Source organism: Albibacterium profundi (genome assembly GCF_042159835.1).
In the GTDB taxonomy this organism is placed as follows: Bacteria; Bacteroidota; Bacteroidia; order Sphingobacteriales; family Sphingobacteriaceae; genus Albibacterium; species Albibacterium profundi.
Map to the genome: position 1 here is coordinate 2,017,595 of NZ_JBBVGT010000002.1, position 218,122 is coordinate 2,235,716.

At 40.5% G+C, this 218,122-nt stretch carries 193 protein-coding genes, 2 tRNA genes and 3 pseudogenes (1 of these 198 only partly in view); 133 read left to right on the forward strand and 65 right to left on the reverse strand.

Annotated features, from left to right (window positions below; translation table 11 throughout):
* Positions 1 to 999: the end of a TonB-dependent receptor gene (locus tag WKR92_RS10500; protein WP_375557785.1), read on the forward strand. It extends 1,332 nt beyond the left edge of the window; the window shows 999 of its 2,331 coding nt (coding positions 1,333-2,331); its start codon lies beyond the left edge, outside the window; its stop codon occupies positions 997 to 999.
* Positions 1,000 to 1,002: 3 nt separating this feature from the next.
* Positions 1,003 to 1,776 (forward strand): DUF4249 domain-containing protein, encoded by a 774-nt coding sequence (locus WKR92_RS10505; protein WP_375557786.1) that lies wholly within the window; start codon positions 1,003 to 1,005, stop codon positions 1,774 to 1,776.
* Here the strand turns inward: WKR92_RS10505 and WKR92_RS10510 are convergent, their stop codons facing one another.
* The gene (locus WKR92_RS10510) at positions 1,777 to 2,388 is read right to left on the reverse strand and encodes a polysaccharide deacetylase family protein (RefSeq protein WP_375557787.1); all 612 of its coding nucleotides are present in this window, start codon (positions 2,386 to 2,388) and stop codon (positions 1,777 to 1,779) included. It lies immediately after the preceding gene.
* 64 nt (positions 2,389 to 2,452) lie between these two features.
* Between WKR92_RS10510 and WKR92_RS10515 the strand changes: the two genes are divergently transcribed.
* From WKR92_RS10515 to WKR92_RS10530, 4 genes are all read left to right on the forward strand, one after another.
* Positions 2,453 to 3,814 carry a TolC family protein gene (locus WKR92_RS10515; RefSeq protein WP_375557788.1) on the forward strand — a complete coding sequence of 454 codons (1,362 nt, stop codon included), beginning with the start codon at positions 2,453 to 2,455 and terminating at the stop codon, positions 3,812 to 3,814.
* Positions 3,815 to 3,834: 20 nt separating this feature from the next.
* Positions 3,835 to 5,202 (forward strand): efflux RND transporter periplasmic adaptor subunit, encoded by a 1,368-nt coding sequence (locus WKR92_RS10520; protein ID WP_375557789.1) that lies wholly within the window; start codon positions 3,835 to 3,837, stop codon positions 5,200 to 5,202.
* Between the two features lie 48 nt (positions 5,203 to 5,250).
* On the forward strand, positions 5,251 to 6,243 hold the full coding sequence (locus WKR92_RS10525; RefSeq protein ID WP_375557790.1) for an acyl-ACP desaturase: 993 nt from the start codon (positions 5,251 to 5,253) through the stop codon (positions 6,241 to 6,243).
* Between the two features lie 266 nt (positions 6,244 to 6,509).
* Entirely contained in the window at positions 6,510 to 7,439 is a 930-nt protein-coding gene (locus WKR92_RS10530; RefSeq protein ID WP_375557791.1) for a helix-turn-helix domain-containing protein, read from the forward strand.
* Between the two features lie 3 nt (positions 7,440 to 7,442).
* On the opposite strand, the gene WKR92_RS10535 is transcribed toward WKR92_RS10530, so the two are convergent.
* Positions 7,443 to 7,661, reverse strand: coding sequence for a hypothetical protein (locus WKR92_RS10535; protein ID WP_375557792.1), 219 nt, complete (start codon positions 7,659 to 7,661; stop codon positions 7,443 to 7,445).
* Between the two features lie 86 nt (positions 7,662 to 7,747).
* On the opposite strand from WKR92_RS10535, the gene mnmL reads away from it, so the two are divergent.
* Positions 7,748 to 8,704: a tRNA modification radical SAM protein MnmL/YtqA gene (gene mnmL, locus WKR92_RS10540; protein ID WP_375557793.1), complete on the forward strand. Its 957-nt coding sequence runs from the start codon at positions 7,748 to 7,750 to the stop codon at positions 8,702 to 8,704.
* Here mnmL and ilvA read toward each other — a convergent pair whose 3' ends face one another.
* The 11 genes from ilvA to atpD all read right to left on the reverse strand — a co-directional run bounded on the left by ilvA (position 8,705) and on the right by atpD (position 21,667).
* Positions 8,705 to 9,955, reverse strand: coding sequence for a threonine ammonia-lyase IlvA (gene ilvA / locus WKR92_RS10545; RefSeq protein ID WP_375557794.1), 1,251 nt, complete (start codon positions 9,953 to 9,955; stop codon positions 8,705 to 8,707). It lies immediately after the preceding gene.
* A gap of 8 nt (positions 9,956 to 9,963) precedes the next feature.
* Positions 9,964 to 11,136, reverse strand: coding sequence for a 2-isopropylmalate synthase (locus WKR92_RS10550; RefSeq protein ID WP_375557795.1), 1,173 nt, complete (start codon positions 11,134 to 11,136; stop codon positions 9,964 to 9,966).
* Positions 11,137 to 11,164: 28 nt separating this feature from the next.
* Complete coding sequence (leuB, locus tag WKR92_RS10555; protein ID WP_375557796.1) at positions 11,165 to 12,259, reverse strand: 3-isopropylmalate dehydrogenase; 1,095 nt, start codon at positions 12,257 to 12,259, stop codon at positions 11,165 to 11,167.
* Positions 12,260 to 12,280: 21 nt separating this feature from the next.
* The gene (gene leuD / locus WKR92_RS10560) at positions 12,281 to 12,880 is read right to left on the reverse strand and encodes a 3-isopropylmalate dehydratase small subunit (protein ID WP_375557797.1); all 600 of its coding nucleotides are present in this window, start codon (positions 12,878 to 12,880) and stop codon (positions 12,281 to 12,283) included.
* A gap of 3 nt (positions 12,881 to 12,883) precedes the next feature.
* Positions 12,884 to 14,281 carry a 3-isopropylmalate dehydratase large subunit gene (gene leuC, locus WKR92_RS10565; protein ID WP_375557798.1) on the reverse strand — a complete coding sequence of 466 codons (1,398 nt, stop codon included), beginning with the start codon at positions 14,279 to 14,281 and terminating at the stop codon, positions 12,884 to 12,886.
* A 127-nt stretch (positions 14,282 to 14,408) separates the two neighbouring features.
* A complete protein-coding gene (ilvC, locus tag WKR92_RS10570) occupies positions 14,409 to 15,467 on the reverse strand; it encodes a ketol-acid reductoisomerase (RefSeq protein ID WP_375557799.1) in 1,059 nt (352 codons plus the stop codon).
* Positions 15,468 to 15,524: 57 nt separating this feature from the next.
* The gene (gene ilvN, locus WKR92_RS10575) at positions 15,525 to 16,115 is read right to left on the reverse strand and encodes an acetolactate synthase small subunit (protein WP_375557800.1); all 591 of its coding nucleotides are present in this window, start codon (positions 16,113 to 16,115) and stop codon (positions 15,525 to 15,527) included.
* Between the two features lie 11 nt (positions 16,116 to 16,126).
* Positions 16,127 to 17,875: a biosynthetic-type acetolactate synthase large subunit gene (gene ilvB, locus WKR92_RS10580; protein WP_375557801.1), complete on the reverse strand. Its 1,749-nt coding sequence runs from the start codon at positions 17,873 to 17,875 to the stop codon at positions 16,127 to 16,129.
* Positions 17,876 to 17,900: 25 nt separating this feature from the next.
* Positions 17,901 to 19,580, reverse strand: coding sequence for a dihydroxy-acid dehydratase (ilvD, locus tag WKR92_RS10585; protein ID WP_375557802.1), 1,680 nt, complete (start codon positions 19,578 to 19,580; stop codon positions 17,901 to 17,903).
* Positions 19,581 to 19,907: 327 nt separating this feature from the next.
* Positions 19,908 to 20,153 carry an ATP synthase F1 subunit epsilon gene (atpC, locus tag WKR92_RS10590; protein WP_375557803.1) on the reverse strand — a complete coding sequence of 82 codons (246 nt, stop codon included), beginning with the start codon at positions 20,151 to 20,153 and terminating at the stop codon, positions 19,908 to 19,910.
* 11 nt (positions 20,154 to 20,164) lie between these two features.
* Positions 20,165 to 21,667: a F0F1 ATP synthase subunit beta gene (gene atpD / locus WKR92_RS10595; protein WP_375557804.1), complete on the reverse strand. Its 1,503-nt coding sequence runs from the start codon at positions 21,665 to 21,667 to the stop codon at positions 20,165 to 20,167.
* A gap of 231 nt (positions 21,668 to 21,898) precedes the next feature.
* Between atpD and WKR92_RS10600 the strand changes: the two genes are divergently transcribed.
* A complete protein-coding gene (locus WKR92_RS10600; protein WP_375557805.1) occupies positions 21,899 to 22,795 on the forward strand; it encodes an SDR family oxidoreductase in 897 nt (298 codons plus the stop codon).
* 206 nt (positions 22,796 to 23,001) lie between these two features.
* Complete coding sequence (floA, locus tag WKR92_RS10605; protein WP_375557806.1) at positions 23,002 to 23,982, forward strand: flotillin-like protein FloA; 981 nt, start codon at positions 23,002 to 23,004, stop codon at positions 23,980 to 23,982.
* 184 nt (positions 23,983 to 24,166) lie between these two features.
* Here the strand turns inward: floA and uxuA are convergent, their stop codons facing one another.
* Together uxuA and WKR92_RS10615 are read right to left on the reverse strand one after the other, a co-directional pair.
* A complete protein-coding gene (uxuA, locus tag WKR92_RS10610; protein ID WP_375557807.1) occupies positions 24,167 to 25,330 on the reverse strand; it encodes a mannonate dehydratase in 1,164 nt (387 codons plus the stop codon).
* Positions 25,331 to 25,429: 99 nt separating this feature from the next.
* Positions 25,430 to 26,251 carry an SDR family oxidoreductase gene (locus WKR92_RS10615; RefSeq protein WP_375557808.1) on the reverse strand — a complete coding sequence of 274 codons (822 nt, stop codon included), beginning with the start codon at positions 26,249 to 26,251 and terminating at the stop codon, positions 25,430 to 25,432.
* 117 nt (positions 26,252 to 26,368) lie between these two features.
* Between WKR92_RS10615 and WKR92_RS10620 the strand changes: the two genes are divergently transcribed.
* Positions 26,369 to 27,451, forward strand: coding sequence for an agmatinase family protein (locus WKR92_RS10620; protein WP_375557809.1), 1,083 nt, complete (start codon positions 26,369 to 26,371; stop codon positions 27,449 to 27,451).
* Here WKR92_RS10620 and WKR92_RS10625 read toward each other — a convergent pair.
* The gene (locus WKR92_RS10625) at positions 27,448 to 28,131 is read right to left on the reverse strand and encodes a DUF2490 domain-containing protein (RefSeq protein ID WP_375557810.1); all 684 of its coding nucleotides are present in this window, start codon (positions 28,129 to 28,131) and stop codon (positions 27,448 to 27,450) included. The genes WKR92_RS10620 and WKR92_RS10625 overlap by 4 nt on opposite strands.
* Before the next feature lie 23 nt (positions 28,132 to 28,154).
* A complete protein-coding gene (locus WKR92_RS10630; RefSeq protein WP_375557811.1) occupies positions 28,155 to 28,730 on the reverse strand; it encodes a hypothetical protein in 576 nt (191 codons plus the stop codon).
* Between the two features lie 176 nt (positions 28,731 to 28,906).
* Here WKR92_RS10630 and WKR92_RS10635 point away from each other — a divergent pair, with 176 nt between their 5' ends.
* Positions 28,907 to 29,740: an MBL fold metallo-hydrolase gene (locus WKR92_RS10635; protein WP_375557812.1), complete on the forward strand. Its 834-nt coding sequence runs from the start codon at positions 28,907 to 28,909 to the stop codon at positions 29,738 to 29,740.
* Here the strand turns inward: WKR92_RS10635 and WKR92_RS10640 are convergent.
* The 14 genes from WKR92_RS10640 to WKR92_RS10705 all read right to left on the reverse strand — a co-directional run bounded on the left by WKR92_RS10640 (position 29,703) and on the right by WKR92_RS10705 (position 41,550).
* A complete protein-coding gene (locus WKR92_RS10640; RefSeq protein WP_375557813.1) occupies positions 29,703 to 30,116 on the reverse strand; it encodes a Dabb family protein in 414 nt (137 codons plus the stop codon). The genes WKR92_RS10635 and WKR92_RS10640 overlap by 38 nt on opposite strands.
* Before the next feature lie 57 nt (positions 30,117 to 30,173).
* Entirely contained in the window at positions 30,174 to 31,175 is a 1,002-nt protein-coding gene (locus WKR92_RS10645) for an LLM class flavin-dependent oxidoreductase (RefSeq protein WP_375557814.1), read from the reverse strand.
* A 141-nt stretch (positions 31,176 to 31,316) separates the two neighbouring features.
* A complete protein-coding gene (locus WKR92_RS10650; RefSeq protein ID WP_375557815.1) occupies positions 31,317 to 31,844 on the reverse strand; it encodes an SAM-dependent methyltransferase in 528 nt (175 codons plus the stop codon).
* 30 nt (positions 31,845 to 31,874) lie between these two features.
* A complete protein-coding gene (locus tag WKR92_RS10655; protein ID WP_375557816.1) occupies positions 31,875 to 33,245 on the reverse strand; it encodes an APC family permease in 1,371 nt (456 codons plus the stop codon).
* A gap of 119 nt (positions 33,246 to 33,364) precedes the next feature.
* Entirely contained in the window at positions 33,365 to 34,552 is a 1,188-nt protein-coding gene (locus tag WKR92_RS10660) for an aspartate aminotransferase family protein (RefSeq protein WP_375557817.1), read from the reverse strand.
* Positions 34,553 to 34,557: 5 nt separating this feature from the next.
* On the reverse strand, positions 34,558 to 34,962 hold the full coding sequence (locus tag WKR92_RS10665; protein WP_375557818.1) for a hypothetical protein: 405 nt from the start codon (positions 34,960 to 34,962) through the stop codon (positions 34,558 to 34,560).
* 9 nt (positions 34,963 to 34,971) lie between these two features.
* Positions 34,972 to 35,616: a hypothetical protein gene (locus WKR92_RS10670; protein WP_375557819.1), complete on the reverse strand. Its 645-nt coding sequence runs from the start codon at positions 35,614 to 35,616 to the stop codon at positions 34,972 to 34,974.
* Between the two features lie 34 nt (positions 35,617 to 35,650).
* Complete coding sequence (locus WKR92_RS10675) at positions 35,651 to 36,196, reverse strand: RNA polymerase sigma factor (protein WP_375557820.1); 546 nt, start codon at positions 36,194 to 36,196, stop codon at positions 35,651 to 35,653.
* A gap of 52 nt (positions 36,197 to 36,248) precedes the next feature.
* A complete protein-coding gene (locus WKR92_RS10680) occupies positions 36,249 to 37,202 on the reverse strand; it encodes a transketolase family protein (RefSeq protein WP_375557821.1) in 954 nt (317 codons plus the stop codon).
* A 14-nt stretch (positions 37,203 to 37,216) separates the two neighbouring features.
* Positions 37,217 to 38,062: a transketolase gene (locus tag WKR92_RS10685; RefSeq protein WP_375557822.1), complete on the reverse strand. Its 846-nt coding sequence runs from the start codon at positions 38,060 to 38,062 to the stop codon at positions 37,217 to 37,219.
* A 58-nt stretch (positions 38,063 to 38,120) separates the two neighbouring features.
* Complete coding sequence (bcp, locus tag WKR92_RS10690; RefSeq protein ID WP_375557823.1) at positions 38,121 to 38,588, reverse strand: thioredoxin-dependent thiol peroxidase; 468 nt, start codon at positions 38,586 to 38,588, stop codon at positions 38,121 to 38,123.
* Between the two features lie 8 nt (positions 38,589 to 38,596).
* Entirely contained in the window at positions 38,597 to 40,303 is a 1,707-nt protein-coding gene (locus WKR92_RS10695; protein WP_375557824.1) for a M23 family metallopeptidase, read from the reverse strand.
* A 25-nt stretch (positions 40,304 to 40,328) separates the two neighbouring features.
* Positions 40,329 to 40,940 carry a fumarylacetoacetate hydrolase family protein gene (locus tag WKR92_RS10700; RefSeq protein WP_375557825.1) on the reverse strand — a complete coding sequence of 204 codons (612 nt, stop codon included), beginning with the start codon at positions 40,938 to 40,940 and terminating at the stop codon, positions 40,329 to 40,331.
* Positions 40,941 to 41,046: 106 nt separating this feature from the next.
* Positions 41,047 to 41,550 carry a T9SS type A sorting domain-containing protein gene (locus tag WKR92_RS10705; protein ID WP_375557826.1) on the reverse strand — a complete coding sequence of 168 codons (504 nt, stop codon included), beginning with the start codon at positions 41,548 to 41,550 and terminating at the stop codon, positions 41,047 to 41,049.
* A gap of 187 nt (positions 41,551 to 41,737) precedes the next feature.
* Between WKR92_RS10705 and WKR92_RS10710 the strand changes: the two genes are divergently transcribed.
* Positions 41,738 to 43,675 carry a KUP/HAK/KT family potassium transporter gene (locus WKR92_RS10710; RefSeq protein WP_375557827.1) on the forward strand — a complete coding sequence of 646 codons (1,938 nt, stop codon included), beginning with the start codon at positions 41,738 to 41,740 and terminating at the stop codon, positions 43,673 to 43,675.
* Positions 43,676 to 43,697: 22 nt separating this feature from the next.
* Here WKR92_RS10710 and WKR92_RS10715 read toward each other — a convergent pair whose 3' ends face one another.
* The 4 genes from WKR92_RS10715 to WKR92_RS10730 form a co-directional block, all read right to left on the reverse strand.
* A complete protein-coding gene (locus WKR92_RS10715) occupies positions 43,698 to 44,126 on the reverse strand; it encodes a retropepsin-like aspartic protease (RefSeq protein ID WP_375557828.1) in 429 nt (142 codons plus the stop codon).
* A complete protein-coding gene (locus WKR92_RS10720; protein WP_375557829.1) occupies positions 44,127 to 45,065 on the reverse strand; it encodes a malate dehydrogenase in 939 nt (312 codons plus the stop codon).
* 96 nt (positions 45,066 to 45,161) lie between these two features.
* A complete protein-coding gene (gene tamL, locus WKR92_RS10725; protein ID WP_375557830.1) occupies positions 45,162 to 47,474 on the reverse strand; it encodes a translocation and assembly module lipoprotein TamL in 2,313 nt (770 codons plus the stop codon).
* Positions 47,464 to 52,590, reverse strand: a complete 5,127-nt coding sequence (locus WKR92_RS10730; protein WP_375557831.1) for a translocation/assembly module TamB domain-containing protein — start codon at positions 52,588 to 52,590, stop codon at positions 47,464 to 47,466. Before WKR92_RS10730 ends, tamL begins: the two co-directional genes overlap by 11 nt.
* A gap of 143 nt (positions 52,591 to 52,733) precedes the next feature.
* Between WKR92_RS10730 and WKR92_RS10735 the strand changes: the two genes are divergently transcribed.
* The 3 genes from WKR92_RS10735 to trxA all read left to right on the forward strand — a co-directional run bounded on the left by WKR92_RS10735 (position 52,734) and on the right by trxA (position 58,432).
* Positions 52,734 to 54,335, forward strand: coding sequence for a DUF4139 domain-containing protein (locus WKR92_RS10735; protein ID WP_375557832.1), 1,602 nt, complete (start codon positions 52,734 to 52,736; stop codon positions 54,333 to 54,335).
* Positions 54,336 to 54,373: 38 nt separating this feature from the next.
* On the forward strand, positions 54,374 to 58,003 hold the full coding sequence (gene dnaE, locus WKR92_RS10740) for a DNA polymerase III subunit alpha (RefSeq protein WP_375557833.1): 3,630 nt from the start codon (positions 54,374 to 54,376) through the stop codon (positions 58,001 to 58,003).
* A 111-nt stretch (positions 58,004 to 58,114) separates the two neighbouring features.
* The gene (gene trxA / locus WKR92_RS10745) at positions 58,115 to 58,432 is read left to right on the forward strand and encodes a thioredoxin (protein ID WP_375557834.1); all 318 of its coding nucleotides are present in this window, start codon (positions 58,115 to 58,117) and stop codon (positions 58,430 to 58,432) included.
* A 71-nt stretch (positions 58,433 to 58,503) separates the two neighbouring features.
* Here the strand turns inward: trxA and WKR92_RS10750 are convergent, their stop codons facing one another.
* Positions 58,504 to 60,129: an ABC-F family ATP-binding cassette domain-containing protein gene (locus WKR92_RS10750; protein WP_375557835.1), complete on the reverse strand. Its 1,626-nt coding sequence runs from the start codon at positions 60,127 to 60,129 to the stop codon at positions 58,504 to 58,506.
* Between the two features lie 107 nt (positions 60,130 to 60,236).
* Here WKR92_RS10750 and WKR92_RS10755 point away from each other — a divergent pair, with 107 nt between their 5' ends.
* Positions 60,237 to 61,469 carry an aspartyl protease family protein gene (locus WKR92_RS10755; RefSeq protein WP_375557836.1) on the forward strand — a complete coding sequence of 411 codons (1,233 nt, stop codon included), beginning with the start codon at positions 60,237 to 60,239 and terminating at the stop codon, positions 61,467 to 61,469.
* Positions 61,470 to 61,499: 30 nt separating this feature from the next.
* Here the strand turns inward: WKR92_RS10755 and WKR92_RS10760 are convergent, their stop codons facing one another.
* The 6 genes from WKR92_RS10760 to WKR92_RS10785 all read right to left on the reverse strand — a co-directional run bounded on the left by WKR92_RS10760 (position 61,500) and on the right by WKR92_RS10785 (position 70,142).
* On the reverse strand, positions 61,500 to 63,011 hold the full coding sequence (locus WKR92_RS10760; RefSeq protein WP_375557837.1) for a carbon-nitrogen hydrolase family protein: 1,512 nt from the start codon (positions 63,009 to 63,011) through the stop codon (positions 61,500 to 61,502).
* A 53-nt stretch (positions 63,012 to 63,064) separates the two neighbouring features.
* A complete protein-coding gene (ruvB, locus tag WKR92_RS10765; RefSeq protein WP_375557838.1) occupies positions 63,065 to 64,084 on the reverse strand; it encodes a Holliday junction branch migration DNA helicase RuvB in 1,020 nt (339 codons plus the stop codon).
* A 58-nt stretch (positions 64,085 to 64,142) separates the two neighbouring features.
* Positions 64,143 to 64,871, reverse strand: coding sequence for a polyprenol monophosphomannose synthase (locus WKR92_RS10770; RefSeq protein ID WP_375557839.1), 729 nt, complete (start codon positions 64,869 to 64,871; stop codon positions 64,143 to 64,145).
* A gap of 90 nt (positions 64,872 to 64,961) precedes the next feature.
* Positions 64,962 to 66,563, reverse strand: a complete 1,602-nt coding sequence (locus tag WKR92_RS10775) for a peptide MFS transporter (protein WP_375557840.1) — start codon at positions 66,561 to 66,563, stop codon at positions 64,962 to 64,964.
* Positions 66,564 to 66,690: 127 nt separating this feature from the next.
* Complete coding sequence (locus WKR92_RS10780; protein ID WP_375557841.1) at positions 66,691 to 68,865, reverse strand: S9 family peptidase; 2,175 nt, start codon at positions 68,863 to 68,865, stop codon at positions 66,691 to 66,693.
* A gap of 98 nt (positions 68,866 to 68,963) precedes the next feature.
* Positions 68,964 to 70,142: an acetyl-CoA C-acyltransferase gene (locus WKR92_RS10785; RefSeq protein ID WP_375557842.1), complete on the reverse strand. Its 1,179-nt coding sequence runs from the start codon at positions 70,140 to 70,142 to the stop codon at positions 68,964 to 68,966.
* 174 nt (positions 70,143 to 70,316) lie between these two features.
* On the opposite strand from WKR92_RS10785, the gene WKR92_RS10790 reads away from it, so the two are divergent.
* The 6 genes from WKR92_RS10790 (at position 70,317) to WKR92_RS10815 (ending at position 79,571) form a co-directional block, all read left to right on the forward strand.
* A complete protein-coding gene (locus WKR92_RS10790) occupies positions 70,317 to 72,359 on the forward strand; it encodes an HD family phosphohydrolase (protein ID WP_375557973.1) in 2,043 nt (680 codons plus the stop codon).
* Positions 72,360 to 72,425: 66 nt separating this feature from the next.
* Positions 72,426 to 72,512 (forward strand) — tRNA-Ser (locus WKR92_RS10795).
* A 116-nt stretch (positions 72,513 to 72,628) separates the two neighbouring features.
* Complete coding sequence (locus tag WKR92_RS10800) at positions 72,629 to 75,715, forward strand: PQQ-dependent sugar dehydrogenase (protein ID WP_375557843.1); 3,087 nt, start codon at positions 72,629 to 72,631, stop codon at positions 75,713 to 75,715.
* Positions 75,716 to 75,765: 50 nt separating this feature from the next.
* A complete protein-coding gene (locus WKR92_RS10805) occupies positions 75,766 to 76,854 on the forward strand; it encodes a Gfo/Idh/MocA family protein (protein WP_375557844.1) in 1,089 nt (362 codons plus the stop codon).
* A 210-nt stretch (positions 76,855 to 77,064) separates the two neighbouring features.
* The gene (locus WKR92_RS10810; protein ID WP_375557845.1) at positions 77,065 to 78,717 is read left to right on the forward strand and encodes a BCCT family transporter; all 1,653 of its coding nucleotides are present in this window, start codon (positions 77,065 to 77,067) and stop codon (positions 78,715 to 78,717) included.
* A 2-nt stretch (positions 78,718 to 78,719) separates the two neighbouring features.
* On the forward strand, positions 78,720 to 79,571 hold the full coding sequence (locus WKR92_RS10815; RefSeq protein WP_375557846.1) for a universal stress protein: 852 nt from the start codon (positions 78,720 to 78,722) through the stop codon (positions 79,569 to 79,571).
* Here the strand turns inward: WKR92_RS10815 and WKR92_RS10820 are convergent.
* On the reverse strand, positions 79,563 to 80,471 hold the full coding sequence (locus tag WKR92_RS10820) for an AraC family transcriptional regulator (RefSeq protein WP_375557847.1): 909 nt from the start codon (positions 80,469 to 80,471) through the stop codon (positions 79,563 to 79,565). The genes WKR92_RS10815 and WKR92_RS10820 overlap by 9 nt on opposite strands.
* Before the next feature lie 97 nt (positions 80,472 to 80,568).
* Between WKR92_RS10820 and WKR92_RS10825 the strand changes: the two genes are divergently transcribed.
* From WKR92_RS10825 to WKR92_RS10840, 4 genes are all read left to right on the forward strand, one after another.
* Complete coding sequence (locus tag WKR92_RS10825; RefSeq protein WP_375557848.1) at positions 80,569 to 82,995, forward strand: TonB-dependent receptor; 2,427 nt, start codon at positions 80,569 to 80,571, stop codon at positions 82,993 to 82,995.
* Between the two features lie 25 nt (positions 82,996 to 83,020).
* Complete coding sequence (locus WKR92_RS10830) at positions 83,021 to 84,379, forward strand: hypothetical protein (RefSeq protein WP_375557849.1); 1,359 nt, start codon at positions 83,021 to 83,023, stop codon at positions 84,377 to 84,379.
* Between the two features lie 20 nt (positions 84,380 to 84,399).
* Positions 84,400 to 85,626, forward strand: coding sequence for a PepSY-associated TM helix domain-containing protein (locus tag WKR92_RS10835; protein WP_375557850.1), 1,227 nt, complete (start codon positions 84,400 to 84,402; stop codon positions 85,624 to 85,626).
* Between the two features lie 68 nt (positions 85,627 to 85,694).
* Positions 85,695 to 88,886: a PVC-type heme-binding CxxCH protein gene (locus tag WKR92_RS10840; RefSeq protein WP_375557851.1), complete on the forward strand. Its 3,192-nt coding sequence runs from the start codon at positions 85,695 to 85,697 to the stop codon at positions 88,884 to 88,886.
* Positions 88,887 to 88,916: 30 nt separating this feature from the next.
* Here WKR92_RS10840 and WKR92_RS10845 read toward each other — a convergent pair whose 3' ends face one another.
* The 6 genes from WKR92_RS10845 to WKR92_RS10870 form a co-directional block, all read right to left on the reverse strand.
* Entirely contained in the window at positions 88,917 to 89,792 is an 876-nt protein-coding gene (locus tag WKR92_RS10845) for a 2-hydroxyacid dehydrogenase (protein ID WP_375557852.1), read from the reverse strand.
* A gap of 12 nt (positions 89,793 to 89,804) precedes the next feature.
* Complete coding sequence (locus WKR92_RS10850) at positions 89,805 to 90,290, reverse strand: VOC family protein (protein ID WP_375557853.1); 486 nt, start codon at positions 90,288 to 90,290, stop codon at positions 89,805 to 89,807.
* A gap of 3 nt (positions 90,291 to 90,293) precedes the next feature.
* Positions 90,294 to 91,460 carry a mandelate racemase/muconate lactonizing enzyme family protein gene (locus tag WKR92_RS10855; protein WP_375557854.1) on the reverse strand — a complete coding sequence of 389 codons (1,167 nt, stop codon included), beginning with the start codon at positions 91,458 to 91,460 and terminating at the stop codon, positions 90,294 to 90,296.
* Between the two features lie 18 nt (positions 91,461 to 91,478).
* On the reverse strand, positions 91,479 to 92,363 hold the full coding sequence (locus tag WKR92_RS10860; protein ID WP_375557855.1) for a sugar phosphate isomerase/epimerase family protein: 885 nt from the start codon (positions 92,361 to 92,363) through the stop codon (positions 91,479 to 91,481).
* A 53-nt stretch (positions 92,364 to 92,416) separates the two neighbouring features.
* Positions 92,417 to 93,319 (reverse strand): ThuA domain-containing protein, encoded by a 903-nt coding sequence (locus WKR92_RS10865; protein WP_375557856.1) that lies wholly within the window; start codon positions 93,317 to 93,319, stop codon positions 92,417 to 92,419.
* A 76-nt stretch (positions 93,320 to 93,395) separates the two neighbouring features.
* Positions 93,396 to 94,670, reverse strand: coding sequence for an MFS transporter (locus tag WKR92_RS10870; protein WP_375557857.1), 1,275 nt, complete (start codon positions 94,668 to 94,670; stop codon positions 93,396 to 93,398).
* Between the two features lie 240 nt (positions 94,671 to 94,910).
* Between WKR92_RS10870 and WKR92_RS10875 the strand changes: the two genes are divergently transcribed.
* Positions 94,911 to 95,366, forward strand: coding sequence for a DUF983 domain-containing protein (locus WKR92_RS10875; RefSeq protein ID WP_375557858.1), 456 nt, complete (start codon positions 94,911 to 94,913; stop codon positions 95,364 to 95,366).
* Positions 95,367 to 95,384: 18 nt separating this feature from the next.
* Here the strand turns inward: WKR92_RS10875 and WKR92_RS10880 are convergent, their stop codons facing one another.
* Positions 95,385 to 96,113 (reverse strand): DUF6266 family protein, encoded by a 729-nt coding sequence (locus WKR92_RS10880; RefSeq protein WP_375557859.1) that lies wholly within the window; start codon positions 96,111 to 96,113, stop codon positions 95,385 to 95,387.
* Positions 96,114 to 96,566: 453 nt separating this feature from the next.
* On the opposite strand from WKR92_RS10880, the gene WKR92_RS10885 reads away from it, so the two are divergent.
* A complete protein-coding gene (locus tag WKR92_RS10885; protein WP_375557860.1) occupies positions 96,567 to 99,713 on the forward strand; it encodes a SusC/RagA family TonB-linked outer membrane protein in 3,147 nt (1,048 codons plus the stop codon).
* Between the two features lie 11 nt (positions 99,714 to 99,724).
* Positions 99,725 to 101,047, forward strand: coding sequence for a RagB/SusD family nutrient uptake outer membrane protein (locus WKR92_RS10890; RefSeq protein ID WP_375557861.1), 1,323 nt, complete (start codon positions 99,725 to 99,727; stop codon positions 101,045 to 101,047).
* A 49-nt stretch (positions 101,048 to 101,096) separates the two neighbouring features.
* On the opposite strand, the gene WKR92_RS10895 is transcribed toward WKR92_RS10890, so the two are convergent.
* Entirely contained in the window at positions 101,097 to 102,137 is a 1,041-nt protein-coding gene (locus WKR92_RS10895) for a WD40/YVTN/BNR-like repeat-containing protein (RefSeq protein ID WP_375557862.1), read from the reverse strand.
* Between the two features lie 137 nt (positions 102,138 to 102,274).
* On the opposite strand from WKR92_RS10895, the gene WKR92_RS10900 reads away from it, so the two are divergent.
* The 17 genes and pseudogenes from WKR92_RS10900 to WKR92_RS10980 all read left to right on the forward strand — a co-directional run bounded on the left by WKR92_RS10900 (position 102,275) and on the right by WKR92_RS10980 (position 117,891).
* A tRNA-Pro gene (locus tag WKR92_RS10900) sits at positions 102,275 to 102,348 on the forward strand.
* Positions 102,349 to 102,647: 299 nt separating this feature from the next.
* On the forward strand, positions 102,648 to 103,904 hold the full coding sequence (locus tag WKR92_RS10905) for a site-specific integrase (RefSeq protein ID WP_118194328.1): 1,257 nt from the start codon (positions 102,648 to 102,650) through the stop codon (positions 103,902 to 103,904).
* A 13-nt stretch (positions 103,905 to 103,917) separates the two neighbouring features.
* Positions 103,918 to 104,457: an ORF6N domain-containing protein gene (locus WKR92_RS10910; protein ID WP_118194329.1), complete on the forward strand. Its 540-nt coding sequence runs from the start codon at positions 103,918 to 103,920 to the stop codon at positions 104,455 to 104,457.
* A gap of 134 nt (positions 104,458 to 104,591) precedes the next feature.
* The gene (locus WKR92_RS14615) at positions 104,592 to 104,936 is read left to right on the forward strand and encodes a four-helix bundle copper-binding protein (protein WP_118194330.1); all 345 of its coding nucleotides are present in this window, start codon (positions 104,592 to 104,594) and stop codon (positions 104,934 to 104,936) included.
* A gap of 186 nt (positions 104,937 to 105,122) precedes the next feature.
* A pseudogene (locus tag WKR92_RS10920) lies at positions 105,123 to 105,454 on the forward strand (arsenic resistance protein); the annotation flags it as partial.
* 74 nt (positions 105,455 to 105,528) lie between these two features.
* Positions 105,529 to 105,924, forward strand: coding sequence for a hypothetical protein (locus tag WKR92_RS10925; protein WP_205941071.1), 396 nt, complete (start codon positions 105,529 to 105,531; stop codon positions 105,922 to 105,924).
* 115 nt (positions 105,925 to 106,039) lie between these two features.
* Entirely contained in the window at positions 106,040 to 110,455 is a 4,416-nt protein-coding gene (locus WKR92_RS10930) for a CusA/CzcA family heavy metal efflux RND transporter (RefSeq protein WP_118194331.1), read from the forward strand.
* Positions 110,456 to 110,519: 64 nt separating this feature from the next.
* Positions 110,520 to 111,725 (forward strand): efflux RND transporter periplasmic adaptor subunit, encoded by a 1,206-nt coding sequence (locus WKR92_RS10935; protein WP_375557863.1) that lies wholly within the window; start codon positions 110,520 to 110,522, stop codon positions 111,723 to 111,725.
* 102 nt (positions 111,726 to 111,827) lie between these two features.
* Positions 111,828 to 112,166: a P-II family nitrogen regulator gene (locus WKR92_RS10940; RefSeq protein ID WP_375557864.1), complete on the forward strand. Its 339-nt coding sequence runs from the start codon at positions 111,828 to 111,830 to the stop codon at positions 112,164 to 112,166.
* Between the two features lie 16 nt (positions 112,167 to 112,182).
* Positions 112,183 to 112,605: a Fur family transcriptional regulator gene (locus tag WKR92_RS10945; protein WP_118194334.1), complete on the forward strand. Its 423-nt coding sequence runs from the start codon at positions 112,183 to 112,185 to the stop codon at positions 112,603 to 112,605.
* Positions 112,584 to 112,772: a SpoIIAA family protein gene (locus WKR92_RS10950; RefSeq protein WP_118194335.1), complete on the forward strand. Its 189-nt coding sequence runs from the start codon at positions 112,584 to 112,586 to the stop codon at positions 112,770 to 112,772. Before WKR92_RS10945 ends, WKR92_RS10950 begins: the two co-directional genes overlap by 22 nt.
* Positions 112,769 to 115,312, forward strand: a complete 2,544-nt coding sequence (locus WKR92_RS10955; protein ID WP_118197016.1) for a heavy metal translocating P-type ATPase — start codon at positions 112,769 to 112,771, stop codon at positions 115,310 to 115,312. Before WKR92_RS10950 ends, WKR92_RS10955 begins: the two co-directional genes overlap by 4 nt.
* Before the next feature lie 174 nt (positions 115,313 to 115,486).
* Positions 115,487 to 115,672: pseudogene (locus WKR92_RS10960) on the forward strand (hypothetical protein); the annotation flags it as partial.
* On the forward strand, positions 115,660 to 116,970 hold the full coding sequence (locus WKR92_RS10965; protein ID WP_118194338.1) for an APC family permease: 1,311 nt from the start codon (positions 115,660 to 115,662) through the stop codon (positions 116,968 to 116,970). The pseudogene WKR92_RS10960 and the gene WKR92_RS10965, both read left to right, overlap by 13 nt.
* Positions 116,971 to 116,979: 9 nt before the next feature.
* The gene (locus WKR92_RS10970; protein WP_165438723.1) at positions 116,980 to 117,156 is read left to right on the forward strand and encodes a hypothetical protein; all 177 of its coding nucleotides are present in this window, start codon (positions 116,980 to 116,982) and stop codon (positions 117,154 to 117,156) included.
* Between the two features lie 22 nt (positions 117,157 to 117,178).
* The gene (locus tag WKR92_RS10975) at positions 117,179 to 117,535 is read left to right on the forward strand and encodes a SpoIIAA family protein (protein ID WP_118197017.1); all 357 of its coding nucleotides are present in this window, start codon (positions 117,179 to 117,181) and stop codon (positions 117,533 to 117,535) included.
* 53 nt (positions 117,536 to 117,588) lie between these two features.
* Positions 117,589 to 117,891 carry an HAD family hydrolase gene (locus tag WKR92_RS10980; RefSeq protein WP_245977408.1) on the forward strand — a complete coding sequence of 101 codons (303 nt, stop codon included), beginning with the start codon at positions 117,589 to 117,591 and terminating at the stop codon, positions 117,889 to 117,891.
* A gap of 47 nt (positions 117,892 to 117,938) precedes the next feature.
* On the opposite strand, the pseudogene WKR92_RS10985 reads toward WKR92_RS10980, so the two are convergent.
* Both WKR92_RS10985 and WKR92_RS10990 read right to left on the reverse strand, forming a co-directional pair.
* A pseudogene (locus tag WKR92_RS10985) lies at positions 117,939 to 118,356 on the reverse strand (transposase family protein); the annotation flags it as partial.
* Between the two features lie 143 nt (positions 118,357 to 118,499).
* The gene (locus WKR92_RS10990) at positions 118,500 to 119,264 is read right to left on the reverse strand and encodes a cation efflux transmembrane domain-containing protein (RefSeq protein ID WP_446014093.1); all 765 of its coding nucleotides are present in this window, start codon (positions 119,262 to 119,264) and stop codon (positions 118,500 to 118,502) included.
* 861 nt (positions 119,265 to 120,125) lie between these two features.
* On the opposite strand from WKR92_RS10990, the gene WKR92_RS10995 reads away from it, so the two are divergent.
* From WKR92_RS10995 to WKR92_RS11145, 31 genes are all read left to right on the forward strand, one after another.
* Complete coding sequence (locus WKR92_RS10995) at positions 120,126 to 120,347, forward strand: DUF305 domain-containing protein (RefSeq protein WP_118194340.1); 222 nt, start codon at positions 120,126 to 120,128, stop codon at positions 120,345 to 120,347.
* A gap of 81 nt (positions 120,348 to 120,428) precedes the next feature.
* The gene (locus tag WKR92_RS11000) at positions 120,429 to 120,773 is read left to right on the forward strand and encodes a four-helix bundle copper-binding protein (RefSeq protein WP_118194341.1); all 345 of its coding nucleotides are present in this window, start codon (positions 120,429 to 120,431) and stop codon (positions 120,771 to 120,773) included.
* A 257-nt stretch (positions 120,774 to 121,030) separates the two neighbouring features.
* The gene (locus tag WKR92_RS11005) at positions 121,031 to 121,597 is read left to right on the forward strand and encodes a helix-turn-helix domain-containing protein (protein ID WP_118194342.1); all 567 of its coding nucleotides are present in this window, start codon (positions 121,031 to 121,033) and stop codon (positions 121,595 to 121,597) included.
* 118 nt (positions 121,598 to 121,715) lie between these two features.
* A complete protein-coding gene (locus WKR92_RS11010) occupies positions 121,716 to 123,935 on the forward strand; it encodes a heavy metal translocating P-type ATPase (protein ID WP_375557865.1) in 2,220 nt (739 codons plus the stop codon).
* Between the two features lie 99 nt (positions 123,936 to 124,034).
* Entirely contained in the window at positions 124,035 to 124,256 is a 222-nt protein-coding gene (locus WKR92_RS11015; protein WP_118194344.1) for a heavy-metal-associated domain-containing protein, read from the forward strand.
* A 273-nt stretch (positions 124,257 to 124,529) separates the two neighbouring features.
* Complete coding sequence (locus tag WKR92_RS11020) at positions 124,530 to 124,778, forward strand: hypothetical protein (RefSeq protein WP_118194345.1); 249 nt, start codon at positions 124,530 to 124,532, stop codon at positions 124,776 to 124,778.
* Between the two features lie 89 nt (positions 124,779 to 124,867).
* Positions 124,868 to 125,407 carry a DUF3347 domain-containing protein gene (locus WKR92_RS11025; RefSeq protein WP_375557866.1) on the forward strand — a complete coding sequence of 180 codons (540 nt, stop codon included), beginning with the start codon at positions 124,868 to 124,870 and terminating at the stop codon, positions 125,405 to 125,407.
* Positions 125,408 to 125,465: 58 nt separating this feature from the next.
* Positions 125,466 to 126,050, forward strand: coding sequence for a DUF3347 domain-containing protein (locus tag WKR92_RS11030; protein WP_375557867.1), 585 nt, complete (start codon positions 125,466 to 125,468; stop codon positions 126,048 to 126,050).
* An 80-nt stretch (positions 126,051 to 126,130) separates the two neighbouring features.
* Positions 126,131 to 129,985: an efflux RND transporter permease subunit gene (locus tag WKR92_RS11035; RefSeq protein WP_375557868.1), complete on the forward strand. Its 3,855-nt coding sequence runs from the start codon at positions 126,131 to 126,133 to the stop codon at positions 129,983 to 129,985.
* On the forward strand, positions 129,972 to 131,465 hold the full coding sequence (locus WKR92_RS11040; protein ID WP_375557869.1) for a TolC family protein: 1,494 nt from the start codon (positions 129,972 to 129,974) through the stop codon (positions 131,463 to 131,465). Before WKR92_RS11035 ends, WKR92_RS11040 begins: the two co-directional genes overlap by 14 nt.
* Positions 131,458 to 133,041 carry an efflux RND transporter periplasmic adaptor subunit gene (locus WKR92_RS11045; RefSeq protein WP_375557870.1) on the forward strand — a complete coding sequence of 528 codons (1,584 nt, stop codon included), beginning with the start codon at positions 131,458 to 131,460 and terminating at the stop codon, positions 133,039 to 133,041. Before WKR92_RS11040 ends, WKR92_RS11045 begins: the two co-directional genes overlap by 8 nt.
* Before the next feature lie 25 nt (positions 133,042 to 133,066).
* Entirely contained in the window at positions 133,067 to 133,546 is a 480-nt protein-coding gene (locus WKR92_RS11050; RefSeq protein ID WP_375557871.1) for a heme-binding domain-containing protein, read from the forward strand.
* A gap of 72 nt (positions 133,547 to 133,618) precedes the next feature.
* Positions 133,619 to 135,121, forward strand: a complete 1,503-nt coding sequence (locus tag WKR92_RS11055; RefSeq protein WP_115170702.1) for a thymidine phosphorylase family protein — start codon at positions 133,619 to 133,621, stop codon at positions 135,119 to 135,121.
* A 10-nt stretch (positions 135,122 to 135,131) separates the two neighbouring features.
* On the forward strand, positions 135,132 to 136,025 hold the full coding sequence (locus WKR92_RS11060; RefSeq protein ID WP_003010063.1) for a ribose-phosphate pyrophosphokinase: 894 nt from the start codon (positions 135,132 to 135,134) through the stop codon (positions 136,023 to 136,025).
* A 298-nt stretch (positions 136,026 to 136,323) separates the two neighbouring features.
* Positions 136,324 to 136,659: a DUF5676 family membrane protein gene (locus WKR92_RS11065; RefSeq protein WP_375557872.1), complete on the forward strand. Its 336-nt coding sequence runs from the start codon at positions 136,324 to 136,326 to the stop codon at positions 136,657 to 136,659.
* Positions 136,660 to 136,661: 2 nt separating this feature from the next.
* Positions 136,662 to 137,693 carry a type II glyceraldehyde-3-phosphate dehydrogenase gene (locus tag WKR92_RS11070; protein ID WP_375557873.1) on the forward strand — a complete coding sequence of 344 codons (1,032 nt, stop codon included), beginning with the start codon at positions 136,662 to 136,664 and terminating at the stop codon, positions 137,691 to 137,693.
* 47 nt (positions 137,694 to 137,740) lie between these two features.
* Complete coding sequence (locus tag WKR92_RS11075) at positions 137,741 to 138,844, forward strand: site-2 protease family protein (protein WP_313260121.1); 1,104 nt, start codon at positions 137,741 to 137,743, stop codon at positions 138,842 to 138,844.
* 39 nt (positions 138,845 to 138,883) lie between these two features.
* Positions 138,884 to 139,555, forward strand: a complete 672-nt coding sequence (locus WKR92_RS11080; RefSeq protein ID WP_375557874.1) for a hypothetical protein — start codon at positions 138,884 to 138,886, stop codon at positions 139,553 to 139,555.
* A gap of 168 nt (positions 139,556 to 139,723) precedes the next feature.
* Positions 139,724 to 140,785: a class I fructose-bisphosphate aldolase gene (locus WKR92_RS11085; RefSeq protein WP_375557875.1), complete on the forward strand. Its 1,062-nt coding sequence runs from the start codon at positions 139,724 to 139,726 to the stop codon at positions 140,783 to 140,785.
* A gap of 115 nt (positions 140,786 to 140,900) precedes the next feature.
* Positions 140,901 to 141,746 (forward strand): ATP cone domain-containing protein, encoded by an 846-nt coding sequence (locus WKR92_RS11090; protein ID WP_375557876.1) that lies wholly within the window; start codon positions 140,901 to 140,903, stop codon positions 141,744 to 141,746.
* A 101-nt stretch (positions 141,747 to 141,847) separates the two neighbouring features.
* Positions 141,848 to 143,224, forward strand: coding sequence for an MBL fold metallo-hydrolase RNA specificity domain-containing protein (locus WKR92_RS11095; protein ID WP_375557877.1), 1,377 nt, complete (start codon positions 141,848 to 141,850; stop codon positions 143,222 to 143,224).
* 170 nt (positions 143,225 to 143,394) lie between these two features.
* Positions 143,395 to 145,500 carry a copper-translocating P-type ATPase gene (locus WKR92_RS11100; RefSeq protein ID WP_375557878.1) on the forward strand — a complete coding sequence of 702 codons (2,106 nt, stop codon included), beginning with the start codon at positions 143,395 to 143,397 and terminating at the stop codon, positions 145,498 to 145,500.
* A gap of 155 nt (positions 145,501 to 145,655) precedes the next feature.
* Positions 145,656 to 148,136, forward strand: a complete 2,481-nt coding sequence (locus tag WKR92_RS11105; RefSeq protein ID WP_375557879.1) for a multicopper oxidase domain-containing protein — start codon at positions 145,656 to 145,658, stop codon at positions 148,134 to 148,136.
* Between the two features lie 442 nt (positions 148,137 to 148,578).
* Entirely contained in the window at positions 148,579 to 148,911 is a 333-nt protein-coding gene (locus WKR92_RS11110) for a helix-turn-helix domain-containing protein (RefSeq protein ID WP_375557880.1), read from the forward strand.
* A complete protein-coding gene (locus WKR92_RS11115; protein WP_375557881.1) occupies positions 148,887 to 149,162 on the forward strand; it encodes a hypothetical protein in 276 nt (91 codons plus the stop codon). Before WKR92_RS11110 ends, WKR92_RS11115 begins: the two co-directional genes overlap by 25 nt.
* Positions 149,163 to 149,318: 156 nt before the next feature.
* The gene (locus WKR92_RS11120; RefSeq protein ID WP_375557882.1) at positions 149,319 to 149,699 is read left to right on the forward strand and encodes a plasmid mobilization protein; all 381 of its coding nucleotides are present in this window, start codon (positions 149,319 to 149,321) and stop codon (positions 149,697 to 149,699) included.
* On the forward strand, positions 149,684 to 150,934 hold the full coding sequence (locus WKR92_RS11125) for a relaxase/mobilization nuclease domain-containing protein (protein WP_375557883.1): 1,251 nt from the start codon (positions 149,684 to 149,686) through the stop codon (positions 150,932 to 150,934). Before WKR92_RS11120 ends, WKR92_RS11125 begins: the two co-directional genes overlap by 16 nt.
* A gap of 6 nt (positions 150,935 to 150,940) precedes the next feature.
* Positions 150,941 to 152,941: a conjugal transfer protein MobC gene (gene mobC / locus WKR92_RS11130; protein WP_375557884.1), complete on the forward strand. Its 2,001-nt coding sequence runs from the start codon at positions 150,941 to 150,943 to the stop codon at positions 152,939 to 152,941.
* 109 nt (positions 152,942 to 153,050) lie between these two features.
* On the forward strand, positions 153,051 to 153,620 hold the full coding sequence (locus WKR92_RS11135) for a GNAT family N-acetyltransferase (RefSeq protein WP_375557885.1): 570 nt from the start codon (positions 153,051 to 153,053) through the stop codon (positions 153,618 to 153,620).
* 15 nt (positions 153,621 to 153,635) lie between these two features.
* A complete protein-coding gene (locus WKR92_RS11140) occupies positions 153,636 to 154,556 on the forward strand; it encodes a response regulator transcription factor (RefSeq protein WP_375557886.1) in 921 nt (306 codons plus the stop codon).
* 164 nt (positions 154,557 to 154,720) lie between these two features.
* Positions 154,721 to 155,575 (forward strand): RteC domain-containing protein, encoded by an 855-nt coding sequence (locus tag WKR92_RS11145; RefSeq protein ID WP_375557887.1) that lies wholly within the window; start codon positions 154,721 to 154,723, stop codon positions 155,573 to 155,575.
* A gap of 35 nt (positions 155,576 to 155,610) precedes the next feature.
* Here the strand turns inward: WKR92_RS11145 and WKR92_RS11150 are convergent, their stop codons facing one another.
* The gene (locus tag WKR92_RS11150; RefSeq protein ID WP_375557888.1) at positions 155,611 to 156,519 is read right to left on the reverse strand and encodes an Abi family protein; all 909 of its coding nucleotides are present in this window, start codon (positions 156,517 to 156,519) and stop codon (positions 155,611 to 155,613) included.
* 242 nt (positions 156,520 to 156,761) lie between these two features.
* Between WKR92_RS11150 and WKR92_RS11155 the strand changes: the two genes are divergently transcribed.
* From WKR92_RS11155 to WKR92_RS11215, 13 genes are all read left to right on the forward strand, one after another.
* Complete coding sequence (locus WKR92_RS11155) at positions 156,762 to 157,025, forward strand: hypothetical protein (protein WP_375557889.1); 264 nt, start codon at positions 156,762 to 156,764, stop codon at positions 157,023 to 157,025.
* A 37-nt stretch (positions 157,026 to 157,062) separates the two neighbouring features.
* Positions 157,063 to 157,371 (forward strand): DUF4134 domain-containing protein, encoded by a 309-nt coding sequence (locus WKR92_RS11160; protein WP_375557890.1) that lies wholly within the window; start codon positions 157,063 to 157,065, stop codon positions 157,369 to 157,371.
* A gap of 2 nt (positions 157,372 to 157,373) precedes the next feature.
* A complete protein-coding gene (locus tag WKR92_RS11165; RefSeq protein WP_375557891.1) occupies positions 157,374 to 157,736 on the forward strand; it encodes a DUF4133 domain-containing protein in 363 nt (120 codons plus the stop codon).
* Complete coding sequence (locus WKR92_RS11170; RefSeq protein WP_375557892.1) at positions 157,720 to 160,200, forward strand: TraG family conjugative transposon ATPase; 2,481 nt, start codon at positions 157,720 to 157,722, stop codon at positions 160,198 to 160,200. The genes WKR92_RS11165 and WKR92_RS11170 overlap by 17 nt, the downstream gene beginning before the upstream one ends.
* Positions 160,201 to 160,216: 16 nt before the next feature.
* A complete protein-coding gene (locus WKR92_RS11175) occupies positions 160,217 to 160,906 on the forward strand; it encodes a conjugal transfer protein TraI (protein ID WP_375557893.1) in 690 nt (229 codons plus the stop codon).
* 1 nt (position 160,907) lies between these two features.
* The gene (locus WKR92_RS11180; RefSeq protein WP_375557894.1) at positions 160,908 to 161,543 is read left to right on the forward strand and encodes a hypothetical protein; all 636 of its coding nucleotides are present in this window, start codon (positions 160,908 to 160,910) and stop codon (positions 161,541 to 161,543) included.
* The gene (locus WKR92_RS11185) at positions 161,540 to 162,172 is read left to right on the forward strand and encodes a TerB family tellurite resistance protein (RefSeq protein ID WP_375557895.1); all 633 of its coding nucleotides are present in this window, start codon (positions 161,540 to 161,542) and stop codon (positions 162,170 to 162,172) included. Before WKR92_RS11180 ends, WKR92_RS11185 begins: the two co-directional genes overlap by 4 nt.
* Positions 162,173 to 162,175: 3 nt before the next feature.
* On the forward strand, positions 162,176 to 163,393 hold the full coding sequence (gene traJ, locus WKR92_RS11190; RefSeq protein ID WP_375557896.1) for a conjugative transposon protein TraJ: 1,218 nt from the start codon (positions 162,176 to 162,178) through the stop codon (positions 163,391 to 163,393).
* An 11-nt stretch (positions 163,394 to 163,404) separates the two neighbouring features.
* Positions 163,405 to 163,911 (forward strand): conjugative transposon protein TraK, encoded by a 507-nt coding sequence (traK, locus tag WKR92_RS11195; protein WP_375557897.1) that lies wholly within the window; start codon positions 163,405 to 163,407, stop codon positions 163,909 to 163,911.
* 354 nt (positions 163,912 to 164,265) lie between these two features.
* Positions 164,266 to 165,417 carry a conjugative transposon protein TraM gene (gene traM, locus WKR92_RS11200; RefSeq protein WP_375557898.1) on the forward strand — a complete coding sequence of 384 codons (1,152 nt, stop codon included), beginning with the start codon at positions 164,266 to 164,268 and terminating at the stop codon, positions 165,415 to 165,417.
* Positions 165,418 to 165,434: 17 nt separating this feature from the next.
* Positions 165,435 to 166,016, forward strand: a complete 582-nt coding sequence (locus WKR92_RS11205; RefSeq protein WP_375557899.1) for a DUF4138 domain-containing protein — start codon at positions 165,435 to 165,437, stop codon at positions 166,014 to 166,016.
* On the forward strand, positions 165,997 to 166,902 hold the full coding sequence (locus WKR92_RS11210; RefSeq protein ID WP_375557900.1) for a hypothetical protein: 906 nt from the start codon (positions 165,997 to 165,999) through the stop codon (positions 166,900 to 166,902). Before WKR92_RS11205 ends, WKR92_RS11210 begins: the two co-directional genes overlap by 20 nt.
* A 105-nt stretch (positions 166,903 to 167,007) precedes the next feature.
* Positions 167,008 to 167,523 (forward strand): hypothetical protein, encoded by a 516-nt coding sequence (locus WKR92_RS11215; protein ID WP_375557901.1) that lies wholly within the window; start codon positions 167,008 to 167,010, stop codon positions 167,521 to 167,523.
* A gap of 91 nt (positions 167,524 to 167,614) precedes the next feature.
* Here the strand turns inward: WKR92_RS11215 and WKR92_RS11220 are convergent, their stop codons facing one another.
* Positions 167,615 to 168,625, reverse strand: a complete 1,011-nt coding sequence (locus tag WKR92_RS11220; protein WP_375557902.1) for a putative phage abortive infection protein — start codon at positions 168,623 to 168,625, stop codon at positions 167,615 to 167,617.
* A gap of 313 nt (positions 168,626 to 168,938) precedes the next feature.
* Between WKR92_RS11220 and WKR92_RS11225 the strand changes: the two genes are divergently transcribed.
* The 6 genes from WKR92_RS11225 to WKR92_RS11250 all read left to right on the forward strand — a co-directional run bounded on the left by WKR92_RS11225 (position 168,939) and on the right by WKR92_RS11250 (position 176,520).
* Positions 168,939 to 169,409 (forward strand): JAB domain-containing protein, encoded by a 471-nt coding sequence (locus WKR92_RS11225; RefSeq protein ID WP_375557903.1) that lies wholly within the window; start codon positions 168,939 to 168,941, stop codon positions 169,407 to 169,409.
* A gap of 120 nt (positions 169,410 to 169,529) precedes the next feature.
* Positions 169,530 to 170,426, forward strand: a complete 897-nt coding sequence (locus WKR92_RS11230) for a DUF4007 family protein (protein ID WP_375557904.1) — start codon at positions 169,530 to 169,532, stop codon at positions 170,424 to 170,426.
* Positions 170,416 to 173,631, forward strand: coding sequence for a hypothetical protein (locus tag WKR92_RS11235; RefSeq protein WP_375557905.1), 3,216 nt, complete (start codon positions 170,416 to 170,418; stop codon positions 173,629 to 173,631). Before WKR92_RS11230 ends, WKR92_RS11235 begins: the two co-directional genes overlap by 11 nt.
* Complete coding sequence (locus WKR92_RS11240; protein ID WP_375557906.1) at positions 173,631 to 174,737, forward strand: phosphoadenosine phosphosulfate reductase domain-containing protein; 1,107 nt, start codon at positions 173,631 to 173,633, stop codon at positions 174,735 to 174,737. Before WKR92_RS11235 ends, WKR92_RS11240 begins: the two co-directional genes overlap by 1 nt.
* Positions 174,738 to 174,751: 14 nt before the next feature.
* Positions 174,752 to 175,273 carry a hypothetical protein gene (locus WKR92_RS11245; RefSeq protein WP_375557907.1) on the forward strand — a complete coding sequence of 174 codons (522 nt, stop codon included), beginning with the start codon at positions 174,752 to 174,754 and terminating at the stop codon, positions 175,271 to 175,273.
* Positions 175,270 to 176,520 carry a DGQHR domain-containing protein gene (locus WKR92_RS11250; protein ID WP_375557908.1) on the forward strand — a complete coding sequence of 417 codons (1,251 nt, stop codon included), beginning with the start codon at positions 175,270 to 175,272 and terminating at the stop codon, positions 176,518 to 176,520. The genes WKR92_RS11245 and WKR92_RS11250 overlap by 4 nt, the downstream gene beginning before the upstream one ends.
* Before the next feature lie 289 nt (positions 176,521 to 176,809).
* On the opposite strand, the gene WKR92_RS11255 is transcribed toward WKR92_RS11250, so the two are convergent.
* The 3 genes from WKR92_RS11255 to WKR92_RS11265 all read right to left on the reverse strand — a co-directional run bounded on the left by WKR92_RS11255 (position 176,810) and on the right by WKR92_RS11265 (position 181,754).
* Entirely contained in the window at positions 176,810 to 179,194 is a 2,385-nt protein-coding gene (locus tag WKR92_RS11255; RefSeq protein WP_375557909.1) for a hypothetical protein, read from the reverse strand.
* Positions 179,195 to 179,230: 36 nt separating this feature from the next.
* A complete protein-coding gene (locus WKR92_RS11260; RefSeq protein WP_375557910.1) occupies positions 179,231 to 180,373 on the reverse strand; it encodes a cysteine desulfurase family protein in 1,143 nt (380 codons plus the stop codon).
* Positions 180,374 to 180,914: 541 nt separating this feature from the next.
* Complete coding sequence (locus tag WKR92_RS11265) at positions 180,915 to 181,754, reverse strand: tyrosine-type recombinase/integrase (protein WP_375557911.1); 840 nt, start codon at positions 181,752 to 181,754, stop codon at positions 180,915 to 180,917.
* Between the two features lie 392 nt (positions 181,755 to 182,146).
* On the opposite strand from WKR92_RS11265, the gene WKR92_RS11270 reads away from it, so the two are divergent.
* From WKR92_RS11270 to WKR92_RS11375, 23 genes are all read left to right on the forward strand, one after another.
* Positions 182,147 to 182,521, forward strand: a complete 375-nt coding sequence (locus WKR92_RS11270; protein ID WP_008992945.1) for an ArsR/SmtB family transcription factor — start codon at positions 182,147 to 182,149, stop codon at positions 182,519 to 182,521.
* Positions 182,518 to 182,871, forward strand: a complete 354-nt coding sequence (merTP, locus tag WKR92_RS14600) for a mercuric transport protein MerTP (protein ID WP_446014094.1) — start codon at positions 182,518 to 182,520, stop codon at positions 182,869 to 182,871. The genes WKR92_RS11270 and merTP overlap by 4 nt, the downstream gene beginning before the upstream one ends.
* Positions 182,872 to 182,916: 45 nt before the next feature.
* Positions 182,917 to 183,117 carry a cation transporter gene (locus WKR92_RS14605; protein WP_446014095.1) on the forward strand — a complete coding sequence of 67 codons (201 nt, stop codon included), beginning with the start codon at positions 182,917 to 182,919 and terminating at the stop codon, positions 183,115 to 183,117.
* A gap of 1 nt (position 183,118) precedes the next feature.
* Entirely contained in the window at positions 183,119 to 183,325 is a 207-nt protein-coding gene (locus tag WKR92_RS11280) for a GDCCVxC domain-containing (seleno)protein (protein ID WP_008992943.1), read from the forward strand.
* Positions 183,326 to 183,632: 307 nt separating this feature from the next.
* Positions 183,633 to 184,319: an HAD family hydrolase gene (locus WKR92_RS11285; RefSeq protein ID WP_375557912.1), complete on the forward strand. Its 687-nt coding sequence runs from the start codon at positions 183,633 to 183,635 to the stop codon at positions 184,317 to 184,319.
* Positions 184,320 to 184,612: 293 nt separating this feature from the next.
* On the forward strand, positions 184,613 to 186,814 hold the full coding sequence (locus WKR92_RS11290) for a DUF262 domain-containing protein (protein WP_375557913.1): 2,202 nt from the start codon (positions 184,613 to 184,615) through the stop codon (positions 186,812 to 186,814).
* Between the two features lie 2 nt (positions 186,815 to 186,816).
* A complete protein-coding gene (locus tag WKR92_RS11295) occupies positions 186,817 to 186,984 on the forward strand; it encodes a hypothetical protein (protein ID WP_375557914.1) in 168 nt (55 codons plus the stop codon).
* Positions 186,985 to 187,010: 26 nt separating this feature from the next.
* Positions 187,011 to 187,400, forward strand: a complete 390-nt coding sequence (locus WKR92_RS11300) for a hypothetical protein (protein WP_375557915.1) — start codon at positions 187,011 to 187,013, stop codon at positions 187,398 to 187,400.
* 292 nt (positions 187,401 to 187,692) lie between these two features.
* Complete coding sequence (locus tag WKR92_RS11305) at positions 187,693 to 188,208, forward strand: hypothetical protein (RefSeq protein ID WP_375557916.1); 516 nt, start codon at positions 187,693 to 187,695, stop codon at positions 188,206 to 188,208.
* A 293-nt stretch (positions 188,209 to 188,501) separates the two neighbouring features.
* The gene (locus WKR92_RS11310) at positions 188,502 to 189,044 is read left to right on the forward strand and encodes a Crp/Fnr family transcriptional regulator (protein WP_375557917.1); all 543 of its coding nucleotides are present in this window, start codon (positions 188,502 to 188,504) and stop codon (positions 189,042 to 189,044) included.
* A gap of 130 nt (positions 189,045 to 189,174) precedes the next feature.
* Complete coding sequence (locus WKR92_RS11315) at positions 189,175 to 189,765, forward strand: NAD(P)H-dependent oxidoreductase (protein WP_375557918.1); 591 nt, start codon at positions 189,175 to 189,177, stop codon at positions 189,763 to 189,765.
* A 15-nt stretch (positions 189,766 to 189,780) separates the two neighbouring features.
* Complete coding sequence (locus WKR92_RS11320; RefSeq protein WP_375557919.1) at positions 189,781 to 190,257, forward strand: DUF4405 domain-containing protein; 477 nt, start codon at positions 189,781 to 189,783, stop codon at positions 190,255 to 190,257.
* Between the two features lie 47 nt (positions 190,258 to 190,304).
* On the forward strand, positions 190,305 to 190,997 hold the full coding sequence (locus WKR92_RS11325) for a GNAT family N-acetyltransferase (protein ID WP_375557920.1): 693 nt from the start codon (positions 190,305 to 190,307) through the stop codon (positions 190,995 to 190,997).
* A gap of 143 nt (positions 190,998 to 191,140) precedes the next feature.
* A complete protein-coding gene (locus WKR92_RS11330) occupies positions 191,141 to 191,875 on the forward strand; it encodes a class I SAM-dependent methyltransferase (RefSeq protein WP_375557921.1) in 735 nt (244 codons plus the stop codon).
* A 191-nt stretch (positions 191,876 to 192,066) separates the two neighbouring features.
* Positions 192,067 to 192,426: a DUF4180 domain-containing protein gene (locus WKR92_RS11335; protein ID WP_326326637.1), complete on the forward strand. Its 360-nt coding sequence runs from the start codon at positions 192,067 to 192,069 to the stop codon at positions 192,424 to 192,426.
* Complete coding sequence (locus WKR92_RS11340; RefSeq protein ID WP_326326635.1) at positions 192,423 to 192,902, forward strand: GNAT family N-acetyltransferase; 480 nt, start codon at positions 192,423 to 192,425, stop codon at positions 192,900 to 192,902. Before WKR92_RS11335 ends, WKR92_RS11340 begins: the two co-directional genes overlap by 4 nt.
* Positions 192,903 to 193,069: 167 nt before the next feature.
* Positions 193,070 to 193,636 (forward strand): Crp/Fnr family transcriptional regulator, encoded by a 567-nt coding sequence (locus WKR92_RS11345; protein ID WP_375557922.1) that lies wholly within the window; start codon positions 193,070 to 193,072, stop codon positions 193,634 to 193,636.
* Positions 193,637 to 193,694: 58 nt separating this feature from the next.
* Positions 193,695 to 194,276, forward strand: coding sequence for a peptide deformylase (gene def, locus WKR92_RS11350; RefSeq protein ID WP_375557923.1), 582 nt, complete (start codon positions 193,695 to 193,697; stop codon positions 194,274 to 194,276).
* A gap of 306 nt (positions 194,277 to 194,582) precedes the next feature.
* Positions 194,583 to 195,086: a DUF1648 domain-containing protein gene (locus tag WKR92_RS11355; RefSeq protein WP_375557924.1), complete on the forward strand. Its 504-nt coding sequence runs from the start codon at positions 194,583 to 194,585 to the stop codon at positions 195,084 to 195,086.
* A complete protein-coding gene (locus tag WKR92_RS11360) occupies positions 195,083 to 195,283 on the forward strand; it encodes a hypothetical protein (protein ID WP_375557925.1) in 201 nt (66 codons plus the stop codon). The genes WKR92_RS11355 and WKR92_RS11360 overlap by 4 nt, the downstream gene beginning before the upstream one ends.
* Positions 195,284 to 195,286: 3 nt before the next feature.
* Positions 195,287 to 197,122, forward strand: a complete 1,836-nt coding sequence (locus tag WKR92_RS11365; RefSeq protein WP_375557926.1) for a MutS-related protein — start codon at positions 195,287 to 195,289, stop codon at positions 197,120 to 197,122.
* A gap of 177 nt (positions 197,123 to 197,299) precedes the next feature.
* Complete coding sequence (locus tag WKR92_RS11370) at positions 197,300 to 197,680, forward strand: hypothetical protein (RefSeq protein WP_375557927.1); 381 nt, start codon at positions 197,300 to 197,302, stop codon at positions 197,678 to 197,680.
* An 8-nt stretch (positions 197,681 to 197,688) separates the two neighbouring features.
* Complete coding sequence (locus WKR92_RS11375; RefSeq protein ID WP_375557928.1) at positions 197,689 to 197,856, forward strand: nucleotidyltransferase domain-containing protein; 168 nt, start codon at positions 197,689 to 197,691, stop codon at positions 197,854 to 197,856.
* Here WKR92_RS11375 and WKR92_RS11380 read toward each other — a convergent pair.
* Positions 197,853 to 198,973 (reverse strand): IS3 family transposase gene (locus WKR92_RS11380; RefSeq protein ID WP_375557929.1). Its coding sequence is split into 2 segments (ribosomal slippage): positions 197,853 to 198,718 and positions 198,718 to 198,973, totalling 1,122 coding nucleotides; the frame shifts between segments, so codons are not numbered across the junction. The two genes, WKR92_RS11375 and WKR92_RS11380, sit on opposite strands and share 4 nt — an antisense overlap.
* Positions 198,974 to 199,159: 186 nt before the next feature.
* On the opposite strand from WKR92_RS11380, the gene WKR92_RS11385 reads away from it, so the two are divergent.
* From WKR92_RS11385 to WKR92_RS11405, 5 genes are all read left to right on the forward strand, one after another.
* Positions 199,160 to 199,702 (forward strand): cytochrome b/b6 domain-containing protein, encoded by a 543-nt coding sequence (locus WKR92_RS11385; RefSeq protein WP_375557930.1) that lies wholly within the window; start codon positions 199,160 to 199,162, stop codon positions 199,700 to 199,702.
* A gap of 118 nt (positions 199,703 to 199,820) precedes the next feature.
* Positions 199,821 to 200,246, forward strand: a complete 426-nt coding sequence (locus tag WKR92_RS11390; RefSeq protein ID WP_375557931.1) for a hypothetical protein — start codon at positions 199,821 to 199,823, stop codon at positions 200,244 to 200,246.
* Between the two features lie 258 nt (positions 200,247 to 200,504).
* Positions 200,505 to 201,266: an SDR family NAD(P)-dependent oxidoreductase gene (locus WKR92_RS11395; protein ID WP_325359946.1), complete on the forward strand. Its 762-nt coding sequence runs from the start codon at positions 200,505 to 200,507 to the stop codon at positions 201,264 to 201,266.
* A gap of 46 nt (positions 201,267 to 201,312) precedes the next feature.
* Entirely contained in the window at positions 201,313 to 201,768 is a 456-nt protein-coding gene (locus WKR92_RS11400) for a DinB family protein (protein ID WP_220115263.1), read from the forward strand.
* Between the two features lie 508 nt (positions 201,769 to 202,276).
* Positions 202,277 to 204,826 (forward strand): cation-translocating P-type ATPase, encoded by a 2,550-nt coding sequence (locus WKR92_RS11405; RefSeq protein WP_375557932.1) that lies wholly within the window; start codon positions 202,277 to 202,279, stop codon positions 204,824 to 204,826.
* A gap of 151 nt (positions 204,827 to 204,977) precedes the next feature.
* Here WKR92_RS11405 and WKR92_RS11410 read toward each other — a convergent pair whose 3' ends face one another.
* The gene (locus WKR92_RS11410) at positions 204,978 to 205,439 is read right to left on the reverse strand and encodes a DUF2971 domain-containing protein (protein ID WP_375557933.1); all 462 of its coding nucleotides are present in this window, start codon (positions 205,437 to 205,439) and stop codon (positions 204,978 to 204,980) included.
* A gap of 342 nt (positions 205,440 to 205,781) precedes the next feature.
* On the opposite strand from WKR92_RS11410, the gene arr reads away from it, so the two are divergent.
* The 7 genes from arr to WKR92_RS11445 all read left to right on the forward strand — a co-directional run bounded on the left by arr (position 205,782) and on the right by WKR92_RS11445 (position 211,053).
* Positions 205,782 to 206,198 carry an NAD(+)--rifampin ADP-ribosyltransferase gene (gene arr, locus WKR92_RS11415; RefSeq protein WP_375557975.1) on the forward strand — a complete coding sequence of 139 codons (417 nt, stop codon included), beginning with the start codon at positions 205,782 to 205,784 and terminating at the stop codon, positions 206,196 to 206,198.
* A 92-nt stretch (positions 206,199 to 206,290) separates the two neighbouring features.
* Positions 206,291 to 206,770, forward strand: coding sequence for a hypothetical protein (locus WKR92_RS11420; RefSeq protein ID WP_375557934.1), 480 nt, complete (start codon positions 206,291 to 206,293; stop codon positions 206,768 to 206,770).
* Between the two features lie 142 nt (positions 206,771 to 206,912).
* Positions 206,913 to 207,545, forward strand: a complete 633-nt coding sequence (locus WKR92_RS11425; RefSeq protein ID WP_375557935.1) for a Crp/Fnr family transcriptional regulator — start codon at positions 206,913 to 206,915, stop codon at positions 207,543 to 207,545.
* A gap of 99 nt (positions 207,546 to 207,644) precedes the next feature.
* Positions 207,645 to 208,202: a YeeE/YedE family protein gene (locus WKR92_RS11430; RefSeq protein ID WP_375557936.1), complete on the forward strand. Its 558-nt coding sequence runs from the start codon at positions 207,645 to 207,647 to the stop codon at positions 208,200 to 208,202.
* Between the two features lie 8 nt (positions 208,203 to 208,210).
* Positions 208,211 to 208,624, forward strand: coding sequence for a DUF6691 family protein (locus WKR92_RS11435; protein ID WP_375557937.1), 414 nt, complete (start codon positions 208,211 to 208,213; stop codon positions 208,622 to 208,624).
* A 136-nt stretch (positions 208,625 to 208,760) separates the two neighbouring features.
* Positions 208,761 to 209,555: a sulfite exporter TauE/SafE family protein gene (locus tag WKR92_RS11440; protein WP_375557938.1), complete on the forward strand. Its 795-nt coding sequence runs from the start codon at positions 208,761 to 208,763 to the stop codon at positions 209,553 to 209,555.
* Positions 209,556 to 209,658: 103 nt separating this feature from the next.
* Positions 209,659 to 211,053, forward strand: coding sequence for an MBL fold metallo-hydrolase (locus WKR92_RS11445; protein ID WP_375557939.1), 1,395 nt, complete (start codon positions 209,659 to 209,661; stop codon positions 211,051 to 211,053).
* Here the strand turns inward: WKR92_RS11445 and WKR92_RS11450 are convergent.
* The 4 genes from WKR92_RS11450 to WKR92_RS11465 form a co-directional block, all read right to left on the reverse strand.
* Positions 211,034 to 211,954 carry a helix-turn-helix domain-containing protein gene (locus tag WKR92_RS11450; RefSeq protein WP_375557940.1) on the reverse strand — a complete coding sequence of 307 codons (921 nt, stop codon included), beginning with the start codon at positions 211,952 to 211,954 and terminating at the stop codon, positions 211,034 to 211,036. The genes WKR92_RS11445 and WKR92_RS11450 overlap by 20 nt on opposite strands.
* Positions 211,955 to 212,022: 68 nt before the next feature.
* Positions 212,023 to 212,796 (reverse strand): SDR family NAD(P)-dependent oxidoreductase, encoded by a 774-nt coding sequence (locus WKR92_RS11455; protein ID WP_375557941.1) that lies wholly within the window; start codon positions 212,794 to 212,796, stop codon positions 212,023 to 212,025.
* Between the two features lie 121 nt (positions 212,797 to 212,917).
* Positions 212,918 to 213,610 carry a 3-keto-disaccharide hydrolase gene (locus tag WKR92_RS11460; RefSeq protein ID WP_375557942.1) on the reverse strand — a complete coding sequence of 231 codons (693 nt, stop codon included), beginning with the start codon at positions 213,608 to 213,610 and terminating at the stop codon, positions 212,918 to 212,920.
* Positions 213,611 to 213,796: 186 nt separating this feature from the next.
* Complete coding sequence (locus tag WKR92_RS11465) at positions 213,797 to 214,342, reverse strand: hypothetical protein (protein WP_375557943.1); 546 nt, start codon at positions 214,340 to 214,342, stop codon at positions 213,797 to 213,799.
* 296 nt (positions 214,343 to 214,638) lie between these two features.
* Here WKR92_RS11465 and WKR92_RS11470 point away from each other — a divergent pair, with 296 nt between their 5' ends.
* On the forward strand, positions 214,639 to 214,950 hold the full coding sequence (locus tag WKR92_RS11470) for a DUF6122 family protein (RefSeq protein WP_375557944.1): 312 nt from the start codon (positions 214,639 to 214,641) through the stop codon (positions 214,948 to 214,950).
* 499 nt (positions 214,951 to 215,449) lie between these two features.
* On the forward strand, positions 215,450 to 216,631 hold the full coding sequence (gene nhaA / locus WKR92_RS11475; protein WP_375557945.1) for a Na+/H+ antiporter NhaA: 1,182 nt from the start codon (positions 215,450 to 215,452) through the stop codon (positions 216,629 to 216,631).
* Between the two features lie 75 nt (positions 216,632 to 216,706).
* Here nhaA and WKR92_RS11480 read toward each other — a convergent pair.
* A protein-coding gene (locus tag WKR92_RS11480) for an IS3 family transposase (RefSeq protein WP_373407983.1) occupies positions 216,707 to 218,064 on the reverse strand; the annotation gives its coding sequence in 2 pieces (ribosomal slippage) (positions 216,707 to 217,749 and positions 217,749 to 218,064; 1,359 coding nt in all).
* Between the last annotated feature and the right edge of the window lie 58 nt (positions 218,065 to 218,122).

Below are 218,122 nucleotides of genomic sequence, written 5' to 3' on the forward strand. Positions count from 1 at the left end.
TGGAAGGTGTCTGAACGCTTGAGCGCGATTTATGGGTTGCGGCTTTCAAGTTTTATGGCGCTGGGACCTGGAACGTTTCATCGCTATGATGCAGACGGTGATATCATTGATACGGAGTATCATGATGATGCTTCTGTAGTTAGGCAATATCTAGCTTTAGAGCCGCGAATCTCGGTTAATTTTAAATTGAACGACCAATCGAGTTTAAAGGCTTCGTACAATAGAAACAGCCAGAACTTGCACTTATTGAGCAACTCGACAGCTTCATTGCCTACGGATGTTTGGGTGATGACTAGTCAGAACATTAAACCGCAGTTAGCTGGTCAGGGCGCTGTTGGCTATTTCAGGAATTTCAGTGATAATCAATATGAATTCTCTGCGGAAGTTTATTATAAGGAGGTGTCTAACCAGATAGATTTTAAAACTAATGCAGATATTCAAGCGAATCCGAATGTTGAAGCAGATTTGCTATACGGTGATGGCAGGGCTTATGGTTTAGAATTATATCTGCGGAAACATACGGGTCGGTTGAACGGCTGGCTCAGCTATACGTTGTCGAAAAGCGAACGGAGCTTTGATGATATTGACAATGGGGCATGGTTTAATGCGCGGCAAGACCGTACCCACGATCTGTCTGTGGTAGGAATGTATGAGCTCAACGACCGTTGGAGTATATCAAGTACGTTTGTTTATAGCACGGGCAATGCCATTACGTTCCCGAGCGGCAAATATATTGCGGATGGGAGACCTGTATGGTATTATACTGAGCGGAACGGTTATAGAATGCCGGACTACCATCGCCTAGATATTGGTTTTACCTACGAACCGAAGTCGGACGGTAAATTGAAATCTACTTGGGATTTCGGGCTGTATAATGTGTATAGTAGGAAGAACGCCTATATAATCGATTTTAGAGAAAATGAAGCGAATGAAACCGAAGCTTATAAGATTGCACTTTTCGGTATGATACCTTCAGTTACATGGAATTTTAAATTTTAGAATATGAAGAAGCTGCTCGGTCTGATCGTCATTTCGTGTTTGTTTTTTTCTTCCTGTGAAGAGGTGATCGACTTACAACTACGAGATTCAGAGCCGGTTCTCATGATTGAGGGAACGGTAAGTAATCTGAGAGAATGGCAGGAGGTCAAGCTATCACAGACGGTTTCTTTTGATTCTGAGCTACGGAAAATGCCGGTTGGTGGCGCTCAGGTTTTTCTTCGGGAGAGTGACGAAGCGTGGAAACAGCTTCGGGAAATAGAAGAAGGTCGATACATTGTTAATAACTTTAAGGGTCGTCCGGGTACTACGTATTCTCTGCGGGTGGAGTATGATGAGGAAACCTATGAGTCGACCTCAAAAATGCCTGAGGTGATTCGGGTAGATTCAACGGGTGTTAGCGTTGTTTCTTTTGATGAAGTTCGACGAACTCCTCTAGTGCTGTTTCAAGATCCTCCAGCGGAAACTAATTATTACTATTTTCAGCTGGAAATTAATGATCAAGTAGTGCCGTCGTTGTTTTTATACAATGACAAGTTTAACAATGGAAAATACGTGACCATCAATTTAGATGACTTCGAATTGAACTTGAATCCGCTAGACAGTGTTGTTATCGAACTCAGAAATATCAATGAAGGGAGCTACAATTTCTGGAAGGGGGTTCAGTCTCAGACCGGAGCATCGGCTTCTCCTGGCAACCCACCATCTAATATAAGCAATGGTGCATTGGGGTACTTTTCCACCTATGCTGCAAACAGCGTCTATTTTATAATGGAATAATTAGAGTGTTTTAAAGGTATAACCTTGCTCTAGCCAATGTTCGATAGCCCGAGGGAGTGCATATAAAACACGCTCGCGAGCTTTGATATTATCATGGAAAACGATAATGGAGCCATTTTCGGTATGATTCAATACATTCTTCAGGCATTGATCGGGACTTATACCGGGATCGAAATCGCCACTCATAACATCCCACATGACAATTTTGTACTGTTTTTCTAGTTCCCGATATTGTTTTTTTGTCCCGCGACCATAGGGCGGACGAAAAAGATCGGTTTGTGTAAGTTGATTACAAGCTTCGACATTTTTCAGATATTCACCGAATGGTGTTTTCCACCCTTTGAGATGATTATAGGTGTGGTTGCCTACACGATGTCCCTCATCTAAAATCCGCTGAAAAATATCGGGATGCTTTCTTATATTATCTCCGACACAAAAAAAAGTAGCTCGGACGTCATATCCTTTTAAAATATTTAGGATCTCTGGTGTAACATCTGGTATGGGCCCATCGTCAAACGTTAAAAATAAATGTGGAACATCCCTGCGATGATGCCAAAGAAGTCGAGGATACAACCAATGAAGCCAAAAAGGTGATTTTATAGGATACCACATGTTTGTTAGCAAATATAAGAATAGGAATGGAAGAGTTTAGTTTTGAATCAGATAAATATATCACATGAAGAGTAGTCGTTATTATATAAAATATATCTCCTCATTTGCTTTTCTATTTTTAGGGTTTTTATCAATTCATGCAAATGCACAGCAAGTTATAACGTTGAGAGAGGCTATTGATCTAGCCCAAAAAAATAATTTGCAAGTGAAACAGGCCTTGTTCCAAGCTGCTTTGACCGAACAGGATGTGAAGCAAGCTAAGATGAATTTTTATCCGAGGGTGAATGCGGGTGTTGATGGAAACTTACGCTGGGGAAAGAGTTTTGACCAATTAACCGGGGGCTTAACAGAGTCGATCACCTCTCTTAATGGAAGCGTCAATGCATCCGTTCCTATTTTTCAGGGATTTCAGCGTGTCAACCAAGTAGCGGCTAACAAGTATCTGTTATTGGCCGATCAGAGCAATAAGGAGCGGATTCAAAGCGACTTGGTATTGGCAGTGGTAACAACCTATCTGGAAGCTTTAACCAATCAGGATTTATTGACCGCCGGGAAGCAACAATTAGCACTCTCACAGGCACAACTTGAGGTTGAAGAAATCAACTTTGAGGTCGGAAACAAGACCTTGGCCGATTTGTCACAAGCTAAAAGTCAGGTTGCTACGGATGAATTGAATGTTACCTCAGCTCAAAATGCGTATGAGATTTCCATTCTTGACCTAAAACAGCTGATGGAACTGGACCCTACAACCGAGATTACTTTAGAACAACCTCCTTTACCAGAATTTGAAAACGTAACGACCGCATACTCTCCAGAAGAGGTTTACGCAGAGGCGAAGTCGATTTACCCTGAAATTAAGCAGGCGACTTACAATACCTTGGCGGCTGAAAAGAATATCGATATTGTAAAAGGCGGATATTACCCAACGTTGAGCTTAAGTGGAGGCTTAGGAAGTGGTTATTCTTCGGCCGATAGGGATTTTACGACTGGCGAAGAGAAGCCTTTCCACCAACAGGTGGATGATAACTTCAGTACGTTTGTTGGCCTGTCACTTTCGATTCCAATCTTCAATAATTTTCAAACACGCATCGCGGTGAAGAAAGCTAAAATTTCTTATGAAAATGCCTTGCTAGGCGAGCAGCAGGCAGCGAATAACTTAAGTAAGATTATTCATCAGGCGGTTGTAGATCTGCGTGCTGCGGAGAAAAGCTATCATTCTAATGAGCAAGCTTTTGAGGCATCGGCGCAAGCTTTTGAGGTGATAAAGCAACGTTATGATGTCGGCCTCGCCAATTCAATTGAATTGAATACATCGCAAACAAACATGAATAAAGCTGAATTCGATTTGATTCAGGCAAAATATAATTTGATATTTAGAAGTAAGGTGATCGATTTCTATCTTGGTAAACCGATCACATTCAACTAAAACCTATACTAGATAATACTATGGCAACGAAGAAGAAGAGTAAACTCAAATATGTAATCATTGGCTTGGTCGTGTTACTTGTTTTTGTGATCCTTGCCAATAAAATGGGCTGGATTGGACAGGGCGATGTTACAAAGGTGGCTACGGAGAAAGTAGAAAAAAGGACAGTCAATGAGACCGTTTCCGCCAGTGGAAAAATTCAACCCGAAACGGAGGTGAAATTAAGTTCGGAAGTTTCAGGAGAGATTGTGGAGCTCAATGTCAACGAGGGCGATGTTGTTAAACAAGGGGATGTTCTCTGCCGGGTTAAGCCGGATATCTTACAGTCTGGTTATGATCGTGCCGTAGCTTCTCTAAATGCGCAGAAAGCAGCATTGGCCGCCGCGCAGGAGCAACTGAAGCAAACAGAAGCTTCCTTTGAGAATATCGAGTCAAATTTTAAACGAAACGAAGAGCTTTTTAATAAGAAAGTGATCTCAATCGCGGAATTCGAAACTGCTCGTTCTGAATATTTGGGTGCCAAAGCTAACCTTGAAGCTCAACGGCAGAATGTTGTAGGTACGCGTTATGGTATTGATCAATCTCAGGCAATGGTCAAGGAAGCGGCTGATAATTTGGCGCGGACAACAATCTACGCGCCTGTGGATGGTGTTGTTTCTCTATTGAGTATCGAGTTAGGGGAGCGTGTGGTGGGTACTGCACAGATGGCCGGTACAGAGATTATGCGAATTGCAAACATGGTGTCAATGGAGGTGAATGTTGATGTGAACGAGAATGATATTAATAGAGTTGCTGTAAATAATGAAGCTACGATTGAGGTAGATGCATTTAGAGATAGGAAGTTTAAAGGAATCGTAACAGAGATTGCCAGCTCAGCGAATGATTTGGCGACGGCGACGACTGAACAGGTAACCAATTTCAGTGTAAAAGTGCGAATATTGAGAGATTCTTATGAAGACTTGGGTACAGACGGAAACCTATTGACCTCACCGTTCAAGCCGGGATTGTCAGCTACTGTAGATATTCATACACAAAAAGACAATGGTCTAACGGTTCCAATTCAGGCGGTAACAACGCGAGAGCGTGAAGCTGGTAGTAAACAAGCTAAAGATCAAGCTGATACAACGTCGACGGAAACGGAATCGCGAACTGACAGTGCCAGTACTACAGCAGCGGCGGGTGATATTCAAGAAGTGGTGTTCGTCTACCGCGATGGAAAAGTTCATCAGGTTGAGGTGACAACAGGCATTCAAGATGATAAATACATTCGTGTGTTGACTGGTTTAACAGAGAATGACGAGGTTGTTGTGAGTCCGTTTACTGCGATTTCAAAAACCTTAAAGGACGGACAAAGCGTTGAGAAAGTGAAGCAGGAAGAGCTTTTCTAAGCTATTTTTTCTGTAATTTAAAGTGCTTTCTGTATCTTTGTTCTATCTATGCAAGAACAAGAACCAATACATGTAGGGTCTCGGAAAGAAGTAATGGCCTATCTTGAGCCATTTATGCTTAATGAGATGAGCGAGTATCTGAAGCCTGTGGAACAGATGTGGCAACCAGCCGATTTTCTACCAGATGCATCAAGAGATACGTTCTTTGAAGAGGTTAAAGATCTTCAAGAATCTGCAAAGGAGCTTTCCTATGATACGGTAGCGGTCTTGATTGGCGACACAATCACAGAAGAGGCTCTTCCCACATACGAGTCTTGGTTAACTATGGTTGAAGATGTCTCGAAGAACGGACAGGGTGGTTGGATGAAATGGGTAAGAGCCTGGACCGCAGAAGAAAATCGTCACGGAGATTTGTTAAATAAATATCTATATCTTTCTGGGCGGGTGGATATGCGACAAATGGAAATGTCTACACAGTACCTGATTCAAGACGGCTTTGAGATTGGTACGGGTCATGATCCCTATCGTAATTTTATCTATACCTCTTTCCAAGAATTAGCTACCAATGTTTCTCACAGACGAGTAGCTGGCTTAGCTAAGCAATCGGGCGACAAGCTGCTCGCTAAAATGTGTGGAGTTATTGCAGCCGATGAAGCAAGGCATGCGAAAGCTTACATGTCTTTTATCAAGAAAGCCTCGGAGGTAGACCCCAATGAAGTACTTGTTGCATTTGCTGATATGATGAGGCATAAGATTGTGATGCCTGCACATTTTTTAAGAGAAATGGGTATGAATATCGGCCAAACATTCGGACACTTCACAGATGCTGCTCAGCGTTTAGGTGTTTATACTTCGGTCGATTATGTTGATATCATGAAAACACTGATTACCGAATGGAATGTTGAATCGATGCGAAATCTAAATGAGGCGGGAGAAAAGGCTCGAGATTATGTTGTAAATCTTCCTGATCGTTTATTGCGCGTCGCTGAACGAGTTCGTATTCCCAATATTGAATATAAATTTAAATGGATTCATGCCTAGGTCAACAAGCTAGCTTCCTTATTCGTTTTTTATTCTTATCGTTAGATCCTTCTAGATAGCTTATTAGCGGGATAAAGTTTCTTTGTCCTATTGAACCGAAGTGCTTGTTTTTATAAAAAATACCAAGGCTTTAGATATTGCTATAAAAAGTTATATTTGTGTCTATTTATATGCAGTCTAAATAAAAACTACATATAAATATGAGACTTTATCAATAGCTAACAGCTGAATATGAAAAAATAGACTGTAAAACGGAATACTGATCAATGAGGCAAGATACAGATATATTTGAAGGACAAACACAAGAATCTAGATCAACCACCCTAAATCAGAAAGAGAGCGGTTCTCATCTTACATTCAAAGGAGTTCATATTTGGTATACCAGTCAGCCGGGGGATGCTGAAAATTGGCTTAGGGCGGAGCAAACAACGCCGATTCTTCAAATGTTTTTCTGTATGCGTGGAGCTCTTCGGCAAAATCATAAAAAAGCTAGCTCCTTTCATGCACACCATGAGTCGAATTGTCTCTTTTTTATTCCAGCTAACTGTTCAAATTTAATTTCCGAAAAAATTGATAATGAATGTGAAGTCATGGTGATCCATGTTGATGCTCCATTATTTCTTGATTTGTTGCCGAAAGAGAATACGGTTTTGAATAGCTTGAGGGTGAAAATAGACACACAAGAGACGATAATGCTGACGTCTGGTTACAATACCCTGACCATCGGGATGAAGGAGATTATCCATCAGATTTTGTTTTGTCTTCGCAAAGATGATTGTCGATGTTTATTTTTTCATGCTAAGGTCCTGGAATTGCTCAGCTTACAGTTAGAACAGTGTGAGAATTTGGGACGTGAAGGCAGCGCTGATCACGCATTAAAAAATGACGAGTTAAAACGCGTGTATCAAGTAAAGGAGATTTTAGAGCGGAACCCACACAAAAAATTTAGTCTATTGGGTCTGGCTCATACGGTAGGAACCAATGATGCGACATTAAAGAGGCATTTTAAAATTGTATTCGGAATGACTGTCTTTGGGTATTTGAATGCATACCGGATGGAGCAGGCAAAGAAAATATTGATGCAGGGCGATCAAAAAATAAGCGCCATCGCTCAGCAATTTGGATATAAGTATTCTACCCATTTTAGCGCTGCGTTTAAAAAGTATTTCGGCTATCCCCCCACCAAAGTGAAGTGATAGTTAATTTTCCTTTCCTCGTTTTTCCGGACTCTGATTTCCGCGATTGACATTCGATTGCTTATTGTCTGTTTGATTTGCTCCCTGACCGCCACTGTTAGGTATCCCCTGATTCTTCTTTAGTGTTTTCAGGTCGGTGTGCTCACGGTCGGCTATTGAATCAGGTCCTTGTCTTTTCTCTCTTTTTGCCGGATCTGGCGTGTTTTTTTCTTTATTTTCCATTTTCGTTTTCTTAGTAGTTTTTATTCACCCTTATAGAAAAGAACGTCAACCACCTGATTTTGTTTAAATATACATAACTTTGCGACATGAGTACATTGTTAGATTCAGGTCAAAAACCCTATAATTTCTATGGAGCCTATCTCCGGGATAAATATGAGGGGAAACGTGTTTTTAAGATCATAGTAGATGGACATTTTACCTGTCCGAATCGCGATGGGAGTAAGGGTTATGGCGGCTGTACCTATTGTAATGTTGACTCATTTACACCAGATTCAGCACGTAAACTTCCAAGTATTCGCGAGCAAGTCGAGGAGGGTATTGAACGTGCTGTAAAGGGATACCGGGCTGAAAAATTTATTATTTATTTTCAACCAAACACGAACACGTATGCGCCAGCGCATTATTTAAAATCCTTGTATGATGAGGCGCTGAGTATAGCTCCAGAGCATGTTGTGGGATTATCAGTAGGGACGCGTCCGGATTGTATTGATTTTGAAAAGATTGCCTTATTGGAAAGTTATACGGATCGCTACGATGTAGATTTGGAAATGGGAATGGAGTCGATCTATAATGATACGCTTAATCGAATCAATCGGGGATGCTCACACGAGGAGTTGGAGTCTGCATTGAATTTGGTTCAGAATAGTAAATTGGATATTTGTGTACATACTATTTTTGGTTTCCCTTGGGAAAGTAAGGAGATGATGCTTCGGTATGCGGATGAGATTAATCGGTTTCCCCAAATTAAGTTTGTGAAGCTGCATCATCTTCACATCGTAGAGGGTTCTATTATGGGTGTCCACTATAAAAGAGAGCCCTTTAAGGTGTTCAGTCTGGAGGAGTATACCGACTTCCTGTGTGATTTTATTCCACTTTTGCGACCAGACATCGTTATTCAACGTTTATTCGGTTTGGCAGATCAAGAATTATTAATAGCGCCAAACTGGGGTAAGGGTAAGTCGGCTATACAGACTTATATTGATAAAGAACTTGAGCGTCGAGGTGCGATCCAAGGGTCGAAGTATCAGTATATGGCCGTTTGATTAAATTAGATATTCGAATAGGGTTTGATCACGATTGATTTCTTTGAAATCGAAGCGTTTTTCTTTCATCCTGTCGATCAGAGAAGCATAGTCACTTGGTGACCTCAATTCAATACCTACAAGTGCTGGCCCTCTTTCTCGTTCGGTTTTCTTGATAAATTCGAATCGGGTGATGTCATCATGCTCCCCAAGCACCTCGGTCACAAACAAACGCAGGGCACCAGGGCGTTGCGGGAAGTTGACAAGGAAATAGTGTTTTTTCCCTTCATACTGCAGGGAGAGTTCTTTGATTTCTGCCATGCGATCGAAATCGTTATTACCGCCACTTACAATACAAACCACCTTTTTACCTTTGATAGCATCTGCGTATATATCTAAAGAAGCAACGGTAAGCGCACCCGCCGGTTCTGCAACGATTGCTTCATGGTTGTATAGATCCAAAATGGTTGTACAGACCTTACCTTCTGGAACAAGCTCAATTCGCGGAATATACTTTTGGCAATAACCTAGGGTAAGCGCACCGGCTTTCTTGACAGCTGCTCCATCAACAAAGGTATTAATGCGGTCCAAGGTAACTGGCTTCTTCGCTGAGAATGCGGTTTTCATAGATGGTGCACCAAGGGGCTCTACCCCATAGCAAACCGTGTCCGGCTTCGTTTGGTGAAGATAATGACCTACTCCTGAAGCGAGTCCACCACCGCCAATGGGTACGATGACGATGTCTACGTCTGGTAGGTCTTCTAGAATTTCGACGCCTACAGTTCCTTGGCCTTCAATGATGGCCAGGTCATCAAAAGGAGGGACGAAGGTCATCTGATGCTCTTCTGTGTAAATTAAAGCCTCTCTCAGGCAGTCGTCAAATGTGTCTCCAACTAGCACAATTTCAACAAAGTCCCCGCCAAACATACGAGTTTGATCAATTTTCTGATTCGGCGTATGACTCGGCATGAAAATCACACCTTTAATTTTCTGATTATTACAAGAGAAGGCAAAACCCTGAGCATGGTTTCCTGCACTCGCACAAACGACACCCTTCGCACGTTCGTCTTCTGATAAACGAGAAATTTTGTTATATGCGCCTCTTAATTTATACGAGCGGACAACTTGCATATCCTCTCGTTTTAAATAAATAGAAGCCCCATATTTCTTCGATAATCTCGCGTTTTTTTGCAAAGGGGTTCTGTTGATTACAGATTGAATGCGCTTTAAGGCACTCACTGAATCTATTGTGGAGTCTGAAGATCCGCTCATCTAATTTTTTATGCGTTTAATGTTGTTGTGTTCACTAATTGGGTTAAATCATCATCAGTGATGTTCTTTTTCCCATCTGCCAAGTCCAAAAATTTGCCATATACAATATCGAGGTCGCTTTTTTCTAATTGGAAACCGATACGTTCAAGATGGTGTTTCAACGCATGACGACCACTTCGCGCTGTCAAGATAATATCTGCTTCGTCCAATCCTACATCTTCTGGCTTAATAATCTCGTAATTCTCTCGATGCTTTAAGAAACCGTCTTGATGGATCCCAGAACTGTGTGCAAATGCGTTTCTTCCAACAATAGCTTTATTAGGCTGCACTGGCATGTGCATCATGCTGGCTACCTTACGGCTGATTGATGTGAATTGTTTACTGTTGATGTTGGTTTTTAACCCGTCAAATGCGTTATGATGTACTTGCGTAATCATGGCTACTTCTTCAAGTGAGGTATTTCCCGCACGCTCGCCTATACCGTTAATTGTACATTCTACCTGGCGGGCACCCGCGATGACACCAGCAATGGAGTTGGCGGTTGCTAATCCTAAGTCGTTATGACAGTGAACCGAAATAATTGCTTGATCAATGTTTTTAACATTTTCTTTCAAATATTGAATTTTTGCCGCGTATTGGTGAGGTAAGCAATAGCCATTGGTATCCGGAATGTTTACTACCGTTGCACCCGCTGCTATCACAGCCTCAATCATCCTAGCTAAATATTCATCGTCGGCACGACCTGCATCTTCTGCATAAAACTCTACATCTTCTACGAATGTCTTAGCATATTTCACGGCTGCTACCGCACGTTCCAATATCTTATCGCGCGTGCTGTTGAACTTGTACTGAATATGCGTGTCAGAAGAGCCAATACCCGTATGGATCCTTCCGCGTTTTGCATACTGTAGTGATTCAGCCGCCACTTTAATATCATTCTCATTAGCACGGGTCAGCGCACAGATAATTACGTCTTGTAGGTTCTTTGATAGTTCTACAACACTTTGATAGTCGCCAGGACTAGATACCGGGAAGCCTGCTTCAACAATATCGACACCCAGTCGTTGCAGCTCAATCCCGATTTCAACTTTTTCTGGTGTGCTTAATTGACATCCCGGTACTTGTTCACCGTCGCGAAGTGTCGTGTCAAAGATGTAAAGATGATTTGGATCGTGTAACATATTAATTTATTTATGTAAATAACGGATATTATTGGACTATAGGTTTTTGAGCTTCGATGGCTTCAAGCACCTTTGCGCCCATGTCTGCCGTGCCCAAAATGTAATCTTGTGCAGTAGATGTATTTGTGATATCGGTTGTTCGATAACCTGTCTTTAAAGTATCTGCCACAGCGTTCGTTATAACTTTTGCCTCTTCTTTTAAACCGAAACTAATTTCCAACATAAGAGCGGCAGACAGAATAGAAGCGAGTGGATTGGCAATGTTCTTTCCGGCAATGTCATGCGCAGAACCGTGAATTGGTTCAAAAAAACCAGTCCCATCACCTATCGATGCGGAAGCTAACATACCCATTGATCCAGCAATCTGTGAAGCCTCATCAGTAAGAATATCACCAAATAGATTAGCTGTCAGTACCACATCAAATTTCCGGGGATTCTTAACCAATTGCATTGCAGCATTGTCGATAAACATATGTTCTGTTTCAACATCTGGGTAGCGCTTACTCACTTCCTGTACAACATCCCTCCATAGACGAGAGGTCTCCAACACATTCGCTTTGTCTACAGAACATAATCGCTTGCTTCTCATCCGTGCAGCTTCAAATGCCTTTACAGCAATTCTTTCTACTTCATATCGGTGATAGTTCATTAAATCAGACGCGTAACTTCCGTCATCGGCTTTAGTTTTTTCACCAAAATAAACATCGCCAGTTAGTTCTCTGAAGAAAAGGATGTCCGTTCCTTTTAAGATTGCAGGCTTTAAGCTTGATGCTTCTAATAATTCATCGAACAGTAATATCGGACGTATATTTGCATATAAACCCAATTCCTTTCGGATTTTCAATAAACCTTGTTCCGGTCGCACCTTTGCTGATGGGTCATTATCATATTTTGCGTGTCCAATAGCTCCAAAAAGGATAGCATCGCTATTTTTTGCTTTGTTCAGTGTCTCATCGGGGAGCGGGTCACCAGTTGCCTCAATAGCGACGTGACCCATGATTGCTTCATCAAATGAAAATTGATGACTATATAATTCGGCTATTTTCTCAAGTGCAGCTTTTCCCCATTTTGTCACCTCCTGACCAATACCATCTCCGGGAATTACTAGAATATTTTTTTTCATAGACTGTTTTATTACGAAGACCTAAACATATTGGCGCTTAAGCTCGTATTCTTCAATTTTTTCTTTTTTACTTAAAATAAAATCAATATCGTCATACCCATTCAATAAACAGGCCTTTTTGTATGGGTTTATTTCGAATTCAGCGCTTTCTCCGGTACTTATTAAGGTTAATGTTTGCTCCTCGAGATCAACCTTTAAAGGCGTATTAGCGTCTTTATAGATCTCAGTGAATATATTTTGCAGGAACTCTTCTGTTATTTGAATAGGTAGTAAACCATTATTTAGAGCATTTCCCTTAAAAATATCCGCGAAGAAACTGCTGATAATTACATCAAAGCCATAGTCTTCTAAAGCCCAAGCCGCATGCTCACGACTACTTCCACATCCGAAGTTTTTACCGGCGACCAGAATGTTGCCCGAGTATGTATCATCATTCAGCACAAATTCGGCTCTCGGATTATTATCCGAATCATAACGCCAATCGCGGAATAGGTTCTCTCCGAAACCCTCCCGCGTTGTGGCCTTAAGAAAGCGCGCAGGAATAATTTGATCTGTGTCAATATTTTCGGTTGGCAATGGAACTGCCGAACCCTGTATGTTTTTGAATATTTTTGTTGCCATTTCTTATATCATCTCTCTAATATCAGTAACTTTTCCAGTAACGGCAGCAGCGGCGGCCATTAAAGGACTTGCTAAGAAAGTACGTGAATTTGGACCCTGTCTACCCTCAAAATTCCGGTTAGACGTTGAAATACAATATTTTCCTGCTGGAATTTTGTCCTCATTCATACCTAAACAGGCACTGCAACCTGGCTCTCTTAAAGCGAAGCCGGCTTCAATGAAAATCTTATCAAGACCTTCTAGTTTAGCTTGTTGTTCCACTTGTTTAGATCCAGGAACAATCCATGCGGTAACATTATCCGCTTTACGTTTCCCTTTTACAAAATCCGCAACCTGCCTCAAATCCTCAATACGTGAGTTTGTACAACTGCCGATAAATACATAGTCAACATGATGACCCAGCATGCGCTCATTATCATTTAAGCCCATGTATTCTAGCGACTTTAGATATGATTTTTGTTCTTGTTTGTCAAATTCATTTCTGCTAGGAATGTTTTGCGTTATACCAATTCCCATCCCCGGATTAGTTCCATACGTGATCATCGGTTCGATATCCTCTGCTTTGAAAGTCAGAACTTGATCGAACTCTGCATCCTCGTCCGAATAGAGTGTTTTCCAATAAGCAAGTGCTTTGTCCCATTCTTCTCCTGCTGGAGCAAATTTTCTTCCTTTAACGTAATCAAACGTAGTTTGATCCGGTGCGATCAATCCTCCGCGGGCACCCATTTCGATACTCATATTACAAATCGTCATTCGTCCCTCCATGCTCAACGAACGAATCGTATCTCCGGCATACTCAGCGAAGTAGCCAGTTCCTCCAGCCGCTGAAATCTGTGAAATGATATACAAGATGATATCCTTGGCTCCGACACCTTTTTGCAGTTGACCATTTACCTCGATTTTCATTCGCTTTGGTCGCTGCTGCAGAAGACATTGAGTCGCCATAACTTGTTCAACCTGCGACGTGCCAATTCCGAATGCGATAGCACCAAATGCACCATGCGTTGAAGTATGACTATCTCCGCAGACGTAAGTTCCACCGGGACGGGTTATTCCTAGTTCAGGACCTATTACGTGGACAATTCCTTGGTAGGGGTGCCCTAAACCATATAATTCGATCCCGAATTCATCACAATTTTTTGTCAACATATCTACCTGTACGCGAGAAAGTTCTTCTTTGATGGGTAGATGCTGGTTTATAGTTGGGACATTATGATCGGCCGTGGCTACCGTTTGCTGTGGCCTAAAAACAGGGATACCTCGGTCACGCAGGCCATTAAAGGCTTGTGGACTGGTTACCTCATGAATAAAGTGAGTATCGATGTATAAAACATCTGGAAAACCTTCCTTGCTACTCACCACATGGTTATCCCAAATTTTATCAAACAATGTTTTCCCCATAGTATATTTCTTGTATTTGTTTTAAAATAGTTTATCCACTTAGCTTGATTGTCATTTCATGCGACGGATCAAACTAAGTGGAAGAGTGAAGGCCGGACGATAATAATCGCCGGTTACCTCGTGTATGTTATATTTCTTCTGCCTGATTTTCCGGACGAAGGCTGCGTACAGCCTTGCCAGCTTGCCACATTTCGCTATCTTGTAATTCTTTTAGTTCAGCATCAAGTTTAACGCGATAGTCAGATTTACTGTTGCTGTCGATCGAGCGTTGAGATTCTTTTCCAGTCGAAACACTGTCATAAAGTTCGTTAAATACAGGAAGCGTGGCGTCACGGAACTTTTTCCACCAATCCAGTGCACCGCGCTGTGCTGTTGTAGAGCAGTTTGCATACATCCAGTCCATGCCGTTTTCAGCTACTAAAGGCATCAACGATTGAGTGAGTTCTTCAACCGTTTCATTGAACGCTTCAGAAGGAGAGTGTCCATTATTGCGCAGAACTTCATACTGTGCCGCAAATATTCCCTGGATAGCACCCATTAATGTTCCACGCTCACCTGTTAAGTCAGAAAAAACTTCTTTACGGAAGTCGGTTTCAAATAAATAACCAGAACCTACACCAATACCTAATGCAATGGCACGATCCCTTGCTTTTCCTGTCGCATCCTGATGGATGGCGAAAGATGAATTTAATCCTTTTCCTTCTAAAAATAGACGACGTAGAGATGTGCCAGAACCTTTTGGAGCTACCAAAATAACATCTACATCTTCCGGTGCAACGATACCGGTTTGGTCTTTATAGGTAATCCCGAAACCGTGTGAAAAATAAAGTGCTTTCCCCGCGGTTAGGTGTTTCTTTATCGTTGGCCAAAGTGTAATTTGTCCTGCGTCAGATAGAAGATATTGAATGATCGTGCCTTTCTCGGCAGCTTCTTCAATTTCGAAGAGCGTTTCTCCCGGAACCCAACCGTCAGCTACTGCTTTGTCCCATGTTTTTGAGTCCTTACGCTGACCGATAATCACATTGATGCCGTTATCCTTTAGGTTGAGCGCTTGACCAGGCCCTTGAACTCCGTATCCGATAACTGCAATCGTTTCGTCTTTCAGTGTTTCTTGGGCTTTGCTCAAAGGAAACTCTTCCCGGGTTACTACTTCTTCTATCGTTCCACCAAAATTAATTTTTGCCATTTTTTTTGTTGTTTTTATGTTCGTATAAAATTAAATATAATAAAATTTAATATAGAATTACATTGTGAATATTTTGTCCTGTTTGTCTAGAAATTCATTCTCTACAACCTCTTGAGTAGGTTCTTCACTTTCAAACTCAGTCAGTTTTTTATGAAAGCCTTCGCTATTTTTGATGATCGCAATTCGACCACTGCGCACGAATTCAATCAAGCCGAAATTTCCAAGTGCTTCAGTGAGTTTATCAATGTCTTCACTATGCCCAGAAGTTTCGAAGACCGTGTAATCATTGCGGATAACTACCGCCCGCGCCCCGTATATCCTGGCAAGGCGTTCCACATCGGCTTCTTCAGTAACTTTCGCGGTTGCTACCTTAAAGAGCGCTTGTTCCTGCCAGATAATCTCGCTATTGGTGTTGAAGTATGCCTTTAGAATATCGATTTGTTTTTCTAGCTGTCTGCAGACTTTCCTTACCACTTCTTCACTTTCGTTGATTAAGATGGTGAAGCGGAAGATTCCACTGACTTCGGAAGGTGATCCGCTAATGCTTTCTATGTTTATCTTTTTCCGAGAGAATAAGATAACGATTCTACCAATAATACCGACCTTATTTTCGGTATAGATGGTTAATGTATATTCTTGCTTTGTCATCTCCTTAGGTTTTACTTTAATCTTATTTCAGCTACACTGCTTCCTTGTGCTACCATTGGGAAAACATTGTTTTCTTTCCCTACCATTACTTCGAGTAAATAAGAGTCAGGGTGTTCAAGCATTGTTTTTAAAGCATCGCGGAGTTCAGATCGTTCGCTTACTTTTTGTCCCTCGATATGATATCCTTTCGCAACAGCAACAAAGTCCGGACTGGTTATGTCAACAAACGAATAGCGTTTATCATTGAATAATTGTTGCCATTGTCTAACCATTCCTAAAAATTGATTATTAAGAATAAGTATCTTGACTTTGGCTCCAAACTGCATAATAGTGCCTAATTCCTGTAATGTCATTTGGAAACCACCGTCTCCAATAATTGCGACAACTGGTCTTTCGGGAGCACCATACCATGCACCAATCGCTGCAGGTAGTCCAAATCCCATCGTTCCTAAGCCGCCCGACGTTACGTTGCTTTTTGACTGATTGAACTTCGCATAACGACAGGCTACCATTTGGTGTTGACCAACATCCGTTACAATCACTGCATCACCATCGGTAAGCTCGTTCAGTATGTTAACAACTTCGCCCATCGTCATCTGATCAGTACTAGGGTGTAATTCTTCTTGAATAACCTCTTTAACTTCTTCTTCTTCCAGTTCACGGAAATACGCAAGCCAGTCGCTATGCGACTTAGATTCCACACGATCGGTTAAAAGAGGAAGTGTCTCTTTACAATCGCCCCAAATGGCAACGTCTGTTTTGACGTTCTTATCAATTTCTGCCGGGTCGATATCCAGATGGATGATTTTTGCTTGTTTGGCGTATTTGTCTAGACGACCCGTTACGCGATCGTCGAACCTCATACCGATGGCAATTAATACATCGCACTCATTTGTCAATACATTCGGCGCATAATTGCCGTGCATGCCGAGCATACCTACGTTTTGGGGGTGGTCAGTCGGTAATGCACTCAAGCCCATAACGGTCCATGCAGCCGGAATGCCACTTTTCTCAATGAATGTTCTAAATTCTTTTTCGGCTTTTCCTAAAATAACACCCTGACCAAAAAGAATTAACGGCTTTTTAGCTTGGTTGATTAGATCAGCTGCTTCCTGGATATATTCTTTTCTAACAATCGGTTTCGGACGATAGCTACGGATGTGATTGCATTTTTTGTAACCATCATAATCGAAAAGCTGTACCTGTGCGTTTTTAGTTATGTCAATCAGAACCGGACCGGGCCTGCCTGAACGCGCAATATAAAATGCTTTGGCAAGTGCTTCAGGAATTTCACTCGCATCCGTCACTTGATAGTTCCATTTAGTCACCGGCGTTGTAATATTAATAACATCAGTTTCCTGAAATGCATCGGTGCCCAGCAGGTGGGCGAATACCTGACCAGTAATGCAGACTAATGGGTTGCTGTCAATCATAGCGTCCGCTAAACCTGTTATCAGGTTGGTCGCGCCGGGGCCACTCGTCGCAAAAACGACGCCGACCTTACCAGACGTTCGAGCGAAACCTTGTGCCGCATGAATACCTCCTTGTTCGTGACGGACCAGAATGTGCTTCAGTTTGTCGTTATAGTCATATAACGCGTCGTAAATAGGCATAATAGCACCACCTGGATAGCCGAAAATTGTTTCGACTTTCTCAGCTATCAAAGCTTCGAGAACTGCCTGAGACCCAGATATCTGAGTTGTAGCCGTTGCCTCGGTAGCTGTCTTGCTGTCGTCGTTTTTTGTTTCTACCGTATTCATTATTATTAAGCTAAATTAAAACATTCTATTCATCGGTTACACACCCTTCACTCGCATCTTTAACACTTTTATGGTATTTGTATAGAGCTCCCTTGCTAACTGGGGGAGGAGGTTGTTTCCAACTGCGTCGACGCTCTTTTAGTTCCTCATCACTTATTAATACATTGATCTCGTTTTTAATTGCATCAATGCGAATCACATCATTTTCTTGGATTAAGCCAATATTCCCACCTTCCCATGCTTCCGGTGTAACATGACCCACCACAAAACCGTGCGTCCCTCCAGAAAATCGACCATCTGTTACCATGGCAACTGATTTCCCTAATCCGGCTCCAATGATGGCCGATGTAGGTTTTAGCATCTCGGGCATACCAGGTGCACCTTTAGGGCCAACTTGCCGAATGATAACTACGTCGCCTGCATGTACTTTTCCGGATTCAATTCCCTCTATTAATTCATACTCTCCTTCAAAAACACGAGCCGGCCCCTCAAAATATTCACCTTCCTTACCACTAATTTTTGCCACCGAGCCTTTCTGTGCTATATTGCCATAAAGGATCTGCAAGTGACCTGTTTTTTTGATTGGATTTTCGATTGGATAAATTATTTTTTGCGTTTCGAAGTCCAAATCCTGTGCTTCTTCCAGATTTTCGGCAACCGTTTTTCCGGTTACGGTCAGACAGTGCCCGTGGATCATACCCTTCTTTAATAGGTATTTCATTACTGCTGGAATGCCACCTATTTCGTGTAAGTCTTCCATTAAATATTTGCCACTTGGCTTAAAATCTGCGATAACGGGAGTGATGTCACTTATTTTTTGGAATGTATCAGGGGTTACTTCAACTCCAATCGCTCGGGCGATGGCGATAAAATGTAATACAGCGTTCGTAGATCCTCCTAATACCATGAGCGTGACGATAGCATTATGGAATGCGTCTGCCGTCATAATGTCGGAAGGTAGAATGTTTTTCTCCAATAAATTACGAATGGCTTTTCCAGACTCCTGACACTCTTTTTCTTTATCAGAACTTAATGCTGGGTTTGAAGAACTATAAGGAAGACTCATACCTAAGGCTTCAATAGCAGAAGCCATTGTATTGGCTGTATACATGCCGCCACAAGCGCCTGCTCCCGGGCATGTGTTTCGAATGATACCCTGGAAGTCTTCTTCACTTAAGTTCCCCGAAATTTTTTTGCCTAACGCTTCAAATGCTGAAACAATATTTAGTGCTTCTCCTTTATATTGTCCTGAATGGATTGTGCCACCATATAGCATAATGGACGGCCGGTCAAGTCTTGCCATGGCGATAAGTGATCCCGGCATATTTTTATCACAGCCGGGAATCGTTATCAGGCCGTCGTAGTATTGACATCCTGCAACGGCTTCAATAGAATCTGCTATAATGTCGCGAGTGGTCAAGGAGTAACGCATGCCTGGCGTACCGTTTGACATACCATCACTCACGCCGATCGTATTAAAAATAAGCCCGACTAACTCGGCATCCCAAACTGATTTTTTTACAATGTCTGCTAAACCATTTAGATGCATATTACAAGGATTTCCATCGTAGCCCATACTGGCAATTCCAACTTGAGCCTTGTTCATGTCTTCTGTTGTTAATCCGATACCGTAAAGCATAGCTTGCGCGGCTGGTTGCGTAGGATCTTGAGTTAGTGTTTTGCTATATTTGTTTAATTCTGACATCTCGTTAATGTAATATTCTGGTTTACTGTTCGGGGATTCAAGTTAGGGGCTTAGTTTAGAATCAACAAGGAAAACACAAAATAAATTTATTTAAAATTATATTTTGTTAAAAAGGTGTTTTAAGAAATTTTATATTTTATTGATCGGTTTCTATTACAATAAAATAAATTTATTGTACCGTAGACGGAATCGGTATTTGGTTCAATAGTATGCCTGCATAGTTATTCTAGCTGTTTTTCTGCGTGAAAATGCACAATCTTAGTATAGGTCATAAAAAAAGCCTACAAAATTTGATTTTGTAGGCTTGTCATTTCTTTTGGATATTTTTTAGCTAACTACGGCTTCTGCCAAGACTATGATTTTATTATCTAATACTTCAACAACGCCACCTTTAATACCGATGACCTCTTCGTTGTTATTTACATTGATAATTACGTCCCCGTCTGATAGGGTAGATATGATAGGCGCGTGGTCCTTTAAAATTTGAAAGGAACCATTCGTCCCGGGCACGGTTACAGAGGTGATCTGTCCTTCGAATACCAACTTATCAGGGGTAAGGATGTTTAAAGTCATAATGAATTATATTATCCAGCCTCAGCTAATAGTTTTTTACCTTTTTCAATCGCTTCTTCAATGCTTCCAACTAAGTTGAATGCGGCTTCCGGATACTGGTCAACTTCTCCATCTAAAATCATGTTAAAGCCTTTGATCGTATCTTTAATATCAACAAGCACACCTTTTAACCCTGTAAACTGTTCAGCAACATGGAATGGTTGCGACAAGAAACGTTGAACACGACGCGCACGAAGTACAACCATTTTATCTTCTTCTGATAATTCATCCATACCCAGAATAGCGATAATATCTTGCAGCTCTTTATAACGCTGTAAGATTTCTTTTACGCGTTGCGCAGTGTTATAATGTTCATCCCCTAAAATAGCAGCACTTAAAATTCTAGACGTAGAATCAAGTGGATCAACCGCAGGGTAAATACCCAGTTCGGCAATCTTACGAGATAATACAGTGGTTGCATCTAAGTGGGCGAAAGTTGTCGCCGGTGCAGGGTCAGTTAAGTCATCCGCAGGTACGTAAACTGCTTGAACCGAAGTAATAGATCCGCGCTTTGTTGATGTAATGCGCTCTTGCATCATACCCATTTCAGTAGCAAGTGTAGGTTGGTAACCTACCGCTGAAGGCATCCGTCCTAAAAGAGCAGAAACCTCGGAACCTGCTTGCGTAAAGCGGAAAATATTATCAATAAAGAATAAGATGTCCCGACCAGTTCCTTCGCCATCGCCATCACGGAAATATTCGGCAATAGTTAATCCTGATAATGCCACACGCGCACGTGCACCAGGAGGCTCATTCATCTGTCCAAATACGAAAGTTACTTTAGAGTCTTTTAGTGCTTCAGCGTCAATGTCTTCTAGGTTCCATTCGCCTTTCTCCATTCCCTCCATGAATTTATCACCGTAGTTGATAATTCCGGATTCCAGCATCTCACGAATCAAGTCATTTCCTTCACGAGTACGCTCGCCCACACCCGCAAATACGGATAGACCGGAGTATGCTTTCGCAATATTATTAATTAGCTCCTGAATTAATACTGTTTTACCAACACCGGCACCACCAAATAAACCAATTTTACCACCTTTAGCATAAGGCTCTAACAGGTCAATTACTTTAATCCCAGTAAATAAAACATCAGATTCTGTTGAAAGATCTTCAAATTTCGGCGGTGTGTTGTGAATCGACCGGCCTTCTGATTTTTCAATTTTCGTAAATCCGTCAATTGGATCACCCACAACGTTAAATACCCGACCCTTAATTCCGTCGCCAATAGGCATTTTGATAGGGCCATTTGTGTCGGTTACATCCATTCCGCGGAACAAACCTTCGGTGGAGTCCATTGCAATTGTACGTACAATTTCTTCACCTAAGTGTTGCTGAACCTCTAATACAATACGTTGTCCATCTGCTTTTTCGATCTCTAAAGCATCGTAGATTTTCGGAAGGTTGGCACCATTAGCAAAGCTAACATCCACTACCGGGCCAATGATTTGTGCTATTTTACCAATGTTGGGCATAAAGAAGCTATTTTTTTAATTAAATAGTTAACGATTTACGTCTTATTATTCAGACCTAATTTCGGACTGCAAAAATAAGGTTTATACTCGGATTTCAAACAGATTCGACAAAAGAATTTTAATTTATGTTAATCATATGAAAAATGACGTGTTCTTGGATAAAAAAAACGGTGTAAATCCTAGTCAACGAGATAATTATCTTACTTTCGCAAAAACACAGAAAAGATAGGTATGAGTAAAATTCTTATCACAGGAAGTAATGGTTTTATAGGACAGGAAATAGTTAACCAACTTTTGAATACTGAAGGGGATGAGTTGATAGCCATATCACGTGGTAAAAACAGAGTCGAACACGAGAAAGATTTTATTTATCGATCGGCAGACGTCTGCGATCAAGAGACTTTGGAACAAATTATAGCCGAATACAAACCCGATACGGTTATTCACACCGTAGCGATGGCCAATGTGGACCGATGCGAGGAAGATCCGATTGAGTGTAGTCGTATCAATGTAGATCCAGTTAAATACCTGGCGCAACTAGCTGAGCGGCATAATTTTCATTTGATATACCTGTCGACAGATTTTGTATTTGATGGTCTGAACGGCCCCTACAGAGAGGACGATCAAACCCGTCCACTCAATCATTATGGTGTGAGTAAGGTAGAAGCTGAACGCTGCATCCAACAATCTTCTTGTGTATGGTCGATTGTTCGTACAATCTTGGTATATGGTGCGCCCTATGAACGCAATCGGTCTAATCTGATTCTGTGGGTTAAATCATCGCTAGAAAATAAACAGAATATCAATGTTGTAACGGATCATTACCGGATGCCAACCTTCGTAGGTGATCTCGCCAAAGCATGTTTGGAGATTGCAAGAAGAAAAGCATACGGGATCTACCATATTAGTAGCGATGAAATTTTTAGCGTATATGAAATTGCACAACAGGTAGCTGACTTTTGGAAATTAGATAAATCATTAATCAGGCCTGTCAAGTCAACCGAGCTATTTTCTAAGGTGGAAAGACCTTCATATACTGGTTTTAATATAGACAAAGCCCGGAACGATTTAGACTTTTCACCAACCAATCTGATAAGTGGTCTTGAGAAGATCGGTCAAAACTTGTAACGTTACTGCCGCCGCGTACATCCAAAATATTGAAGATAAGTCGGAATTTAAAAGTATCGGAATTGAAGAAAACCCCTAAAGCTAATTTCTAATCTACAAGCGATGGCGGTTTGCAGTTTTCATTGCTTTTGTTAGGAAATTCGATAGTAGGAAAGTATCTTTAGGGAGTTTAAAATTAACCTTTAGAAAAACCCTTACATTATCACATGGATTCTTCGATTATTTTTATGGTAGTGGGCATAGTGGTTGCCCTGTTCATACTACTTTACTTCTTACCGGTCAATTTATGGTTCACCGCTCAGCTTTCGGGCGTACGTGTCAACCTGTTGAATTTATTACTGATGAGACTGCGGAAGGTTTCACCTTCACTTGTCGTGAACTCGATGATTATTTCAACCAAGGCAGGTTTAAATATCACTTCTAACGAAATTGAAACACACTATTTGGCTGGAGGAAACGTCAATCGCGTTATCAAAGCTCTAATTTCAGCTGATAAAGCCAACATCCCTTTATCGTTTAAATCGGCTACGGCGATTGACTTGGCTGGTAGGGATGTGTTCGATGCTGTTCAGATATCAGTTAACCCGCGGGTAATCAATACGCCGCCGGTTGCAGCTGTCGCTAAAGACGGTATTCAATTGATCGCAAAAGCTCGGGTAACTGTACGTGCTAATATCAACCAATTGGTGGGCGGTGCAGGAGAGGAAACGATTTTGGCACGGGTCGGAGAAGGTATTGTTACGACTATCGGATCTTCGGAAACGCATAAGCTGGTATTGGAAAATCCAGATCGTATTTCTAAAACCGTACTTGGGAAAGGCCTTGATAGCGGTACAGCATTCGAAATTCTTTCTATTGATATCGCCGATATTGATATTGGTGAAAATATCGGTGCTAGTTTACAGACAGATCAAGCTGAAGCGGATCTGAAAGTTGCCAATGCTCGTGCAGAAGAACGACGCGCCATGGCAGTTGCATCCGAACAGGAGATGCGTGCAAAAGCCCAAGAGGCTCGTGCTAAGGTTATTGAGGCCGAAGCAGAATTGCCATTGGCTATGGCTGAAGCTTTCCGTAGTGGAAACTTGGGTATTATGGATTATTATAAGATTCAAAATATACAAGCAGATACCGACATGCGTGATTCTATTTCGAAACCTAGCGATAAAAGGCGAAGTGACAAGAAGTAGAAGTAAGCTTGGTCTACTCCGTTCCCAAATAGTTATCTATTAGGTCCCAATTGCTACCGTGTTTTTAAGCTTAAAATTGATAATCAACGGTAACAGAATTTATCTTCAATCCCGCGGGAAGTCGAACAAGGTACCTGCGATGTAGAAGATGATGTAGAGGATATTCGATCAGGGACTTAATGCGCTAATGAAGTGCGTTAAGTCCCGTTTCTAATCCTCGCAATTCGGCAAGTGCCTTCAGTCGACCAATCGCCGTATACCCGTGGTAAACTTCTTTATGCAAATCATCTAGCATTTGGTGGCCATGATCTGGTCGCATTGGAATCCTCCTGTTTTCTTTACGCATTAGTTTAATAGCTTCTTGTACTAATTGTACCATGTTGGCGTTCCCTTCAAGGTGGTTGGCCTCGTGAAAATTACCGTTGCCCTCACGATGTACGCTACGAAGATGTAAAAAGTATATTCGTGATCCTAAACGCTGAATCATTCCTGGCAAATCATTCTCAGCTCGTACACCGTAAGAACCGCTACAGAAACAAAGCCCATTAGACGGGTTAGAAACCGATTCGATCAAGAATTTGGCGTCATTCTCGGTACTCATAATCCGAGGTAACCCGAGTACGGAGAAGGGTGGATCATCCGGATGGATTGCCATTTTTATATTGTTGACTTCTGCGGTATCAATGATGTCAGCAATAAATGCAACTAGATTATTTCTTAACTGATCTTCATCGATATTCTTATACTGGTCAAGTAATGCCAAAACGTCGCCTGCCGAAAAAATACCCATACTGCCGGGCAAGCCTTGTAAGCAGGCGTTGTTTAACTCTTCTTTTTCAGTATCGGTTAACGCGGCGAAATACTCCGTAGCACGTTCTTTCTCGTCCGTACTATATTCGTTTTCAGCATTAGGTCTCTTTAAAATAAACAGGTCGAATGCAGAGAAAGCCTGCTTCTCAAAGCGAAGTGTACGTGCCCGAGTTGGAGTCTCGAAAGAAAGATCGGTACGTAGCCAATCCAATATTGGCATAAAATTATAGGTTACGACCTTAATTCCATGTTTTGACAGATTTATCAGGCTACTTTTATAGTTCTCAATATAAGCTTTGTAGTTACCATTCCGTTTTTTGATATCTTCGTGCACGGGCAGGCTTTCAACAACGGTCCATTTTAAGCCTACAGCCTCTATTAGACCTCTATGTTTTTCGATGTCTTCAGATGACCATACCTGCCCAGGTTCGACATGATGCAAGGCTGTGACTACTTCTTCGCAACCGGCTTGTTTGATATCAAGGAGGCTCACCGGGTCTTTAGGGCCATACCACCTCATCGATTGAATCATTTTCATTGATGATAAGTTTTAGTTAACGGATTGGTTCGTATTTGTAATATAGCTAAAATAGATATAAATATTTATAGTATGAACCTTATTCATTTGAGACGGAGATTATACGCCACTATAAGCATTAAAGCCACCGTCGACTAATATAGTTTCGCCGGATACAAAGGCGGATGCGTCACTAAGCAAGTAGATGAGGGTGCCCGTTAGTTCTTCCGGTCGTCCAAGACGGCGATAGGGGGTATTATTGATAAATTGCATTGCCCGAGCTTTGTAATTTCCTTCCGAGTCGGTCAATAGATCTCTATTTTGTTCGGTCAGGAAAACACCCGGTGCTATGGCATTGACGCGGACTCCGTCGCCATAACGGAGAGCCAACTCAGATGCCATCCAGCGAGTGTACCCTTCAATAGCAGACTTAGCCATCGTATAACCCAAACCTCTTGTAATGGCCTGTTGCGCAGCTAGCGATGAGATATTAATGATCGATCCTTTGCCTTTGTTAGCAATAACTTGACCAAAAATATGCGTAGGGATGACCGTGCCAAAAAGGTTGAGATCCACTGCCTTTTTGGTATCCTCTATCTTAGCTTCAAATAAATCATCCTCTGGCTGGATAGTTGCACCCGCGATGTTACCACCGGCCGCATTTACCAAGCCATCAATGGTGCCGAATCTATCCAAAACTTGAACCCTTGCTTGACGAATTTGTGCTTCGGAGAGGACATCAGCCAAGATGTACATCGCTTCACCGCCAATGGCTTCAATCTCTGACACACGCATCTGAGCACGTTCTTTATTTCGTCCGAGGACGATTACTTTAGCACCGGCCCGTGCTACTTCTAATGAGAATGAGGCTCCGAGAACACCGGTAGCCCCGCTGATAATGATTACTTTGTTTGTTAATGAAAATTGTTGGAGATCTTGCATAGTGAACGAGTTTAGCGTAGCTTAAGTTACAAAGGAAATCGTTCTTTGGCGAATAAAATGATCAATAGTTACATGAAATGTTTTATTTTTGTTTCTTTATCAAAGACGATTTGAGCGATGACCAGCAAACAACAGAAGATAGCAGATTTTGATCCCAATCAACCCGGTGCGGCGGATGCATCTATATTTGGATTGCCTTTTGACGCGGACGAGAGTGACCTAATTGTTATCGCAGTTCCTTGGGAGGTAACGGTGAGTTATGGGGACGGAGCGTCATTAGGACCAAATGCTATTTTGGACGCATCGTATCAGATGGACTTGTATAATCAGGCCTATCCCGAACTTTGGAAGCTTGGAATTTATGTAGATGAAGCACTTGCGTCCGATTGGATGGTTCAAAATTCAGCGCTGAAAGCAAAAGCACAGACAATAATCGACGTTCTTGAATCTGGAGGAAGCGTAAGTGATGACTCCGAACTCATGGACAGCTTAGATGAAATAAATAGCGCTTGCGCGTTGTTGAATAAAAATATTGAAGAACGTGTATTGTATTGGAAAAAGCGAGGTAAAAAAGTAGCCTTGTTAGGCGGTGATCATAGCACGCCTCTTGGATATTATAAAGCATTAGCTGAAGATAACGATAGCTTTGGTATTCTTCATTTGGATGCACATATGGATTTGCGGGAGGCCTATGAAGGCTTCACGTATTCACATGCTTCCATCATGTTTAATGCACTGCAGTTGCCTCAAATCCAGAAAATAGTGCAGGTAGGGATACGTGATTTCTGCGAACAAGAAGTGTCCGTAGTCCGTAGTTCAGAAGGAAAGATGAAAGTGTTTACAGATCAGCAGTTAAAAGAAAATTTCTTCAACGGACTTAGCTGGAAGGAACAATGTGAACAGATCATTCACGCGCTTCCCGATCGGGTAACAGTCAGCTGCGACATCGATAGTTTGTATCAATGGTATTGTCCAAATACGGGCACACCAGTTCCCGGTGGTTTGTCTTTCGAGCAAGTAACGTTCCTTATTGGCGAACTAGCAAAGAGCAACAAAACAATTATTGGCTTCGATCTGGTGGAGGTTTCACCGGGCGAAAATAGTTGGGATGGGAATGTTGGAGCTCGTCTACTCTTCAATCTTTGTGGCGCTTTCGCTAAGTCTCAAGGGATGAACGTCGGAACGCCGCTAGCTTTTTAGAAGCTGTGGTAGAAACCGATTGTTAACCAAAGTAGATGCTCGGTATCTGATCTAATGAGACTTTCCGCACGATAATCTAATCCACTTTCGAATTGTGTATTGTCGTTTAGATTGTAACCTACAGATGTAGCTGCACGGACTTCCATATTGCCCACTTGGTCTTTCAGAATACCGATATACTCATTTGTGAATTTCAAATAAAATTCCTGAGGGTCGACTTCCAAGCCATTTAACGGTTTTTCCAGCCCAATTCGATACCGTAAACGGTATTGTGTAGCTTCATCATTACGGAAACTTTGATCTGTCCGGAACCTGTGAGCCAAGCTCCATCCGGTCAGCTGTCGACTAAAACTATATTGCTGGATAAAACGATGTAAAAACGATCCTCCATCTGCATCGTAGCGTCTGATGAGGTAACCTGCCCCCAAGCCTTTTAACGCACCCTTATTCCGCGTGATAATGAGATCTAAATCCGTTCTTTCGAACTCTGCTCTACCGCCAATACCATCGTAGGGGTTTTGATAAAGGATTTGACGATTTTCCAACTTTGAGTTTACCTTCCAGGCGTCACCAAGCTTAAAACTGATGTTAATTTGTGGCATAATTCCAAACCTATTTTGGGCAAAGCCTGCCTGTGCAATAAGGATAAACAGAATCGTAAGATAGAAAATTGATCTCATGAAAGTTGGTTATGGGGTGTTTCTTAATAAACTAAATGATTTAGGTTTCTAGTAATGATTTTTTTAGTATTCAAATGCTCGCCCTCTTCGCTGAATAATGCTTCGTAAGACTGTATGTCGCCATGTTTGCGGCCTGAGAATTCGATCTCGTAATTTATTTCATGCTGGCGATCTGCATTTTCCTGTAACAATACAGATCGTAGTAAATCAGCATCACCGATCCATTGAACCTGAATTTTTTTAACACGATAACGATCGTATTGCTCCTGCAAGTAGGACTCTACTTTAGTTTGTATTTGCAGAGGCAGCCTATTAAACTTTTCTATGAATTCTATGTCCTGTAGATTTCCCAAAGTATCAAATTTGATGCTGTAGATCGTTCCGTTTTCTCTAACTTTTGCTTCGTTCGCAAAACCGTCTAGGTTCTCTTCTAAATACCATTTTGTTTTTTTAGCGTCTGGAAATATACTTTCCACATACATACTAGCCTTTTTGGGTACTTCCGACCTCTTAATTCTAGATTCCCGCTCAAATTTCTCCTGTGGATAGACTGACCCAATTGACAAAATTAATGTCACTAATAACCCGATGTGTTTCATAATATTTTACGTATTTGAAATAGATCGCAAGTTATTAATAGGTTCTATTTTGCCTCCACTGGCTGTTGTTATTAAATAGTTAAGTTTGTGTTAATATATACCCGCAAATATATGGGATATTATCAATTTTTTGGTATCACAACCGGACTTCCTGAATATCTTTTTAACTTTGTGATATGCCTTTATTCATTTCATCATTAAATTCTGGGAGCAATGGCAATTGTTATTATATAGCTAACGATGAGGACGCTGTATTGGTAGACGTTGGGATATCGTGCCGAGAAGTTGAAAAAAGAATGGGGCGTTTAGGGCTATCAATGTCTAAAGTAAGAGCGATCTTCATAAGTCACGAACATTCTGACCATATCCGTGGACTTCGGGTGCTGGCAAAAAAGCATCAACTTTTAATCTATATCACACCAAAAACCTTTGTTTACAGTCGTCTTGCGTTAGAGTCGCATCTTATCAGGTCGTTTAAACCGTTCGACACGATCAAAATAGGCGATCTAGAAATATATGCATTCCCAAAATCGCACGACGCGATCGACCCTCATAGTTTCTTAGTGTCTGGAGATGGAGTTAATATAGGTGTGTTTACAGATATTGGTGAGGTTTGTGAGCAAGTGATATCAAACTTTCAGCGTTGTCATGCCGTCTTTCTTGAAACGAACTATGATGACCAGTTGCTGGATCAAGGAAACTATCCTTATTATTTGAAGCATAGAATCAGAGGAGGGAAGGGTCATTTATCAAATAAGAAGGCGCTCGACCTATTTATTAGTCACCGTCCTTCTTATTTAAGTCACGTATTTTTATCTCATCTGTCCGCAAATAACAATTGTCCGATCATTGCACAAGATCTATTTAAAGAGCATGCAGACACGGTTGATGTTATCTTGGCTCCGCGAGATAAAGAGACCTCTGTGTATCGTATAGAGACTCATGAGTTAGAATCTACAACTGATGCAGAATCTATAGCTTTATCACCGAATCGTGTACAGCAACTTTAGTCCAATTTTCACTGTACTTGTCGATCGCCGCTAAATGGATAGGATGAGTCTCATAGGTATTGATATCATCTAGGCTATCAAAATAAACAAGCAGGTTGTATGAAAAACTATTATCCACAACGTCACGGTCGTGTGTCTTTGCCGGTGGACCATAGTGAAGTGACTTGACATTCGGTATTGCTTTTAATTCTTCGAAGAAACCAGTAAAGTCCTGTACTTGTTGTTCAGTAAGATCTTCTTTTAACCAAAAAAGCACATAATGCGCAATTACCTCTTTTTCTTTCTTTGATGCCATAGCTTCTGTAATTGTTCCGCCTAGTACACCACTCGCAACAGCAGTACCGGCTACATTTTTAATAAATTTTCTTCTTTCCATTCTTTCCTTTATTGGATTTTTAAATAAAGATAATAATTCCTAGTAAAATAGTGGATATTAAAGCGTTTTTAATTCATTAAGTAATTTAAACGAATGTAATTTCGCTTGTTGGTCGTAGATATACGATACGGTCATTAGTTCATTGACCCGCGTACTGTCGATAAATGAATCTAGTTCGGCCCTTATTTTAGCAGGACTGCCGGTAAATGTGTATCGAATCATTTGATCTAGAGCCGCTTCCTCGATAGGGTCTAATAAGAAATTATCCGGATCTACCGGTGTCTGTAATTTTTCTCGTTTGCCGGTAATTACTCCTAAGAACATGTTTTTGAAAGACGTGGCAAGCTTCTCTGCTTCATGGTCACTATCTGCAGCGATGACATTGACACAAGCCATTGTATAAGGTTCTTTCAGCTGTAATGATGGTCGAAAATTCTGATGGTAAATAGACAATGCTGCATATAGTTGAGCAGGAGCGAAGTGACTGGCAAATGCATAAGGTAGGCCCAGTGCAGCAGCTAGGTGTGCACTCTCTGTACTGGAGCCAAGTATCCAAATGGGAATATCCAATCCCTCCCCAGGAATGGCTCGAACTTTTCCATGCCTGTTTCCGGCGGACAAGTAAGTTTGGAGCTCTTTCACATTTTTTGGGAATTCGATCGCATCTCGTTGATCTCGTCGCAGAGCCATTGCTGTGAGCTGATCGGTGCCCGGAGCGCGGCCTAAACCTAAGTCGATGCGGTCTGGAAAGAGCGTAGCTAGCGTGCCAAATTGCTCGGCAACGATTAATGGAGCATGATTTGGAAGCATGATCCCTCCTGAACCCACTCTGATGGTGGAGGTCCCCTGTGCGATGTGACTGATGAGGATAGCGGTCGCAGAACTTGCTACGCCTTCCATGTTGTGATGCTCTGCAAACCAATATCTGTGGTAACCGAGCTGTTCTACGTATTGAGCAGTTTCTAAACTATTTTTGAAAGTATCGGCAGGAGTAAAGCCTTCTAAAACGGAAGCTAAATCAAGTACAGAAAGTTTAACGTCTTTAATTGAGTCTTTCATTTCTTCTATTTAAACACTATCAAAGATATCAAATAGAAGATAGGGAAGAGAAAGCGAGAAAAATTATTACTTCAACAAGACTTTCTCTTCCCATGTGATTTTTCAGTCGGCGAACATTGGGTTTATTATCGCCCATGTCTGCTAGGGAACCACCCAATAGTGAATAGTAGAGCCATTTACACGAATTGTCTTCTCTGGTTTCCAATCGCCCATGTCAAAAGCATGAGACACAATTCGGGTACCTGGTTTCAATTTCAAGAGTTTCGGTTTCAATTTCAAATTTACATCCGGAAGCAGATAAAGTGTTACAACCGAGGCGTCGCTGAGATCTACGTCAAATAAATTGCCTTCGATGAATTTTACCTTGTCGGTTACCTGTGCTTTCTCTGCATTGGCATTGGCCTCGCTAATTCTTTGAGGGTCAATATCTACTCCCGTTCCTTGGGTGCCGTATTTTTTGGCTGCCGTTACCACAATACGACCGTCCCCACAGCCCAAATCATAGAGGATATCATCTCCATCCACTTGTGCCAATTCGAGCATAGCGTCAACTACTTTCTGATTTGTGGGCACATAGGGTACATCCAGTTGAGGTGTTTCTTGCGCTCGAACCACCGTGACTGCGAAGAGTAAGATGGCAATAGCCATCATGTTTTTTAGTGTTTTCATCTTTTGTTGTTTTAATTTTTAATAAATATGTTATGTTGTTTGTTTCTGTTTTTTGTTCTGAAAGTAAAGCAATATGAAGCCGGTCAATAAAACCCCGATCCCAACCAATGCACCGATACCGGTGTGCATCACACTTGAGTACAGCAAGTAAGCGCAAGTAAGGCAGAAGATGATCGGTGTGATCGGATAGAGCGGAATGGTAAATGGGCGTTTTGTGTTCGGCTCTTTTTTCCGAAGTATGAAAATCGAGATGCCGACGAGTAAAAAGAAAAACCAGAACACCGGCGCAGTATATTCGATAACGGTTTCAAATCCGTCGCGGGTTAACAAGCCAAGGCTGATAAGCAAAAGAGCCACAAGGCCTTGGACGATAAAAGCTGTGCTTGGTACGGAGGTACGACTGTTCCAGCGTCCAAGTGGTTCAAATATGGAATAATCTCTTCCCAAGGCATAAGTACTTCTTGCACCTGTAAAAATAGTGGCATTGATGGAGGTTACCGCGGAGATGGCAACTAACACGCCGATTAATTTACTACCGGTATCGCCAAAAGCCTTGAACATTAAATCACTCGCAACAGCGTCTGACGACCCCATATTATCAAGTCCTAATACATGCATAAATGTCAGATTAATAAGGAGGTATACAACTGTGATAATCAGGATGCTTATAAATAAGGCCTTAGCCATGGTCCGCGTGCCGGATTGTGTTTCCGCTGAAATGTATGCTGCCTCGTTCCATCCGCCGAAGGTTAACAGTACAAACACCATAGCCAAACCGAAGGAGCCCGAACTTAGGGAAGACGAAGATGAAGTTTCTGCGATGGTAGGTGTGTTTTCAGGGGTAAAGAATAAGCCTGCAATAACAACTAAAAGGATTCCGCCTACTTCTACGGTCGTAAAAAGCTTCTGGGTGAGGGTTCCGAATCTAATATTTGCTAGGTTGATTGCAGTCAAAATAATGACGATGAGCCCAGCATACAGAATAGAGGAAAGAGTGCCTATATTGAAGATGACGGCTAGATAGTCGCCAAAAACATACGCTAGAATGGCGATCGACCCAGTCTGGATAACACTGAGGCGTGACCAGGCGAAAAGGAAGCTTACTTTTTTACCGAAAGCTTTACGGATAAAATAGTAATCGCCTCCAGCATTGGGAAATGCTGTGGTTAACTCGGCATAGCATAGTGCGCCAATGAGTGATACGATTCCTCCGCCGACCCATGCTAGCAAAAATAGTTGTGGACTATCTGAGTTGGCAGCTACGACAGAAGGTGTTCTAAATATACCGGCGCCAATCACTAGCCCTACGATCAGGACAATAGCATCATTTAAGCTTAAGCTGTTTTTAATGTTGGACTGTCCTGATTCTTTTTGGACAGCCGAGGGCGTAATGTTCTCCATCTAATCCGTATAAATATCTTGAAATTCTCTAAGCTTTCTGCTTAATGCTTAGATTCTCAACATATTATCGCGCTTATTGTTTGATGGATGAGATTTATGAACGGCTGATAATGAGTTTTTTATGTAAAAAGTTCGATGCCTTTCAAGATAGTGTCGCACGCTTGACTAATTTCCTCTTCGCTGATGATCAAAGGAGGGGCTATCCGAAGCGCTGTTTCGCAATGAAGAAACCAGTCGATCATGACCCCTTCTTCTGCACAGTACTTGCTGACTGATTCTACTTCCTTAAAAGAGTCGAGCTGAACGCACATCATAAAGCCTAAGCCTCGAATCTCCTGGATTGCCGGATGTTGCAGTTTTTGTCGAAAGAGCTTCGCTTTGGAATCAACTGATTCATACAATTTGTTTTCAAGAATCACATCTACAGATGCAAGAGCGGCCGCGCAGCAAACCGGATGTCCGCCGAAAGTGGTAATATGGCCTAACATCGGATTGTCTGTAATAACCTGCATGATCTCTCGCTTTGCGATAAATGCACCAATCGGCATCCCACCTCCAAGAGCCTTGGCTACTAATAGGATATCAGGGACAACATCGAAATGCTCAAAGGCAAACATTTTCCCGGTTCGACCGAAGCCTGTTTGTATCTCGTCCAAAATGAGCAATGCGCCGGTCTCATCACATCTTTTCCGAATGGCCCGTAGCCAGCTCTTATCTGGAACCCTCATCCCTGCCTCGCCTTGTACCGTTTCTAATATAACAGCCGCTGTTTTGTCCGTTATTTTGGGTAGATCTTCAGTCGCATTAAATTGGATATAGTTGATATTAGGTAGGAGAGGACCGTAAGCCAATCGGTATTCATCATTGCCTATTAGGCTGAGAGAACCTTGTGTGCTCCCATGATATGCTTTTTTTGCTGCTATTATTTCAGTGCGACCGGTATATTTCTTTGCAATCTTCATTGCCCCTTCGGTCGCTTCAGTTCCTGAATTAACAAAATAAACCGAGTTGAGTTGATCCGGAAGTATTGAAACCAGCCTTTCTGCTAGTTTAACCTGCGGTGTCTGCACAAACTCACCGTATACCGTAACATGTAAATGTTGGTCTACTTGATCCTTAATTGCCTGAACTACTTTCGGATGTCGGTGGCCGATATTGTTTACTGCGAAGCCAGACACAAGATCTAGGTATTTTTCTCCTGCAGGTCCATATAAATACACACCCTCTGCAGAGACTATTTCGGTAAGACGTGGACTATTTGATGTTTGAGCAGTATTCAGTAAGAATATATCTCTGTTGCTAAGCATTGCACTTATTTTCGATTTCTACTTTGTAATTCTTTAAAGAGTTGTTCTCGGAATTCTCTTTCTACTTCGAAGAACCTAGATGACTTGGATGCGGGGATGGCTGTTTTGAATTTCTCTCTGTATTTCTTTTTGCATGCTAATACCTCGGTATCAAAATCTAGCTCATTTCGATAAGATCTCTTAGGGCCGTCTTCTGATCGTTTCTTATACATAATATCTCTTATCTCCTTACGGTATTCGTTGTAAAGAGGGAAAAATCTCTGTGCTTCTTGCGGAGATAGATCGAGCTTTTTGGTTATGTAGGCCACCTTGGCCATTTCGATTCTTTGAAAACGATCAGAGTCCTTTTGTGCAAAGGCAATAAGGCACGAAAAGAACACAAAACAACATGTAATAAGTAATCGCTTCATGATTGGTTCTTAAATACTATTCTCAAGATACGACTCTATTTCTTCAGTAGAAAATGAATCTTCAAAATCATCGGATTCTTCAGCGAGTTCCTCGCTTAAGATCAGGTAATCGCCGGTTTCAGAATAGAAAGCCAAGTAGCTGATTATCTCATCGGCCCGAATTTCGTTGATGATATCTTCTACTTGTGTTGTTTCAGGTTCTGGTTCTTGCTCATTTAACTGAAAGAATGCCACGGCAGAGATGGCTAATGTGATACAAGCCGCTGATACATATTTAATCCACGAGCGGTATTGAGATCTCTTAAAGGGAACAATTTGACCGTCGTTAAGGATTTCTTCTTTAGACGTTTTATCGAGTATCGACGATTGGAGTTGATTGAAATAGTTGGCAGGTACCGTGAAGCCATCCGTATTAATCTTGGATTTCAATTTTTCTTCACTAACTTTTAGTAAAATATCATTCATTAACTCCTCTTGATAGTTCTGTGGTACCGACCATGCTTCATCCGTGCTCTCAATGATATTTTTCTTTCTGATGATGCTACTCGTTAAGTCGTGGAAATAATCTTTTGGTACAGAAAAGGGATTTTCCTGTAACCTCGGATTGTTTAACAGATTTTGATCCTGATTCTCACTATTTCTTAACTTTCTCATTGTATCTCCTTAGATAGGTTTCGCATTAAAAGGTTTAATCTGTTTCTGAAAAATGTTTTTCTATCTTTTTGACCGCTAAATGGTATGATGCTTTTAGGGCTCCGACACTCGTTCCTAGTATCTCAGATATTTCTTCATATTTTAAATCTTCAAAGTATTTCATATTGAAGACAAGCCTTTGTTTATCGGGTAGGGTAAGCAGTGCTTGCTGTAGTTTCAGTTGCGCTTTATCACCATTAAAATACGGAGATTCCGTCAATGCCTCAGCCAAGAATCCAGACTGTTCATCATCTATAGAGATGTTCCGGTGTTTTTTCTTCTTGTTTAGAAACGTAATGCTTTCGTTCGATGCGATTCTATAGATCCATGTGTACAATTGTGCATCCTCACGAAACTTATCTAAGTTTTTCCACACTTTGATAAATATGTCTTGGACTAAATCGTTAGCGTCATCATGATCGACGACAAAACGGCGGACATGCCAATAAATCTTCTGCTGATACTTTTCGAGCAGTAATTTAAAGGCCTCGTCACGAGTATTCTCGTTTGCAAATTTCTCAAGAATTAACGTATCGTCCATAGTAGTAAAAAAGGGTATCATTTATAATAATACCCTTTTTAGTAGTGTTTCGCTACTTTCGTTTTATGACTTTTTGAGCTGCCTTCACGATGTCATCGGAAGACAATCCATATTTCTCCATTAATTCAGCTGGCTTTCCGCTTTCACCAAAACTATCGTCAACCGCCACGTATTCTTGTGGAGCAGGATGGTTTTTAACTAAAACCTGTGCTACGCTGTCTCCTAAACCACCTAGGCGATTATGTTCCTCAGCAGTTACTACACAGCCTGTTTTCTTTACGGATTTAATGATTGCTTCTTCATCAAGAGGCTTAATCGTATGAATATTGATTATTTCGGCATCTATTCCTAGTTCAGCTAATTTCTCTCCTGCTTGAATAGCTTCCCATACCAGGTGTCCGGTTGCAATAATCGTTACATCCTTGCCTTCGTTCACCATCCATGCTTTTCCGATTTCGAATTTCTGATCAGGGTCGGTAAAGATTGGAACAACAGGACGACCAAAACGAAGATAAACAGGCCCTTCATGTTCAGCAATTGCGATGGTAGCCGCTTTGGTTTGGTTATAGTCGCAAGGATTAATCACGGTCATTCCTGGCAACATCTTCATAAGTCCTAAATCTTCAAGGATCTGATGGGTAGCGCCGTCTTCGCCCAAAGTTAGTCCTGCATGGGATGCACAAATCTTAACGTTTTTGCCAGAATAAGCGATGGACTGACGTATCTGATCGTATACGCGACCAGTTGAAAAGTTGGCAAATGTGCCTGTGAAAGGAATTTTTCCTCCAATGGTCATGCCCGCTGCAAGTCCCATCATATTCGCTTCAGCGATTCCAACCTGATAAAAACGTTCTGGAAACTCTTTAATAAAAGCATCCATCTTTAGCGATCCGATTAGATCCGCGCAAAGAGCAACAACATTTTCATTTTTTCTTCCCACTTCAGCTAATCCGGCACCAAAGCCCGAACGAGTGTCTTTTTTTTCTGTGAATGTATATTTTTTCATTGTATAATGCCGTGTTAGTAATCGCCAAGAGTTTCTTTTAGTTGATCAAGTGCCAACGCTAATTGTTCGTCGTTCGGAGCTACCCCGTGCCACTTGTGTGTACCCATCATATAGTCTACACCAAATCCCATATCTGTCTGCATAAGGATCATTACCGGTTTGCTCTTGTTTGTCTTTATTTTTGCTAATTCAAGACCACGAATGACATCCGTCATCTGGTTGCCATTCATCTCAATCACTTCCCAACCAAATGCTTCCCATTTTGCTTTTAGGTTACCTAAAGACATAACCGTTTCGGTCGGACCATCGATCTGCTGACCATTTAGGTCGATTGTTGCTATCAGGTTATCAACCTCATGATGTGCAGCATACATAGCAGCTTCCCAAACTTGACCCTCTTGTAGTTCGCCATCACCCATCAAAACATAAACATGGTGCTTATCGCCATTTAATTTCTTCGTTTGTGCGGCGCCTGTAGCAACCGATAGTCCCTGCCCCAAAGAGCCTGACGCAATGCGGATACCTGGTAAGCCTTCATGTGTTGTAGGGTGCCCCTGTAAACGGGAGTTGATTTTTCTAAACGTTTTCAGTTCGGAAATGTCAAAATATCCAGATCTAGCCAATGTACTGTAAAAGACAGGTGAGATATGTCCCTGAGATAAAAAGAAAAGATCTTCATCTTTTCCATTCATATTAAAGTTGACATCATGGTCCAAAATATGAAAGTACAAAGCGGTAAAGTAATCGGTGCAACCTAAGGAACCTCCCGGATGACCGGAGCTACATGCATGTACCATGCGCACCACATCTCTACGAATTTGAGATGCAATGCTTTCTAATTTTTCTATTTCTGCGCTCATTGAATTGTTATTGTGATTAAGGGTCAAAGTTAAGGATTTGTGACGTTATTAACGAAGGCTATCCCTGTTCATATAGATCTAGTATTTGCTGACTGGCTTCCTTGTTTTTTACTTTTTTGATTATGTGTTCGATGGTCCCTTCTTCGTTGATAACGAAGGTGGTTCTAGCGGTTCCCATATATTTTCTTCCATACAGGTTCTTTTCTACCCAAACTTGATAATCCTCTACCATCTTCTTTTCATCATCAACAAGAAGGTTAAAAGGAAGATTGTGTTTGTCTGCGAAACGTTTATGCGATGCTTCGCCATCAACGCTTACACCTACAACCTCAAATCCCTTTGTTGTCAAACTCTCGTAATTGTCTCTAAAATTGCACGATTCTGTTGTGCAGCCCGGAGTATTGTCTTTTGGATAAAAATATAAAACAAGCTTTTTCCCTCTAAAATCATCGAGAGTTATTAGGTCGCCTGTTTGGTTTTTTGCTTTGAATGATGGAGCTTGATCTCCTACTTCTAGTTGTTTCATCTTATTATTTATCTGGTGAAATTAACTTGATATACTTTTTCATTATCCCTGCCGTCGGTCACGACCAATTTAAAACGATGCTTCCCCTTCGGTAGGTTCGGTTCGAATGTATGCCATAAAGACGCTGTTTTTGCATCATATTCCATTAACACCCATTGATCATCAATGTACCCATTAAAGGTATTTATACCCGAAAGGTCATCGGAAATCTTGAAACTGATTCGAGAGCTTGAAGCCATCGATTTGTTTTCGCTGATATTTACGGGGCGTATTACTGGTGCTTTCGTGTCCGTGCCAATATGAAAACTGCCGAATTCGGAAACTCTGGCGGTCACATATCCGTCTTCGAACTGCCCACCGCGAGAGCGACCTCTGCCGTCTATTAGCAGTAATTTACTCTCCAGGTGTTCTGGGACAGGTTCCGTGACTTGGATGCTAAGAGTATAGGGGGTGTGCAACGGAATCATGCGATTGTGCACATGATGCACATCTGACAAAGCGCCCGCTTTCTTTGGCGATTTTGTATAGACAAAGTTTAAATCACTGTATAAGGAGTTTGCCGGAATATCAACCCTGATGCCGTCTTGTTTGAATATATTGACTTTGTCGTACGGAAATAAATAACTATTCTTTTTAAGATGTTGGTCAACCGCTAAGGAAGGCGAGTATTGTACCTTGAAAGAAAGCGTGCTCGTGTTTCCCTTGGTGTCTTTCACTTCATATTGCATATCGTGAACGTCACCATCGGTAATATCAATTATTCCGTTGTTTACCAAGTCGCTGTAAATGGTCAGTGGATTGCCAGGTTCTACAAAGTTTTTTTGAACTCGACGTCTGTTCAAGATGTATGTGGGATAGTCGATATGCGAATTCATCGCACGATTATGATGGAAAAATAATCCATCGAGTGTCGACTTGAAAATGGTTTTACCATCCAAAAAAAGTTCAGTAGAGTAGATGCCGTTCGTATTGGCAGATGCTGAGTTTCTATCAATGCCTACAATCCCAAAGCCCGTAGGTCCGTTCACTAAAATCGTGCTAGCTGGTGACAATCGGTATTTTCCATTGGATCCGACAACCTGTCGATGCTCACGGGGCGTATTTTCCGAGAATGGTGCGTCACCCAGCCGAAAGACCGTAAAGCCACTGAGTGTCGGCGCTACTCTATCTGGAATTGTCAGCCCAAATAGCTGAGGGTTGATTGTCTCTTCTGTTTTTGTATCCCGTAATTCAAAATGGAGGTGCGGGCCCCCAGATCCTCCTGTGTTACCAGAAAGAGCGATTACATCGCCTCGCTTTACTGGCAAACGGTCCTTGCCCGGCGGGAAGTCAACTGCAAACGATTGCTCCTCATATTGTTTATTCTTAACAACTTCCCCAATTTCCTTGTTAAATTGCTGCAGATGCATGTAGACACTCGTATAACCATTGGGATGATCAATATAAAGAGCATGACCACCACCACCGATTTGCACTCGGGCACGCGAGACGTATCCGTCTGCAACGGCGTAAACCGGATGACCCTCACTTTGTTTTGTTCTGTAATCTGTACCTGTATGGAAATGATTGGAGCGTAGTTCTCCAAAGCTACCGGAAGCTTGCGGTGCCAATTTGAGAGGTGGACTGAAGTAGTCGACCGGCAAATTTCGTTTGTCGGTTTGACTGTAAGCCAGCGTACTAATGAGTATGAATATTCCTGTTAGTGCAATTCTCATAGCGTTCGTTTTCGAGGATTTTAGTTTACTTAATTCTAAAGTCAATTAGTTTTTCGCCTTCTAAATAACCTTCTAGGTGATCATTTATTTCAACAGGACCAACTCCCGATGGAGTTCCCGTATAGATTAAATCTCCTTTTCGTAGGGTTATATATTTGGAAACAAACACAAGGATGTCGGTATAAGAAAAGATCATGTCTTTCGTGTTTCCTGTCTGGACACGCTTTTCATTGATATTTAATCCAAAATCAAGCCTATGTAGGTCCCGAAAGTTCTCTTTGGGGATTAAGTTAGAAATAACTGCTGAACCATCGAAGGCCTTCGCCAACTCCCACGGTAATCCTTTTTCTTTATGTCTCTGCTGAATATCTCGCGCAGTAAAATCTATCCCTAAACCTATTTGGTCAAAATACTTGTCGGCAAACTTCTCAGAGATGTGTTTCCCTTCTTTACATACTCGCAATACGACTTCAATTTCGTAATGGATATCTTTTGAGAAGTCAGGGTAGTAGAAATCCTTATTATCTCGCAACAAAGCCGTATCCGGTTTGAGGAAAATTACCGGTTCGGTTGGAATGGGATTTTTTAGCTCGATTGCATGATTCTCGTAATTGCGTCCTATTGCAATAACTTTCATAGAGTGTTTTTTTTTGGAAAGATAACCTTTAGAATATTTAAATGCAAAAAAGGCATTTTCGTTTTTATGCGAAAATGCCTTTTGCAAACTAATTAACTATCAATAATTATACGACTTGGATTCTTTTGACTACAGTCTCGGTCCCTGCCATAATGCGTATAAAATAGAATCCACTATTAAGACTGCTCTTAATGGAAAACGTATGTACTTGATTACCTTCTTCCAATTGTTCAGATAATAGAGTGTTGATCTCGTTTCCTAAAGCATCCATAATTTTTATAGATACATTAACCTTTTTACTAAGCTTAAAAGTAAGATTTAGTTGGTCCGATATTGGGTTAGGATAGATCTTAACATTGCTCAGTGTTTTGGTAGACTCTCCACGATTTATTTTTAGATAAGGGCCGTAGGGAGCAAATGGCTTGAACGTATATAACGTACTTTTAGACTTATCAGTCTTTGTATCAGCTAATTTACTTATTATAACTTTATTCTCCGTGGAATCTTGCAAGGCCATATCAGACCTACCCGATGCCGTTATCGGTGAACCCAGTGCGATGCTGAGACAGATGATTGAAAGAATAAAAGAATAAAAGTATTTGTGCTTCATATATTACGTTATAGTACAAAAGTATAACATTTTTTATTGAATATACTATGTTTTTGTTAAAAAAGTAAGCTTTTAACAAAAATTAACAAATTTTCAATGTTCGGTGAAAATTGGTATTTAATAGTTCAAACAGAAATCCTTGGAAATGGTTTAAGAATATATACATTTGTCCGAAAAAAAATATACAGTGGATAAGCATAAAAATCTAAACCGACTGAGCTCCGCGGGCTTGTTAATTAGTTTAGGGATTATATTTGGTGATATCGGTACGTCTCCGCTGTACGTCTTCAAAGCAATAGTAGGAGACAACATTATTTCTTCTGACTTAATTTTGGGCGGTCTTTCCTGTGTTTTTTGGATATTGACGCTTCAAACTACTGTCAAATACGTTCTTATTGTCTTAAGAGCCGACAACAAAGGGGAAGGAGGGATTTTTTCACTATACACCTTGGTGAAGCGTCGGGCTAAATGGTTGGTTTTTCCTGCTATGATAGGTGGTGCGGCATTATTAGCAGATGGAATGATTACTCCACCTATTACAGTCTCATCTGCAATCGAAGGACTGAATATATACTTCCCAAGTTTGCCTACAGTCCCTATAGTGCTTTTTATCATATCGTGCTTATTTATTATTCAACGTTTTGGGACATCCATTGTAGGGAAGGTTTTTGGTCCCCTGATGTTTGTATGGTTCAGTACGATGGGTGTTTTGGGCTTCGCTTACGTCATACAGCAACCTGATATCTTCAGGGCCATCAACCCGTATTATGCCATTAATATATTATTGAACTATCCCAATGCTTGGGTAATCCTAGGTGCCGTATTTTTATGTACGACAGGAGCAGAGGCTCTTTATTCTGATCTGGGTCATTGTGGAAGGGCGAACATCCGTGTAAGTTGGATCTTTGTTAAACTCTGTCTAATTCTTAACTATTTTGGTCAGGGTGTCTGGTTGTTGCAACATCAAGGAGCGACATTGAATTATCAAAATCCGTTTTACCTTATTATGCCTGATTGGTTTCTGATTTATGGTATTGGTATCGCCACCATCGCAGCTATTATAGCCAGTCAGGCGATGATATCAGGGTCGTTCACATTAATTGCAGAAGCAGTTAGATTAAATATATGGCCCAAGGTGCGTATTAACTATCCTAGTAATCAGAAAGGGCAGCTGTATGTTCCGTCTGCTAATTTTATTCTTTGGGTCGGTTGTATCATTGTTGTCCTGATCTTTCAAGAATCTCGTCACATGGAAGCCGCTTATGGTTTAGCTATTAACATCACATTCTTGATGACCACCATCCTTATGGGCTATTTTTTAAGCAAAAAACACGTGCCCAAAATTCTTATAGGGCTCTTTGTGTCGGTTTTTCTATTACTGGAAATTACGCTTCTGTTTAGCAACGGTGTAAAGATTGTGCACGGGGGATGGTTAACCATCATTCTGAGCAGTATCTTATTTATTGTCATGATAAGTTGGTGGTGGGCAAGGAAGATTAAGAACACTTACGTGCGATTTGTCGACATTGAACCTTATTACCCTATCCTTAGTGATCTAAGTGAAGATAAAACAGTTCCTCGATACGCATCACAATTAGTATATCTGACATCGGCTAATTTCACATCAGAGATCGAGTCTAAAATTATTTATTCCATCCTTCAAAAAAAGCCGAAGCGAGCTGACGTATATTGGTTAGTCCACGTGGACGTCCGAGATGAGCCCTTTACGAGTGAATATAAGGTCACCAGTTTGATTGATAAAAAATTGATCCGTGTGGACTTTCGTTTGGGATTCAGGGTAGAGCAACGCATCAGCCTGTTGCTCCGTAAAGTCATAGAAGATATGGTGAAAAATAAGGAGATTGATATTTTTAGTCGTTATGACAGTTTAAAGAAATATAACATGGCAGGCGACTTCAAGTTTGTCGTTCTCCAGAAAGTCATCTCTCGCTCTAACGATCTAAGTTTTATGCAAAAAATTATTATTGATATCTATAATGTCCTTCGTAGATTGAGCATTTCGGAAGAAAAGGGATTCGGGCTTGATTCGAGTTTTGTGACAATAGAACGCGTGCCTCTCGTTGTAGCCGAAACTAGGGATGTTAATATTCAACGTGTTGAATAGCTGCTAAGAAAGAGCAGGGCAACTAATCGGGTAAATCTAACCTCAGTGCATTCTTTTTATAATCGATAATCGCTCCATATTCATGTAGGAGGTCTCCGCCTACAACACCCAAGACAGGTTCCATTTCCAGCTGTTGATAAGCGATATTGATGGTAGAAAGGTCGAGGGCGGCAACTTCGTAATTTTTGAGGTGAAGTTCTCCGATTTGAAAGTCTGGTATACTAAGTGTATAACTCTCCATGGTGTTCGTTCCTAAGCCTGTAGAAAGTTGATCAGAGAGTTTTAATAAGTCGGGATCAATATGATTCTCGACTGTCGTTTTATCAAAAACGGTTTTTGAAGCGCCGGTATCTAATACGGCTCGAAAACTTTTACCAAAAACGATGATATCCACCAATAGGTGAAAGCCTTCGTTTTGTAGATTCAATAAAATAAGTGGTATTTCAGTCATCTATAGTACACCGGTGTCTTTCAGTACATTATTCATCTTTTGAACAGCATCAGCACTTTCATTCAGGCGTTGTTGATCCTCTTCGTCGAGTGACATAGGTATAATTTTTTCGACTCCGTTTTTTCCGATAATAATAGGCACACCCAGATTGATATCAGAGAAGCCATACTCTCCTTCTAAGTATACCGACGCTGTAAATAGTTTCTTCTGATCTCGAACAATGCTTTCAACAACTGCAGCTGAGGCTGCTCCAGGAGCATACCATGCAGACGTTCCAATTAGCTTTGTTAGTGTTGCTCCACCCACCATGGTTGCTTTGACAATTTCCTCCTGATCTGCGGATGAAAGGAAATCTGTCACAGGAACACTATTCCAGGTCGCATGCTTTATCAGTGGGATCATTGTTGTATCACCATGTCCACCAATTACAATAGCATTTAAATCGGCGGCAGATGCGCCTAGCTTTTTACTCAGTTGATAACGGAACCTCGCAGAGTCAAGTGTTCCTCCCATACCGATGATTCGGTTTTTCGGAAGACCGGTAGCTTTTAAGGCTAGATAAGTCATGGTGTCCATCGGGTTAGAAACGACAACCAAAATAATATCTGGTGAATGTTTAAGGAGGTTGCTAGCAACATCTTTTACAATCGCTGCGTTTGTTCCGATCAGCTCTTCGCGTGTCATTCCTGGTTTACGTGGAATGCCAGATGTAATGACAGCTACAGATGATCCAGCCGTTTTACTATAATCATTGGTGACCCCCGTGATGGTTGTATCGAAGTTTAACAAAGCAGCCGTTTGCGACATATCTTGCGCTTTTCCTTCTGCGAAACCTTCCTTAATATCAAGAAGTACGACTTCTTCAGCCAGTTCTCTACGTACAATATTATCTGCTGTGGTTGCGCCTACTGCTCCGGCTCCTACGATTGTTATCTTCATAATGGGTTTAAGTTTTTCAAAGCTGTGAATTGATTAAAGATTGGTAGCCAATATAGAAAAAATGAAAGGATTTTTCAATAGCAAAACAGGATACTGTTAAAAAGGATATCCTATGGCAAGATTAAAAATAATATTATCCTTTCGCCATTGCTTATCTCCAAAATCAATACGGTCCATCACCCAGCGTTCGCCTTCAGGCAAATAAGGCACACGTAATGGGATTGCCAGGTCGGTTCGTAGTACTAAAAACGTAAGGTCGAAACGTAGTCCAAGTCCTGCTCCGACAGCTATCTCCTTTAAAAAGTCCTTGTTGATCGCAGCTCCCGGTTTATTTTCGTTTTCGTTGAGCAACCAAATATTACCTGCATCGACAAATGCGGCACCGTGGACAATACTGACAAGCTTTCGCCTATATTCTAAGTTTAATTCCATTTTGATATCGCCCGTCATGTCAGGAACAAAGTTATTTTCGCCGAACTGTTCAGGTTCATATGAACCTGGTCCTACCGCGCGGGCCCTGAATGCACGCAGACCATTAGGTCCACCGCTGAAAAACTGTTTGATATAAGGCATTTGATTTGAATTGCCATAAGCGTATCCAAAACCAAACACCGCCCGGGCAGCAATCTCTGATTTCGTTCCTAGTTTGGTATAGTTCCGAAAATCAAGATCGGTTTTAATATACTGAGAAATGGGTGCGTCTAAGAAGCTATAGGTATTGCCTTCGTTGTAATTAGCTCCTTTGATCAGTCCAATGATATTTCCCGATAGGTCAAGGCCCCCTCTAAAATACATGGTATTTTTTCTAGTTTGCTCCATCGTATTTGTGTAGGTAAATACGTAGTTTGGACCAATAATGAACTGTTTCTCGATGGCATGACGGAGATTCGGATTTCTTTGTAATTCCAGCTCGTATTCGGGAGTGATATTCGATGAACGAACGTAGGCGACTTCTAACAGATCAAGCTCATGTTCTTTCTGACTGCTTTCACGCCATGAGTACCCAAAACCAAAGGTCATGGAGTTGAGCCGGTATGCATTTCGTCTGCTAAGAAACTCATATCCTGTTCGAATGGTGGTATGTGGAACAAAACGTTTTGTAGGCGTCCATTTAAAAGGAGCAACAATTTGCGGAAAGGTAAGGCTGGCCTCTGCGCCATAGCGATAAAAACTTGAATTTAAGTTGACATCGCCACCCGTCTGGAATTCATAGCCCCCAAATACTGAAATGCGGAAAAGCTCAGCGCCTTTAAAAGCATTCCGATGCTGCCACGAAATTGTAGCTTCAGAGCCATTGTAAACAGAAGCGGTTTTACCCAAAATTTCAAAATGCATAGACTTTGTGGGCTGTGGCGTTAAATAGTAATAAACGTCTAGCAAGTTGCTATTAGCGGAGTCTACCGGTACAAAGTTGTTTTTTACAAATTTAAAGGTACCGAGACCTACTAATTGAGAGATGGTCCGGGTGTGTTTCGCTCGGGTATATAAATCGCCCTTCTTGAAAGACATAGGTCGGGCAATGGCACGTCGTCTATACGTGTTGAATGGATCAATAATATGATAGTCTCCGTAGCGAGTACTGTCGGACGGTACACCTAATTGATACGTTCCTTGTTGTAAGTTATAATCCGGGAAAATATAGATATTATTAATATAATAAGGGTGAAGTGCCTGGTCAGGAGCTTCAGGTTTCAATGTAACATAAAGATCCACTTGGTGCTCGCCAACTGTGCTGTCTACTTCCACCAAAAGGTAATCAGGATTGAAGTAATAATACCCTCTAGCTTTCAACTCATTATCGATGCGAGCTCGCTCATTGACGATGACATCAAAATTATATGGACTTCCTGATTGTAATAAAGACTTATCCTTTGTTTCAGCAATGATTTTACCAAAATCAGTGCTGTCTAGTTCAAATACAACATCCTTAATTTTATAATTGTCATGTGGCGTTGCAAAATAAGATACGGTGGCCTTCCGGTTTTTTATGGTCGTATCAGAGGATACCTCGGCATTGAAAAAACCTAAATTTTCTAAACGGTTTCTGAGTAGATCCTCATTGTAGGTCCGGTTAACATCGCTTAATAAAACAGGTGGTTCACCCACTTTATATTTTAGCCAACCCTTTATTCCTTTTTCGGTTGTAGTCGAGTCTCCCGCCATGTTATAAAAATATAACTTTGGGCGTAAACCGAGAAAGCTCGAGTTGGGTTGTGGCTGAAGATAGCTTTCAAGATTGGATTCCAGCGGGTCAATATACTTTTCGGGGAAAGAGGTGTCGGGTTTTAGTTCGACCTGTCCCTTTACATACAGGTTTTCACCTTTCTTCAAGTACTTGATGTTGCTACAGGAACTTACAATAAAAATTACTGCGAAAAGCGCGATGATGTGTAGTCCGCTATTCTTCATTTTCAGCTCCTTCCTCTCTAAATTTTATAACCTGTGTACTATCTGACGGGTTCTGTCTTTTTCTTTGAACCGGTGCCGATTGCATCAATGCTTTGTTTTTTCTTTCTTGCACTTCTTGTAAATATTGTTGGAGTCTTTCTGCACCCATGAACAACTCGAGGAACTTATCATAATCCATATTAATATTGAAACCTAAGCCTGTCTCTATCACTTGGCCTTGCAAGGTCACTTCATATTGGTTTTTACGGAATGCTCGTAGAAAATAACGTCCATCTTTTGATAATTGATATTCGATAGCAATATCGCCAGCTATATTAGTGGGTTGACGTCCTGGCTGCCCTCCTTCAATCTCGAAGTTAGATCCTACCGTAACTTTCAGTCGGTCGTTTAGCAAGCGTTTAGAGACGCCCACATTTAAATCGGTTCTATTTTGTTGAGTTCCCGTACTATAATCATCAGTAGATTGCAAGTCGAAGTTCAGTTCTACCCCCGAAATCAGATCGCCGGCAAGATTGTTAAGTTGCGCACTCAGTAAATCGCTCACCGAGTTTCGAGCCATGGACTCAACACTTCCACCCGCGGCACTTGAGAACGGATTTTCAGCAACAAACCTACCTAGAAGTATCAACGCAAAGACCTGCTTGTTCAGTTCGGATTCATTTTCGCGGATCTGGGATAGGCGGGTTTCAACTAAACTCGTAACATCTTGCGATACCCCTGCGTTTTCTTCCTGCAGATCAATGCCAAATGAAATCTCCGGTTTCATCATCTCACCTGTAATGAATAGCTCTACCTCAAAAGGTATCTTCTGTTTATAATAGTTGCTATTTCGCCCGGCAAGCTGATTTTCTAAAAGGTCGATAGGTGCGGCATCTATATCATAAGCTGCGGTAATATTTAAGTCGGCGGCCATAGGTTCTCCATTCCAAACAATCGTACTACCTTGCTTAAAGTCGAATCGTCTTTTAATCATGTTAAACGATAGATTGTAGTAACCCTCCTCCACTTCATAGGTACCCGCTAGCGACATGTTCCCACCCGGACTTATTCCGGCGTTTAGCTGAGCTTCTCCTTTTATAAAGAGGGCGTCTCCGGTGCCGGGATCAATAATTACATTAAATTCAGCATCTGGATCCACTCCAATATTAACGGACACATCCATTCCGGTCACGGTTTGAGGCGTCGTTGCCAGTTGCTGTTCAAACAAATCATAGCTACTCGAGTCACTCCGGTCCACGAATTTAATAATCCCCTCTCGCTCTGTTAGACCCGGTTCAGAATCGGGAACGACAAAGGTCATCTTGGTTCGATCGTTCACGTTCAATGTACCATTGACTTGCGGACTTTCCATCGTGCCCGTTATACGAAGATCACTGTCTAAAAACAGCGTGCCATAGAACAATTCATTGTCTACCTTTGAGGAATTTAGAACTTGAAAATCCGATGCTTCTACGGCGAGATTAAAATCAAAATCGGTATATGTACTTGTACTGACGAGGCCGTTGATTGTAGCTGTATTACCTACGCTGTCAGCAATAGAAAAGTCCTGAAATCTAATTCCCTGATCGTTAAATTGAATAGCATCGTTATCAAAATAAAATTGAGCATTTAGCATGGACACATTAAGTTCCGCCTCATTAAAAAGGAGACTGCCATTTAATCTTGGTGCATCTGGCGAACCTGTAATAGCTAATTGACCATTTAGGTAACCATCGGCACGGCGCAGGCTCCCAAACGAAAATGCTTCAAGCGTAGACATATTGAGCCGGTTGATATTTAGATCAAAATCCATTGTTGACGGCGCTTCTGGGGGACTGATATAATCGCCGCTTAGGTTCAGGTCATTCCCGTTACCGGTAACCGTGATATTCGCAGCAAAGGTGTTTTCTTGTTGATTGTTTACTTGAATATTGATATCACCAATCGTGTCAACACCAAAATAAAAATCATTGATAGTCAAGTCGGATACAAAAACAGGCGAACTCTCAAATCGGTCAATCGTTGCGTCTCCATTAATCGCTCCGCCTAGCTTCAGGGTTTCACTTTCAATGAATTTCGTGAATGTTTCGATCCTAAAGTTCGAAAATAGCGCGTCTATCGGGGAATTCCGACTTGAGTCTCGAGATTGTAGTTGAAAGCTTTGACCGTTATTTTCTAGTATAAAGTTACTCGCATGAATACCCAGATCACCAAACCTGATAGCATTGCCTTCTTGGATGTTCCATTGATCATAATTCAGGATTAAACCATCGGGTTTTAATCTGAAAATAAAATCATTGTTTTCTGCCAGCAGTTCAGCTCCGATATGATACTGATTAACATTGGCGGTGTCCCGAATCCAGAGTCCCGTATTCACAATGCTATTGTTCACATTACCGCTGATTAGTGTATTGAACAAGTTGATATTTGATACATTTACTTCTCCAATTACACCTGCATAGTACAGCGTACTATCAGCCGTATTAATATCGAAACTTACGTCATCAATTAATGTGCTGTCATATAAGACATGAGGCGCACCAATCCGAGCGTTCAGAGATTTTGTTTCACTTGCAAAATTTCCAAAAAGCGTTATCGGCTCCATTTCAGCCAACGCAGGCGCGACTCTCCTAATGAGCGGCGAACGGATTATCTCGGCGTTGAACTCAAATGTTTGTGGATCATAGGATGTAGTATCAATGACATTCGTTGGATTATAATAGGTCTCTATTACATCTTGTATAGCAGTTCCTATCTGCGTTAGTTTATAGTCACCATACACCATGGCGTTCATAAATTCAGCTTCCAAGTTTAGGAACTTCAAGGAATCTGTTGCTTCCGAATGAAGTTTGATGCTATCCAATGCATAACGTTCACCATTGTATAAGAGAAGGGAGTTAACTACATTTATATCCCCGTTAAGGTAATCTGGGTCTGCAGTTGGCAAATCGGCTTCTAGGCGACCGTGGTAACGAATGTCATCCGCCACAAGATTTAAATTCTTAAGATTCAAACTGTCCACATTTAAATTCATCAGCAGTTGTGGATATTTGTCTGTCCATGTCGCCTGCGCATTCATGTTCACGGCGATATTCGGATCTGAACTCAATAGGTTCGCTAATATATTTCCTTTATCAGCCTGAAAGTTTAATTTGATGTCATGATAAGGGTATCCCATGACTTCCGCATCCACCAAAGTAGCTTCGCCCTTTGCAACCATGGTTCGTGGGTCAAGTCCCACACCTTCCACATCGGCCACGAACGTTATTGCTCCGAAAGTCGTATCATTTTTTAGAAAGCCGCCCACATCTAGGTTCTGGATGTTGACTTTAGCACTGTAGCTCGTGTCCCGAGCGGCATTGTAATTCGCTAATAGGTCAGCGTTTCCAACTGAGGTGTTTAAATCTAAGTTGGTTCTAAAGCTATTCATACCACCCCTAAAAACACCTGTTAATTTGATTGAATTAGGGATTTCAATATCCGGAGGCAACAATGTTTTGGCTATCAAACGTGTCAAATCCCGATTGCTACTTTGAAGGTTGTTAATTTTAAGATCAGCGAATAATCTTTCGGGTTCCATCACATTTCTCACAGATCCTGAAATGTTTACATAGGTGTCATCTAAGGTGCTGGCGACAAACCTCCTGATTCTTAAATCCGCTAATGAGCCGTTTAAGTCGGCATCTATGTCAAAACTGCGCGTCAGTAATGGCTGCATAACCTCCATGGTATCGAGAGTCGGCACCAGCAGCACCACGTCGGCCATACCTAGGCGACTATCGTCTACCAACAAGCTGAGGTCTATTAGCTCCGGGTTTTCACTAATAGCATCGAGCGACGGGTAACTCAAGGTCACCTCGCTTGCTAATTGCGTATTGGGCGTTTCAAGAATAAAGTCTTCTAATAATACACCCTGATTTGTATACGCAAACTGCGTTTCCAGCTTATTCAGCTGCAGGCCACTTGTGTCTCTAAAAGTAAAGCTTTGAAGATTACCGGAAATAGAATCCATTGAGAAATACAGCTCATCGAGATCAATATTCAGATCCGATATATTCATATGGGCATAATCGAGACCCTTTTGAAGTCTCGGTGCCGTGTTATCATCGTATGCTACATGGGTGTTGCTGACATCCATATCGTCGATGTTTACGATCCAGTTGATCGGTTCTTCTGTAGACGATGTGTCCGTCTCATTTGGCCCTTCCGTTGCGGTAGTCGCACGTCCCATTGCCAGAGCTGCGTCCGTATCCTCCAATAAAAGCTTCTTTATATCTACTTTTTCATTTCTTAAATCCAACTCATTGAAATCAACCAATAAGTTTTTGAATTTCAGCTTTGCGTCCATTGCCGTCGCGGCATCAGTGTAGACTACATCAATATCTTTAAGTGACACTTCTCCAAGTTTCACGTCAGGGAAAGCCGCGTCTTCGCCGGCCGCTGCTTCTACACCGAGATCGTCGGTAGCAGGTACCGATGAAGCTTCAGCAATTTCAGCCTGATGAACAATGGTTTTGATCCCTTCGATAGATACTTTCGGTATCTCGAAATGCATGTTTTCGAGATCAAAATTCTTGATCCGGGTATCTAAGTGTCCCAAGTAGAAATCGGCATTTGTCCCAATAACCTCATCGTTGTATCGTAGCCTGATACGATCTAGGTTGATCTTATCAATCGAAAAGTCCATTGCCGCAGCAGTATCAGTCGACTCTTCCTCAACTTCCTCTGAAACGAAAGCACGAATGATATAATCGAAGTTAAAGGCACTATCCGGTAATGTTCGATCAATATTCGCCGTTATTCCCTTGAAATTAAGTTCATTAATCTCCACCTTATTATTTAGCAGCTTTAACAGACTTATATCGACAGCCAGACTCTCACCTGCAAGAAGAGTGTCTTGTTTCTGGTCTTCAAAATAAACCCCTTCCAGTACCAAAAGCTTAGGTAGTTTTAAAGAAACTCGTTCGAGTCTTACAGGCGTTTCAATTTTCGTTTCTATATAAGATACGACCTTTTGAACAACAAAATTCTGAACTTTCGGGATGTTAATTAGAATATAGAGGAGAATAATTAACCCAATTACCACTCCCAGTAGCCATAAGATAACTCTTAATGAAATTTTTGTAAACTTATTCAAGCCAGACTTATAAGATAAAACGTTGTAAAATTAACCAATTCGTATTGAAATAGTTTTAAAATTAGTGAATTACATGTCACTTGTAGCACAAGGAGTAAACTTTCGTTTAAGAAATGAGTCTATCATTTAACAAATCATCCGAAATGAAAATGAAAAACACCAGACAGGTTACACTTTTACTCCTCTTGATACTATGTATTCAACAGACTTTTGCTCAAAATATTGTAGAGACCAATGCTAGCCTAGATGAGGCGATCATCTATGTGCGGGGTGCAGAACTTAGACATGAAGCTAAAAATGTACAAATCCCATCAGGAAATTCAGAGGTGGTAATTAATCATGTTGCCAAGAATATTAACCCACAGAGCATTCGTGTTCTAAGTCCCAATTCTCAAATATCGATTCTATCGGTTTCCTTTGAACGCGACTATTTAAATAAAAACACGAACAAAAGCTCTTTGTACCTGGAAAACAAAAAAAAGTATGATCAAGAAAATAAGATCTATCATGATTTGGTGAACCAAAGAAAAGCGGAGGAAAGTACGCTTGCCTTACTTGAAGCTAATAAAGATGTAGGAGGGCAGAACGGTGTGACGCCAACGGAAATCACGAATATGATCAAGTATTATCGGACGCAGTATAAAGAAATATCAGATCGTATTGTTCATTTAAAATCCCAGGAAGAGGAACAAAAAGCGATTGTGGATAAGCTTAAACAACAGATGGATGAGTCTGGAGGGGATAATCAAAATGCGGGACAATTGGTATTGCGTGTCAGCACGCCCCAGGCTGCGAATGTGAACTTTGATATCCAGTATTTTACGAACAACGTTTCATGGACTCCATTTTATGAAGTGAGAGTAGATGATATACAAAGTCCAGTGCAGTTGCTTTATAAAGCTAATGTAGTTCAAACTACTGGAATTGATTGGAAGCAAGTGCCATTAACCTTTGCAGGAGGGAACCCACAACAAAATAATAATGTTCCGGAGCTCAATCCATGGCGTTTGAGTTATAGAAGTCCAGTCGTTGTAGCCAGGCCCCAGAAAATAATGGCCCGTGGCACAAATGCAAGTGCCGAGAGATTCCAAGAAGCGGCGCCTGCGCCTCAGGACATGGCCGTTGTTCAGGATAACCAACTAAATACGAGTTTTGTAATCGACGTGCCCTACGATGTATATTCAAACGGTCAAGCACAGGCGATACAGTTGCAGAGCTATACGCTCAATACCGCGTATTCATACACCACGGTACCCAAATACAGTTCTAGCGCCTATTTAATAGGAAAGGTGACCGATTGGAACGAACTGAATTTACTCCCTGGCAATGCTAATTTGATTGTTGAGAATAATTATGCCGGTACTTCCTATATCGATCCTCACTCCACCAATGATACCCTGACATTGAGCTTAGGTAAAGATGAACGAATTGTTACGAAGCGCGAACGGATCAACGAAGAGGGCAGCCGCTCTTTCCTCGGTAGTACACAAGCGCGTGAGTATACCTATGAAATATCGGTTAGAAATTCACGGCAGCAAGCCGTTGATATAGAAGTGAAAGATCAATACCCGCTGTCTAACGAGCAGGATATCGAGATAACATTAAATGAGACTTCGGGGGCAATCAACAATCAAGAAGAGGGTGAGCTTACATGGAATGTCAATTTGAAGCCGGGTGAAACAAAAAAGCTGAGATTTAGCTATACTGTGAAATATCCGAAAGGTAAGACCCCGGTTGGATTGTAAATTCGTTATATTTGGAATTTTAAAGATATTCCAGAAATATGCCGAGTTTTTCACACTTACACGTTCACACACAATTTTCACTTTTAGATGGTGCCGCTGAAATCGGCCGCATGTTTAAAAAGGCATCAAACGATGGAATGAAGGCGATGGCAATTACAGACCATGGCAACATGTTTGGGGTTTTTAAATTCGTAGCGGAGGCTGCGAAGCATAACGTCAAACCCATCGTTGGATGTGAGTTCTATGTGGTTGAAGACCGCCATGTTAAACAGTTTACAAAAGAAAAGAAAGATAAACGATATCACCAGCTTATGCTTGCGAAAAACCCACAAGGTTATCGTAATTTGGTGAAGCTTTGTTCCCTAGGCTATATTGAAGGGGTATACAGTAAATGGCCCCGCATCGATAAAGAGCTTATCCTCAAGTACCATGAAGGCTTAATAGCGACGACCTGTTGCTTAGGAGCCGTCGTTCCGCAATATATTTTAAACAAGTCTGAAGAGGAAGCCGAAGAAGAATTCAAATGGTGGTTAGATCTTTTTGGGGAAGATTTTTACATTGAGCTGCAAAGGCATAACCTTCCTGAGCAGGAAAAAGTGAATGCCGTCTTGTTGAAGTTTGCAAAAAAGTATCAGGTTAAAATGATCTGTTCAAATGACTCGCATTATATTGATCAGGAAGATGCAAACGCACACGATATTTTACTATGTGTAAATACGGGCGATTTACAAAGCACGCCGATTGCTACGGATGAAGAGGGAGGAAAGGGTTATCGTTTCGGCTTTCCGAACGATCAGTTTTTCTTTAAGACTCAATCCGAAATGGCAAGTCTTTTTCATGACATCCCCGAAGCGGTGGATAATACCAATGAGATTGTCGATAAAGTCGAAACACTTCAACTCAAAAGGGACATCATGCTTCCAAATTTCCCAATTCCTGAGGAATTTAAAAAGCATAGCGGACCAGATGCTGATAAGGAAAACCAATGGGAGTATTTAAAACACCTTACTTATATTGGAGCGAAAGAACGCTATAGGGATATTACGCCCGAAGTTCAGGAGCGTATCGATTTTGAGCTGTTCACCATCAAGACTATGGGTTTCGCAGGCTACTTTCTTATCGTAGCCGACTTCATCGCTGCCGGTCGTGATCTAGGTGTCTTTATCGGGCCTGGTAGAGGGTCTGCCGCCGGATCCGTGGTAGCCTACTGCATTGGAATTACGAATATTGACCCGATAAAATACAATCTGCTATTTGAGCGCTTTCTCAATCCGGACCGGAAGTCTATGCCCGATATCGATACGGATTTTGATGATGAAGGAAGACAAAAGGTAATTGATTATGTGGTGGATAAGTACGGAAAAAATCAGGTTGCCCAGATTATTACCTATGGTTCTATGGCTGCCAAGAGTAGTATCAAAGATGTCGCTCGGGTGCTCGATTTACCGCTTTCTGAATCTAATTTTCTTGCTAAGCTTGTTCCGGACAGACCGGGAACGAATCTAAATAATGTTGTTTTATCTCCGTTAGATGATGTGAAGAAAAACTATGGGCAAGATTTTGAAAACATTCAAAAGTTACGGGATTTTCATTCCAAGCCTAATGAGGTAAACGGCAAGGTCCTAAAAGAAGCATTGATCTTGGAGGGTTCGGTTCGAAATGTAGGCATCCACGCCGCTGGGATTATTATCGCCCCGGAAGATCTGACGAACATCATTCCCGTTTCTACTTCTAAAGATTCAAATCTTTTAATTACACAGTATGATGGGCGTGTTATTGAGGATGCCGGTGTAATAAAAATGGACTTCTTGGGATTAAAAACGCTCACCATTATAAAGGGAGCGTTAGAGCTGATCAAACAGAACCACAAGATTGATATTGCGATTGATGAAATCCCCCTTGATGATTTGAAGACTTTCGAATTATATCAGCGTGGCGACACCAATGGAACATTTCAGTTTGAGAGTGATGGGATGCAGAAATACCTGAAAGAGCTCAAGCCCGATAAGTTCGAAGACCTGATTGCCATGAACGCCTTGTATCGTCCCGGCCCAATGGAATACATTCCTAGCTATATTAACAGAAAGCATGGGCGAGAAGATGTGAGCTACGACCTCCCGGACATGGAAGAATACCTGGCTGATACCTATGGTATCACGGTTTATCAGGAGCAGGTGATGCTTTTATCCCAAAAGTTAGCTGATTTCTCGAAAGGTGACGCCGACGTACTGCGAAAAGCAATGGGAAAGAAAGACCGAAAAACACTGGATAAGTTAAAGCCACAGTTCATCGAAAATGCTAAAAAGAAAGGCCATAAAGAAAAAGTTTTAGCAAAAATATGGACTGACTGGGAGGCATTTGCATCATACGCTTTTAATAAATCTCACTCTACTTGCTATGCCTTTGTTGCTTATCAGACTGCTTACTTAAAAGCACATTACCCTTCAGAGTATATGGCTGCGGTCCTTAATAACCAGCACAACATCGAAAAGATATCCTTCTTTATGGAAGAATGTCGGAAAATGGGTATTATGGTACTTGGTCCCGACGTAAACGAATCTGATTTGCGATTCTCGGTTAATAACAACGGGGAGGTGAGATTTGGACTATCAGGTGTAAAAGGGGTGGGAGACAAGGCGGTCGAGAGCATTATCGCCGAACGTAAGGAGAATGGCCTTTATGAAAACATCTACGATTTTGCCAGACGAATGAACTCTCGAACGGTCAACAAGAAAGTGTATGAGAATCTGGTTTACAGCGGTGCATTCGATTGTTTTCACCTTAATCGCGCGCAATATTTCCATGTGATCCCTGGTACGGTGCAAACCGGTATCGACCGACTGGTAAAATACACGGTGGATTATCAGAACAATGCCAGTAGTGCTGCTATGTCTCTTTTTGGTGGGACTAGCGATGCCGATATACCAGAGCCAACCCTTGCCGAATGTCCCGAGTGGGATTTGATCCTCCGATTGCGACATGAAAAGGATGTCATCGGTATTTTCTTAACCGGACACCCTCTCGATAACTACCGGGTTGAGATGGAGTATTTCTGCAAAAATACGGTCAAAGATCTTCAGTTGATCGATCAGATAAAATCGCCGGATCAAGATCCAGAGCTTATGGCCAAGTTTAAAAGGTTAACGAACAAAGAAATGCTCATTGGAGGGCTCGTTTCGTCCGTTAACCATCGAGTGACCAAGAACGGACGTCCATTTGGAATTTTCGTATTTGAGGATTATACCGATTCCTACGAAATCGCTGTATTTGGCGAGGAGTATATCAAGTTTAAAGGTTTTTTAAATGAGGGCTATTTCCTCCAACTTCGAGTGGCATTTAAGCTAAGGTTTAGACAGGAAGGCAACTGGGAAGTGAAAATATTAAATATTCATCTGTTAGATGAGCTGCGTGACAAGCTTGCAAAGCGTGTAACGATTCAACTGTCATTAAATGAGATTTCTCCGGCATTCATGTCAGGCTTAAAGGAAATTGTGGAGCGAAATGCCGAGAAGGAAGGTCAGAAAAACTGTGAATTACGATTCAAAATAATGGATTTTGATGACGAAATCAAGTTGGATATGCCCTCTAAAAATATACGAGTAAACCCTGACAACGAGTTTATCGATAATTTAAAGGGAATGAATATATCCAAGTTTTGGTTAAACTAATGTCAGATTAACAGTATTTAATAGCTTTGGTAAGGTATTTGACTACTTAAGTTTGTAACTTCGTGTTTAGAAAATGTTTTCAACAAAATATTAATCATAAAATTTAAGAATATGGCAATTGAAATCACCGACAGCAACTTTGATGAAGTTGTTTTAAAATCAGATAAACCAGTATTGGTTGACTTTTGGGCAGAATGGTGTGGACCATGTAGAATGGTTGGTCCTATTGTAGAAGAGTTAGCTCAAGAGTACGATGGAAAAGCTGTTATTGGGAAAGTGGACGTAGATAATAATCCAGACATCTCAGTGAAATTTGGAATTAGAAATATTCCGGCGCTGTTGTTTTTCAAAGGCGGGGAGGTCGTTGATAAACAAATTGGAGCAGTTCCGAAATCAGTTCTAGCTGAAAAGTTAGAAAAACAATTATAATAGATTTTTATTATAATTAGGTTAGCAAGTAGCCTGACTTATCATCTCGATAGGTCAGGCTTTTTTATGCTCTAATCTCTGTATAGTTCAGCTTGCTGCTCCTTAACTCCTGCGTCATTGATGTACTCATCATATGACATAAGTTTATCGATCAAACCCTTAGGTGTGATCTCAATAATTCTATTTGCTACCGTTTGGGTCAGTTCGTGGTCACGAGAAGTAAAGAGCAATGTTCCTTTAAAGTCGGTCAGACCATTGTTCAATGCAGTGATGGATTCCAAATCCAAGTGGTTCGTAGGTTCATCCAATAGAAGTAGGTTTGCTTGCTGCAGCATCATTCTAGAGAACATGCATCTCATTTTCTCACCTCCCGATAGTACTGAACATTTCTTTAATACTTCCTCACCAGAAAACAGCATGCGACCTAAAAAGCTACGAATAAACTGGTCATCTTGATCCGTGTCTGAGTATTCTCTCAACCATTCAATCAAATTGTCGTTCTTGCCTTCAAAATATTCCGCATTATCCATTGGCATATCAGCAATCTTGATCGTCACCCCCCATTTGAAAGAGCCCGTATAGTCGGTGTCTCTACCGGTAAGGATATCATAGAAAGCCGTAGTCGCTAAGCTGTTTCTAGATAATACTGCTATTTTGTCACCTTTATTGACCATGAGATTAATCTGATCAAACAGCTTGGTCTCGTCGCCAGCCTTACCTAGGTTCTCTATTGAAAGGATTTGGTCACCCGCTTCACGTTCCATATTATTGAACATGATTGCTGGATACTTTCTGTTGGACGGCTTAATCTCTTCAAGATTAATTTTATCTAAGGCCTTTTTCCGACTGGTTGCCTGTTTGGATTTAGATGCATTGGCACTAAAACGTCGGATAAAGTCTTGTAACTCTTTTACTTTATCTTCCATTTTTTTGTTCTGATCTGCGCGTTGCTTTAAAGCCAATTGGCTCGATTCGTACCAGAACGAATAGTTACCCGTATAAATGGTCATTTTTCCAAAGTCAATATCAACCACATGGGTACATACTGAATCTAAAAAGTGACGGTCGTGAGAAACCACCAAAACAATAGCCTCATAACCCGCTAAGAAATCTTCCAACCATGAGATGGTTTCGATATCCAAGTCGTTGGTCGGCTCATCCAGTAATAAGATATCTGGCTTTCCAAAGAGGGCTTGTGCTAATAGCACGCGTACTTTTTGATTACCATCCAGTTCTTTCAATAACTTGAAGTGTAAATCTTCGGTAATGCCGAGATTGCTCAACAGCATTGCGGCATCACTTTCCGCGTTCCATCCGTCCATTTCTGCAAACAGATTTTCCAGTTCACCTGCGCGTTCACCATCTGCGTCCGTGAAATCTTCTTTAGCATAGATGGCGTCCTTCTCTTTCATGATTTTGTAGAGCTCTTCATGTCCCATCATAACTGTCTCAATCACAGAAAACTCATCAAATTGATAGTGATCCTGTTTTAGAACTGCCATACGTTCGCCCGGGGTGAAACTTACGGAACCGCTGGTGGGATCTACTTCTCCTGAAAGAATTTTAAGGAAGGTCGATTTGCCGGCACCGTTTGCTCCAATAATGCCATAACAGTTACCCTGAGTGAACTTCAGGTTAACTTCTTCAAAAAGTATACGTTTGCCGAAACGAAGGGATAAATTAGAAACTGTAATCATGGCGCAAAGGTAAGGATTAGATATTAATTTTAATTAAATCCCAAGCGCCAATAAACTAAACAACGAAAAAATCGTTTAATAAATACAAGAAGCCAATTTAAAACCCAATGACTCTACGCCTTGGTGTCCATCTTTTTATTGTGTGGCTTGTGCATCTCATTATACTGCAGAGCGCTCATGCACAACCTTTTTTATTGCCAGAGGGTCAATTGAAACAAAAATTGTCTTTTGATCTCGTCCATAATCTCATGATTATTCCTGTCACACTCAATGGAGAAGGCCCTTATAATTTCATCTTGGATTCTGGTGTCGGACCCATTATCATTACCGATTCAGCAATGGTCGACTCATTGTATGCAAGCGATTTGGCTCTTTTTAAAATCAGAGGACGAGGAATCGGGGACGAAATAGAGGCCTATGTTATCAATCATATGTTTCCATCAATCGGTGATGCCAAAACAAACGGGCTGTCACTTGTATTGCTCAGAAACGACCCTTTTCAATTATCGTCCTATGTCGGAATGCCTATTCACGGAATTATTGGTTCTGACGTCTTTCGGAGTTTTTCGGTAAAAATCAATTATAACCGAGAGCGAATAACCCTCTATCCCCCGGACGCTAAGGTAAAGAAACGAGGTCGTCGGATTCCGCTCAAGATAATCAATAACAAGCCCTTTCTAGATGTTACTTTATCCAATGAAGGCCACGAAAAGAATCTGCTTTTATTACTCGACTCAGGAGCAGGCCATGCTGTTTCCTTAGAACAAAAGGAAGAAAATCGAGATTTAGTTCCCGACCGTACCATCGAAGCCAATCTCGGTATTGGACTTAATGGTCCGATTCATGGCCTGATCGGAAGACTTAGCAAAGTTGAGATCGCTGAGTATGAGTTGGAAGACGTTGTCACCGCATACCCATCACCTGAGTTTGAGTTGCTCAAACAATTATTAGGAGATCGTAATGGTTCAATCGGAGGAGAGTTGCTGAAGCGATTTCACCTCTTTATTGATTATGCCAACGAGGAAATCTATTTAAAAAGAAACCGAAAGTTCAACGATCCATTTGAACACAATATGACGGGTATGGAACTCTATGTTACGATAAACCAGGGCGAAAGACGCTTTTTTGTCGGTCGTATCGAAATGAACTCTCCAGCGTCAAGAGCCGGCATGCAAGTGGGCGATGAACTTTTATCGATTAATTTAAAAAACATGGATAAATATTCCCTAGAAGACATCAACCAGTTAATGCATCGAAGTACGCGCGATCAAATTATTGTCGAGCTCCTTAGAGACGGAGAAATATACTTTAAGTTCTTAGATCTAGAACGACGTATTTGATGGACCCAGACGCGTATTACATGTCAGTGTTTATTTCAACAGATTAACCGAATATAGATCTCGTCGTCTATCTTTCATTGTTTTTACCGTTCCATATTCGTGCAATTCCTTTAGCAGATACAGGTCGACATCGGCCAGTACAAGCATCTCCGTATTGGCCGTGGCTTCAGCCTTCACACCATTGGTAGGAAACGCAAAATCAGACGGAGTAAAGACAGCTGATTGCGCATATTGTATGTCCATGTTGTTTACCTTCGGCAGGTTTCCTACCGATCCGGCGATCGCGACATAGCACTCGTTTTCTATTGCGCGGGCTTGTGCACAATTACGTACACGGGTATAACCATTCTGAGTATCCGTTAAAAATGGGACAAACAGGATCTGCATTCCCTGCTCTGCCAAGATACGGCTGAGCTCCGGAAATTCAACATCATAGCAGATCAGGATTCCAACTTTGCCACAGTCTGTATCAATGACTTTTACCTTATCGCCGCCATACATCCCGTAGTACTTAAGTTCATTCGGCGTAATGTGTACTTTGCGATATTCATCGTAACTTCCATTTCGATGACACAGGTATGAGGCATTATATAGCTTGTTATTTTCAACCAGGGGCATGGAGCCCGAAATGATATTTACGTTGTATGATACCGCGAATTGTTGAATCTTCTCCCTGATCTCATCAGTCATTTCTGCCAATTTGCGCATGGCCTCCGTTTCTGGTAAATCATTGAAAGGACCCATCAGCGGCGTATTGAAGAATTCCGGAAATACAGCAAAGTCGGCGTTGTATCCACTTACTGCGTCAACAAAAAATTCGACCTGATCATAAAAATGGTCGATATTACTGAACGTACGCATCTGCCATTGTACCAAACCTAAGCGAATGGTCTGTTTTGAGGGAGAGCTGGCCTTGGAATCTTCTTCGTAATAGATGTTATTCCATTCGAGTAAGGTTGCATACTCCATTGATTGTTCATCCTCAGGAAGGTATTTTTTTAATATTTTCTTTACGTGAAAGTCGTTCGACAGTTGAAACGTCAATGCCGGATCATAAATCTCTTTTTGCTTTACTTTCTGAATATATTGGCGAGGCGTCAATTTATCTGCATGTTCATGGTACTTCGGAATACGTCCTCCGGCAATAATGCTCTTCAGGTTCCATTCCTCACACAATTCCTTTCGTGCATCATAGAGTCGCCGCCCTAAGCGAAGCGACCGGTAGTCAGGGTGTACAAATACTTCAATCCCGTAAAAAATATCCCCATCCGGTGTATGTGTGGTGAATTTCCCATTATCCGTAATCTCCTCATAGGTATGACCGGAATTGACATCTTTCGAGTTTGTGATGATAGCGAGGGCGCAAGCTACAACTTTTCCATCCACCTCAACACAAAGCTGTCCTTCTGGGAAAATATTTATTAGGTCGCTGATATTTGTTCGGGTCCACACACCGCCAGCATCTCCCTTATATGCTTCAATCATCGATTTCTTCAGATCCGTATAATCTTTAATTGTAAGCTGCCTAACCTCTATGTTCATAAATAGTCGTTTGTTTTTATTTGGAGAAATATAAGCAAAGCTTTTGCCAGTTTTTAGAAGAGCGTATTGCCTTTTATATTTGTTTTACCCAAATGTGTGTATGCCAGATCGGTGCATTCTCGGCCGCGACTGGTCCGCATTAAGAAGCCTTCTTGTATGAGAAAAGGCTCATAAACTTCCTCAATAGTACCTTCATCTTCACCAACCGCAGTAGCAATCGTTTTTAAGCCGACTGGTCCACCTTTGAATTTGTCAATAATGGTCATCAGAATCCGATTGTCCATTTCGTCCAGACCGTATTCATCTACGTTTAATGCATCAAGCGCATATTTCGCAATCTTGGTGTCGATTTCACCATTCCCTTTGATTTGGGCAAAATCCCTTGTTCTACGCAATAGAGCATTGGCAATTCTGGGAGTGCCGCGACTACGGCGGGCTATTTCGTAGGCACCTTCATCATTAATCGGCGTCTTCAATATATGAGCTGATCGTAATACGATATCGGTTAAGAGTTTGGCATCGTAATATTGCAATCGTGAATTTATTCCAAAGCGAGCACGTAGGGGAGCAGTTAATAATCCTGATCGGGTAGTCGCGCCAATCAGTGTAAACGGACTCAAGGAGATTTGTACCGATCGGGCATTGGGACCCGTTTCCAACATGATGTCGATCTTAAAGTCTTCCATTGCGGAGTAGAGGTACTCTTCCACAACCGGACTCAAGCGGTGTATCTCATCAATAAAAAGAATGTCGCCATCGTTTAAATTCGTAAGGAGCCCGGCCAAATCACCTGGCTTGTCCAATACAGGCCCGGAAGTAATCTTAATTCCCGTACCCATTTCATTCGCGATGATATGAGATAGGGTTGTCTTTCCGAGACCTGGCGGCCCGTGTAGAAGAACATGGTCGAGCGCTTCGCCTCTTAATTTGGCGGCCTCAACAAAAATCTTCAAGTTCTCAAGAATTTTAAATTGGCCTCTAAAATCCTCAAAAAACTGAGGTCGTAAAACCTTCTCAATATCCTTCTCTGGCTGCGTTAATCTTTCCGGATTAGGGTCTAGATGCTCATTCATTTCCTCTGGTATCGGTCAAACAAAGATAAGGTTTTAAGATAAAGAAAATTCTACGGATCTAAGACTTGTAATTTCTAAAAAGACTATTCATCTTCATGTGAATCACACCCAAGAAAGCCTCACGGAAAATACGTGTACTCATTTTCGAAACACCGGCCGTCCGATCCGTAAAAATGATGGGAATTTCTACTACATTAAAGCCGTATTGTATCGCCGTAAATTTCATTTCAATCTGAAATGCATAACCTACGAAGCGTATTTTATCTAAAGATATCGTTTCCAGAACCTTTCGTCGGTAACATACGAATCCTGCGGTGGCGTCCTTGATCTTAATGCGAGTAATCAAACGAACATAAGCCGAAGCAAAGTAAGACATCAATACACGGTTCATGGGCCAGTTGACTACATTCACTCCCTTAATGTACCGGGATCCGATAGCCATATCCGCTTCATGCTGGCAGCTATCACGCAAACGTAACAGGTCGTCTGGATTATGTGAGAAATCGGCGTCCATCTCAAAAATATATTCATAATCCCTTTTTAGTGCCCATTTAAAACCATGAATATAAGCAGTCCCTAAGCCTAATTTGCTTTTTCGCTCTTCAATATAGAGCATGTTGGGGAATTCCTCTTGTAGTGACTTTACGATAGCAGCAGTACCATCGGGTGAACCATCATCTACGATCAGAATATCAAAGGGGTCGGGAAGTGAAAATACTTTCCGGATAATCTTTTCAATGTTTTCTTTTTCGTTATACGTAGGAATAATTACTAAGCTGTCACTCACCTGTATAAATTTAAATCGCCATTCTCGCTATCTTTTAAAGATATAAAGAACGGCGATTTTTATCGTCATTATTTTATAAAATAAATGTTTTCAATGTATACCGTGCATCAGTTTCTTCAACCATGGAGACAAAGCCATTAGCAATACGCCTGCAACCACTGAAACAATGAAGAACATCAAGAAGAACGTACTGATCGAGTATGTCTGAGCAATTTGATCGATATAACTTCCAATAAAGCCACCCATGAAGTTAGCTATGGCGCTTGATAAAAACCAGAAGCCCATAATCAATCCGATCAGGTTTTTCGGTGATAGTTTACTCATATAAGACAGGCCAACCGGAGATAGACATAATTCACCAGTCGTATGGAAGAAGTAAGCCAAAATCAACCAGATCATGCTCACTGAAGCTGTTGTTGCCCCTGATGGGATTTCACTTGCTCCATAAGCCAAAGCTCCAAACCCGATTCCCAACAAGATTAAGCCAATCGCAAATTTAACCGGTCCACTCGGATTGAATTTCGTTTCCCACATTTTAGCGAAGACCGTTGCCAATGTGATAATAAAGAAGGAGTTCAAAATCTGAAACCATGATGCGGCCACTTCGGTGTCTACCCGTGAAAATTCACGATCTATTTTCCAAAATGCAATTCCCCAAATAATCACAAAGCTCAAAGCCGTAAAAAAGATCGATGCCGGATATACCGCAAATATCTTTTTCGCCAAACTGATCAATACCCAGCTTAATAAAATAAGAGGGATGATAGTCAGTAGGGAATCGACCCATTTAAACGTCAATGCAGCCTGCCCGTCAAGCATCCTATTGGTATAATCGTTCGCAAAGATGGTCATAGACCCCCCGGCTTGTTCAAATGCCAACCAAAAGAAAATGGAGAAGAAAATCAGCACACCTATCACGATCAGACGATCGCGTCTAACATTCGCAGGTGTCTTTTCATCTTCCTCCTCGTCCGTCGTTGCACCTGAGTGTGTTTCGTGTTCGCGTTTCTTTGCTTCGCGCGGATCTTCACCCAGTTTTCCGAATATCTTACGTCCAAAATAGAACTGCAACATGCCGAAGAACATGAAAACACCCGCTAGGCCAAAGCCCCAGTGCCATCCTATATTTTCACCGATGTATCCACAAAGTCCCATTCCTAAAAACGCACCTGCGTTAATACCCATATAGAATATCGTATAACCAGCATCTTTTCGGTCACTGTTATCCGGGTATAGCTGACCCACAATCGATGAAATATTCGGTTTAAATAATCCGTTACCTAAAATCAAAAGGCCTAATCCCGCGTAGAAAAAAGAATCTGTAAAGCCTTCCAAGGCCATGGACGCGTGTCCTAAGGTCATAATCAAAGCACCCCAAAACACCGCTTTTCGGTAACCGGTAATCTTATCGGCTATCAAACCTCCGATGAGTGGCGTTAAATAAACCAATCCAGTGTAAATACCATAGAGCCTCAAGGCTTCTTGATTTGTCCATCCCCATCCTTCTTCCGATATGGTACTAACCAAAAAGAGAACCAATAAGGCTCTCATGCCGTAGTAGCTGAACCGCTCCCACATTTCCGTAAAGAAAAGAACAAACAACCCCACCGGGTGCTTCAGCACCGTTTTCGTGTCAACACCATTCTTAATCAGGTGCGTGCTTAAAATTTCATCTTGATCCGAAGGTTTCATATAAAAGTAAGTAGTTTATTTTTATGTTTATCTCTGTTTTTTGCTGGTCTCTAAATGCCAAAAATGCAATAATTATCCGAAAATCAAAGGAGTAATTTTTATAATCTGCTGTTTTGGCTTATTTGATTTACAATTTTTCAAAAACGAACTTGGTGATTTTATTGAATAGATGAATCGACGTATTTCCGCCATAAATTCCATGATTTTTATTTGGGTAGTAAGCTTGTTCAAACGGAACATTCGCTTGAATCAAGGCTTCAGAAAACATAACACTGTTTTGAAAGTGTACATTATCATCAGCAGTTCCATGAACCAATAGGAAATTTCCTTTCAATTTATCAGCAAAATTGATAGGCGAATTGTTGTCATAACCTTCCGGATTTTCTTGTGGAGTTCTTAAATAACGTTCCGTGTAAATAGTATCATAAAAACGCCAGTTTGTAACAGGGGCAACGGCAATTGTCGACTTGAAGACATCTGCACCTTTGGTGATTGCTAACGAGGCCATATAACCACCATAGCTCCATCCCCATAGACCAATACGGTCCTCATCTACATAGCTTTGCTTACCTAACCATTTCGCTGCTTCAATCTGATCGATGATCTCGTATTTACCCAATTGCAAATAGGTCATCTTTTTAAATTCAGCACCGCGGAAACCCGTACCACGGTTGTCTACACAAACAACCAAGTAGTCATGTTGCGCCAGAAAGTCGAACCAGTAGTTATGGTTCCATGAATTTGCAACATTTTGGCTGCCCGGTCCGCCATATACATACATCAGTACAGGATACTTCTTATTCGGATCAAAGTCTGCAGGTTTAATCATATAGCCATTCAGTTCCACACCCTCTGATGTGGTAAACGAAAAGAATTCACGAGGCGTGATACCATATTGCTCATTCACTTTCAAGGCTTCAGCATTGTCTTCCAATACACGTTCAACTTCTCCTTTTGCATTGTTTAAGGTAATATAAGGAGGTGTTTCTACACTCGAATGGTTTAGGATATAATAGCTAAAGTCCTCGCTGAAAGTTGCTGAGTTGGTTCCTTTTTGAGTACTTAATTTCGTTTTCTTTTTACCCGATAGGTTGATCGAATAAATATCACGTTCAAGCGGAGAACTTTCGGTCGACTGGTAATACAGGGTATTCGTTTTTTGATTTACACCATACAGTCTTGTAACCTCCCAGTCGCCATCTGTTATCTGACGTACCAGTTCACCGTCCATATTATATAGATAAACATGGTTGTAGCCGTCGCGCTCACTTGTCAAGAAGAAATGTTTCCCATCTTCTAGGAAAGTTAAATCATCATTGATATCGATATAGTATTTGTCGGTTTCCGTTAACGCCACTTTCGATGAGCCTGTTTCCGCATCTACGAATAAATAATCCAAGTTGTTTTGGTGTCTATTCATTCGAAATACACAAAGTAAATTTGGATCCTGCGTCCACTTAACGCGAGGAATGTATTGATCGGTTTCCGTACCTACATCAGCCGTTTTTGTCGTCTTCTTCTCAAGATCATAGATATGGATGCTCACTACTGAGTTTTTCTCGCCCGGCTTAGGGTACTTAAACTTGTACACCGTCGGATAAAGATCTTCGTACATCATCATGGAGAATTCACGAACTTCACGTTCGTCAAAGCGGTAGAATGCTATTTTATTTCCGTCCGGACTCCAGAAAAAAGCTTTCGCAAAAGCGAATTCCTCCTCATATACCCAGTCGGCGCCCCCATTGATAATCTCATTGTATTTCCCGTCAGTTGTAATTTGTGTTTCCGCACCAGTCGCCAAATCGGTTACAAACAGATTGTTATCCCTCACGAAGGCTACCTTACTGGCATCTGGTGAGAATGTAGCATACATCTGCTTTCCTTCCTTTGTGGAAACAGGCGTTATTTTCTTGCTTTTAATGTCGAATACATAGTAGTATGCTTTGCTTGAGCGACGGTAAATGGCCTCTCTCTCATGTGCAATTAATATTTTCTCTTCGTTAGCACTGAAATCCGTCCCAATCGGAAGCTTAATGTCCTCATAAACCAAATCCGCTTGAGAAAATAAGCGTTCAGCAATCTCACCGTCCTTGTAATTGTTGCGTGCCACAAAGCGGTCTTGGGTGGCAGTATCTATTTCGATCGAAACATAGGTCTTACCATCATTCATGGATCGCAAGCCTTGCACACTCTTGGTTCTAAATGTACCCTTTTTGTATATATCTTCTAATGTGATTTCACTTTGTGCATTTGCTAAGCACGTTGCACCTATCAAAAATAAAACGAGGAAATATCTCTTCATATTGGGGTTGTTTTTATCTGTTTTAAAAGAAAATAATGCGCAAAATACAAATAATGTAATTGCTTTTTATAATGTAATAAAGTTGATATGCTTATTTTTTATAGTTTTTCGACCACCATGGCACTTGCACCACCGCCACCATTACAGATGCCTGCGACACCAATTTTACCAGCTTCTTCGTCGAGTACGCTAAGCAGCGTTGTCACAATCCTAGCTCCCGATGCACCTAGGGGATGACCCATTGAGACCGCACCGCCGTAGACATTGACCTTCTGGCTGTCCAGTCCTAATTCTTTGTTATTGGCTAAAGACACCACAGAGAAAGCTTCATTGATTTCGTAGAAATCCACATCGCTCTCCTTTATTTTTGCCGCTTGAATAGCGCGGGGTATCGCTTTAGACGGTGCCGTTGTAAACCATTCAGGCGCTTGCTGTGCATCTGCATAGCCCAATATTTTAGCGATAGGTTTCAGCCCAAGTTCTTCCACCTTCGCTTTGCTCATCAGAATTAAAATCGCTGCGCCGTCGTTTAACGTAGACGCATTGGCTGCAGTCACCGTACCATCTTTTTTAAAAACCGGTCGCAGTTGCGGTATTTTATCAAAATTCACCGCATTGATTTCTTCATCCTCATCCACCATCGTCACATCGCCTTTTCTTCCGGTAATCTCAATCGGAACAATCTCCTTTTTAAAGCGACCTTCTTTATTTGCCTTTTGCGAACGTTTATATGATTCTATTGCATAGGCATCTTGCTCTTCACGCGAAAAGTTGCACTCCGTTGCACAAAGCTCGGCTGCCGAGCCCATATGATAATCATTGTATACATCCCATAAACCATCCTTAACCAGTCCATCGGTTACCTGCCCATGCCCCAAACGGTATCCCGTTCGCGCCTTGTCCAGGTAATAGGGTACATTACTCATGCTTTCTGCGCCTCCAGCAACCACCACCTGATTAATACCAAGTTCAATACTTTGCGCCCCCAGCATAATCGCTTTCATGCCTGAAGCACAAACCTTGTTAACCGTCGTTGCCGGCAGATCACCTAGGCCGCCCAGTTTTGCTGCCTGCGTAGCAGGAGCCTGTCCCAAATTGGCAGAGAGCACATTGCCTAAAAACACTTCATCCACCACAGCTGCTTCCAGTCCTGCACGCTTTATTGCTGCTGCTATTGTCTTACCTGCCAGTTCCGTAGCGCTCAGGGAAGCTAATTTTCCTCCGAAGCTACCGATAGGCGTTCTAACCGCTGAAACGATAAAAACCTGATTGTCCATAAGTCACGAATTGGTTCAACGCAAGTTAGCAAAACTTGCTATAATTTTCCTTAGAAATGGTAGATTCTCTTTAGAAATCTTAATTTTGGATGAAATACGATTATTGTGAGTAAAAAGAAAACCAACAAAAATAAGTTCCTGGAACAAAACCCTCAGTTATTCAGGTATGCGCTGATGTTTTTTTGCGTCGCAATCATTGCTATTTTTCTACCAAAGCATCCGCGCTTTCGTTTTGAATTCGAAAAGGGTAAAGTCTGGTTAAACGAAGACCTTGTATCACCCTATAATTTTGCCATCTTAAAAACGGCAGAAGAGTTGGCGGCCGACCGTGATCAGATTCTACAATCCATCAACCCCATTTATGAATTCCAGTCGAAAGTCGGGCCCGATCAGATCTCAAGAATGCAAGCAGATCTGACCACCAAATGGGCAAATACCACGTTTGATCCCGACGATGAACAGTTCTACTACGAAGTTGCCACAGACATATTAACCAAAATATATGCTGATGGGGTCATGTCACCAACTAAGAAATTTCAGATTGATGACAACCATTATAACTTCACACTTCTTCGTGACAAGATCTCGACTGTAAAGAATACTGTCGATGTGTTTACTCAGGAGACTGCGTTTGCTTACGCTGATGAAATCATCAAGAAAAGCAATCGTATTGAACATAAAGAATGGCTTAAGCGGATAGTTCTTGACCATATTCAAAATAACTTCGTGTATAACGAGCAACTGACCAATAAGCTGGAAGCGGATGCTTTGGCAAACATATCAACAACCCGAGGCATGGTGCAAAAGGGAGAGTTGATCATTGCTGAAGGAGCTACTATTGACAATGAAGCCTATCAGAAGATTGAATCCTTACGAAATGCTTACGAAGAAGAAGCCCGAATAGGAGGGGATATCAAAGTCGTTATCCTCGGACAAGTGCTCATTGTCGGCATGATCGTCTTCTTGTTAATGGCCTTCCTGTTTCTATTCCGGAAGGATATCTATAATGATAACCGACTGCTCGGCTTAATTCTTTTGGTCATCACCAGTATGCTGGTACTGTTGTCCTGGGCAGTTAGTATCAAGTTGCCAAACTTATACCTCATACCGTTTTGCATCGTGCCTATCATCATCCGTATCCTGTTTGACACGCGGATGGCACTGAATATTCATTTATTAATGGTGTTGGTGGCAGCGTATTTTGTGCCAAACAGCTTTGAATTTGTATTCTTGCAGTTGACTGCCGGTATGGTTGCAATCTATAGCATCAAAACCCTAATCAAACGAGAACAATTCCTTCTATCTGCGTTGTTTATTCTAGCTACCTATGTGGTGGCGTACCTCGGGATGGTTCTTATACGCAACGGAAATGTCGATGACGTTCGCTGGTTAGATTTTGTGCCTTTCATTGTCAGTGTGATACTAACACTTCTTGCTTATCCGCTCATTTATGCGTTCGAACGTTTCTTTGGCATCACATCGGATGTAACCTTGATGGAATTAACCAATACCAACTCGAAGTTGCTCAGAGAAATGTCCTATAAGGCACCCGGTACTTTCCAGCACTCCCTACAAGTTGCGAACCTTGCAGAGGCAGCTATTTATCAGATCGGCGGAAATTCTCTACTTATCCGTGCCGGCGCACTGTATCACGATATCGGTAAAACATTGAACCCACAGTATTTCATTGAGAACCAAACCAAAGGATATAACCCGCATGACGGACTTACCTTCGAGCAGAGTGCACAAATCATTATTTCCCATGTCTCGAAGGGGATCGAGATGGCTCGAAAGGCCAATTTGCCAGAAGAGATTATCGACTTTATCAAAACACACCATGGAACAACCCGTGTAGATTATTTTTATCAATCTTATATCAAAACCTTCCCTGAGAAATTTGTGGATGAAGATTTATTCCACTATCCCGGACCGATACCTTTTTCTAAAGAAACCGCTGTATTGATGTTAGCGGATTCCGTAGAAGCCGCATCCAAAAGCATCAAAGAACCAGATGCGAAAAGCATCAGCAATCTAGTTGATAAAATCATTGATTATAAATTAGAGCAAGAGCAGCTTAAGAACAGTGATATTACCCTCCAAGAGGTGGAAAAAATTCGCGAAATCTTTAAAAACATGCTGATGAGCATCTATCATGTTCGGGTAGATTACGATATTAAAAAAGATAAAAAAACTGAAAGTCAGCCGACAGGAAATTAAAGGCTGGCGATTCTTTAAAATATTTTTGCAAAGTAGTTTGATTTGCTATATTTGCATTCCTTAAACGGAGAGGTGCCTGAGTGGCCGAAAGGAACAGTTTGCTAAACTGTCGTACTGGAAACGGTACCGCGGGTTCGAATCCCGCTCTCTCCGCTGAGAGGGTCTTCATCACGAAGACCCTCTTTTTTTTACCATTAAAGCGACTGTAATTCCGCTCCTTTTAATCTAAATTGTCAAGCTATATCGTATTTTTACCATAAAATAGCCTTATGAAGAAAAGTCACCTGACCCTATCGCTACTTTTTTGTGTATTTATTTTTAGCTGTACGCCCTCTCGGAAACAAGTACAGATCCTTCATTTTTCGAGCCAGTCGGATGAAAGGCTTGTTGAAGACATCCAGACGTCGGTTAGTTCCAAAGGCTGGTCGCTGATTCAAAGCCCAGATCCGCTGTTGTTTGCTGAAGACTCCCTTCAAAATATCAGCGCTATTCTTTTAACGGTCAGTGAACTTAACCAATTGGATCATCGTGCTATTCCTCGTTTAAAACGCTATTTAGAAGCCGGTGGCGGAGGCATTGTTGCTATTCGTGATACCATCTTGTCGAATCATGGCTGGCCTTGGCTGCAGCGTTGGCGTGAACAAGACTCTACCACCATGTTTGAACAAGACCGAGGTCGGTTAGCCGTATTGGATTCTAATTATACCGAGGAAGAACTGATGGCTGCACTCAGCTATACGATCGGTAAGAACAAAGTTCCCGATTTCAGTAAAGCAACAAGCCTAGCGGTACCCGATAGCAGTCGCTATACACGTGAGGTCTTAGTTGAAGGGCTAGACGAGCCGCTGCAGATGGCTATTCTTCCCAATAAAGATGTGTTATTTGTCGAACGCAAGGGCGGTCTTAAACTCTATGAAGAAGCCAGTGGGGAAACGAAAACTATTGCTAATATCAATGTTTTTAGCGGAATTGAAGATGGTTTACTGGGTGTGGCTGCGGATCCAGACTTCAAAGAAAACCATTGGATCTATCTATATTATGCTGTTGCAGGCGAAGAAGCAGTCAACCGCTTGGCCCGCTACGAGTTGCATGGCGACAGCTTGGCCCTGAATACCGAATCCAAGGTATTAGAGATACCTACGCAACGGATATACTGCTGTCATTCAGCTGGATACGTGGCATTTGATCAAGATGGTCTTTTGTACCTGTCGGTTGGAGACAACACCAATGCAGAAGAAACAGAAGGTTATACTCCAGTCGACGAGCGACCCGGCCGGCATCATTCGGACGATCAGGCTACTGCCGCTAATACCGACGATTTAAGGGGAAAGATTTTGCGGATTAAACCGCTGGATGAAGGTGGATATGCCATCCCGGACGGAAACTTATTTCCCAAGGACGGTTCGGAAGGGCGCCCAGAAATCTATGTGATGGGTGTGCGGAATCCTTTTCGCTTTAGCCTTGACCCAAAAAATGGCTATTTCTATTTTGGTGAAGTAGGACCTGATACGAAAGTGAAAGGACGTACGGGTGAACTGATGAGCTTTGATGAAATCAACCAAGTTCGTGAACCCGGATTTTATGGCTGGCCTTATTTTCTTGGCGACAATGAGATCTTCCCGATGTATGATTACGGGACCAAAATACCAGGTCCGGGAAAAGATCCAGCAAAGCCAATCAATGAGTCGCCCAACAACACCGGCGCTCGCGAACTACCGCCAGCACAGCCTGCCATGATCTGGTATGGAAAAGGGGTGTCACCTGAATTTCCTTTGGTGGGGACCGGAGGAGCGAGTGCCATGGCAGGTCCCGTTTATTATCGATCTGAATTTAATGATGCACCCTATGCGCTATCCGAATATTATGATGGAAAGCTGCTGATTTACGAATGGATTCCTGGCTGGATTATCGCGGTGACCTTGGATGAAAATGGCGAATATCTGCGCATGGAACCGTTTCTAGATCACATAAACTTTGACGCGCCGGTCGACTTGCAGTTTGCGGACGATGGCTCCCTGTATATATTGGAGTACGGGACCAATTGGTTTTCCAAAAACACCAATGCGCGAATAACGCGTATACAATATGTCGAAGGAAACCGGGCGCCGAAAGCTGTCATCGAAATGGATCAACAATATGGTGCTGCGCCCATGATGGTTCAACTCTCAGCGGGAGAGTCGGCCGACCTAGACGGGCAAGGTCAGCTTCATTACGAATGGATTATTAATGATGAGAAACTTACTGGCGAAGGAGTAAGCTATACTTTTGAGAATAATGGCACCTATGAAATAATCTTAAAAGTTGTCGATAAAGATGGCGCCGTCGGGGAGACGACGAGGGAAGTGTTTGTAGGTAATACACCGCCGGCTATATCTATCGCCACACAATCAAATCGGAGTTTCTACTGGGATGGAGTCGACTTAGATTACGATATTCAAGTATCCGATCCAGAGGAGGATATCGATCCTTCAAGATTGCAAATCGCTTTCGGATATATACCACAAGGTAGGGATGTCGCTACCATTCTCACTGGAAATCAAGATATCAGTAGTCTGCAGCACATACGAGGTAAGCAAATGATCGCAGCACTGGACTGCAAATCATGCCACTCGTTAGATCAAGAGTCGGTTGGCCCAACCTACCTAGCTATTGCTGACCGTTATGCCGACCAAGCAAATGCTAAAAAGCAGTTAGCACGCAAGATTATCGACGGCGGAAGCGGTAATTGGGGAGAACGAGCAATGACACCTCACCCTACCGTGTCAGTCGAAGAAGCTCAGGAGATGGTCGATTATATTTTGTCGCTTTCGAATGAGCCGTCCAGTTTGCCATTGCAAGATGTTATTCCACTAAAAGCTCATGAAGGCAAGGGTAATGAAGGGGTGTATTTGCTGAATGCCAGCTATAAAGATCAAGGAGCGAATGATATTGGAGAATTACAGAGTCGCGATTATCTGCTATTGAGAAACCCCTTAGTGCAGGTCGAGGACTTCGATGAAGGAAATGTTCGCATTGGTACCATCACGACCGAATTCCTGTCTTATGCCTTGGGAATTGTCGATGGTAAGTACATGAAGTTTGATGCAATCGATCTCAGTCAGGTGAAGTCCCTAATCTACAATATTCAGCCCAACGGGGCAGGAGGTACGATTGAGTTGCGAATCGACGGGATCGATGGGAAACTTATTAGTTCCTTGGAAGTGCCGGCAGCGTCGGGCGACTGGGCCGCGATCGGCTGGAAGGAGTTCACCGCGTCGGTAAACGCTACCAAAGGACAGCATGATCTCTATTTCGTATTCAAGGGAGGCGATCAAAACTTTTTCAATCTCGATTGGATCAAGTTTGAAAGACAATAAATCGTCATTAACTAAATCATTCTTATTTTAGCATTAAATCTGTAATAAAAATGAATCCTATTCGAGTTTTAGTTGTCGGTTGTGGTAATATGGGTGCATCGCATGCCAAAGCCTATCATTTATTAGATGGTTTTGAAGTCTGTGGTCTGGTTTCCAGAGGAGACAGCAAGCATAAGGTAAATGAAGAACTGGGCGGAGGCTACGAGCTCTTCAACGATTACGAAGAAGCTTTGCAAAAAACCAAGCCGGATGCGGTGTGTATCTCAACCTATCCCGATACGCACGAACCCTATGCTATTCAAGCCTTTGAAAATGGTTGCCATGTTTTTGTCGAGAAACCATTGGCAGATACAGTAGAAGGCTCTATTCGCGTAGCTCAAGCAGCTAAGAAATATAATAAAAAACTAGTCGTCGGTTATATCCTGCGTTACCATCCATCGTGGGAACGATTTATCGACTTAAGTCATGATCTTGGAAAGCCATTGGTTATGCGGATGAACCTTAATCAACAAAGTCACGGTGTCATGTGGGATGTCCATCGCAACCTTATGAAGAGTTTGAGTCCCATTGTTGATTGTGGAGTGCATTACATTGATGTCATGTGCCAAATGACCAGATCGAAACCCGTGCAGGTAAGCGCCATTGGTGCTCGATTAACGGATGACATCCCGGCTGATAATTATAACTATGGTCAACTTCAAATTCGTTTTGAAGACGGATCCGTAGGTTGGTACGAAGCAGGGTGGGGACCGATGATTAGCGAAACGGCCTTCTTTGTCAAAGATGTTATTGGTCCTAAAGGCTCCGTGTCTATAGTCGCCAAGGAAGCCGGAGGTACTGGTAAGTCTGATTCAGTTGAATCGCATACTCAAACTGAATCTTTACGTTTTCACCATGCCGATATCGATGATAAAAATGCCTTTGTCAAGGAAGATCAGTGGATTGACTTAGAAGATGAACCCGACCATCAAGAGCTTTGCAATCGCGAACAACGATTCTTTTTAAAAGCAATTCGCGAGGATATCGATTTAACATCGCCAACGGAAGATGCTATCAACAGCCTGCGAATCGCTTTTGCTTGCGATGAATCCGTTAAGACCGGAAAGATTGTGAGTTTAGGTACCTCTGACTTATCGTGATTCAGAAGTTTTGCTTATGACATTAAAAGGCGTATCTTTGCATTTTTAAATTTCGACTGCCAGAGTCCGTTTCGAGGAGGAGCAGTCGCGCCATTAGTTCGATCCGAACATTTTACACGATAATTCGTGACCAAATCCTAAATCTCTCGCAAAAGCTGCGTTAGACATGGATATTCGTTTTGATCGATCTTGAAAAACACACAAATGTTTATGTCTGAAAACAAGTCGAGTAATTCATTTTTAAGCAAGATTCCCAAACTAGTCATTCACAAACCAGTATTCTATCCGGCCTTAATCACGATTGTCCTGAGCGTCGTGTTTGCTCTTATTTTTAGTGAGCAGTCGCAACGCAGCTTGGAGAACGTACAGAATATCGTTTCCCAAAAGGGCGGATGGATCTATACGCTTTCGGTAAATGCTTTTATCATTTTTTGTATCTACATGGCCTTCGGTAAATATGGATCTATACGGCTTGGTGGACCAGAAGCGCGACCAGAGTTTAAGTCGACAGCTTGGTTCGCTATGCTATTCAGCGCAGGTATCGGGAATGGTTTAGTATTGTTCAGTATTGCAGATCCGGTACGCGATTTCTTGAATCCACCTCGACTTTCTGCAGATGCCGATCCGACCATCATCGCTCAGGAAGCCATCAACTTCTCATTTCTACATCATGGTATCCACGGATGGGCTATTTACTCTGTTATCGGTTTGGCCCTAGCTTATTTTACATATAACAGAAAAATGCCATTGACCATCCGGTCTGCCTTCTACCCACTTCTAGGCGAACGTATTTATGGATGGATCGGTAATGTGATTGACGTGGTAGCTGTGGTTGCAACACTATTTGGTCTGGCGACTACACTTGGTTTCGGAGTAGGGCAGATCAATGCCGGCTTTACACATGTATTTGGAATACCGCATAGTTTGTTGTTCCAGTATCTTATTATCTTTTCAGTCACGGCAATTGCTACAATCTCTGTTGTTTCGGGGGTTAATAGAGGTGTCAAAATTTTAAGCCAAATGAATGTTGGCGTTGCGATTATCATCTTCTTTATGGTTCTAGTGTTAGGACCCACAGCATTTATTATGAAGGGATTCATCCAGAATGTAGGTAGTTACTTGACTAATTTCGTCGATTTGGCAACATGGTCAGGTTCCTATGACGACAGCACTTGGCATAATGGGGTTACATTGATGTATTGGGGGTGGTGGGCATCTTGGTCTCCATTCGTGGGGACATTTATCGCAAGGGTGTCGCGCGGTAGAACAATTAAAGAGTTTGTTCTAGGCGTACTCTTTTTGCCAGCGATGGTTACATTTTTATGGTTCTCAGCTTTTGGAGGTACAACCATGCTTGGTCTGGTAGGGGGAGATTTCTCCTTAGTTGCTGCGGTCAACGAGAATATTTCAACGGCGCTTTTTGTGTTCTTTGAGAAATTCCCGCTCGCTATCGTATTGAAAGTTCTGGGAATGATTCTAATCTGTAGTTTCATTATCACATCGGCTGACTCAGGAGCATTGGTTGTTGATGGTATTACCTCGGGTGGCGATAAAAAAACACCTGCTCTTCAACGAATTATCTGGGCATCTCTTGCAGGGTGTATCGCAGCAGCTTTGCTATCCGGTGGTGGATTAGGAACGCTTCAGGCAGCGGTAACGATCTCTGGGCTTCCTTTCGCTATTTTGCTGGTCGCTATGTGTATCTCTTTGTACATCGGAATTCGAGAAGACTTTAACATCAGTAAAAGACGGGCGAAATTGAAAGATAAAGAAACTTACAAAGCAATGCTGAAAAAGGTTCTCGAAGAAGAAAAAGCGTCCGAATCTACTATGGAATTAGTTGAACAAGCTGAAAGTAAATAAACATGAAAAATATACTTGTTGCATTAGACCTTATGGAGATGGATGAAAGTATCATCCGCTATGCGTACTCGCTGAACGAGCAGACCGATCTTTCTCAGATACATTTCATACATAATATTAAAATCTATGAAGTTGATGAAGTGATTCAAAAATTGCTGGGCGACAAGGACATCAAAGCAATTATTGAAAAGAATTTACGCGCGAAAATATCGAAAGTCTTCCCAGATGAAAACGTATACGACTTAACGATCTTGGAAGGCTCAAGTACGGAATATAGTCTGAATACCTGGGCGGAAAAACATAACATTGATACCATTGTCTTAGGCTTCAAACAGGAAGAATACGGCACGGCCAGCATGTCCCAAAAACTAATTCGTATCTATAAAGGAAATTTACTTTTGGTACCTGCAAATGCTTCCCTGAATTGGGGTCGTATCCTGGTGCCGACCGACTTCAGCGCCCCTTTTCAATTAGTGGCCAAAAAGTTGGCCGATATCCTAAAAAGGATACCATCGGCGCAGGTAAAAATCGTTAAAGCCTTTACCATACCTTCCTTATTCTTTCCTTTTATCGATGATAAAAAGGCGATCGAGCAGACACAGAAGCATATTAAAAAACAATACGCTGAGGCAGTGAAGAAGTACAAACTATCCGCAAATTATGAGTTTAATGCCTACTATGAGGACGGTCAGGGCGTCGTTGGAATTATCGAAAAAGAAAGCAGACGTTTCGACGCAGATGTTATCGTGATGTCCGCCAAAGGTTCGGGTAATATTGCATCCTTATTTATCGGTAGTACCATCAATGAAATCGTAACCACAAATCCATTTAATACGATTTACATATTAAAGTAGGCTGAGGAAGGTTCCATTGCTCGCTAATACGAGAAGGTACCTTAAGGAGTTAGGAACGAAACCGAAATACTTTTTAAAAGCGGTCGTAAAATGCGTCGAATATTTGTATCCACATATTCTGGCTATGTCGGCAATACGGTATTTACCCATCAGAATCAACTTCTTGGCATGTTCCATTTTCATTTCCGTCATATAGCTCATCACAGTTTTTCCGTATTGTTGCTTAAAGTATTTTTTCAAATACTGATTATTCGTTCCCACGGCCTTTGCCAAGTCGGAAATCGTATAATTTTTAGAAAGATCGCTGTCGATGAGCCTTTTAACCATCTGAATCTTTTCAAAGTGGTTTTTACTTAAGGATATTTTTTTTACGTCACTGTCCACTTGCAAACCTTCGATCTGATAGATAAGAAGTTCCAAGAGAAGAGATTGTAGCTTGATCTGAGCCAGGCAGGACTTCTCCTCATTCAGTTCGATCACTTGCTTGAGCGTTAGTGAAACCCTATTATCCGATTGGGTGACTAATCCATGGTCTAGCTGACCTGTATGGCAAGTGTGTTCTTCCTCTAATGTCATCAGTGCTTTGCAGTTGACAACCATGAGCAGGAGCGTATTATCCGAATGATAGCTTTCCAATTCAAATGGAACTCCTTTCTTCACCTGGATAAAGATGTTCTCGCCTTCTTGAATCAAATAATCGTGTTGATTGATATTCAGCGTGCAATGAGAAGACGCTTCATGCAATAGAAAGTTCAGATAACCGTTGATCGGCGAAACAAAGCGAAATCGCTGATTGCCTTCCAATACAGTCGAGTACAGACAAGTACCTAGTTCCAAGGTACTTGTCTGTATACTCGTCATACGACCTGATATTTCCGATTGCGTAGCTTTTTTTTCCACTTGCGTCATTTTCTTATTTAGAATAATTCTAGATTTGCAGCAGTTTATTTAGACTTATTCTAAGGCGTGCTCGAAGATAGATATTAATATCGAATTAATGAAACAGTTCTGGCTTACAAATATACTTTTACTGCTTTGTACAGTGCTTTTTGCGCAAAGCGCTACGATTAGCGGTAGGGTTCAATTAACCGATGGAACACCCGTTAGTACGGCGACTATACAGGTTGAAGGATCCCAACTTATTTCATCCTCTGATGACGAAGGTTTTTACACATTGGAGGGGGTGCCTTATGGTAAGCATACCATCATCGTATCTTCAATTGAAATTATATCAAAACGGACGCCACTAGAGGTGAATAAACCGACCTATGAGTTGCCTATTTCTGTTGACCCCAGAGGCGATATTAAACTAAATGAGGTTCGTGTCACTCGTAATACGGTTAAAAGAGAGATTGAGACTCAGGGTTTTGCGGTTAACGTAATCGAAACCAAGGAAGTCGCAGCACGGAATATTCAGACGAATGAATTGCTTGACCGGACCGTGGGCGTACGTGTTCGGCAAAGCGGGGGTCTCGGTTCTGAAGTAGAATATAACTTAAACGGAATGACCGGTCGCTCAGTCGGCATCTTTATCGACGGCATCGAGATGTCTACCTACGGTTCATCTTTTAATCTCAGTAATATTCCGCCGTCCATGATCGAACGGATTGAAGTGTACAAGGGTGTGCTTCCTTCGCATTTAACAGGTGACCTACTGGGTGGCGCTATCAATATTGTTCTTAAAAAGGGGAAAAACACCACGAATAGTTTATCGGCTTCCGTTTCCTACGGTTCCTTTAATACCACTCAATCGGATATCAGTGCTTTATACAGACATGCTAAAAGTGGCTTCACTACCCGAATTGCCGGGAGCTTGTTGAATACGGATAACGACTATGAGATTTGGGGGAAATTCTCCAAGTACATTGAACCCAATGGGGTTGTTCAACGGAACTACCGAACCAAGCGTTTTTTTGATGGTTATCGATCTCTAGCCGGCCGTTTTGAATTTGGTTATACGGATGTGAAATGGGCGGATGATTTTCTATTGGGCTATCATATTTCTGATTCCTACAATGAAATTCAGCACGGTCAAACGATGGGAACTCCGTACATGGGTAGAACTGTAGAAGCTCAAGCCAATGTACTTAGCTTGACTTACAATAAAAAAGATCTGATTACTCCAGGCCTCGATCTTGCGGTCAATGGAGTCTATAGTTTTCGCAATACCCATGTTTTAGATACTGTGGCTTGGGCATACAATTGGGATGGGAAGATCCGACTAGATATGAATGGCAATCCCATTCGAAAACTAGATGGAGGACAGCAAGGTGATCCGGTGATGGCGGATATAGATCGTCAAGTGGCGAATGTTCGTTCAAATTTAAGCTACAATATCATTTCCGGTCATCGATTGTCATTGAACCACGTCTTTTATACGGTCGACCGGAAAGATTACGATCTGCTTAAACCAGGAAATGATCTTGGTTTTGATAGCAGTAATGATCTTGCCAAAAATGTATTATCCTTCAACTACGAAGCACAAACCTTTGATAACCGACTAGTCACCAACGTATTCTATAAGCTATATCAGCAGTCCACCGTCCGCACTACCTACATCGCTTCGTCGGACAATGGGCAAACGACTGTCCAGAAAAACGAGACCAAGGATAACCGAACTCATGATGGTTATGGTTTGGCAGCGTCGTACCGGATTAGACCAACTGTTATCTTGATGGCCTCTGCGGAGCGTGCTGTCCGGATGCCGGTCGACCGTGAAACTTTCGGTAGCCCTGAAGATAATGTGCTTGCCAACCCAGGTATAACTCCAGAAATATCAGATAATATCAATCTAGGATTCCGACTGGGAAGCTTTCATTTTGATGATCATAGAATCTCATTGGGGACCAATGTGTTTTGGAGAAATGTGAAGGATCGGATTATGCCGCGAGCGAATGAGCTGCTCAATAACCAAGAAATTGAATTAACACAATATGTGAATCTAGGATTAGCGCAATCGCTCGGCTTCGAAGGGGAGTTAAATTATATCTACAAAAACAACCTGACGGTGATGTTTAATTTCTCGAAGTTCAACTCCCTGTTCAAACAAGAGTTTGATCCAGCGACCGGGCAACGGATGACTTACTATAATAAGCAGATTCCAAACGAGCCTTTTTTTACGATGAACGGAAATGTACAATACCGTTTGGATGATCTCATTCAGAAAAACTCCCAATTAAACATGTTCTATAGCCTTGGTTTCGTAGCTCCTTTTCGTACTGTATGGCCGGAGTCCGAATGGTTTGTCACCCCAACGCAGCTGGCACAGAATGTCGGTTTTAGCTATATTTTTCCATCACGACGGATCATTGCCAGTGTCGATGTGAAAAATATGTTCAATGCAGAAGTCTATGACAATTTTGGAGTGCAAAAGCCAGGAAGAGCAGTCTTTTTAAAGCTTAATTACTCAATTAATAAATTTTAATACTTAATAATCAAACTACATAACAATGAAAAACAACATAGTTAAATTCGCGCTTATGGGTCTTACGCTTTCGGCTCTATCCTTTGCCGGCTGCACGAAAGATGATCCTATCGGAACCAATCCTGAACCGAATCCCGATGGTCGCTGGATTACGGTTTCAGGAGCTCTGATGGACACCGAGCCCGGAGATGGTAATGGTGGAACGCAAGTATTCAGTGTGATAGCTCAGCAAGCTAAAGATCCTGAATTTTCCATCAATGTATTTGATCAAGGACAACATATAAAATCATCCCGCACAGCACGCTTGCAAGCTTCCGCCGATGGGAATTATTTATACAATATCCAATATACAGGAGCCGATGGTGGTGTGTTTAATAAATATAAGGTCAATGGAGGTAAAAACTTTGTAATTGAAGGACCTGAAGTTGAAACTGCCGATTACGTTAGCGCCGCTCCCAGATGGCTCAAAGCTACCGAAGGGGTAGGGGTTGCTGTTCGTGCATCAGCTCAAGATCCTGTTTATATAGGTACAGCTCCTAATTTCGTGTATAAAGAAACCATTTCAGATATCAATGTGATTTCTTTGGACTTAAATGATCCTAAAATTACGGAAACAGCTTCATTTGAATTGGCTTTGACGGAAGAAGAGCGTGCAGCAGGTTATTACATTTTTAGAATGGATGTGCCGGTTGTTAATAAGGCAGGCGACAAAGTATATATCGGAGTAGGCGTTAATCGCTATAATACGACGTCATTTACCATCGATCAAGGTTTACCTGTTTTCGAAGTGGATCGTCAGGCTCAAAAAAGCTGGGCGAAAACGCTGGTTTTGGATTACCCTTCTTTAAGCAATCCGACACTCATTACATCTGATAAAACCAGAGGTAATACCAATGGTTACCGCAGTACCATGCAATATGTAGGCAGTGACGGACATGTCTATCAAGCTACCTCGGGCGAGCTAATCGGCACGGGTGGATCGAAGATATTACGCATCAATTCGGAAACCAATGATTATGATGATTACGTGTTTAGTTTAGACGAGGCATTGGGTCTGCAGGATACTTATATCGACACTTGGAAATATGTTGGTGACGGAATTGCCTTCGTGGTTTATTCATTAAGTGGAGAAGAAGAAGGGGGTTATATTGCGCGTATCGACCTAAACAAGAAAACCGCACAAAAATATACCATCCCGAATGAAGGTAAACTAGATTTCCGTCAGATCCAGAACATTGCTCAAGTAGGTGATGAAGTATTTATCGCTGTAGCGCCAACGGGTGCCGACGGAAATATTCTTGTCTTCAATAAAGTAACAGGTGAAATGTCTGTTGGGGCAAAATTAATTAATAAGCCTGGTAACCGCTATATTGGCGTTTATTAATATTTTACTAGAAACTACGGATGAGTAAACGAAGTCAAAAGAAAACAACATGGATGAAGCTTAGGAAGGCTTTAAACCAGATCCATTTATGGGGAGGACTGATCTCTGGAATCGTCGTTTTTATAGTCTGTCTGACCGGTACAATTTATACGTACAATACGGAGATCAGAGCTCTGGCGATGCCCGAATACCACAAGGTTCAGATAGAAGGAGATAAGATAAATCCCGATGTCATGCTGGGTATGGTTGAGGCGCAGGTTGATGGCGAAATTGTCGGTATAAAAGTACCGCATGCGAAGGACGCCACCACCTCGTTCCTGTATACGAAGGCCGAGAAAGATGCTCCGGCAAGTCGTTCGGGAAGAAGACCAAGGCCGAATCAGCTGGCCGTCAACCCTTATACGGCGAAGGTGATTGGTGATCCGAGTGAGGTCGAAACCAAAACAGCGGAGTTCATGAAAAAGATGTTTGGTCTACATCGTTGGCTATTGCTCAATGAAATAGAAAAGCCTCTTATTGACGGAGTTGAAAACCGAAAATTAGGATCTTGGATTTCAGGAACAGCAACCCTGCTGTTCCTGTTAGGTGTTATTACCGGGATCGTGATCTGGTTCCCGAACAAAATGCGATCTTGGAAAAAAGGGTTGAAGATCCGATGGAATGCCAATTGGAAGCGGGTAAACCACGACTTGCACAATACCTTGGGCTTCTATAGCTGTATCATTCTCTTTTTGATGGCTGTGACGGGTCCGTTTTGGTCGTTCGACTGGTACCGGGCGGGTTGGCAAAAAACCTGGGGAACCTATCAATCGCCAGACGCTCCCAGGGAAGAGCAAACCCCACTGATTTCTATGATGCCTGCAGATGGACAGGAGCCGATGAATATCGAACAGATTATTTTAGCTACCAATCAGATCCTCCCTTATGAAGGAGATATCACCATTAATTTTGCAACAGATAGTTTGGGAACGGTGGCCATTAGTAAAAATCGGTTTGGTTTCTTTGCTCCTTCGGCGGGTGATAAATTGACTTTGGATCAATATAGTGGTCAGGTTCTGGATAAAGATATTTTTCGAGAGAGGCCGTTTAATGAGCGGGCATCAGCCTCTATAAAGGCCTTACATATCGGTAACATCTATGGACCCTTTACCAAGCTACTTTATTTTATTTCCTGCTTAATCGCCACGTCATTACCAGTTACCGGCGTGCTGATTTGGCTGAATAAGATGAAAAAGAAAAAGCGGTAGTTTTCTGGATTTTTTAAAGCGATAAAATTCGTAAGTTTGGTTTTCAAACCTAAATTGAATCGCTGTATATGAAAATTCATCCGTCCGGAAACATCATTTTTTTTAGTCTATTCACTATTTTATTTGCTTTTACGTTCAGTCAATGCAATCGTTCGCAGCGACCGACGGCCGATGTGAAGAAAGACACGCACATTGTGCTGATCGGTAATAACCTGGCGTCGAGAATGATGAACTTTGGATATTTTGAGACGGAACTGCATTTGCGCTATCCAGATTCAAACCTTTTTGTCCGGAATATGGGCGACGGTGGAAACACGCCGGGATTCAGGCCACATTCAAGTCGGAATTCACCATGGGCATTTCCTGGAGCTGAAAAGTTTCAGCCGGAGGATCTTGATAATCACTCGGACAGTCAAGGTTTCTTTGAAACGGAAGATCAATGGTTAAGCCGACTCAAAGCGGATGTCATCTTAGCTTTTTTCGGATTTAATGAGTCGTTTCGAGGCCCGGAAGGCTTAGAAAACTATAGGAAGGAACTGGATGCTTTTGTAAAGCATACTCTTCAGCAAAAATATAATGGCCAGCACCCACCGCAACTGGTCTTGGTGTCACCTATTGCTTTTGAAGACCTGTCGGATGAATACGATTTGCCGGATGGGGGAAAGGAAAACGAGAACCTTGCTTTGTATACGGAAGCTATGGAAGCGGTAGCCGATAGTAATCAGGTATTCTTTGTCGATCTCTTCGAACCAACCAAAGACTGGTTTGAAGAAAGTTCGCAGCTGACGATCGATGGTTCGCAATTGAACGCTGAAGGTTATGCTCGTTTAGCTCCTCTATTGGCAGATCTTAGCTTCGGAGAGAAATCGCATGAGTCGGATGCCGACCCAGAAGCGGTTCGCGCCGCTGTATTGGAAAAGGACTGGATGTGGCATAACGATTTTAAAATTCCGAATGGAGTACATGCCTATGGTAGGCGCTATGACCCTTTTGGACCCGATAACTATCCCGCTGAAATCGAAAAGATCAGACAGATGACCGCGGTGCGTGATTCTGCAATCCAGTTGGCTTTAAAAGGGGAGACGATCGACTTAGAAGCGGCAGACCGTAAGACTAGAGATCTTCCTGAAGTGGAAACGAATTACAAGAAGGAAGTAAAGTATCTGTCAGATGAAGAGGCGCTAAGCACCCTTCATACCGCTCCGGGTTTTGAAATAGAATTATTTGCATCTGAGCAGGAGTTTCCCGACTTGGCGAAACCTTTTCAGCTGACCTTTGATAATAGTGGGCGACTCTGGGTGGCGGCCATGCCGAGCTATCCGCACTATAAACCGGGCGACCCGAAACCGGATGATAAGCTCCTGATTTTGGAGGATACGGATGGTGATGGTAAAGCGGACAAGCAAACCATCTTTGCTGACGGCTTGCATCTTCCGCTTGGATTTGAAGTCACCGAAGAAGGAGTGTACGTGTCGCAGGGGACCAATTTGATTCTCTTAAAGGATACAGACGGCGATGGTAAGGCCGATGAACGGGAAATCTTATTGAGTGGTTTTGATGATCATGATACGCATCATAATATCCATGCATTTACATCATCTCCATCGGGAGCAATCTTTATGGGTGAAGGGATTTTCTTGCATACCAACGTGGAGACCTCTTACGGACCGGTGAGAGCTACGCAGGGCGGTTTTTACCGTTACGACCCGAAGCGACGGAAATTAGAACGAACCTCGCAGCCCTATTCACCTAATCCATGGGGCATCGCTTTTGACGATTGGGGGCAAAATTTCTATGCAGAAACCTCCAGTCCGGATGTACGTTGGATGATGCCGGCAAGTGTGAAGCCGCGCTATGGTGTGAATACAAAGACATCCAGAAACCTGATTGACCCGGATCACCGAGTGCGACCAACCTCCGGATTGGAATTTGTTTCCAGTCGCCATTTCCCGGATGAAATGCAAGGGGATTTTCTAATCAATAATACCATTGGATTCTTAGGAACCAAACAACATACGCTCACCGATGCGGGGACAGGCTACGAGAGTCATCATCGACAGGACCTGTTGGTCTCGTCGGATAATAATTTTCGGCCGGTCGACTTGGAATTTGCACCCGATGGCTCGCTTTATATTGTGGATTGGCACAATGTGCTGATCGGTCACATGCAGCATAATGCCCGTGATCCGCTTCGTGATCACACGCATGGGCGCATTTACCGGATTACCTACCCATCGCGACCTTTGGTGGAACCTGCCAAAATCGACGGCGCTAGTATTCCTGACTTGCTTGATAATCTAAAACTACCGGAATATCGGACACGCTACCGTACGCGGAACGAGCTTCGGGGGCGGGAAACTGCCGATGTTGTGGAAGCAGTAAAAGATTGGGTAGAGAAATTGGATAAGAATGATGAGCGCTATGAACACCATTTGCTCGAAGCGCTGTGGGTAACTTGGGGAGCGAATCAAGTCGACCAGCAATTGCTTTCTCGTTTACTTAAGGCGGAAGATTACCATGCTAGGGCAGCAGCCGTTCGCGTTCTGCGCTATACGGGTCATCAAGTGGAAAATCAGCAAGAGCTCTTGATGCAGGCCGCCGCAGATCCACACGGTCGTGTTCGCCTCGAAGCTATTGTAACCGCTTCTTGGTTGCCGAAAGAACAGGGCTTGGCAATACTGGAAAAAGCGAGCGAGATGCCAATTGACGATTGGATGCAAATAGCCTATGAGACGGCGGATGCGCACCTCAATCTGATGTCTATTGACGACCGAAGAGCTCTCGCTGAAGCGGAAAATAAGAATAAAGCCAAAGAGGAAGCGAAGAACTTGCCGGCTAACCTAAGCAAGGAAGAGCAGGAACTATTTAGGAAAGGGGAGGCAATCTACCTGAGAGAAGGCTATTGTGTCACCTGTCATCAACCCGATGGTAAAGGATTGCCACTATCTGGTTTTCCGCCTTTGTCTGAAACCCGATGGGTCACAGGAAGTCAAGAACGGATGATCCGAGTTATCCTCAATGGGATGTTGGGGCCGATTACAGTCAATGGAGATGATTTTCCGGGACAGGTTCCGATGACTCCTTTTGGCGGACTCCTAAATGATGAAGAGGTAGCAGCGGTTGCCACCTATGTGCGCAATAGCTTTGGTAACTCTGCGTCGGCGATTAAACCGGCGACCGTAAAGGAAGTACGAGAAGCAACGAAAGATAAAGAAGGCTTCTACTCGTCGGATGAGCTACTCAAACTTTATCCGCTGTAAGATTTAATCTGCTGTAAGTTGTAACCGGCACTACTTCAGTGCGTCGATGACTTTCTGTACAACGATCTTACACATTTGTTGGAAAGTCGACGCCGTCAGACTGCCCGAATGCGGCGTAATCAGCACATTCGGCAGTTGGATAATGGGCCAGTCGCCTACCGGTGGTTCTTGCGGCAATACATCAGCGGCAAAGCCTGCAATCTTTTTATTCGTTAATGCCTCAAATAATGCATCATGATCAATGAGTGCACCACGTGCGGTGTTGATCAGCAGGGCAGAAGGCTTCAGCAAAGCGAGTTCATCCGCCCCAAGAATCCCTTCCGTGCTATCACTTAAAGGTAAGTGGAGGCTGAGCACATCCGCCTCCTGTAAGACTTCTTGCAAAGGTTTATACGAATAGGGGATATCTTTTTTCGATCGGTTCCAATACAGCACCTTCATGCCGAATGCCTCACCGAGTCGCGCTACCCGTTCCCCAATATCACCCATGCCCAAGATACCAAGGGTTTTGCCGGCTAACTCATCACCGCTATACTGGCTGCGCCAGGTCCAGTTGCCATCCTTTACTTCGGCGGCCGACCGGTACATGTTTCTTGCCAGCATTAGCATTAAGGAAAGTGTATGTTCGGCCATGGTGGCCGCATTCGCACCCGGTGTGTTAATCACTTGAATGTTCTTTGCTTTGGCAGTTTCCACATCCACATTATCCAGCCCTACTCCGCAGCGCGCAACGGCCTGTAGGTCGGGGCAAGCGTCGATCAGCGCCTTGTCTATTTGCTCTTTGCCACGGGTGATAATCGCATGCACAGCTTGCTCACCTCGTTCGGTCAGCACATGCACATGCTCCGCTAACATATCTTGCGCTTCCTCGGTTATCGGCTCCAGCAGCAGAACGTTTTTCTTCATGATTTTTTCTTTCTATTTATGATAAAGCGTTGCATCATCCGAACGGTAACCTCTAAAGTCATTTCGGTTGGACACATACAAACCTTCTTCATAGAGTTCATCTTCAAAGATACGAGGATCTACCTCACTGCCTGGTTGCGAAGAAACTTCTACCAGGTTGCCCCCCGGATCCCGTACAAACATCTGCATGGCACCATCCGGCAGTTGCCTTACTTTTCCCCAAGGTTGCACATCAATTACATCCAGTTCTTTCATCCGAAAGAAAAAGCCATTGAAATCGTCAATTTGCACGCAGATATGTCCCCGAAAGGATGGGGTGTCCTCCCATTCAGAAATATGCAATTGTTGGTCCTCATTGAATTTGAAAAACATCACCGGATAATCAAAACGAAAGGCAGGAATTGGTTCCAGGCCTAATTCATGTTGGTAGAACTCTCCTGCTTTTTCCAGGTTGTCTACGATGACGGTTACGTGGTTTATTTTTAATGCTCTTGCCATATTTTATTTGTTTTGTTTGAATTCCTGTACAAAGTCCCAGTTAGGTGTTAAACCCAGGCCGGGTGCGGTAGGTGCTCCGACAATACCATCGTGCACCTGAATCTGTTCGTTTACCAAATCATACATCATCGGATTGCCACCCAATGAAAACTCGATGATTGTTGCCGCAGGCGACGCAAAAGCTACCTGCAATCCGGCCATAAACGAAAAGGCTGATCCCCAACAATGTGGAGCCAGTTCCAGTTGATGAACATTGGCTAAATGACCCACACGCATCGCCTCAGAAATACCACCTATAATGGCCGCATCGGGCTGGATCACATCCAAAGCCCGTACTTCCAGCAGATCGCGTATATCGAAACTGGTATATTCACTTTCACCCGCCGCAATGGGGATGGACGTAGACGCTCGCACTTCTGCGGTACCATGACGGTTATCCGGACTAATCGGCTCTTCAAACCAATAGAGGTCACAATCTTCTACACCTCGGCAGAACTGCTTTGCTTCCGGAACACTGAACGTGCCGTGCGCATCCGCCATTAACTTAATATCCGGCCCCAGAGCCTCTCGTGCCGCTTGAACCCGTTTCACACTGGTGGCAACCGTCTCATCCATGACACCCACACGCATCTTTACGCCACCAAAACCTTTGGCTACATAGCCATTTAGCTGGGAACCTATCTGCTCTGCGTCTGCCCAACCGCCACTGGCATAGGCCGGCATCTGATCGCGACAGGCGCCGCCAAGCAGGTTTAACACCGGCGTATTCAAGGCTTTCCCTTTCAGATCCCACAGTGCCGTATCCACACCGCTCATCGCAGAGACGGTCAGTCCCCGTCTCCCCAAAATCGGAAATTTCCTGCCTCTGGAAAGCGCATAATGATCGCGCGAGCCATTGTACATTTCCTCCCAGAGCCGGCTGATATTAGCGGCGTCTTTACCCATTAAGATAGGCTTTAGTTCATTTTCTACACAATTGACAATCGATGCGCAAACACCCGACGAACCTACCGCCGCTTTCGCTTCCCCAAAACCCTGCAAGCCATCTTCGGTAGTCACCACCACCAAGGTCATATCAAAGCTTGTCTGAAGCCCGTAATCCGAGAAATGCTGCTTTTCTTTCGGAATGGGACAGCGTAACCAAAATGCTTCTACATTTGTTATTTTCATGTTTATAGGGGCTAATGCTTAAATAAAGGGGGATAAGGTGTTGTATGATTTTTGGGTGAGCATGGTATAGAACTCCTCCGTTACCGATGAGCTGCCGTGATCTTCTAAGAATTTCTTTTGCTCGGGCGATAAACCTTCAGGATGCTCGTCGATCGAATTCGGATAAGGGTTCGCCGGTGTACGATCTAGGGGTGCGCAAAACTCAACCGACAGCACCTCGTCGTAACCAATCTCGTCGAGTGTCGCCATGATCTTTGGCCAGTCTAAGGTACCCATCCCCGGTGCCATGCGATTGTTATCCGCTACGTGAAAGCCAACCAACTTACCTTTTGCTCGCTTGATGGCTTCAAAGAGATTATCTTCCTCAATATTCATGTGAAAGGTATCAAGACATACACCGCAATGCGATCCTACCGCCTCAGCTAAGGCCAATGCCTGATCTCCACGATTAATGAAATAGGTTTCAAAGCGATTGATCGGCTCAATACCTAGTAGAATTCCCGATGCTTCCGCATGTTCGTATACTTGCTTAAGGGACTCCACTGCCCATTGCCATTCTTCCTCTGGACGACCGTCTGGGACGATTTTACCGACCGTGCCAGGGACTACCGATACCATATGGCCATCTAATTCCTTGACCATGGTTACAACGTCTTTAACGTACTGAACCGATCGCGCCCGTTGCCCTTCATCTTTGGCTAGTAGATTGCGTTCTTCGAGCATCAAGGTGACCGATCCCCAGCATCCCAAGCCGTGTTCTTTTAATAGTTTTCTAACCTCCTTCGTGTTATAAAGTTCGGGCGTACCCTGAATTTCTAATTTGTGAAAGCCTAGGGACGCGACCCGCCGAATGGTGGTTTCGATCGTTTCGGCTCGCATCCAATTGTGTATTGACAGTTCCATGTTTAAATATGTGTTTCGGCTTAAATTAATTGTTTAATCTCTATGCTAAACGATCAGGGCTGTCTGTATGGTACGTTCATCTCAAACTTTCCTGCCCACTGATCCGGCGTCGGCAGGTCGACTGCCCAATGAACGGCGTTGATTACCAAGTGCTGCATATTTTCATTATCGAAATCTTCCGGATGTCCCAATGTCGTCGTAAATACCTTTCCTCCAGCTGCGGTCTTCCAGGTCCACGCCACCGGATTCGGAACCGCCTCTTTATCAGGATCAACTGCCGTACCCATTAGCAGGGAAGTCGCATCCGATAGTGGATAATTCGGTACCACATGGTATAACCAAGAGCGAACGTGAAATTCCCGATCCAGTCCTTTCAAAATTGGGTGTTCCGATTGCTCGGCGACAACCGACACGTCGGTCGACGATAAGTGCCCATAATGCGTGTGGCCACCTACACCCCAACCGCCGGGTCCGCCCAAAGCGAACTCACCGAAAGCATTCCATTCTTCTAGCGGATGTCCCTTTGGATAATTGAATGCATGCGTACTGGTACGGAAGCCAAGAAGGGGACGACCTGATTGTAAATAGTCGTCAATGTATTTGATTTGATCTTCCGGTAGCCTGCGCCAGCGCAGGTAAAACACTGCTAAATCAGCTTCCTCCAGCGCTTCCAATCCTGGAATATTCTCTTCCGAAGTATGATCTGGTTCCGATGTTAATACGATGGTACGAAAGCCATAGTTTTTTTCCAGTTCCTCTGCAACCAGCGGTAGGGTTGCTTCGCTGCTGTATTCATGATCACCGATTACAAAAACCACCAAAGGCTTTTCTGAATCCATTGTTTCCCCCGTGTCAGCTGTTTCCTCTGTGGTATTTTTTTGACCACATGAATATAGAGGCAAGACGCAGATTAACATCGCTATAATGATGTTGTAAAAAGAAGATTGTTTTTTCATAAAGGTTTGTTTGTTATCCGATCAGGACAATAGTAGGCCTAAGATAACAAACGTATGCATGAATCCAATGGTAAAATTAACCCTCTTGAATAATATCTTCTTCCGTAACCAGAGGTTCGGCGTCGTTCTGCAAGCCCAATCGCGTCATTTCAGGGATCATGAAAGCGATAATTCCAATCAGGATAATCGCCAGACCCAAGATCACAAAGGTATAGTTGATCCCAATGGTGTCGGCTAGGAAGCCGGTGCCCATCAGGCCAATAAGCGAGGGGAGGATAGACAGACTGAAAAACATGGAAAACACCCGTCCCAATGCAGCGGGATCAATTTTTCGTTGGATAATAGTCGTAAAACACGAATTATATACCGAAGCGGCAACACCTGAAAATGCTGTTAGCGCCACAAAAATCCAGAATGCCCAGCTCGGCAACAAACCTGAGATGGAGAAAGCCAAGCCCAAGACAATGTACGTCCAGTTGATAAGCGTTACCTGATTGCTTTTCAGATTGAAGGCACCTAGTACCGCTCCACCCAAAAGCATACCCACGCCCCAAATGGCTTCTACAATACTCATTTGAAAGGCATTGCCTTCAAAGTGATTTAAGGTTAACAGCGGAAACAGAACCGCTACCGGCATAATGCAAAAGGTAACCAGAATAGAGAAAAGAAAGAGTAGCGAAAGGCCCCGATGCGCGGTAATGCTTCGCACTCCGGCCTTCACTTCAATGATTACTTGCTTCAAGCCTTTATCGGTTTGTTCGCTTTTCTCCGGGTTCGGTATCTTGACAAACAGCAAAGACACGATGGCGAAAAGAGCACCTGCAATATCAATCAGCATGACGTATCCGATATCCATTAAGCCGATCGCCAGCGCACCCAGCGCTGGACCGGCAATATTCGAAGATGACTGGATCACCTGATTGATTCCGGCAACTCGCAGCAATTCAGATTTCGGAGCGAGCATGGGCGTAGATGCTTGCATAGCGGGCATATGAAATGCGGAACCGACCGAGCGGAGGGCCAATAAAACATAGATGTACCAGAATTCAAAAACATCGAAATGAAAAAGTGAGGCGATCACCAAGGTGCAGAGGGCGATAAAAGCATCCGCAAAAATCATCGTTTTCTTTCGATCCCAGCGATCGATATAAACACCGGCGAACAAACCGATAATTGATTGAGGTAGCATGGCTGCAATGGCGGCATAGGCCAGTACTTCGGCAGAGCCAGTTTCAATGCTTAACCAAATAACAATAGCAAAATTCACGAGCGAACTGCTCATGAGCGACATAAACTGTCCGGCCCAGATAATGCCAAAGGTTCGTTTCCAGTTTTGTGTAATTACAGACATAGGAGTATATAGAATAGCGTAGAGTAAAAAAAATAGATAGGGTCTCGGGACTACCGAGCGGACTGTGGAGTAACTGCTATATCTATCATAATTCCTATGGGTTTTATAGGTGTTCGGTACAAATGTAGGAAAATTACAATTTCTGTCAAAAAAAGTGTAAAAAGGAATACAAAAAGATTCCCGATCTTTGCACAAGGTTTAGCTTCAGTAAGAGAAAGAAATTGATTACATTAAACGACTATGGAAAATGAATATAAAATAATAGAACCCGAGGTAGGGCAGTGGCATGCAATTGTACACGCTAAATGTCCGCGTTGTCGTAAAGGGAAAATGTTCTCGCCGGGCTTTTTTAAACAGAAGATGCATAAGCGTTGCCCGTACTGCGATTTATATTTCGAGCGCCATCCGGGTTATTTCTATGTGTCTATGTTTGTTAGCTATGCACTTAACGTAGCAGAGTTTGTTGCCGTTGGTATCGGAACCTACGTGCTTTCAGGAGGATCTGAAAATATGTGGTTGTATATGGGACTGATTCTGTTCGCTACCTTTTTGCTGGCTGGCTTCAACTTTAAATACTCTCGTGTTCTTCAAATGCATTACCTGGATCCGGGTCTCCGTTATGAGCCAGTGATCGCTGAAGAAGCACATAACATCATGGTAGAGAAACAACAAAAACAAGAAGTAGCAAGCGTTTAAGCTGCTACTTCTTTCTTTTTAAGCCTCTTCGAGAGAAGCTTCCTCAAGAGTAATTTCCTCGCTAACGACTTTCTGTAATAAATCGTTCTGTTCGATCTCTACGATCGGCCCCAGATAGAGGCTATGCGATTGCCGCTCACGGTCGGCCGCCACAAAGGCCACCCACACATGATACTCATGCTCATGCACATCGGCCACAATATTAATAGTATGCTTGCCGGTCGCCCGAAAGTCACCGTGAATAACTCCCATTACATCTCCGCCTGTCGGCGCATAAGCCACCACCATCACCTGATCTTCCAGATGATAATCTATTCTTTCAACACCTTCTGTAGCGCCCCAAGTTATGATGAGCTCACCGTGACCATCATTCCGACCCTTCCATTCCATCGCAATATCCTTCGGTAAGGGCAAGTCCCCATAGCTGATCTGCATCTTCGAAGGAACGACTTTCGAATTCATACCATCCTTGATCAGCGCGTTTTCATACAAAAAAGATTTTGCCGCATTGACGCCATAATTCGTCCGCGAGTAATTCTTAAAACCCTGTGTTAAGTAATCCTTAATGGGATTAAGCCACTTCTGTGTAAATGAAAACATGTGTCGATTTTCGAGCTCCCTCTCGGTGGGTGGTTTTTTCCGATTCGGTGCACTCTTTACATAGGCGATACCCCGCCAGCTACTTCCAACTACGGGTCCTACTTTTCCTTTTAAAGGACCCAGGATGCCATCTTCATTTTTGGCCATTCTACCTCCTTTTTAAAAATTCAGACGAACATAATCAATAACGACAATATTTGGAAGTATTTGCTCTGTATAAACAGTCTTTTGACAGTCCTCAGACAGTCGTAAAACAGTCTGTTTACCACTGTGTGAGGACTGTTTGACCACTGTTTGACCACTGTTTAACCACTGTTCAATTGCAACGACTAGTTTGTAGTTTATCAATCTGATCGCCCACGGTTGGCACGGACGTTCCGAAATCGCGATCGAGACAAAAAAATCTGTTGAATCGCAGTTTTTGCTCATCGTGTACGTAATAAATGCGTGGAAACGACGTTAATTTAATATTAAATATGCGTTCATTGCCGGTTATATAACATTGCTGTTATTTACAATTAATTAACACTAAAGACATCCTGAATTATTGATAGCAAGCTAGCTTTGCCCGCAAGTACTAAAAGACTAATTACATTAGAAATGAAGAAAAACTTACTGTTGATGCGAGGAACAAAGCATGCTACCATGATTCTCTGTGGTGTTGCGATGTCCTGGTCGCAGATGGCCAGTGCCAGTGTATGGACTGCCGCCCACCCCATGGAGTATGATCATGAGTTATCAATTATAATTCAAACTGGAATCCTTTCGGGTACGGTAACGGATGCCTCAGGTATGCCGTTGATCGGAGCCAGTGTCAAGGTCGTTGGTACGAACCAGACGGTTGCAACCGACAATGACGGTAACTACCAACTCCAGTTATCGCCAGGTACCTATGATCTTGAGGTTAGCTATATTTCGTTCAAGACTCAGGTTCGTTCGGGGATCGTTGTTTCAGAAGGAGAGACGGCGACGGCCGACTTCGTTCTTGAAGATGGGATTGATGAGTTGAACGAAGTGGTGATTGTAGGTTACGGGCAGAATGTTCGTCGGAACCTAACCACAGCTGTCTCAAGCGTGAAGCCAGAAAATATTCCGGATCGGAACGTTGCCAGTGCCAACCAGTTGCTACAAGGACAGGTTGCCGGTGTAAACTTAACCACATCCAACGGTACGCCGGGTGGAAACTCCCGAGTGAGCATCCGCGGTGTGAGTTCGATTAACGGAGATAATGAGCCATTGTATGTAATCGACGGGATTCCTTTGTCGAAAGCAACGGCCAGCTATAACTTCTCAGGAGAGTACCGCCAGGATCCACTTTCCATGATCAACCCAGCGGATATCGAGACAATCGACGTCCTGAAAGATGCTGCGGCAACTGCCATCTACGGGTCGCGCGGAACTAACGGGGTGATTATGATCACCACCAAGCAGGGGAAGAAAGGCGTACCGAAAGTAAGCTTCAATCAGCAGTCAGGAATTAGTGTGATGCCAAAGACGCTCGACTTGCTGAATCCGACCGAATATATCGCCATGCAGAGCGAGGCGACCGAGAATTTCAACAGCGATATGGGTTATACGCCGGGGTCGACAGGCTACATTGATATCGATAAGGTCTTAGGCGTCGTGCCAGATGATCCTTATAATGTCAACTGGCAGGATATGATTATCCGCGATCAGGCTACCACGACGCAGACCGACCTATCGTTCAGCGGTGGAAATGATCATGTAACCTACTTTACTTCCGGTGGTTATCAGTACCAAGAAGGGATGATCAAGCAAAGTTCCCTACGTCGCTATTCGGTAAGAAGTAATGTGGATTACAAACCCAATAAGGTATTCAACTTTGGTGTCAACCTGAACGGTAACTATACCAAGAGTACGTCGATTCCTAACGGTGATCAAGGTACGGCCTTGTTCCAGCGTTCATTGGAGCAGCGACCGTACGACCGTCCGTTATTGCCCGACGGCTCATATTCGGTAGGAGGTAAGGATATCTTGAGGCACAATGCTTTAATCATTTTGGAGCAAGACCATACTGAAGATAAAAACTTCCAAGGTTTGGTGAATGTATATGCCAACATTAATTTCTTAAAGTACTTGACCTTCCGTACCAGCTATAATACCGAGCTGCGCTTGGGGCATGGACACAGAAGACAAGGATTTGAGCATCCGTATAATCCAAGAGGCTATGTAAACGATGTTCGTAATTACCGCTACTCAGGTACTTTTGATAATACCTTGACCTTCAAAAACAGATGGAACGATTTGGATGTAGAGGTGATGGCAGGTCATTCATTCTATGAGGATACCTATAATTTCAATAAGGCAACAGGAACTGAATTTCCTTCAGATGATTTCAAACATATCACCTCCGCTACCATCCAAGTAGGAGATGAAGATGCATCCTACTACTCGATGGAATCCTATATCGGCCGTCTAAGCTTAGGTTACAAAAATCGTTACCTATTAAGTGCTACCGCTCGTTACGACGGTTCTTCCAAATTTGCTGAAGACAATCGCTATGCAACCTTCCCGGCAGTTTCCTTGGGATGGGTATTCTCCGAAGAAGAATTTATCAATTATCCAGATTGGTTAAACTTCGGTAAGTTGCGTTTAAGCTGGGGTAAAACAGGTAACCAAGACGGTATCGGAAATTACGCCTACATGCCATTAGCAGCCGGCGGTTATAACTACAATGCGCTGACGGGGTTGAGCGTGACCAATATCGGTAATATGGACCTTATGTGGGAGACCTCCGAGCAGAAGAACATCGGTTTGGATCTGTCCTTCCTAGGTGGAAGAATCTCCTTCAGTTATGACTACTTCGATAAAGTATCCGATAACTTATTATACAATGTACCTGTATTGGCGACCAGTGGATTTACTTCACGTACATCCAATATCGGATCCATGCGGAACCGAGGACATGAGTTCTCCATCAACAGTACCAACATCAATCGCGAAGGATTCCAATGGAATACCAACTTCAATATCTCATTGATCCGCAACGAAGTAACCAGCCTGATTGGTGACGATCCGATAACCGTAGGAAGTTGGAACGCCATCATTGTTGGTGAGCCTTTAGGAACCATGTACGGCTATGTACATCAGGGAATTTACCAGCACTTGGATGAAATTCCACAATCGCTTCAAGACCAAGGGGTACGTCCGGGAGATGTGAACTTTGCTGACTTAGATAACAACGGAATTATCAACTCCGAAGATAGACAAGTTATCGGAAGTGCCTTGCCGACATTCAGTGGTGGTTTAACCAATACCTTTACCATGGGTGCATTTGATATCGCTTTATTTACCACCTTCTCGGTTGGAAACGATATAGCAGCAGCTTGGAGAAGTGGTCTGGACCACCTGGGTGCACGTGATTACAATGCACTAGCAGATAGCTATTACAATCGTTGGACCGGTCCGGGTACCAGTAACACCGTACCTCGTGCTACAAAAGCCGGTTACAACCTGAAAAACAGCAGCTACTATGTAGAAGACGCTTCGTTCTTCCGCGTGAAGAGCTTAACCCTAGGCTACCGCTTACCGAATACATGGACACAGCAAATCGGCTTAAACAACGTGCGTGTATTTGCAACCGGCGTAAACCTGCTGACTTTCACAGATTACAGCGGTTATGACCCGGAAGCTTCGATGAATACAGATGCAAGAAGTTATGGTGTCGACAATTTGGTGACTCCACAGCCAAGAAGCTTTATGGTTGGATTGAATGTTAACTTTTAAGATTAAGACAGATGTTACGTAACAATAAAATAAAACAAGTATTCGCACTCATCATGATGATGACCCTGTTTGCTTGCTCGAAAGAATTAGACCAGCAACCTGAAAGTGCGGTTTCACCCGATCAGATCAGCGCATCGAATATCGATTTCTTTCTGAACGGCTTGTACCGCGAGTCGATGCCCGCTCGAAACAACTATGTCCTGAACGATACCCGTGGTGGTAACTATACATGGACAGCCCTTTCCGGAAGCAATGGAGCTTTTGGAGTGGTTATTACCGGAAATAATGTAGACGACCGCTTAGGCTTTTCATCCAGCATTTGGAATCATGCCTATGCAAGTATCTATAATGCCAATATTATTATTGATGCAGCAGACCGTCTGGCTGGCGAAGCAGACCTAAGCGCGGTAAAAGCAGAGGCGAGCTATTTAAGAGCCTTCCTTTATTATCAATTGGTAACCAATTTTGGTGGAGTTCCTTTGATCCTGACTAACACGACAGACAACATACCGAGAAACACCGCTGAGGAAGTATGGGCACAGATCAATACCGATATCGACTTTGCCGTTGCTAACACGAAGCCGTTCAGCAGTACCGGTACCAAGAAAGTATCACAAGAAGCAGCCAAAGCCTTTAAAGCACGCATTCTTTTGGCTCAAGGTAAAAAACAAGAAGCAGCTGCCTTAGCCGAGAGCGTTATCGCGTCTGTAGGAGCTATTGACGCCGATTACGGTCGCATTTTCAGGGACACCGATGCCTCTAGTGAGATCATCTTTGCCTTCGCCAACTTAAAAACCGAAAGCAATTTGAGAATGTCAGCCTTATTCTGGCCATATGGAACCGCTTGGGCAGGATCGTACTCCGTTCAACCATCGGATTATGCGGTAGACGAGCTTTACGCTGATAATGACGTCCGTGGTGAAATCAACATCCAAACCATAGAGAACAGCGATGGATCTTCGAATACCATCGTTAGTAAGTATTGGGATGTACAACCTTTGATCATCAGTCGCGTTTCTGAACTGTACCTGATAGCAGCTGAAGGATACGGTCGCACGCAAGGCTTGAGCTACCTCAATGCCGTTCGCACCAAGCGAGGTTTACCGGCCTTACCAACAGGGAGCGTAGCAAGTGATGAAGCCTATCTGACTGAAGTGTTAGAAGAGCGCAGAAGAGAGCTGTTTAGCGAAGGGTTCCTGTTCTACGACCTAGTAAGAACCGATCGAGCTATTGAACTACCGAACGTAAGCAGCAGAGATAAATACCTGTTACCGATACCAGGTGCACAAGTTAGTTTATCAAATAACGTATTAGAACAAAATCCAAGTTACTAATTGGTAATCGAGCATATAGAAAGGTGGTGATTGAGTTCGCCGCCTTTTTCTATTTAATGATCAGTTCAGCGATACGGCCATCTGCACCCGCAAGTAGAACCCAAGTTCCCTTGCGTGCTTTGCGCGCTACATGGAAACTTTCTTTAGAAACCGATTTCCAGTTCAGGCCGCCATCGACCGACCAGTCGACCCCGGAGGTTCCCGTCGCGATCAATGTTTTCTCGTCTAGATATTCGACCGAAGAGCGGTACCCAAGGGTGCCACTTTCTGGTTTTTGCCAGCTTCTACCACCGTCGTCGGTCAGAAATACAGCGTTCTCTGTTTGCCTGTCATTGAGATAGTTGCCGCCCACGACTACACCCTGTTTTTTATTGTGGAAATCGATAGAAAAAATACCCGTGCTCGATGTTCCTTGAATAATAGGGCAGGGGTAAGCCTTCCAGCTTTTGCCATAGTTTGTTGTCATTAAGAGTTGCGATCTGCTGCCGCCGGTGCCGATAAAAGCAACTCCATTGTCAAGTACACGGATTCCTGTTCCGCTAGCCGCAAAACCGGCTTCGCCCTCTTGAAGGAGCCCTTTTGAATTCTTACTCAAATCTTGCCATGTTTCGCCGCCGTCCTTTGTAGACAGAATCTGCATAAAACCGTTGATGGGGTCACCGTAAGCCATGCCATGTTTTTCATCCCAGAAGTCCATACCATCCAAGAAAATATCAGGATGTGTGTTCTGGTGCTTTTTCTGCCATGTCTTACCACCGTCCTCAGTCATCAGTATCACGAGCGGCGAGCCCGCACTCATGATAATCGCCTTGTCTTTTGAAAAAGCGTAAATACTACGAAAGTCGGCTTCCTCATGCCCTGGAACTTGTTGCCATCGCCAATCCTTCCCACCATTCGATGAAACAGCCGTCCACCCTTCACTAGCGCTGATCCAGGCCGTTTGATTATCCACGACCGAGAGTCCGCGAATGCTGACCCCTTCTTTTTGCGTGAGGACAGTGATTTCTGGTGTTTTAGTTTGGTGTTGAGCGTTGGTGTTTACAGCAAAAGACTGTAGCACAAATAGTAAGGGTAGGAGAAAGTTTAACATAAGTGATAATAGCGTTTAAATGGCTTAGAGCTGTTTATTTCTGCAAAATACAGATAATTTCAATAAAGTTATTTTTTCAATTTTTTAATTTGTGAATTCAAATTTAGTTCTTACATTTGCACACCCGCAAGGGAGTTCGGGGTGTAGCGTAGCCCGGTATCGCGCCACATTTGGGATGTGGAGGTCGTAGGTTCGAATCCTGCCACCCCGACGGAAACCAGTTCATCTGGATCCAAAAGCCTCTAAATCATACGATTTAGGGGCTTTTTTGCTTTTAAACAGTTCATATTAATTCGTTTCAATCCATACCTTCTGAGAACTATTAGGTGACCTCATTTATTTTTTTAAATTTGGTCACCGGAAAGAGTTTAAGTATTTGATATACAGATTATTGTATCAATAATATTTAGACTCAAATAGATCAAGATGAATTACTTTTTTGGCTTTCTGGTGACCTGTTTGGACAGAATAGTTCATATCAGTTTATGTTAATCTTTAAAAAAGTAGTGTATGAGAACAGCAAACACATTCGGTGTTCATTTCATTCTTCGAATGAACAAAGAAAAAAACGGAAGCGCTCCGATTTATGTAAGAATTACAGTCAACGGAGCCAGAATTGAGATGTCCCTCAAGAAAAGAGTAAAACTTTCTGATTGGAATCCGTCAAGAGGCATTGCAAAAACGAAAAATACCGATCTTAAAATCCTCAATGGATTTCTGGAGCAAGTAAGAGGCATTCTATCGGGTTATTATCAGGAGATGGTTATGGCCAAGAAGTTAATCACCCCTGAGGCAATTAAGAATATGTATTTGGGAGAAGTGGAACAGGAAAACACACTTCACTCATTGATAGAGTATCATAATTTACACATGAAAGAAGTCCTCGCCTTTGGAACGCTTAAAAATTATTTCACAACAGCAAAGTACCTAAAGGAATTTGTGTTACAACAGTTCAAGAAGCCCGATATCTATCTCTCCGAACTGGATTATAAATTTATCACTCAATTCGAGTATTTTTTGCGGACCTATGAACCAACCGATCACCACAAGGGAATGGCGAACAACGGCGTCATGAAACATCTGGAGCGGTTTCGTAAAATGGTGCGCCTAGGTGTAAAACTCGGCTGGATCGAAAAGAATCCCTTCGAACTTTACAAACTAAAGATGCAAAAAGTAGAGCGCGACTTTTTAACCAGCGATGAACTGTCTAAAATTGAGAAAAAAGAGTTCTCGGTACAGCGCATTCAATATGCGAAAGATCTTTTTGTTTTCAGCTGCTACACCGGGATCGCCTACATCGACGTAATGCAGTTGACCCCAGATAATATTCTCTTGGGAACCGATGGTAATCGTTGGATCAAAACGATGCGTGAAAAAACCGACACGTCAGTTAATGTCCCTATCCTTCCAAAGGCAGCAGCGATCATTGAAAAATACAAAGACAATCCTCGGGCAATTGCACACGGCACAATGTTTCCAGTGATTTCAAACCAAAAGCTGAACAGCTATCTAAAAGAAGTGGCCGATCTATGCGGCATCAAGAAGCATTTAACGTTTCACCTGGCGAGACACACCTTCGCCACCTCGGTTACCCTTTCCAATGGAGTTCCCATTGAGACGGTGAGTAAGATGTTAGGGCACACCACCATCAGGACAACCCAGATTTACGCAAAGGTAGTTGAGCAGAAGGTTAGTCAGGATATGGCGAATCTTAGGAATCGTTTAGAGGAGAATGAAGAGAGTAAATTAAGAGCTTTGAAAGGTTAATTATTTTTAAGTTATGGAAAACAAAGAATTAAGAATACCAGATGAAATTGTCATCAGCAAGATTTACTATATCAGGAATCAAAAAGTAATGTTTGATTCAGATTTGGCGGCACTTTATGAAGTTGAAACCAAACAGCTCAAACGACAAGTAAGACGTAATATAGAGCGTTTTCCAGAAGATTTCATGTTCGAATTGACTCCTGAAGAATCCCGATATTCAAGGAGCCAAAATGGCACCTTGAAGCAAGGCGGAAATATAAAATATGCGCCTATGGTATTTACAGAACAGGGCGTAGCAATGTTGTCAAGCGTGCTCAATAGTTCGCGAGCAATTCAAGTCAACATTCAGATAATCCGAGTATTCACTCATATACGTCAAATGCTTGCCGATAATATTGAGATTCGGTTAGAAGTTGAAAAAATCAAGTCCAAACTGAATAACCAAGATAAAAACATGGAGATTGTGTTTAAGTACTTGGATGAGTTGCTGGAAAAACAGGACCACCCTAGTCCACCAAGAAAACGGATTGGCTTCAAACCGGATGATTTGTAATTTTGGTTCGCCTCTTTTACATTTTATGCATAATTTCTTTTATTAAGGGATTGTAAACTTTATGACTTTAAGACTGTTAAGATTTATGGCTTTAGAACATCAATGAATTAAATAATAACTTAAAACTACAAATCATGTCACACCAACAATACCAGAACTGCATCGACGCGTGCTATGCATGTGCGGTTGCCTGCAGCCATTGTGCTTCAGAATGTTTAAAGGAAGAAAACGTCCGGGAATTGAGAAGATGTATCCAGTTAGACTTGGAATGTGCATCTATTTGTAAATCCTCGGCTGATATAATGAGCTTGGGAAGCAACTTCAGCGGTAATATCTGCCGGGTTTGCGCGGATATCTGTCAGACTTGTGCAGACGAATGCGAAAAGCATGCTGAAATGGGCATGAATCACTGCCGAGATTGTGCCCAAGCGTGTAGAAAGTGTGCGCAGGCCTGCGAAGAAATGTCAGCTGCGGCCTAGATTTCTCAAAAGTGATTTAGTTCCTACTATTTGTTTAAATGATATAAAAATGAAGTTTCTGAACATGGAAAGATTCCCCTAAGTAGAATCACTTAGGGGAATCTACTTTATTGGCCATATCAAATTGACCTTCACATATTTGGATGCGCACAAAAACGTATCGGCACCTTTATGGAACACATAATAGTTGTCAAAGTGGCCATACCGCTGGTTATTTTTTTTGTACTGATGTTCCTTATCAGCGTTTTTATCAACAGGTCACTTCAGGTGCCTTTAAAAATGCATCCATTGCCTTTACTGCCACGGGCAATAATTTCGAACTTACCATGGCGGTCTCGATCGCAGTATTTGGTATCCATTCACCGCAGGCCTTTGTTGGCGTTATCGGTCCTTTGGTAGAAGTACCGGTATTAATATTACTGGTCCGTGTAAGTTTATGGTTGAGAGAAAAGTATTATTTGTTCTCTATCAAGAATAAAGTAACCCAATATCGGGTATCACTATTTAATGTTAACTAAGATTAGTTAATAGAGAGCAGCAACAGTTTTTGCACAACCTGTGCATCGATTAATTCGTATATTTGTAAAAATTTATGAAAACAATTGCTTCCATATTGATGTCGTTTCTATTCTTTTTTCAGGGAATTAGCATTGATATGGACTTTTGTGGGCCAGTTAAAGCAATTTCAAGCATTATTTCCCATTACCAAGACCATAAAATTTACGGTGACTCTTTCCTTGAATATGTAGTTGAAGATTACATCGATAATGATGCAAAAAATGAAGGACATCATAATAATTCGGATAAAGAGAATATACCGGTTCATTCGAATCATCAATGTTGTCATCCTTTGATGTTATTTGTTGCCAACAACAATACGGATCCGGTCAATCTATTAAAGTTTGAAGATAAAGAGCCGTTCAATTTATATACAGTTAACTTCTATCCCAGATATCTGGAATCTCTCTTCCAACCCCCTCAAGTATAATTCAGTTTTACGGATAGCTATATCCTAACGGGATGCTTCTCAAGATAAGCATTGCGTAATAAATGCGTTGCACCTATTTGCATCGTAAATCTTCAACTGAATTAATATTTTTTCTATGATTAATAAAATCATTTCATTTTCCATAAATAATAAATTTATTATTGGCTTGTTCATAGTGGCACTAGTGGGTACCGGTATCTGGTCTATGTCCACTATAAATTTGGGCTCCGTACCTGATATTACGAACAACCAAGTACAAGTTATTACCGTGGCCCCAAACTTGGGGACAGAAGATATAGAACAATTTGTAACTTTTCCGGTGGAGTTGGCCATGGCGAATCTGCCTGACGTGGTCGAACTGCGTTCGGTGTCTCGTTTTGGTCTGTCTGTAGTTACTATTGTTTTTAAGGATGAGACTGGAACCTATCTACCACGACAATTAGTACAAGAAAAATTAACTGAAGTTGCTGAAGAAATTCCCGAAGGTTTCGGCACACCTTTTATGGCTCCAATTACAACAGGTTTGGGGGAAATCTATCAGTACACCCTTAAAGTAAAGGAAGGTTATGAAGAAAAATATGATGCAACGGAGCTACGCACCATCCAAGATTGGATCGTAAAACGCCAAATGGCATTAGTTCCTGGAGTTGTAGAAGTAAATGCTTTTGGGGGTTATGTAAAGCAATATGAGGTTGCCATAAATCCAGGTAAGTTAAAAAGCTTTGGCATCACGATGAATCAGGTTTTTGAAGCCCTTGAAGTGAATAATGCCAATACGGGCGGTGCCTATATTGAAAAAAACCACCAAGCCAATTTTATCCGTGGCGAAGGCTTGGCACGAAGTATTGAAGATTTGGAGAACACGGTGGTAACCACTCAAAACGGAAGCCCTGTCTTGATTCGCGATGTTGCCGAAAAAGTGGGTTACGGAAGCCAAGTGCGCTACGGTGCATTTACCCAAGATGGTCATGAAACTGTTGGCGGACAGATTCTGATGCTAAAAGGCGAAAGCCCGGCTAAGGTAATAGAAAATGTCGAAACGCGTATAAAGGAAATACAAAAATCCTTGCCTGAAGGCGTATATATCGATACATTCTTAAGCCAAAGTGAACTGATTGAGAGAACCACAAGTACCGTTAAAACAAATCTAATTGAAGGGGCACTCATTGTAATATTCGTTTTGGTACTCCTTTTAGGTAGCTTCCGGGGCGGTTTGATAGCAGCTTCGATAATCCCCTTGTGCTTATTGTTCGCATTTATTTTGATGAAGCAATTTGGTATTTGGGCAAATTTAATGTCCTTGGGTGCAATTGATTTTGGAATTATTGTTGACGGCGCGGTAATTATAGTGGAGGGAACGGTTTTTCACATTTATCAACGGATGAAGAAATCCAATGCAATTATGGGACAATCCGAGATGGATGAAATAGCCTATGATTCTTCAAGTAAAATGATGAATTCTGCCTTCTTCGGTCAACTAATTGTTCTTATTGTTTTTACACCTATTCTGTTTTTAACTGGTGTGGAAGGGAAAATGTTCCGACCAATGGCGTTCACCTTTGGTTTTGCGGTTTTAGGAGCAATAATCCTTTGTCTTACCTACGTGCCAGTGATGTCGTCATTATTTTTAAAACCTGCCAAAAATCAAAATAGTTGGTTTGCTAAATTTGAAAATAAGATCGACAGAATCAGTAATAAAATTATGGGGGTTTTGAATCGTGCCTATCTGCCCATATTGAATTTTGCACTTCGTTTTAAAGCAGGAGTTATTATCGGCGCGGTTGCGCTATTCTTGATTGCAGGAATTATTTTTAGCAATATGGGAGCAGAATTTGTCCCAAAATTTGATGAAGGCGATATTGCCTTTCAAGCATTAATAAAACCGGGGAGCAGTCTTACAGAATCGATTGAAGCTTCAGAGAAACTTCAGAATTTAATCAATGAGTTTCCGGAAGTAAAAACGGTAGTTTCAAGAATTGGGGTGGCAGAAATACCAACAGACCCTATGCCAATGGACATTGCCGATAGTTACATTATTCTTGAAAAGGACAAGAGTAAATGGACTTCCGCCGACAGCAAAGAAGAACTCATTGAAAAAATACAAGAAAAAATCTCAGTTGTTCCGGGTGTAAATTTCGTGTTTACCCAACCCGTGGAACTTCGTTTTAATGAATTGCTTACTGGAGTTCGTGAGGACGTGGCCATCAAATTGTATGGAGAAGATTTGGGCGTGCTGGCAGACAAGGTACAGGAAATCGCAGCGGTAATACGTGAAGTGCCGGGTGCAGCAGACCTTAACGTAGAGGCTACAAGCGGTTTGCCACAAATGACAGTGGTGTATAACCGCGCAAAAATGGCACAATACGGTGTAACCGTGGATAAATTGAATGATTATGTAAGTGCCGCCTTTGCAGGCGAAAAGGCAGGTGTGATTTTTGAAGGCGAAAAGCGTTTTGATGTGGTCATCAGGTTGGCAGAGGACTTTAGACAAGACATCAATAGCTTAAAAAATCTTTATATAGACCTGCCGAACGGTGCTCAAGTGCCTCTAAAGGAAGTCGCGGATATCAGTTATAAATCCGGGCCAATGCAAATTTCAAGGGACAACACTATGCGTCGTATATCTGTGGGTGTAAATGTTCGTGGACGCGATGTTAAATCGATGGTCGAGGAAATTCAGCAAAAACTGGAAACGGAAGTGGAACTGCCACCAGGTTATTACGTCACTTATGGAGGATCATTTGAAAACCTGCAACGTGCATCAGACCGATTGATGATAGTGGTGCCCATCGTTCTGCTAACAATATTTATCCTGCTTTATTTCGCTTTAAATTCATTTTCACAGGCTTTGATGATTTATATGGCAGTGCCTTTGTCGGCAATAGGCGGGGTTTTCGTTTTGTTGATCCGTGGAATGCCTTTCAGTATTTCGGCAGGGGTCGGGTTTATCGTACTCTTTGGAGTAGCGGTTTTAAACGGTCTGATACTCATAAACAAATTCAATGAATTAAAAGAAAGTGGAATGACAGATTTAAAAAAACGTATATACGAAGCTACGCACGAACGTTTACGCCCCATTTTATTGACTGCCATTACAACAATTATGGGCTTTATCCCAATGGCGGTTTCCACCTCTGGTGGTGCAGAAGTACAGCGACCATTGGCAACAGTAGTTATTGGAGGAATGCTTACGGCAACATTTTTGACTTTGGTGGTTATTCCTATTCTTTATTATTGGGTGGAATCGAGAAAGGAACGGAACAATACTGATAGAGGTGTAAGCTATGTCAACAGATCAACCAACATTATAACGGTATTATTGATGGTTGGAGGTTTGATGGCTTCTGGAACTGTCTTTGCCCAAGATACCGATCAAGGTGGTACAATCCCAAAGACCTTAACCGTTGATGAGGCCATTGCTATGGCAAAACAGAATTATCCGACGCTTAAGGAAAGCCAAGCTCTTATTGAACGGGAAAAGGCGATGAAAGGCACCAGTTTTGACCTTGGTAGTACGGAAGTATTCACTGGCAAGGAAGAATATGGCAATAATCTACCCGGAATACAGACAACCGTTGGTGTGCAACAGGGAAATATTGATTTTCTTTCCGGCTTTTCCAAATCGAAGTTTTACAAAGAGCGTATTGTCTTGGGAGAAAAGCTTTATGTGGCCAATGAACAACAGTTGGTGCGCAATGTAATGCAGGCGTATGACCAAATTAATTATTACAAGGCACAGTTGCATTTTGCAGATCAATTGGACAGTATTTATGCTAATTTTAAGACCGCTGCCCAACTTCGGTATGATACCGGAGAAACCGGCAAATTGGAATTTATTTCAGCTTCTTCCGAATTTCAACAGATTCAAGTTTTAAGACAACAAGCCTATGATGATATTGAAATTGCCAAACGTTCCTTAAAACAATATTTGGGAATCGATGAAAATATCGAGACGGTAGATGGTGCTTACGAGCCATTGGACTTTATGGCAACATTGGATTCAACTTCGGTAACCAATAACCCAATGTTACAATATGCGTTGCAAAACGTAGAAGTAAGTAAAGCAAACGTGGGTGTTGAAAAATCGCAATTCCTGCCAAAATTCAATTTCTCGTATGGAAGACAGGTGGTGGATGAAGTTTCAGGGTTTAACAGCTATCAGGCAGGAATTAGTATCCCGTTATGGTTTTTCCCGCAGAAGTCAAGAGTTAAGGCAGCCAAGGCAGACGCCATGGTAGCAGAGAATCAATATTTGGAGCAGAAAGCGGTAGTAGAAAGTCGCGTTTCGCAATTGATAAAATCACTTGAAAAAACAAAGAAGACTTTGCAATATTACCAAGAAGGCGCACTATTGTTGGCGGAGCAACAAATTACAACAGCGCAATTAGCATCTAAAGAAGGTGAAATAGGTTATGTCAATTACATCACAATTCTCAACAGTGCTATCAGGATTAAACAAAACCATTTACAATATATCAATCAATATAACCAACAGTCTATTGAGGTGCAATATCAATTGGGTAATCTCTAATCTTAATAAAAGAAAAATGAAGAATATATTATTAGTAAGTACCGTACTATTTACACTTATGTTTATGAGTTGTAACGACGCTCCAAAATCAGAAGCTGGGCATAACGAAACTGAAGGTGTTTCAAAAACCAATGAAGTTGGAGAAGATGCACACGGCGAGGAAGGCCACAATGAAGAAGAAGGAGGTCACAGCGAGGAAGAAGGCGTTGTGGAACTCACCAAGCAACAGGCCCAAACCATTGGTTTGGAAATGAAACCTCTGGAGGAACGCAATTTAGGAAACAACATTAAGGTAACAGGAACGCTGGAACTTTTCCCGCAGGACAAGGCGAACATAAGCCCTTTTGTTGGTGGAAATGTGAGTTCCATAAAAGTAATCCCTGGAGATAACGTAAGCAAAGGTCAGGTTTTGGCATATATAGAGCACCCAGATATCATTGCGATGCAACAGGATTATCAGGAAAAAAATGACGAACTGGTCTTTTTGAAACAGGATTTTGAACGCAAGAAGACCCTTTATGACAAAGGCGTTTCTTCTGGCAAGGAATTTCAGATGGCACAGTCAAGATTTCGTTCCACAACATCCGCCGTCAATGGTTTGCGGTCCCAATTGAGATTGTTGGGAATTAACCCGGACAAAGTGGCGGACGGCCAAATATATTCGGCCGTCCCCATTACCACGCCAATAAGTGGTTACGTTAATGAAGTAATGATAAGTTTGGGAGATTATGTGGGTACACAATCCAAAATGTTCTCAATAAGCGATAATTCAAAAATTTATGTCAACTTCAAAGTATATGAGAAGGATATAAATCAACTTAAGAAAGGGCAACAGATATATTTCTCCACGGCCTCGCACCCAGATGAACTGCTTAAAGCAACTGTTCGATCTATAGGCAAAACTTTCAACACCGACCCAAAAGCTTTGGAAGTTTTGGCAGATATAGAAAACAAGGATAAAAACCTATTGCCAGGTATGTACGTGGAAGGGCGAATAGTGCAGGGCGAGAAAAATGGTCTTGCTGTACCGGAAGCTGCCATTATAAAGGAAGGCGAGCAATCTTTTATTTTTATTTTGGATGAAGATAAAGAAATGGAATCGGACAAGATGAAATTTAAAATGATACCTGTAACGGTCGGGATTGCTGATTTGGGCTTTGTTGAAGTCAACCTTCCTGCCGAAATTTCAAAGGATGCCAAAGTTGTGATAAACGGGGCTTATAACCTGTCTTCAGAAATGGTAAAAGGGGAACTGGAGCACGGACATTAATCTAATAATAATCAAGGATTTGATTCACTGTATTTTAATTTTCCTAGTTTGATAGTTAAAATTAAAAGATCGGCTCGGATCAAAATATTAAAATATTAAAACATGAAAGAAATAAAAGCATTTGTAAAACCACTCAGAATACAGGAAATCATTGAAGCATTGACCGATAATGGGTTTAAAAGCATGACCCTTTCACAAGCTGAAGGAACTGGGGCATTTAAGGCAAAAGGAGCTAGACCTTCCCTTGATTTTCATGTAACGGACAGTCCTGTGGTTAAAGTTGAATTAGTTTGCCAAAATGAAGAGGCTCAAACAGCCGTTGAAATCATTTTAGCTCATGGTAAAACAGAAGTGCCGGGAGATGGCATTATTTATTTGTCTAACATCGAGGACGCCTTTCAAATCAAAACGGGTGAATCCTTGAAGCGATACGATCTGTAAATTTCTTTCTTAACAAATGGAGAAAATAGTTCAATTTTTTAAAAGCATAGGTATACGCCCTACGGCTATACGTCTTATGACTTATAAGCGGCTAGCAGAGATGAATGTGGCCATCAGCCTTGGCGATTTAGAAAAGGCTTTTAAGGTCAGTGAAAGAAGCACCCTATTTAGGACTATGAAAGTGTTTGAAGAGAAAGGAGTTGTGCATCAAATCGAGGATGGGACGGGAATTATAAAATATGCCCTTTGCGAAGAGAGTTGTAAGTGTGAGGTCGATAACGACCTCCATTTGCACTTTCATTGCACAAATTGTAAGGAAACTGTGTGTTTAACCGAGTACAAAATTCCTCATATCAATTTACCTGATGGTTATATCACGGAGGATATTAACTTGGTGGTAAAGGGCATTTGTGAGAAATGCAGGGGCAATTTGTGTTAAATACTGCGAATGAAACGCATTTAAAGCGTACCGCTTTAGTGGGAAGCGGTAAACGACAAGAACAATTTACTGAGACATTGGTTTCTTTCTCTGAAGCTCATATAGAATTTTATAAGCCAGAAGAAAAAAACAATGCCAAAGAATGGATAAAAAATTGCAAAGAATGAAAAAACTACAATTAAAAATCCCGGTTATCCTTCCGCAAGTTCCAAACGAAAAAGATACTTGTGTTGAAAGGCTCATTCAAGAACTACAGGCTAAAGAAGGCATTGAAAAAGTACACGTTGCCGATGCGCACGGAGATGGCGTGCCACTGCTCTGTTTTCATTATGACCCTGATATCATTTCTATAGACCGCATTCAATCGTTAGCCGAACGGACTGGTGCCGAGATTACCGAAAAATACGGACATTTGCTCATTGAAGTTAAAGGAATCAGACACACAAGACAGGCTCGTTCCATCGAGAAAAACCTTTTGGCAATCAATGGGGTTTTGGAGGCTTCTGTTTCGGCCTCTGGAATGGTACGGCTTGAGTTTGATAAAAAGCAAACAAATTTCGATGAAATAAGTAACCAAATTGAAAAAGGAGACCTTCGAATTCAGCGGAGTTCTTCAAACGAAAATAATTACACCAATTCATCCAGAAAAAAACAGGAACGTTCACAGAAGGAAGATACAAAAGTGGAAATTTCCCCAGAGGGGCATGAGCACAAAAAGGACGAGACTCACGAGGAAGGAGAAGAGCACGCCCACAGTGGTGTTTTCGGTAAAAATTCAGAGCTTATTTTTTCCATTATCTGCGGGGTACTTCTCGGAATAGGTTTCGGGCTTTCCTATGTGGAATCCATCCCAGATTGGGTTAGTCTTACTTTATATATTGGCGCTTACTTTTTCGGTGGTTTCTTTACGGCCAAGGAAGCAGTACAGACCGTCGCCAAAGGCGGTTTTGAAATTGACTTCTTGATGCTGGTCGCTGCCATTGGTGCCGCCATTCTGGGAGAATGGGCAGAAGGTGCACTCTTGCTGTTCCTGTTTAGTCTTGGGCACGCCTTGGAACATTACGCAATGAACAGAGCAAGAAAAAGCATTGCGGCGCTCGCGGACCTTGCAGCAAAAACAGCCTTGCTTAAAAAAGACGGCAAGACCGTAGAGGTCGGGATTGAAGAGTTGAGAAAAGGCGATATCATTGTGGTCAAGCCGAACAGTAAAATATCTGCTGATGGAGTCGTAGTCAATGGACAAAGCAGCGTTAACCAAGCACCTATCACCGGAGAAAGTGTGCCCGTGGATAAAATTCCTGTGGAAGATACCAGTAGAGATTATTCGGCAGACGATGATATCAAGGATGAAAACCGTGTGTTCTCTGGAACTATCAACGGTAATAATACTTTGGAAATAAAGGTAATCAGAGAAGCCAAGGACTCTACCTTGTCCCGACTTGTCAAACTGGTCAACGAGGCACAGACCCAGAAATCTCCTACCCAGCTGTTGACCGATAAGTTCGAAAAATACTTTGTCCCATCCGTACTTGTACTGGTTGGTATCCTGCTCTTTGCCTTTCTGGTCATTGATGAACCGTTTAGCGCCAGCTTTTACCGTGCAATGGCCGTATTGGTAGCAGCTAGCCCCTGTGCTCTTGCAATTTCAACACCGAGTGCTGTATTAAGCGGGGTGGCGCGAGCGGCTCGCGGTGGGGTACTTATCAAAGGTGGGCGACCGCTTGAGGATCTAGGGGTCATAACAGCTTTGGCTTTTGATAAAACAGGTACGCTTACCGAAGGAAAGCCTAAACTTACAGAAGTAGTACCATTGGGGAATATGGAAGAAAATGAGCTGTTAAAGATAGCCGTTGCCGTTGAAAATTTGAGCGATCATCCTTTGGCCAAAGCCGTCGTAAGAGATGGAAAAGAGCGTTTGGGCGGTGCCAAAATTACTGATGCGTCTGACTTGGAAGCTGTTCATGGAAAAGGCATCAAAGCTTCCTTGGGCAAGGATAAAATCTATATTGGAAATCTTGATTTGTACGAAGATCTCGATGATTCAAAACCATCCGATGAAATATCTACCAAAGTGAAGGAGCTTGAAGGGGGAGGAAATACCACAATGCTCATAAGAAAGAACAATGAATATATTGGTATCATCGCCTTGATGGACACTCCACGGGAAACTGCCAAGGAGACATTGAAAAAGTTAAAGGAAATCGGCATCAAACGGATGATAATGCTAACTGGGGACAATCAAAAGGTTGCCGATGCCGTCGCTAAAGAAATTGGTTTGACCGATGCTTGGGGAAGCCTGTTACCGGAAGAAAAGGTAGATGCTATAAAAAAATTAAAAGAACAGGAATCCAAAGTCGCAATGGTAGGCGACGGTGTCAACGATGCACCCGCAATGGCAAACAGTACCGTAGGCATAGCGATGGGTGCTGCCGGCAGTGATGTGGCGTTGGAAACAGCTGACATTGCCCTAATGGCCGATAAACTGGAAACCCTACCCTTTGCCATAGGCTTAAGTAGGAAGGCAAAGGCCATTATCAAGCAAAACCTTTGGGTCAGTCTCGGCATTGTTGCCCTGCTTATACCATCAACCATTTTTGGGTTTGCCAATATCGGTATTGCGGTGATCATCCACGAAGGTTCAACATTACTTGTGGTTTTCAATGCATTAAGGCTTTTAGCTTATAAAAATAAATTTAATCAATGTTAAAATGACAAAGATGCAAAAAATACTTTTAAACCGAGGGGTTCGGCCTACTCAAATGAGGTCGAAGCGATACAAGTTCCCGGAATGGAAGCAAAGTGCCGTGTCTTTTTCAGATTTAAAAAAGGCGTTTATTGAAAAAAGCGAAACCAATAAACTGCAAACAGAACGACCTTTTATCGCGATCTCAAGATTTTCGAGGATAAAGGTTTGATTCATCAGATTAATAATGGGGTCGGAATGACAAAATATGCGGTTTTTGAGGAAAACACCAAAGGTAAATACCGTACAAATTTACATAAGCACTTTCATTGTACCGTTTGTACGAAAACCATCAGTTTACTAAATAAAATATGGCGGAACTAAAGAAATCATTAGGCATCCTTCGACTCACTTTTTATGGCGTAGGTACTATTGTTGGCGCAGGAATATATACTGTAATCGGCGCAGCTGCTGGACAGGCAGGTACAGACCTATGGTTGAGTTTCATTTTTGCAGCAATTGCTGCCAGCGTCTCTGCAATGTCGTATGCAGAGTTGTCCTCTACCTATCCCAATGCAGGCGCGGAATTTATTTTTGTACGCAAAGCATTTCCGAAAATTGACATTCCGTCCTTTCTTACGGGTTGGACGATTGCGTTTCACAGTTCGGCCACCATTGCAGCGGTGCTACTTGCCTTTTCGGGGTATTTCAATACGTTTTTTAACGTGCCTCCCCGACTAGTTAGTTATGGAGTGTTGTTGGTTCTTGCATTGATAAGCATTACGGGTATCAAAAAATCATCTACGGCAAATATTGTAATGGTCAGTATCCAATTGTTAGGTCTCTTCATTCTCATTGCGGTCGGACTTTCAGAAACCGGTCCTCCAAAGGCAGAATTTTTTAAAGTGGAATCCGTTTCGGGTACTTTAGCGGCAACCGCAACTTTGTTTTTTGTTTATACTGGTTTTGAACATATGGCGGCTTTGGGTTCGGAGGTTAAAAATCCAGGAAAAACCATTCCTCGTGCTTTTTTATTAACAATGGTGTTTACAACTATTATCTATCTACTCATTTCTTTTACGGTACTAAACATTGCTGACCCTTCCGAACTGGCCAAAGTGGATTCACCACTTTCACTTGCGGCATCCAGTCTCAACGGTTGGTTGCCTGTTGCGTTGGCTATCGCAGCACTTTTTGCTACTGCAAATGCTGCCTTTAGTGGAATTATTTCAATTAGTAGGTTACTTTTTGGAATGGCAGACCTGCGTGAACTTCCGAAATTTATGACCAAAACCAATGCACAGAAGGTTCCGTGGGTTACTACCCTTGTGGTTGTGGCCGCAGTTGCTGGATTTTTATTGTTGGGAGATATTAAAATAGTAGCAGGAATGTCCTCTTTAGGCGCGTTGCTTGTTTTTGTTGCCGTGAATATTGCCCTTATCGTATTGCGTTTCAAAGCACCCTATAAAGAAAGACCTTTTAAAGTCCCATTAGCTATTTGGAGAGTGCCGATATTGCCAATTTTGGCGATACTCATTAGCCTTTCTTTGATAATTCAATATGAATGGCAAATATATGCAGCGTTCGTGGGAGCTATTGTGGTGGGCATTATGTTGGATTATTTCTTGGACAAAAAGTCAAAGGATGAAATAGACCCTGAAAAAGAACTTTTTAACCCTTAAAATGAGGCTATGGACTGGATGTTTGAAGATTTTAAAACTGACTTGGACGCCTTGAATCCTATTGTCCGTGAAAAAGCCCTGGCCATTGCTAAAGAGCTTATCGAAAAAAAGGATATTTCAGCAAAAGAAGCTTTATCAGAAGGCATCATAAAGGCAGAAGAATGGTTTTATGATTTGGAAGGGTAATAATAATTTAAAACTATATAAAATGTTACAAATAATCGAGTTAAAAGAAAAAAATATTGTTGCAACAAACGCTTCAGGCAAATTGAGAAAAGAAGATATAGAAAAAATCCATCCACTTATCCACACTATACTGGACAAAGGAATGAAAGTCCGTTGGTATTTTGAGATGAAAGATTTTACAGGATGGGACCCAGGATTGTTGGAAGACTTGAAAATGGACACGGCCCACGCCAAGGACTATGAAAAGATTGCTATGGTGGGCGACAAAAAATGGCAGAATTGGATAACCCAATTTATGAAGCTTTTTACCAACGCCGAAATTAAGTATTTTAATATAGACCAAAAAGAAGAGGCTAAAAATTGGATTGAGAGTCAGTAAGCTGATGAAATAAAAAAGACTATTGTGATTTACATAAGTTAAATATTCAAACAATGATGTTGAGCGGTGATAAAGGAAGCGTTGTTGATAAAGTCGCCCGTGCGTTGAATATTAATAAAGCCTTTGGTGATTTATTGCCCGAAGACAAAGTCAGAAAAGTTCAATGGCTACTGGACGAGGGAAAACGAATCGCATTTGTAAGTGATGGGAAAAATGATGCACCTGTGCTGGCATTAGCTGATGCTGGGATTGCCATGGGAGGTCTCGACAGTGGTGGTGCAATCAAAACGGCAGACATCGTTATTCAGATTTATCAATCCGGTAAAATTGTATCCACTATTAAACTGGTAAGATGATCCGGAACATTGTATAACAATATATAATTTTAACCCGTTGAGTGAAATTAAATGATTTGAATTTTGATGTTGTTTTTGTTCCTGTCGAAGATAACTTGTTCATAAACTGGATCAAAGTCATGGCCGTTATTTTCACCAGTATTCTTGTTTTGAACCCGCTAAAGGTTTTGGCATAATTCTCCTGATCGTGAACTGATAGCATAGTTGAGAGAGCAATATTTTAATTCTTTTCCGTGATTTCCTGAAAATATAAGGTTGCTTTTATAGCCTTTTTGGTTCATTCTTATTGGAGTCTCCAAGACAATATTGACCGAATCAAAAAGATCCATTGCTGCTCAACGTATAAATACCCCTTATCTAAAAAAGCGCATATTCAGATAGTTGGTGCTTGACATCTTGCAAATAGTGGAGATTATATACATTTGCTTTGGTGATATCAACCGAATGGAACACACCGGAAAGAGTACGTTGACGATACGGATTTGTCTGTTTTCTTTTATGAGGTACGGAAAAGAGAAACAACCTTAAGTGAAAAAAATAATTTCACTTAAGGTTGCCAAAATTGATTCTCCTGAAAAATAATTCGGATTTAATAACTTTGAAAAGACTTAGTTAGCTAACTTTAAAATCCGGTACGCTCCTCTGGCAACGATGATAAACACAATCGCTCCAACGATTAAATCGGGGTAACCCGAATTGAGCCAATTAACCAAAAGGCCGGCAACAATAACACCTGAATTAATAATCACGTCGTTCGAGGTGAAAATCATAGACGCTTGCATATGAGCTTCTTTACTTTTGTTTTTTTGCAGTAAGTACAAACAAATTACGTTTGCAATCAATGCCAAAGAACTGACAATAATCATGGTCTGAAAATCAGGCATACTTTCGACGCCGATAAACCGCCTGATCACTTCAATAAAACCGACAAGCGCTAAAACAATCTGAAAATACCCTGCAAATTTTGCTATAGAGTTCTTTCTTGCGATCGTACCGCCCACAGCAAATAAGGCCAACGCATAAACAATGCTGTCTGCCAACATGTCCAGACTGTCCGCTACAAGTCCCATCGACTTGGAAAAGATACCAAATAGCATTTCTAATCCAAAAAACACGAAGTTAATGACTAACACTGTCCATAGCAGCTTCCGTTGGTTGCCACCTGTTTCCTCCTCCAAAATGGTATTACTCGCTTCGGTTAAAATTAGCGTTGTATTTAAGTTCAAGGCTTCCAGAGCCGAGAGAATCGGCTCATGAGAACCGTCGTGATAGGCGTCTAGTTTTCTGTTAGGAATATCAAAATCAAGGGATTTTACCGTATCCAAATGTTGCAATTTCATGCGGATTAATTGTTCCTCACTTGCACAATCCATTTTGGTTATTTTAAAACTCGTCTTATACATTTTTAAGTATTACTTTAATTCCACTAAAGGTATTAAAAAAAATATATTAGGTCGTTGCACTCGACAAGTAATGAATTCATTGACGTTATCTTTACTTAAACGCAAAACCTCGGATTCCTTTTGTTAAAGCTCCCCTCTCCTAAATGAATGAACCTGTCAAGAGACCATGGAATAAATCGGACTGACCGAACAGAAAATATTTCATGCTGAAATTGTAGTGGATAATGACAAAATAGTCAGGGAAACCAAAGCCTATCAGAATATACCGAAAATTCTATCCTTTATGGATGAGCAGGGCGAGGATAAGATGAAACATCAGATTGATAGTAATTATCGCCAGATAAAACAAGACATTGTAATGTTATCGAAATGGAATTGGAGGGTATCAAGAATGACCCCCACTTGCAGCATTTGGTGCAAGTGTAAAACAAAAATCCCCCATTTAATAAACACTAATATATTCATCATTTTGTATTAATTAAACAGTCGAAGATATATGCTCAGCCGATACTCTAAAAGTCATTCATTTTTCTAATGTCTAATGCCAAAAGTGCTGTCCAGCAAAAGTTATCTATCTCTCAATTAATGATGGATAATAGAATAGCTCTTCCTTGCCGCGCTTTATAGCTTTTTTATGGTCTAATATAGAAATTGTAAACTTTAGTAGTTTAGGATTGTTAAAGATAAAAAACATCAAGTGGATAGTCGTAGTTGTCTTTTTCGATTACACAAATCGAATCGTGCTGATAATGAGGCTTTAAAAAAATATAGCTATGAACGTATTCTTGATTATAAAAATAGGGTATATATATTATATACATACCGGCTAACTTGGCAGCAAGCGCACAGCACCGACACAAAAAGAGTGATACAACTGGCCGAGCTAAGCATAATCAGATAATGCAGGATTCCCTTCAGAAGATCAATCCTAACCAAATGGAGGACCGCTCATCTGATAAAAGTATGAAGCAAATGGCAGTGAAGATCATAGAGGCACAGGAAAAGGAAATTTCAAAATTACAAGATTGGTTATTGGCAAGAGGTCATAAGTAATGTCAAAATTCAAAATTGGCTTTAGAACAATAACAAGATAATGTCAATTAACTAAATTTTTAACTATTAAAAACAACGATTATGTCACATCAACAGTATCAGAATTGCATTGACGCATGCTACGCATGTGCAATAGCTTGCAGCCATTGCGCTACAGAATGTTTAAAGGAAGAAAAGGTTCAGGACTTGAGAAGATGTATCCAGTTGGATCTGGAATGTGCGTCTATTTGTAAATCCGCAGCAGATTTGATGAGTCTGGGAAGCAGTTTCAGTTCTCATATCTGCCGTGTTTGCGCCGATGTCTGTAATGCGTGCGCAGACGAATGTGAAAAGCACGCTCAAATGGGTATGGAACATTGCCGTGAATGTGCTGACGCTTGTAGAAAGTGTGCCCAGGCATGCGAAGAAATGGCAACCGCGGCTTAGATTCTTGATAAAGACGTAAAAATGCTATATGTCATTATGTATGTGAGGTTTATTAACTGACGTATATAGCAAAAATGAGGATCGTCTTCTTAAGTATTGGAAATAAAATATCCCCCAAGCAGCCAAACTTAAGGGGATGTTTTATTTAGTCATATAAAAATTAATTCTTCTACATACTACATTTTTGTACAAAAGCTATTCAGTTCCTTTGTTCCTACATAATAATTGTAGTTTTGTGTATGTATTATAATTAACATATGACGACGTTATTTATTAAAAATATGGTTTGTAACCGTTGTATCATGGTCGTTCAGAACGAACTAGATAAGCTCGGTTTGGCTGTTAAAAATATAAAACTAGGTGAAATTACCCTTGCAAAAGAATTAACTTTCAACGAAAAAGAAGTTCTGGAGGAAGCCTTGGATCCGTTAGGTTTTCAGATAATTGATGACAAAAAATGCCGCATTATTGAAAAGATAAAAAATATTATTATCGAGCTGGTTCATCATCAAGACAACGATGCCAAAACCAACCTTTCGGATGTATTGAGTAGTCAACTACATCACGATTATAATTACTTGTCCAATTTGTTTTCAGATATAGAAGGCACTACCATCGAAAAATACTTTATAGCCCAAAAGATTGAAAAGGTAAAAGAATTACTGGTGTATGATGAATTGTCTTTGAGTGAAATTGCTTTCCGCTTGAATTATTCAAGCGTAGCCTATTTAAGCAACCAGTTCAAAAAGGTAACCGGACTGTCTCCAAGCCATTTCAAACAGATCGGAGAAGATAAAAGAAAGCCGCTGGATGAAGTTAAGTAAATATATTAGATTTTAGCGCCTCCTAATCCGTAAATCTTACAAATCAATCCCAAAATTACACAATAGCCACCATGATTATAATGCCCAATTTTGTAGTGTAAAATAACACAAACGAAATATGGCTATAAATAATCAAAATACGAAAAAAGATACCTTTCCGGTATTGGGTATGACCTGTGCTTCTTGTGCAGGCAATGCAGAAAGTATTGTAAAACATGAGCCGGGAGTCGTTAATGCCTCAGTGAACTTTGCTACGGGCAATCTTACTGTTGAATATCTACCAAATTTGACCGATGTCTTCAAACTGCAAAAAGCCGTTCAGGGTGTTGGGTATGATTTACTGGTAGAAGACGAAAGTAAACAGCAGGAAACCCTGGAAACGATCCACGCTCAGAAATACCGAATGTTAAAAAATAAAACTATTTGGGCTCTTGTGCTGTCACTCCCAGTGGTGATAATTGGTATGTTCTTTATGAATATGCCTTATGGCAATGAAATTATGTGGTTGTTCTCTACGCCTGTTGTACTATGGTTAGGGAGAGACTTTTTCATCAATGCATGGAAACAGGCAAAACACCGTTCCGCCAATATGGATACATTAGTAGCCTTGAGTACAGGTATCGCCTATATATTTAGTGTATTCAATATGTTGTTTGCCAGTTTTTGGGAACAAAGGGGGTTAGAAGCTCACGTATACTTTGAAGCTGCAGCCGTAATTATCGCATTTATCCTGTTAGGAAAGTTGTTGGAGGAAAAAGCCAAAGGAAATACTTCATCAGCCATTAAAAAACTGATGGGCTTACAGCCGAAAACGGTTCTGGTAATAGAGGCAGACGGTACTGAAAAACAAAAAGCCATTGAAGACGTAAACGCAGGCGATACAATCCTTGTAAAACCCGGAGAAAAAATCGCGGTTGATGGTATGGTAACTTCCGGTAGCTCCTATGTTGATGAGAGTATGTTGAGTGGCGAACCTGTTTCCATCCTGAAAAACGAAAACGAAAAGGTATTTGCGGGAACCATAAACCAGAAAGGGAGTTTCCAATTCAGGGCGGTGAAAGTAGGTAAAGAAACCATGCTTGCCCAAATCATAAAAATGGTACAGGATGCCCAAGGTAGTAAAGCGCCTGTACAGAAATTGGTAGATAAAATTGCGGGGATCTTTGTTCCGGTAGTAATTGGTATTGCTATCCTAACGTTTATCCTATGGCTGATTTTAGGAGGTGAGAATGGTGTAGTTCAAGGATTATTGGCAGCCGTTACCGTATTGGTTATCGCTTGTCCTTGTGCTTTGGGCTTGGCTACTCCTACAGCTATTATGGTAGGCGTTGGTAAAGGTGCTGAAAACGGTATTTTGATTAAAGATGCCGAAAGTCTTGAATTGGCCAAAAAAGTAAATGCAATCGTATTGGATAAAACGGGTACTATTACAGAAGGTAGGCCGCAGGTAACAGGAATCCAATGGCTGAATAATTATGATGCAACAAAAAACATCCTTTTGAGTATCGAGAAGCAATCTGAGCATCCATTAGCTGAAGCAATTGTTAAGCAGCTTGACGACGTGGCAGCTACTTCGATATCGATGTTTGATAGTATTACAGGTAAAGGTGCAAAAGCTAACCATAATAATCAAACGTACTATGTTGGTAATAAGAAGTTGTTAGCTGACAACAATATTACCATTGCTGACGAACTTTTAAAACAAGCAGATGAATGGGGAAAACAGTCAAAAACGGTTATTTGGTTTTCAGACAGCAAACAGGCTCTTTCGGTATTAGCCATATCGGACAAGATTAAAGAAACTTCCGTACAAGCAATCAAAGAAATGCAGGATATGGGGATCGAACTCTATATGCTGACCGGAGATAATGAAGCAACCGCTAAAGCTATTGCAGGACAAACAGGTATAAGACATTACAAGGCAGAGGTATTGCCACAGCACAAAGCAGACTTTGTAAAAGAACTACAACAGCAGGGCAAAGTTGTAGCAATGGTTGGTGACGGTATCAATGATAGTACGGCCCTCGCAACCGCTGATGTAAGTATTGCGATGGGTAAAGGAAGCGATATTGCGATGGATGTAGCCAAAATGACCATCATCTCATCGGACTTGACCAAAATACCACAGGCAATAAAATTGTCAAAACAAACTGTAGCCACCATTAAGCAAAACCTGTTCTGGGCGTTTATCTATAATCTTATAGGTATCCCTATTGCCGCAGGTATTCTCTATCCGATCAACGGTTTCTTGCTAAACCCGATGATTGCAGGTGCGGCAATGGCGTTGAGTAGTGTGAGTGTAATCAGCAACAGCTTGCGGTTAAAATTGAAAGAGTAAATCAGTAAATCTCACAAATCAAACAAGAAATTACACAACAATACTGAACGAGATAATACCGAAATTTACATGATCTAATAAAACATAAAGTTTAACAAAATGGAAAATAGAGAATTAAAATTCAAGACAAACATCAATTGCGGCGGTTGTATCGCATCTGTAAAACCTCACTTGGACAAAGCTAATGAGATTTCTCATTGGAAAGTTGATACAGGCAGCAAGGATAAGGTGCTAACCGTTACCTCCGATGGTGCAACTGAACAGCAGGTTATCGACATCGTGGAACAGGCGGGTTTTAAAATAGAACCCATCAATTCTTGATATACCGAAAGTTCGTAAGAAATCCAATCGCAAAGGGTATAATAATATAATTGTTGTACCCTTTGTAACTTTTTCCACAAAAAAACAATGCTTTTTAGAAAAAATAGTTTAAGTTTGCACCAAGATGAGGTTTACCATAACTGGGATATATGTCTAAAATGCTAAAGATATTCTTGAGTTTATGTTTACTGGGATTTTTTCTAATTCCAGCAGAAGCCTCCGCGTGCTCATCTCATACCACTGAAGTCGTCAAAAAAGAAAAATCTTGTTCCAATGATTCTTCAGATGGCCATCATGCTGAAGGTTCTTGCGAAAAAGATTGTTGCAACGACGATGCAAGTACTGACTGTTCAGGAAATTGCGGCCAGAAATCGTGTCACAGCTCCTTTCCTACATTTTGGATGCACGATATTAAAGATTCTCAAAAGGCCTTTCTTTTTGAGAGCGAAAGATCATTCCCATTACACAATCAACCCTATTATTCTTCAGGGTTTCATTCCATCTGGCAACCGCCTAAAATAGCTTAATTGGCTTCCTAGCCAAAAGTGTGTCTTGTCGAAAGCTAAACCAGTTTTCGGAAATCCCCTATTTTATTATTTTTTTAACTACGAATGAAATCAATATCAAGAATATTGATGGTAATCACTGTATTACTATCATATACAAGCGGTTTTGCCAAAGTCAACCTTGCAAATGAATCGGCTCAAAACGTCTCTCAACTTACAGCACTTTTCGACAACTATTTTTCAATTAAAGATGCTCTTGTAAGCAGCGATGCCAGTATGGCGGCTTCGAAAGCGGCAAGTATGGTCGTTTCGATTAAAGCCGTGGACATGGGGAAGCTTTCCTCAGAAGAACATAACGCATGGATGAAGGTCACGAATGACCTAACTAATAGCGCAGGAACAATTACCAAATCCAAAAACGTTTCACAACAAAGACAAGCCTTTGCCTTACTTTCTAAAAGTATGTACGAACTGGCGAAGGAATCAAATCAAGCTGTACCAGTATTTTACCAACATTGTTCGATGTTCAACAATGGAAAAGGCGCAAACTGGCTAAGTAAAGAATCCGCAATCAAGAACCCTTATTACGGCAACAAGATGCTGACGTGCGGAAGTGTCACAGAAACGATTAACAACGGTAAATAATAAAGCAACATATACAAATTACATAACACAGTTTTAACAATTAACAAAAATCATGACAATGAAACATTTATTTTTAGGCCTAATCGCCTCTTCAGTGCTGGCTTTAACAGCATGTAACGGAAACGCAGAAAAGAAATCGGAAAGCACCACGCATGCAGATCATTCAACTGAAACGGCGCCTGCTGCCAATGATGCTACATCCCATGAGCAGGGCAATTTTTCTGAATTGTATGCTCACTACCAACATTTAACATTTGCTCTGTCGTCAGATAATGATAAAGAAGCTGCCAATGCCGCTAAAGGCATGTTGGAGGCCCTTCCTAAAATCAAGTCAGATGGGTTCAGTGCGGAAGACAAAACTACATACGAGGATATTGCTGCCGATATCCAGGAGCATGCTGAACATATCTCAGACAACTTAGGGAATATCGCTCATCAGCGTGAGCATTTGGTTACACTAAGCAAGGATTTTTACGATATAGCAAAGACCTTTGGCACCGAAAAGCCTTTATATAAAGTCTTTTGCCCGATGTACGATAACAACAAAGGCGCCTATTGGATAAGTGACAGTAAGGAAATCAAAAATCCGTACTATGGAGCGGAGATGCTCAGCTGTGGCGAAGTTCAAGAAGAGTTAAAGTAAATCAATGATTTTTTAGCATACAGGTTTTCGCTCCAATGATAATCTGTATGCTAAAATTAAAATGTCAAAACTGTATATGTATGCTTAATAAAATAATCAACTACTTTCTCAATAATAGACTAATCACCATTCTACTATTGATTGTAGTAATCATGTGGGGGCTGATTTCTGCACCCTTTAATTGGCATCAAAACCTGTTGCCAAGTGATCCTGTTCCGGTAGACGCTATTCCAGACATTGGTGATAACCAGCAGATTGTAGCGACAGAATGGATGGGAAGATCTCCCAAAGATATCCAAGAACAGATCACTTATCCCTTAACAACATCCCTTTTGGGAATTCCGGGAGTAAAAACAATCCGAAGCAGCTCTATGTTCGGTATGTCATTCCTTTATATCATTTTCGAGGAAGATGTCGAATTTTATTGGAGCCGTTCCAGAATATTAGAAAAGCTCAATTCACTGCCTGCTGGTACGCTCCCAACAGGGGTCATACCCTCATTGGGTCCAGATGCTACGGCGCTGGGACAGGTTTATTGGTACACCTTGGAAGGACGCAATCCTGAAACTGGTGAACCGACCGGTGGTTGGGATCCCGATGAATTACGTACAGTACAGGATTTTTACGCTAAGTATAACTTAGCAGCTTCAGAAGGAGTTGCGGAGGTAGCTTCCATTGGCGGGTTTGTTAAAGAATACCAGGTGGATATCAATCCCGACGCTATGCGTGCCTATAATGTGACCGTAATGGATATCATGTCGGCCATTCAAAATAGCAACCTCGATATCGGTGCTGAAACAATCGAAATAAATAAGGCAGAATACCTGGTGCGCGGACTTGGCTATATTAAGAACGTCCAAGATCTGGAAGATGCGGTGGTAACCGTACGGAACAATGTGCCTGTCAAAATAAAAGATGTAGGATTTGTAAACCTAGGGCCTGCCACAAGACGTGGAGGCTTGGATAAGGAAGGTGTCGAGGCGGTAGGTGGTGTTGTGGTTGCTAGATATGGGGCAAACCCGATGGAGGTTATCAATAACGTTAAGGCAAAGATTAAACAAATGGAAGCAGGTCTTCCTCAAAAGACATTAGCGGACGGTACTGTTTCCAAGGTAACAGTTGTTCCCTTCTATGACCGGTCGGGATTGATTCAGGAAACGATCGGAACGTTGGAAAATGCGCTCTCGCACGAAATCCTGATCTGTATAATTGTGGTGATCGTATTGGTAATTAATCTGCGCGCATCGATACTGATATCGAGTATCCTACCAATCGGGGTGTTAGCCACATTTATCATTATGCGGCAGATGGGTGTTGAGGCAAATATCGTTGCCCTTTCAGGTATCGCAATCGCAATCGGTGTCATGGTGGATGTCGGGATCGTATTTATAGAAAGCATTTTGCGCTATATGGATGAAGAAAGGGCCCGGGGTGTTGAAAGCCGTGGAAAGGCCTTCGTAAACTTAATTTCTAGAGCCGTATCGGAGGTTTCGGGCGCACTCTCTACAGCTATGCTCACCACCATCATCAGCTTTTTGCCTGTCTTTATGATGGAAGCCCAAGAAGGTAAGCTGTTCAAACCACTGGCGTATACCAAGACTTTTGCATTAACTTCAGCTTTTCTCTTAGGAATCATCGTATTGCCAACACTGGCCTACTACGTTTATTCGATTCGATTGAACGGTAAGAAGCTGCGCCAGTTTGCCAACTATTTCTTAGTGGCAGCAGGTATTGGACTTTGGATATACTCGGGCGTTTTTATAGCCTTTGCTTTGACCCTGATCGGAATAAATAATCTGTTTACACCGAATTGGAAAGGAGAGAAATTTGCCAACTATATCAATGTAGCAATTACGCTTTTTGTGGCCATGTATTACCTGACGGTGGAATGGCTGCCGCTGGGTACGCAAGCCAGTACGACGCTTAACTTTGTATTTGTGTTTTTGGCAATTGGAGCCATCCTAGGGATGTTGTGGGCACTGGTGATCTATTACGAGCAGGTTTTGCGCTGGTCGCTTTCCCATCGATGGAAGTTTATGGCCATACCTATCATAACCCTGGTATTCGGATTGTTGGCTTGGATGGGAACCGAAAGAAGCTTTGGGTTTGTAGCCAAAGGTTTCGAGACGATCGGATGGAAATCGTTCAAGGAAACAGCTTTTTGGCAGAAATCCACCGAAACGTTCCCGGGTCTTGGCGAAGAGTTTATGCCCAGTTTAAATGAAGGTTCCTTCTTGTTGATGCCTACCAGTATGCCACATACCGGTATCGAACAAAACCTGCAATTCATCCGGACATTGGACAAACGTATTCAGAACATTCCGGAAGTAGAGCTCATCGTAGGTAAATGGGGACGTGTAAACTCTGCCCTTGACCCGGCACCTACCCAAATGTTTGAAAATACCATCAATTATATACCTGAGTATATTTTGGACGAAGACGGTCATAGAGAGCGGTTTAAAACCAATAGTGACGGGCATTTTGAACTGATTAACGGAGATACCTACCATATAGATCAAGGATTCAGACAAATTCCACGAGATAGCCTTATCATAGATAAAGGCGGCAAGTTCTTCCGCCAATGGCGTCCCGAGATAAAAACGGCGGACGACATTTGGCAGGAGATTGTCAATGTTTCGCATTTGCCGGGCCTGACTTCCGCACCAAAACTGCAACCCATTGAAGCAAGGCTGGTCATGCTTTCTACCGGTATGAGAGCTCCCATGGGTTTAAAAGTATCCGGGCCTGACCTTGAATCGATAGAAGCGGGCGGAAAAGCATTGGAAACTGCCTTGAAAGACATACCATCGATCATGCCATCTACGGTCTTTTACGACCGTGCAGTAGGCGCACCTTATATTGAAATTCATTTGAACAGGGATAAAATGGCGAGGTATGGAATTACCGTAGCAGAACTCCAAGAAGTGATCAGTGCGGGAATTGGCGGGATGTCATTGACCAATACGGTAGAAGGTAGAGAACGGTTCCCCGTACGCCTACGCTATCCGCGCGAATTAAGGGATGACCCTGACGCCTTACGAAAAATAATCATCCCTACGGCGACAGGTGTACAAATACCTTTGGGTGATGTGGTCGACATTGAATACGCCAAAGGGGCGCAAATGATTCAAAGTGAAAACACGTTCTTATTAGGCTACGTGATATTTGATAAAATAAGTGGCAAGGCCGAGGTAGAGGTCGTGCGTGAAGCTGATAACATATTACAGGAAAAAATAGCTTCGGGGGAACTGACTTTACCAGACGGTGTAACATACGTTTTTGCTGGTAATTATGAACAGCAAGAACGCGCAGCAAAACGCTTGCTGCTGATTGTACCGATGAGCTTATTGGCCATTTTGCTCATCCTATATTTCCAATTCCGGACGATTACTGCTTCTTTAATCCATTTCTCTGGCGTATTTGTGGCACTTGCTGGAGGGTTTATTTTATTATGGCTCTACGGACAGCCATGGTTCATGGACTTCTCTGTGGGTGGGACGAATATGAGGGACTTGTTCCAGATGCACAGCATTAACCTCAGTATAGCCGTTTGGGTAGGCTTTATAGCCCTCTTTGGGTTGGCTACAAGTGACGGCGTACTAATGGGTACATATATACATGATACGTTTGTTGCCCGCAACCCAAGAACAAAAGACGAGATCAGGGAGGCTGTTATCTATGCGGGGTTAAAGCGCGTGAGGCCTGCTGCGATGACCACTGCGACTGCCTTGATAGCATTGTTGCCCGTACTCACCTCAACAGGCAAAGGAGCGGAAATTATGGTGCCGATGGCGATCCCAACTTTTGGAGGGATGTTAATTCAATCCATGACCATGTTTGTAGTGCCGGTATTCCAATGTTGGTGGAGAGAATCGGCCCTTAGAAAGGAAAACAGGTCTAAAAATAAAAATCAAATAACTGATGAAAACGAATAACAGATATATAGTAACGATCCTAGTTGTAGGGTTAGGTTTCTTTTCGAATGCTTTCGCTCAAGAGCATAGGAAGGATTCACTATCACATTACATACAGGTCGCGATAGAAAACAATCCCGGCGTAAAGTCGCAGAGCCTAGTGCATGAGGCTTTCCTTGAAAAAATTCCGCAAGCGGGAGCTTTTCAGGATCCCGAACTATCTTTGGAAGCATACACCATGCCCATGGAAATTGTTGGTGGCCGCTCCATTGGGAATGTCAGTTTGATGCAGATGTTTCCTTGGTTTGGTACAAGAAAAGCTGCTCGGACAGAAGCAACCCATATGGCTAATATGCAAGATCAGCAATATCGGGAAGCAGTGAATAACTTGATTCTACAGGTCAGCACGCAATGGTATACGATGCAAAAACTGAACGAGCAGCTACACAATAATGAAGAAAATAAAAAAATATTAGATCAGTTGGAGCAATTGGCCTTGAGGAAATTTTCTTCCCCATCCAGTACTGCTCGACCTACCCCGGTTCCGACCGTTAGCAGCAATGCTCCTTCCGCACCTTCTGCCTCCACTGCCTCATCTGGCATGGGTGGTATGAGTATGGGAAGTGGCTCAACGACAACTCCAGCTGCTAGCTCAAGTATGTCTACCTCATCTGGAGGGAGCATGGGCGGCATGGCAGGTGGTTCACAATCGGGCATGTCAGAGGTTCTCCGAATTCAACTGGAAATTGCTGAAATTGAAAATAACATGGCAAGCCTCCATTCTCAAATCAAAGCCGAAAAAGCAAAATTCAATGCATTGTTAAATAGGGAAGCCAATGAAGAGGTTATGTTAGGTAAAGAGATTAACAAATTGGCGTTTTTATATAATGAAGAGGAAGCCTTGGCAATTATTGAGAAAAACAACCCCATGCTTGAGATGATTTCAGAAGAAGGTTTGGCTTTTAAAGCAAAAGCCGAGATGGATAAAAAAATGAGCTATCCCATGATCGGTATCGGTGCTCAATATATGCTTGTTGGGAAAACCAATAATACGATGCTGGCCATGGAGGGTATGAATGGGAAAGATATGATTATGCCGATGGTCTCAGTGAGCCTGCCGCTGTTTCGTAAAAAATACAATGCCCAGCAAAAAGAAAGTGAATTGTGGCGGAGGTCAAGTGAGGAAAATTTTAAAAACACTTTCAATACCCTGAAAAGCGAGTATTATGGTTTCAAAAGTCAATTGGATGATGCAGAACGGGTTTTGAAACTGTATGAAAAGCAGACAACACTTGCTCAAACTACTTATAGTTTAATCGTAAAAGAGTTCATAACCGGCAAAAGCGACCTGAGCAATGTCATTCAAGTGCAGCGTCAACTATTAGACTATCAACTTAGAAAAGCAGAAGCTCTTGCCAATTATAACACAATGGTCGTGTCAATAAAGAAATTATTAGCAGAAAACAATTACGAACTATCCAAAAATCTTAGTAATGAATAAACTGAAAAATATATTTAGAAACAATGTTGTAAAATACAGCGCTATCCTGCTCGCCGGACTACTGTTGGGCTGGGGGATTTTTGGGGGAGGTGGTTCCCATAATCATGATCTTGAAAGCGAAACCGCCCAAACAGAGGAAGCCAGTACGGTTTGGACCTGCTCGATGCATCCACAAATAAAAATGGACAAACCGGGTAAATGCCCGATATGTGGGATGGACTTAATTCCATTGAGATCATCGGGGGGTGGTGGTGATGATATGGTTGATGATGATGCGATTCAGATGTCCAAAGAAGCGATTGCTTTAGGTAATATTCAAACTTCAATAGTGGGGCATCAGGACGCTATAAAGGATGTACAATTATACGGTACGATTCAAGTAGATGAACGTTTGCAGCAATCCCAAACTTCTCATGTCAATGGCCGCATAGAGAATCTCTATGTAACCTTTACCGGAGAGTCCGTTAAGGAAGGTCAATTGATAGCCAAGATCTATTCTCCTGATCTATTGACAGCGCAGCAGGAATTATTGGAAGCAGCAAAATTGCAGGACCTACAACCGTTATTGTTGGATGCAGCTAAAGAAAAGCTGCGTTTATGGAAGGTGTCAGAGGAGCAAATAAATAAAATTCTTCAATCCGGCAGCGTTTCTCCGTATGTAAATATCCATGCAAACACAAGCGGTGTGGTCATAGCAAAGAATGTGAACCAAGGCGATTATATCAATCAAGGTAGTGTATTGTACACCATTTCAAACCTTTCAAAGCTATGGGCAATTTTTGATGCTTACGAAACAGACTTGCCGTTTTTAAAGGTTGGGGATCAGCTGGAATATACTTTACAGAGCATACCCGGGAAAGTGTATAAAGGAAGGATCGCGTTTATAAATCCGATGATTGATGCGAGTTCGAGAACCGCAAAGATTCGAGTTGAAGCAGACAATCGAGACCGCAATCTTAAACCGGAAATGTATGCAACAGCAAAAATTACTGCGCCTTTAAAAGGGTACAGTAAGGAGATGGTAATTCCCAAGTCAGCGGTATTATGGACAGGGAAGCGTTCAATAGTATATGTAAAGCAGCCAAATACATCAACACCTGCCTTTAGACTTCGGGAAATTATATTAGGACCCTCATTGGGTGACCAATACGTCATCATGTCAGGGCTGGAAAATGGCGAAGAGATTGTAACGAATGGTGCTTTTACGGTAGATGCGAGTGCCCAGCTCGAAGGCAAAGTTAGCATGATGAACAATGATGGATCGACGGTACAAACTGGACATCAACATGGTAATGTGGAAGACAGCGGCGATAAAACACACGATATGCTAAAAGTCTCCGGAAACTGCGAAATGTGCAAAAGTCGGATTGAAAAGGCAGCGAAAGGTGTTAAGGGTGTGATTTCAGCAAACTGGGACGTGGATGCTAAAGTCATCCATTTGGATTTCGATTCCAAAGCAACTTCCAAGGAAAAGATAAGTAAAGCTATTGCTAGTGTTGGCCATGATACAGAATTGGACAAAGCTTCTAAAGCAGCTTATGATGATCTGCCAAGCTGTTGTCTGTATAGTCGATAATCATTATTCATTCAATTAGTTCGTTATGGAAGGCATCAGAAAAAAAAATGCAATTTCTAAATCAAAACTAGTCTTTATGGTTTTGCTAGCTGTTTTATTGTTAATTCAGTTAGTAAGACCTCAAAAGAATACAAAAGCCTCTCCTGCGGGAAAGGCTTTTGTTGATACTTTTAAAGTGGGTAAACAGGTCGATGCAATTTTGGCTGCTTCCTGTTATGACTGTCACAGCAACAATACGAATTACCCATGGTACAGTGAGATTCAACCCATGGCATGGCTAATGGATAAGCATGTAAAAGATGGAAAGGAAAAGTTGAATTTTGATGAATTGCCCTCTTACGGGCCTCGGAAGCTTAATTCAAAGTTCACGCAAATTATCAAGCAAATTGAACAAAATAAAATGCCATTAACCTCTTATTTGTGGATGCATGAGGGTGCTCGTTTGAGTATGGACGACAAGAAGTTGTTGATTGATTACTTTAATTCGTTAACGGATAATGAATAAGTTTAGAGTGTTAATAGTACAGACGGTTCCTTCGGAAATAGGTTCAGAACATAAATTTTAATAACAAGAAAAGTGGAAAACCAATCGAATATTTTAAAATACAAACATCTCGGAATCTACACTCAAAACGAGAATGTAGTATATATGCATGAAAACTGCCACGTTTGTGCTTCAGAAGGCTTTGAGGCACTTACCCGAATTAGAATATCCACTGCAACGGACTCAATCGTAGCAAGTCTTAATGTAATTTCATCCAATCTTCTATTGACTGATGAAATTGGGTTATCGGACGCCGCAGCAAAAAAACTGAATGTTTCCCCAAATGAAACTTTGTATGTTTCACATTTGGAACCTATTAAATCTTTAAGCCACGTACGGGCAAAAATCTACAATCAGAAACTGGATTACTTGGCGTACAATGAAATCATTACGGATATAGTTCAGGGCAATTATTCCAATATCGACCTCACAGCATTTATCACCGCCTGTGCCGGAAATAGAATGGATCTTGATGAAATCACCTATCTTACAAAAGCCATGATTGCTTCTGGTATGCAATTGCACTGGAACAAGGAGATTGTTGTTGATAAGCATTGCATCGGAGGGTTACCAGGCAATAGAACAACACCGTTGGTAGTTGCCATTGTTACTGCCTTTGGCCTTACAATGCCCAAAACGTCTTCCCGTGCCATTACCTCGCCTGCCGGTACTGCAGATACCATGGAAGTATTTACCAATGTAACGCTTTCCCCTGAAAAAATAAAAGAAGTGGTTCATAAGGAAGGGGGGTGTATCGTTTGGGGTGGAACAGCCCAGTTAAGCCCGGCAGATGATCTGCTGATAAAAATCGAAAAAGCCCTCGATATAGATAGCGAGGGACAGCTAATTGCTTCGGTACTCTCAAAAAAAGCAGCGGCGGGTTCCACGCACGTTGTTATAGATATTCCTGTAGGTGAAACTGCAAAAATGAGAAGTACAAAAATGGCGCAGGAATTACAGGATCATATGGAAGCAATAGGCAAAGAAGTGGGATTGAATGTAAAAGTAATAATTACAGACGGTTCCCAACCTGTGGGGAGGGGAATTGGCCCAGCGCTTGAAGCCATTGATATCTTGAAAGTGCTGAAAAATGAAGCCGATGCCCCTAAAGACTTGACAGAAAGATCATTGCTTTTAGCTGGAGAACTATTGGAGCTTTCGGGAAAAGTCGATTCGGGAACCGGATACCAAACAGCGAAGCAAGTGTTAGAATCGGGTAAAGCTTATAAAAAATTTATTTCCATCTGCAAAGCCCAAGGTCGCTTCTCACAACCTGTTTTAGCACACTATAAAAATGAAGTTAGAGCCGAAAAGCCGGGAGTTCTGCAAGTAATTGATAACAGAAAAATTGCAAAACTCGCCAAACTTTCGGGTGCACCTCAATCTAAATCCGCAGGGATTCATTTAAATGTCCGTCTGGGAGAAAATATTGAAAAGGGCCAGCTACTATATACTATTTATGCAGAATCCAAAGGCGAGCTTAATTATGCTTTGGAATATAAAAACCATCACGACAATATTATAACCTTAATTTAAAGAACATACTATGAACACGATATTATTTAGTCTTCCGGGAAATGAAGAACTCACAGCGCTTTTGGCAAAAAAAATGAATGCGGAAATTGGCAATGTGACGTTTCGCAAATTTCCAGACGGAGAAACCTATACCCGTATCTTATCTGATGTTAAAGACAAACGTGTGGTACTAATCTGTACTTTACATGAACCTGATGAAAAATTGTTGCCACTTTACTTTTTAAGCCATACGGCAAAGTCGCTAGGTGCGAAATGTACCTGTTTGGTAGTTCCATACCTCGCATATATGCGACAGGACAAAGTTTTTAATGAGGGTGAAGGAGTAACCTCTGGTTTTTTTGGAAAATTAGTTTCTGGTTTTGCCGATAGCATTATCACAGTTGATCCCCACTTGCATCGAATAAGTTCTTTGGAAGAAGTTTATGACATTCCAAATAAAGTCGTCCGTGCAGCAGATGCTATTTCAGAATGGATAATTGAAAACATCGAAAACCCTGTCCTTATAGGTCCAGATTCTGAAAGCGAGCAATGGGTTTCAGAAGTTGCGAAGAATGCGGGAGCACCATTTACGGTACTGCAAAAGGTGCGTCATGGAGACCGTGAAGTGGAGGTTTCTGTCCCCGAGGTGGGTAGATACAAAGATCATACCCCTGTTTTAGTGGATGACATAATCTCAACTGCACGCACAATGATTGAAACTGTGGAACATTTGAAAATTGCTGGAATGAAACCACCGATATGTATAGGCATACACGCTGTTTTTTCGGGTAATGCCTATCAGGAATTAATGGATACCGGAGTGAACAACATAGTAACCTGTAACACCATTCCACACCCTTCAAATGCTATTGATTTGAGTAATGTATTGGCAAAAGAGGTAAAACAAATAATGGACCAGATATGATTAAGTAGAACTTCAGAAAAAAACATTTTAAAGAAAGTAAATCAGTAAAAGTTATAGCAAAAGCAAGAAAAAATGTAATAGCTCACTGTAAATGATTCAATATCTTTATATTAATAAACAGAAAAGAGAAATTCTAACTCTAAACTAAAAATCATGAAACACCTATGGATGATTATTGGATGTATCCTTCCACTATTATTGATTTTTTTAGCTCCCGCATTAGGGCTGAGCTCACAAGTTTCAATGTTTATTTTCATTGTATTCATGTTTGCCTGCCATTTATTAATGCCGATGGTTCATGGCAGTCACGATCACAAGCAACAAAATTCAGAAACTACTAAATCAGAAAAAAAACATGGACACCATTAATGTTAAAAGGTTCGGCCTTGCAACAGGGCTTACTGCAACACTGCTTTATGTTGGTTGTATTTTGGTAATGGCCACCGTGGGTCATAGTGGCACAGTTTCATTTTTCAACGGTATTCTTCATGGTATAGACACAACGTCAATTATCCTGACGGATGTTTCTTTTTGGGAAGTATGTATGGGTATTGTTGAAATTTTTATTATCGGTTGGCTGGTGGGTTCGTGTATTGCAGCTATTTATAATATCAGTTCAAAAACCAAATTGTAGTTATGAAAAAGATCAAAGTAGCCATCAATGGGTATGGCGTAATAGGCAAACGGGTAGCAGATGCTGTCAGCCTTCAGGATGACATGGAATTAATCGGTGTGTGTGATGTTGTTACAGATTGGCGCATCAAAATGGCAGTAAGTAAAAGTTACCTTGTTTACGGTTTTGACCAAGCAGTCAGTAATCAAATGAAGGAAGTCGGGTTTCCGGTAGTAGGCAGTTTGGATGATATGTTGCAGGCAGCCGATATTGTAATTGATTGTACACCAAAAAAGATAGCGTCCCAAAACCTTCCAAAATATAGGCTAATGGGTATAAAATTTATTGTACACGGAGGAGAAAAACATGAAACCACGGGGCACTCTTTTAGCGCGGAAAACAATTATGAAACTGCCATCGGACGTGAAAGCACTCGCGTTGTATCTTGCAATACAACTTCTATTGTGCGTACGCTTACGGCATTAAAAAATGCCGGACTGCTAAAGAAAGCAAGAGGCACATTGCTTCGAAGAGCAACCGACCCATGGGAAAGTCATTTAAATGGTATAATGAATACCCTCGTTCCTGAAAAAGATATACCCAGCCACCAGGGGCCGGATGCACAAACGATTGATCCTTCTTTGGATGTAATTACTACCGCTATTAAAGTGCCGCAAACCCTAAGCCACCTTCATTACTGGAATGTGCAGCTTTCCCGGCAGGCGGCAAAAGATGAAGTATTGCAGGCATTCGCCAATTCCACCAGAATAGCTATGATTAATTACAACGATGGGCTGCCAGCCAACAATACGGTGAAAGAACTGATGCTTGAAATGGGTCGTCCGTATGGCGATATGTATGAAGTAGCTGTATGGAAAGATATGCTGAAAGTACAGGGCGATGAATTGTTTTATGCTTACATAGTGGACAATCAGGCCATCGTTATCCCCGAAACCATAGATGCTATCCGTGCATTGACTGGAATAGAACCTAATGCTGAAAAGTCAATTATAAAGACGAACGCGAGCCTTGGCATAAAGCAAAGTTTTTATTAGTCGGAAAACAAAAGAAATAAGCAATCATATAATTAAAACGGAATAGTATGAAAAAGAAATGGGCTTTGTATCTCGGAAATATTTTAGGCATAAAGGTGTTTATTCATTGGACGTTTGTGATACTTCTGGCTTGGGTATTCCTGATGCACACACAAATGGGTCATGGCTTTTCGGAAGCAATATGGGGAGTAGTTTTTATCCTTGCTTTGTTTGTTTGTGTGATATTTCATGAATTTGGACACGCTCTTACAGCTAAGCGGTACAATATTCAGACTAAAGATGTTACGGTTTACCCTATTGGTGGTGTCGCTACTCTTGAAAGCATGCCGAGAAAACCAAAACAGGAATTGATGGTGGCATTTGCAGGTCCCGCCGTTAATATCGTTATTGCTGCTGCTCTGTGGATATATATGCAGCTTTCTGCTACGATGCCTGATTGGACTGTGCTAAAAAACGTGGATCACATGCAAACCGAGTCTTTTGTTTTCAATCTCTTTGTAGCAAATATCATTTTGGCAGTATTTAACCTTATACCGGCTTTTCCAATGGACGGTGGCAGGGTATTGCGAGCGCTTCTTGCTTTCAAAATGGATAGATCCAAGGCCACACGAATTGCTGCCGAAGTAGGTCAATTTCTAGCAATTTTGTTAGTTTTCCTGGGCTTTTTCTTTAATTTCTGGCTTGTTTTTATCGGATTGTTTATATACCTAGGAGCCAGTAGCGAAGCTACTTATGAAGCTACACACAGCATACTGGAAGGCTATGATGTTCGAAAAGTGTTGATGACACGGTTTACTACCCTGCTTCCAAACGACAGCCTTGAAAAAGCAGTTCAGATACTGCTCGACGGGAAGGAGCAGGATTTTCTTGTCGCTACAGATGGCAAAGTTCAGGGCGTGCTTTCGCGGAAAGAACTGATACAGGGGTTGTCTGCTTTCGGAAAATCGTCTCCTGTAAGGAACAGCATGCGGACGGACTTCACAATACTTTCACCGGAGATGAGCCTGCAGGACGTTTTCTCAAACATGACAACAAAGGGTTATAAGGTTTATCCAGTACAGGATAAAGGCGTACTGGTTGGCATGGTAGATAAAGAAAATATAAGTGAATTGATTTTGGTGCAACAAGCCTTATCAGGAAAGAAAAGTTAACTAAGCCTATCAATCTGGCTTAAAGAAAAAAAACGAGATATGAATAAATCAATTTATAGCATATTATTTTTCACTCTGTTCCTATTTCCTTTTGCGACATTGAAAGCTCAGGACAACGCAATGTTGATTGAGCAAATAGAAGGCAAAAAGATAACAAGAGAAAGTTTTGACAAAAAGGGAAAACTTACAGGGAAGCAAATATTTACTGCCGGAAAAATGGCCCGAAGGGGCGGGACTTTCTTTATAAACATCAAAACTGAACTTTATGACGAAGCACAGAAGTTAGAGTCAACCTACACGACCAATTATGAGTGTCGTCCCGAAGACGCTGACGTGCTTTTATCGGTCTTTGCAATCAATCCCAAAAAGAGGAAGGTCAGGGTGTCCGTGAAATCCGGGGATTTTAAAAAACTTTATGCTTTAGCGGCTGATGAAATGATACGCAGTATGAGTTTGACGATGTATGTGGAAACAGGCATTCTCAATTTCCTTGGGTCAAAAAACAATGTAGATGTCACCAATCGTGTGCTCATTAAAGAAAATAACAACCTGAAGATTACAGAAAAAATTTCCATTAAAGCTTATCTAATGGGCATACAGGTAAGAACAATTAATTATGACGTAACGGAATATTTAACGCTTTCGGGTTTATTGCAGAAGCAGGTATTTAAACAAGCGAACGGTGGTTATTTTACTGTTAGCTATAAATAAAATCAACTTGGAATGGCACATAAAAACAAGAAGCAGTTAAGTTCTTGAGCAAAAGGATTTTGAGAGCAACGGGTTGCTCTAGTTATGCACTTTCCGGAATTGAAACCGATGCGGCAACGTCCTTTTCCAAAACAAATAGAAGTTTATGAATTAAGTAAAGTTAAAAAAATGAAAATAAACGAAAATATTGCAGAGCTATTAGGGAAAAAGGCATCCTTCTATTTGGATCACGTTTGTGAAAAAATAACGAAGGATGAATTACAAACCCCCGGTAAGGATGGTCTTGACCAGGTATTTGGAAATAGCAATAGAAATCCACAAGTACTGCGAAGTCTTTCCCAGTTGTACAAACACGGGAATCTGGGGAGCACAGGCTACTTAAGCATCCTGCCTATCGATCAAGGTATTGAGCATAGTGCCGCTTTTTCGTTCTATAAAAACCGTGACTATTTTGACCCCGAGAATATAATAAAACTAGCCATTGAAGCTGGTTGCAATGCTGTGGCATCTACGTTTGGCGTACTGGGATTGAACGCCCGAAAATATGCCCACAAAATCCCATTTATTGTAAAAATTAATCACAATGAACTGCTTACCTATCCAAATTCCTATGACCAAACACTATTTGGAAAGGTTAAATCGGCTTGGGATATGGGAGCTGTTGCCGTGGGTGCTACCATTTATTTTGGTTCAAAAGAAAGTAACAGACAGCTTAAAGAAATAGCCGAAGCCTTCGAAGAAGCACATAGTTTGGGAATGGCAACCATTTTATGGTGCTATACCCGTAATGATGCTTTTAAAACCGAAACGGAAGATTATCACACGTCTGCAGATTTAACGGGACAAGCCAATCATTTGGGTGTGACCATTCAGGCTGATATAATCAAACAAAAACTTCCGACCAACAATTTTGGATTTAGAGAAATAGGATTTGGAAAGTATGACGATGCTATGTATAAAGCGCTTACCACAGACCATCCTATTGACTTATGCAGATTGCAGGCGGCCAATTGCTATATGGGCAAAATAGGATTGATCAATTCAGGAGGCGGATCCAAAGGTGAGTCTGATTTAGTTGAAGCAGTTACAACGGCCGTAATCAATAAACGAGCAGGAGGAACTGGATTGATTATGGGAAGAAAGGCATTTCAAAAACCATTCGCTGAAGGGATAGAATTAATCAATGCGGTCCAAAGTGTTTATTTGAACGGCAAAATTACAATAGCGTGAAGTATTTGGTTAAAACATCAGTCCTTTAGGATTTCTAAGCTTATTTTAAAAAATCCTTGCCGAGGTCATAACCAATTCATTCAGCATTACCAGTAATGACAATACATATAAAAAAATGAAACACCCAATCAACATAGTGAAGTATTCTGGCGACGTGGTAGCTTTTAATGTAGACAAGCTTATTAATTCCTTAAGGCGTTCCCAAGCAAGTGAAGAATTGATTCAACATATAGTAGCGCAAGTGGAAAACCAATTATATGATGGTATTTCCACCAAAAAAATTTATCAAATGGCGTTCAAGATGCTGAAGGATAAATCAAGGGTTAGTGCTTCAAAGTACAAGCTCAAAAAAGCCTTGATGGAATTGGGGCCATCCGGCTTTCCGTTTGAAAAATTGGTAGGTAAATTATTGGCCCACGAAGGGTTTGATGCAAAAGTTGGTGTGATTGTAAAAGGTAATTGTGTACAACACGAAGTAGATGTGGTAGCACAAAAGGATAATGATCATTATATGATAGAATGTAAATACCACGGTGACCAGGGACGTTTTTGCAATGTGAAGATTCCCCTATATATCCATTCAAGATTTTTGGATGTAGAAAAACAATGGCTACAATTAAAAGGCCACGAGGCTAAATTTCATAAAGGAGGTTTGTACACCAATACCCGATTTACAAGTGATGCCATACAATATGGAAATTGTGTTGGATTATTATTGACAGGTTGGGATTACCCAAGAGGAAATGGTTTAAAGGATAGAATAGATAAATCCGGGCTACATCCGTTAACCGCTTTAACAACACTCACAAAAGCTGAAAAAACAAAGTTATTGGATGAAGGTATTGTGCTTTGCAAAGAAGTTTACGGAAACCCAGGTTTATTAGAGAAAATAGGGATACCGAAAGCAAGACATAAAAATATTCTCGAAGATTCAGAAGAATTATGCGCCACTCATATATGAAGTCACAAATAAACAATTATTAATTTAAATACAAAAAAGATGAAAATTGGAGAATTGCTTACACACCTTTCTGGTGGTGGACACTATAAAATACCGGACAAATGAAAAACAATAAAATAAATATCCATTTTTTGGGTGCGGCAAGTACCGTAACCGGCTCAAAATATTTAGTGGACACGGGAGATCGTAAAATTCTAATAGACTGCGGTCTTTTTCAAGGGTTGAAAGAATTGCGCCTTAAAAACTGGGAGTATCTGCCTGTAGAAGTTTCAAAAATAGATGTGGTACTGCTTACCCACGGCCATTTAGACCATACAGGTTATCTCCCTCGATTGGTAAAACAAGGGTATAATGGGCATATCTATGGCACCAATCCAACATTGGATATTGCCAAAATCATACTGAACGACAGTGCAAAAATACAGGAACAGGAAGCCGAGCGTGCCAATAAGGAAGGTTATTCCAAACACAGTCCCGCATTACCACTTTACGATTTAAAGGATGTAGAAAAAACCATTTCACATTTTAAGGATATTCCTCAATCACAATGGATTCCATTGTTTGATGGTATCAGAGCCCGATTTAAGTATAATGGACATATTTTGGGTGCTACCTTCATAGAGCTAGATGTACACGGAAAACGCTTTGTTTTTTCGGGAGATATTGGAAGAACAAATGATTTACTATTGTACCCACCCTTGAAACCGAAAAAGGCCGATGTTCTTTTCATAGAATCGACCTACGGAGGAAGGTTTCATCCTGATGAAGTGGAAGCCATTCCACAGATTGAAAAATTAGTCAACGACACCATCAATAGAGGCGGCAGCTTATTTATCCCAAGTTTTTCTGTTGAACGTGCCCAACTGATGATGCTTGTTTTTTGGAGATTGCTCAAGGAGAACAAAATACCAAAAGTACAAATGATAATGGACAGCCCAATGGGAGCCAATGTATTGGAGCTGTTCCATCGCACAAGGGATTGGCATCGATTAAAAGACAATGAATGTGATGAAATGTGTTCGTATTTTACAGTGGTAAGCAGTTATCGTGAAACTATGGAATTACGAACTGACAATAAACCTAAAATAGTAATTGCAGGAAGTGGAATGCTTACAGGTGGAAGAATGCTCAACTATCTGGAATCACAAACGCAGAACCCCAAGAATACCTTGCTGTTTATAGGTTATCAGGCTGAAGGTACCCGTGGAAGAAAATTATTGGAAGGGGATAAGGAATTAAAAGTATACGGAAAATGGGTGCCTTTTAATATGGAGGTAGCTGAAATTAAAGGACTCTCGGCACATGCAGACCATGCAGAACTTATGGATTGGATGAGCAAATTAAACTATAAACCCGAGCGAATCTTTATTGTACACGGCGAAAAAGAAAGTGCGGAAGCCCTTCAAAAAGGAATAAAGAAAACATACGGATGGGATGCTGAAATCCCAGAACTCTACAGTATTGAGGAAATAGAATAGTTTTTAATCTTGAAAAATTAGAATTGTTAAGTTCCATATCAAAAGCAATAAGAGCGTTAAAGGGTTGCTCTATATGAAGCTTTTTAAACCACATTGAAAATGTTACCTTGTAAAAAATACATTATTCTTCACTATAGCTAATAAATTTAAAAAATCTTAAATCTTTTTTTATGAAAAAATACACATGTCCAATGCACCCCCAAGTACTCAAAAATGAGCCGGGGAAATGCCCATTATGCGGAATGGCTTTAGTTCCTTTTGGGAAAACTAGTGGTCACAATCACAACCATCATGAACATGGGGAACACCTGCATTCAGCACACCAACATGATAAACATGAAGGTCATCATACGCATGATTTCCTGAAAAGATTTTGGATCAGTTTGATTATAACCGTACCTATTCTTGCACTTTCACACATGATCCAGAACTGGTTAGGGTACAGTTTGGAATTTACCGGAGACAAATATGTGCTGCTTGCCCTTGGGACTTTAATTTACCTGTACGGAGGAATGCCCTTTTTAAAAGGAATGGTGGGGGAAATCAGAGCAAAAGCCATTGGGATGATGACCTTGGTAGCCATAGCTATTTCTGTAGCCTATTTTTATTCCACCGCAGTGGTTTTTGGGCTTCAAGGAATGGATTTCTTTTGGGAATTGGCAACGCTGATCGTTATTATGTTGCTCGGACACTGGCTGGAAATGCGTTCCCAAATGGCTGCGTCCAAGGCCCTTCAGACCTTGGTAGCACTTTTGCCAAATGAAGTAACGGTAGAAAGAGACGGTGAAGCTTTTAAGATTAAACTGGAGGAATTGACTAACAACGATATTGTCATTATCAAGCCTGGAGAGAAAATCCCAGCAGATGGAGATGTAATTGAAGGACTTTCCTATGTGAACGAAAGTATGCTTACAGGGGAAAGCGTTCCGGTAAAAAAGGAAACAAAATCAAAGGTTATAGCCGGAGCCATAAACGGCGATGGATCATTGAAAATAAGAGCAACCGGAGTCGGTAAGGATAGTTATCTGAACAAAGTTATCAATCTTGTGCAAGATGCTCAAGCTGCAAAATCGAACACGCAAAACCTAGCCGATAAGGTTGCCAAATGGCTTACTTTCATTGCGATCGGAGTCGGTGTCGCGACATTTGGATACTGGTATAATACAAGTGGGGATTTAGCATTTGCATTGGAAAGAATGGTTACTGTTATGGTTACGGCGTGTCCTCATGCATTAGGAGTAGCCATTCCTTTGGTAGTCGCTATTTCAACTACCCTCTCCGCAACCAATGGGTTGCTTATTCGGAATCGGACAGCGTTTGAGGTTACACGGAGTTTAACGACTGTCATTTTTGATAAAACCGGTACCTTAACGGAGGGTTCACACGAGGTACAAAGAGTCATTGTACTGGACAGTTTTTCCGAAGATGAGATTATCCAGTATGCCGCAGCTGTTCAGCAAAATTCCGAGCACCACATTGCAAAGGGCATGATAAAACTTCTTAAAGGAAAAGGGCTTCAGTTATGGAAATCTGATGATTTCCAATACATGCAGGGAATTGGTGTAAAAGGAAAGGTAAACGGTAAAGAAATTGTCGCTGCTGGACCAAATTATTTTACGGAAAACAACCTTGATAAACCTGCCACCCCTTCTGAAATCGATCAGGATACAGAAACTATAAACTATGTATTCATTGAAGGCAAGGTAGTCGGTATTATCACCCTTGCGGATAAAATAAGAGAAGGATCTCAGGAGGCAATAAATGGACTTAAAGCAATGGGAATAAAATCATTTCTTTTAACAGGGGACAATGAGAAAATAGCCGCATCGGTTTCTAATAAATTGGGGATGGATGGATTTTTAGCAAATGTTTTACCACATAACAAACAGGAAAAAATACAAGAGTATCAATCGAAGGGTGAAATTGTTGCTATGACGGGTGATGGCGTAAACGACGCCCCGGCGTTGGCCCGGGCTGATGTCGGAATTGCGGTTGGCTCCGGAACGGATGTGGCCGCTGAGACAGCAGATATTATACTGGTAAACAGTGATCCAAGGGATGTTGTAAAATTGATAGATTTTGGAAAGCGGACCTATCGAAAAATGATACAAAACCTCATTTGGGCAGTCGGTTACAATATAGTCGCTATTCCATTGGCAGCTGGAGTATTGTATCCCAATTTTGTGTTGAGTCCGGCTATGGGGGCAGTTTTGATGAGCGTCAGTACCATCGTCGTTGCGTTCAATGCAACTTTACTAAAACTGAATAAGAAATAGAATATTTAAACTATATATCAAATGGAAACTACCAAACCCAAATAATGATCAGTAGAATACACGATATAATTAGGGAGTCTTCTAATTTATGTAGAAGAAGTCAATGAAACATAAATTCCGTTAAAGCGTTTATTAAGGATTAATAATTTTTTCAAATGAAAAGGAACATATTACTAATAGCATTAATGTTGGTACACCTGGGCGTGAATGCTCAGACAGGGCATTTACCAGAAGTTTCAAACGGTGAAAAGAGGGCACACTCACACAGGATCGAGGAAAGCAAAAATCAGCAGTCTTATACGTGCCCAATGCACCCAGAAGTTATTTCGAATAAACCGGGAAATTGTCCGAAATGCGGTATGAAACTTGTGCCAAAAGATGACGGGGAGAAGCACAATGCCCATGGAAAAATGGATATGGAAGCAAAAAATCAAGAGGTCATTCCCCTTCTTCCCAAAAAAAATCTAAAAGGTGGCAAGGTGGTAAAGTATGATCTTTATGTAAAAGATACTGTCGTAAATTATGGGGGTAAACCGATAAGAGCCATTGCCGTTAATGGACAAATTCCAATGCCTACACTTACTTTCACAGAGGGGGATACCGCTGTCATCGTTGTGCATAACATGATGGATGAAGAAACTTCGTTGCACTGGCACGGTGTGATGTTACCCAACAAGGAGGATGGTGTACCCTGGCTTACACAGAAGCCAATCAAACCTCATTCAACATATACTTATAGTTTCCCGATAATTCAGACCGGAACTCATTGGTACCATTCCCATTCAGGCTTACAAGAACAGATAGGCATGTATGGTTCATTTATAATGGAAAAGCGTCAGGATGATCCAACGTTTAGAAAAGGTATTGATGACCTCCCGACCGTACCTTTGATTCTAAGTGAGTGGACGAACTTAAACCCTGATAATGTCCATAGGATGCTGCATAACGCCAATGACTGGTTCGCTATAAAAAAAGGATCCACGCAAAGCTATTTTGATGCTATAAAAGAGGGGCATTTCAAAACTAAAGTAATAAATGAATGGAAACGTATGCTTGCCATGGATGTAAGTGATGTGTATTATGATAAATTTTTAATCAATGGTGCAGACGGACAACAACTTTCTCAGTTCAAAGCAGGTGATAAAGTAAGATTAAGAATATCCAACGGAGGGGCCTCGTCTTATTTTTGGGTGAATTACGCAGGAGGGAAATTCATGGTGGTTGCCAATGATGGTAATGATGTCGAACCTGTTGAAGTCGATAGATTGATCATAGGTGTTTCAGAAACGTATGATATCGTCGTAACTATCCCAGAAAAAGATGCTTCCTACGAACTTTTGGTAACGCCAGAAGATCGTACAAAATCGACCTCAATATTTATTGGGGAAGGTGTTAAACAAGCTCATCCGCCACTACCTAAGCTTAGGTACTTCGAAGGGATGAAAATGATGAACGACATGATGAAAATGAACGGTGATATGAAAGATATGGGAATGAACATGAGCCTTCAGAAAATGGACATGAATACCGTCATGTATCCAGAAATTACCGGCGATCAAGCGGACAATAAGATGCAAATGGATGAGGCAATGGATCATTCTAGTCATGATATGGGAGATACTGACATAGTAACTTTAAATTACGACATGCTCAAATCACCCTATAATACTGAATTACCCAAAGACCAGCCCGTTAAAGAAATCACTTTCACATTAACAGGCAACATGAATAGATACGTATGGAGCTTGGACAATAAGGTGCTTTCAGAGGTAGATAAAATCCCGGTAAAAAAGGGCGAGATCCTTCGAATAACGCTTATTAATAATTCCATGATGCGCCATCCTATGCACCTTCACGGATTTGATTTTAGGGTCCTAAATAGTCATGGGGTTCAATCACCGCTGAAAAATGTAATTGATATCATGCCTATGGAAAAAGACACCATAGAATTTGCTGCGAATACCGAAGGAGATTGGTTCTTTCATTGCCACATTCTATATCATATGATGGCAGGCATGAACCGTGTATTCGAAGTCGGAGATTATAAAAACCCTGAGCTCCCCGATAAACAATATGCGTATAAAAAGCTCCAAAGAGAAAGTAACCAACTACACTTTATGGCAGAAAATGATTTCGCAACGAACGGTAATGATGGACAGGCTATGTTACAAAATGCGAGATGGAGTTTTGGGGCAGAATGGAGACTAGGTTATAATGACAAACATGGATACGAAACTGAAGCGCGTATTGGAAGATACATTGGAAAGATGCAATGGTTTATGCCTTTTGTGGGATTCGGTTGGAGATATAGAGAGTTCGGAAGTCATGAGATTGAAAAAAACGTCTTTGGCCAGAAAAGCTCTAAAAATGAGAGAACTGCTCTAAGCGCGGGATTTGTTTACACGTTACCCATGCTTATAGATTTTCAGGCGGAAGTTTTCACGGATGGCATTGTTCGTTTACAGTTACGTAGAGAAGACATTCCGTTAGCTCCACGGTTGAGAGGCGCATTTTCGGTCAACACAGACAAAGAATATATGGGAGGACTTAAATATATATTGACCAAAAATACTTCTCTCTCCAGCCATTATGATAGTGATATGGGCTGGGGTGTTGGGTTGACCCTGTCTTACTAGATTGGTTCCACGATTTTAGTTTTAGTTTAGTGGTTGAGAAAGGCGTTGTCAGTTGACGACGCCTTTTTAGCAGGATTGCCTGAAAACCAAAACGTTATATACAAAAGTAGATTATGCTAAATAATCCCTCCTTTAATAATCAAGAAAACTTATCCCTAAGCTGCGGCAGCGAGATAAAAACGCGCAAAACCTCGGATTCCTTTTGATAAAGCTCCCCTCTCCTAAGTGAATGAACCTGTCAAGAGAACATGGAATAAATCGCACTGAGGCACGAGGGAGAATTTATGCCGTGAAAGCTCTTTACTGGTGAAGTGAACGTGAGACCTTTGCTGTTTTCAAAAGAATGCGGGTTCCAAAATCATTAAAAACACACACCTCACCAACAAGGTGTGAATTTACAATACGCTTCCTTTCTTCTTTTGTAATTCAAAAACAATGAATTATGACACTAGTATCTCAACAAAAGAAAGGAGTACGGTCTCTTCTTCCAACAAAAGATCAATTGCTAACCATTGGCGATTTAGAAAACTTCAAAGATGAAATGCTGAATGAAATAAAGCAGATCATCAAAGAAAGCAAAGGGCAGCCCGGCAAAAAATGGTTAAAGTCTACTGAGGTTAAAAAACTACTTGGAATTTCCCACGGCTTCCTTCAAACACTCCGGGATACCGGGACTTTGCCCTATACCAAAATCGGCGGGTCCATCTACTATGACTATGAAGATATTCACGCCATGATGGAAGCCAAGAAGTGCAACAAGGAAGATATGTATTAGGATTTCACGATGTGGCTTGGAGCAATAATACTGATATTCCTTGTTTTGTACAAGTAACCATTTTCTTTGATCAAAAAGGTTTCGGGCACAAGGACGCCGAAACTTTTTTCAAAGAATACTCGGCCCGGCACTGGACAGGGACGAAAGGAGTACCGGTTAAGAACTGGCGAGCAAAGGCATTGGACTGGATGTGGCGAAGGCAAAAAAACCGACCATATCTCCGAAGCAAATCGAAGCTGATGATCCCTTGAAATCGAAGGATCTTTGAGGGTAGATTGCGTCGTTTTCTGCAATCAGCAAGATGTACGTTTGTCAGACAAACGGAAATTTAGAGCTGCTTCCAAAGTCAGGCTATTTGTTAAAGAATACCTCCGAAGTCGGATTTTTTGATCTGAAAAAATGAAACAATGGAAAACAGAATTAGACGGGTAACCATACGGTTTAACTCAAACGAGTATAAAATTATCGAGAAAGGGTTTCGCAAATCGACGTCGCAGAATATGACCGAATATATGCGCGAGCTATTGTTCGGCAAAACGCTGACCTTCACCTATCGGAACAGATCGATCGATGATTCACAGGAGGAACTGATACGGATCCGAAGGGAGATCAATTATATCGGGAATAACTTTAACCAGGCGGTGCATAAGCTCAACAGTGTAATGGGGATGCCCGATGCCGAAGTATGGGAGGGTGTGATGGTTGTCTTGAGGGATCAAGTGGAGCCGATGATAAGAGAGACCAAGGAGAGAATGGATTTTTTATCAGAGACATGGTCGCAAAAATAATAAGCGGTAAAAGTATTCGGGCAGCCCTCAGTTACAACGAAAACAAAGTGGATCAGGGGAAGGCGGAATTGATATGGCAAAGTGGATTTAAGAAGGAGGTTCAACGGTTGAACTTCCATGATAAGCTAGGACGTTTTCAGAACCTGACAAAAAGGAACAAACGAGCAAAGACCAACGCTGTCCACATTTCATTGAATTTCGCTGTGAATGAGCGGGTGGATGAAACGCAGTTAAATGCAATCGCCCGTGACTACATGGAAGGGATCGGTTTCGGAGACCAACCGTTTCTGGTCTACCTGCATAAAGATGCCGGTCATCCACATATCCATATCGTGACGACGAACATCAGGCATTCTGGCGAGCGAATCAGCTTGCACAATTTAGGCAAAACGAAATCCGAAGAAGCACGGAAACTGATTGAAAAGCGATACGGGTTGGTTCCGGCCCAACAGCATAGGGAATTGTATAAATCTAAAGCTCTGGCATTATCAAAAGTCTTTTATGGAAAGGATGATACCAAGCGGGCGATCTCAAATGTTGTGCATGGCGTGATACAATCCTATCGTTTTACCAGTCTCCCGGAGTTTAACGCCGTGCTTTCCTGTTATAATGTATTCGCTGACCGCGGTTCAAGAGATTCAGTGATGTATGCTAAAAAAGGACTTCGGTATTGGGCAATGGATGAGCATGGCAAAAAGGTTGGGATTCCGATAAAGGCAAGTAGCATTTACTCGTCGCCAACCTTGCAGAAATTGGAACTAAAGTTTGCCTCAAAAAAAATTGCCAGGAAACCCAATGCGGATCAGTTAAAGGCTGCCATTGATCGGGTGATGAAAAATAAAATAACCTCTGAAAGGTTTGAACGAGCATTGTCTACGTATGGTATTGATGTCCTGTTTCGAAGAAATGGCGAAGGTCGTTTGTATGGGGTAACGTTTGTTGACCACAATACAAAATGTGTTTTCAATGGTAGTGATCTCGGGAAGGCATATAGTGCAAATGCATTAAGCCAATGGTTCCTGTCATCGCAGACGGCTGGCAAGGCTTACAGACTAAGTGGATCGAACGAACGTTCTCAATACCTGTCACCGATTACAAATGGAACAGTAGGACGATTTTACTTGGGGAAAGGGAATCTATTAGAAGAACTGCTGAAACCTGAGTTTGATGATAACCTTGAGAACAACGAGCTGAAACGGAAAAGAAAGAAAAGAAGACGGAAGATTCAAAATTAGAGAACTATGAGAACTGGTGAAAATGAACAAGGGTTACGGAAAGTAGCGGATTTTACAAGGCTTCTTTCTATTGCGATTTTGGTACTCCACTTTTATGTATCCTGTTATCGGGTCTTTCATCAGATTGGATTTTACTCAGGGGTAACGGATCAGCTCATCGGGAAAATATCCATGATCAAGATTTTTGAGTCAATTCTTTTGGTCAAGACCTGGGCTTTGGGATTGCTTCTGGTTTCCCTTTTAGGTGTTAGAGGTCGGAAAGATGAAAAGGCAAATGTGAGACCATTGATTCTATACGCGTTTTTAGGATTTGGATTATACTATGGCAGTGTTTTGGCCTTTGAGTTGGATTTGGATTTATTGGTATTGGTCGCTCTGTACGTAGGCTTTTGTGCTATTGGGTATCTTTTGGTTTTAAGCAGTGGTACACGGCTGACCAGGTTGTTGAAAATGAATTTGATGAATGACATCTTCAACAACGAGAATGAGACTTTCCCGCAGGAGGAAAGGAAAATCAGCAATGAATACTCCATAAACTTACCTGCCAAATACTTCTATGAAGGAATGTCCCGCGATAGCTGGATCAATATTATCAACCCATTTCGTGGGCTCTTGGTTTTGGGGACTCCCGGCTCTGGGAAATCTTACTTTGCGATTCGGCATATCATTACCCAACATATTAAAAAGGGCTTTTCGATGTTCATCTATGATTTTAAATACGATGATCTCAGTCGGATAGCTTACAACACGCTGTTAAAGGATAAAAACCGTTCGAAGTTTTATGTGATCAATTTTGACGATCTGAATCGCACGCACCGTTGTAACCCTCTTGATCCACAGGGTATGAATGATATTACAGATGCAACGGAGGCAGCGAGAACGATTATGTTGGGCTTGAACCGCGAATGGATAAAAAAGCAGGGTGATTTCTTTGTTGAATCACCCATCAATTTTCTAACGGCGATTATCTGGTATCTTAAAAAGTACCGCGGTGGGGTTTATTGCACTTTGCCCCATGTAATCGAGTTGATGCAGTTGGACTATCAATATTTGTTTCCCGTACTGGATAGAGAACCGGAGATAGAGGTCTTGATCAATCCATTTGTGTCGGCATGGAAAAATGAGGCATTTGATCAACTGGAAGGCCAGGTAGCAAGTGCCAAGATAAGTATGGCTAAGCTATCGTCACCTGCGTTATATTATGTTCTATCGGGCAATGACTTTACGCTTGACCTAAATAAACCCGATGATCCGAAGGTTATTTGTATTGGGAACAATCCGCAAAAACAACAGGTTTATGGAGCTGTTCTAAGCCTTTATATTTCACGGATGATTAAGCTTGTGAACCAAAAAGATAAACGTAAATCCAGTTTGATCTTCGACGAATTCCCCACAATTTACTTTAATAACATGGATAGTTTAATTGCCACGGCACGATCGAATCAGGTGGCAACGACCCTCGCGGTGCAGGATTATAGTCAGCTAAAAAAGGACTACGGTAGGGAACAGGCGGAAGTGATCCTGAACATCATCGGGAATGTCATATCCGGACAAGTTACGGGTGATACAGCTAAGCATCTCTCGGAGCGCTTTGGGAAAATCCAGCAGCAACGAAAAAGTATTTCGATTAATAGTTCTGATACATCTGTCAGTAAATCTACCCAGTTGGACTTTGCGATACCTGCATCGAAAATATCGTCCCTCTCGTCCGGTGAATTTGTAGGGATGGTTGCTGACAACCCAGACGAGCAGATAAAACTCAAGATGTTTCACAACCATATTCAAAATGATCACGGTGCATTGCAAAAAGAGGAATCTGCTTATCAACCTATCCCAAAGGTGCGGAGTGTCGATTCGGGGATTGTTAAGATGAATTATTATCAGATCAAGCAAGACATCCAAGAACTCGTTGCCGCGGAGTTAGGTGTGAAGCAGGACAAGTCAGAGGCTAGCGCTGACGTGGCAAAGCAGCCAAAGATTCCGAAGATGAGAAATATGAAGCTGTGAGTGACAATATTTCAAATTGCTGTTCGTTTACAATATAAGTGCCTGAATTTAATCAATAATAATTTTGTTTAATTTTTAGCTTGTTTCCTGTCGTTAAAAGAAATTTACCATGAAGAAAGCAGATTATGATGATAAAGCTCTGATCCTTGATATTCTTACTGAATCCTTTAAAAACAATCAAAGCGTAAATTATATCGCCGGCTCCCCTAAAAACAATGAAGAGCGTATCCGTGCCTTGATGGATTACTCCTTTGAGGTCTGTAAGCGGTTTGGTGATGTTTACCTTTCGGACGATCGCGACGCTGCCGCTCTTGTTCTGTATCCAGAAAGAAAAAAGACGAATCTTTCTATGATTATGCTCGATGTTAAATTGGTTTTGAACTGCATTGGTATTGCTAATATCGGGAAAGCATTAAAAAGGGAATCAAGCATAAAAAAAATGCAGCCGCAAGTGGAGATGTATTACTTGTGGTTTATTGGCGTTCGACCTGACAAACAGGGACTGGGAATCGGATCGCGTTTAATGAACGAGCTTATTTTGGAAAGCCAGAAGATGAAACGACCTGTCTATCTTGAGACGTCTACGCTAACGAATATCCCTTGGTATAAAAAATTCGGATTTGATGTCTACAACGAGTTGAACCTTTCTTATAATCTTTACTTCTTGAACAGGAAATAAGTCAATCGGTGCGATATGGAAGTATTTGGTACAGAAATGCTCCTGATAACATTCATTTTCGTTGTTCTCGAATCTGTGATGTTCTTTTATCAGTTGATATATTATTTATCTCGTCCTCAAGAAAAACAACGGCTGTATTATCTGATCCTGTTGATAATCCTCATTGTGTACAACATTACAGGTGGATTGTTCCCAGACCCCGAAATTGCTCTGCCGATCGTAGCACAGAATAGCATTGCTTACGGTTGTGGTTTTCTTATGGCCTCGTATTTCCCCTATTACTTTTACAAAGCCTTTGAGCTGGACTCGTTGAGGTTTCATGCTATATACGGCGTTCTATTATTCTTTCTACTACCTTTTTTTATCTTTTTCGTAATCGTTTACTCTGTGGACAATAATTTGGATTTTGCGATCAAGAATGGGGTTGTCATCCCGTTCTTTTATTCGTTTGTCATTCTATGGCAAATCCTGAAAGCGATACGAATTAAGTTCAAAGATCGGAATGAAGAAAGTTTCATAGAGGTTTTGGCTATGTATGCAGCCGTGATTCCCTGGGCAGCCATGCCTTTGATCGCTTATTTCGATTGGGGACAACGCGTTGAAGTGCTTTGCACCAACGGTGGGCTCATTGTTATCACATTTATGTTTCTGTCAAAGTCCGTGAAGACCGCTCGTTTGGAGTATCAACAATTATTGGAACTGAGTTTGAATGAAGATAAATCTTCGGTATTTGATGAGAATAGTCAGAATTATAACCTTACCAATCGGGAGATAGAAATTGTTCAATTACTACGTGAAGGAAACAAGTACCAAACGATCGCTGAAAAGCTCTATATTTCCGAATCTACTGTTAAGACACACGTGCGGAATGTATATGATAAAACCGGTGTTTGTAATCGTGTCGAATTGGTCCATAAAATGGAACAAAGGGCTTAAACAGTGTTTTATGCGTCTTTTTAACTACAAATACTACTTTTTAGGTATGTGAATACTCCTTAAAAAGTATTTACAACTGATTGCATTTTCGCCAGTTTTGGGTTTCATATTCTATAACACTGGCTTCATCAAATTTTCCTGAAGCTTTAATTTATGATGTCCCTATGAAACAATTTTCTGACCGTTTGTATTATGCGCTTGAAACAGAATTATATGCCGTTTCACTAAAAGCAACCGCCGAGTGTCAACGATTAAAAGAAGCGATTGCTCTTAGTAAAAAAGCGATGGCGATTTTAAAGAAATACCTGAATGGGTATTTCTTTGGAACGATGGAAGAGGAGATCGAATTCTTTAAATGCATCAAACCCAGATTTTACAGTAAGTATATTTATTACGTTAATATCTACAACTATGAAATCAAAAAACCGGTTGGTACCGAAGCGATTCTTAACGATTTTATAAGAACGCAACTTGCGGATTTAAACAACTTTTTCGAACAAAACCAAGCTTTTTACCAATACTACCGATCTGGTTCCACGCACCTTGATCGTTGTTATTTCACACGGGAGAATTTTGATGCTTTTGCAGAATTGGATGATTTTCATGGTGATGAGAGCTTTTCAACGAGTCACGACTATAAGATATCCAAGCTGATAGCGAATGAGCAATTTCAGGAGTTTCTGGTTTTAAAAAGTAAAGTCATTAACCAGGATTCAACGCTGAAGACCGATGTGCCGATCAAGTGGACAGGTAACCAGTCCGACCTTGTGGAGCTTTTGTATGCATTGGTAGAGAGCGGATCATTCAACAATGGCGACATTCAGATCAAGAGTGTGATTTCCTATTTTCAGAATATCGTCCAGGTTGATCTGAAATACTATTATCACAAGTTCACTGACATCTCGAATCGGAAAAAGGAGCGTACTGTTTTTTTGGATAAGTTAAAGGCATCTCTGATTAGAAAGATGGACAGTAAGAATGAGTTGAAGAAACCGGAGTTGAAGAGGATAAGGTTTTAGTGAGTATTTCTATTACGATATAAGATATTTGAACGTTATCCATCAGGATATTTCCAAGTGGCATTATTTTCCCAGTCGTCGGGGAAACCCATATCGATTACATCAATCTCAGGAAACGAATTTATTAGAGTTTCTATCTTTGAGATAAAAGTATTTCCCGGGTTTATGGAACTTAAAAGTCTGTTTATTATTGATATAATGCCATAAACCGTTGTGTTAAAATCGTCAGGAATGGAGCCTTGAAATTTATATTTTTCTCTCGCAGGAATTTTAAATCTGTCAACTGTTACTTTTTTATTCCACAATCTGGAATGATGTGCACAAATATTTCGCACATTAGCAATATAAGTGATCCACGAAGATAGAATGTGACTCGGCAGTACAAAAGACATCGCGATATTTTGTTTTTCAGTGTCATTGTTCAAACCAGCATAAAGCCTAGCTATTTTCCCGAAAGTGAGAATTTCCATAGCCATGTTGGATGGCGGGTAAGATTCGGATGTATATTTCCGTTGAAAGCTCCTTAAATACAATTCAGATGCTTTTGAAAAGCTTTCTCCTATATGTTTTATGATTATCTCATGCACATTTTTATCAGCATATAGATTATGATCTGCATACCAAAAGAATCCATATTTATAGGAAAATTCGTTAGAAAGTAATGATCGCATCGCTACCTCAATACGCTCAATATATTCCGATAATAAATTTCGTAAGGACTTGTCAAATTGATAAAGAGTAATTATCTCGTCAAACTCTGTATCTCTCAGAAAGGCATGACTACCGTCGTTAGCTTGAAGATGAAACATGTATCCCGTCAATCGAAAATAGCCGACAGTAGTTAAATATTTTTTTGCTCGATCACTATCTTTAATTTTGAGACCTCTAGCTCGAAGTAAATCAATTTGTTCGTCTATTGTTAATACAGGCTTATTATATCGCACGGGAAAATTTTTGACAAAAAAAAGCCCCACAAGTTGCGCTTGAATCAGAGGCTTGCAGGGGATTGTTAGTACAAATGTATGAATTTTAATTGATAAATGAAAGTAGATGAAGATTATTGTCAATAAAGATCAAAGTAATTTAATTAATACCTACCTCATGGGAGAGGTGTGAAGTACTAATCTGCACAATTTCCACATTTGCCTTCAGTTCAGCAATGGAGCTGTTCAGTAAACTGAAGGTTATGTTAACAACAATTTCGTGGCTGCAGTATCTGCAAGCCTTGGCGATCCTCATCGCTGGTTACTACTCTGTCGTTATTCTACTTTATTATCGGATTGAATTATTCTCCATTTTCCAGCGGCTAAAAAATGGAAAACCAAAAGGAGACCAGTCTTCCTATAGCAAGGAAGTAATGGGAGAGGTGGCATCAGACCAAGATGGGAATAGCCTAAATTCCGATGAACTCGAATTCCCATCACTAGAGCCAACCAAAGAGAACAACTAATCTGATCATTATGAAAACAAGTCTAAATTCATTCAAAATGACTAATAAAAAAGTATTCACAATTATTACAACAATTCTTTTAGTATTTACTGCCGGTTTTTTGTTCGCACAGGACGGAAATGCTGGGATAAGCGAAGCCGCCAATAAAGTTAAGGGGTATTTCTCTACAGGCACCGATCTGATGTATGCGATTGGTGCAGTAACCGGGTTGATTGGAGCGGTTAAGGTGTTCCAAAAATGGAACAGCGGGGATCATGATACCGGTAAGGTTGCTGCCGCTTGGTTTGGAAGCTGTGTATTTCTGGTTATCGTGGCAACGGTTTTACAGTCATTCTTTGGTGTGTAGGTATGGCGAGCATATATAAAATAAACAAAGGAATTAATAAACCGATCGAATTTAAAGGTTTCAAGGCTCAGTACATTGCTTATTTAGGGATCGGACTCGTTGTGCTAATGATACTTTTTGCCATTCTGTACATTATGGGGGTCAACTTATATATCTGCATTCTTACAATAGGCGGGCTAGGGACAGGTTTGTTCACAACAGTATTTCGGTTAAGTCTTCAATATGGCGAATATGGATTGCTGAAGAGGATGGCAAGAAAAAACATACCTGAATATGTGCGGTTCCGATCGCGACGGTTTTTCCCTTATCGGAATGCTAATCTGAAAGAAATTGAAGAAAGGAGGGACGATGGCGAGACCGATTGATATGGAGAAAATAATGCCCATTTATAAGACTGAAACTGATATGTTGATCTCAGTCGCTGGTGATATTACTATTGCATATGAAATTGAACTTCCAGAGATATTTTCACTTTCTAACAATGAATATGAAGCAATGAATCAGGCATGGGTGAAAGCTATTCGTGTCCTACCCAAATACAGTTGCTTTCATAAGCAGGATTGGTTCGTTAAAGATTCGTATAAGCCGGTTTTCGATCAGATATCGGTTAATGGTTCCATGAGTTTCCTTTCTAGAAGCAGTGAACGATTCTTCAATGAACGACCTTTTCTAAACCATAAATGCTATGTGTTTCTTACTAAAAAAGCAAAGGGTAGGCGTCAGGCAACATCGGCTATTTCTAGTCTGTTTCGACGATCCGTAGTTCCTACAGAAATCCTGAAACCAGATTTGGTTAATGATTTCATCGATAAAGCAAATCAATTTCAAAGAATATTGCTGGATAGCGGTGTCATCAAGATCAATCAATTAACCACGAATCAGTTGGTAGGAAGTGAAAAGAAAAATGGGCTATTGGAACGATATTGTTTTCTCAAAAATGAAGACGAGCAATCTTCGATAACAGATATTCATTTAAAGGGAGAGATTCGAGTCGGCGACAAACGTTGTCAATTGTTCAGTCTCGCTGATGTTGAGAATCTGCCTTCGATCTGTGGCTCACGAATCAATTATGACAGATACAGTACTGACCGAACAAAGTGCAGTGTTGGTTTCGTGTCACCATTGGGGCAACTGCTCAACTGCAACCACATTTTTAATCAATACATTTTTATCGATGATCAGTCTAAAACCTTAAAAAGGTTGGAATCGAAACGGTTGAGGTTACAGTCCCTATCCGCCTATTCAAGAGAGAACGTAGTTGGCCGAGACGCCACTCAGGATTTTCTGAACGAAGCGGTCAGTCGGCAACGCTTACCGGTCAAGTCGCATTTCAATGTTTTGGCTTGGAGTGACAACCCTGCGGATAGAAAGCCATTAAAGACGATGATTTCATCCGCTCTGGCACAGATGGACGCGACTCCGAAACAGGAAACGGATGGTGCCCCTCAGATTTGGTGGGCAGGTATACCGGGCAATGCAGCGGAGTTTCCAATGAACGATACCTTTGATACGTTCCTCGAACAAGCATGCTGTTTTCTGAATATGGAGACAGGCTATAGGACATCGATCAGTCCGATAGGTATCAGATTGGGTGACCGGTTGACTGGTAGACCAGTGCACGTCGATATTTCAGATGAACCCATGAAGAAGGGGATTTGCACCAACCGGAATAAGTTTATTTTGGGTCCCTCTGGGTCAGGAAAGTCTTTCTTTACCAACCACATGTTACGAAGCTATTATGAGCAGGGTGCGCACGTTTTATTGGTGGACGTGGGACACAGCTATAAAGGCTTATGCGATCTTGTTGGAGGTTATTACTTTACCTATGATGAAAGGAACCCTATCCGTTTCAATCCCTTTTACATCAGTCCCGGCGATACGTTGGATACAGAAAAAAAGGAAAGTCTGAAGAGCCTGATTCTTGCATTGTGGAAAAAAGAGGATGAGGTGCTGGAAAGGCCAGAATATGTGGCTCTATCCAATGCGCTGCAAGGCTACTATGAAAAGTTGGATAGGGAACCCGATCTGTATCCTTGCTTTAATACTTTCTACGATTATCTCAGGTCAGATTTTGCCGAGCAGCTTAAAACCGATAATGTAAAGGAAAGACATTTTGATCTGGACAATCTGCTCTATGTTTTGAGACCATTCTATAAGGATGGTGAGTTTGGCTATCTGCTCAATGCAACAGAGAATCTTGAATTATTGAATGAGCGGTTTATCGTATTCGAATTGGATAATATCAAAGATCATCCGATACTTTTTCCCGTTGTGACGCTGATTATTATGGAAACGTTTATCAGTAAAATGCGGAAACTGAAAGGGGTTCGTAAGATGATCCTAATTGAGGAAGCGTGGAAAGCGATCGCTAAAGACGGGATGGCCGAATATATCAAATACCTTTTTAAAACGGTTCGTAAATTCTTTGGTGAGGCGATTATCGTTACACAAGAGGTAGAAGATGTCATCAGTTCCCCAATTGTCAAAGAGACCATTATCAATAATTCCGATTGTAAAATCCTGTTGGATCAGAGTAAGTACCAAAACAAATTCGACATGATACAAGAGTTGTTGGGCTTAACCGAAAAGGAAAAAGTACAGGTTCTTTCTGTCAATAAATCGAATGATCCAAAACGTCGGTACAAAGAGGTGTTTATCAGCCTCGGAGGACAATTGAGTAAGGTCTACAGAACGGAAGTCAGCCCGGAGGAATACTTAGCCTATACAACGGAAGAAAGTGAGAAGATAAAGGTTCAACAGTATGCCGAAAAATATGGGAGTATGGAAAAGGGAATAGCTGTCTTAGCAAATGAACTGAAAAACGAATAGTAAATAAATATTCAATATGAAGAAATTAATGATTTATATGCCTGCGAGTATGATCGTGCTGATGGTTTCCTTGCCATCACAAAAAGCAAATGCACAACTGGCGATCATGGAGGTAATCAAAGCAGGGGTTAAAAAAGTGATCAAAGCCGTGGATTTAAAAATTCAGCGAATGCAGAATGAGACCATCTGGTTGCAGAACGCGCAAAAAGTAATGGAAAACCAATTATCTAAGGTCAAACTAGGTGAGATAGCAAAGTGGACGGAAAAGCAAAAGGAGCTTTACAGTAAATATTATACGGATTTGTGGAAGGTGAAGGCTGCAATCACTTACTATCAACGAATAAAGGACATCACAAGAAAGCAGGTGATGCTTGTTGAGGAATATAAGAAAGCTTGGGACTTGGCCAGTCAAGACAAAAATTTCACCAGCAGCGACTTGGACTACATGAAAAGTGTCTATACTGGTATTTTAAAGGACAGTGCTAAGAACCTAGATCAAATATTGCTGGTTGTAAACTCCTTCAAGACACAAATGAGCGATGCTAAACGATTGGAGCTTATTAACGCTGCTGCAGATCGGATCGAAACGAACTTTACGGATCTCCGTCAGTTCAATTCGAATAATATTCTGATGAGTCTGCAGCGGTCAAAAAGCTTGACGGAAGTAAAGCAAGTTCAGGAACTGTATGGTATTGAAGTGGATTGATATGAGATGGATTGCAAGTATCGCTTTGATGATTTTGTTTTACCAGGGCCAAGCACAGACATGGAACGAATTCTTTAAGCAGAAATCAACGCAGAAGGAATACCTCCTTGAGCAGTTGGCGGCCATGAAGTTATATGCGGGATACGCAAAGGACGGTTACCATATTGCTAGCAGAGGTATCAATTTGATTAAAGATTTCAGGAATGGCGAGTTCCATCTTCATGACGTTTTCTTTACTTCTTTATCATTAGTTAACCCTAAAATTTCAAATATGTCTGAAATCAAAAAAATCGTTTATTGGGAAATTGCGATTCAAGTCGCTTTCAAGTCATTGACATCCGAAATGATGAGGGAGAAAGACCAGGCTTATGTTAAAGAGGTCCGTGATCAAGTTTTGGAAAGCTGCAGGTCCGATCTTGACCAATTGCTTCTGGTTATTTCTGAGGGGAAGTTGGAGATGCGTGATTCAGAGCGTTTGGAAAGAATCCTGGAGATTCATCAGAGAATGGAAGAGAGATTTCAGTTTTCTCGATCCTTTATTCGTAAGGTCAAGACGCTGAGAATGAATGAAGATCAGGAAAAGCGAGATATCCACGTTCTGAGGAATGTTTATGAAAATTTAAAGAATCGAAGATGAAAGGAATCTATATTATGTTGATACTGACCGGGCTTGCTACCACTGCAAATGCCCAAACGGCAGAAGTCCAACAATTACTGCTGAATTATGAAAAACTCAGGCAGTTGAAGAACATTCTTTCTGATATGAAAAAAGGATATGAAGTTGTCAGCAAAGGCTATACGGCTATCAAAAACATATCAGAAGGAAACTTTAATATTCACGATGCATTTATAAATGGTCTATCGTCTGTAAGCCCGGTTGTTAAAAATCACCGGCGGGTAGCAGATATCATACGGTATCAAAAAAGTATCGTACAAGAATATCGAAGTGCATTTCGACGGTTTAAGTCTAGTGGATCATTTTCTGTCGAAGAGCTCGATTATATGGGGAAGGTTTATTCCGGCTTGTTTAAAAGAAGCCTGAAAAGTTTAGATGCATTGGCGAATGTTATTACTTCTTCCAAATTAAGCATGACGGATGCCGAACGGCTGAAAGCCATCGATCGGATATTTGCAGAAACCCAGGATAAGTTCCAGTTTCTTCGATCCTTCAATCGCAATACGATGATTCTGGCGATTCAGCGAAGCAGAGAATCTCGTGATGTCGAATCTTCGCGACGATTGTTTGAATTGAACCCAAAACAATAAATTATGAATAATTCAAAGATTATGATCATCAGTCTGATGGTCATTGGATTGCTATTGCCTTTTAATCTGTTCGCACAAGGTTTGGCTGGTGAAATTTCCGGACTGCAAGGCGTCCTGAATCAGGTATACAATGACATGTTGCCGCTTGCCAGTAAGTTGATTGGTGTGGCTAGAGGGATCGCAGGTTTTGCCGCGTTGTGGTACATCGCTTCGAGGGTCTGGCGACAGATAGCATCTGCCGAACCCTTAGATTTTTACCCTTTGTTGCGTCCGTTTGCTTTAGGATTGGCGATCCTGCTTTTCCCTTCGGTGATATCTGTAATGAACGGTGTGCTCCAGCCGGTCGTGGATGCGACCTCGGGAATGGTGAGCGATTCGAATAAAGCCATATCGGTCTTGTTGGAACGGAAAGAGGAAGCTGTTAAAAACACAAGATCCTGGGATATGTATGTTGGCGAAACCGGATCGGGCGACCGAGACAAGTGGTATAAATATACCCATCCGGAAGAAGCACTTGGTGACGGAGAAAACCTCTTTGAGAGCATCAGCAATGACATGAAGTTCTGGATGGATAAGCAATCTTACAACTTTCGAAACTCGATCAAACAATGGATGAGCGAAGTGCTACAGGTTTTGTACCAAGCTGCTGCTCTCTGTATCAATACCATACGGACTTTTTACCTGATCGTCTTGGCGATACTGGGTCCACTCGTATTTGGCTTTGCAGTCTTTGATGGGTTCCAACATACATTGACCGTGTGGTTGGCCAGGTACATCAATGTGTTTCTTTGGCTACCCATAGCCAATATTTTCAGTTCAATCTTGGGTAAGATTCAGGAGAACATGTTGAAGTTGGACATCTCACAGGTAGAGGGGGCTGGTGACACATTTTTCAGTTCTACCGATACTGCTTACCTGATCTTTATGGTTATCGGTATTGCTGGATATTTCACGGTGCCGAATATTGCCAATTATGTCGTTCACGCAGGTGGTGGGAATGGACTGCTTCATAAAGTAAACTCGGTTATCATAAGTTCATCGAATACGATCATGTCCACGGGGAGCGCAGCCGGGGGCATGATGGCCGATGCGCTCGGAAACCAAAAAGGCAGCATGCAACAGGGTATGGCGTCCTTCGGTCAGTCATCAGGCTATTTCGATAGTAACGAATCTTTGCAATCAAAATTCCAAGAAGATCGGATTTCAGGGAAAAACAATTAAACATTAAACCTATGTTTCAACAACTCAAGAATATAGACACAGCTTTCAAACATGTGAAAGCATTTACCATTGTGGTCATTATTGTCTGTCTATGTATTTCGGCTTTTGCTCTGACCAAGAGCTATGAAGCGATACAGACAGCGCAGGATCGGATTTACATACTTGCAAACGGGAAGGTGATGGAAGCCTTTGCTGCGAGTCGAAAAGACAACATACAGGTAGAAGCTCGCGACCATGTAGAGACTTTTCACCAGTACTTCTTTTCGCTCGACCCTGATGATCAGGTCATTGAAACCAATATTCGAAATGCACTTTATCTCGCAGATGGATCAGCAAAATCACAATACGACAATCTAAAAGAGAAAGGATATTATGCGGATTTGATCGCGGCCAATATTAGTCAAAGTATAAAGATTGATAGTATCATGCTTGATATCGATCAATACCCATACATGTTTCGATGCTATGCTACACAAGAATTGACGAGATCAACATCGCAAAAAACCGGGTTCTGGTAACGGAAGGTTTCCTGAGAAGCGTGAGCAGATCAGACAATAACCCACATGGTTTTTTAATCGAACAGTGGCGAATAATAGATAACAGTGATCACTCTCTAGAACCGAATTAACATGCTTTTCAGGAAAAAACACAGCAGCGGTGAGACAAGCGCAGAGCACGATCAGACAGCAAAACGGATAGCGACGCGAATCTTAAATATACAGATACGAGCTGCTTCTTACTTGAACAAAAAGACCGCTCATTATTCGAGGTTCCAGAAGCAACTGTTGCTTCTGTTGGTGAGTCTTTTTTTTAGTGCGGTGAGCTTGATGCTCATTTTTCAATCAATTTTTTAATCCTTTAAAATTTATTTTATGAAAACACAACAATCAGAAGAAACCAAACGCAGACGCAGGTTTCTATTAGTACTCCCTTTGCTCGTGATTCCTTTTGTCACGATGGGTTTTTGGGCAATGGGAGGAGGGACAGGTACGGGAGATTTTTCGAATCATAAAGACCGTTCATCATTGAGTACCGAATTGCCAGAAGCGAAATTCAACGGACAGGAGGACAAAGACAAGTTCAGTCTATACGAGGCATTAGAAAGGAAGAAAGAAGAACAGTTGAAAGCAAAGAAGGAGGATGTATTTAATTCTCTAGCCTTTCGAGACTCTGGACAAGAAGAAGACCCCAACGAAATACTGATCAATAAAAAGCTTCAGGCGATCAACGAAGAATTGGATCGACAGGCTGTAGATGAAACTGATGTTTCTTCCGCTGGTGCATCAATTACTAAAAATGCGTCGGCTGGGGATATGGGTGCCGATGTTGAACGCCTTGAGAACCTGATGATGAGTTTTCAGGATACGGAGGGCGAGGATAAAGAAATGGCACAATTGAACGTGATCTTGGACAAAATCTTGAAAATACAAAATCCGGGCGTCTCAGCTGAGCAGACAGAGCAGCAGGCGTTTCACAATGCCGATGCTAAACAAATGCCTCAGGTTCGTGTTGCTGATTCCACGGATATCGATGCGTACCAGTCTAACATGAACGATCACCGTGCTGGAAATACAATTCATGCCGTAATTCATGAAACTGCTGATATTGTCTCAGGTTCTGTGATTAAGCTCAGGTTACTTGATGCGATCGTTGTCAACGATGTATTGATTCCGAAGAATGACTTCATTTACGGGGTTGCTTCAATTCGTGATGAACGGTTGAATATTGATATTCCTTCACTCCGCTATAAAAATTCAATTCTGACGGTATCCTTATCTGCCTATGATCTCGACGGTTTGGAGGGTCTGTACATTCCGGGTGCGATTACTCGGGACGCTACGAAAACGGGAGTCAACGATGCAATGCAAAGCGTTCAGCTTTTAACCATGGACAATTCGCTATCTGACCAAGCGGCAAATGCCGGTGTTCAGGCTGCGAAAGGGCTATTTGGTAAAAAGGTAAAGCAGATACGGGTAAAAGTAAAAGCTGGCTATGAACTTTTATTGCGCGACAATAATCTTTAAAATTAATCTACTACAATATGAAAATTATAATCTATTTGATTCCAGTGTTTTTGGGATTGTTTGGTGACGTGTTTGCAAGGACGCCCGCTTGCTTTAACCCTTGGTCATTAGAGCTCAGACATACTTCGGATTCAGCTTTTATTTCAAAAGGGATTACCAAAGAAGATATAGACGAGATAGCCAAGATGGTTTTTCGCAATCCGATGTTTCATCGAATCAGTAAAGACAAGAACGGAAAGGTCAAGGCGAAAGTAGGTGATATTACTGTTTCCGATAATACGCTTTTTTATAAAGTAAGGTTGATTAATCAGTCGAACATCAATTTTGATATTGACTTCATCCGTTTTTTCATCCGTGATCTGAACGTTGCAAAACGAACAGTGACCCAAGAAAGAAAATTAACCCCGGTGTCTTCTTACGGTGTATTCGACAGAACGATTGAGGGGAATACAAGAGGACAGTTTGTCTTCGCACTGGAAAAGTTTGCCATTGCAAAAGACCAAGCGCTTTTCATTGAAATCTACGAAAAGAAAGGAGGGAGACATCTGTATCTAAAAATCAAAAGGTCCGATATCGAAAATGCAAGATCAGTCAAATGAGCTAATAGACAGTTTACCCAAGGATTATGGTCTGAAAGAGCGAAATATCCTGAAGATCAATGTACATGAAGTATATCAGAAACTATTAATAATCAAATATATGAACACACAAAACCTAGAATTTTTAGAAACCAATTTAAAGTATTTCGGTTTCGGTGACAAATTAAGAGAGGAGTTAAAAAAGAATATCGCAGATCAACAAAAAGAATTTCAATTAGAAATTGAAATCCCTCATTATAATAATAAAATGGATTACCAGCTCCATTTCAAAAAATCAGATACGACCGGTATGTACTTTTTTAACCGTTATGACGCAAAGCTGCTGAACTCGGAAGCAGGATTCAGTCGTGATCATACTTTCTTCGTGAATAAGGGAAATGGTGTCACAGCCAAGGAGGCGTTCAATTTACTGGAAGGACGATCCGTTTATAAAAATTTGGTGAATAGGGACGGTGAGAAATACAATGCATGGCTGAAATTGGATTTTGAGAACACCGATCAGTTCGGTAATTTTAAGATTAAGCAGTTCAGCGATCAATATGGGTATGACCTGAACAAAACCCTAGGAATGTATCCGATCAAAGAACTCGGTAGCGATGACCAGATGAAAGCGCTCATCAATTCACTTCAAAAAGGGAATGCGCAACAGGTTACGATGAGTCAAAATGGTAAAGAATCCAAATATTTTATTGAAGCCGTTCCTCAATACAAAAACCTGAATATTTATGATCAGAAGCGTCAGGTAGTCAAACGTGAAAGCTTACAGAAGCAGGATAGTCATCATGGAAAGGATACGGGTCAAACGCCTAAAAATAAAAAGACCCAAAAGGCCGAAGCGGATGAAGGAAAAGCTAAGCCGAAGAAATCTCGCGGTAAAAAGGTATGAGTTTAATTTGAGGAGAGCTTTCGTGCTCTCCTTTTTTATGCAGTTTGTTATATCACTTTCCGGAAAAGCACGTTAAATATAAAGGAGAATCCATAAACCATAATTATGAAAGTTGTTTTTACCCTTTGTCTATTATCCCTATTTTTTGTTTCTTGTGACTCTTCAGAAAAGCTTAGCAAAGAAACGGCCATGACGTTGCTTCAGGAGCAGGATTCATATCCCAAGCCATTAATAGAAGATATTTATATTGGCGACCCAGAGGATGCGAAAAGGTTATTGGATTTAGATCTGGAAGAAGAGGGTTTGGTGTCGATTCAAACTTCTCAAAAGCTTTCCGAGGTAGGGGGACCACTGATAACGTTTACCGAAAAGGCACAGCCGTACCTTGTAGAGTCTGAAGGGAATGATCCGAAAATACAACAGGTTAAGATAGCTGATGAAGAAATAGTGGAGATCGTGAACATTCAGACTGCGGATGACGGAAAAAGCGCCATCGTGGAATATCGGACGTCATTCGAAAATGAAACGCCATTTGCAGGGTTGACTCGTGTGGATCTGGAAGAAGAGAATGTGCGGACGGCTAATTTTGTGTTGAGTGATGAGGGGTGGGGGAGTAGGTGAAGTGAACCAATGTATCGCCTCCATTATATCGAATCAAAAGAATAAGAATATTAGTTAGTTTGAAGATCCATATTTGTATGCTCGAATAGCTTCAATTGTGTGTTTCATAAAGTTCGATAAGTTGTTTTCGTGCTTCAGAGATTTTATCACCATCATATTTAACGTTGGGATAGAATTCTTTTACATTAATGCCATATGTAAATCCAGTTGGTATATTAGAAATTAGGTTATATTTGGTAATAAGTCCTTGATGCGCCTCTAGCGTGTTTGATTTCTCCCAAGGTCCTCCTAAGTCAGAAAGTGAGTTATAAAAGAGAAACGCTTGTTCTTGGTTGGATAATTGAGCTCTCAATATTTTGATATAGTCATATTTTTCTTGGTAGGTAAATAAGTTCTCGGATTGACTATCCACGAATCTAATCGTCTGAAATAGATGTCTAAAATAATGACTTAGACGTGATTGGTGGCCTTCAAACGGTTTATAATCGAACCCATTTTCTTTAATAATATTTTTTTGGCAGGTCTTGAATGTATCAAATATCGTTTTCAAATAGGGTTCGTGTTTCTGTAACCTTTCTTTCAGAATTTGAACTGACGACTCTCCAACTGCGCCGTAGAAAAAACATAAATAAGAAATGTTTATAATATCTAATTTAGATAATTTGAACTCAGGGCCAATTGTAACCGTACTAACTGTTTCTATTGCTTCTTTACAGAAGCCAAACTCGCGATGCATTGACAGGAATATCTTTCCACCTTGTCTGTCTTTTATGTTTATTTGAAGTCTATTTTCTCTGTGAATATTCAGAAGGTTGAAGAATTTTGTCTCAAATAGTTGCTTATCAAAATTACGTTGTTGCTTTTCGATTGAATCTTCCTGTGATTCTAGAGTTTTTATCAGCATAATTACCCCTGCTAACGAAAACACTGCACCCAGTATTCCTCCCACGAATGTTCCATAGCTTGCGAAAACATCCGTATCAATTGGGAGGTCTTTAGTTAATCTTGTCGTTTTCGTCAAATATAGTACCAGCGTACCAAGTGAAAAAATTACTCCAATAGATATAAAAGCTTTTATTAAATGAGTACGATTTCTTTTCATAAAGAAGTGGTTTATTAATAGATGTACATTTTGAAAGTATTCAAAGATGAAATCTAGGGATTATTCGATTTATTAGCAACAGGAATTGAGTGACGATTCTAATAATCAGGTACATTTTGAGTGATGTATTAACTATTGCCATAAAGTTAGCCTTCAACTTTGCACATAGATTCGCTGTCACCAATATCGTATTTGAAAAATGGGTATCCCTTTAGGGAGCCTCCGCATTTTTAAAATCTCCATATTGCCTTTAGTGCAAAGTTGAGACTGTGAAAATGTCATAATTAATTTTTAACTCTTAAATCTCAAGATTATGGCTATTTCAAAAAATCAAATCTCATTGCATCAGGTATCCGAAATCAATTTAACTTATCAACCAAAATTTAAAGCAAGTGAGCGACCGCAAATATCAAGTTCTAAGGATGCATTCGATGTTCTTTATAACAATTGGGATTTGGGTAAAATCCAAATGCTTGAGCAGTTCAAAATTATATTACTGAATAGAGCCAATAAAGTAATCGGAATATTTCAGGTATCATCAGGTGGAATTGCAGGAACCGTCGCTGATCCGAAATTGATTTTTGCAGTAGCCTTGAAAGCATGCGCCAGTTCAATCGTGCTTAGTCACAACCATCCCTCTGGAAATCTAAAACCCAGTCCACAGGATGTTGAGCTAACGAAGAAAATAGTAACAGCTGGAAATTATTTGGATATACGGGTGTTAGATCATGTTATCGTTACTAAAGACAGTTATTTCTCATTTGCTGATGAAGGGATGATGTGAAGCATCCCTTCATCAGCAAGACAATAGGGTCATGAATTGTAGATAAAAGGTAAATTTTACAAAATCCAATTCTATTATAGTTATATTTTGTTACTTTGTAGAAAAGAATCAAGATACATAATGTCTGAGATATTGACTAGTTCATTAACCAAATTTACCTTCTCTGGCCACGACACTTTTCATTGTAGACAACTATGGCTAAAGAAAGGTTACGATTTTGTGAAGGCGGGTTATAAATTCACGGATAGTGAGTCGGTCGTTTTATTAGGTGTAGGAAAGAATATGGTGTCCGCAATCTATTTTTGGATGAAAGCATTTGGGTTGGTCGACAAGAATGGGAATACTACCGAGATTGCTAATTATATTTTTTCTCCGGAAGGGAAGGATCCTTATCTAGAAGATGAAGCAACATTGTGGCTGCTCCATTATCATTTAATAGATCAGGGACTTGCGTCTATATATGGCTTGGTCTTTAATGATTTGCGTAAAGAAAAAGTAGAGTTTACAAAAGATAATTTCTTGTTGTTTGTAGAAAGAAAAGCGAGTGAAATCGGCTTTACCCAATTTAATAAGAAAACTGCTGCTACGGACTTCGATGTGTTGATCAAAATGTATATTAGGACAACAGGGCAAGTGAAAGATAAGGAAGATACATTTTCTGGATTATTGACGGACTTAAATCTTATACAGGAGGAGAAAAAGGCAAACTCTTTATATTCTATACCTAATGAAGATCGTAATAGTTTGCCGGAGGAGATTGTTTTATATACAATTCTGAATGATGATAATTTTCAAAATTCGATCAGCTTGAATACCTTGTTTCAAGACAAAAATCAAGCAGGGTCTGTTTTTGCGATAACGAAAAATGCGTTAATGGAAAAATTGGAATCTTTGGCAGATAACTCGGAATATCGGAAGTACGGTATTACTTTGAGTGATCACGCAGGTGTTAAGGAGCTACAATTTACATCGAAACCGGATAAATTTGACGTGTTAAATAATTACTATGGCAAATAAGTTCAATGTATCGACTAATATCATTCGTGATACGGGTCGGGAATTAAAATATATTCCTACCCCCAATGCCATTCGAATAAGCAATCAGATAAGTAGTGATTTTAAGACGGGCATAAGGTCATTTAATATAATTGGGTCCTATGGAACGGGTAAAAGTTCTTTTTTATGGGCATTTGAGCAAACACTGAAAGAAAATAAATCGTATTTCGGTTTGAATATGCTAACCAATCCGAAAGTCGAGTTTATTAAAATAATCGGTGATTACAAATCTTTAAAGGAGTCATTCGCTGATTTTTTTGAAATCAAAAGTAATAGAAACATTACCGAAAATATTTTCTCTGAAATTTATAATCATTATTATGAGTTAGGTGAAAAAAATCCTCTTCTTTTTATTGTTGTAGACGAGTTCGGGAAGTTTTTAGAATATGCTTCTCATAACGAACCAGAGAAAGAGCTATATTTTATTCAGCAATTAGCAGAGTTTGTCAATAACTCAGACAATAATATTGTTTTATTAACAACCGTACATCAGAATTTCGACGCGTACGCTATACATCTAGAGTCCTCACAAAGACAGGAGTGGGCCAAAGTTAAAGGACGCTTTAAGGAAATCACCTTTAATGAGCCGGTCGAGCAATTACTGATGCTTGCTTCGGAATATATAGAAGAAAAGGAGTCAACTAAAAGAAATGAGAGGACTATAGATGAGTTAGTCAACCTCTTAACTAGATCAAAGGCTTTTAAAGTAAATGAAGATTACATTAAAAGAATAGCTAGAAGATTATACCCGTTAGATGCTGTTTCTGCATATATATTAACTTTGTCACTACAGAAATATGGACAGAATGAACGTTCATTGTTTTCCTTTTTAGAATCAACAGATCACACAGGTTTATATCAACATAGTATATTGAATGATAATTTTTATTCGATAGCAGAAGTATATGATTTTCTGACCTATAATTATTTTTCTTTTCTTAATTCAAGATACAACCCGGATTTTGGTGCATGGAAAGGAATAAGGACTTCAATAGAAAGAATAGGATCCTTATTTGATGGAAATCTTTCAGACTATGAAAGATTAGTTAAAACGGTTGGTTTGTTATCAATTAACGCTCAAACAGGCTCGTACATAACTCGTGATTTTTTGATAACGTATGCTGAAAAAAGTTTAGGAATAAAAAGTGCAGATAAATTAATTGAAGATTTAGAACTCAAGAAAGTCATTCTGTACCGAAACTACAGTAACAGATATATTCTTTTTGAAGGAACTGATTTAGATATTCCAACTGCATTATATGAGGCGGGCAATAAGATTGATGATATTACGGATGTTGTAACACTACTTAATAAGAATTATTCGTTGCTTCCTGTACTTGCTAAACGAGCAATGTTTGAAACCGGGACACCTCGTTTATTTGAATACAAGATATCGTCGGAGCCTATCCCTACGAAACCAGAAGGAGACGTTGATGGGTATATTAATTTAGTTTTTAATGAAAGGAATATTCTTTCTGATATCAAAAAGTTTTCAGAGAAGAATGAAGAGGCAATCTTATATTGTTATTATTTAAACTCCAAGGACATTAAAGAACTGCTATTTGAAATTGAGAAAACAAGAAAGGTTATAGAAGAAAATTCGGATGATCAAGTTGCAGTTACGGAGCTTAAAAATATTGTCCTGCATCAAAGAAATTTATTAAATCATAAAATATTAAACAGTTTCTTCGGAGATAAGGCATCTGTAATTTGGGTTTTCAAAGGGGAACAGAAGGTGCTAAAGTCGCAAAGGGAATTCAATGCTTTTCTTTCTGAAATTTGTCAGAAGGTATATGATAAAACTCCATATTTTAATAACGAACTCGTAAATAAGCATAAAATTTCTTCCTCTATCCATACCGCAAAGCGAAATTACTTTAGAGCGCTGGCTAATGATTGGGATGTGCCTCATCTTGGTTTTCCGAAAGATAAGTTTCCTCCTGAAAAAACAATATACTTATCGTTATTAGAAAATAATGGTATCAAATTATGCGATGACAATTCGTCCAGTTTAATTGAACCTCATAATGAAAATGGATTCTATGATTTGTGGGAAGCTTCTATGGAATTTTTAAACAGTGCCAAACTCTCCAAAAGGAATGTCTCCGAATTTATCGACACACTGAGTAATAAGCCTTTTAAGCTCAAACAAGGCTTCATAGATTTTTGGGTTCCAACTTTCCTGTTTATTAAAAGAGATGAATATGCCTTGTTTAATGAAAATATTTATACGCCGACGATTAATGAAGATATATTAGAACTTATCGCAAAGGTACCTAAGGATTTTGAGATAAAATCGTTTGCTCTAGAGGGAGTTAAGTTGGATATCTTTAATAGTTACCGCAAGTTCTTAAATGTCGAGGCAAATAACGGCGGGAATGCACAAACATTTATTGAAACAATCAAGCCCTTCTTAGTATTTTATAGGGCGTTGCCTCAATATTCAAAAACTACTAAACGCTTATCTAAAGAAAGTATCGCCATTCGTGAAGCGATAGCTAATTCTAAGGATCCTGAACAGTCTTTCTTTGAAGATTTTCCCACTGCGTTAGGTTACTCTGTCGCTAAAATACAAAAGGATAGGGCGGAATTGCAAAATTTCATCACTCAATTACAAGATTCTATTAAAGAAATTCGCAATTGTTTCGATGAATTAGTTAATCGCTTTGACTCTTTTTTACAAGAAAGATATTGGGGTGAACCAACCTCATTCGAAGAATATAAAGTAAATTTCCAAAATAGATACAAAGGGCTACATCGCCATTTATTATTGAATGCTCAGAAATCATTCGTGCAACGAATTGATTCTCAAATAGAGGATAAGAAAGCATGGTTAAGTTCATTGGCGCAATCTTTAACAGGGAAGTCGCTAGAAAAATTCAATGACGAGGATGAACTCTTGCTTTATGATAAATTTGCCGATATGATTTTGGCTTTGGACAGTTTAAACAAGATTTCAAAAACTAAATTTGATGAGAATAAAGAAATAGCTCTCGATATTAAGATCAATTCTTTTGCTGAGGGAATGAAAAATACTGTGATTCGATTGCCTAAGGGTAAGAATGAAGAGGTTCAAAGTCTCGAAAAGAAAATAAGAGAGTTATTGTCAAAGGATAAAAGTATTGATTTAGCTGCATTGACGGCTGTATTAAAAGATTTATTGTGATGGGGAGAATCAGACATGTATTAGGAATATCTGGAGGTAAGGACAGCGCTGCTTTAGCTATATACATGAAGCAGAACTATCCTGAATTAGACATTGAATATTATACATCAGATACTGGCAAAGAGCTTCGGGATACTTATGATTTGATTGAACATTTGGAAAACTTTTTAGGAAAGGAGATCATACGGTTACCCGTGATCTCAGACGAAACATTAAACCCATTCGATCATTTTGTTAAAATGTATAACGGTTTTTTACCGGGTTCGATGTCGAGATGGTGTACCAAAAAATTGAAATTAGAACCTTTTGAGAAGTTTGTTGGAGATGATCTAGTTATATCTTATGTTGGTATTCGTGGAGATGAAGATAGAGAGGGATATATATCTAAAAAGTCCAATATCCAATCTGTTTTCCCATTCAGGAAAAATATTTTCAGTGAAGATGTTACGTCCAAGTTTCTTTCTAATAGCAATATCGGTAACATTTTAAAGTATTATGAATTATTAGATCTAGGTGAGAAAAAGGAGCGGATTTTTGAAATAATAAATGAACAAATATCTGTTAACTTCAGTCAGACACAAAAGTTAAATAATCTTTTAGACTTAGGAATTAAAGAATATAATCATGCCGTGTTTCAATTCTTACAGACAACTGATTATCCTCTATCCAAAGAAGTTGATTTCCCGTTAGTTAATAATGAAGAGGTATTGGTTCGTGATGATATTTTCAATATATTGGAGGAATCGGGAGTCGGTGTTCCAGCTTATTATAAACCAATCGAATTTGAGATTAACGGCAAAAAGGCTACGTATGCTCGTAGTCGTTCCGGCTGTTTTTTCTGCTTTTACCAGCAAAAGATAGAGTGGGTATGGCTTTATGAACAGCATCCCAGTTTGTTTGCTCAGGCAATGGAATACGAGAAAGATGGTTATACTTGGATACAAGACGAGTCACTAGCTGATTTAATTAAGCCTGAAAGAATAGAGGGTATAAAAGAAGAATACATTAAACGTACAGAACGAAAAAAATCAAAAGCACAATCACCTTACCTTTTAGATATTCTTGAAGATGCCGAAGGAGAGGGATGTGCAAGTTGTTTTATATAAATTTGATTTAAAACATGCATGATATTTCTTGGAATGCCAAACGTGGAAGAAGGCAAGAAATAAAAGAACATATTAGAAAGTTTCTATTATATCCTGGATTTTGGAATGATTCGAGTAAACATATCAAACATAAAATAAAGTGGGAGAAAATTTTGTTTGAAGATGGGAATGCAACTTCAATTCCTAATAAAAAAGGAGTGTATTGTTTTGTAGTAGAACCGCCGGTTGTAGATTTTATATTTGAAACAAGATATCTTTTTTATATCGGTAAAGCGTCATCAGCAACATTACGAGCAAGATATAAAAATTATGTAGATGAGAAAAACAATGTTGGAATTGGAAATCAGAAACCAAGAATAAAGGTTCAGGAAATGCTAAATGACTATTATGGTCACATATATTTTTTTTATGCGGAGTTAAATGCAGATCTTGTTAAAGACATAGAAGAAAAGCTTTTAAATATGTATATGCCATACGTAAACACATCTATACCAGAATTGAAAATTTCAGAGGAATACAAACACATTTACTCATGAGCTTAAAAAAGAAAATAAGTGAATCAATTTCTCTGCCATGCTTAAGAGGTAAAATGGGTGACTGGTATTACTATGTAACTCTTTTGAAATTTAGCGAAATAGCAAGTAGGGTTATGTTACCAAAAGAAATTGATTCTTATTACGAGAATAAGGCAGAATTAAAATTAGGTGATTGGATACAGCGTGATTTAGAAAAAAGTAGAACTCAAAAAATTGTCGAATACTTAAAAAAACAGCCACAGCATTTTTTTAATAGTTTAATATTAGGCATTTATGAGGGTAATCCTTCATGGCAAGATGTCAGCATAAAAGCAAATCAAGAATATGAAGATCTCAATGAGTCTGATTTAGAATATTTATCTCGAACATTTGGAATATTAAACTTAGAAGGAACTGAAGATATATTTGCTATTGATGGCCAACACAGGGCAATATCAATCAGAGAAGCTGTAAGGCAAGATAAAAAACTAGGAAGCGAAGAAATAGCAGTAATTTTTGTTGCACATAAAACAACGGCAGAAGGCAAAATACGTACAAGAAGACTTTTTTCAACTTTAAATAAATATGCAAAACCAGTTAGTCAGAGTGAAATAATAGCTTTAAGTGAAGATAATAATTGCGCGATTATTACAAGGGACTTAGTAGATGGCTTTGATATTTTAAAGGATAAGATACTAGTAATTAAAAACCGCTCTATCAGCCCTGAAAATACTTCCCATTTTACTAATATTTTAGTTCTTTACGATATTGTCGAAAGGTTACTAACGGATAAGGCAGTGGTTGGAAGAAAAGTTAATGGACATAACAAAAATTCATTTACAACGACTCGAGTCTCTGATGAACAAATCAAAAAAGATACGTTACGAGTAAAAAGAATTATCTCGGAAATAATCGGAAATATTCCCGAACTTAAACATTTTTTTGAAGGCAACCCAATAAATAGGAAATCAAAAAAGACAAGTTTACTATTTAGGCCAATTGGTCAAAATATTTTTTTTGACACTTTAAAAGTTGCTATGGATAGTTCAAAGAAAGCGGAATTTTTTGAGTATTTTTCGAAAGCGGACTTTAATTTAAGTAATAAGGTTTGGAAACAGATTTTTTGGGATGATGAAACAGGTACTATAATAACAGAAAAAGCTCGACAACGTTTTGCTACAATATTGCTATTAGAGCACTTAGGTATTGCCGTCAAAAAAACTAGAAGAGATATTGAAATAGCATCAAATTTTGATGTCACTTTATAGTTGTCAATAGCCAAAAACTTTTACTAAATAACGAACTTAACAATGTTTGTTATTTTAAGTACCTTGTCAAATTTAGGTATAAGGTCTTGATTTTGATTTAATCGAAATTCGATATCGTCACGATTCCACCAATCCGTCCAAAATTGATTTTGGTTTAATTTTTCCAAAGCTTGCAGCTAAAGCGATAGCCAAAACGGGGATCGTTGGGCCATTTTCCATCATTGCTTATTTTGTTGCCGAATCAAAGGCAACAGACCATGGCAAGATTAATAACTATCTCTTTTTAGTATCAATCTTCCAAACTTCCTATTAACTGTTCCATGCCAAAATTCAGTAAAAAATCGGAGTAGTAACTATCGAATACATCACGGATGTAATCATCGATAGTTATCTCTTCGTCATTATTTTCGATTGATAAAGAAAGTCTGTAATTCTTCTTTTTAGTGATCATATATAAAAACAATGAATGGAAGTATACAGCTGCGATGTATCTTTTTTGAGCTACGATTATTTGGTCTCCATTCGTTAACTTTTTCCGATGATTAAGAAATACCTTACTGTCAATGTTCACATAAATTTTTTCTAACACATCGCCGGAGGCAACGGGGCTCATTACGGTGTCATGGTTCATAGAGATACCATGGGATTCAACTTCGTCCCATTGATCTCGAGAGACTTTTACTAGTTCAGGTAACCCAATATTACTATAGTCTTCATCTTCTTTTGGTGCTGTTTCTTTTTTTTGTTCTGGATCAACAATTTTTAAAAATACAATTTCCTGAAAAGTCTCGTCGCCAGCACCCTTTAAAGAAGCCTCGATTTCAACTTCGTCACCTTGCCTTAATTCTACATCGGGGTTGAAGGTGATTTTAATGGTGCCTCGATCCGGACTTGATTTAATAATATTTAATAGTTCTCCTGGTTCTTTTTCACTTCCTTGCTGATCACCTCCTCTATTGTCTGTACGCTTGACTTTCAAAATACTAATTTGCAAATCTCCTGGCTCATCAGTTCGATCAAAATAATGATCTTCAACGTCCGTTTCGAATCGCAGGGTTTTTTCTCCCCCGATTGGCACCGGAATCGGGTTGTTGGCTTTGTATTGTAATTTAAAGAAGCTTGGAAAGCGTTCTGGTTTAAATGGTTTTTGTTCTTTCTCCGGTCTGCCCTTAGTTTCTTTTTTGTCAGGTTTTTCTATCCTCTTTTCCTCTAGCTTGAGAGTATTTTGTATCAATTTAAAAAGCTCGCTGTCTTTCGATAGGTTTTTAGCAAAGCTTTTAATAAGATCGGAAGTGTCCTCGCTTTCTAGACCAATAGAATCTTTCCTTCTCTTATTAATATCGTCAAGTTTAGATTTGGCTAATTTTTTCCTTAAATAATCTCTTAGTTCTTCTGCTTTTGCTCCATTTTTTAGACGATCTCGCGAAGCCATAAAAAGATCTTTCCTAAATTCATACTTCATCTTTGTGCATTCTACATTGATGAGCAAATAGTTTTTTAGTAGATTGAGCTTTAAGCTTCTTGTAATAAATTCTGAAGTGTAGTGTCCATGAACTTGTCCGTTCATTGAGAATAGAACTGACATGTTATTCTTGAAGTATCTACGTTGTATGTCAGCCTTGGTTTCTTTAACCGTCTTTCCTTCCTGTTTAGCTTTAAAGACATAACACGTAACTTTCATTTTCCCGAAAAGATTATTTTCATATTCCTCAGAAAACCAATCTTCGACATAATCCTTTTCTTCCTCCAACCGTCTTTGTAGCCCGTATACAGTCGTCTCTAAGACCTTATTGTTAGGGTAGCGTTCTTTGGTGTCAATAGTAAATACAGGTAGCACAGGCTTAAAAAGAAATTCATTTAGACTTTGGTTTAAATCCTGAGCAAATCCTGAAATGCCTTTCATCTGATAAGAATACATTTTGATAATCGTACCTGTTTTAAATGTTCTATTTAAGAGCTTTAGCTCTAGCTCAGAAATATGGAATTCAGGAATCTGATCGTCAATCTTTAAATATTCATACCAGGTGTTCTTTTTTGTTTCTAATTCAATTTTTGATAGAGGGTGTTCTCTAATTAATGTAAACCCGAAATTACCAGATCCATCAAATTTTTTGGATCCAATTAATTGGTAGCCTTTAGTGCCGCAAAAAACAATTGCTCCGCTACCACCCATATTGTATTTTCCTTGGACAAAATGGATTTCATTTTTATTTCCCCTCATTAAAGAAAGAAAAGTATTTTCGAAGTCTTGTGGATGTTGGCCTTCTCCATTATCATAGATAATTATCGAACTCTGTTTAGTTGGTCCGTCCGCAATTATTTGTATATTTTCAGCCTGATTCCTTCTGAATGTATTTAAATCCCAATTTTTATTGTCAGGAAAGAATAAATCAATTGCCTCTTCCATAGATTTGGGAGCCATCTTATCTTTAGGGTTTATGCCTTTTTCAAGACATTTCTTCATCAAGATAGCATCGATAGAATTAGTGACTTTCTCAACTAAAGCTGCGATAGGGTTGGATTGCTGATTCTCGATGATGCTAAAGTTGGATTCATTGTGACCAATTGGATGCCAATTGGTCGGGTTAGAAAGGTTTGATTCTTTTGTAATCAATTCATCAATTTCGGACTCCGTACTACAATTATATAGTGCATGAAATAAAGATTTTAACATAAGAGGCTTGGTTTAATTGGTTTAGAATCGATAAAGTTAACTAATCAGTATAAAGTTTTTTAATCGTTGTATCAATAATTCAAGATCTTCTTTCGTGCTATTTTTACCCATAGAGATACGTAAACTACTTTGCGCATCATCAGCGTTAATGTCCATTGCTAACAAAACATGGGATGGTTGTACCAAGGCGGAGCTACACGCCGAACCATTGCTAACAGCTATGTCATTATTCATTCCAATGAAAATTTCGGTATCTAATCCTGGTATACAGACGTTGATTGTATTGTAAATTCTGGGAGTAGATTTACCATGGATGTATGCTCCTTTAATTTGCAGTAATTCATCTTCTATGAAATCTTGAAGCTGCTTAATATATTCTTCATTCTCGCTCACTTCTTCTCGGGCAATTTCACAGGCCTTTCCCAGCCCTGCAATCAATGGCACATTATAGGTGCCATTTCGTAAGCCGTCTTCTTGACCACCACCATGAATTAATGGCAGTATTTTGTTTTCTTTGGTTATACTTCGATTTATATATATTCCCCCGATACCTTTTGGGGCATACATTTTATGACCGGAAAAGCAAAGGATGTCAATTTCAGCCTCCATTACGTTAATTGGTAGTTTTCCTACCCCTTGTGTACCATCGCAAACAAAATAAATACCTGCATCTCTTGTTATTTTCCCTATCTCTTTAACAGGATGGATTACGCCCGTTTCGTTATTGACCCACATGAGACATACTAGTAAAGTATTGGCTTTTATGGAAGATTTGAGTAAATTCAAATTTATCGAACCGTCTTTATTTACTGGAAGAAACTCAATTTCGTAGCCGACACTACGGAGATATTTGCAAGTTTCTAAAACAGCTTTATGCTCGGTATGACAGGTTATTATATGTTTTTTTGAATTATTCGGATGCAGAGCGAGTCCTTTCAGAGCGAAGTTGATACTCTCAGTAGCTCCAGACGTAAAATAGATATTATCTGATTCTGTATCTAACAGTGTAGCAACACTAGACTTCGCCGTATCTACAGCTGTTTTAGATTTATTTCCTAATGAATGTAAACTCGACGCGTTTCCGTAGAATTCATTAAAGTATAAATTGACCGACTCAATAACTCGCGGGTCAACAGGTGTAGTTGCGTTATAATCTAAATATGTTGTAGTATTTTTCAAAAAGTAGAAATTTGTAAATATGCTAATATACTATATTTTAAGCCTTATAAAGCCGTTTGAAACTAAATAATTTCCCTTTCTACACAATAGAAATCTATTACTGCGAGGGTGACTGGTCTATCGATAGTCTGAAATCTCAAAATGCAATGAAAAGGACAGGCAGGGATCAGTTTATTGCAAAGCAAGAGGTAATAAAATAATCCGAGTAATTTATAGAGAAATACTGGCATTTAGCTTAGATATGCTTATCTTTAGATATCTAAACAGGTTGAGAACCAAAGGGTGACCTCGGTTTGGATTGATTCGATAATTAATTGACAATAAGTGATTTAGAATAAAGGGGATGCGTCCTGCCACCCCGACAAAAGCCACTGATTTTCAGTGGCTTTTTCTTTTTTCGGACATATTGCGGACAGAAAATTACTTCTTTGTGGACAGATATTAAATTAAGCAAGGTTAGATTAAGTTAGGGAAATAATCTGTTCATGAATAGATTGAGACCGCTGTTTGCCATTCTAGTGCGAAATAGATTTCTAAGAATTTATAAAAAATCCAAAGGACTTGGGGTTTTCTTACTGTCAATATCCGCAATATGGGTATAAATTTGAGTTGTCTTTATTGACTCATGACCTAGAAGCTTTTGTACGATACGGATATCGACGCCCGATTGAATCAAATGTGTAGCATAAGAATGCCGCAGAGTATGGACTGATCCAGAAGCGTTGATTTTTCCTTTTGCCAAAGCTTTCTTGAGTACCAGTTGGACGCTACGTTCACTGTATCGACCGCCATTTGCTCCTTCAAAAAGATACGTAGAGGGTTTATACTGCCTGTAATACTCCCGCAAAATTTCAAGTAATCTATCGGGTAGCGATACAACTCTATCTTTGTTGCCCTTGCTCTTATTGATCTGAAGTAGCTTATCCGCTGACCGAATATCAGTAATCTTTAAATTTAGTAATTCGCTTAATCTTAATCCACAGCTATAGATCGTCATGAGCATTGCCTTATGTTTGAGATTATCGGTAGCGTCGAATACACGTTTGATCTCATCCTTAGAGAAGAACTTCGGCAAGCTGGAAAGATTGCGCTTAGGATAGAGATAATCCAATTTTATTTTCTCGTCCAGCGTTAATTCGTAAAGCTTCTTTATCACTCCTACCAGCGAACGTTGATAGGAAACACTGATCTTATTGTCAGTAACCATACGATTGATAAAATCTTCGATTTCTGACACTGGTATTTTCTTCAAACTGGTATAATCTGACATCGCTTGTAGGAAAACCTGCGCATATTGCTTGTAAGCCTTAATAGTGTTCGGCGAATAGCGCTGCAAAGCCATACGCTCAGTCATCACTGATATCAAAGCTTCGTTATCCATACTTTAATAACGAAGGGACGAAGTGATTTGTTTCGTTATCCAAGAAATATAAAATAGTTATCGTTCTGATTCACAAAAATATTACTAATTTTATAGGTGACATTACGCAATGCGAATATAGGAATGGTTTAGCGAAACGGAGTTTCGCTAATTGTGTTGTTGAGCGGAAATCCCTTCGGGCTTCCCGCTCAACGTAGCCGGCGCTTGACGGAGTCCAGCCCTACGGGACTGTCCTCTAACACGCGCTTGGCGCAATTGCGCCAGCACGTGCGCCAAGCGCCGGCTACGTTAGCGGTCAGGCAATAAAACGACCCGAGAAACAAATCGGGTTATTTTTAAAATATTGTATTTTAGCATTTGCTTAAATAAACAAGTTGACTATCTTTGTGTTTATGGAAAACAATTCTTGCATAAGACAACAAGCGGACATTAAACAAATCAACCGTTGTAAAGACCGAGTTGCAGAACTCAACGGCTCGTTTGACTACTTATCGAACGGACTTGAATTGGCGGGTAACAACGTCAGACTGAAAATCCTGTTCCTGCTTTATGAAGAGAAACAACTTTGCGTTTGCGACCTGAGTGATGTTCTTGGAATGACCATTTCGGCAGTTTCTCAACACCTGCGAAAACTCAAAGACCGAAAACTCATTGAAACAGAAAGGCAAGCACAGACCATTTTCTATTCGCTGACAAACGAATACAAAAACTTGCTTGAACCGTTTTTCATAATACTTGACGAAAACAAAATTTTGGAGACAATATGAAAAAGGACAATAAACTAATCGGAGCAGGAATTTTAACGGCATTCGCTGCTTCTCTATGCTGTATTACACCAGTTTTGGCACTAATTGCAGGAACAAGCGGACTTGCTGCCTCTTTTTCGTGGCTTGAACCTTTCCGACCGTATTTAATTGGTTTGACAATTTTGGTTCTTGGTTTTGCTTGGTATCAAAAACTAAAACCGAAAAAGGAAATAGACTGTGATTGTGAAACTGATGAAAAGCCAAAATTCATTCAGAGTAAAAAGTTTTTAGGAATTGTTACAGCATTCGCAATTGTAATGCTTGCCTTTCCTTACTATGCACATATTTTCTACCCTAAGACAGAAAAATAAGTAATAGTAGTTGACAAATCAAATTTACAGACCGTTGAGTTTACTATCAGCGGAATGACTTGTGCAGGATGCGAAGAACACGTAAACCACGAAGTGAACAAACTTTCAGGAATAATCAAATCAACTGCTTCATACGAGAATGGAAACGCAATCGTTGAATTTGACAACTCAAAAACTAACATAGCCGAAATCGAAATAGCAATTAACGGAACAGGATATTCAGTAAGAGACAAAAAGGAAAAATAAAATGGAAATAAAATTGCAATCAACAATCACTTGCCCCAACTGCGGACACAAAAAAGAAGAAACAATGCCGACAGATGCTTGCCAATACTTTTACGAGTGCGAAAACTGCAAAACTGTATTGAAACCACAACAAGGAGACTGCTGTGTTTATTGCAGTTATGGGAGCGAGAAATGTCCACCAATTCAACAAGACGAGAAATGTTGCTGACCGAAGAAAAAAAGCCCGAACCGCTAACAATGTATATACAAAATAGGCGAAATAGCAGTAAATTCAACGGTTGTAGCTCGCTTCAACTTCATCTCGGTTTGATAAGTTTGAAGCCCGCAATCGCCTACTTTGCATATACTAAACGTTGAGCGGAAATCCCTTCGGGCTTCCCGCTCAACGTAGCCGGCGCTTGACGGAGTCCAGCCCTACGGGACTGTCCTCTAACACGCGCTTGGCGCAATTGCGCCAGCACGTGCGCCAAGCGCCGGCTACGTTAGCTGACATATTACCAAAACACTCACACAAAATGAATTTAATAGTTTTTGACATTGACGACACTCTAACAAAAAGTGAATATCAACATCAACTTGCGTATGTCAATTCAATGAAAGAAATCGGAATAACCGAGATTAATCAAAATTGGAAAGATTATCAACATCATACTGACAGCTATATTTTGAAGGTTAACTACGAAAATAATTTTACGGACAAATTTGATTGGAAGTTGATTGAAAATTTTGAAAAACGAATGACCGAAATAATGGAAACTTTAGAACCGGTTAAAGAAATTATTGGAGCCGAAAAATTTGTTGATTATTTAAGAACCGAAAAAAAATATGCTTTGACATTTGCAACAGGTTCACTGTTACAACCTGCAATTTTAAAATTAGAACAAGCAAAAATTTGGTACGACAAAAATTTAGTTGCTTCTTCCAATCAGTTTTATGAAAGAGAACAAATTGTAACAGACGCTATTGAAAAGGCAAAGCAATATTATAATGTCGAAAAATTCGAAAATATCATTTCAATTGGAGACGGAATCTGGGATATGAAAACTGCAAAAAACTTAAATGTAAATTTTATCGGAGTTGGACTAAAAAATTACGACGATTTTGTAAAACAAAACATTGAGGCTCATACCGAAGATTGGGCAAACTTTGATTTTAATAATGCTGAAAATAAACTAATAAAAACAAAAAAATACGTCAGCTAACAAGGGTTTTGCAATAGTGGGGCGAAACTGCAAAGTTCAACGGTAGTTCTTCGGTTCAACCTTTGTGCAAAATTGAAGATTTGTGCTTCGATTGCCCCACCATCGCAAAGCCCCGAAACGTTGAGCGGAAATCCCTTCGGGCTTCCCGCTCAACGTAGCCGGCGCTTGACGGAGTCCAGCCCTACGGGACTGTCCTCTAACACGCGCTTGGCGCAATTGCGCCAGCACGTGCGCCAAGCGCCGGCTACGTTGTGTGCAACCTTAAAGAACGACAGTAAACAGAAAAATAATTTATGAAGACAGAGAGCCATTCGATTAATGACGTTTTAGCGAAAAATGCGACATCATTTTTTATTCCACCTTTTCAAAGAGCTTACGCTTGGGGGAAACCTGAAATCGAAAGATACTTTAGTGACGTTTCAAGAATAATCGAATCACATCTAGATTCCAAACAACACGATAAACTAGAACACTTTTTCGGAACAGTTGTAATCAAAGAAGAGAAAGCAGGGTTTGCTAACAAATCAGTGGTCGTTGATGGGCAACAAAGGCTAACAACAACTCTCATTTTTTTGATTGCGTTAAGAGATACAGAAACCGACCCTGTCAAACAAGATTTCATAAATCAGAACTATCTAACTAACAACTCATCATCTTTTCAAGATAAAATCAAACTTAAACAAGTAACAAAAGATTGGGATGCTTACAAAGCACTTGTAAATAAAACACAACCAAAGCCAGGTGTGATAGGCAATGCTTATGAATTGCTGAAAAAATTCATTAACGAAAAGAAAAGACTTAACCCTGAAGTTGATTTTGAGCATTACATCATTGCTATACAGCGAATGAATGTTGCTGTAATTTTTCTTGACGAAAGACCATTCAAGGGGGAAGACCCTCAAATAATATTTGAAACACTTAACTCATTAGGAAAGCCTCTGACTTTATCAGACCTTGTTAGAAATTTTGTTCTCCTGAATATGGAAAGCAAAAACCAATCAGATATTTATGAAAAAATATGGCATCCAAAAATTGAAGAAGTCCTATTTGACAACTCCTCAAAGTTTTTCAGAGATTATTTACAGTATAAAACTGTAAGTTCCCTAAAAGTTGTAAGTAACAACAATACAAAAGAATTATATCAGCAATTTAAGGACTTTGTCGATACAGGATTCGAAAACCATAATGCTTTTATCAATGACATTGTACGCTATGTAAAATGTTACAAGTGGATTATTACTGAAATTAATAACGACACAATTTCAAATGACAATTACAAAGACAAAGAGATAAAGGAATTAATAAGAAACATCTTCCACGACATAAAGGCGGAAGCATTTAAACCTTTTGTATTGGGATTATTGGAATATCATCAATATACAATTGATGGCGTAAGACTTAGTGACGAACTCTTAATATCAACTCTCAAAGCAATCCGAACCTATTTAATAAGACGCAGAATATTAGGTTTAACTCAAGGCGAGAACAAAAATATTGTCCTATTAAGTAAAAAGATAGAAGGCATTGCCAAAGGCAATACTTCAATGCTTGAACTCTTAACAAATATGTTTTATAGGTTAAGATTACCAAATAATACAGAAATGAGTGCGGCACTTGTGTCAATGAATTTTTATGAAAGCCTGAAACAGTATTCAAAACTTATCCTAGGGAAGATTGAAGAACATAACTCTAAAGTGTCTGTGGATTTTAGAAATCCTAAAATCACAATTGAGCACATAATGCCTCAAAAATTAGATGATAGTTGGAAAGTGGAATTAGGCGAACAATTCGAAGAAATTCACAAGAATTATCTGCACAATATAGGAAATATAATTCTTACTGAATTCAATAGTGAAATTGGCAATAAATCATTCGAAGAAAAGAAAAGGAAACTTAACACTTCATCTCTCAATTATAGACTTGATGTTATCAAGAGAAATGTTTGGAATGAGCAAAGTATCAAGGAACACCAAACAAATATGATAAATTGGTTTCTTGACACTTTCCCATTGCCTGACCAATACAAGGATAAAGCAAATTGGAATACTCAAACTGTTGAAAGCACATTATTTTCTCCTTTAGATTCAGACGCAGGAGACATTGCCGAAGGCAATAAGCCAATAGAGCTTCATATTTTTGACGACATTATCAAAGTAAATTCTTGGCAAGACGTATTTATCAAGTTTTTGAAATTCCTAAAAGAAAAACCCGAATATGATTTTGAATACATTTTGGATAATCAACTTGATATGTTTAGACGAGATGAAACTATTTTGAAATGGAGTTCTCTAAAGGAATTGATAGATTCAAACGTTGATTTGACCAGTCGATATAAAACTTTTGACGGTAAGGTTTGGGACAAGGTAAAAGAATTGAGTGACGACTTGCTGTTTATTCATATAAACATTTCAGCTTCAAATTGTATGTCAAGAATTGCAAGCGTAATGGAGAAATTATTCCTGCCAGACAACTCAATTCAAATCAAATTAAAATGACGATGGACAGAAAGGCAGCACACAACAGGCGTTTGGCTCAATGGCGGGTGACGTGGTTAATTGAACATTCTACCTCGCATCAACTTTTGTGGTGTATTGACAGTTTTGTGCTCCGAAATCCGCCACTGCGCCAAGCGCCGGCTACGTTAGCTGCCAGCGAAAGAAACTAATGACTAATAAATTAAAATAAGAGAAAATGAAAAAGAGACTATTTATTTTAACATTATTCCTTGTATTAGGAATCACTTCTGTTTTTGCTCAGAGAATTTATGTTGAAAAAACTGACAATGGATATGAACAACCAATAGTTGATAAGCTCATTTCAGAGGGTTTTCAAATTACATTTAAGCAAGATAGTGCTGATTATATAGTAAAATGCATAATTGGAAAAACTGGTATGGGGAGAGCTAAAGGTTCTGTTGCAATAATTGACAATAAATCTGGGGATTTATTAGCAAAGACCAAGGAAGTGAACGGACAAACTGCTATCACAAATGGATATGCAAATCCTAAAATGGTGGCCATGAAAAAAATTGCTGACAAATATTTAATAGATTTAGTTCGAAAATATTGTAAAGTAAAATAAATTCAAAGAACGCCAGGCAGCTAACACATGGTATAGTGCATGCGGGTTTCAGAGGTCTTCGAAGGTTCGAGGCTCGTAAAAAAAGTCGGTGTAAACTGATAGGTTTTCGCTTCGTAATCCCGCACGACACCATACCATCAACCGTTGAGCGGAAATCCCTTCGGGCTTCCCGCTCAACGTAGCCGGCGCTTGACGGAGTCCAGCCCTACGGGACTGTCCTCTAACACGCGCTTGGCGCAATTGCGCCAGCACGTGCGCCAAGCGCCGGCTACGTTGTGCATAATTTTAGAAAATGAGTCGACCAAAAATAAAAATAAAGAAAACTAAATTTGATATAACAATTGAAATTCTGACTTTTATTTTGATTTTAGTATCCGCAATTTTAATTGGATATTTTTACAATCAGCTTCCTGACAAATTGCCGATTTATTTTAATTGGCCATCAAAAGATGAAAATGGATTTGGAGAAAAAGATTTACTATGGGCAAGTCCCATAATATGCGGAATAATTGGAATTGCCATATTTAAACTCAATCAGTATCCTTGGATTTTCAATTATCCGACAGATTTAAAACCTGAAGATGCTGAAATAAATTATCGGATAGCAACAAAAATGTTGAGAATAATAAATTTGATAATTGGATTTACTTGTTTTGTACTTACTCTATTTTCGATATTAGCAGCACAAGACAAATTAAATGGACTTGACCGATTTTTATTTCCAACATTACCAATTTTACTTTTTGCACCAATAATTTATTATTTGATTAAAACTTACAGAGTAAATAAAAAACTAAAAGCGGATTAAAAAACTATGCACAACAGCGGCTATGCGCCAGGCGGGAAATCCGTCTTCGGTTGATAAATTAAGGATACGAGAAATGAACGTTTTCAAAAGAACAATTTGGGGTAAAAGCCCCGCCCGGCGCATAGCCGCGGAACGTTGAGCGGAAATCCCTTCGGGCTTCCCGCTCAACGTAGCCGGCGCTTGACGGAGTCCAGCCCTACGGGACTGTCCTCTAACACGCGCTTGGCGCAATTGCGCCAGCACGTGCGCCAAGCGCCGGCTACGTTAGCGGAAACCCTAAAAAAAACAGTGCTATGAACAAACAGACGACTGTAAAATTGAACGACTGGGAGAAATTCAGTCCGTATTTTGTACGAAAGGAAGTTGCTGCTAAAACAACGCTTTTACAGGAAGGGAAAATTTCAAGAACAATGTTCTTTATTGAAAAAGGATGTTTGCGAACTTGGGTAAATAATGAAGGCAAAGAAATAACCACTCAGTTCTTTTTTGAAGGCGACAGCGTTTCTTCTATCGAAAGTTTTAGGACAAACCTACCCAGCTTATATAGCATTGAAAGTATAGAACCTTGTATTTTACAGACGATTTCACAACAAGACTTTCAAAATATTTTAGAAAATTTGCCTGAAATTAAAGAAGAAATGCAGGAGCATTTATTCAAACGGCTCTTGCAATCTCAAAAAACTTTTTATTCCTATCTTAAAAATAATCCCCAGCAACGTTACAAAGAGCTTATTGAAGAATATCCCCATATTATCCAGCGTATTCCACAACATTATATCGCATCCTATTTAGGCATTACTTCTGTTTCGTTAAGCAGAATACGAAACAGACGATAAGTTCATTTACTCACCGGTTTTTTGATTATTTTTTGTATTTGTGAATCGCTTTGCGATTTCTTTACAATTGTTATCGTCCAACTATTTGTTACTTCTCAACTTTGCAGTATAAAATTAAGCAAAGTAAAAAATGAAAGTAGTAATAGTATTTAACCATCCGTATGAGGGTAGCTTTGGTAACGCAATTTTAAAAGCTGTGACCAAGGGGCTTAAAGGTGCAAATCACGAAGTTGATCTGATGCATCTTGATAATGATGGATTTAATCCAGTAATGTCAAAGGCAGATTTGAAAGCCTTTGTGGAACACAAGCCTGTTGATCCACAAGTAATAGACTATAATGAACGTCTGAAAAAAGCAGACCACCTGTTTTTTATTTTCCCGATTTGGTGGGATTTGATGCCTGCAATGACCAAAGGATTTGTTGATAGGGTACTCACTCCTGGAGTTGTCTATGACCACCATCCCAGAGGTTTTGGATTAATACCTCTATTAAAAAACCTGAAAGGTGTAACCATCATCACTACGATGAACAAACCCAGAATAATGTATTCCCTACTCATTGGCAACTTAATCAAGAAAGCAATGATAAAAAGTGTATTCAAAACTATGGGTTACAAAAATCTTAAATGGATTAGCTATAATATGGTAAAGTCAGTCAGTCAGGAAAAAAGAGTAAAATGGTTAACTGATATTGAAAAAAGGTTTTCAAAATTCAACTAAAAAAAGTCTGGTATTATGAAACTGAACAGAAATTATGTTACCCCTTTTATATCCTTGGTTTTTCTTGTCGTGGGCCTATCGGGTTTATTGATGTTTTTCCATTTATTTGATGGCTATACAGAAGTTGTTCACGAGTATTTGGGTGTTTTTTTTGTTGTTTGTGCTGTTTTTCACATCATACTCAATTGGAAAGCATTAAAAATTCATTTCAAAAGAGGTGTTTTTATTCCTGCTTTATTAGGTGTATTGGCTATATCGGTTACACTTATTGTTGGAGAAAGTATATATCCTCCAGTGGACACAATCATTATCAATAAAATAGTAAAAGCACCAATTAATGATGCTTTCAAAGCATTGGAGGTTGATTATTCCGAAGTTTACAAAAGATTAAAAACAAACGGAATATCAATTGAGGGAGCCACAACAATAGAGGCTATTTGGATTAACAATAATGCTAACCCTGAAAAAGTAATTGATTTGATTATGAAATAGGCATTAAAAACTATTAAAAGGGCATCCGCTAACAGCGGTTTGGCGTAATGGGGGCAGACGTTCTTCGTACGGAAATTTTTGCTAAATTTGAACCGGGTGCTTCGTATCAAGTTTTTGTACTAAAAAGCCCCCACTCCGTCAAGCGCCGGCTACGTTGTGAGCAATTTAAACCAACTTTACCGATTTTAACAGAAAATAGAATGCTAAAAAATGTTGAGTTAAATTCCAAAAGACTTAAAACCAGAAATCTTAATGAAGGTGATATAGAAAAATTATTCAAAATTTATTCGGATAAAGAATCAATGAAATTCCGTGGCTCAAAACCTATGAATAAAATTGCAGATGCATCTAAAATGATTTTCGACCAAACAATTGAGAAAAATAATATCATAAAAATTCGCAAGGCTATAATAAAAAAGGAAAATAAAGAATTAATCGGAACTTTACTTTTGGAATGCGACAAATCATTTCCTAACCGATGTGAAATTGGATTTTCATTCGAAAAAAGTGAATGGAATAATGGCTATGGAAAAGAAACACTAGATATGGTATTGGAAAAATTAAAAACTATTAATAGCATTAAAGAAGTTAAAGCGTGGTGTATTAAAAAAAATATTGCTTCAGTTAAGATACTTGAAAAAAAAGGCTTTACTAGAATTAATCAGAATGAATTTCCTGAAAGCTATTTATTTATAAAAGAATTAAAAAAAACTGCTCACAACAATGTATATAAAAAATAGGCGATATAGTAATAAAATCAAGGGTTTTGGCTCGTGTCAGACTTTGTACTTAACCGAAAGTTTGGTGCTTTGTAATCGCCTACTTTTCATATACTAAACGTTGTGGCACATTTGAAACAAACATCGGAACAGAGAAAATTAAGATGAAACAAAACAAATATGACGATAATAACTTTTTTGAGAGTTATGGAAAAATGCCACGTTCAATTGACGGTTTAAATTCGGCAGGAGAATGGTATATTTTAAGAAAAATGTTACCTGAATTTCAAGGGAAAAATGTACTCGATCTTGGTTGCGGATATGGTTGGCATTGTATTTATGCTAAACAACAAGGAGCTGAAAATGTAATTGGGATTGACTTATCACAAAAAATGATTGACAAGGCTAAAGAAAATTCCAAAGACTTGGCAATCGACTATAAGCAAATGGCAATCGAAGATATTAACTTTGAACCTGAAAGATTTGATGTTGTTTTTAGTTCCCTTGCATTCCATTACCTAAAAGAACTGAAAACGGTTTTTAGAAAAATCAATCAAACCTTGAAAAAAGGAGGAAGTTTTGTATTCTCAATGGAACATCCTGTGTTTACCTCAAGAGCCGAACAGGATTGGTTTACAGACGAAAGTGAAAATCGACTGCATTGGCCGATTGATAATTATCAAGATGAGAGCAAAAGAAAATCCCAATTTCTCGGACACAAAGTGACTAAATATCACCGGACTTTGGAAACTATAATAAATACAGTAATTCAATCAAATTTTGATATTCGAGAAATATCCGAACCAAAACCTTCGGAGGAAATTCTAAAAAAATATCCAGAAATGAAGGATGAAATGAGAAGACCAATATTTATTATGATTTCGGCAATAAAGAAGTAATTAGCAAAAAAACGTGCCACAACAGCGGCTATGCGCCAGGCGGGAAACCCGTCTTCGGTTGACAAATTACGGATACGAGAACGGTTTCGTTTTCAAAAGAACAATTCCGGGTAAAAGCCCCGCCCGGCGCATAGCCGCGGAACGTTATGTGTCAGGCAAGGACACCCCGCAAAACGACAGAGCCATAGTATATGAAAATTGAAACTTACAAAATCAACGACATAAAAGTTGCCGAAATTATTACGGACGAAATTATTCTACGAACTACCGAAGACGGATTAGATTTATTGGGTAATCTATATTATCAAGGGTTTGATAAAATCATTATTTACGAAAAGAACATTACCCCCGACTTTTTTGACCTAAAAACTAAAATTGCAGGAGATATACTTCAAAAATTCACACAATATCAAATGCCATTGATAATTGTTGGAGATTTTTCAAAATTTAAGAGTAAGAGTTTAAACGATTTCATTTTTGAAAGCAATAAAGGAAAACAAATCAACTTTGTCGGTTCTCAATCGGAAGCAATAAAAGCATTGACAAATTGAATAAACAACATTTCATACTTAGACAAGGGCAGACAAACGACTTGACTGAACTGCAAAAATTATTTGTGGACACAATAACGACAATTTGCACCGCTGACTACGACAAACAACAAATTGAAGTGTGGATTTCGAGCGTTGAAAACAAACAACGTTGGGACGAAATTTTGACAAAGCAATTTGTTTTAGTTGCTCAACACGCAGACAAAATCGTTGGCTTTGCGACACTTGACAACGGAAATTACTTTGACTTTTTATATGTTCACAAAGACCACCAACGACAAGGAATTGCACAGCGACTACTTGACGGCATTGAAACCGAAGCAAGACGACTAAAACAAACCGTTTTGACTTCTGACGTTAGCAAAACCGCAAGACCGTTTTTTGAAAAGAATAACTTCAAAGTTTTGACAGAACAAATTGTAAACAGAAAAGGAGTAAATCTGACTAACTATAAAATGACGAAAACGCTTGACTAAATGCCCGAACACATAACATCAGGTTTGCGTCAGGCGGGCGGACGTGGTAAATTGAACATCAGTGCTTTTTATTAACTTTGGTGCAAGGTTGAACGTTTGTGCTTCTAATCCCGCCCGAACGCAAACCTGCCGGCCGTTAGGTGCAAGCAGGACAAAAACCGTCAAAAATGGGACACATAAGAGAATACTATGAAAGAATCGTAAAGCTACAAGAATCGGAATGGGAATTTATAGCTTCACATTTTGACAGAAAGGTGTTTGCCAAAAACCAAATCATCACACGGCAGGGCGAAACGGAAAATTACCTTTCATTCGTTGAAACGGGCATCGTTCGGTTTTACATTCCCGATGATGAAAACGAACTGACTTTTAATTTCAGTTTCGACAAAGAATTTACCTGTGCTTACGACTCTTTTCTCACGCAAACACCGTCCGAATACGAATTACAGGCATTGACGGAAGCCGTTGTTTGGCAAATTTCCTTTGACGATTTGCAAAAAGTGTATGCCCAGACCAAAGTTGGGAATTATTTAGGACGCTTCGCTTCCGAAAAATTGTTTTTGGCTAAAAGCAAACGTGAACTGTCCTTGCTTAAATACAATGCGAAAGAGCGTTATTTAAGACTGTTCAGCGAACAGCCCGACATTTTAAAATTCATTCCGCTAAAATACGTGGCTTCCTACATCGGAATAACGCCACAGGGCTTGAGCCGTATTCGCAGACAGATTACTTAACATAGGTTCATTGCCAACCTTGTTCATTCTTTGGAACTTTGCGATAAAAAGCAAAGGAATGAAACGACCTATTTTAGCATACGGACACAGCATTTTAAAACAAAAGTGCAACGACATCGAAAAGAATTATCCCGAGTTGGACAAGCTAATAGCCGATATGTGGGAAACAATGAAAAACGCCAATGGTTGCGGATTGGCTTCGCCACAAATCGGACTTCCGATAAGACTTTTTGTAGTGGACAGTAAAACAACTTTTGAAAATCTTGACGAAGCGGACAGGGAAATCTATTTTGACAAAGACGACAAAGGAATAATGGAAACTTTTATCAACGCAAAAATCATTGAACGTTCCGCAGAGCTTTGGGAAGACGAAGAAGGCTGTTTAAGTATCCCAAATTTATCGCAAAAAGTAAAAAGACCTTGGACGATTAGTATAGAATATTACAACAAAGATTTTGACTTTCAAACAAAGACATTTAGCGGAACGACCGCAAGAATGATACAGCACGAATACGACCACACAGAAGGAATTTTGTATCTTGACTATCTAAAACCATTGATCAGAAGGCTGATGGAATCCAAACTTAAAAAGATTGCAAAAGGACAGATAAAGACGAAATATCCAATAAAATTCGTGTAAAAATGCCAGCACCTAACAATGTGTATAAGCAATAGCGGGGAAAGTGCCAAAACCAAAGTTTTTGCCTTTTAGCTATCTTTGTGCTAAACTGAACAGTAAGCGTACAAAACCCGCTACTGCTCATACACTTGACCGTTGAGCGGAAATCCCTTCGGGCTTCCCGCTCAACGTAGCCGGCGCTTGACGGAGTCCAGCCCTACGGGACTGTCCTCTAACACGCGCTTGGCGCAATTGCGCCAGCACGTGCGCCAAGCGCCGGCTACGTTATAGCCAATGCCACGAACGACCGTGCAAACATTGAACGATATGAACGAAAGACCGAAAATAAAATTAGAACTTACGACATATGACAAGACACTTGAAATTCTTGGTTGGACATCAATTCTTGCAATTTGGGTTTTAACAATCTCAAACTACTCAAACTTACCCGACACAATTCCAATTCATTACAACGGTGCAGGACAAGCGGACGGCTTTGGCGGAAAAGGCAACATTTTGACTTTACCGTTAATTGCGACAGTTCTTTTTATCGGGCTGACAATCTTAAACAAATTTCCACACGTCTTTAATTATCCGACCAACATAACCGCAGACAACGCATTAAGACAATACACAAATGCGACAAGGCTTCTTAGATATTTAAAGTTCATTATCGTTGTTATTTTTGGACTAATTGCGTTGCAGACTATCAGAAATGTAAACGGACAAACAAGCGGGCTTGGTGTTTGGTTTTTACCATTGACATTGGGACTGATATTCATTCCGCTAACATACTTTTTGATAAAATCATTTAAGACAACAAAACAATGACGATAACCAAAGGCACTGGCTATAACATCGTATTGGCAATAGGCGGACTGAACCGCTTCGTATCAACGAAAGTGCAAAATTCAACTTCTGTTCTTCGATTAAAGTTCAGTGCTAAAAATCCCGCCCATCGCCAATACGTGGAACGTTATATGCCATATTACAGAGATTCTACCAATATCAAGAAAGCCGAGAATTAATAAATGAACGCCTACCAAGAAAACGCCGACAAATACGAAATCGAAGCTTTCCGATTACGGAAGCTATCGAACAGAATATCATTACTTAGATTAGTCATCTTGGTACTTTCAGTTACAATTATAGTGACCTTGTTTCATTTCAATTTAGTTAAAGCCGCATTGATTTTTGCGCCAATTTCGATAACATGCTTTGGCATTGTTTTAAAACGCCACAACAAGATAGCTTACTTAATACAACATACATCCTTCCTAAAAGGAATAAATGAATCAGAAATTAAAAGAGATAAATGTGAACTTGAAGAGTTTGATACGGGAGTTCAGTTTACAAATCAAAGTCACCCATATACAACTGATTTAGATATTTTTGGTCAACATTCCATTTTTCAATTAATAAATAGAACGACTACAGAGTCTGGAATGACACTTTTATCAAAGTGGCTATCTGAATCTGCACCTGACTCTGAAATAAACGAAAGACAGAAGGCTATAAAGGAGCTATCTCTAAAATTCGATTGGAGGCAGCATTTTCAGGCGACAGGTATGCACTTTCAAAACAAACAAAGTGATTATAATAAACTGATAGAATGGGTAGAAACACCAGTGGCTTTGCTAAAACATCAGCTAGTTTATAAAGTAGTTGCAATAGTTTTACCAGCTCTTTTTTTCCTTAGCACGTACCTTTTTTATGTTAACCTTGATTCAAAAATCGGTGTTATTTGTTTATCCTTCATGATTTTAGTTATAATAGCCATTTATGTTGTTTTAAGGAAAGTCAAGCCTCAAGCCGAATATATTGTAGAAACTTCAACCAAAAATCTTAAAACTTTGAGGGGATATCTGGCTCTTATTAATATTATTGAAAATGAAGAGTTCAGCTCAAAAAAGCTACAAGAATTGCAATCAAACCTAACAAAAGGCAAATATTCGGCATACAATGAAACTAAGAGAATATGCAATCTTTTGGAGTTCTCGCACCAAAGACCAATAAGAAAAATAGCAATCGGTGGAAATTACTTCTATCCACTTTTAAACAGTTTCTTTCTAATTGATATTTATCTGATAATCGCAACAGAAAAATGGAAAATAAAGAACAAAGCGTTTTTAAAATTATGGATTAACGCAATTAGTGAGTTCGAGGTAATTAATAGTTTTGCAGGTTTTTGTTATTCAAATCCATTATATACTTTTCCCAAGATAACAGAAAAAAATTGCTATGTACATTTTGAATCGTTAGGGCATCCATTAATAAATTCGAATAACCGAATTTGTAATGATTTTCAATCAGACAAATACGGCGATGTTATTATAATAACCGGCTCAAATATGGCAGGAAAAAGTACATTTTTGAGAACTGTGGGCGTCAATATTGTATTAGCCTTAGCTGGAGCACCTTGTTGTGCCAAAAATGGGCAGGTTTCAAACCTAAAGTTATTTACAAGTATGCGCACTCAAGATAATTTACAAAATGGAATTTCTTCATTTTATGCAGAATTAAATAGAATAGAAAAGATGCTGAAACTGATTGAAAATAATCAAAATATCTATTTCCTTTTAGACGAGATGTTTAAAGGTACAAACTCGGAAGATAGACATAAAGGAGGTTTTTCACTGATAAATCAATTAAGTAAGCTCAAGACTTCAGGGATTATGGCAACGCATGATATTGAACTTGCCAAGTTGACAGAAAGCAGAAAGCTAGTTACCAATTATAGTTTCAATAGTGAGATGATAAATGATTCTATGATTTTCAATTATAAACTGCATAATGGCATTTGTTATGACTTTAACGCAAGTCAGCTTATGAAAAAAAGTGGGATTGAAATTATAAACTACATCTAAATGAATCGAATCAATAAAATACGGCATATAACGAGCAGTTTGGTAAAATGGCGGGTTCAGTACTAAATTCAACAGTAGTTCTTCAATTGAACTTTTGTGAAAAACTGAACTATTCGACTTCGATTTCCGCCACTTCGCCGAGCTGCTGAACCGTTACCAGCAATTAAAACCAAGACAATGAATACAACTTATCACAGTAATGGTGTAAAAAAATGGGACGGTCTAACTGGTTCTGCATACCATCCTAATGGAGTAAAGGCTTTTGATGGATTGACAAAAAGTGCTTACCATGTAAATGGAGTTAAAGCATTTGACGGACTAACTAAAAGTGCATATCATGACAATGGGGTTAAAGCCTTAGATGGATTAACAAAGAGTGCCTACCATGAAAATGGAGTTAAAGCCTTAGACGGTTTAACGGGAAAAGTTTATGACAAATCGGGAAGACCGACTAACAACAAAACCTTTACGGTAAGCACTGGATTAGGGACAGGGATATCAATGCAGTTTGTTCCATCCATTAAAGTGACAGTTTACGACCGTGTAATTTACTCCTAAAAAATAGAGTGCTCAAAAATTTAGAACATATTAGTCCGTTGTCGGAAACGGTTGTTTTATTTATATCAACTATTTCAAAGATAGAGAGTGTAAACAAAATAGTTGTTTTCGGTTCGAGAGCATTGGGTGATTATGAAAAATACTCAGACTTGGACTTGACCTCTCCCCATATTTAGGAGTCTTCTAAAATAGAAAGTTCCGCTGTTTTGACCTGCTTTTCGATGTACATTTCGGTCGACAGATCCCCCAGACAGCTATGGGGTCGGAAGGTGTTATATTCCTCCCTCCAGACTTCGATTTTCTCTTTCGCATCTTCCAATGACAGAAACCAATGTGCGTTCAGGCACTCATCACGGAAACTCCCATTGAAGGACTCAATATACGGATTATCTGTGGGTTTCCCCGGTCTGGAAAAAATTAATTCAACCCGGTGTTCATAAGCCCATCTATCGACATCCTTTGAAATGAACTCCGATTCATTATCCACCTGGATCCTCTTTGGCTTTGCCCCCTGGAACAACCTGAGCCCTTCCAGTACAGCTACCACATCTTTTCCCTTAAGCCCTTGCCCGGTCTGGATAGCCATACATTTACGGCTATAATTATCCACTACAGTTAAGCAGCGGATCTTCCGGCCGTCAAACAGCGCATCAGCCACGAAATCCATGCTCCAGCAATCGTGTAAACTGGAGAAAGCCGGTTTTTCCGAGCGGTGCGAGGCAGCTCGGCAACGCCGGGGGCGCTTCACACGCAGGTTTAGCCCCTCTTCCTTATAAATGCGGTAAACACGTTTATGGTTATCCTTCCAACCTTCCCGTTTCAATAGGACCACGATGCGTTCAATACCATAACGCACACGGGTCTCGGCAATGCTCCGTATTCGCTGGCGAAGCGGGCCATCATTGCTGCGAACGTTTTTATAATACCAGACCGAAGTGCTCAGTAGGGATACTTGGCACGCCCGGCGTAATGAGACACGGTAATCCGATACAAGATCTTTGACCATCTTTCTGCGCTGGGCGGGTTTCAGTACTTTTTTTTTAACACATCCTGCAGCATCTGCTTGTCCAGGCTCAGATCAGCGACCAGCTTCTTCAGCTGTGCATTTTCCTCTTCCAGTTGGCGTAACCGACGCAATTCTGCGACTCCCAAGCCACCGTATTTTTTCTTCCAATTGTAAAATGTGGCCTCGCTGATCCCCATTTTCCTGCAGACTTCCTCCACACGGGTGCCGGTCTCGGCCTGCTTGATCGCAAAGGCGATCTGGGATTCGGTAAACTTCGATTTTTTCATCTGTGTTCCTCCTGTTTAAAATTAGTAATTCAATCCGTTTTTCTCTAATTTTAAATACTCCGATTTTTAGGGGAGACGTCAGTTTAGTGATAAATACAATAAGTAATATAATTCACTGCAATAAGTGATATAACGCACTTGTATAGAGGTCTTTTCATGTTATATTTGAGTTCAATAAATATAGCTATGAATAGGAATTATATTTTACACCGCATTTTGCATTGGTGCATAGGGTTTGTCATCCTATTCATTTTATTGACAGTTTTCCTGCGATTAAATTGGATGAATAAAGATATAATGGCCGGTATTTTGAGTCGCGATCTTTCAGCTTTAGGTATTCAGATTACTTACGATGATGCTGTGAAAATTGCTAAGGATATCAGAAGACCAATGTGGAATACCCATATTTATGCTGGTTATATTTTGACTGGACTGTTTGTTTTCAAAATGATTTTAGTACTAATAAAAGGAGCTAGCTTTGATAGCCCCTTTTGTTCTGGAAATTCAAGAAGGAAGAAATTTCAATCTTGGGTATATGTTTTCTTCTATTTTTTTCTAGGTGTTTCTTTAGCAACTGGACTTTTAATTGAAATGGGGCCAGCGAACTGGAAAGCCGGTTTGGAGGCCATTCATTCACTTTCGCTTTACTATGTGATTCCTTTTTTGGCATTACATTTCTTTGGCATTTTATTTTCAAGAATACGAAAAGAACGAGAGGCATCTGAATGAAAAATGATTAGTTAAGGTTGGATTACTTTATATGTTTTTTGATATGTTTATAATAAAACTAAAATTTATGATAATGAAAAGAATGTTTTTAATTCCCACAATAGTATTTGGCTTATTCATGATGGGATGTACTGGCAATCAGTCAAAAGTCGATACTGAACATACTGAATCCGATGTTTCTCATCTGGTAACTGAAGACCATAAAGCAGGATTGATACCTTTAGAAGATCAAGTGAAATTGGATAATGGGGAGAAATGGATAGCGAACATAGAAACTAATGAAGGCATTGATAATATGCTTGCCATGGTCAAAAAAGAGAAAAGTAAAGAAACTCCTGATTATGTAATGTTAAAAGAACGTCTAGACAAAGAGTTTAACGTCTTGTTAGAAAAGTGTACCATGACAGGCGAGTCACACGACCAGTTACATAACTACCTATTGCCCCTGAAAGCGAAGATTGACAAGCTAGATCCAAACTCTAGTAAAGAAGCAATTAAGGAAATTGAAAATCATCTATTAACTTATTATGGTTATTTTAAATAGATTAGCTAACATCGCTACGTAACTTATGTTACCTTATTAGCGTTTATTAAAGGATAAATTTTGATGAAAATAATATTGTTAAGGAATTGGAAATAAAAGATAGGAGTTATGATTCCTCTCTAATGGTAACATGTTTTCCAAGTCATATAAAAGTGACCAAGGTTACGTTTGCATGTACAAAATCAACACTAGCGTAAACCTAAATGAGTATTTTGGTAGAATAAGTTAAACTGAATATTTAACATAAAATTATTTAATATGAAAAGATTAGAAAGTAAAATTGCATTAATAACCGGTGGTGCTGGTAGTATTGGCAAGCATACTGCCAAAGGTTTTTTAGAAGAAGGAGCCAAGGTGTTTTTGGTGGATTTAAACGAAGATGACCTAAAAAAGACGGTAGAGGAACTGGGCAGCGAGAATGTCCAATACTGCGTTGCCGATGTCAGTAAATCTAGTGATGTTCAGAAATATGTGGATGAAGCAGTAAAGGCTTATGGGAAAATTGACATCTTCTTTAATAATGCGGGTATCGAAGGTGTAGTGAAACCTATTGAGGATTATCCAGAAGACATATTTGATAAGGTAATCGCTGTAAACGTAAAAGGAGTTTGGTTGGGTGCTAAGTATGTTTTACCGCAAATGAACGACGGCGCAAGTATGATTATAACTTCATCGGTTGCAGGTTTGAATGGTAGTCCGAACGTAAGTGCTTATATAACAAGTAAGCATGCCGTAGTAGGGGTAATGAGGGCGACAGCGGTTGAGGCAGCACCTAGAAAAATACGGGTAAATTCAGTACATCCCTCACCCGTTGATAACAGAATGATGCGTTCTTTGGAAGAGGGTTTTGCTCCGGGAGCGGCTGCAGAAGCTAAGAAAGAACTGGAAAAATCAATTCCTTTAGGTCGCTACGCTACGGCAGATGAGATCACGAAAGCAGTTTTGTTTTTAGCGAGCGATGATAGCCAGTTCGTAACCGGAACCACAGTTGTTGTAGACGGAGGATTGAGCGTTTTATAAATTAATAACGCCTATACGATAACTTTAGATATAAGTAACATTTCAAATGAACAATACAAAGATCTTGCTTGACCTGTGGATTGAAGCCCGAACAAGGTTTACCAATCTTTTAGATAATATATCAGAAAGTGATTTACAAAAAAAATTACTGCCTGCCCAAAACTCAGTTGGATTTCTTATTCGACATATTGGAGATGTGGAACTACTTTTTGCAAAGAATGTTTTCAGTGATAAAACAGTAAAAGTAACAGCTAAAACAATTATCGCACAAAAAGACACGGGAGAGTGGACAGACTTAATATCTTTAAAATCTTACGTTGCAGAATCTTTTGAAAAATTAAAAGCGATAGTAGAAGAACAAACTAATGATGATTGGGAAACATTGATTACTACTAAAGAATTTGGAACAAAAACTAAAGCTGAAGCCTTTGGGAGAATAATTTCTCATACAAGCTATCATGCCGGACAGTTAGCTATTATTCTTAAATATGGTATCCTTTAAAATCAAAATGGAATGGATACAGAACAGAAAATCAAAGAAATGGTAATTACGACGGGCGTGGGTTATAATCACGATTTTTAACTAACTTAGTATCAATGAAAAAAATGTTCGCCATATTTTTTTTATCAGTATACCTGATCTCAACGACAGAGCTTTCCCAGTTGTTGAAGTTTCCCATATTGGTAGAACATTTCATCGAGCATAAAGAAAAAAAACTGGAATATTTGTTGTTGGCTTTTTAGGTTCCCATTACAATAACCATTTGGAAAATCATCCACTCGATGATGATTACGATCAAGACCAAAAACTACCTTTTCCAAATGGTTTATATCCAAAAATAACAATCAATCTTTAATAATTTTACCCGTTTATCAATCGATGCAATTCGGGTTGGGCATTATTAAAACATTTTAATTATGAATAGTCGCCTTTAAAAGTCTTCTAAATAAGCCGAATAGCATCAAACGAATAGAAAAATTGGTAAATTTAAATTTATACTGATTATTTTATGTCCTATAATATACCCGACCATCTGAAAGGTCTCAACGATAACGAAGTAGCCGCTTCACAAAAGAAGTACGGTTACAACCGTATAGACACTGCCCATAAAAATACCGGGCTGGAATTACTTCTTAATATCCTGAAAGAACCAATGCTGATATTGCTCTTTGCTATTTCAGCCATCTATCTCATCACAGGTGATTATGGAGAAGCCTTGTTTATGTTTGTTGCAATCATTGCCGTTTCGGCTATTTCATTATATCAGGATACCCGGAGCAAAAAAGCGCTGGAAGCTTTAGAAAAACTGAATGAACCTTTGAGTAAGGTTATCCGTAATGCACAGGTTGTTGAAATCCCCACAAACGAAATTGCGATTGGCGACCTCAGTATTACCGAAGAAGGAAAAATGATTAACGCAGACGGAAAGATTGTGCACAGCAACGATTTTTCCGTTAATGAAGCCTCTTTGACCGGCGAGAGTTTATCGGTATTCAAAAGCAGTGAAATTGAAGATAATAAAGTATACAGTGGAACCTTAGCAGTATCGGGACTGGCAGTTTTTGAAGTAGAAAAAATTGGTGCAGAAACACAGTTAGGCAAAATCGGTCGATCCATTCAGGACATCAAAGAAGAGCGTTCTCCATTGCAAATCCAGATTACCAAGTTTGTAAAATGGATGGCGGTGGCGGGCATTATCGTCTTTCTAATGGTTTGGATATTCAGCTACATACAAACTGATAATGTTATCGAAAGTCTGTTGGTCGGACTTACGATGGCTATGTCCGTTTTGCCTGAAGAAATCCCGGTAGCATTTACTACGTTTATGGCATTGGGTGCATGGAAGCTGATGCGTGAGGGTATTATTGTCAAACGAAGCAGCATTGTGGAAACCCTGGGCAGCACAACGGTTATCTGCACCGATAAAACCGGAACCATTACCGAAAACACGATGCACCTGAAACACCTTTACGATTATCAGTCGGATAAAATTTTCGATGAGAAAGATTTTGGTGATACTACACTCTCCAAGCTGATTGATTATGCAATGTGGAGCAGCGAACCTGTTCCCTTTGACCCGATGGAAAAAACGCTTCACAAGGTGTATGAACAAACACAAAAAAATGATGCAAGAAAAGACTACCGGATGTTTCACGAATATCCGCTGGATGGGAAGCCACCAATGATGACACACCTTTTTGAGAATAAAGAAAGGCATCGGATTATTGCGGCGAAAGGAGCGCCTGAAGCTATCCTCGATGTTTCCATGCTTTTAGAAAGTGAGAAAAGCGATGTACGGAAACTTATTAAAAGTTTTGGGCAACAAGGATTTCGGGTTTTAGGGGTAGCAAAATCCAATTTTGAGGGTGACGATCTTCCCCGTGAACAGCAGCAGTTCAGGTTTGACTTTCTGGGTTTGGTGGTGTTTTACGACCCACCGAAAAAAGGTATTCAGGATGTTTTTCAGCATATTTATGATGCCGGTATAAAAGTAAAAGTGATTACGGGCGATAATACGGATACTACAAAAAGCATTGCGGCACAGGCGGGAATTGTAAATACAGCCGAAGCCGTAGAGGGAAAAGAAATTATGGAATATTCGGAAGAACAGCTCCTACAGGAAGTCGAAGAAAAGGTATTGTTCACCAGAATGTTCCCTGATGCCAAACTCGCCGTAGTGAACGCACTGAAAAAAAAAGGAGAAGTGGTGGCGATGCTGGGCGATGGCGTAAACGATGGCCCGGCTTTGAAAACCGCTCATATCGGTGTTGCAATGGGAAGTAAAGGAACGGAAATAGCAAAAGCGGCAGCAGCTTTAGTGATTACCAATGATGATTTGGACAGGCTCATTATCGGAATTGCATCTGGAAGAAGGATTTATGCCAATATCAAAAAAGCCATTCAGTATATCATTTCCATTCATATCCCGATTATCCTTACGGTTTCTCTGCCCTTGTTTCTGGGCTGGATATTTCCGCAGATATTTACACCTGTTCACGTGATTTTTTTAGAGCTGGTAATGGGTCCCACTTGTTCCATCGTATATGAAAACGAACCAATGGAGAAGGATACCATGTTGCAGAAGCCAAGAAGAATGGCAGACACTTTCTTGAACTGGAAAGAGTTGGCTATCAGTATTGTCCAGGGATTGGTGATTACCGCCGGTGTATTGTTTGCATATCAATGGACTGTTCAGAATGGTGGCAGCGAAGAAAAAACAAGGGCAATGGTTTTTACAACTTTGATTTTTGCCAATATTTTATTGAGTCTGACGAACCGCTCGTTCCATTACAGTCTGTTTGAAAGTTTCAAGAACAAAAACATATTATTTGCAGTGGTTAGTGGCTCAGTCATAATTATGCTTTTTGCCATATTGTATATTGAGCCTTTAGGTAAATTCTTCCACTTAAGCGGATTGAATGCAGGGGAATTAGGTATAGCCGCTAGTATCGCTGCAATATCCGTATTGTGGTTTGAAGTGTATAAATGGGTGAAACGGTTAAGACAAAATGACACTGAAACTTCAGGACTTCATTCGTTAGAAGGTTACATAAAGTGAAAATAATTATGATGGTATTGAATCTTACCTGACGGATGACGATCAAAATATATAGTTATTACAGCAGTCTGAATCGGACACTTTAGAGAAGAGAAACGAAATCTTTCAAAGTTTCTGTTTACTTATACATTAATTTAGCAATCATGATTTTTTAACTTATCCGATTCTTGAGCGTCTCTTTAAGTTTGTACCAAATATACAATTCAGACAATTCGAGACTTACATCGAACTTTGATTCCAAATCTACTCTAAAGTCATGGTATTCTGTTAAAGAGAACTCAGGGTGAGCAGAAATCCTAATACCCTCATAGAACCAGCTCGAAAGCTTTAAATAGTTATTGTCATTAAATGTTGACTCCTTATCATAACAAATTAATCTAAACTCACTTTCATCTTTAAATGATTCGTGCTTTCTAAATCCCGGATATTTTACTTTTTGTATATTATTTTCCTTATTAAAGTCGTAGTAGGATACATTTCCGTAAACCAACTTTGATATATGCGAATTTTTCGATTCTATTTTGCTTAATTCATCTATAAATTCATCTAACTTAACTCTAACTAGAAATCCTTTGCAATTTTGTTGATAATTTGCTCCATATGAACGCCACATTAGTGGATTTGCTACATTTGATCAGACAGTAAGTTAAGGGAATTTAATAACTTAAAGAAAGCGACCTTGTAGTTCCAATGATTGAAAAGTTCCTTGACAAAAAACCTGTAAAATAATAATGACCGAAACGAACGAAAGAGATCAACGACCCGCTAACATCACCTATACGCAATTAGGGGTTTCGTGCTTCGTAGGACAGGATAGTGGTAAATTTAAAGTTCAGTTCTTCGTAGGAAATTTCAAGACAAACATTTATCGCTTGACATCATCGAACTTATTCTAACAGTAAGGGAAAAATATAATAATTAAAGAATGGACGATAACAAAAAAGAGCATAAAGTAATCGGACAAGGTGCAACACCTTTTACACAGACTTATTTTCACGGGACAAAAGCAGATTTGAAGATTGGCGACCTAATTGAAGTTGGCTATAATTCTAATTATGGACAACGGAAGAACGCAAAATACATTTTCTTGACAGGAACTTTAGATGCTGCGATTTGGGGAGCAGAACTTGCTTTTGGTGACGGACAAGAAAGAATATTTTTGGTAGAGCCAACAGGAAAAATTGAAAATGACCCCGACTTGACCGACAAGAAATTTCCTGGCAATCCGACACAGTCTTTTCGCTCGACAGAACCTTTTAAGGTTGTGGGGGAAGTTACAGTTTGGCAAGGACACTCTGCCGAACAAGTTAAAACAATGCAAGAACACCTTGAAAAATTGAAAGAACAAGGTATTAATTCACTTAACGACTAAGTCAAGAGAATAAAATAATATGGACGAAGAAAGAACAACGACCCGCTAGCATCGGCTATAACAAATGCGGGCTAAGGAAAACCTAACTGAAAATGAAAATTGAATTTAAAGAAGAACAAAAATTCACTCAATGGTGGTTATGGCTGATTTTACTGCCAATCGGGCTTTTGCCGACTATTGGAATTTATAAACAGATTATTCTCGGAGAACCTTTTGGCGATAAACCAATGCCTGACATTGGACTAATAATATTCACAATTTTTATATTTTCATTGCTCGGACTTTTTAAAGTAATGAAACTGAAAACCAATATTGACAATGATAAAATTGAAATGAGTTTTTTCCCTTTTGTGAAAAAGACAACGAAATGGACTGACATGAAAAAAGCAGAAGTTATAAATTATGGCTTCGTAGGCGGGTGGGGAATCAGACTTAGGACAAAATACGGAACCGTATATAATATTAAGGGAAATAAAGGATTAGCAATTGAACTTCTGAACGGTAAGAAATACTTAATCGGAACTCAAAAAGAAACTGAAATGTATGAAATTGTGAAAAAAGCCTGTGGGTAACAGAACTTGACAACTAATTTAAATAAATCCGCCACATCGTCAAGCCGCAAACCGTTGTGGTGCATATAAAATAAACTAAACATATGTTACACAAGCTAAAGTCTGGTATATTTATATTTGTTAGACACAAGTTATAAATGCTATGGAGGAATTATTGTACAAAACCTATGGTGGTATTTTTGAAGAAGAATTATTAGCTGAAATAGTTCAAGTATCAAAAGCTGTTGAGTTTAAGGGGGGTGATGTGTTGATTGATTATAATCAGTATATTAAGATGATGCCACTCTTGTTGTCTGGTGCAGTTAAAGTGATGCGTGAAGATTATGATAGTGGCGAACTATTACTTTATTACTTAGAGCGTGGAGATACCTGTGCGATGTCTATGACTTGCTGTTTGGGTGAGAAACAGAGTGAGATACGTGCTATAGGTGAAGTGCCAGGAGTTGTCTTGATGATTCCTGTTCAGAAGATGTCGGAGTGGATAGGGAAATATAAAAGTTGGATGGCTTTTGTTTTTGAAAGTTATAATAGCCGCTTCAATGAATTACTAAATGCTGTAGATACTATAGCGTTTATGGATATGAATGACCGTCTGTTGAATTACCTTTTCGAAAAGAGCAAAATTGAAAATAGTACGATCGTATATAAAACACATCAAGATATAGCAAAAGAATTAAATACATCCCGTGTGGTGATTTCTCGATTGCTCAAGGCCTTAGAAACGAAAGGGCGAATCAAGCTCAACCGAAATAGTATTGAGATACTTGTCAAATAAATAGAAGGTTTTACAGAAAATGTAAAACCTTTTCTTATGTAACAAATGTAACCGATAGGATAAAAATACTTCAGGACATTTGTATAAAATTAATTGATTATGGAAATGATTTTGTCACCATGGCCTTGGTATTTAAGTGGGCCACTTATAGCAATCACGATGTTTATATTGCTTTATTTAGGTAAGAATTTTGGAATGTCGTCAAATTTGCGCACGATATGCACTATGTGCGGAGCGGGTAAAACGGCGTCATTCTTCAAATTCGACTGGCGTAGTCAAAAATGGAACCTCCTGATGGTAGTTGGTGCTATGATTGGTGGTTTTATAGCTTCAAATTATTTGGGAGCTGGTCAGTCTCCAGATTTGAATCCTAAAACTATTACTCAGCTCGAAGCAATGGGTATTCAAAGTGCAGGTAAAGATTACATCCCTACTGAGTTTTTTGGTAATGAAGTTTTTAGTGAACCTAAAGTGTTAGTGCTTTTAATTGTAGGTGGTCTTCTTGTAGGTTTTGGTGCTCGTTATGCTGGTGGTTGTACATCAGGTCACTCGATATCGGGGATTAGTAATTTGCAATTAGAGTCGTTGATAGCTACAATCGGATTCTTTGTTGGAGGTATTATTATGATTCATCTTATTTTTCCACTTTTATTCTAATCAAACACATGAGAAATATATTTTTTTTACTGTTAGGTGTATTCTTCGGGATACTGATGTTTAAGTCTGAAGCTGCTTCTTGGTTCAGAATCTACGAGATGTTTAATTTTCAATCCTTTCACATGTTTGGTTTAATGGGGACTGCATTGGCGACTGGTGTGATTTTGGTTCAAATTATTAAAAGAAAGAAAGTAAAGGATATAGATAATAATGCAATTGTAATTCCAGATAAGGATAAATCGATCACACGCTATTTAGTGGGCGGTACGATATTTGGATTAGGCTGGGCTTTAGCAGGAGCATGTCCAGGCCCTATTTTTGTCTTAACAGGTGCAGGTTATTTACCGATGTTAGTGGTGCTAGGTAGTGCATTGATGGGAACATGGATTTATGGTTTGTTAAAGGACAAGCTTCCTCATTAAAAGAAGGATATATATTATAGAAAAGCGAGAAGAAATTCTCGCTTTTTTGTTGCAATAATTTTTCGTCACTGTGTAACTAATGTAACTGTAGGCTTTCTCCCGCTTCCTGACCTTTGTATCAACAAATTAAAAAGTCATGGAAATAATTGGATATATAGCATCCATTTTGATTGGAGTATTACTAGGGTTGATTGGTGGTGGAGGAAGTATTCTTACCGTACCGGTTTTGGTCTATCTATTTGCGGTATTGCCGGTCACCGCAACAGCTTACTCTCTATTTATTGTAGGTACGACTAGTGTTATAGGATCAATTACTTATTTCAAAAAGGGATTAGTTAATATAAAGACAGCTATCGTTTTTGGTTTACCATCTATCTTTGCGGTCTTCTTGACACGAAAGTATATCTTGCCTGCTATTCCAGATCGTTTGTTTACACTGGCTGGATTCGAAGTGACGAAAGATGTCTTTCTGATGATCCTTTTTGCAGTACTGATGGTCGTGGCGGCTTATACGATGCTTAGAGATAAAAAGTCTGATACTACACTGGAGGTACAATCACAAAAGTTTAATTATCCGATGATCTTGTTAGAAGGTTCGTTCGTTGGTGTATTGACAGGATTTGTAGGTGCCGGTGGTGGTTTCTTAATTATCCCTGCTTTGGTATTATTTTCTAAGTTACCAATGAAGGAGGCTGTAGGAACTTCTCTAGTCATTATTGCCGCGAAATCATTACTAGGATTTACGGGAGAATTGGGAAACGCAACATTAGATTGGACGTTTTTATTGACGCTGACTTCGTTGGCTATCGTAGGGATTTTTATGGGTTCTTACCTAACTAGATTCATCAATAGTGATAAGTTGAAACCTGTATTTGGCGTGTTTGTCCTACTGATGGGTGTTTATATTCTTTTCAAAGAAATCTGGTTTTAACACTGCGTCCCTTGTGTAACAAAGGTTGCTGATAGGCACACGCACATTTACGAAATTTGTATCAATAAGTAATTAGATAGTAAACAATTAAAATTTAAATATTATGTTTTTTCAACACGTATACGACAAGACATTAGCACAAGCAAGTTATATCATTGGATGTCAAGCAAAAGGCGAAGCTATCGTTATTGACCCAAAACGCGATGTAGATACTTACTTAGAAATCGCTGCTCAAAATAATTTAAAAATCACTAAAGTAACCGAAACACATATTCACGCAGACTTCTTAAGTGGAGCGCGGGAGTTGGTAGCATTAACAGGAGCTGAATTATTGCTTTCAGACGAAGGGGGAGCAGATTGGCAATATGAGTTTGCACACACAGGATTGAAACACGGAGATGTGATTACTTTAGGTAATTTGACATTGGAAGTATTGCACACTCCAGGTCACACCCCTGAAAGTATTAGCTTTTTGTTGACAGACCATCCAGCTACGTCAGAACCAATTATGTTATTCACAGGTGATTTTGTGTTCGTTGGTGATGTGGGTAGACCAGATTTGTTAGAAAAAGCAGCTGGTATGACAGGAACACAAGAGAAAGGTGCTAAGCAACTGTTTGAGTCGATCAAACGCTTTATGAGTTTAGCAGATCACGTACAAGTTTGGCCAGGTCACGGAGCAGGTTCGGCTTGTGGTAAAGCTTTAGGTGCTGTACCAAGTACAACAGTTGGTTATGAAAAAATCAGAAACTGGGCGCTGCAATATGGTGATAATGAAGAATCTTTTACGAAAGATTTATTAGATGGTCAGCCAGAAGCACCAACATATTTTGCGATGATGAAGAAGTTAAATAAAGTAGAAAGACCTTTATTGACTGCTGTGCCTCAACATAAAAAAATGACAAAAGAAGAATTTTTGAAAGTGTATCATGAAGGTATGTTGGTGATAGATACACGTAATAAAGTTGAATTTGCGAAAGGTTATTTACCTCATTCGCTAAATATTCAAGGAAACAATTCTTTTGCTAACTGGATGGGATGGGTGCTTAGTTATGATGTTTCATTTGTGCTTATTGCAGAGGAATCTGTTATGGAAGATATCACACGAAAATTGATGCGTATTGGATTGGATAATATCTTTGGTTTTATTGATTCGGTAACTGATTTAGGCATTGAATTGCAAACAGCTGACGTGATCGAGCTGGAACAATTTGAAGCAATTATTCAAGAAGACAATGTACAGGTCGTAGATGTTCGTAATGAGAAAGAATTCGTTGCGGGACATATTGAAGGTGCTACACATGCATTCGTGGGAACATTAATATCTAACTTGGATAAGTTAGATAAATCTAAAGATATTGTGATTCACTGTCAGGCAGGTGATCGTTCAACTATAGCGTATTCAATCTTGAAAAAGTACGGTTTCGATTCGGTAAGAAATTATGCTGGAGGCATGAAAGAATGGGTGGCTAATAATATCAATTATATTCGGCTCTGAATTCTAACGGACTTTTGTTGGTTTTCTTTTTGAATAATTTATTGAAGGATTGTGAATGCTCAAAACCCAATTCATAAGCGATTTCGCTAACTGAAAGGGTAGTGGTAGACAGTCTTTCTTTGGCCTTGTCTATCAATTTGAGATGAATGTACTGTCGTGCATTAAGACCAGTTAATGAGCGGAGCATATCACTTAGATAACCAGGTGTTAGATGCAGTTGCTCGGCAAGATAATGAACAGAAAGGATCCCTTTTTCTAAAGATAGAGTCTGTGAAAAATAGGTATCTATTAATGCTTCGGTTTTTGCCAGGATATCATTATTCACTTTTTTACGCGTGACAAATTGCCGTTTGTAGAATCGGTTGGCATAACTCACTAGCAGTTCCAGTTGAGCGATCAGAACATCTTGGCTGAATTCGTCTATCGAGTTGTTCAGTTCTTTTTCGATAATACTGTATACCGATAGAAGTGTTTCTTTTTCACTGTCCGAAAGATGGAGTGCTTCTTTGACGGAATAGGAAAAGAAACCATAGTCTTTGATGGTTTTAGCCAGCGGATAGCCTTGAAAAAAATCGGGATGAATAAATAGGATATACCCTTTTATTTCGCCTTCATAGTCTACTCCACCAATCAGCTGATGAGGAGCGGTAAATAACATAGTTCCTTCATCAAAATCATAATATCCTTGCCCGTATTTTAAGCGCCCTATACTTTGAGTTGAAAAGGCAATTTTGTAGAAATCTAATACATCGTAAACCGGAGCATTATCAGGATTGAAAAATTTGCATTCGTTGAAATTAATCAAACTGATTAATGGGTGTTTGGGTTTGGGTAATCCAAATGCTTTATGAATTTCCGTAATAGAATGGATTGTGAATATCTTATCCTCTGGTTTCTTCATTGCCTTAAAATTAAGTAAAAAAATAAAACCCGTGGCATCGTCCACAGGTTTTATTTACCGTAAATAGATTACCACGGAAGATGACTATTTGCACCTGAGATATCTGCCGGTCCCCTAAAACTTCCTGTTGGGATATCTTCAGAAAGTGCAACCTTTATCGGTTCTAAAGAGCCAAACTCTACCGTATCAGTCCCTTGAAAATTATTGAGCTCGGTAGCTGTAAAACCGGGACTCACCATTGTAACATTGATATTCTCCTTTTCTAGTTCTATGGCTAAAGACAGCATGATACCATTGAGTGCAGTTTTAGAAGCTCCGTATGCCGCATCAAACCCATTACGGAATGGGTTTTCCAGATCTGAGTTCAACGTTAGCGACCCTAAAGCACTGGAAACATTGACAATGCGCGCCCTTTGAGATTTTCTTAAGAATGGTAAAAATGCCTGTGTAACCGCCAACGTGCTGAATACATTGGTTTCCCATACCGCACGAAGATCTTCAATGGGTACCACGGATGGCATCTGTGCAGTTAATACTTCTTCCATGGTTCTATTGCTGGGTCCGACATTTGAAATAGCGGCATTATTCACCAGTAAATCTAAGTGTCCGGTCTCTTGCTGTACTTTCTCTACGGCGTTTTTCACGGAGATAGGATCGGTGATATCGAGTGCAATAGCGTGTATATTTCCGCCAATTTCTAATGCGGCTTTCTCGCCGTTCTCAAGGCTCCGTGAGCCTAGATAAACCCGATATCCATTTTCGACTAATGCCTTTGCAATTTGGTAGCCTATACCTTTGTTAGCACCTGTAACGAGTGCTATTTTGTTGTTTTCCTTTTGCATCTTATTTATAATTTAATAAGACAAAGATCCCTTAGAAATGGATAATCAGTGTAGCCAAAATAAGGGTTGTTGTAGTCAAATTGAGGAAATACTATGCTTGTGTTTGCAAAAGGTAAAGGCCTTACTTTGAGAGTTGAGTTATCGGGGTTAACAGCACTTTACGAAATTCAACTTCAGCGCCTTCTGCTTGCAGTGCAATTTGTCCTTTATTAGCTGTACAATCATAACCCTCATTCACCAAGTCTCCATTTACCCATACTTTTACTCGATTATCCAGGCATTCAATTTTCATAGAGTTCCATTCACCAAGTGGTTTTTCAGAATTATCTGTAAGATTTAGTATTCTGCGTTTTTTCCCTTCTGTAATTCCCCATTCCTCTTTCTTGCCACGACGTTTTTCCATGTTTGGAACCTTAATGTCTTCTACAATACACCAAAAATCTCCTGCATTTTCATGCATCATTTGTACCTCTATAGATTTTGGGAACATTCCATAAAGGGCTCGTGGGGTAGAGGCGTGTACAAGAACTCCACAGTTTCCTGGTTCTCCTGCAAATCGGTATTCAATTTCTAATCGGTAATCTTTATATGAATCATTGGATATGAGGTGCCCTTGAGGATTTCCCATGCTTACTAACAAACCTTCCCTTACCAGAAAGGAGCTTTTTAAACTTGCATCATTATCCATTTCCGGAATATCAATATACCAGCCTGTCAAGTCTTTACCATTAAATAGGTTTTCACTTTGTGCATAGGAAGAGAACGGAAGAACTGAAGAACTTAAAATAAGAAGTACTGAAAGATAAAATTTCATAATGTTTAGGCTTTTTTAAATAGCATTGGTAAAAACAAACATAATAAATTTTATGACTAATTGTAGCAATTAATGCTTCAGGCAAATAGCAGGAGTATGCTGCAAAGCAACATTCCTGCGTATTTGAAGTATGTGGAAACTTGTGTTTTCATTTTTTAGGATTAAGATTTCATTTTTTGTGTGTTATCAGAATTCATAGTTTACTTTTGCTTTGAACTTCCCATTTGTTATGCGGGCTTCGTCCCCAGCTTGACTAGGGGCTACAGCGGAGAATGTGCCCTCTACCCAATTGCCTTTTAAAGAAGTTATGGTTATACTGCCCGTTCCATCGTTCCATAGGTCACTGTCCAAATCTATTTTGGTATCAAAACTGGTCGGGGCGAGTTCGTCATCGGGATTCAACGTTACATAGGCCGTAACGCCGTCTTTTACAGCGTCCTTTATCTGTAGGGAGTATGTCCTCTCTTCCAATCCATTCGGAGCTTGTACCGCTAAATAGAGATAGTGACCTTTTTTACTGTCTAAAAATCCAATTCCTAATTTTGTCCCCGAGGCGCTGATACCGATTGCCTTATCTCCTTTAAAGTCAAAATCAATCCCATTCCCGATCGTAACATGAGCGGTGGCGTAAATTTCTGTTTTGGGTTCTTCTTCTTTCTTTTCCGAGCAGGAAAGCAATGAAAGAGAGATTATTATTCCTGCTAGGAATCTGTACCGACTTATTTTTTTCATGGATAATATATTTTTGTCGTATAAAAGGTTGAAAATAATTGTGTGTGGTAAGAAACACGTCAGCAAACGTAGCGATTGCAATAAGCGTTCGAAACCTCCAATGGGTATTTGGTCGGTATCATTTAGTATTTGGTAAAGCAGGGACGGATAGCCAAATTCTAAGTCAATGTTGCTGAATACTCATTGGCTGTTTTGTATATACTACGAGGTCCGTACTTCTGTTTTACCTCTAATAGTCATATATTAACGCCGCGTCGGCGAGTGAGCTTGGAATTGGACGTTGAAATGATATGATTATGCAACAATTTATCCATTATTTTTTGCACCTTATTTTCCCGGGTATCCTTTCATATTTCCTGTTTAGGGACAATTGGAAACGATGCTTTGTGATTATGTTGCTTACTATGCTAGTCGATTTAGACCACCTTTTGGCAACACCAATCTTTGACCCCAGCAGATGTAGTATAAACTTCCACCCGTTGCATAGTTGGTTTGCTATTGCTTTTTACTTTATTTTGTTGTTTTTCAAACGGACGCGGGTTGTTGCCATTGGCTTGCTCTTGCATATGGCTACTGATGGTTTGGATTGTGTTCTTGACGAAATGTAATTGCAGTTAATTTACAAGATTTCCAGATCAGAGACGATAATTCGGTCACGTTTCGAAAATATCGGGCTTGTAATGGCTATACGTACCAGGACGGTACCTATTATCCGGATTCTGACCAGATCATTCTGAGACATGAAGGGAAGGAATATGTATATGAGATGGAATACGTAAACGGAGAGTTATTGTTTAGTAATACCTACACGATAATTTCAAATGACAAGAAAGTCGAAGAAACGAAAGTGCACTATGGCAAAAAAGGTGAGTCCAAGTATGATTACGATAATTTATAATAACAAATAAAAGAATCTGGATTAGTTAATTCAACTAATTAAGATTGTAATACCACTACAAAGGGATTTTGAAAAATACTGTGTTAATATATTGACTTGAAGTGCAACTATGTTGTAGGGAAGTGTTTTTCTGTTGATTAAAGGTGTGGTAAATCGCAGATATAATACGATTTTAATGGTAAATATTTCGATTTTAATATCTTTGTTAGATGAAACAATCTATCAACTTAAGAGCATTTCCGAATTTTTTGAAGCATGAGTCTGCAGGGGGGATTATCCTTTTCTTCTGCGTTATTATTTCCTTGATTATTGCTAATTCTCCTCTGGGAGCGGGCTTCAATAATCTGTTGGAACATCAGATCGGGTTTAACACTGATTCTATCCATCTGAAATATTCTGTTGCTTTATGGATCAATGATGGCTTGATGGCGATCTTCTTCCTTTTGGTGGGTCTTGAAATTAAACGTGAGCTTGTGGAAGGAGAGCTGGCCTCGCCCAAAAAGGCTGCATTGCCGATTATATGTGCCATTGGTGGAGCTTTGATACCTGCCGGGATCTACATGCTTTTAAATAACGGTACGGCGACAGCAAGCGGATGGGGGATACCGATGGCCACGGATATAGCATTTGCGTTAGCTGTTATCACGATGCTTGGAAAAAGTGTCCCTACTTCGCTGAAGATATTTTTAGCGGCATTAGCCATTGTGGATGACCTGTTGGCAATTTTGGTTATCGCGTTGTTTTACTCTGCAGAACTCAATTTTATTTATCTGGCCTATGCTGGCGCAATATTGCTTCTATTGGTTCTGTTTAATCGCTTCGGTGTGAAGAATATAGCCTTTTATCTGATTCCTGGAGTATTTATTTGGTATTTTGTTCATCACTCAGGTATACACGCGACGATAGCAGGTGTTCTAACAGCATTGACCCTGCCTACTACACCGGATGCGAAGGAATCTCCACTAGAAAAGCTCGAACACACATTAGTCAAACCTGTCAATTTTCTCATCATTCCTCTTTTTGCATTAGCGAACACCAATATTCATTTTGAAGATGGCATGGTTGAAGGTCTTTTTTCAAGTCTCGGAATGGGGATCGTACTCGGTTTGCTCGTCGGTAAACCTATTGGAATATTTCTACTGTCATGGCTCTCTGTTAGGTTCAAAATATGTCAGTTGCCCGAAGGTGCTAACTGGACCCATATTATAGGTGTTGGCCTGTTGGCTGGTATCGGTTTTACGATGTCAATTTTTATTGCATTGCTTTCGTTTGCGGATCCTGATACTGTTGCAGTTGCCAAATTTGCCATTCTTGCTGCCTCACTCTTATCGGGTGTGATCGGGTTTATATTATTGAAAATGGTTAGTCGTAAACCCGATTTGACAAAGTAGGGTGATCGATATAAAATTGTACGTCTTCAAACTAAATTAGACATATTAGGTTCAAACCTTAAGGAGAGTTTCAAGTTATAAATTTATTAATTTTTGTTGATTATACAATTTTCTTCTTTTGTTCAAAGAATCGATTTTCACCTGTTTTCTTTTTTCCAAAATTCTTTCAGAACGTCCACAATAGACATCTGCAGGTGTTAAGTTTTGCAGCGATTCGTGATAACGCCTGTTGTTATAGTTGTCCACAAAGTTTCCCAGGGCTTCGACAAGCTCTTGGGGATGGTAAAAATGGTTTAATTTCACTACGTTTTTCATCGTTCTGTGATATCGTTCAATTTTCCCCTGTGTTTGGGGATGCATTGGTCTGCCGTGAACCTGTTTCATCTTCATATCCTCTTTTAGATATGTTTTTAACTCGCTGGAGATATAACAAGGGCCGTTATCGGACAGCAATTTCGGTTTTGCTTTCGACTTTAATTTTGCTTTTTCAATGGCTGTATTTACCGTTCTCTTCACATCTTCTGCATTCATTGAATCGCAAAGCTCCCAGTGGATGATATAGCGGCTGTAATCATCCAGAACCGTGCTCAGATAATACCATCCCCAACCCACAATCTTGAAATAGGTAAAGTCGGTCTGCCACATCTGGTGCACGAATTGGGTTTTGTCCTTGAACTCATTAGCTGCCGAGATAAGAATATGATTCGGAGCTGGGATTAGATCCCTTTGCTTCAAAATCCTGTAAACACTGGATTCTGAAATAAAAACGCCCTGTTCATCCGTGATCTTGTGCGCCAGTTCCCGGGAAGATAACTCGGTGTGTTCCAGAGCAATTTCAACCACCAGGTCTTTTTGTTCTTCGGGAATGCTGTTCCATTGTCTTCTAGATGCTCTGCAACCTTGTTTCAAGCCGTCATAACCGTTCTTGAGATAGTTCTGATACCATTTGTAGAATGTACTCCTTTGGATGCCGAAGCTTTCAAGGGTACGCTTTACACCAATTGCACTGGTGGTAACCGTTTGTATGATCTCGTATTTTTCTGCTGCTGATAATCTCATATATTTTCGGTATTTATGGATTAATCCAGCATGTCCAAACTTTTTTTTACGATATCGTAACGCAATACCAGATCGGCTACCATCTCTTTCAAGCGGGCGTTCTCTTTCTTGAGTTCCGATACTTCATCACTCGTGGCTTCTCTAACCACATCGCCGTTCAAACGCTTCTTTCCTGCTTCCATAAACTCTTTGTTCCAAGCGTAGAACTGGGATTGGGCTATGCTGTGCTTTCTGCAAAGTTCTGCAACGGAAATCTCTGCTCTAAGCCCCTCCATCACGATCAAAATCTTCTGCTCGGCTGTAAACATCCTGCGCGTCTGCCTGCGAATGTCCTTGACAAATGATTCCGTACTCTTTTTCTTCGGTGTTCCCATAATTAAATCTAATCTTTTTTGATGAAAACACTCCTTAAGATTCTAAATTATCATGTCC

What these genes read in the sequence shown, in the direction of transcription:
- WKR92_RS10505 (WP_375557786.1), top strand. Translation starts at nt 1,003, where the DNA reads ATGAAGAAGCTGCTCGGTCTGATCGTCATTTCGTGTTTGTTTTTTTCT.
- WKR92_RS10510 (WP_375557787.1), bottom strand. Translation starts at nt 2,388, where the DNA reads ATGTGGTATCCTATAAAATCACCTTTTTGGCTTCATTGGTTGTATCCT.
- WKR92_RS10515 (WP_375557788.1), top strand. Translation starts at nt 2,453, where the DNA reads ATGAAGAGTAGTCGTTATTATATAAAATATATCTCCTCATTTGCTTTT.
- WKR92_RS10520 (WP_375557789.1), top strand. Translation starts at nt 3,835, where the DNA reads ATGGCAACGAAGAAGAAGAGTAAACTCAAATATGTAATCATTGGCTTG.
- WKR92_RS10525 (WP_375557790.1), top strand. Translation starts at nt 5,251, where the DNA reads ATGCAAGAACAAGAACCAATACATGTAGGGTCTCGGAAAGAAGTAATG.
- WKR92_RS10530 (WP_375557791.1), top strand. Translation starts at nt 6,510, where the DNA reads ATGAGGCAAGATACAGATATATTTGAAGGACAAACACAAGAATCTAGA.
- WKR92_RS10535 (WP_375557792.1), bottom strand. Translation starts at nt 7,661, where the DNA reads ATGGAAAATAAAGAAAAAAACACGCCAGATCCGGCAAAAAGAGAGAAA.
- mnmL (WP_375557793.1), top strand. Translation starts at nt 7,748, where the DNA reads ATGAGTACATTGTTAGATTCAGGTCAAAAACCCTATAATTTCTATGGA.
- ilvA (WP_375557794.1), bottom strand. Translation starts at nt 9,955, where the DNA reads ATGAGCGGATCTTCAGACTCCACAATAGATTCAGTGAGTGCCTTAAAG.
- WKR92_RS10550 (WP_375557795.1), bottom strand. Translation starts at nt 11,136, where the DNA reads ATGTTACACGATCCAAATCATCTTTACATCTTTGACACGACACTTCGC.
- leuB (WP_375557796.1), bottom strand. Translation starts at nt 12,259, where the DNA reads ATGAAAAAAAATATTCTAGTAATTCCCGGAGATGGTATTGGTCAGGAG.
- leuD (WP_375557797.1), bottom strand. Translation starts at nt 12,880, where the DNA reads ATGGCAACAAAAATATTCAAAAACATACAGGGTTCGGCAGTTCCATTG.
- leuC (WP_375557798.1), bottom strand. Translation starts at nt 14,281, where the DNA reads ATGGGGAAAACATTGTTTGATAAAATTTGGGATAACCATGTGGTGAGT.
- ilvC (WP_375557799.1), bottom strand. Translation starts at nt 15,467, where the DNA reads ATGGCAAAAATTAATTTTGGTGGAACGATAGAAGAAGTAGTAACCCGG.
- ilvN (WP_375557800.1), bottom strand. Translation starts at nt 16,115, where the DNA reads ATGACAAAGCAAGAATATACATTAACCATCTATACCGAAAATAAGGTC.
- ilvB (WP_375557801.1), bottom strand. Translation starts at nt 17,875, where the DNA reads ATGAATACGGTAGAAACAAAAAACGACGACAGCAAGACAGCTACCGAG.
- ilvD (WP_375557802.1), bottom strand. Translation starts at nt 19,580, where the DNA reads ATGTCAGAATTAAACAAATATAGCAAAACACTAACTCAAGATCCTACG.
- atpC (WP_375557803.1), bottom strand. Translation starts at nt 20,153, where the DNA reads ATGACTTTAAACATCCTTACCCCTGATAAGTTGGTATTCGAAGGACAG.
- atpD (WP_375557804.1), bottom strand. Translation starts at nt 21,667, where the DNA reads ATGCCCAACATTGGTAAAATAGCACAAATCATTGGCCCGGTAGTGGAT.
- WKR92_RS10600 (WP_375557805.1), top strand. Translation starts at nt 21,899, where the DNA reads ATGAGTAAAATTCTTATCACAGGAAGTAATGGTTTTATAGGACAGGAA.
- floA (WP_375557806.1), top strand. Translation starts at nt 23,002, where the DNA reads ATGGATTCTTCGATTATTTTTATGGTAGTGGGCATAGTGGTTGCCCTG.
- uxuA (WP_375557807.1), bottom strand. Translation starts at nt 25,330, where the DNA reads ATGAAAATGATTCAATCGATGAGGTGGTATGGCCCTAAAGACCCGGTG.
- WKR92_RS10615 (WP_375557808.1), bottom strand. Translation starts at nt 26,251, where the DNA reads ATGCAAGATCTCCAACAATTTTCATTAACAAACAAAGTAATCATTATC.
- WKR92_RS10620 (WP_375557809.1), top strand. Translation starts at nt 26,369, where the DNA reads ATGACCAGCAAACAACAGAAGATAGCAGATTTTGATCCCAATCAACCC.
- WKR92_RS10625 (WP_375557810.1), bottom strand. Translation starts at nt 28,131, where the DNA reads ATGAGATCAATTTTCTATCTTACGATTCTGTTTATCCTTATTGCACAG.
- WKR92_RS10630 (WP_375557811.1), bottom strand. Translation starts at nt 28,730, where the DNA reads ATGAAACACATCGGGTTATTAGTGACATTAATTTTGTCAATTGGGTCA.
- WKR92_RS10635 (WP_375557812.1), top strand. Translation starts at nt 28,907, where the DNA reads ATGCCTTTATTCATTTCATCATTAAATTCTGGGAGCAATGGCAATTGT.
- WKR92_RS10640 (WP_375557813.1), bottom strand. Translation starts at nt 30,116, where the DNA reads ATGGAAAGAAGAAAATTTATTAAAAATGTAGCCGGTACTGCTGTTGCG.
- WKR92_RS10645 (WP_375557814.1), bottom strand. Translation starts at nt 31,175, where the DNA reads ATGAAAGACTCAATTAAAGACGTTAAACTTTCTGTACTTGATTTAGCT.
- WKR92_RS10650 (WP_375557815.1), bottom strand. Translation starts at nt 31,844, where the DNA reads ATGAAAACACTAAAAAACATGATGGCTATTGCCATCTTACTCTTCGCA.
- WKR92_RS10655 (WP_375557816.1), bottom strand. Translation starts at nt 33,245, where the DNA reads ATGGAGAACATTACGCCCTCGGCTGTCCAAAAAGAATCAGGACAGTCC.
- WKR92_RS10660 (WP_375557817.1), bottom strand. Translation starts at nt 34,552, where the DNA reads ATGCTTAGCAACAGAGATATATTCTTACTGAATACTGCTCAAACATCA.
- WKR92_RS10665 (WP_375557818.1), bottom strand. Translation starts at nt 34,962, where the DNA reads ATGAAGCGATTACTTATTACATGTTGTTTTGTGTTCTTTTCGTGCCTT.
- WKR92_RS10670 (WP_375557819.1), bottom strand. Translation starts at nt 35,616, where the DNA reads ATGAGAAAGTTAAGAAATAGTGAGAATCAGGATCAAAATCTGTTAAAC.
- WKR92_RS10675 (WP_375557820.1), bottom strand. Translation starts at nt 36,196, where the DNA reads ATGGACGATACGTTAATTCTTGAGAAATTTGCAAACGAGAATACTCGT.
- WKR92_RS10680 (WP_375557821.1), bottom strand. Translation starts at nt 37,202, where the DNA reads ATGAAAAAATATACATTCACAGAAAAAAAAGACACTCGTTCGGGCTTT.
- WKR92_RS10685 (WP_375557822.1), bottom strand. Translation starts at nt 38,062, where the DNA reads ATGAGCGCAGAAATAGAAAAATTAGAAAGCATTGCATCTCAAATTCGT.
- bcp (WP_375557823.1), bottom strand. Translation starts at nt 38,588, where the DNA reads ATGAAACAACTAGAAGTAGGAGATCAAGCTCCATCATTCAAAGCAAAA.
- WKR92_RS10695 (WP_375557824.1), bottom strand. Translation starts at nt 40,303, where the DNA reads ATGAGAATTGCACTAACAGGAATATTCATACTCATTAGTACGCTGGCT.
- WKR92_RS10700 (WP_375557825.1), bottom strand. Translation starts at nt 40,940, where the DNA reads ATGAAAGTTATTGCAATAGGACGCAATTACGAGAATCATGCAATCGAG.
- WKR92_RS10705 (WP_375557826.1), bottom strand. Translation starts at nt 41,550, where the DNA reads ATGAAGCACAAATACTTTTATTCTTTTATTCTTTCAATCATCTGTCTC.
- WKR92_RS10715 (WP_375557828.1), bottom strand. Translation starts at nt 44,126, where the DNA reads ATGACTGAAATACCACTTATTTTATTGAATCTACAAAACGAAGGCTTT.
- WKR92_RS10720 (WP_375557829.1), bottom strand. Translation starts at nt 45,065, where the DNA reads ATGAAGATAACAATCGTAGGAGCCGGAGCAGTAGGCGCAACCACAGCA.
- tamL (WP_375557830.1), bottom strand. Translation starts at nt 47,474, where the DNA reads ATGAAGAATAGCGGACTACACATCATCGCGCTTTTCGCAGTAATTTTT.
- WKR92_RS10735 (WP_375557832.1), top strand. Translation starts at nt 52,734, where the DNA reads ATGAAAATGAAAAACACCAGACAGGTTACACTTTTACTCCTCTTGATA.
- dnaE (WP_375557833.1), top strand. Translation starts at nt 54,374, where the DNA reads ATGCCGAGTTTTTCACACTTACACGTTCACACACAATTTTCACTTTTA.
- trxA (WP_375557834.1), top strand. Translation starts at nt 58,115, where the DNA reads ATGGCAATTGAAATCACCGACAGCAACTTTGATGAAGTTGTTTTAAAA.
- WKR92_RS10750 (WP_375557835.1), bottom strand. Translation starts at nt 60,129, where the DNA reads ATGATTACAGTTTCTAATTTATCCCTTCGTTTCGGCAAACGTATACTT.
- WKR92_RS10755 (WP_375557836.1), top strand. Translation starts at nt 60,237, where the DNA reads ATGACTCTACGCCTTGGTGTCCATCTTTTTATTGTGTGGCTTGTGCAT.
- WKR92_RS10760 (WP_375557837.1), bottom strand. Translation starts at nt 63,011, where the DNA reads ATGAACATAGAGGTTAGGCAGCTTACAATTAAAGATTATACGGATCTG.
- ruvB (WP_375557838.1), bottom strand. Translation starts at nt 64,084, where the DNA reads ATGAATGAGCATCTAGACCCTAATCCGGAAAGATTAACGCAGCCAGAG.
- WKR92_RS10775 (WP_375557840.1), bottom strand. Translation starts at nt 66,563, where the DNA reads ATGAAACCTTCGGATCAAGATGAAATTTTAAGCACGCACCTGATTAAG.
- WKR92_RS10780 (WP_375557841.1), bottom strand. Translation starts at nt 68,865, where the DNA reads ATGAAGAGATATTTCCTCGTTTTATTTTTGATAGGTGCAACGTGCTTA.
- WKR92_RS10785 (WP_375557842.1), bottom strand. Translation starts at nt 70,142, where the DNA reads ATGGACAATCAGGTTTTTATCGTTTCAGCGGTTAGAACGCCTATCGGT.
- WKR92_RS10790 (WP_375557973.1), top strand. Translation starts at nt 70,317, where the DNA reads ATGTTTTTTTGCGTCGCAATCATTGCTATTTTTCTACCAAAGCATCCG.
- WKR92_RS10800 (WP_375557843.1), top strand. Translation starts at nt 72,629, where the DNA reads ATGAAGAAAAGTCACCTGACCCTATCGCTACTTTTTTGTGTATTTATT.
- WKR92_RS10805 (WP_375557844.1), top strand. Translation starts at nt 75,766, where the DNA reads ATGAATCCTATTCGAGTTTTAGTTGTCGGTTGTGGTAATATGGGTGCA.
- WKR92_RS10810 (WP_375557845.1), top strand. Translation starts at nt 77,065, where the DNA reads ATGTCTGAAAACAAGTCGAGTAATTCATTTTTAAGCAAGATTCCCAAA.
- WKR92_RS10815 (WP_375557846.1), top strand. Translation starts at nt 78,720, where the DNA reads ATGAAAAATATACTTGTTGCATTAGACCTTATGGAGATGGATGAAAGT.
- WKR92_RS10825 (WP_375557848.1), top strand. Translation starts at nt 80,569, where the DNA reads ATGAAACAGTTCTGGCTTACAAATATACTTTTACTGCTTTGTACAGTG.
- WKR92_RS10830 (WP_375557849.1), top strand. Translation starts at nt 83,021, where the DNA reads ATGAAAAACAACATAGTTAAATTCGCGCTTATGGGTCTTACGCTTTCG.
- WKR92_RS10835 (WP_375557850.1), top strand. Translation starts at nt 84,400, where the DNA reads ATGAGTAAACGAAGTCAAAAGAAAACAACATGGATGAAGCTTAGGAAG.
- WKR92_RS10840 (WP_375557851.1), top strand. Translation starts at nt 85,695, where the DNA reads ATGAAAATTCATCCGTCCGGAAACATCATTTTTTTTAGTCTATTCACT.
- WKR92_RS10845 (WP_375557852.1), bottom strand. Translation starts at nt 89,792, where the DNA reads ATGAAGAAAAACGTTCTGCTGCTGGAGCCGATAACCGAGGAAGCGCAA.
- WKR92_RS10850 (WP_375557853.1), bottom strand. Translation starts at nt 90,290, where the DNA reads ATGGCAAGAGCATTAAAAATAAACCACGTAACCGTCATCGTAGACAAC.
- WKR92_RS10855 (WP_375557854.1), bottom strand. Translation starts at nt 91,460, where the DNA reads ATGAAAATAACAAATGTAGAAGCATTTTGGTTACGCTGTCCCATTCCG.
- WKR92_RS10860 (WP_375557855.1), bottom strand. Translation starts at nt 92,363, where the DNA reads ATGGAACTGTCAATACACAATTGGATGCGAGCCGAAACGATCGAAACC.
- WKR92_RS10865 (WP_375557856.1), bottom strand. Translation starts at nt 93,319, where the DNA reads ATGAAAAAACAATCTTCTTTTTACAACATCATTATAGCGATGTTAATC.
- WKR92_RS10870 (WP_375557857.1), bottom strand. Translation starts at nt 94,670, where the DNA reads ATGTCTGTAATTACACAAAACTGGAAACGAACCTTTGGCATTATCTGG.
- WKR92_RS10875 (WP_375557858.1), top strand. Translation starts at nt 94,911, where the DNA reads ATGGAAAATGAATATAAAATAATAGAACCCGAGGTAGGGCAGTGGCAT.
- WKR92_RS10880 (WP_375557859.1), bottom strand. Translation starts at nt 96,113, where the DNA reads ATGGCCAAAAATGAAGATGGCATCCTGGGTCCTTTAAAAGGAAAAGTA.
- WKR92_RS10885 (WP_375557860.1), top strand. Translation starts at nt 96,567, where the DNA reads ATGAAGAAAAACTTACTGTTGATGCGAGGAACAAAGCATGCTACCATG.
- WKR92_RS10890 (WP_375557861.1), top strand. Translation starts at nt 99,725, where the DNA reads ATGTTACGTAACAATAAAATAAAACAAGTATTCGCACTCATCATGATG.
- WKR92_RS10895 (WP_375557862.1), bottom strand. Translation starts at nt 102,137, where the DNA reads ATGTTAAACTTTCTCCTACCCTTACTATTTGTGCTACAGTCTTTTGCT.
- WKR92_RS10905 (WP_118194328.1), top strand. Translation starts at nt 102,648, where the DNA reads ATGAGAACAGCAAACACATTCGGTGTTCATTTCATTCTTCGAATGAAC.
- WKR92_RS10910 (WP_118194329.1), top strand. Translation starts at nt 103,918, where the DNA reads ATGGAAAACAAAGAATTAAGAATACCAGATGAAATTGTCATCAGCAAG.
- WKR92_RS14615 (WP_118194330.1), top strand. Translation starts at nt 104,592, where the DNA reads ATGTCACACCAACAATACCAGAACTGCATCGACGCGTGCTATGCATGT.
- WKR92_RS10925 (WP_205941071.1), top strand. Translation starts at nt 105,529, where the DNA reads ATGAAAACAATTGCTTCCATATTGATGTCGTTTCTATTCTTTTTTCAG.
- WKR92_RS10930 (WP_118194331.1), top strand. Translation starts at nt 106,040, where the DNA reads ATGATTAATAAAATCATTTCATTTTCCATAAATAATAAATTTATTATT.
- WKR92_RS10935 (WP_375557863.1), top strand. Translation starts at nt 110,520, where the DNA reads ATGAGTTGTAACGACGCTCCAAAATCAGAAGCTGGGCATAACGAAACT.
- WKR92_RS10940 (WP_375557864.1), top strand. Translation starts at nt 111,828, where the DNA reads ATGAAAGAAATAAAAGCATTTGTAAAACCACTCAGAATACAGGAAATC.
- WKR92_RS10945 (WP_118194334.1), top strand. Translation starts at nt 112,183, where the DNA reads ATGGAGAAAATAGTTCAATTTTTTAAAAGCATAGGTATACGCCCTACG.
- WKR92_RS10950 (WP_118194335.1), top strand. Translation starts at nt 112,584, where the DNA reads ATGCAGGGGCAATTTGTGTTAAATACTGCGAATGAAACGCATTTAAAG.
- WKR92_RS10955 (WP_118197016.1), top strand. Translation starts at nt 112,769, where the DNA reads ATGAAAAAACTACAATTAAAAATCCCGGTTATCCTTCCGCAAGTTCCA.
- WKR92_RS10965 (WP_118194338.1), top strand. Translation starts at nt 115,660, where the DNA reads ATGGCGGAACTAAAGAAATCATTAGGCATCCTTCGACTCACTTTTTAT.
- WKR92_RS10970 (WP_165438723.1), top strand. Translation starts at nt 116,980, where the DNA reads ATGGACTGGATGTTTGAAGATTTTAAAACTGACTTGGACGCCTTGAAT.
- WKR92_RS10975 (WP_118197017.1), top strand. Translation starts at nt 117,179, where the DNA reads ATGTTACAAATAATCGAGTTAAAAGAAAAAAATATTGTTGCAACAAAC.
- WKR92_RS10980 (WP_245977408.1), top strand. Translation starts at nt 117,589, where the DNA reads ATGATGTTGAGCGGTGATAAAGGAAGCGTTGTTGATAAAGTCGCCCGT.
- WKR92_RS10990 (WP_446014093.1), bottom strand. Translation starts at nt 119,264, where the DNA reads ATGGATTGTGCAAGTGAGGAACAATTAATCCGCATGAAATTGCAACAT.
- WKR92_RS11000 (WP_118194341.1), top strand. Translation starts at nt 120,429, where the DNA reads ATGTCACATCAACAGTATCAGAATTGCATTGACGCATGCTACGCATGT.
- WKR92_RS11005 (WP_118194342.1), top strand. Translation starts at nt 121,031, where the DNA reads ATGACGACGTTATTTATTAAAAATATGGTTTGTAACCGTTGTATCATG.
- WKR92_RS11010 (WP_375557865.1), top strand. Translation starts at nt 121,716, where the DNA reads ATGGCTATAAATAATCAAAATACGAAAAAAGATACCTTTCCGGTATTG.
- WKR92_RS11015 (WP_118194344.1), top strand. Translation starts at nt 124,035, where the DNA reads ATGGAAAATAGAGAATTAAAATTCAAGACAAACATCAATTGCGGCGGT.
- WKR92_RS11020 (WP_118194345.1), top strand. Translation starts at nt 124,530, where the DNA reads ATGATTCTTCAGATGGCCATCATGCTGAAGGTTCTTGCGAAAAAGATT.
- WKR92_RS11025 (WP_375557866.1), top strand. Translation starts at nt 124,868, where the DNA reads ATGAAATCAATATCAAGAATATTGATGGTAATCACTGTATTACTATCA.
- WKR92_RS11030 (WP_375557867.1), top strand. Translation starts at nt 125,466, where the DNA reads ATGAAACATTTATTTTTAGGCCTAATCGCCTCTTCAGTGCTGGCTTTA.
- WKR92_RS11035 (WP_375557868.1), top strand. Translation starts at nt 126,131, where the DNA reads ATGCTTAATAAAATAATCAACTACTTTCTCAATAATAGACTAATCACC.
- WKR92_RS11040 (WP_375557869.1), top strand. Translation starts at nt 129,972, where the DNA reads ATGAAAACGAATAACAGATATATAGTAACGATCCTAGTTGTAGGGTTA.
- WKR92_RS11045 (WP_375557870.1), top strand. Translation starts at nt 131,458, where the DNA reads ATGAATAAACTGAAAAATATATTTAGAAACAATGTTGTAAAATACAGC.
- WKR92_RS11050 (WP_375557871.1), top strand. Translation starts at nt 133,067, where the DNA reads ATGGAAGGCATCAGAAAAAAAAATGCAATTTCTAAATCAAAACTAGTC.
- WKR92_RS11060 (WP_003010063.1), top strand. Translation starts at nt 135,132, where the DNA reads ATGAACACGATATTATTTAGTCTTCCGGGAAATGAAGAACTCACAGCG.
- WKR92_RS11065 (WP_375557872.1), top strand. Translation starts at nt 136,324, where the DNA reads ATGGCAGTCACGATCACAAGCAACAAAATTCAGAAACTACTAAATCAG.
- WKR92_RS11070 (WP_375557873.1), top strand. Translation starts at nt 136,662, where the DNA reads ATGAAAAAGATCAAAGTAGCCATCAATGGGTATGGCGTAATAGGCAAA.
- WKR92_RS11075 (WP_313260121.1), top strand. Translation starts at nt 137,741, where the DNA reads ATGAAAAAGAAATGGGCTTTGTATCTCGGAAATATTTTAGGCATAAAG.
- WKR92_RS11080 (WP_375557874.1), top strand. Translation starts at nt 138,884, where the DNA reads ATGAATAAATCAATTTATAGCATATTATTTTTCACTCTGTTCCTATTT.
- WKR92_RS11085 (WP_375557875.1), top strand. Translation starts at nt 139,724, where the DNA reads ATGAAAATAAACGAAAATATTGCAGAGCTATTAGGGAAAAAGGCATCC.
- WKR92_RS11090 (WP_375557876.1), top strand. Translation starts at nt 140,901, where the DNA reads ATGAAACACCCAATCAACATAGTGAAGTATTCTGGCGACGTGGTAGCT.
- WKR92_RS11095 (WP_375557877.1), top strand. Translation starts at nt 141,848, where the DNA reads ATGAAAAACAATAAAATAAATATCCATTTTTTGGGTGCGGCAAGTACC.
- WKR92_RS11100 (WP_375557878.1), top strand. Translation starts at nt 143,395, where the DNA reads ATGAAAAAATACACATGTCCAATGCACCCCCAAGTACTCAAAAATGAG.
- WKR92_RS11105 (WP_375557879.1), top strand. Translation starts at nt 145,656, where the DNA reads ATGAAAAGGAACATATTACTAATAGCATTAATGTTGGTACACCTGGGC.
- WKR92_RS11110 (WP_375557880.1), top strand. Translation starts at nt 148,579, where the DNA reads ATGACACTAGTATCTCAACAAAAGAAAGGAGTACGGTCTCTTCTTCCA.
- WKR92_RS11120 (WP_375557882.1), top strand. Translation starts at nt 149,319, where the DNA reads ATGGAAAACAGAATTAGACGGGTAACCATACGGTTTAACTCAAACGAG.
- WKR92_RS11125 (WP_375557883.1), top strand. Translation starts at nt 149,684, where the DNA reads ATGGTCGCAAAAATAATAAGCGGTAAAAGTATTCGGGCAGCCCTCAGT.
- mobC (WP_375557884.1), top strand. Translation starts at nt 150,941, where the DNA reads ATGAGAACTGGTGAAAATGAACAAGGGTTACGGAAAGTAGCGGATTTT.
- WKR92_RS11135 (WP_375557885.1), top strand. Translation starts at nt 153,051, where the DNA reads ATGAAGAAAGCAGATTATGATGATAAAGCTCTGATCCTTGATATTCTT.
- WKR92_RS11140 (WP_375557886.1), top strand. Translation starts at nt 153,636, where the DNA reads ATGGAAGTATTTGGTACAGAAATGCTCCTGATAACATTCATTTTCGTT.
- WKR92_RS11145 (WP_375557887.1), top strand. Translation starts at nt 154,721, where the DNA reads ATGAAACAATTTTCTGACCGTTTGTATTATGCGCTTGAAACAGAATTA.
- WKR92_RS11155 (WP_375557889.1), top strand. Translation starts at nt 156,762, where the DNA reads ATGTTAACAACAATTTCGTGGCTGCAGTATCTGCAAGCCTTGGCGATC.
- WKR92_RS11160 (WP_375557890.1), top strand. Translation starts at nt 157,063, where the DNA reads ATGACTAATAAAAAAGTATTCACAATTATTACAACAATTCTTTTAGTA.
- WKR92_RS11165 (WP_375557891.1), top strand. Translation starts at nt 157,374, where the DNA reads ATGGCGAGCATATATAAAATAAACAAAGGAATTAATAAACCGATCGAA.
- WKR92_RS11170 (WP_375557892.1), top strand. Translation starts at nt 157,720, where the DNA reads ATGGCGAGACCGATTGATATGGAGAAAATAATGCCCATTTATAAGACT.
- WKR92_RS11175 (WP_375557893.1), top strand. Translation starts at nt 160,217, where the DNA reads ATGAAGAAATTAATGATTTATATGCCTGCGAGTATGATCGTGCTGATG.
- WKR92_RS11180 (WP_375557894.1), top strand. Translation starts at nt 160,908, where the DNA reads ATGAGATGGATTGCAAGTATCGCTTTGATGATTTTGTTTTACCAGGGC.
- WKR92_RS11185 (WP_375557895.1), top strand. Translation starts at nt 161,540, where the DNA reads ATGAAAGGAATCTATATTATGTTGATACTGACCGGGCTTGCTACCACT.
- traJ (WP_375557896.1), top strand. Translation starts at nt 162,176, where the DNA reads ATGAATAATTCAAAGATTATGATCATCAGTCTGATGGTCATTGGATTG.
- traK (WP_375557897.1), top strand. Translation starts at nt 163,405, where the DNA reads ATGTTTCAACAACTCAAGAATATAGACACAGCTTTCAAACATGTGAAA.
- traM (WP_375557898.1), top strand. Translation starts at nt 164,266, where the DNA reads ATGAAAACACAACAATCAGAAGAAACCAAACGCAGACGCAGGTTTCTA.
- WKR92_RS11205 (WP_375557899.1), top strand. Translation starts at nt 165,435, where the DNA reads ATGAAAATTATAATCTATTTGATTCCAGTGTTTTTGGGATTGTTTGGT.
- WKR92_RS11210 (WP_375557900.1), top strand. Translation starts at nt 165,997, where the DNA reads ATGCAAGATCAGTCAAATGAGCTAATAGACAGTTTACCCAAGGATTAT.
- WKR92_RS11215 (WP_375557901.1), top strand. Translation starts at nt 167,008, where the DNA reads ATGAAAGTTGTTTTTACCCTTTGTCTATTATCCCTATTTTTTGTTTCT.
- WKR92_RS11220 (WP_375557902.1), bottom strand. Translation starts at nt 168,625, where the DNA reads ATGAAAAGAAATCGTACTCATTTAATAAAAGCTTTTATATCTATTGGA.
- WKR92_RS11225 (WP_375557903.1), top strand. Translation starts at nt 168,939, where the DNA reads ATGGCTATTTCAAAAAATCAAATCTCATTGCATCAGGTATCCGAAATC.
- WKR92_RS11230 (WP_375557904.1), top strand. Translation starts at nt 169,530, where the DNA reads ATGTCTGAGATATTGACTAGTTCATTAACCAAATTTACCTTCTCTGGC.
- WKR92_RS11235 (WP_375557905.1), top strand. Translation starts at nt 170,416, where the DNA reads ATGGCAAATAAGTTCAATGTATCGACTAATATCATTCGTGATACGGGT.
- WKR92_RS11240 (WP_375557906.1), top strand. Translation starts at nt 173,631, where the DNA reads ATGGGGAGAATCAGACATGTATTAGGAATATCTGGAGGTAAGGACAGC.
- WKR92_RS11245 (WP_375557907.1), top strand. Translation starts at nt 174,752, where the DNA reads ATGCATGATATTTCTTGGAATGCCAAACGTGGAAGAAGGCAAGAAATA.
- WKR92_RS11250 (WP_375557908.1), top strand. Translation starts at nt 175,270, where the DNA reads ATGAGCTTAAAAAAGAAAATAAGTGAATCAATTTCTCTGCCATGCTTA.
- WKR92_RS11255 (WP_375557909.1), bottom strand. Translation starts at nt 179,194, where the DNA reads ATGTTAAAATCTTTATTTCATGCACTATATAATTGTAGTACGGAGTCC.
- WKR92_RS11265 (WP_375557911.1), bottom strand. Translation starts at nt 181,754, where the DNA reads ATGGATAACGAAGCTTTGATATCAGTGATGACTGAGCGTATGGCTTTG.
- WKR92_RS11270 (WP_008992945.1), top strand. Translation starts at nt 182,147, where the DNA reads ATGGAAAACAATTCTTGCATAAGACAACAAGCGGACATTAAACAAATC.
- merTP (WP_446014094.1), top strand. Translation starts at nt 182,518, where the DNA reads ATGAAAAAGGACAATAAACTAATCGGAGCAGGAATTTTAACGGCATTC.
- WKR92_RS11280 (WP_008992943.1), top strand. Translation starts at nt 183,119, where the DNA reads ATGGAAATAAAATTGCAATCAACAATCACTTGCCCCAACTGCGGACAC.
- WKR92_RS11285 (WP_375557912.1), top strand. Translation starts at nt 183,633, where the DNA reads ATGAATTTAATAGTTTTTGACATTGACGACACTCTAACAAAAAGTGAA.
- WKR92_RS11290 (WP_375557913.1), top strand. Translation starts at nt 184,613, where the DNA reads ATGAAGACAGAGAGCCATTCGATTAATGACGTTTTAGCGAAAAATGCG.
- WKR92_RS11295 (WP_375557914.1), top strand. Translation starts at nt 186,817, where the DNA reads ATGGACAGAAAGGCAGCACACAACAGGCGTTTGGCTCAATGGCGGGTG.
- WKR92_RS11300 (WP_375557915.1), top strand. Translation starts at nt 187,011, where the DNA reads ATGAAAAAGAGACTATTTATTTTAACATTATTCCTTGTATTAGGAATC.
- WKR92_RS11305 (WP_375557916.1), top strand. Translation starts at nt 187,693, where the DNA reads ATGAGTCGACCAAAAATAAAAATAAAGAAAACTAAATTTGATATAACA.
- WKR92_RS11310 (WP_375557917.1), top strand. Translation starts at nt 188,502, where the DNA reads ATGAACAAACAGACGACTGTAAAATTGAACGACTGGGAGAAATTCAGT.
- WKR92_RS11315 (WP_375557918.1), top strand. Translation starts at nt 189,175, where the DNA reads ATGAAAGTAGTAATAGTATTTAACCATCCGTATGAGGGTAGCTTTGGT.
- WKR92_RS11320 (WP_375557919.1), top strand. Translation starts at nt 189,781, where the DNA reads ATGAAACTGAACAGAAATTATGTTACCCCTTTTATATCCTTGGTTTTT.
- WKR92_RS11325 (WP_375557920.1), top strand. Translation starts at nt 190,305, where the DNA reads ATGGGGGCAGACGTTCTTCGTACGGAAATTTTTGCTAAATTTGAACCG.
- WKR92_RS11330 (WP_375557921.1), top strand. Translation starts at nt 191,141, where the DNA reads ATGAAACAAAACAAATATGACGATAATAACTTTTTTGAGAGTTATGGA.
- WKR92_RS11335 (WP_326326637.1), top strand. Translation starts at nt 192,067, where the DNA reads ATGAAAATTGAAACTTACAAAATCAACGACATAAAAGTTGCCGAAATT.
- WKR92_RS11345 (WP_375557922.1), top strand. Translation starts at nt 193,070, where the DNA reads ATGGGACACATAAGAGAATACTATGAAAGAATCGTAAAGCTACAAGAA.
- def (WP_375557923.1), top strand. Translation starts at nt 193,695, where the DNA reads ATGAAACGACCTATTTTAGCATACGGACACAGCATTTTAAAACAAAAG.
- WKR92_RS11355 (WP_375557924.1), top strand. Translation starts at nt 194,583, where the DNA reads ATGAACGAAAGACCGAAAATAAAATTAGAACTTACGACATATGACAAG.
- WKR92_RS11360 (WP_375557925.1), top strand. Translation starts at nt 195,083, where the DNA reads ATGACGATAACCAAAGGCACTGGCTATAACATCGTATTGGCAATAGGC.
- WKR92_RS11365 (WP_375557926.1), top strand. Translation starts at nt 195,287, where the DNA reads ATGAACGCCTACCAAGAAAACGCCGACAAATACGAAATCGAAGCTTTC.
- WKR92_RS11370 (WP_375557927.1), top strand. Translation starts at nt 197,300, where the DNA reads ATGAATACAACTTATCACAGTAATGGTGTAAAAAAATGGGACGGTCTA.
- WKR92_RS11385 (WP_375557930.1), top strand. Translation starts at nt 199,160, where the DNA reads ATGAATAGGAATTATATTTTACACCGCATTTTGCATTGGTGCATAGGG.
- WKR92_RS11390 (WP_375557931.1), top strand. Translation starts at nt 199,821, where the DNA reads ATGATGGGATGTACTGGCAATCAGTCAAAAGTCGATACTGAACATACT.
- WKR92_RS11395 (WP_325359946.1), top strand. Translation starts at nt 200,505, where the DNA reads ATGAAAAGATTAGAAAGTAAAATTGCATTAATAACCGGTGGTGCTGGT.
- WKR92_RS11400 (WP_220115263.1), top strand. Translation starts at nt 201,313, where the DNA reads ATGAACAATACAAAGATCTTGCTTGACCTGTGGATTGAAGCCCGAACA.
- WKR92_RS11405 (WP_375557932.1), top strand. Translation starts at nt 202,277, where the DNA reads ATGTCCTATAATATACCCGACCATCTGAAAGGTCTCAACGATAACGAA.
- WKR92_RS11410 (WP_375557933.1), bottom strand. Translation starts at nt 205,439, where the DNA reads ATGTGGCGTTCATATGGAGCAAATTATCAACAAAATTGCAAAGGATTT.
- WKR92_RS11420 (WP_375557934.1), top strand. Translation starts at nt 206,291, where the DNA reads ATGAAAATTGAATTTAAAGAAGAACAAAAATTCACTCAATGGTGGTTA.
- WKR92_RS11425 (WP_375557935.1), top strand. Translation starts at nt 206,913, where the DNA reads ATGGAGGAATTATTGTACAAAACCTATGGTGGTATTTTTGAAGAAGAA.
- WKR92_RS11430 (WP_375557936.1), top strand. Translation starts at nt 207,645, where the DNA reads ATGGAAATGATTTTGTCACCATGGCCTTGGTATTTAAGTGGGCCACTT.
- WKR92_RS11435 (WP_375557937.1), top strand. Translation starts at nt 208,211, where the DNA reads ATGAGAAATATATTTTTTTTACTGTTAGGTGTATTCTTCGGGATACTG.
- WKR92_RS11440 (WP_375557938.1), top strand. Translation starts at nt 208,761, where the DNA reads ATGGAAATAATTGGATATATAGCATCCATTTTGATTGGAGTATTACTA.
- WKR92_RS11445 (WP_375557939.1), top strand. Translation starts at nt 209,659, where the DNA reads ATGTTTTTTCAACACGTATACGACAAGACATTAGCACAAGCAAGTTAT.
- WKR92_RS11450 (WP_375557940.1), bottom strand. Translation starts at nt 211,954, where the DNA reads ATGAAGAAACCAGAGGATAAGATATTCACAATCCATTCTATTACGGAA.
- WKR92_RS11455 (WP_375557941.1), bottom strand. Translation starts at nt 212,796, where the DNA reads ATGCAAAAGGAAAACAACAAAATAGCACTCGTTACAGGTGCTAACAAA.
- WKR92_RS11460 (WP_375557942.1), bottom strand. Translation starts at nt 213,610, where the DNA reads ATGAAATTTTATCTTTCAGTACTTCTTATTTTAAGTTCTTCAGTTCTT.
- WKR92_RS11465 (WP_375557943.1), bottom strand. Translation starts at nt 214,342, where the DNA reads ATGAAAAAAATAAGTCGGTACAGATTCCTAGCAGGAATAATAATCTCT.
- WKR92_RS11470 (WP_375557944.1), top strand. Translation starts at nt 214,639, where the DNA reads ATGCAACAATTTATCCATTATTTTTTGCACCTTATTTTCCCGGGTATC.
- nhaA (WP_375557945.1), top strand. Translation starts at nt 215,450, where the DNA reads ATGAAACAATCTATCAACTTAAGAGCATTTCCGAATTTTTTGAAGCAT.